192 protein-coding genes, 4 tRNA genes and 1 pseudogene (2 of these 197 cut by a window edge) are annotated in these 230,686 nt (G+C 36.1%); 83 read left to right on the top strand and 114 right to left on the bottom strand.

What is annotated here, in order from left to right:
- On the top strand, positions 1-554 hold the 3' portion of the coding sequence (locus MP478_RS01420) for a beta-1,6-N-acetylglucosaminyltransferase (protein ID WP_257199364.1). It extends 394 nt beyond the left edge of the window; only the last 554 of its 948 coding nucleotides appear in the window; its start codon lies beyond the left edge, outside the window; it ends in the stop codon at positions 552-554.
- A gap of 87 nt (positions 555-641) precedes the next feature.
- Here MP478_RS01420 and MP478_RS01415 read toward each other — a convergent pair whose 3' ends face one another.
- A complete protein-coding gene (locus MP478_RS01415) occupies positions 642-2,162 on the bottom strand; it encodes an adenosine kinase (protein WP_257199363.1) in 1,521 nt (506 codons plus the stop codon).
- A 381-nt stretch (positions 2,163-2,543) separates the two neighbouring features.
- Complete coding sequence (locus MP478_RS01410; protein ID WP_257199362.1) at positions 2,544-3,881, bottom strand: retropepsin-like aspartic protease; 1,338 nt, start codon at positions 3,879-3,881, stop codon at positions 2,544-2,546.
- A gap of 197 nt (positions 3,882-4,078) precedes the next feature.
- Here MP478_RS01410 and MP478_RS01405 point away from each other — a divergent pair, with 197 nt between their 5' ends.
- On the top strand, positions 4,079-5,074 hold the full coding sequence (locus MP478_RS01405; protein ID WP_257199361.1) for an SDR family NAD(P)-dependent oxidoreductase: 996 nt from the start codon (positions 4,079-4,081) through the stop codon (positions 5,072-5,074).
- Positions 5,075-5,132: 58 nt separating this feature from the next.
- Positions 5,133-5,948, top strand: a complete 816-nt coding sequence (locus MP478_RS01400; RefSeq protein WP_257199360.1) for an AraC family transcriptional regulator — start codon at positions 5,133-5,135, stop codon at positions 5,946-5,948.
- Between the two features lie 109 nt (positions 5,949-6,057).
- On the opposite strand, the gene MP478_RS01395 is transcribed toward MP478_RS01400, so the two are convergent.
- Complete coding sequence (locus tag MP478_RS01395; protein ID WP_257199359.1) at positions 6,058-7,176, bottom strand: acyltransferase; 1,119 nt, start codon at positions 7,174-7,176, stop codon at positions 6,058-6,060.
- A 183-nt stretch (positions 7,177-7,359) separates the two neighbouring features.
- Between MP478_RS01395 and MP478_RS01390 the strand changes: the two genes are divergently transcribed.
- The 5 genes from MP478_RS01390 to MP478_RS01370 all read left to right on the top strand — a co-directional run bounded on the left by MP478_RS01390 (position 7,360) and on the right by MP478_RS01370 (position 12,163).
- Positions 7,360-8,418 carry a sensor histidine kinase gene (locus tag MP478_RS01390; RefSeq protein ID WP_257199358.1) on the top strand — a complete coding sequence of 353 codons (1,059 nt, stop codon included), beginning with the start codon at positions 7,360-7,362 and terminating at the stop codon, positions 8,416-8,418.
- The gene (locus MP478_RS01385) at positions 8,411-9,106 is read left to right on the top strand and encodes a LytTR family DNA-binding domain-containing protein (RefSeq protein WP_230035826.1); all 696 of its coding nucleotides are present in this window, start codon (positions 8,411-8,413) and stop codon (positions 9,104-9,106) included. The genes MP478_RS01390 and MP478_RS01385 overlap by 8 nt, the downstream gene beginning before the upstream one ends.
- A 384-nt stretch (positions 9,107-9,490) precedes the next feature.
- The gene (locus MP478_RS01380; protein ID WP_230035824.1) at positions 9,491-10,045 is read left to right on the top strand and encodes a hypothetical protein; all 555 of its coding nucleotides are present in this window, start codon (positions 9,491-9,493) and stop codon (positions 10,043-10,045) included.
- 80 nt (positions 10,046-10,125) lie between these two features.
- Entirely contained in the window at positions 10,126-10,830 is a 705-nt protein-coding gene (locus MP478_RS01375; RefSeq protein ID WP_230035822.1) for an ABC transporter ATP-binding protein, read from the top strand.
- Positions 10,831-11,722: 892 nt separating this feature from the next.
- A complete protein-coding gene (locus MP478_RS01370) occupies positions 11,723-12,163 on the top strand; it encodes a hypothetical protein (protein ID WP_230035820.1) in 441 nt (146 codons plus the stop codon).
- Between the two features lie 92 nt (positions 12,164-12,255).
- Here the strand turns inward: MP478_RS01370 and MP478_RS01365 are convergent, their stop codons facing one another.
- From MP478_RS01365 to MP478_RS01350, 4 genes are all read right to left on the bottom strand, one after another.
- Positions 12,256-13,056 carry a patatin-like phospholipase family protein gene (locus MP478_RS01365; protein ID WP_230035818.1) on the bottom strand — a complete coding sequence of 267 codons (801 nt, stop codon included), beginning with the start codon at positions 13,054-13,056 and terminating at the stop codon, positions 12,256-12,258.
- 226 nt (positions 13,057-13,282) lie between these two features.
- On the bottom strand, positions 13,283-15,226 hold the full coding sequence (locus MP478_RS01360; protein WP_257199357.1) for a S9 family peptidase: 1,944 nt from the start codon (positions 15,224-15,226) through the stop codon (positions 13,283-13,285).
- Between the two features lie 96 nt (positions 15,227-15,322).
- Positions 15,323-16,711 carry a dihydrolipoyl dehydrogenase gene (gene lpdA, locus MP478_RS01355; protein WP_257199356.1) on the bottom strand — a complete coding sequence of 463 codons (1,389 nt, stop codon included), beginning with the start codon at positions 16,709-16,711 and terminating at the stop codon, positions 15,323-15,325.
- 226 nt (positions 16,712-16,937) lie between these two features.
- Positions 16,938-17,201 (bottom strand): hypothetical protein, encoded by a 264-nt coding sequence (locus tag MP478_RS01350; RefSeq protein ID WP_230035811.1) that lies wholly within the window; start codon positions 17,199-17,201, stop codon positions 16,938-16,940.
- Between the two features lie 484 nt (positions 17,202-17,685).
- Between MP478_RS01350 and MP478_RS01345 the strand changes: the two genes are divergently transcribed.
- Positions 17,686-18,567, top strand: a complete 882-nt coding sequence (locus tag MP478_RS01345) for a hypothetical protein (protein ID WP_257189419.1) — start codon at positions 17,686-17,688, stop codon at positions 18,565-18,567.
- Between the two features lie 58 nt (positions 18,568-18,625).
- On the opposite strand, the gene MP478_RS01340 is transcribed toward MP478_RS01345, so the two are convergent.
- From MP478_RS01340 to MP478_RS01295, 10 genes are all read right to left on the bottom strand, one after another.
- Positions 18,626-20,074, bottom strand: coding sequence for an alpha-L-fucosidase (locus tag MP478_RS01340; protein ID WP_257199355.1), 1,449 nt, complete (start codon positions 20,072-20,074; stop codon positions 18,626-18,628).
- A 48-nt stretch (positions 20,075-20,122) separates the two neighbouring features.
- On the bottom strand, positions 20,123-21,022 hold the full coding sequence (locus tag MP478_RS01335) for a TIGR01777 family oxidoreductase (protein WP_257199354.1): 900 nt from the start codon (positions 21,020-21,022) through the stop codon (positions 20,123-20,125).
- Positions 21,023-21,061: 39 nt separating this feature from the next.
- Positions 21,062-21,766: a YqjF family protein gene (locus MP478_RS01330; RefSeq protein WP_257199353.1), complete on the bottom strand. Its 705-nt coding sequence runs from the start codon at positions 21,764-21,766 to the stop codon at positions 21,062-21,064.
- Positions 21,767-21,810: 44 nt separating this feature from the next.
- Positions 21,811-22,296 (bottom strand): SRPBCC family protein, encoded by a 486-nt coding sequence (locus tag MP478_RS01325; protein ID WP_230035801.1) that lies wholly within the window; start codon positions 22,294-22,296, stop codon positions 21,811-21,813.
- Positions 22,297-22,298: 2 nt separating this feature from the next.
- A complete protein-coding gene (locus MP478_RS01320; protein ID WP_257199352.1) occupies positions 22,299-23,081 on the bottom strand; it encodes a fatty acid desaturase in 783 nt (260 codons plus the stop codon).
- A 10-nt stretch (positions 23,082-23,091) separates the two neighbouring features.
- A complete protein-coding gene (locus tag MP478_RS01315) occupies positions 23,092-23,904 on the bottom strand; it encodes a DUF393 domain-containing protein (RefSeq protein ID WP_257199351.1) in 813 nt (270 codons plus the stop codon).
- Positions 23,905-23,909: 5 nt separating this feature from the next.
- Positions 23,910-24,263 (bottom strand): hypothetical protein, encoded by a 354-nt coding sequence (locus tag MP478_RS01310; protein ID WP_257199350.1) that lies wholly within the window; start codon positions 24,261-24,263, stop codon positions 23,910-23,912.
- Positions 24,264-24,412: 149 nt separating this feature from the next.
- Positions 24,413-24,916 carry a GbsR/MarR family transcriptional regulator gene (locus MP478_RS01305; RefSeq protein WP_230035794.1) on the bottom strand — a complete coding sequence of 168 codons (504 nt, stop codon included), beginning with the start codon at positions 24,914-24,916 and terminating at the stop codon, positions 24,413-24,415.
- A 119-nt stretch (positions 24,917-25,035) separates the two neighbouring features.
- Positions 25,036-27,459 (bottom strand): von Willebrand factor type A domain-containing protein, encoded by a 2,424-nt coding sequence (locus MP478_RS01300; RefSeq protein ID WP_257199349.1) that lies wholly within the window; start codon positions 27,457-27,459, stop codon positions 25,036-25,038.
- A 12-nt stretch (positions 27,460-27,471) separates the two neighbouring features.
- Entirely contained in the window at positions 27,472-27,990 is a 519-nt protein-coding gene (locus MP478_RS01295) for an RNA polymerase sigma factor (protein ID WP_257199348.1), read from the bottom strand.
- A 607-nt stretch (positions 27,991-28,597) separates the two neighbouring features.
- Here MP478_RS01295 and MP478_RS01290 point away from each other — a divergent pair.
- Entirely contained in the window at positions 28,598-29,800 is a 1,203-nt protein-coding gene (locus MP478_RS01290; protein WP_230035790.1) for an aminopeptidase C, read from the top strand.
- Positions 29,801-30,238: 438 nt separating this feature from the next.
- Here MP478_RS01290 and MP478_RS01285 read toward each other — a convergent pair whose 3' ends face one another.
- Positions 30,239-31,300 carry an NADH:flavin oxidoreductase gene (locus MP478_RS01285; protein WP_257199347.1) on the bottom strand — a complete coding sequence of 354 codons (1,062 nt, stop codon included), beginning with the start codon at positions 31,298-31,300 and terminating at the stop codon, positions 30,239-30,241.
- A gap of 165 nt (positions 31,301-31,465) precedes the next feature.
- On the opposite strand from MP478_RS01285, the gene MP478_RS01280 reads away from it, so the two are divergent.
- From MP478_RS01280 to MP478_RS01270, 3 genes are all read left to right on the top strand, one after another.
- Positions 31,466-31,849 carry a helix-turn-helix domain-containing protein gene (locus MP478_RS01280; RefSeq protein WP_230035786.1) on the top strand — a complete coding sequence of 128 codons (384 nt, stop codon included), beginning with the start codon at positions 31,466-31,468 and terminating at the stop codon, positions 31,847-31,849.
- Between the two features lie 100 nt (positions 31,850-31,949).
- A complete protein-coding gene (locus tag MP478_RS01275; RefSeq protein WP_257189429.1) occupies positions 31,950-32,558 on the top strand; it encodes a hypothetical protein in 609 nt (202 codons plus the stop codon).
- Positions 32,559-32,667: 109 nt separating this feature from the next.
- Positions 32,668-33,084: a carboxymuconolactone decarboxylase family protein gene (locus MP478_RS01270; RefSeq protein ID WP_230035782.1), complete on the top strand. Its 417-nt coding sequence runs from the start codon at positions 32,668-32,670 to the stop codon at positions 33,082-33,084.
- 83 nt (positions 33,085-33,167) lie between these two features.
- On the opposite strand, the gene MP478_RS01265 is transcribed toward MP478_RS01270, so the two are convergent.
- Complete coding sequence (locus MP478_RS01265) at positions 33,168-35,600, bottom strand: thiamine pyrophosphate-dependent enzyme (protein WP_257199346.1); 2,433 nt, start codon at positions 35,598-35,600, stop codon at positions 33,168-33,170.
- Between the two features lie 138 nt (positions 35,601-35,738).
- On the opposite strand from MP478_RS01265, the gene MP478_RS01260 reads away from it, so the two are divergent.
- Together MP478_RS01260 and MP478_RS01255 are read left to right on the top strand one after the other, a co-directional pair.
- On the top strand, positions 35,739-36,032 hold the full coding sequence (locus tag MP478_RS01260) for a hypothetical protein (RefSeq protein WP_257189431.1): 294 nt from the start codon (positions 35,739-35,741) through the stop codon (positions 36,030-36,032).
- 182 nt (positions 36,033-36,214) lie between these two features.
- Positions 36,215-37,006 (top strand): hypothetical protein, encoded by a 792-nt coding sequence (locus tag MP478_RS01255; protein WP_257189432.1) that lies wholly within the window; start codon positions 36,215-36,217, stop codon positions 37,004-37,006.
- A gap of 56 nt (positions 37,007-37,062) precedes the next feature.
- Here the strand turns inward: MP478_RS01255 and MP478_RS01250 are convergent, their stop codons facing one another.
- From MP478_RS01250 to queA, 5 genes are all read right to left on the bottom strand, one after another.
- Positions 37,063-38,040 carry a polyprenyl synthetase family protein gene (locus MP478_RS01250; RefSeq protein ID WP_230035774.1) on the bottom strand — a complete coding sequence of 326 codons (978 nt, stop codon included), beginning with the start codon at positions 38,038-38,040 and terminating at the stop codon, positions 37,063-37,065.
- Between the two features lie 72 nt (positions 38,041-38,112).
- Positions 38,113-38,991: a hypothetical protein gene (locus MP478_RS01245; protein ID WP_257199345.1), complete on the bottom strand. Its 879-nt coding sequence runs from the start codon at positions 38,989-38,991 to the stop codon at positions 38,113-38,115.
- A gap of 240 nt (positions 38,992-39,231) precedes the next feature.
- Complete coding sequence (locus MP478_RS01240) at positions 39,232-40,182, bottom strand: sterol desaturase family protein (protein WP_230035770.1); 951 nt, start codon at positions 40,180-40,182, stop codon at positions 39,232-39,234.
- A gap of 74 nt (positions 40,183-40,256) precedes the next feature.
- Positions 40,257-41,291, bottom strand: a complete 1,035-nt coding sequence (gene rlmN / locus MP478_RS01235; RefSeq protein ID WP_209801710.1) for a 23S rRNA (adenine(2503)-C(2))-methyltransferase RlmN — start codon at positions 41,289-41,291, stop codon at positions 40,257-40,259.
- A gap of 110 nt (positions 41,292-41,401) precedes the next feature.
- Entirely contained in the window at positions 41,402-42,451 is a 1,050-nt protein-coding gene (gene queA / locus MP478_RS01230) for a tRNA preQ1(34) S-adenosylmethionine ribosyltransferase-isomerase QueA (RefSeq protein ID WP_230035768.1), read from the bottom strand.
- Between the two features lie 176 nt (positions 42,452-42,627).
- On the opposite strand from queA, the gene MP478_RS01225 reads away from it, so the two are divergent.
- The 7 genes from MP478_RS01225 (at position 42,628) to MP478_RS01195 (ending at position 50,295) form a co-directional block, all read left to right on the top strand.
- Complete coding sequence (locus tag MP478_RS01225; RefSeq protein ID WP_257199344.1) at positions 42,628-43,320, top strand: hypothetical protein; 693 nt, start codon at positions 42,628-42,630, stop codon at positions 43,318-43,320.
- 29 nt (positions 43,321-43,349) lie between these two features.
- Entirely contained in the window at positions 43,350-44,042 is a 693-nt protein-coding gene (locus MP478_RS01220) for an AIM24 family protein (protein ID WP_257189435.1), read from the top strand.
- A gap of 54 nt (positions 44,043-44,096) precedes the next feature.
- Entirely contained in the window at positions 44,097-45,632 is a 1,536-nt protein-coding gene (locus MP478_RS01215; protein WP_257199343.1) for a hypothetical protein, read from the top strand.
- A 90-nt stretch (positions 45,633-45,722) separates the two neighbouring features.
- Entirely contained in the window at positions 45,723-46,799 is a 1,077-nt protein-coding gene (locus tag MP478_RS01210) for a serine hydrolase (protein WP_257199342.1), read from the top strand.
- A gap of 175 nt (positions 46,800-46,974) precedes the next feature.
- Positions 46,975-48,372 (top strand): Gfo/Idh/MocA family protein, encoded by a 1,398-nt coding sequence (locus MP478_RS01205; RefSeq protein ID WP_257199341.1) that lies wholly within the window; start codon positions 46,975-46,977, stop codon positions 48,370-48,372.
- The gene (locus MP478_RS01200; RefSeq protein WP_257199340.1) at positions 48,362-49,270 is read left to right on the top strand and encodes a sugar phosphate nucleotidyltransferase; all 909 of its coding nucleotides are present in this window, start codon (positions 48,362-48,364) and stop codon (positions 49,268-49,270) included. Before MP478_RS01205 ends, MP478_RS01200 begins: the two co-directional genes overlap by 11 nt.
- The gene (locus MP478_RS01195; RefSeq protein ID WP_257199339.1) at positions 49,261-50,295 is read left to right on the top strand and encodes a phosphotransferase enzyme family protein; all 1,035 of its coding nucleotides are present in this window, start codon (positions 49,261-49,263) and stop codon (positions 50,293-50,295) included. The genes MP478_RS01200 and MP478_RS01195 overlap by 10 nt, the downstream gene beginning before the upstream one ends.
- Positions 50,296-50,882: 587 nt before the next feature.
- Here the strand turns inward: MP478_RS01195 and MP478_RS01190 are convergent.
- Positions 50,883-51,374 carry a DNA-deoxyinosine glycosylase gene (locus MP478_RS01190; protein ID WP_230035722.1) on the bottom strand — a complete coding sequence of 164 codons (492 nt, stop codon included), beginning with the start codon at positions 51,372-51,374 and terminating at the stop codon, positions 50,883-50,885.
- A gap of 98 nt (positions 51,375-51,472) precedes the next feature.
- Positions 51,473-53,467 carry a S9 family peptidase gene (locus MP478_RS01185; protein ID WP_257199338.1) on the bottom strand — a complete coding sequence of 665 codons (1,995 nt, stop codon included), beginning with the start codon at positions 53,465-53,467 and terminating at the stop codon, positions 51,473-51,475.
- A 206-nt stretch (positions 53,468-53,673) separates the two neighbouring features.
- On the opposite strand from MP478_RS01185, the gene MP478_RS01180 reads away from it, so the two are divergent.
- Positions 53,674-54,537 carry a T9SS type A sorting domain-containing protein gene (locus MP478_RS01180; RefSeq protein ID WP_257199337.1) on the top strand — a complete coding sequence of 288 codons (864 nt, stop codon included), beginning with the start codon at positions 53,674-53,676 and terminating at the stop codon, positions 54,535-54,537.
- Positions 54,538-54,586: 49 nt separating this feature from the next.
- Here the strand turns inward: MP478_RS01180 and MP478_RS01175 are convergent, their stop codons facing one another.
- Complete coding sequence (locus MP478_RS01175; protein WP_257192280.1) at positions 54,587-54,931, bottom strand: phage holin family protein; 345 nt, start codon at positions 54,929-54,931, stop codon at positions 54,587-54,589.
- Between the two features lie 118 nt (positions 54,932-55,049).
- Positions 55,050-55,472, bottom strand: coding sequence for a PaaI family thioesterase (locus MP478_RS01170; protein ID WP_230035715.1), 423 nt, complete (start codon positions 55,470-55,472; stop codon positions 55,050-55,052).
- Positions 55,473-55,679: 207 nt separating this feature from the next.
- Between MP478_RS01170 and MP478_RS01165 the strand changes: the two genes are divergently transcribed.
- The gene (locus tag MP478_RS01165; RefSeq protein WP_257199336.1) at positions 55,680-56,102 is read left to right on the top strand and encodes a hypothetical protein; all 423 of its coding nucleotides are present in this window, start codon (positions 55,680-55,682) and stop codon (positions 56,100-56,102) included.
- Positions 56,103-56,468: 366 nt separating this feature from the next.
- Here MP478_RS01165 and MP478_RS01160 read toward each other — a convergent pair whose 3' ends face one another.
- From MP478_RS01160 to MP478_RS01115, 10 genes are all read right to left on the bottom strand, one after another.
- Positions 56,469-58,592, bottom strand: a complete 2,124-nt coding sequence (locus MP478_RS01160; protein WP_257199335.1) for a type IA DNA topoisomerase — start codon at positions 58,590-58,592, stop codon at positions 56,469-56,471.
- Between the two features lie 208 nt (positions 58,593-58,800).
- The gene (locus MP478_RS01155; protein ID WP_257199334.1) at positions 58,801-59,544 is read right to left on the bottom strand and encodes a M17 family peptidase N-terminal domain-containing protein; all 744 of its coding nucleotides are present in this window, start codon (positions 59,542-59,544) and stop codon (positions 58,801-58,803) included.
- Positions 59,545-59,606: 62 nt separating this feature from the next.
- Positions 59,607-60,482, bottom strand: coding sequence for a pirin family protein (locus tag MP478_RS01150; protein ID WP_257199333.1), 876 nt, complete (start codon positions 60,480-60,482; stop codon positions 59,607-59,609).
- 321 nt (positions 60,483-60,803) lie between these two features.
- A complete protein-coding gene (locus tag MP478_RS01145; RefSeq protein ID WP_230035706.1) occupies positions 60,804-61,388 on the bottom strand; it encodes a Crp/Fnr family transcriptional regulator in 585 nt (194 codons plus the stop codon).
- 10 nt (positions 61,389-61,398) lie between these two features.
- Positions 61,399-61,710: a hypothetical protein gene (locus MP478_RS01140; RefSeq protein WP_257199332.1), complete on the bottom strand. Its 312-nt coding sequence runs from the start codon at positions 61,708-61,710 to the stop codon at positions 61,399-61,401.
- A 176-nt stretch (positions 61,711-61,886) separates the two neighbouring features.
- Positions 61,887-63,497, bottom strand: a complete 1,611-nt coding sequence (locus tag MP478_RS01135) for a Na+/H+ antiporter (RefSeq protein ID WP_257199331.1) — start codon at positions 63,495-63,497, stop codon at positions 61,887-61,889.
- A gap of 105 nt (positions 63,498-63,602) precedes the next feature.
- Entirely contained in the window at positions 63,603-64,223 is a 621-nt protein-coding gene (locus MP478_RS01130; RefSeq protein ID WP_257199330.1) for an alpha/beta hydrolase, read from the bottom strand.
- Between the two features lie 5 nt (positions 64,224-64,228).
- Complete coding sequence (locus MP478_RS01125; protein ID WP_257199329.1) at positions 64,229-65,182, bottom strand: VOC family protein; 954 nt, start codon at positions 65,180-65,182, stop codon at positions 64,229-64,231.
- 178 nt (positions 65,183-65,360) lie between these two features.
- The gene (locus tag MP478_RS01120; RefSeq protein ID WP_257192269.1) at positions 65,361-65,657 is read right to left on the bottom strand and encodes a GNAT family N-acetyltransferase; all 297 of its coding nucleotides are present in this window, start codon (positions 65,655-65,657) and stop codon (positions 65,361-65,363) included.
- Positions 65,658-65,737: 80 nt separating this feature from the next.
- Entirely contained in the window at positions 65,738-66,670 is a 933-nt protein-coding gene (locus MP478_RS01115; protein ID WP_257192268.1) for a ring-cleaving dioxygenase, read from the bottom strand.
- Positions 66,671-67,221: 551 nt separating this feature from the next.
- Between MP478_RS01115 and MP478_RS01110 the strand changes: the two genes are divergently transcribed.
- The 5 genes from MP478_RS01110 to MP478_RS01090 all read left to right on the top strand — a co-directional run bounded on the left by MP478_RS01110 (position 67,222) and on the right by MP478_RS01090 (position 73,288).
- On the top strand, positions 67,222-68,220 hold the full coding sequence (locus MP478_RS01110; protein ID WP_257199328.1) for an EamA family transporter: 999 nt from the start codon (positions 67,222-67,224) through the stop codon (positions 68,218-68,220).
- Between the two features lie 18 nt (positions 68,221-68,238).
- Entirely contained in the window at positions 68,239-69,267 is a 1,029-nt protein-coding gene (locus MP478_RS01105; RefSeq protein ID WP_230035690.1) for a methionine ABC transporter ATP-binding protein, read from the top strand.
- Complete coding sequence (gene metI, locus MP478_RS01100; RefSeq protein WP_257192264.1) at positions 69,260-69,916, top strand: methionine ABC transporter permease MetI; 657 nt, start codon at positions 69,260-69,262, stop codon at positions 69,914-69,916. The genes MP478_RS01105 and metI overlap by 8 nt, the downstream gene beginning before the upstream one ends.
- 68 nt (positions 69,917-69,984) lie before the next feature.
- Positions 69,985-70,791, top strand: a complete 807-nt coding sequence (gene metQ, locus MP478_RS01095) for a methionine ABC transporter substrate-binding lipoprotein MetQ (RefSeq protein WP_257199327.1) — start codon at positions 69,985-69,987, stop codon at positions 70,789-70,791.
- A 232-nt stretch (positions 70,792-71,023) separates the two neighbouring features.
- Positions 71,024-73,288, top strand: coding sequence for a glycoside hydrolase family 3 C-terminal domain-containing protein (locus tag MP478_RS01090; RefSeq protein WP_257199326.1), 2,265 nt, complete (start codon positions 71,024-71,026; stop codon positions 73,286-73,288).
- A gap of 254 nt (positions 73,289-73,542) precedes the next feature.
- On the opposite strand, the gene MP478_RS01085 is transcribed toward MP478_RS01090, so the two are convergent.
- The 8 genes from MP478_RS01085 to MP478_RS01050 all read right to left on the bottom strand — a co-directional run bounded on the left by MP478_RS01085 (position 73,543) and on the right by MP478_RS01050 (position 86,403).
- Positions 73,543-75,714, bottom strand: coding sequence for a TonB-dependent receptor domain-containing protein (locus MP478_RS01085; protein WP_257192261.1), 2,172 nt, complete (start codon positions 75,712-75,714; stop codon positions 73,543-73,545).
- Positions 75,715-76,046: 332 nt separating this feature from the next.
- A complete protein-coding gene (locus MP478_RS01080) occupies positions 76,047-76,601 on the bottom strand; it encodes a DUF2652 domain-containing protein (RefSeq protein ID WP_230035681.1) in 555 nt (184 codons plus the stop codon).
- A gap of 59 nt (positions 76,602-76,660) precedes the next feature.
- Positions 76,661-78,073: an efflux transporter outer membrane subunit gene (locus tag MP478_RS01075; RefSeq protein ID WP_257199325.1), complete on the bottom strand. Its 1,413-nt coding sequence runs from the start codon at positions 78,071-78,073 to the stop codon at positions 76,661-76,663.
- Positions 78,074-78,090: 17 nt separating this feature from the next.
- Entirely contained in the window at positions 78,091-81,231 is a 3,141-nt protein-coding gene (locus MP478_RS01070; protein WP_257199324.1) for an efflux RND transporter permease subunit, read from the bottom strand.
- A gap of 9 nt (positions 81,232-81,240) precedes the next feature.
- Positions 81,241-82,386, bottom strand: a complete 1,146-nt coding sequence (locus tag MP478_RS01065; protein ID WP_257199323.1) for an efflux RND transporter periplasmic adaptor subunit — start codon at positions 82,384-82,386, stop codon at positions 81,241-81,243.
- Positions 82,387-82,603: 217 nt separating this feature from the next.
- Complete coding sequence (locus MP478_RS01060) at positions 82,604-83,518, bottom strand: AraC family transcriptional regulator (RefSeq protein WP_230035673.1); 915 nt, start codon at positions 83,516-83,518, stop codon at positions 82,604-82,606.
- 271 nt (positions 83,519-83,789) lie between these two features.
- Entirely contained in the window at positions 83,790-84,539 is a 750-nt protein-coding gene (locus MP478_RS01055) for a metallophosphoesterase (RefSeq protein ID WP_257199322.1), read from the bottom strand.
- A gap of 472 nt (positions 84,540-85,011) precedes the next feature.
- Positions 85,012-86,403: an MFS transporter gene (locus tag MP478_RS01050; RefSeq protein WP_257199321.1), complete on the bottom strand. Its 1,392-nt coding sequence runs from the start codon at positions 86,401-86,403 to the stop codon at positions 85,012-85,014.
- Between the two features lie 142 nt (positions 86,404-86,545).
- Between MP478_RS01050 and MP478_RS01045 the strand changes: the two genes are divergently transcribed.
- Positions 86,546-87,016 (top strand): Lrp/AsnC family transcriptional regulator, encoded by a 471-nt coding sequence (locus MP478_RS01045; RefSeq protein WP_257190590.1) that lies wholly within the window; start codon positions 86,546-86,548, stop codon positions 87,014-87,016.
- Positions 87,017-88,118: 1,102 nt separating this feature from the next.
- Here MP478_RS01045 and MP478_RS01040 read toward each other — a convergent pair.
- Both MP478_RS01040 and MP478_RS01035 read right to left on the bottom strand, forming a co-directional pair.
- Positions 88,119-88,634, bottom strand: coding sequence for a hypothetical protein (locus MP478_RS01040; RefSeq protein ID WP_257199320.1), 516 nt, complete (start codon positions 88,632-88,634; stop codon positions 88,119-88,121).
- A 19-nt stretch (positions 88,635-88,653) separates the two neighbouring features.
- Positions 88,654-89,706, bottom strand: coding sequence for a hypothetical protein (locus MP478_RS01035; RefSeq protein ID WP_257199319.1), 1,053 nt, complete (start codon positions 89,704-89,706; stop codon positions 88,654-88,656).
- Positions 89,707-90,134: 428 nt separating this feature from the next.
- Between MP478_RS01035 and mnmE the strand changes: the two genes are divergently transcribed.
- From mnmE to MP478_RS01020, 3 genes are all read left to right on the top strand, one after another.
- Entirely contained in the window at positions 90,135-91,520 is a 1,386-nt protein-coding gene (gene mnmE / locus MP478_RS01030; RefSeq protein WP_257199318.1) for a tRNA uridine-5-carboxymethylaminomethyl(34) synthesis GTPase MnmE, read from the top strand.
- A gap of 404 nt (positions 91,521-91,924) precedes the next feature.
- A complete protein-coding gene (locus tag MP478_RS01025; RefSeq protein WP_257199317.1) occupies positions 91,925-92,230 on the top strand; it encodes a helix-turn-helix domain-containing protein in 306 nt (101 codons plus the stop codon).
- Positions 92,227-93,456 carry a type II toxin-antitoxin system HipA family toxin gene (locus tag MP478_RS01020; RefSeq protein WP_257199316.1) on the top strand — a complete coding sequence of 410 codons (1,230 nt, stop codon included), beginning with the start codon at positions 92,227-92,229 and terminating at the stop codon, positions 93,454-93,456. Before MP478_RS01025 ends, MP478_RS01020 begins: the two co-directional genes overlap by 4 nt.
- 382 nt (positions 93,457-93,838) lie before the next feature.
- On the opposite strand, the gene MP478_RS01015 is transcribed toward MP478_RS01020, so the two are convergent.
- The 9 genes from MP478_RS01015 to MP478_RS00975 form a co-directional block, all read right to left on the bottom strand.
- Positions 93,839-94,480 (bottom strand): DUF6134 family protein, encoded by a 642-nt coding sequence (locus MP478_RS01015; RefSeq protein WP_257199315.1) that lies wholly within the window; start codon positions 94,478-94,480, stop codon positions 93,839-93,841.
- Positions 94,481-95,387: 907 nt separating this feature from the next.
- Positions 95,388-95,651 (bottom strand): hypothetical protein, encoded by a 264-nt coding sequence (locus MP478_RS01010; RefSeq protein WP_257199314.1) that lies wholly within the window; start codon positions 95,649-95,651, stop codon positions 95,388-95,390.
- Positions 95,652-96,369: 718 nt separating this feature from the next.
- Positions 96,370-97,005 carry a DUF4304 domain-containing protein gene (locus tag MP478_RS01005; protein WP_230041119.1) on the bottom strand — a complete coding sequence of 212 codons (636 nt, stop codon included), beginning with the start codon at positions 97,003-97,005 and terminating at the stop codon, positions 96,370-96,372.
- 511 nt (positions 97,006-97,516) lie between these two features.
- Complete coding sequence (locus MP478_RS01000) at positions 97,517-98,431, bottom strand: AraC family transcriptional regulator (protein ID WP_257199313.1); 915 nt, start codon at positions 98,429-98,431, stop codon at positions 97,517-97,519.
- 19 nt (positions 98,432-98,450) lie between these two features.
- Positions 98,451-99,188, bottom strand: a complete 738-nt coding sequence (locus MP478_RS00995) for an SDR family oxidoreductase (protein ID WP_257199312.1) — start codon at positions 99,186-99,188, stop codon at positions 98,451-98,453.
- 12 nt (positions 99,189-99,200) lie between these two features.
- The gene (locus MP478_RS00990) at positions 99,201-100,178 is read right to left on the bottom strand and encodes an aldo/keto reductase (RefSeq protein WP_257199311.1); all 978 of its coding nucleotides are present in this window, start codon (positions 100,176-100,178) and stop codon (positions 99,201-99,203) included.
- 779 nt (positions 100,179-100,957) lie between these two features.
- A complete protein-coding gene (locus MP478_RS00985; protein WP_257190613.1) occupies positions 100,958-104,020 on the bottom strand; it encodes a non-ribosomal peptide synthetase in 3,063 nt (1,020 codons plus the stop codon).
- Between the two features lie 205 nt (positions 104,021-104,225).
- Positions 104,226-105,665: a hypothetical protein gene (locus MP478_RS00980; RefSeq protein ID WP_257190614.1), complete on the bottom strand. Its 1,440-nt coding sequence runs from the start codon at positions 105,663-105,665 to the stop codon at positions 104,226-104,228.
- Positions 105,666-106,032: 367 nt separating this feature from the next.
- Positions 106,033-106,677 carry a hypothetical protein gene (locus MP478_RS00975; RefSeq protein WP_257190615.1) on the bottom strand — a complete coding sequence of 215 codons (645 nt, stop codon included), beginning with the start codon at positions 106,675-106,677 and terminating at the stop codon, positions 106,033-106,035.
- Between the two features lie 404 nt (positions 106,678-107,081).
- On the opposite strand from MP478_RS00975, the gene MP478_RS00970 reads away from it, so the two are divergent.
- Positions 107,082-107,435 (top strand): nuclear transport factor 2 family protein, encoded by a 354-nt coding sequence (locus tag MP478_RS00970; RefSeq protein ID WP_230041131.1) that lies wholly within the window; start codon positions 107,082-107,084, stop codon positions 107,433-107,435.
- Between the two features lie 127 nt (positions 107,436-107,562).
- On the opposite strand, the gene MP478_RS00965 is transcribed toward MP478_RS00970, so the two are convergent.
- Both MP478_RS00965 and MP478_RS00960 read right to left on the bottom strand, forming a co-directional pair.
- Positions 107,563-108,015 (bottom strand): Hsp20/alpha crystallin family protein, encoded by a 453-nt coding sequence (locus MP478_RS00965; protein ID WP_257190616.1) that lies wholly within the window; start codon positions 108,013-108,015, stop codon positions 107,563-107,565.
- Between the two features lie 100 nt (positions 108,016-108,115).
- On the bottom strand, positions 108,116-109,354 hold the full coding sequence (locus MP478_RS00960; RefSeq protein WP_257190617.1) for a cation:proton antiporter: 1,239 nt from the start codon (positions 109,352-109,354) through the stop codon (positions 108,116-108,118).
- A 375-nt stretch (positions 109,355-109,729) separates the two neighbouring features.
- On the opposite strand from MP478_RS00960, the gene MP478_RS00955 reads away from it, so the two are divergent.
- The 6 genes and pseudogenes from MP478_RS00955 (at position 109,730) to MP478_RS00930 (ending at position 114,263) form a co-directional block, all read left to right on the top strand.
- Positions 109,730-109,924, top strand: a complete 195-nt coding sequence (locus tag MP478_RS00955) for a hypothetical protein (protein ID WP_230041134.1) — start codon at positions 109,730-109,732, stop codon at positions 109,922-109,924.
- A 6-nt stretch (positions 109,925-109,930) separates the two neighbouring features.
- Complete coding sequence (locus MP478_RS00950; protein ID WP_257199310.1) at positions 109,931-110,758, top strand: hypothetical protein; 828 nt, start codon at positions 109,931-109,933, stop codon at positions 110,756-110,758.
- Positions 110,759-110,777: 19 nt separating this feature from the next.
- Positions 110,778-111,644: a cyanophycinase gene (locus tag MP478_RS00945; protein ID WP_257199309.1), complete on the top strand. Its 867-nt coding sequence runs from the start codon at positions 110,778-110,780 to the stop codon at positions 111,642-111,644.
- 370 nt (positions 111,645-112,014) lie between these two features.
- Positions 112,015-112,781: pseudogene (locus MP478_RS00940) on the top strand (succinate dehydrogenase/fumarate reductase iron-sulfur subunit).
- Between the two features lie 38 nt (positions 112,782-112,819).
- Positions 112,820-113,824, top strand: a complete 1,005-nt coding sequence (locus tag MP478_RS00935; RefSeq protein WP_257199308.1) for an NAD-dependent epimerase/dehydratase family protein — start codon at positions 112,820-112,822, stop codon at positions 113,822-113,824.
- 148 nt (positions 113,825-113,972) lie between these two features.
- Complete coding sequence (locus MP478_RS00930) at positions 113,973-114,263, top strand: hypothetical protein (RefSeq protein ID WP_257190620.1); 291 nt, start codon at positions 113,973-113,975, stop codon at positions 114,261-114,263.
- A 36-nt stretch (positions 114,264-114,299) separates the two neighbouring features.
- Here MP478_RS00930 and MP478_RS00925 read toward each other — a convergent pair whose 3' ends face one another.
- The 6 genes from MP478_RS00925 to MP478_RS00900 form a co-directional block, all read right to left on the bottom strand.
- The gene (locus MP478_RS00925) at positions 114,300-114,974 is read right to left on the bottom strand and encodes a MarR family winged helix-turn-helix transcriptional regulator (RefSeq protein WP_257199307.1); all 675 of its coding nucleotides are present in this window, start codon (positions 114,972-114,974) and stop codon (positions 114,300-114,302) included.
- 62 nt (positions 114,975-115,036) lie between these two features.
- The gene (hemH, locus tag MP478_RS00920; RefSeq protein WP_257199306.1) at positions 115,037-116,065 is read right to left on the bottom strand and encodes a ferrochelatase; all 1,029 of its coding nucleotides are present in this window, start codon (positions 116,063-116,065) and stop codon (positions 115,037-115,039) included.
- 13 nt (positions 116,066-116,078) lie between these two features.
- Complete coding sequence (locus tag MP478_RS00915; protein WP_257199305.1) at positions 116,079-116,255, bottom strand: deoxyribodipyrimidine photo-lyase; 177 nt, start codon at positions 116,253-116,255, stop codon at positions 116,079-116,081.
- A 397-nt stretch (positions 116,256-116,652) separates the two neighbouring features.
- Positions 116,653-116,952: a hypothetical protein gene (locus MP478_RS00910; RefSeq protein ID WP_230041143.1), complete on the bottom strand. Its 300-nt coding sequence runs from the start codon at positions 116,950-116,952 to the stop codon at positions 116,653-116,655.
- A gap of 410 nt (positions 116,953-117,362) precedes the next feature.
- Positions 117,363-117,830 carry a cupin domain-containing protein gene (locus tag MP478_RS00905; protein WP_257199304.1) on the bottom strand — a complete coding sequence of 156 codons (468 nt, stop codon included), beginning with the start codon at positions 117,828-117,830 and terminating at the stop codon, positions 117,363-117,365.
- Positions 117,831-117,951: 121 nt separating this feature from the next.
- Complete coding sequence (locus tag MP478_RS00900) at positions 117,952-118,650, bottom strand: DUF1826 domain-containing protein (protein ID WP_257199303.1); 699 nt, start codon at positions 118,648-118,650, stop codon at positions 117,952-117,954.
- 575 nt (positions 118,651-119,225) lie between these two features.
- Here MP478_RS00900 and glsA point away from each other — a divergent pair.
- The 14 genes from glsA to MP478_RS00830 all read left to right on the top strand — a co-directional run bounded on the left by glsA (position 119,226) and on the right by MP478_RS00830 (position 146,750).
- Positions 119,226-120,239, top strand: a complete 1,014-nt coding sequence (glsA, locus tag MP478_RS00895) for a glutaminase A (RefSeq protein ID WP_257199302.1) — start codon at positions 119,226-119,228, stop codon at positions 120,237-120,239.
- Between the two features lie 979 nt (positions 120,240-121,218).
- Positions 121,219-128,283: a type I polyketide synthase gene (locus MP478_RS00890; RefSeq protein WP_257199301.1), complete on the top strand. Its 7,065-nt coding sequence runs from the start codon at positions 121,219-121,221 to the stop codon at positions 128,281-128,283.
- 19 nt (positions 128,284-128,302) lie between these two features.
- Positions 128,303-132,541: a type I polyketide synthase gene (locus MP478_RS00885; RefSeq protein ID WP_257199300.1), complete on the top strand. Its 4,239-nt coding sequence runs from the start codon at positions 128,303-128,305 to the stop codon at positions 132,539-132,541.
- Positions 132,529-132,828 carry an acyl carrier protein gene (locus tag MP478_RS00880; protein WP_209801938.1) on the top strand — a complete coding sequence of 100 codons (300 nt, stop codon included), beginning with the start codon at positions 132,529-132,531 and terminating at the stop codon, positions 132,826-132,828. The genes MP478_RS00885 and MP478_RS00880 overlap by 13 nt, the downstream gene beginning before the upstream one ends.
- Positions 132,819-133,601 carry an alpha/beta fold hydrolase gene (locus MP478_RS00875; RefSeq protein ID WP_257199299.1) on the top strand — a complete coding sequence of 261 codons (783 nt, stop codon included), beginning with the start codon at positions 132,819-132,821 and terminating at the stop codon, positions 133,599-133,601. The genes MP478_RS00880 and MP478_RS00875 overlap by 10 nt, the downstream gene beginning before the upstream one ends.
- Positions 133,594-135,996 (top strand): glycosyltransferase, encoded by a 2,403-nt coding sequence (locus MP478_RS00870; RefSeq protein ID WP_257199298.1) that lies wholly within the window; start codon positions 133,594-133,596, stop codon positions 135,994-135,996. The genes MP478_RS00875 and MP478_RS00870 overlap by 8 nt, the downstream gene beginning before the upstream one ends.
- Before the next feature lie 88 nt (positions 135,997-136,084).
- Positions 136,085-137,356 (top strand): condensation domain-containing protein, encoded by a 1,272-nt coding sequence (locus tag MP478_RS00865; protein ID WP_257199297.1) that lies wholly within the window; start codon positions 136,085-136,087, stop codon positions 137,354-137,356.
- Entirely contained in the window at positions 137,353-138,606 is a 1,254-nt protein-coding gene (locus tag MP478_RS00860; RefSeq protein ID WP_257199296.1) for a condensation domain-containing protein, read from the top strand. Before MP478_RS00865 ends, MP478_RS00860 begins: the two co-directional genes overlap by 4 nt.
- A gap of 71 nt (positions 138,607-138,677) precedes the next feature.
- Positions 138,678-139,139, top strand: a complete 462-nt coding sequence (locus MP478_RS00855; RefSeq protein WP_257199295.1) for a hypothetical protein — start codon at positions 138,678-138,680, stop codon at positions 139,137-139,139.
- 311 nt (positions 139,140-139,450) lie between these two features.
- Positions 139,451-140,815 (top strand): DNA phosphorothioation system sulfurtransferase DndC, encoded by a 1,365-nt coding sequence (gene dndC, locus MP478_RS00850; protein ID WP_257199294.1) that lies wholly within the window; start codon positions 139,451-139,453, stop codon positions 140,813-140,815.
- A gap of 3 nt (positions 140,816-140,818) precedes the next feature.
- Entirely contained in the window at positions 140,819-142,909 is a 2,091-nt protein-coding gene (locus tag MP478_RS00845; RefSeq protein ID WP_257199293.1) for an AAA family ATPase, read from the top strand.
- Positions 142,893-143,288 (top strand): DndE family protein, encoded by a 396-nt coding sequence (locus tag MP478_RS00840; RefSeq protein WP_257199292.1) that lies wholly within the window; start codon positions 142,893-142,895, stop codon positions 143,286-143,288. Before MP478_RS00845 ends, MP478_RS00840 begins: the two co-directional genes overlap by 17 nt.
- A gap of 73 nt (positions 143,289-143,361) precedes the next feature.
- Entirely contained in the window at positions 143,362-144,147 is a 786-nt protein-coding gene (locus tag MP478_RS00835; protein ID WP_257199291.1) for a restriction endonuclease, read from the top strand.
- A 119-nt stretch (positions 144,148-144,266) separates the two neighbouring features.
- Positions 144,267-146,750: a type I restriction enzyme HsdR N-terminal domain-containing protein gene (locus MP478_RS00830; RefSeq protein WP_257199290.1), complete on the top strand. Its 2,484-nt coding sequence runs from the start codon at positions 144,267-144,269 to the stop codon at positions 146,748-146,750.
- A 41-nt stretch (positions 146,751-146,791) separates the two neighbouring features.
- On the opposite strand, the gene MP478_RS00825 is transcribed toward MP478_RS00830, so the two are convergent.
- The 5 genes from MP478_RS00825 to MP478_RS00805 are packed head-to-tail and all read right to left on the bottom strand — an operon-like array spanning position 146,792 to position 157,278.
- A complete protein-coding gene (locus tag MP478_RS00825) occupies positions 146,792-148,609 on the bottom strand; it encodes a DUF262 domain-containing protein (protein WP_257199289.1) in 1,818 nt (605 codons plus the stop codon).
- 41 nt (positions 148,610-148,650) lie between these two features.
- Positions 148,651-153,783, bottom strand: coding sequence for a DNA phosphorothioation-dependent restriction protein DptH (gene dptH / locus MP478_RS00820; RefSeq protein ID WP_257199288.1), 5,133 nt, complete (start codon positions 153,781-153,783; stop codon positions 148,651-148,653).
- Positions 153,755-155,239: a DNA phosphorothioation-dependent restriction protein DptG gene (gene dptG, locus MP478_RS00815; protein WP_257199287.1), complete on the bottom strand. Its 1,485-nt coding sequence runs from the start codon at positions 155,237-155,239 to the stop codon at positions 153,755-153,757. Before dptG ends, dptH begins: the two co-directional genes overlap by 29 nt.
- Positions 155,236-156,963, bottom strand: coding sequence for a DNA phosphorothioation-dependent restriction protein DptF (gene dptF, locus MP478_RS00810; RefSeq protein WP_257199286.1), 1,728 nt, complete (start codon positions 156,961-156,963; stop codon positions 155,236-155,238). The genes dptG and dptF overlap by 4 nt, the downstream gene beginning before the upstream one ends.
- A gap of 60 nt (positions 156,964-157,023) precedes the next feature.
- Positions 157,024-157,278, bottom strand: coding sequence for a helix-turn-helix transcriptional regulator (locus MP478_RS00805; protein WP_257199285.1), 255 nt, complete (start codon positions 157,276-157,278; stop codon positions 157,024-157,026).
- A gap of 319 nt (positions 157,279-157,597) precedes the next feature.
- On the opposite strand from MP478_RS00805, the gene MP478_RS00800 reads away from it, so the two are divergent.
- From MP478_RS00800 to MP478_RS00765, 8 genes are all read left to right on the top strand, one after another.
- On the top strand, positions 157,598-158,731 hold the full coding sequence (locus tag MP478_RS00800; protein WP_257190638.1) for a 1-acyl-sn-glycerol-3-phosphate acyltransferase: 1,134 nt from the start codon (positions 157,598-157,600) through the stop codon (positions 158,729-158,731).
- Positions 158,732-159,459: 728 nt separating this feature from the next.
- Positions 159,460-160,443, top strand: a complete 984-nt coding sequence (egtD, locus tag MP478_RS00795) for an L-histidine N(alpha)-methyltransferase (protein WP_257199284.1) — start codon at positions 159,460-159,462, stop codon at positions 160,441-160,443.
- Positions 160,444-160,509: 66 nt separating this feature from the next.
- Entirely contained in the window at positions 160,510-161,685 is a 1,176-nt protein-coding gene (egtB, locus tag MP478_RS00790) for an ergothioneine biosynthesis protein EgtB (protein WP_257199283.1), read from the top strand.
- 9 nt (positions 161,686-161,694) lie between these two features.
- Positions 161,695-162,615 carry an ABC transporter ATP-binding protein gene (locus MP478_RS00785; protein ID WP_257199282.1) on the top strand — a complete coding sequence of 307 codons (921 nt, stop codon included), beginning with the start codon at positions 161,695-161,697 and terminating at the stop codon, positions 162,613-162,615.
- A complete protein-coding gene (locus MP478_RS00780; RefSeq protein ID WP_257199281.1) occupies positions 162,612-164,177 on the top strand; it encodes an ABC transporter permease/substrate-binding protein in 1,566 nt (521 codons plus the stop codon). The genes MP478_RS00785 and MP478_RS00780 overlap by 4 nt, the downstream gene beginning before the upstream one ends.
- Positions 164,178-164,324: 147 nt before the next feature.
- Positions 164,325-165,092 carry a hypothetical protein gene (locus MP478_RS00775; protein ID WP_257199280.1) on the top strand — a complete coding sequence of 256 codons (768 nt, stop codon included), beginning with the start codon at positions 164,325-164,327 and terminating at the stop codon, positions 165,090-165,092.
- A 5-nt stretch (positions 165,093-165,097) separates the two neighbouring features.
- A complete protein-coding gene (locus tag MP478_RS00770; protein ID WP_257199279.1) occupies positions 165,098-165,568 on the top strand; it encodes a hypothetical protein in 471 nt (156 codons plus the stop codon).
- A gap of 73 nt (positions 165,569-165,641) precedes the next feature.
- The gene (locus MP478_RS00765) at positions 165,642-166,187 is read left to right on the top strand and encodes a hypothetical protein (protein ID WP_257199278.1); all 546 of its coding nucleotides are present in this window, start codon (positions 165,642-165,644) and stop codon (positions 166,185-166,187) included.
- Between the two features lie 95 nt (positions 166,188-166,282).
- On the opposite strand, the gene MP478_RS00760 is transcribed toward MP478_RS00765, so the two are convergent.
- Both MP478_RS00760 and MP478_RS00755 read right to left on the bottom strand, forming a co-directional pair.
- Positions 166,283-167,767, bottom strand: coding sequence for a class A beta-lactamase-related serine hydrolase (locus MP478_RS00760; protein ID WP_257199277.1), 1,485 nt, complete (start codon positions 167,765-167,767; stop codon positions 166,283-166,285).
- Positions 167,768-167,854: 87 nt separating this feature from the next.
- Positions 167,855-168,418: a helix-turn-helix transcriptional regulator gene (locus tag MP478_RS00755; RefSeq protein WP_257199276.1), complete on the bottom strand. Its 564-nt coding sequence runs from the start codon at positions 168,416-168,418 to the stop codon at positions 167,855-167,857.
- A 216-nt stretch (positions 168,419-168,634) separates the two neighbouring features.
- Here MP478_RS00755 and MP478_RS00750 point away from each other — a divergent pair, with 216 nt between their 5' ends.
- From MP478_RS00750 to MP478_RS00740, 3 genes are all read left to right on the top strand, one after another.
- The gene (locus tag MP478_RS00750; protein ID WP_257190648.1) at positions 168,635-169,540 is read left to right on the top strand and encodes a type II CAAX endopeptidase family protein; all 906 of its coding nucleotides are present in this window, start codon (positions 168,635-168,637) and stop codon (positions 169,538-169,540) included.
- Between the two features lie 425 nt (positions 169,541-169,965).
- Positions 169,966-170,838: an AraC family transcriptional regulator gene (locus MP478_RS00745; protein ID WP_257199275.1), complete on the top strand. Its 873-nt coding sequence runs from the start codon at positions 169,966-169,968 to the stop codon at positions 170,836-170,838.
- Between the two features lie 82 nt (positions 170,839-170,920).
- On the top strand, positions 170,921-171,643 hold the full coding sequence (locus MP478_RS00740; protein ID WP_257199274.1) for a siderophore-interacting protein: 723 nt from the start codon (positions 170,921-170,923) through the stop codon (positions 171,641-171,643).
- Positions 171,644-171,719: 76 nt separating this feature from the next.
- Here MP478_RS00740 and MP478_RS00735 read toward each other — a convergent pair whose 3' ends face one another.
- From MP478_RS00735 to MP478_RS00715, 5 genes are all read right to left on the bottom strand, one after another.
- Positions 171,720-172,298: an NAD(P)H-dependent oxidoreductase gene (locus tag MP478_RS00735; protein WP_257199273.1), complete on the bottom strand. Its 579-nt coding sequence runs from the start codon at positions 172,296-172,298 to the stop codon at positions 171,720-171,722.
- The gene (locus MP478_RS00730; RefSeq protein ID WP_257199272.1) at positions 172,295-173,320 is read right to left on the bottom strand and encodes a saccharopine dehydrogenase; all 1,026 of its coding nucleotides are present in this window, start codon (positions 173,318-173,320) and stop codon (positions 172,295-172,297) included. The genes MP478_RS00735 and MP478_RS00730 overlap by 4 nt, the downstream gene beginning before the upstream one ends.
- 54 nt (positions 173,321-173,374) lie before the next feature.
- On the bottom strand, positions 173,375-173,941 hold the full coding sequence (locus MP478_RS00725; protein ID WP_257199271.1) for a Crp/Fnr family transcriptional regulator: 567 nt from the start codon (positions 173,939-173,941) through the stop codon (positions 173,375-173,377).
- Between the two features lie 408 nt (positions 173,942-174,349).
- Complete coding sequence (locus MP478_RS00720) at positions 174,350-176,119, bottom strand: aminopeptidase P family protein (RefSeq protein WP_257190655.1); 1,770 nt, start codon at positions 176,117-176,119, stop codon at positions 174,350-174,352.
- A gap of 281 nt (positions 176,120-176,400) precedes the next feature.
- Complete coding sequence (locus MP478_RS00715) at positions 176,401-176,961, bottom strand: RNA polymerase sigma factor (RefSeq protein WP_230034872.1); 561 nt, start codon at positions 176,959-176,961, stop codon at positions 176,401-176,403.
- A gap of 149 nt (positions 176,962-177,110) precedes the next feature.
- On the opposite strand from MP478_RS00715, the gene tyrS reads away from it, so the two are divergent.
- Positions 177,111-178,406, top strand: coding sequence for a tyrosine--tRNA ligase (gene tyrS, locus MP478_RS00710; protein WP_257199270.1), 1,296 nt, complete (start codon positions 177,111-177,113; stop codon positions 178,404-178,406).
- Positions 178,407-178,477: 71 nt separating this feature from the next.
- On the opposite strand, the gene MP478_RS00705 is transcribed toward tyrS, so the two are convergent.
- Positions 178,478-178,897 (bottom strand): hypothetical protein, encoded by a 420-nt coding sequence (locus MP478_RS00705; RefSeq protein WP_257199269.1) that lies wholly within the window; start codon positions 178,895-178,897, stop codon positions 178,478-178,480.
- 199 nt (positions 178,898-179,096) lie between these two features.
- Here MP478_RS00705 and MP478_RS00700 point away from each other — a divergent pair, with 199 nt between their 5' ends.
- Both MP478_RS00700 and MP478_RS00695 read left to right on the top strand, forming a co-directional pair.
- The gene (locus MP478_RS00700; RefSeq protein WP_257199268.1) at positions 179,097-181,070 is read left to right on the top strand and encodes a sensor histidine kinase; all 1,974 of its coding nucleotides are present in this window, start codon (positions 179,097-179,099) and stop codon (positions 181,068-181,070) included.
- Complete coding sequence (locus MP478_RS00695) at positions 181,060-181,692, top strand: response regulator transcription factor (RefSeq protein ID WP_257199267.1); 633 nt, start codon at positions 181,060-181,062, stop codon at positions 181,690-181,692. The genes MP478_RS00700 and MP478_RS00695 overlap by 11 nt, the downstream gene beginning before the upstream one ends.
- Positions 181,693-181,745: 53 nt before the next feature.
- On the opposite strand, the gene MP478_RS00690 is transcribed toward MP478_RS00695, so the two are convergent.
- On the bottom strand, positions 181,746-182,165 hold the full coding sequence (locus MP478_RS00690; protein ID WP_230034863.1) for a hypothetical protein: 420 nt from the start codon (positions 182,163-182,165) through the stop codon (positions 181,746-181,748).
- 248 nt (positions 182,166-182,413) lie between these two features.
- Here MP478_RS00690 and MP478_RS00685 point away from each other — a divergent pair, with 248 nt between their 5' ends.
- The 4 genes from MP478_RS00685 to MP478_RS00670 all read left to right on the top strand — a co-directional run bounded on the left by MP478_RS00685 (position 182,414) and on the right by MP478_RS00670 (position 186,587).
- Positions 182,414-183,058 (top strand): alpha/beta hydrolase, encoded by a 645-nt coding sequence (locus MP478_RS00685; protein WP_230034861.1) that lies wholly within the window; start codon positions 182,414-182,416, stop codon positions 183,056-183,058.
- Positions 183,059-183,172: 114 nt separating this feature from the next.
- On the top strand, positions 183,173-184,495 hold the full coding sequence (locus tag MP478_RS00680; protein WP_230034859.1) for a PDZ domain-containing protein: 1,323 nt from the start codon (positions 183,173-183,175) through the stop codon (positions 184,493-184,495).
- 240 nt (positions 184,496-184,735) lie between these two features.
- Positions 184,736-186,058: a PDZ domain-containing protein gene (locus tag MP478_RS00675; RefSeq protein WP_257199266.1), complete on the top strand. Its 1,323-nt coding sequence runs from the start codon at positions 184,736-184,738 to the stop codon at positions 186,056-186,058.
- A 1-nt stretch (position 186,059) separates the two neighbouring features.
- Entirely contained in the window at positions 186,060-186,587 is a 528-nt protein-coding gene (locus MP478_RS00670) for a hypothetical protein (protein WP_230034854.1), read from the top strand.
- Here MP478_RS00670 and MP478_RS00665 read toward each other — a convergent pair.
- Both MP478_RS00665 and MP478_RS00660 read right to left on the bottom strand, forming a co-directional pair.
- Positions 186,580-187,617 carry a L,D-transpeptidase gene (locus MP478_RS00665; protein ID WP_230034949.1) on the bottom strand — a complete coding sequence of 346 codons (1,038 nt, stop codon included), beginning with the start codon at positions 187,615-187,617 and terminating at the stop codon, positions 186,580-186,582. The two genes, MP478_RS00670 and MP478_RS00665, sit on opposite strands and share 8 nt — an antisense overlap.
- Positions 187,618-187,738: 121 nt before the next feature.
- A complete protein-coding gene (locus tag MP478_RS00660; protein WP_257190661.1) occupies positions 187,739-188,497 on the bottom strand; it encodes a response regulator transcription factor in 759 nt (252 codons plus the stop codon).
- Between the two features lie 642 nt (positions 188,498-189,139).
- Between MP478_RS00660 and MP478_RS00655 the strand changes: the two genes are divergently transcribed.
- Positions 189,140-189,292 (top strand): hypothetical protein, encoded by a 153-nt coding sequence (locus MP478_RS00655; RefSeq protein WP_257190662.1) that lies wholly within the window; start codon positions 189,140-189,142, stop codon positions 189,290-189,292.
- A gap of 336 nt (positions 189,293-189,628) precedes the next feature.
- Here the strand turns inward: MP478_RS00655 and MP478_RS00650 are convergent, their stop codons facing one another.
- The 6 genes from MP478_RS00650 to MP478_RS00630 form a co-directional block, all read right to left on the bottom strand.
- The gene (locus tag MP478_RS00650) at positions 189,629-190,435 is read right to left on the bottom strand and encodes an AraC family transcriptional regulator (protein ID WP_257199265.1); all 807 of its coding nucleotides are present in this window, start codon (positions 190,433-190,435) and stop codon (positions 189,629-189,631) included.
- 209 nt (positions 190,436-190,644) lie between these two features.
- Complete coding sequence (locus MP478_RS00645) at positions 190,645-190,896, bottom strand: hypothetical protein (protein WP_257199264.1); 252 nt, start codon at positions 190,894-190,896, stop codon at positions 190,645-190,647.
- Between the two features lie 254 nt (positions 190,897-191,150).
- On the bottom strand, positions 191,151-191,279 hold the full coding sequence (locus MP478_RS00640; RefSeq protein WP_257199263.1) for a hypothetical protein: 129 nt from the start codon (positions 191,277-191,279) through the stop codon (positions 191,151-191,153).
- 19 nt (positions 191,280-191,298) lie between these two features.
- On the bottom strand, positions 191,299-192,231 hold the full coding sequence (locus MP478_RS00635) for an alpha/beta hydrolase (RefSeq protein ID WP_257199262.1): 933 nt from the start codon (positions 192,229-192,231) through the stop codon (positions 191,299-191,301).
- Between the two features lie 432 nt (positions 192,232-192,663).
- Positions 192,664-192,876: a phage integrase SAM-like domain-containing protein gene (locus MP478_RS22565; RefSeq protein WP_373567428.1), complete on the bottom strand. Its 213-nt coding sequence runs from the start codon at positions 192,874-192,876 to the stop codon at positions 192,664-192,666.
- 618 nt (positions 192,877-193,494) lie between these two features.
- Positions 193,495-193,568 (bottom strand) — tRNA-Asp (locus MP478_RS00630).
- Between the two features lie 345 nt (positions 193,569-193,913).
- Between MP478_RS00630 and MP478_RS00625 the strand changes: the two genes are divergently transcribed.
- The 3 genes from MP478_RS00625 to MP478_RS00615 are packed head-to-tail and all read left to right on the top strand — an operon-like array spanning position 193,914 to position 197,785.
- On the top strand, positions 193,914-194,837 hold the full coding sequence (locus MP478_RS00625) for an aldo/keto reductase (RefSeq protein WP_257190665.1): 924 nt from the start codon (positions 193,914-193,916) through the stop codon (positions 194,835-194,837).
- Between the two features lie 31 nt (positions 194,838-194,868).
- Positions 194,869-196,443, top strand: a complete 1,575-nt coding sequence (locus MP478_RS00620) for an NAD-dependent epimerase/dehydratase family protein (RefSeq protein ID WP_257199261.1) — start codon at positions 194,869-194,871, stop codon at positions 196,441-196,443.
- Positions 196,436-197,785: a D-arabinono-1,4-lactone oxidase gene (locus MP478_RS00615; RefSeq protein ID WP_257199260.1), complete on the top strand. Its 1,350-nt coding sequence runs from the start codon at positions 196,436-196,438 to the stop codon at positions 197,783-197,785. The genes MP478_RS00620 and MP478_RS00615 overlap by 8 nt, the downstream gene beginning before the upstream one ends.
- An 82-nt stretch (positions 197,786-197,867) precedes the next feature.
- On the opposite strand, the gene MP478_RS00610 is transcribed toward MP478_RS00615, so the two are convergent.
- The 21 genes from MP478_RS00610 to MP478_RS00510 form a co-directional block, all read right to left on the bottom strand.
- A tRNA-Asp gene (locus MP478_RS00610) sits at positions 197,868-197,941 on the bottom strand.
- A 32-nt stretch (positions 197,942-197,973) separates the two neighbouring features.
- Positions 197,974-198,047: transfer RNA gene (locus MP478_RS00605), tRNA-Asp, on the bottom strand.
- A gap of 29 nt (positions 198,048-198,076) precedes the next feature.
- Positions 198,077-198,150, bottom strand: a tRNA-Asp gene (locus MP478_RS00600).
- A gap of 126 nt (positions 198,151-198,276) precedes the next feature.
- Entirely contained in the window at positions 198,277-198,594 is a 318-nt protein-coding gene (gene trxA / locus MP478_RS00595; protein ID WP_047099031.1) for a thioredoxin, read from the bottom strand.
- 85 nt (positions 198,595-198,679) lie between these two features.
- Positions 198,680-199,855, bottom strand: a complete 1,176-nt coding sequence (locus tag MP478_RS00590) for a cysteine desulfurase family protein (RefSeq protein WP_230036877.1) — start codon at positions 199,853-199,855, stop codon at positions 198,680-198,682.
- 2 nt (positions 199,856-199,857) lie between these two features.
- Entirely contained in the window at positions 199,858-200,325 is a 468-nt protein-coding gene (locus MP478_RS00585; protein ID WP_230036879.1) for a hypothetical protein, read from the bottom strand.
- 24 nt (positions 200,326-200,349) lie between these two features.
- Positions 200,350-200,937 carry an HAD-IB family hydrolase gene (locus MP478_RS00580; RefSeq protein ID WP_047486987.1) on the bottom strand — a complete coding sequence of 196 codons (588 nt, stop codon included), beginning with the start codon at positions 200,935-200,937 and terminating at the stop codon, positions 200,350-200,352.
- Positions 200,938-200,941: 4 nt separating this feature from the next.
- Positions 200,942-201,667, bottom strand: coding sequence for an SDR family NAD(P)-dependent oxidoreductase (locus MP478_RS00575; protein WP_230036883.1), 726 nt, complete (start codon positions 201,665-201,667; stop codon positions 200,942-200,944).
- Positions 201,667-202,986, bottom strand: coding sequence for an FAD-binding oxidoreductase (locus tag MP478_RS00570; RefSeq protein ID WP_230036885.1), 1,320 nt, complete (start codon positions 202,984-202,986; stop codon positions 201,667-201,669). The genes MP478_RS00575 and MP478_RS00570 overlap by 1 nt, the downstream gene beginning before the upstream one ends.
- Positions 202,983-203,870, bottom strand: coding sequence for a decaprenyl-phosphate phosphoribosyltransferase (locus tag MP478_RS00565; protein WP_230036888.1), 888 nt, complete (start codon positions 203,868-203,870; stop codon positions 202,983-202,985). The genes MP478_RS00570 and MP478_RS00565 overlap by 4 nt, the downstream gene beginning before the upstream one ends.
- A gap of 107 nt (positions 203,871-203,977) precedes the next feature.
- Positions 203,978-204,667, bottom strand: coding sequence for an OmpA family protein (locus MP478_RS00560; RefSeq protein WP_047487000.1), 690 nt, complete (start codon positions 204,665-204,667; stop codon positions 203,978-203,980).
- Positions 204,668-204,692: 25 nt separating this feature from the next.
- Complete coding sequence (locus tag MP478_RS00555; RefSeq protein ID WP_230036889.1) at positions 204,693-205,184, bottom strand: lipocalin family protein; 492 nt, start codon at positions 205,182-205,184, stop codon at positions 204,693-204,695.
- Positions 205,185-205,309: 125 nt separating this feature from the next.
- Positions 205,310-206,992 (bottom strand): S8 family serine peptidase, encoded by a 1,683-nt coding sequence (locus tag MP478_RS00550; protein WP_257199259.1) that lies wholly within the window; start codon positions 206,990-206,992, stop codon positions 205,310-205,312.
- A gap of 66 nt (positions 206,993-207,058) precedes the next feature.
- A complete protein-coding gene (locus MP478_RS00545) occupies positions 207,059-207,682 on the bottom strand; it encodes a WbqC family protein (RefSeq protein WP_373691652.1) in 624 nt (207 codons plus the stop codon).
- Between the two features lie 57 nt (positions 207,683-207,739).
- Positions 207,740-209,389, bottom strand: coding sequence for a signal peptidase I (gene lepB / locus MP478_RS00540; RefSeq protein WP_230036894.1), 1,650 nt, complete (start codon positions 209,387-209,389; stop codon positions 207,740-207,742).
- Between the two features lie 131 nt (positions 209,390-209,520).
- The gene (dapB, locus tag MP478_RS00535; RefSeq protein ID WP_257199258.1) at positions 209,521-210,222 is read right to left on the bottom strand and encodes a 4-hydroxy-tetrahydrodipicolinate reductase; all 702 of its coding nucleotides are present in this window, start codon (positions 210,220-210,222) and stop codon (positions 209,521-209,523) included.
- A gap of 67 nt (positions 210,223-210,289) precedes the next feature.
- Positions 210,290-210,931, bottom strand: a complete 642-nt coding sequence (locus tag MP478_RS00530; protein ID WP_257199257.1) for a DUF5683 domain-containing protein — start codon at positions 210,929-210,931, stop codon at positions 210,290-210,292.
- Entirely contained in the window at positions 210,931-211,821 is an 891-nt protein-coding gene (locus tag MP478_RS00525; RefSeq protein WP_230036900.1) for a ParB/RepB/Spo0J family partition protein, read from the bottom strand. Before MP478_RS00525 ends, MP478_RS00530 begins: the two co-directional genes overlap by 1 nt.
- 69 nt (positions 211,822-211,890) lie before the next feature.
- Entirely contained in the window at positions 211,891-212,664 is a 774-nt protein-coding gene (locus MP478_RS00520) for a ParA family protein (protein WP_230036902.1), read from the bottom strand.
- A 167-nt stretch (positions 212,665-212,831) separates the two neighbouring features.
- Positions 212,832-213,671 carry an energy transducer TonB gene (locus MP478_RS00515; protein ID WP_257199256.1) on the bottom strand — a complete coding sequence of 280 codons (840 nt, stop codon included), beginning with the start codon at positions 213,669-213,671 and terminating at the stop codon, positions 212,832-212,834.
- Between the two features lie 482 nt (positions 213,672-214,153).
- On the bottom strand, positions 214,154-215,440 hold the full coding sequence (locus MP478_RS00510) for an adenylosuccinate synthase (protein ID WP_257199255.1): 1,287 nt from the start codon (positions 215,438-215,440) through the stop codon (positions 214,154-214,156).
- A gap of 131 nt (positions 215,441-215,571) precedes the next feature.
- On the opposite strand from MP478_RS00510, the gene MP478_RS00505 reads away from it, so the two are divergent.
- Both MP478_RS00505 and MP478_RS00500 read left to right on the top strand, forming a co-directional pair.
- Entirely contained in the window at positions 215,572-216,444 is an 873-nt protein-coding gene (locus MP478_RS00505) for a hypothetical protein (protein WP_257199254.1), read from the top strand.
- Between the two features lie 66 nt (positions 216,445-216,510).
- Positions 216,511-217,443: a lysophospholipase gene (locus tag MP478_RS00500; protein WP_257199253.1), complete on the top strand. Its 933-nt coding sequence runs from the start codon at positions 216,511-216,513 to the stop codon at positions 217,441-217,443.
- A 438-nt stretch (positions 217,444-217,881) separates the two neighbouring features.
- Here the strand turns inward: MP478_RS00500 and MP478_RS00495 are convergent, their stop codons facing one another.
- On the bottom strand, positions 217,882-219,471 hold the full coding sequence (locus MP478_RS00495; RefSeq protein WP_257199252.1) for an ABC-F family ATP-binding cassette domain-containing protein: 1,590 nt from the start codon (positions 219,469-219,471) through the stop codon (positions 217,882-217,884).
- Positions 219,472-219,934: 463 nt separating this feature from the next.
- Here MP478_RS00495 and MP478_RS00490 point away from each other — a divergent pair, with 463 nt between their 5' ends.
- The 5 genes from MP478_RS00490 to MP478_RS00470 all read left to right on the top strand — a co-directional run bounded on the left by MP478_RS00490 (position 219,935) and on the right by MP478_RS00470 (position 223,659).
- A complete protein-coding gene (locus MP478_RS00490) occupies positions 219,935-220,489 on the top strand; it encodes a phosphoribosyltransferase (protein ID WP_047487041.1) in 555 nt (184 codons plus the stop codon).
- A 138-nt stretch (positions 220,490-220,627) separates the two neighbouring features.
- Positions 220,628-221,206: an adenylate kinase gene (locus MP478_RS00485; protein ID WP_230036914.1), complete on the top strand. Its 579-nt coding sequence runs from the start codon at positions 220,628-220,630 to the stop codon at positions 221,204-221,206.
- 78 nt (positions 221,207-221,284) lie between these two features.
- Entirely contained in the window at positions 221,285-222,268 is a 984-nt protein-coding gene (obgE, locus tag MP478_RS00480) for a GTPase ObgE (RefSeq protein ID WP_230036916.1), read from the top strand.
- Between the two features lie 179 nt (positions 222,269-222,447).
- A complete protein-coding gene (locus tag MP478_RS00475) occupies positions 222,448-222,936 on the top strand; it encodes a DUF6438 domain-containing protein (protein WP_230036918.1) in 489 nt (162 codons plus the stop codon).
- Between the two features lie 99 nt (positions 222,937-223,035).
- Positions 223,036-223,659, top strand: coding sequence for a porin family protein (locus tag MP478_RS00470; RefSeq protein ID WP_257190680.1), 624 nt, complete (start codon positions 223,036-223,038; stop codon positions 223,657-223,659).
- A gap of 77 nt (positions 223,660-223,736) precedes the next feature.
- On the opposite strand, the gene MP478_RS00465 is transcribed toward MP478_RS00470, so the two are convergent.
- From MP478_RS00465 to MP478_RS00445, 5 genes are all read right to left on the bottom strand, one after another.
- Positions 223,737-225,440 (bottom strand): T9SS type A sorting domain-containing protein, encoded by a 1,704-nt coding sequence (locus MP478_RS00465; protein WP_257199251.1) that lies wholly within the window; start codon positions 225,438-225,440, stop codon positions 223,737-223,739.
- 14 nt (positions 225,441-225,454) lie between these two features.
- Positions 225,455-226,597, bottom strand: a complete 1,143-nt coding sequence (locus MP478_RS00460; RefSeq protein ID WP_257199250.1) for a hypothetical protein — start codon at positions 226,595-226,597, stop codon at positions 225,455-225,457.
- A gap of 20 nt (positions 226,598-226,617) precedes the next feature.
- On the bottom strand, positions 226,618-227,790 hold the full coding sequence (locus tag MP478_RS00455; RefSeq protein ID WP_257199249.1) for a hypothetical protein: 1,173 nt from the start codon (positions 227,788-227,790) through the stop codon (positions 226,618-226,620).
- Positions 227,791-227,811: 21 nt separating this feature from the next.
- The gene (locus MP478_RS00450) at positions 227,812-228,996 is read right to left on the bottom strand and encodes a hypothetical protein (protein ID WP_257199248.1); all 1,185 of its coding nucleotides are present in this window, start codon (positions 228,994-228,996) and stop codon (positions 227,812-227,814) included.
- 75 nt (positions 228,997-229,071) lie between these two features.
- Positions 229,072-230,686 carry the 3' portion of a T9SS type A sorting domain-containing protein gene (locus MP478_RS00445; RefSeq protein WP_257199247.1) on the bottom strand. The gene runs 53 nt beyond the window's last position, so only the last 1,615 of its 1,668 coding nucleotides appear in the window; the start codon falls outside the window, past its right edge; its stop codon occupies positions 229,072-229,074.

Here is a 230,686-nt window from a genome sequence, read left to right as displayed (position 1 = left end):
AATTCCTTACGGTCAATAACGGCCGAAATTATCTTTTTTATTATGATCAAAAGTTTTACAGGCCGGATACCCTACAGCGAATACAGAATCATTTTACGGAACTAGCCCATGTGATCTCCTCATTCATTTATAAAAGAGAGTTTATGAAAGGAGTGACACCTTATATTGGCGGAAAATGGTTTATGTTTACAAGAGAAACCTGCCTATTCCTTACCAACAATAAAAGAGTAATGGATTTTGAGGAGTACTACCTTTATACGTTCTTACCTGCGGAATCATTTTTTCAGACCGTTCTTATGAATACATCCTTCAGTGATATTATCGTCAATGATGATAAAAGAGCGGTAATCGGGAAATCAATTTTCAAAAACAAGCAGGACATCCTGAGCTATATTAAGTCTCTGGAATCCAGCAACCAGCTTTTTATCAGAAAAATAAATAATAAAACGGATGAAAGCATCCTGGCTTATATTGAAAACAGTTTCCATATTCCTTTACCGGAAATTGATGAAATTGAAAAAGAACTCAAAAGAGATGGCTATGAAAACAACTGATTTTTTACTATAGTTTACAATATATAAATCCCTAAATAATAATAGCACCATGTTCAATGATGCTATTTTATTTTATAGTACTAAAATTTATTGGGTAGACTGTGTTATTACTGAGTTGGTTTTTTGGACAAAATCATTCCACTGTTTATTCAGGTGGGTAATAGCAAGCTTTTTTTCATTGTCATTCATAGAAGAATAGGTAATGGAATTAAAAACCAGTTTTTTCAAGGCTTTTACATCCAACTCCCAATAGACAAAAGCAACCCAGAAATCGTAGCTAAGCCCTTCATATCCGTATACCGACGGATCATCACTGTTTATGGAGCACTGTACCCCATTACTTAATAACACTCTTGCCGGATGATTCCTTAAGTCACTTACATATCCTAAAATCTGGTTACTGATTGGGCTTACCTCAACCAGTTTATTCTGTTTTTTGATCAGCTCCATCGTTTTCGGAAAATAGATCAGGTTTAGGCCATGACCAATCCTTCGGTTATTCAACAATGAAGTATCAAAAACATTTTTATTAAAGACTGAATTACTTTCACCGGCATGGAGGAAAAGAGGCATTTCTACACCATACTTTTTACTAAGTCCGTCCAATGCGCTCCAGTTTTTCTCAAAGAAATTAATAGGATGGCCTGCCGCTTCATCTGCCACAAGATCAAACCCGGAAATCATCTCCGGAAATTCTTTTTTGAGTTCAAAAGCTGTTTCAAGCTGCTTTTCAATATTTTCAGGATCTAAAAACTTAAAACTTGAATAAATGAGTTTCAGGCTGAACTGAGGGTCTGATTTCTGCACTTCTTTAACGATATCCTGCAGGTCGGTAATCGATTTCTTTAAAGGATATTTACCGTGTTGAAAATCATAAAGTTCTTCAAAAACATATCGGATTTCCAGATGCTGTACTTTATCTTTCGCCAAATCCTGGAAGCCTTTCAGATAATATTCTTTAAAAAAAGGACGATAAGGCAACAGCAGATTAATACGTTGAAAACGTTTCTCAAACTCAATCCAATAGTTGGTATAGTTACATAATTTATCCCTCTTCAGAGTGAGAAGCTCCAATAATTCTTTTTCAAAATGAGGATCTGAAAGAAGTTTTTTATCAAGACTTACAAATCCTTTTGGAACTTTCCCATTTTCAAAAAATGCCAGTTGACCTACAATAAATTGATCACTGTCTTTTTGGTCATACACATAACATTCTTTATATTTTCTTGCAGTTGCAACTACCCATTTCATATCGGTAACTCCTCCACTGTGGGTATGCAACAAGCCGCCTTTAGGCATTGTTTGAAAAACTTTATACAGCTTACTGCCTTCTATCAACGGTTTTAATTCATTAAAAGAGCTGTTATATAAAGGGATCTTTTGTTTCTCTGTTTCGCTAAGGAATTGCGCTCGTAGTTCAAATAATTTTTTATCTAATGTAAGTTCAGCATCAGATAAGTGTATATCAGCATCAAAAGCAACTGCTTTATTTTCCTTTTCTAACGACATCCAGTTCTGCTCATAGGTGGATTTTTCAACCACTTTAGTTTGTGCCCCGAACAAAGGAAATCCAAAAAGCAGGATATAAGTAGAATATTTTCTCATCATAAATAGTAAGGTTCGTTTTCCACAACAGTTTTTGGAACAACTCATTGTGTAAATGAAATTATTTTCAAAAATATAATTAATTTTCCTGTTAAAAGAACTTCAATCGAAGAAGATAACGGAAAATATCTCCTAATTCCGTCAAAATATGATACTTGAATATTTTTATTTTTTTTATTAAACCCTATCTTATGGCAGGAGATATTAATTATTAGCTATTTACCTTTACATGGAAAAGCCAAAAACTACCCTGCCTATGTAATCACATTCATATCCATCATATTTTGTATAAGGAACAGGTTTTTCCTGTTCATTAAAACAAATAGCACCATTTGAGTAAAATGGTGCTATTCTATTATAATTGTTCTCAATTTCCAGATATAATCAGTCAAACTTAATAAACATCTGATCAAAATTCATGGTCATTTTGTTGAATTGGCGGATCACGTCCTGGCCAATATTTCCGTAAACTGTTTCTTTATTAATTTTAGCTGTTAGCACACTTACATTTTCAAGAGGAACTTTCTTATCCAGGATATGAAAAGTGTGGTTGATCTTAAACCCTTCATATTCAATTTCCCCACCGGCTCCACCCATGCTGATTTTAGTTACCTGATACTCTTTGTCAATATTTTTTTTATTCTCCTGATAAAAAGGGGCATACAAAATGGTATGATCGGCTCCCGTATCGAATGAAAAATGCTTTCCATCGATAAAAATAAGGGGAGATAATCCGTCAATAGCCAGATTGGAGACTGTATTTATTTTCGTTTCTGTGTCGGGTACTATAAAATAATCGTCCTGCGTCAGCTGAACTTCTTTTAATGCTTCTATAACGGGAAATCCGAGGATACCATTGATCTGGTATTTGATTTGAGGAAAACTGAGTGCGCTATCTGCAAATACCAGAAAAACAGCGTTTTCCACGGTAATATTTCCGAGAACCAATTTTTTGCAGACCGCAAGATCGGCTTTAACGGAAATACCGGTAATAGCATCTACGTCAATAGCTGCCGGAATGATCTTCATATGTAAGCGTTGAGCAGCTGAAGTTGAAATCGTAGAAATATTAGCTCCTGTATCAAAAATAAAGTTCATCGTATCTTCTCCAATATTCACTTTCAGGTTTTTCAATCCTGCCCCGTCTTTTTCCATTTTCAAACGGGTTGCACCATTCAATACCACTTTCTGACGGGGCTCATTTTCCAGCGCGGTCCAGATTTTCAGATTATTCTTCAGGTCATTTTTTTCATCTTCTGTAAGCAAACTTTCATATTGTTGAAGAGTTTCCTGTACTGCTTTTTTAGCTCCGGCATAATCATACTGTTTCATACAGTTATCTTCTTTAATATGCCAGATTTTAAGCTTCAGCGAGTCTGGAAATGAAGTTTTTAAGGCTTCCAGTTCAGCTATTTTCCTGTTAGATTCTTCAGGTTTGTTAAATGCATTATCAAGCACCGCTTCTGTAAAATATTGATATTCCACAGGCAGTTTTTTCTTATGTACCGCAAAAGATGAATGGGCTTCAAAAAAATTCTTTTGCTTTATTTGAGTATATATCGTATTAAATGCTGAAGCAGATGTTTGTCCAAAACCTGTAGGAGACATAAATAGCAAGATAAATAACACTGCTGTACGTATTGTATTTATTCTTCCGAATGATTCCGTTTGTAAAAACATTCTTACATAATTTTGTGTATTCTTCATTATAATAACGTTCATTTATTGAGTTTTATCTGAATCTGCTAATTTATTAAAACTAATCATGTTTTAACGCAAAAATCATTTTAAAAGGTACCTCATCAGGCAATAGAAAATCAAATTCATGACAGTTACAACAAAGTAAATTGACTCTTACAACAAAATGAAAAAGAAAAATCCGGAATACCTTTGCTGTATACCATTAAAATACCAAAACAATGCAAAACAGTAATTATCAGGGTGCAATGCAAAAGCCTATTATTTCAGGGTTTAATGCACAGTCAACAGCAGAAGAAGTGATCAAAGGGATTGATCTTACAGGAAAGGTTGCCATTGTAACCGGAGGAAATACAGGTATCGGTCTGGAAACGACTAAAACTTTGGCTGCAGTGGGAGCAACCGTTATTGTACCTGCCCGGAACATAGAAAAAGCGATAGAAAACCTGAAGGGAATTGATAACGTAGAAATAGAGCCGATGGATCTCATGGATCCTTTGTCTATTGATGATTTTGCGGAAAAATTTCTCGCATCCGGAAGGTCTCTTCACCTGTTGATCAACAATGCAGGTATTATGTGGGTGCCACTGCGCAGAGATGAACGGGGTATTGAATCGCAGCTGGCTACGAATTACCTGGCTCAGTTCCAGTTAACAGCAAAATTATGGCCGGCTCTTAAAAGTGCTCATGGAGCCAGAGTGGTTAATGTATCCTCACAAGGACATCAGTTTGCCCCTTTCAATTTCGAAGATCCCAATTTCCTGACCCGTGAATATGAAACCCTTCAAGGATATGGCCAATCTAAAACAGCAGTTAATCTTTTTTCTCTTGAGCTAGATAACCGGGCAAGATCAGCGGGAGTAAGAGTATATTCTGTACATCCGGGGTCAATTGCCGGTACAGAATTGGGAAGAGAAGCTCCCCTGGAACTTTTCCAAAAAATGGGATTGACAGACGCTCATGGAAATATCCCTGAGGAAATACGCTCTACCTTAAAAACAATTCCTCAGGGTGCTGCCACAACAGTATGGTGTGCCATCAGTCCACAACTTAATACCATAGGAGGAGTATATTGTGAAGATACGGATATTGCTCCATTAGCTCTTGAAAACACAGTAACAAAAGGAGTAAAACCATACTCTTTAGATCAATCCAATGCCAACCGTTTATGGGACTGGAGTGAGAAAATAACAGGCATCAGATTTCTTGTGGAATAAGGCAAAACAGAACACTGCAAAATGTATTATATTTATTAATCTAAAAATATCATGAGCCATGGATCATATTTCAAAATACCTGACAAAGGAGATCAAATTATCCTGTTATGAGGATAAACTATTCAAGTCAGATCTTATGTTTGATGATCATATGCTGGTGTGGTTTATTTCCGGCGAAACCAAAATCATACAGGCAGGCAAAACTTATTACTTCCATGCCGGCGATACTTTTTTAATTCCCCGAAATCAGCTGGCTACAGTTGTCAACTATCCTAAGGATGGGCTGCCTCATAAAACCGTTGTACTGCATCTCTCTGTAGAGCGCCTGAAGCAATACTATGAAAAAATTGACCTTCCCAACCCCATACTCCCGGAACAGTGTATCTATAGTTTTAGTAACCATCCGTTACTGAAGAGCTATTTAAACTCTTTGCTGCCCTATTTTGAAATGGAGGAAACCTTTCCTGAGCATATTGCTTCTCTTAAAATGACTGAAGCTATTGCAATCCTCAGATCTGTAAATCCAGATGTAGATAAAGTTCTTACTCATTTTGATGCTCCGGGAAAAGTGGACCTTGTCAATTTTATGGAACGGAATTTCATGTTCAATATGCCTTTGGAGAAACTTGGGTATCTCACCGGTCGCAGTCTTTCTACCTTTAACCGGGATTTTAAAAGACATTTTAACAGTACTCCTCAGAAATGGCTGATTGCCAAAAGGCTTGAACTCGCCTACTACCAGTTGGCAGAAAAAAACAGGAAACCTAAAGACATTTTCCTTGAAGTAGGATTTGAAGATCTCTCCCACTTTTCTTTTGCTTTTAAAAAGAAATACGGAATATCGCCGGCCAAGCTTAAGCCTGGCTTACGGTAAAATGGACTTCTTCAGAATGGTAAGATCGCTTTTTTATTTAAAGTTTTAAATTTCTGCTGTTTTCAAATTAAATCCCCAAAAAGCACTCCTATTTGGGGATTCTTTAGTCTTATTTATGAGAGCTGTTCAACAGTCTGTATTTAAACTTAGAAAATGGTTTCTCAATTAAATACCTGTACAGCAGCCCTCCTCCAATACAGGCAAAAAAGCAGATCATAAGGCTTATATTGTCTGAAGTTTGAACTCCCAAATAATCAAGACCGGTTTGTACCATATGAATGATTCCTTTATGAGAAAGGTAAACGGCATACGATAAAGCAGCCAGCTGCGTGGTAGCATAGCATCTAACCCGGGAAAAAAATGAAGATTCAGATACAGCAGACATTACCAGTATTCCGTAACTAACAGCCACCAAAGTAAATCCAAAGACAGAAGCTTCTTTTGAAGCCTGCTCATTACAAACCCAGAATGAAACTCCCAGCAGTACCATTCCCAGGAAAAAAAGCTTATTTCCATGACGGTGAACAAACCTCTTAAACACTGATGAATACTGCATTAAATAGCCAATCAACACCCCTATTCCCAAACCGTCTAACCGGGCATAGGTCGGATAATAGATGTTCATATACCACAAACGCCAGAACTCCGAAGAATTACTATCAGCGGAAACTAAAAACTGGTTCCACATGAAGAATCTGAGTACCAGAGAAAAAGGGATCAGCAGAATAATTAAAACAGCTATATATTGAAACAGCTTGATCCGCTTTACCATCAAAAGAAATAAAGGAAGGAGAAGATAAAACTGCTCTTCGATGCACAATGACCAGGCATGGGAAAATGTACCCTGATCAATTACATTCAATCCTAAATTCTGAGTAAAGGAAATGAACTTCCATAAAGGCGGCAATGCTTCCCTCTCCCTGAAAAAAGGAAAAGTAAAATACAGCAACAGGGTAACCCCATATGGTGGAATAATTCTGAAAAAACGTTTCGTATAAAATATGTTCAGACTGATCGTTTCCTTATTTTCTATTTCTTTAAACAGCTGGCTCGATATCAAAAAACCACTTAATACGAAAAAAAGATCAACGCCCGTCCAGCCGAATCTTCCTACACTGTCAATCCAGACCGGATGCCTGAACGCCCGATAATGATACATTAAAACCAATATAATGGCCAGGGATCTCAGATGATCCAACCCGTACAACCTTTCTGACTGTTCTTTCATTTCATTTTTTTGCAAATGTTGCCAGTTTCCGGAATACTTTTTACCGTGACATTTGGAAAACAGCTAAAATGATGTCAACAGTAGAATAAGCCGTCTGAATATCAAACCATGTTATTCATCCTCAATTGATAGTCTTCAGCAACATTTTTCACCTGCTCTGTTTTAGATTTTATATTTTTGAAGATGAAAAATGAGTCAGAGGTTCATATCAGACGTACCCTATATTTCCAGTTATTTTTTTGGTCAGCTTTATTTCTGTTTGGTATTGCAAGAAATTATGGCGAATATGATGGGTTGTCTGCAGAGATCATCATTTATAATTTCTGCCATTGGATTTTTCAGATTATTGCCGCTAATTTTATTTATTTCTTTCTCTTCAGATATTTATTTGACAGGAAAAAATATCTTGAGTTTTCTGTATCCTTGATTATAAGCCTTTATCTTCTCTCGGCCATCAACAGGTTCTTTATTGTTTACATTGCTGAACCTCTTTTTATGAATGAAACGAAAGACAGCATTTACAGCATTTTTACAGATCTGAAATATCTTCTGCTTTATTATACTTTTCCTATCATCAGCGGAGCATTTATCTTTATTTCAATGATGTTTTTCATGCGCTACAAAGATGAAAAAGAGAAAGCTGCAGACCTTCAAAAAGAAAAAGCCGAACTGGAGTTACAAGCCCTCAAATCCCAGCTAAATCCTCATTTCCTTTTTAATACCCTGAATAACATATATTCGCTTTCACTCAGCCATTCTGAAAAGACTTCTCGATCTATCAGCCAGCTTTCGGATATTTTAGATTATATTTTATACAAAGGGCAAAAAAAGTGGGTATCTGTTTCTGATGAGCTGGATATTCTTGAAGATTATATTGCTTTGGAAAGTCTCCGGTACAGTACTGGCCGGTTAAAGATAAGCAGGCAGACCGTATTAAACTCCTCCAATACTATCCCACCACTTCTCTATCTCAGTTTAGTAGAAAATGCCTTTAAACATGGGGCTGGCAAAAATATTAGGCAGACAGAAATAAAAATAGAGATGGAAACCAATGCCAAATATTCGGCCTTTATAATTGAAAATACTTTTCATGAGGAACAGGCTGCTAATGAGAAAGGAATTGGCCTTCAAAATATAAAAAAACAGCTCCGGCATTATTATGATGAAAATTTTACTTTCAGAATTTCCCGGGAAAACAATATTTTTAAAGTTGAAATAATCACGCCTTCACAATATGATTAACTGTATTATAGTAGATGATGAGCCTTTGGCAGCAAAATTACTGGAGAACCATATCTCCAGAATCGATCATTTGAAACTAATTGGGAAAGCTGAAAATGCGATGGAAGCCTATAAAATAATTCAGAATCAACCTGTAGATCTGATGTTTCTGGATATTCAGATGCCTCACTTAAACGGAATTGATTTTTTAAGGTCACTGTCTCAGAAACCGGCAACTATTTTCACCACGGCCTATCGTGATTTTGCCATTGAAGGTTTTGAACTGGAAGCAATTGATTATCTCCTTAAGCCCATTACTTTTGAACGCTTTTTTAAGTCGGTAGAACGTATCCTAAGAAATACAGCGGCTCCCCAGGAAGATTTTATCATATTCAAGACTGAAGGAATGCAGCGGAAAATTTTTCTTTCAGAAATCATTTATTTTGAGAGCCAGGGAAATGACATTAAAGTAGTGTTGGCTACAAAGGAAAGTTTTATTTCAAAAAATAAAATAACAGATTTACAAGTAATCCTTATTTCCAAAGGTTTTGTAAGAATTCACAGGTCATTTTTGATCAATGCTGATCGGGTTACTGCTTTCAACACCACCGAAGTATTTCTTGGCAGTCATCATATTCCTGTCGGAAGAAGCTACCGGCAAGAGTTTGACTCTTTCATATTGGCAGTTTCAAAAAACAGATTATTGTAACCTTACTGATGAATCATGTATTATTTAAAAATGCTATCCGTTTCATAGCTTTCTTTTTCTGATTATAAAAATTAACACTTATTTTAAATAGCTTTATCTCAGATAGTCTGAAAACTAATTTTCAGTCTGTTTTTCAACACCTTACACCTGATAATTTCCGATCTGTTTTTTTCAGAGATTTAAAAAAGAGGATATGCGTGAAAAACAAATAAACACCTGATCTTCAAATCATTACTTACAACCACTATTTCATAGCTCCCACAGGCAATTCCTCATGAATATCAAAAAAAAGTATTACTTTTGTTTAAAGAATAAAAATTGTTATTTAACTTTTTTATTAGTAAGTTTATATACACCAATTTGTAAAACATTAAAATTCAATTCATGAGAAAAATAATTCTACTTATTACATGCATGTTCAGCATTTCAGTTTTCTCACAAATTAAAGTGTTGAAAAATGAGAGTTTAGTGGAAATTGGTAAAGATAATTCCGTAGGTTTATATAAAAAAGAAGATAAGTTTACCATCAATTACCAGGATCTGAACACCAGCAACCTGAATACCATCCGATCTTTCTCATTCCAAAATCTGAATGGGGATGTATCAGGGCTTTATAAACTTATCATGGAGGGCTTTGTAACAGCTATTCCCGATGAAAATATTATCCTGGAACTTCCTAATGATATTATCGAACTTCATTATGAAAAAAACTATGGTCAGCAGACACTCCAGTTTATTCAGATTATCAACAAGAACCGGAAGTATATCGGAAAATCTCAGTTTTTAACCCAAAAACAGGTTGAGAAAATTTTTGGTAAAACAAATGGTAAGTATGCATTGTATGAAAAATCGGCTGTTGTCAATTCAAAATCAGGTCCAAATACAGCCTCTACAGCAACACCAAGATCTACTGGCGGCAGTAAGAAATCAAAAAAATAAGTATAATTTAAAAATATTGTGAAACTCATTCCATCGAATGAGTTTTTTTATTTTATTTTTGCACAAAGACATTAATCATTATGCCGCTTCAGATAATCAATTTGACTAAAAAGTTTGGGGAACAAACTGCCCTTAACAATATCAACATTTCTATTGATAAAAATGAGATCATCGGCCTTCTCGGTCCTAATGGTGCCGGAAAATCCACTTTAATGAAATCCATCGTTGGTGCATTGAAAATTGACCAGGGCGAAATTATTTTTAATGGTCAAAATATTTCTGAATATGCCATTGAAAGTAAGAAAAAAATAGGATTCCTTCCTGAAAACAATCCACTTTATCTTGAAATGTATGTTAAGGAATATCTTCAGTTTGTAGCAAATATTCATAAAATTTCTGAAGCCAGAGTAGATGAAGTGATTCAGCTTGTAGGGATCACACCGGAAAAGTCAAAAAAAATAAGTCAATTATCTAAAGGATATAAGCAACGTGTTGGGTTGGCCCAGGCTATTATTCACCAACCCGATTTGTTAATTTTGGATGAACCCACTAATGGTCTGGATCCTAACCAGATTATTGAAATCAGAAATGTGGTAAAAGAAATTGGTCAGCAAAAGACGGTTTTACTTTCTACCCATATCATGCAGGAAGTGGAAGCTCTTTGCTCCCGCGTTATCCTTATTCATAAAGGGAATATCCTTCAGGACTGTCCTATTGATGAGTTTAAAGGCAAATTTAACAGCCTGGAAGAAGCTTTTGCAAGCTATACTGCTGTATCCAGCTAAGATTTACAACTTTAAATAAGAGAAATCTGCGGGAGAAATATCAACCACAAAAGTCACAAAAGATTTATACACTCAAGATTTTTAAAAGTGGCTATCACACTGCTGAAAAGTACACATAAGTTTTATGAAAATCTCTGATTTTCTTCTAACCTATATGCAGTAATTTTTAAACTTGCTTAAGTGATCTAAAGTGTTAAAATAAGCCTTTCAAACAATGGCATTGTGTCATTCAGCTGAAATCTAAACATAATATAAATCTGCTCAATCTGAGGGAGAATAATATCAACCACAAAAGCCACAAAAGATTGAAACACTTAAAATTTTTTAAGTGACTATCACACTGCTGAAAAGTACACATAAGTTTTATGAAAATCTCTGATTTTCTTCTAAAGTGAACTTACCTATATGCAGTAATTTTTAAACTTGCTTAAGTGATCTAAAGTGTTAAAATAAGCTTTTCAAACAATGCATTGTGTCATTCAGCTGAAATCTAAACATAATATAAATCTGCTCAATCTGAGGGAGAATAATATCAACCACAAAAGGCACAAAAGATTGAAACACTTAAAATTTTTTAAGTGGCTATCACACTGCTGAAAAGTACACATAAGTTTTATGAAAATCTCTGATTTTCTTGTATATATATACATTTAGATTCCTGCGGAATGACAAGGTAAATGGAAAGCCCCATCATTATCTTTTAACTTCAAGGAATTTGAAATCAGATGCTCAAATATACCAATTGAAGACTGAACATTCCCCTCCACCGGAGGGGTGGCAAATCGAAGATTTGACGGGGTGGTAAATACTACTGCCACATAGTAAACTTATCTCTGTAAAAATGGCTCTATATTTGATGAAACTCTGATTAGTAACCAATAACCTTTAAAATATGATTAAAAGCTTCTTATTAGGAACTTTCTGCCTGGCTCAGTTTTCTTTTGTATATGCGAAAGAAGTTCCGAATGAATCAAAAGACCATCATGTAACCTCTTATGCTACTTTTCAAAAAGTACCCAAAACGGTCATTATTAAAACAAAGAAATTTAAGATAAGAATTGACAAACAGCCCAACGGTAAGTATTTGTATCAATCATGGAATGCAAACGCTAAAATCACGGCAAAACCAAGCATGATCATCAGTGATGGGGAACTGGTTCCTGACGGTACGGGAGGCAATTACTATATCGTTTTTAACAATCAGGGATACACCTATCAAGTTTGGAGAAACTATCTTACTGATTCAGCCAAAAAAGCACCTTATACCCTTACTGTAAATGATGAAAATGATCAGGAAATTGTACGCGAGGACGGACAAGTAGTGAAGAAATAACTGGATCTAGTATGGATCTCAACCCATAAAGCACTGTAGTATTTCTTCATATTTTACCATATAAAATCCTGCATTGTGATGCAGGATTTATGTTATGTTCCTAATTTTTTCAGTTCCGTGTGATACTGGCTGATTTCAAAACTTTCTGAGGCCGCATTATATCCAATATCAAAAATTTCTTCCAGCCTGTCTTTTCTCCGTTCAAACATTCCGTATGTTGATAATTTCTGTGAAGTAATAAACCAGTCACAATATTCAAACTTTATTTTTTCAATCCTGTAGGAAAGCAGGTCGTAAGAACGTGAAACGATAGCTTTGATTGATTTTAGGTCATTAATATGGGTATCATGGGGTGGTGATACAAAAACTCCGATAAGCTTGTCACATTCGTCCCTGATAATGTCTGCCGGAAAATTATTAAGCACTCCCCCATCACAATACATTTCTTCATCAATGATGTAAGGCGTTGTGATTCCCGGTATAGAACAGGAGGCAATAATAGCATCTACAATTTCGAAATTTTCATCAAAAATTTTCTGTGTTCCTGAAACCAGCTCTGTGGCTACAATTTTCACTTCAATATCCAGATCCTTTAATTTCATATCATGAAAAATGGGCTTAAGATAATTCCTAAAAATGACCGAAGAAACCAATCCGGGTTGATTGAACGTAAAATGTTTCCAGTTGAAAAAATAAATTGAATTGAAGAACTCAAGAATTTCTTCTGGTGTTTTGCCTACAGCATGCAGGCATCCTACAATAGATCCTGCACTACAGCAAGAAAGGATATCTACCTCTATGTTTTTTTCTTTCAAGAATTTTAATACTCCTGCATGGGCGATTCCTTTCGTACCACCTCCTGATAAAACAAGTCCTACTCTTTCAAAATTCATAGAATAAATGTAAGAAATCGGCGTGAGAAAAACAGATTAATTTTTATAAATGTGTTGATTTTAAAATTATTTTAATAAAAAACTAGTATTTATGGTTTATAGGTTTATTTAATTTACTGGTATCATTTTTACCTTACTGTCTTCTCATTTTCTCTTGTCATAATAAAAACACTCCCATAAAAGTTTACAGGAGTGCACTGTTTTCTTATTCAGATAAAAAAATGTTTTATTTCAACAGATATTCCTGCATAAATCTAATCATGGCAAGACGTTGAAAATCGATATTTTCTTTTTTTCTAAAACCATGGCCTTCATTTTTTGCTTCAAGGTACCAAACTGTTTTTCCCTGCCCCTTTAACTTATCCCTCATCTGAATAGCTTCTGATACAGGAACTCTGGGATCATTGGTTCCCTGAACGATAAACATAGGTTTTTTAATCTTATCGATATTATTCAAAGGCGCAATTTTCGTGAAAAATTCTGCCATTTTAGGAATTCTTTCATCTCCATATTCTACTCTTCTCAGGTCTCTCCTATACTCTTCAGTATTTTTAAGGAATGTATTGAAATCGGAAATCCCCACTACATCCATGGAACATCTGATTCTGTCGGCATACTCATACGCTGTAGCCAGGGTCATAAATCCTCCGTAGCTTCCTCCTGTGATCATAATCCTGTCTTTATCCAGATCCGGTTGCACTGCAATCCAATCCAGTAAAGCACCGATATCTTTTACAGAGTTCATTCTCAAATATCCGTTATCTGCGGCAATATAGGCCTTTCCAAAGCCTGAAGACCCTCTTACATTAGGTGCAATCACTGCGATACCCATTTCATTCGGAAAATAATTGGCCTGCCCAAGTGATGTGGCCATAGACTGCCCTTCAGGACCTCCATGAATTGAAATCAGCACCGGTCTTTTCCCTGTAAATTTTGCTGGTGCAGGATAGTAGAATCCTGTAATTTTCATACCGTCAAAACTTTTCCATTCTATCAGTTTTGGAACAGCCATGTCCGTAGGCTGCATTTCTCCCTGCTCACTTTCTGTCCATTTTTCAATACTTTGAGAGGCTATATCCATTTTATAGATATCAGATCCTGAATTAGCTGCAGATTGTGAGAAATAAAGAGATTTTCCATCTCCTGAAAATTTCCCTCCCCCAATAAGGCCAACCGGAATATTGCTTACCGGTGTATATTTCTGGTTATCCGTATTCAATAAATACAGTTTGTTGATCCCACTCTCATTGGTAATGAAAGATAGTCTGGATTTATCTCTAGAAAGATCATAACCTTCTACATTCCACGGAATAGCAGTGGTCAGATAACTGATCTTTTTTGTTTTCACATTCAGAACGGCCAATCTGCTGAATTCATTATCCCTGTCTGTAATATAATAGATTTCATCAGGTTTTTTTCCAAAAGAAGCATTGAGCTGAACAATTCCTTTTTCTTTTCTGTCTGTAACAGGTTCTAATTTCTTTGTTTCTGTGTCGTAGATATACAGATAAGAATCATTGGCAGAAACATATTCTGTGATCAGCAACTTCTTATGATCATCAGAAATATCGCTGATTCCCCATCCTCCACCTTTAAGTTCCAAAACAGGCTTGGTTTCTTCGGGTCTTAGGGGATTCATATAATAGATATCACGGTCACCTCCATTTCTTTTGGTAGAGGTAAAATAAAATCCTGAACCGTCTTTTTTCCAGGTAATACCACCATTTTGGGTTCTTCCTCCATCGGTAAGCAGCTTGGATTTCAATGTCTTCAGATCTAATGTATACAGCTGCCCAAATTCGTTTCCTCCCGTATCTTTTGAGTAAACAAGGTATTCCCCTTTCGTAGGCTCGTAAGAAGCAATATTAACAGGTTCATCAAAGAAGGTAACCTGTCTTCTGGCGCCCATAGGCATAGAAATCTTATACAGCTGGTTAGTAGAGGCGAAACGGGTAACGGCAATGATTTCTTTTCCGTTAGGATGGATATCTGCCAAAGAAGCATTTCTGCTTTCAGAATATTTTTTAAGACTCTGGCCTAAACTTTTTGGGATTGGCAGAATATTTTGTGCAATAAGATTTTCATTGGGAGCTACAAATTCATTTTTTTCCTGTGCAGAGAAGAAGGCTCCTGCTAAAGCGAAAGCGGCTATGATAGATTTATTCCTCATGTTAATTTTTCACCGAAATTAGGTATTTTTAATAGAAAAACCACAGACAAAATCTGTGGTTTATAATATCAATAAAGAGTTTTGCTCTTTTGTATCTTAAATATGAATAACTTCACCGTAAGCTGCTGCTGCTGCTTCCATGATAGCCTCAGAAACAGTTGGGTGAGGGTGAATAGACTTAATGATCTCATGACCTGTAGTTTCAAGTTTTCTTGCTACAACAGCTTCAGCAACCATATCAGTTACTCCTTCACCAATCATATGACACCCTAACCACTCTCCGTATTTAGCATCAAAAATAACTTTGATGAAACCATCTGTATTTCCGTTTGCTGTAGCTTTACCACTTGCAGAGAGAGGGAATTTACCTACTTTAATTTCGTATCCTTTTTCCTTAGCCTGCTTTTCTGTAAGACCTACAGAAGCTACTTCAGGATGACAGTAAGTACATCCCGGGATATTACCATAGTCGATCTTTTCAACGTGCATTCCTTTGATTTTCTCAACACAAGTAATTCCTTCTGCTGAAGCTACGTGAGCCAATGCCTGAGTTGGGATGATATCCCCAATCGCATAGTAACCCGGTACTGAAGTTTCGTACCATTCATTTACTAAAACTCTTCCTTTATCTGTTTGGATTCCTACTTCTTCTAAACCGATGTTTTCGATGTTGGCAGCAATACCTACAGCAGATAATAGGATATCGGCTTCTAATGTAATATTTCCGTTAGCCGTTTTTACGGTAGCTTTTACTCCTTCTCCACTTGTATCAACGCTTTCTACAGAAGCATTGGTCATAATTTCAATTCCTGTCTTCTTCAGAGATTTCTCTAAGTGTTTAGAGATTTCTTCGTCTTCTACAGGTACGATATTTGGCATAAATTCTACAACAGTTACTTTTGTTCCCATTGTATTATAGAAATCGGCAAATTCTACTCCAATCGCTCCAGAACCTACAACGATCATAGATTTTGGCTGCTCAGGAAGAGATAATGCCTGTCTGTATCCGATTACTTTTTTACCGTCTTGTGGTAAGTTTGGTAATTCTCTTGAACGAGCTCCTGTAGCAATGATAATATGGCTTCCTGAATATTCAGTTACTTTACCATCTTTATCTGTAACAGAAACTTTTTTACCTTTCTGTACAGTTGCTGTACCAAGAATTACATCAATCTTGTTCTTTTTCATTAAGAATTCGATTCCTTTGCTCATTTTGCTGGCTACCCCACGGCTTCTCTGAATAACATTCGGGAATTCAAAGCTAGCTTCCACTTTATTCAATCCGTAATCTTCAGCATGGTTAATATAATGAAAAACCTGAGCAGATTTCAATAAAGCTTTAGTAGGAATACATCCCCAGTTAAGGCAAATTCCCCCTAAGTTTTCTTTCTCGATAATTGCGGTTTTGAAACCCAACTGTGCTGCTCTGATCGCAGTAACATATCCACCAGGACCACTTCCAATGACAATAATATCGTAATTCATTACTTTAAAAATTTTTATGCGAATTTAAGGAAAAATATTGGATGTTTCATGTTTCTGAAAATAGATGTAAAAATGCACCAGCAAGCTTATTTTATTTAATTTTAAATAAAATAAAAGCACAAAAAATCGCTCTTTTTCAACAAACAGCATTCAGAATTGAAAATTTCATAAAATAAAATAAGTAAAAACAGACTTATCTCATTTTAATAAGTGTAAGAAATCTATATTATTTCATACTTCTAAGTAATCGTTTCTGGCTTTGATATTTTTTATTTAAAGCTTTTAACTGATCTCTTTTCATTTGTTTGGTGGCAAGCGGATGATTCAGAATTAATTTCTTTTCAGTATTGTATCTTTTATCGAGCTCACGCATTTTGGCATCTACCAATTCGGTTTTCGACGGATGCGGCGGAAGTGGAGGATGTTTTTGGGCTGAAACATGCATTGATAAACCTACGAACAACAGGGTGAAAATAAATAACTTATTCATGATGTTTATATTTTTAAAATGATTTTAATAAATTAATTATGTTTAATTAAATTCATTTTGGTTTATAATAAAAGTGCACATATCATACCATGATCAAAAATTACAACATAGAGTTTACAATCATTAAAAAACATCAACAATAGTTTATTTATAACTGATTATTTTCATCATATTATGATATTCTAAAAATATTTAATTATTTGGGGAAGAAAAATTATCAAATAACCCTCAAAAAAACAAAAAACGTCTTTCCATGTGATCTGTGAGAGAAAATAAAAATGCATCAATCATCGTCAATTACTATCTTAATCAGTACTATAGCTATTATCTTACGATTTGGAATTTGCTGCAGACTTGTTTAAAAATAAGTCTAAAAAACATACATCACTTACATAGGAATTAAATTATTAAATTAGAAAATATGTAGCATAAAGTAAATTACGTATGTTTTTTTCATATTTTTGTAAAAAACAATTTTAAAAATATGAAAAAATACATTTCGATTCTCTTATTTGGGGCAGTAACCCTAAGTGCACAGGTTGGTATTAATACCACAACCCCCAACAGTACTTTAGCAATAAATGGATCTCTGAGAGCAGGTTATAAAGAAGTAGCTACTACCACATATGCCATTACAGCTACTGACCACTATATTACCTACAACGGAACAGGTAATACCACTTTTACGCTTCCTGTTATTGGGAGTGGAACGGCCAGCTATACAGGTAGAATTTATAAAATTAAAAATATTTCTACCTCTAACCTTACCATCCAGCCTTCCGGAGGTAATACTTTGAGGATAGACAGTACTCCTGTTCCCTCTTTTGTAGTGCCGGTAGGAGCTTACGCAGAAGTGGTGAACAATGGGAATACCACTGGCGGAACCTGGGATCTCTCTTTCACGGTTCTTCCTAAGCCAAGTAATGTGGAAATTTATGGATCTCAATTGTCTATTCCTCCTCATGGAAACGGATCACCGGGAGTTGCAGACTGGTCAAACCATACCAATACTTCTTATGATACAGGATCCGGAACGGACCTATGGTGGCTTATCAGTAAATCATCCGTAACCAATGCCCATACAGCTTCTTATTCCAATACAAGCAGAATGACCATTGTTTATGAATATCAGGGAACTCCTTTCAATGTAACCAATATGTATCCTATTCTTACAGCGGGAAATAATTCAAGTTTTCCTGATGTATTTACGGCATCATTTGTAAGTCTTGCCAATAACGGAACCGGCGGAAAGACCAGACTTACGGTATCTGTTGCCCGTATAGACTTCATTGGAGCCAATGGTACCAACAACAGTAACTGGACCGGTACATTCTTACTGAACCTTCTGTTGGCAAGAAAATACTAAAAGATTCAAACATTATACCTTCAAAAGAGCAGCATAAATCTGCTCTTTTTATTTTGAATTACTGTTTGATCTGAATAACTGCAGCATATTTTAATGCGGCCCGGTCCTGCGGAAGCTTTACCTTAATTGTATTTCCATTTTTCTTCCATTGAACTGCAGAAGAAATCCCCAGAACTTTCAATGATTTTGGAGTGAATTGTTCCGGAATAGTAAAGATAAGCTCGGATGGAGCCTTGTATTCTGACTTTGACTGGGTATCCAAATGGAAAATATTTAATGTATGGCCATCTTTGCTCCGGGTATAGTAAAACTCTCCTTCATGATAAGGGGACACGCTTCTTGTTGCAAAAACCGCTGATTCATTTTTCTCCATCCAACCGGAAATTTCTTTTAATCGTTCATACACTACAGCATCGTAGTCGCCATCAGGGCCTGGTGCAATATTCATCAGGTAATTTCCTCCCCGGGAAATTATCTTTACCAGTGTTTCAATGATTTTTTGTGATGATTTATAATTGTCATTGGGAACATAGGAGAAAGAATCTCCCATAGTAATGCAGCTTTCCCAAGGGACAGAAAGTGCCTGTTCCGGAACCGCCTGCTCAGGAGTTATATAATTTTCCCATTTTCCGGAGACAGTACGGTCTACAATAATAATCCCGGGTTGATTTTTACGGGCCATTGCCCCTATTTTATCCATGTCAATATCCTGCTGCACCTTGATCGTCCTCTGCCACTCTACTTTCGGGTCTATGGTATTGAAAGGGCGAACCCAGCCCCCATCGAGCCAAAGAATATCGATTTTTCCGTAACCGGAAGTAATTTCATTCAGCTGGTTAAAAGTAAAGTTCTTAAAGCTTTTCCATTTTTCAGGATATTTCTTAGGGTCATAATTTACATTTCTGTCTTTTGGAGGAAAGTATGACCACCAATAGTCGTCGGAATGCCAATCAGGTTTTGAAAAATAAGCGCCAATTTTAAAACCTTCTTTTCTGAAAGAATTAAAAATCTCTTTTGTTATGTCTGCCTTCGGATTCTTCGAAAACGGGGTTTTTGTTGATGTTATTTTGTAATCGGATTGTTTGGTATCAAACATGGCAAAACCATCATGATGTTTTGTTGTAAAAACCACATATTTCATCCCTGCTTTTTTTGCTGCATCTGCCCATTTCTGTGGATTAAACCCTATGGGATTGAAGGTAGTCTGAAGATTTTCATAGTTTTTCACATATTCATTATATGATTTCCCATGTTCGGGCTTTCTCTGCGTCCATGACTCATCTTCAGGACATAAGGTCCAGCTTTCAACAATTCCCCATTGGCTGTAAGTTCCCCAATGCATAAACAAACCGAATTTCAGATCCTGCCATTGTTCTAAATTCTGTACAACAACAGGATCTATAGGCTTTTGGTATCCTTCAGAAACATTATGGGCCTGTGATAAAAGCTTTGCAGCAATCAAAAATGAAGAAAGGACAATGATTTTTGTTTTTTGTCTGGCTGGCATAGAGGAATCGTTTGTGCTAATTTAACTATCTTCCCATAATATACAATATCAGGTTTTCAAAAGATGATGTATGGCTTCATCCATTCCCGGATAAGAAAAATTAAATCCTGCCTTACTCAGTTTTTCAGGATAAACATTTCGGCTTTTGAGTAACAGCTCGGTTTCTGTTTTCAGCAGGATAGAAGCTATTTCCAGCTGCCAAACCGGCGCATTAAGGCCAAAAGGAATATTCAGCTGTTTTCTTAATTTCCTCATCATCTCTTCATTGGACACAGGGTTTGGAGCTGTTATATTGACGGCCCCCGTCATGTTTTCATGATCTATAATCCATTCCACAGCTTTACAAAAGTCATCAATATGAATCCAGCTTACCATTTGCTGACCCCGTCCCTGCTTACCTCCTAGTCCCAGCTTTGTAATCAGTTTTAATTTTGGAAAAGCACCTCCGTTATCCCCCAGGACAATAGAGGTACGGAGTGCTACTTTTCTGGTTTCATTGTTTTTAATGGTAAAGAACTCCTCTTCCCAATTCTTACAGATATTCATTGAAAAATCATCGCCTATTACTCCATTTTCTTCAGTATTCAAGTGCTTTTCTGAATGTACGTAGATGGTTGCAGAGCTTGCATTCAGCCAGATTTTCGGTTTATCCGAACAACTGTTTACGGCTTGTTGCAATACTTTAGTGCTTTCTATTCTTGAAGAATAAATCTCCTGTTTATTTTTCTCAGTATAGCGGCAGTCAACAGATTTCCCGGTAAGATTGATCAGAACATCTGCTTTTTCAAGGCTATTTTTCCATTCTCCTACAGTTTTTGCATTCCAGTACAGTTCATTTTTACGCTTGGGATTTCGGGTTAAGATCAGCACCTTATTTCCTTTTTCTGTAAAATACTTTTCCAGGTTTTCGCCGAGAAATCCGGATCCACCTGCTATCATTATTTTCATTTTTTGAAGTTTAAAATGTTGTTTCTAAATACGGAATTCTTATCCTAAATATCTCTTTGTTTTTACTTTAATATCCGAGCCTTCCGCGAGCATTACTGAAACAGGCTTATGATGGTTCAGATATTCAAAATCCTGACCGTAGATTGTACCGAAATCAATTTCCAGCTCATGATCTTTTACCTGATAAAAATCCCATTTTGGGTGGCAGACTTCATATTCTGAGGTTCTATCATCTTTTTTTGTAAAGCCGTAATAATGCTCTGTGATAAATTCAAATTCAGAATCTGGCTCCATGGGCTGCGCAATATTGTCTGCCGTAATCTGAATAGAATGCCAATTTTTATCTTTCCACGAATACTTGATCAGCAGCTCATTTCCATCTTCGTAGATATTATTTTTCATGGGTAATGTATGATAGTTTTCTTTATAAATAGAATTAGCTACAAAACTTAAAGCCGGTTTAGGAACTATTTCTTTGATAAAGACCACTCCTCTTTTCCAAATTCCATGTTCTTTTTTCTTTACATAAAACCGCAGATTTACTTCTTCAAAATTTCTGTGAAAAGGAATCGGAAGGCCTAATAATTTTGTGTTTAAAAACATAAAGCCAACCAGACTTACATAACATTTCCCTTTATAAAAATCCAGTTCAGTACTTTCAGGTAAATAGCCCAACAATACTTCAGGATTGATTTCGTAATTAATGATGGCTAATTTCCGCCATTCGGCCTTTAAAAAATTCATAATTGTGTATTTTTTGATGATTATATTTTTGATATCATTTTATCCTATCCTTGAATAGACTGCTGCCCGTGGCTCATTGCAGATTCTTCTGCGATGGTTTTTATCATCTTATTTCTTTCCAGAAGGAAGGCTTTAAGGTAACGGGTGAGGTAGATTGTATTAAACAGCTTTCCTATGATTCCTAGTGGAGATTCAAATTCAAAGATATCTGTCATCACGGTTTTCCCTTCTATGTCTCTGAACCTATGCTGATGACGCATAGATTTAAAAGCTCCTTTCAACATGATATCAGTGAATTGATATGGTTTTTCCATACTGATGATCTTAGTGGTAAGCGTTTGATATATCCCCAGATGCTTTGCTCTCCAGGTTACGGTTTCATTTTCCTCAATTAAACCGGATGTACGCCCTGCAATTGCTTTTTCATGAGATATTGAAGTTGATTTCTGGTGCAGATCAATATCTCTGGCCAGATCAAAAACGCGGTGTATATCGGCATTGATCAGTGTTTCTAAATATATTCCAGACATGTTCAAAAAGTTTGTTTTTTATGTAATTCAGGTAAGGTTTTATCTATTCTTTCTGCCAATTCCGGGAGTTTAATGGTGGGAACTGCCGGAAAAAGATGATGTTCCATATGATAAAACATACTGAAGGTCAGTTTATTTTTCCAGAACCCTCGTTGCGTTCTTGCTACATTAGGGTTTTCATGAGTGTCGTGATGAACTGTCCACACTGCAAAAAAGGCCATCAAAAATTCACCAGAAAACATGATCAATATATGGTACATCAGAAAATGGATTTGAAGATAAAAGATAAAGAATGTAAAGACACCTATTGAAAGCAGCTCCAGCAACATATTTTTCACATATGTTTTATTTGCTTTTCTTAAAGTAATCCAGTGAATCAAAAACATATGTTCGGGGCCATATAGTATTGCCTCATACCATTTCATAGAAGCCGGTTTTCCTTCATAATCTTCTTCAGAGAGACAAAATTTATGATGCCTGATATGATTGAACTTTACAGCATGAATGGAAGCCATCATTAACATACTGTTCAGATACAATGACAGCCATGTCAACAACTTTCCGGTTCCTAATGAATTGTGAAAGCCATTATGTACCTGCCTCAATGCTGTCAGAAAATAAAATCCTGAAAATGGCAATGCGATCCAATAATATCCATGATACGCTAAAATCAGTGAAATAAAAAGCCATGGAAGGCTGATATTATTTTCAATCAGCATTTCTTTAACAGAAAGTTTTTTAAGATCTTTCCATTCTACCTGTCTGATAAGTTCAAGGTGGTTCATTGTCTTTATTTTAAAGGATTGTTAAAATAATGATACCCAAAGCTATCGTTCTGAATAGAATCCAGGAAATGGTAGGAGTATAGTTGAGCTTTAGTATTTTACATCTTCTCAAATGTTCCAGAAACATAATAAAGACAACTATCCCGAAATATATCATGTAAAAAACAGAACTAAAATCCGTCCATAAAGTCGGGATCAGAAGTAATGTTCCGATTAAAGAAACAGTCATCATATTTCCCAGGTAGTCCCAGATTTTATCTTTTAAATAGATTTTTAGAAAAATAGTCTGCCAGACAATCTGTCCCAGGCAAACGGCAAACTCTCTTAAAAAATTACGGTTTAAGTTCAGATCCAGTTTTCCGGAAAACATGCTTAAAATCCAGGCAGAGAAAACCGCAACAAAAGCAATATACAATAATCTGTATTTCAAGTTAAAATCAGGAACACAGGCATCTTCCGCATTATTTTTTACTGATGGAATAATTTGTTTTCTATTGTAAGAGACAAAAGAATAGAGTTTTTTGAAAAACCAATAAAGAGGTTGTAGTCTTACTATCTTTTCCAACAATGGGAAAGAATTCCCTATAATCAGAAGAAGGCTGTCTAATCCATAGATCACTTCATTGCTGTTATGGTTTACCAATACAATTTCATTTTTTGCCCGATGTAAATCTATCAGATCTTTATTTCTTACTGAGATTTCCGTAAAAGCTTCTCTGCCGTTTTCATCAAGCATCCCAGATTTTGTGAAGCCCTGGGAATATAGATTACACATCGGACATTCGTTGTCGTAGATTAGTGTATGGTTTTTTAAGGTTTTCATGGTCATTATTTGTAAAATTTATATGTTTTGTAGCAGTCGTATACATAAAGTCCTGCCATTACAGGGCTGTATAAAAGAGCTGCAATTAAAATATATCCAAAAAAATCATTAAGAATTTTCTCTTTAAATAAGATCATTACAGTAATCCAGAAGGGTATCACTACTATTCCATAGGTGATATACCACACTGACTTTTTTATCCCAAGAAATAATTTTACCAGAAAACTAATCAATTGTGGAATTCCTACTATAAAATAAAATAGTACCAGCCCGGATAAACCTCCCATTATAAAAGCCACAGGTCCAATTATTAAAAAAAACATCTGAGTATAGAAGTCAATTTTTGTAAATTCTTTCATGATAATTATTTTTAATGAGTTCCTCTTTTTCTGAAATACAAAATCAGAAATAAATGAATGATAAAGTTTTTCATAATTATTATCTATTTAAAACTTTCAGTAATTTTTGAAAATTAAAATGAAATAAAAAAGGATTTTTCATCCTCTTTCTATTTCAGCAAGTTAGTAATCTTCCCTACCAGCCAGTGATCATCACTTTTTATGGCCAGATCCATAATATTGTTGATCTTCCCGGTGACAGAGCTGAAATCTTCCATTAATTTAATGAATTCTTTTGCTCCTTCTGTATCCTTATCTTCAATATTTTTTAGTTCTTCAAGGAAGGAAATTACAGGTTCAATTTCCCTTTTTCTACGCTCCTTGGTAATTTGCTTGAACAGATACCATACATCTTTTTCTGCGACGAAATATTCTTTCCGGTCACCTTTTATAAATTCTTTTCTTACAATTCCCCAATCCATTAAGGCACGCAGATTCATATTGGCATTTCCTCTTGAAACTTCCAGCTGCTCCATTACTTCATCCGTAGACAAAGGTTTATCACTTGCCAACAGTAAGGCATGTACCTGTGCCATGGTGCGGTTAATCCCCCAGTTGGTAGCAAAGGTTCCCCAAGTCTGAATATATTTTTCTTTGGCTTCTGAAAGTTGCATTGTGTTTAGCTTTTCAATTTATATTACAAATCTAATTATATTTTTTGAATTTTCAATAATTTTTGAAAATTAATTTTAAAATAAAACAGACATCCTTTGGGAATGCCTGTTTTTCATCGCTATTTAATTGTTTTGTAGCTTTCTACCAATCTGATAAATTCCGCTCTGTACCCTTCTTCATCTTTATTTTTACCTTGTTTAGCAAGATTTTCAATATCGGAAAGATCTTTTTTGGTAATCAGTCCGGAGTTTCTCAGTACCAGTCCGAACCATGCCACGGAAGATGCAAATTTAAAGTCCGGAGTAGCTGAAGATATGTTACGATCAGAATTTTTAACAATTTGACTGATTTCACGGCTTACTTCTCCATTCGGTTTTTTATATCTGAACTTGATCGTAGCCAGCTCATCTCCAAATTTCTTTGAAGAGATAGTCTGAGTATACTTCAATCCACTCTCTTTAGGAAGAAAACCTGATTGTACATTGACAGGAATGATTTCATATAAAGCGGTAACCGTATGTCCGCTTCCCAATTCTCCGGCATCTATTTTATCATTGACAAAGTCTTCATTCTTCAGCTTCCTGTTTTCGTAGCCGATCAGACGGTAAGATTTTACAAATTCCGGATTAAACTCAACCTGGATTTTCACATCTTTGGCAATGGCGTACATACTTCCTGCAAATTCTCTTCCCAAGAACTTATTGGCTTCCTGCATATTGTCGATATAGGCGTAATTTCCATTTCCTTTATCTGCTAAGGTTTCCAGGGTATTATCTTTATAGTTGCCCATTCCAAAGCCTAAACAGGTAAGAAAAACCCCGGATTTCCTTTTCTCTTCAATAAGCGTCTGAAGATCTGATGTAGATGATTCTCCTACATTGAAATCTCCATCCGTTGCAATGATCACACGGTTATTTCCATTCTTTACAAAATTTTCCCGTGCCAGCTTATAAGCAAGCTCAATTCCCTCTCCTCCTGCGGTACTTCCTCCTGCCTGTAAGTTATCCAAAGCCTGAATAATTTTATCTTTTTCAGCCGCTGAAGTTGATGGCAAAACCATTCCTGCACTTCCGGCGTACACTACGATCCCAACTTTATCCTTAGGTCTGAGCCTATTCAACAAGACTTTAAAAGATGATTTCAGTAATGGCAGCTTATTCTGTTCATCCATTGAACCGGAAACATCGATAAGAAAAACCAGGTTGGAGGCAGGTAAAAGATCCTTCGGAATATCTTTTCCCTGAAGTCCTATTTTCAACAATTGATGGCCAGGATTCCATGGTGCTCCATTATATTCCGTATTAATAGAGAATGGATCTTCATTTTTTGGCTGCGGATAATCATATGTAAAATAATTGATCATTTCTTCTACCCGCACCGCATTTTTATTGACAACCTCTCCGTTATTGATCATTCTTCTGACATTAGAATAGGAAGCATTATCCACGTCTATGGAAAATGTAGATAATGGCTGGCTTTGAGTCAGTTCAAACGGATTTTCCACAAAAGTATCATAGCTTTCATCATTAGCTACAGGAGAAATCTGTTTTTGTTTATTGATTTCTTCCTGAAGTTTTTCCATTCTTTTCTTTTCTCTTCTTGAAAGTTTTTTAGTTGTTACTAGAACTATTCCATTAGCGGCTTTGCTTCCGTATAATGCTGTAGCTGCTGCATCTTTTAATACCGCCACATTCTCAATTTTATTGGGATCTAAGGTTTTGAAATTATCAGCATCAGCAATTTTCCCATTCACAATGTACAAAGGATCTTTTCCGGGAACAACAGACGCTATTCCTCTGATTCTTACGTGACTGTTTGTTGACGCTCCTACCTGTATTCCTGCAACACTTCCCTGTAATCTATTTATTGTAGAAGTTTGAGGAGCAATGCTATTTGAACTCACCACACTCGATGCCAATGCCATAGAAACTTTAGACTTTTTAACCCCCATTGCAGTCACTACAACCTCGTCAATTGACTGAGTTGATTCGTTAGCATTTTCATTTTGAACATAGTCTTTTCTTCTGTCTGAAGCTTCAATATTTTTACCATTTTGTACATAATACCCGTTTGCTGCCACCTGAATTTTAGGAGCTGATGGAATGGGTGGAACATGCACAGGCAGCGGCATAGCAGTATCAATAGATGTAGCCGAAACCGGATCTGTCTGAACTGCTATTTTTTCTACAGCAGGGTTAGTATTATTTTTATCTTTCTGAATATTCTCCTTTATTATACTGTTAATTTGAGCAATATTAGGATTAACAACAGATTCTTTTGAAGTGCTGATATCTGCTATTGATTGTTGTACAGACTCTGATGCATCATTTGTATTCAGGAAATATAAGACACCCAATCCTATTACCAGGCTGGCAGCAATCCCATAAGGAAACCAAATAGGAATCATTCTTTTTTTCTCTTCTTTATGATCTAATTTTTCTTCAATTTTCCCCCAAACTTTTTCAAAACCAGCAAAAACCGTAGGTTCTTCAGAAAGCTTTGAAGCTTCATTGAATTGTTGATCTATATGATTATTTTCCATTGTTGTAAAAGTTTAAATGTTTTGATTCACCAAAAGTTCCTGTAATTTTTTTCTCGCAAAGTTGAGCTGAGATTTGGATGTCCCTTCACTTATAGAAAGCATTGTGGCAATTTCTTTGTGGGGATACCCTTCAATAGCAAAAAGATTAAAAATTGCTCTGCATCCTTCCGGAAGAAAACTAAGCAGGCTCATCATATCTTTTTCAAAAGAAATATTTTCAGCCATTCCTTCTGAAGAAGGGATAAAGTTCTCTTCTAAAGAAATGAACATGACTTTATTGGTTCTTAGTTTCTGCAGACATTCATTCACTGCAATTTTCCTTGCCCAGGCTTCGAAGGTTTCAGGATTCTGAAGCTGGCCAATCTTTGTAAATATCTTGTAGAAGCTATCTGCCAATACCTCTTCAATATCTTCATCATTTTTCAGATAGCGTCTGCAGACAGCGTACAGTCTGCCCGCCATTTTCTCGTAGATCTTCCGCTGGGCATTGCGGTCATTACGCTGGCATTCTAATAATAATTTTCGTTCCATAATCAGGAGTTATATCAGGATAGATGCAGAAACTTTTGAGTAGGTTGGAAACATGATAAACTTTTTCCTAAAATAGAGTAAATATATGAATAGGCAAAGAACGCTGAGAAAGCAAAAAAACGGATCGGAGAACTCTAAAAAGAGATAAATGGAGTGTATGAAATAATTCTGGATTTATTTTTTATATTGACTTCCCGCCTGTTTAAACTAATTAAAAATTTAGTCACAAAAGCTGGGTGAAACGTTATAAACACTTTAGTTTATTTTAAGTTTAAACTGATTAAAATAAAAAGTACACGTAAGCAAAAAATCTTTGATTTTTTTTAAAACTTACGTGAGCTTTAATGAGCTTATTTTCACAGCATTATTAAACTTAAGTGTTCAAGAAACTTTGTAATTTTTGACTACGTCGAAATAACATTCATCGACTGAAAGGCGATAATCTTCGATTTGCGGTTAAAATAAAAAGTGTAAAAACAAGTTCATTATTAGCTTTTTTAATCATTTCTCTTTTTTTTATAAAAAATTTCATTTTAAATTTAACTTTTTCCTCTGTAACAAATCTCTATTATCAACGACTATTAATACAAATAATCTTTTTATAGTAATGAAAAATGCGAAAATCGCATCATTGCTTTTTGTTTTGTCTGCAGGAAGTATGATGTTTGCCCAAGATGACTTAATCAATAAGTTAAAAAATAACCACTCACAAAATGCTAATTTTCAGTTCACAACGCTAAAGGACGTTGGTGCTACTTCTGTAAAGAACCAGGGTTCATCAGGAACTTGCTGGAGCTACTCAGGAAATTCTTTCCTTGAATCTGAAATGCAGAGAATGGGCAAAAAGCCTGTAGATCTTGCTGAAATTTTCACGGCCAGAAACTCTTATCATGATAAAGCAAAGTTATATGTTTTAAATAACGGAGCTATCAGTTGGGGTGACGGTGGAGAACTTCACGATGTAATCAATATGTACAAAAAGTACGGAGCTGTTCCTCAAGATGTTTATTCTGGATTAAAATCCGGACAAACGGTAAACAACTTCAAAGAAATGCAGGGGAAAATAAAGCCGGTATTGGATAGCCTGGTTCAGGCTTCTTCAAAAGGAAAACTTTCTGATAACTGGATGGATTCTGTGGATGCTATTCTTGATGAATATTTAGGAAAGGTACCTGCTAATTTTACATATGAAGGGAAAAACTACACTCCTAAAACATTCGCGAAAGAAGTGGTGGGAATTAATCCTGAAGATTATGTAGAATTATCTTCTTACAAAGATTATCCTTATTACCAAAAATTCGTAGTTCCAATTCCTGATAACTGGAGCCATGATTCAGACTGGAATGTTCCGATGAAAGATTTTACTTCTATCATCGACAATGCCGTAAATAAAGGATATTCTATCGGCTGGGCAACTGATGTTTCCGAGCCTTATTTCTCTTACAAAAATGGAGTGGCTTATGTTCCTGATATGGACTTAGAGCAAATTACTGCTGAAAATAAGCAGACGTTGTTTACAGAGCCTAAAAAGGATAAAACAATTACTGAAGATATGCGTCAGAAAGCTCTAAACAACCTTTCTACTACCGATGACCACGGTATGCATATCGTAGGTTTGGCAAAAGACCAGACCGGTAAAGAATATTATATGGTGAAAAATTCCTGGGGAGTTACCAATGACTTTGCAGGATACCTTTATGTATCAAGACCTTATGTTGAATATAAATCAACCGCTATTTTGGTTCACAAAAATGCAATTCCAAAAAGTATTCTGAAGCAGTTGAAGCCAACAAAAAATATTGGTTTATAAGAAATCACTTCTGTCGTTATAAGGCAGTTTTAGATATTTAAATCTGTTAAAAACCCGCTCCCGGATTTTCCGGGAGTGGGTTTATTTTATTCTGACTTATTAATACCAAGTATTTTTTGTGCAGAATTATATATAAGTGATATGGCATATGTTAATTATTCCGGACATAATGCAAAGTATTTATTAAAGAGTTCGGAAAACCAATGTACTGGATTTGTGAATCTGCCCTACAGCATGTGGATACAGGATTAAAAATAGAACCGGCTTTCAGAATTTCTGAAAGCCGGTTCTTTAATAAATAGGTGAAAAAATTAAATATAAAATAAAGTGAATTATGATGATTAAACCGAATGGTGAACCGTCAATTTTGCTTCGCAGTGAATAAAATATGCTGTTAAAAAATTGACAGCGAAACTCATTCCCTATTCACCACTCTATTTAAAATAATACGCCCATACTTTCTGCTGAGAAATCAAGAAGTTCTTCTGTGTTTCCTTCTTTGATTTTTTGGACCCATTGGTAATCCTGCAAGATTGCTCTTCCTACTGCCACAAGATCAAATTCTTCATGATCAAGTCTTCTGATCAGTTCTGTAAGGTCAGTTTTTTCTGTCCCTTTACCTGCAAAAGCATTAAGAAAATCTCCATTTAATCCCACAGAACCTACCGTAATCGTTGGCTGCCCGGTAATTTTCTTAGCCCAACCTGCAAAATTTAAATCAGAACCCTCAAATTCAGGTTCCCAAAAACGGCGTTGTGAACAATGAAAAATATCTACTCCAGCTTCTTTTAAAGGTAATAACCAGTCTTCCATTTCATGGGGCGTAAATGCCAACCTCGTTTTATAATCCTGTTGTTTCCATTGTGAAAGACGGATGATAATGGTAAAGTCCTCTCCCACTGCTGCTCTGATGGCTTTTACTACCTCCACGGCAAATCGGCTTCTTTCTTTTAATGTTTTACCTCCATATTCGTCTGTTCTGGTATTGGTTACTTCCCAAAAAAACTGATCAATAAGGTAGCCATGTGCTCCGTGAATTTCAAGACAGTCGAATCCAAGGTCTTTTGCAGATTTCGCTGATGCCGCAAATTGGGCAATGGTATCCTGGATATCTTCAATCGTCATTGTAGAAGCTTTCTCCATAGCAACCAATGGATAATCTTCAGACATTCTTGTATCTCCTACATGCCAGATTTGTGGACCCATTTTGCCTCCATGCTGATGTACGGTATCAATGACGTTTTTCCATCCGTTTAAGGCTTCATTTCCATAAAAATCCGGGATATTCTGTAAATTTTTTGATCCGGGTCTGTTGATAACGGTTCCTTCGGAAAGGATCAATCCAACTTCTGAAGCTGCCCTTCTCCCGTAGTAGTCTGCCATATTCTGTGTAGGAACTCCATTATCAGACTGTGCTCTGGTCATAGGAGCCATTACGATTCTATTTTTAAGCTGTAAATTCTTATATTGAAACGGTTTAAATAATGACGATGTACTCATTTTTAAATATTGTTTTATAATTGTTACACAAAGTAACTAATAATAGTTTGTTTTTGTATCTTTTATTAAAAAAATAGTGGTAACTTCGCAGTAACTTACATTAGTAACATCAAAGTAACATATGGAATCTCAAATTCTATATGTGCTTAAAATAAATATCTCCCTATGAAAAAGAATGAATTAATGCAATACAGCTGCCCATTGGGTAAGGCAATGGCTGCATTGGGAAGCAAATGGAAACCCATTATTGTACTGGTGATCAAAGACCGGAGATTACGCTTTGGAGAGCTTGCTGTGCGCATTAATGTTATTTCAAGAAAGGTGCTGACCGATCAATTACGGGAAATGGAAAGTGATGGCCTGGTGATTCGTGAAGAATTTAAAGAACTTCCTCCAAGGGTAGAATATTCCCTGACAGAAAAAGGACTGGCTTTACTGCCTATTTTATACCTGCTGGAGGAGTGGGAAGCAAAATACCAGGTTAAAGAATTGCCTACAAAGGATTGTAGCATGCTGAATAAAGAAAGTAAAAAGGCTGTTAATGTTTGACAGCCTTTAGTTTCATTTCAACTTATATTATCACTACTATAAAATTAAAATAACGTCATATATAATTTAATCATAAGCTATAAAGACAGTATATTTAAAAATGGCAGACGGGATACAGATTTTGAAAGACTTTGTTGGAAATACAATTTCTGAAAAAGATTTTGAGCAACAGCTTTATACCAATCCGGATTTAGAAAAAATCCTTTCAGACCCTAGCATTACTTGGCAAGGAACCTATTTACAGGATACAAATCCATTTTTATTTTTGGCAGAACAAGATTATAAGAGTTCTGTCGGAAAATTAAACGCCCATGGAGCTGTAAAGCTATTTCTTTCAAAAATAGGAGTTGAATTTACTTCTTCAACCGAATACTCAGATGAGTATAATCTGATTCTAAGTACAAGCCCCAAATATATAGATGCCGACCCAGACTTTATTGAAAAATACATTTTACCGGAAGATAAAACCCTTTCAAAAGCTGATCAAAAGCTCTATATGAAACAACGGTATGCTCATCTTTTTAAATATCAGACGAAACCTCCTCAATGGATACAAAATCCTAATTGGCCGATTAAAAACGACAAACCTTTCTTCTTTTTAGGACAAATGGACATTAAAGACTGTGATCTGTTCCACGATAACGGATGTGTTTACCTGTTTGTTGATCCTGAAACAGAAGCTATTGAGACGGTGAAACAATTTTATTAATAATTAGAGCTTCATCCAAGGGTACTTTCAAAAAGGTAAGTATAGAACGGAAAAGTAAGTATATAGCTATTGATGAGTTTATAGTGCAAATTTGTATAAAATTTCCATTATGAATTATAAAGAAATAGCTAAAGAAACCATTGGTCATCTGTATAAAGCACATACAAGCATCCGAAAATCCGGGATTGAAGAAAAGCTTATTGCCCTGGTAGAACTACGGATTTCACAGATCAATGGATGTCCCTATTGCTGCAGCTACCATGCTAAAGAGCTTCTCAATTTTGGTTTTGAGCAGGATGTTATTAACAGGCTACCCGGCTGGAGGCATACCCATGCATTTGATGCTAAGCAAAAGCTTGTTTTAAGCTGGGCAGAGGCTGTCATTCACCATACTGATGATTGGCATGAGATCAAAGAAAAACTGGCTGAACATTTTTCAGAGCGGGAGATTGTAGAACTGACAGCAAGTATCACTTTAATGAATACGTTGAATAAGCTACGGATCACTCTGGCTGAAGCAGATTAAAATTTCAGATCTACTTTTTATGATGAAAAACGGCGAGCTTTCAGAAATCTGAAAGCTCGCCGTTTTTTTATTTTAAACCCCAATTAGAATATCGCAGGATATTTCTGAGGATTTGTTTCGTTGAACATAGCATAGATCTTTTCTACCATATCATCTGTAGAAGGCTTGCTGAAGTAATCTCCATCACTTGCATACGCTGGTCTGTGATCATTGGCAGAGATCGTTAACGGATCTGAATCCAGATATCTGAATGCTTTCTGCTTTTCTAAGATCTGCTGTAAGATAAATCCTGTAGTTCCTCCTTCAACGTCTTCATCAATCACTACTAATCTGTTGGTTTTCTTTACACTTTCAGCAATTTCGTGAGATAAATCGAAAGGAATTAATGACTGGATATCAATAACTTCTGCAGAAATTCCTAATTTTTCCAGTTCAACAGCGGCTTCAGAAACTACTCTCCAGGTAGAACCATAAGTTACCAACGTAACGTCTTTCCCTTCTTTAGTCACTTCAATTTTACCTACAGGAACAGTGAATTCTCCTAAGTTATCAGGTTGTTTTTCTTTTAATCTGTATCCGTTCAGACATTCTACAATAATAGCAGGTTCGTCCGTCTGAAGCATTGTATTGTAGAATCCGGCAGCTTTAGTTAAGTTTCTCGGAACTAATACCAGGATCCCTTTTGAAAGGTTCAGAATCCCCGCCATTGGAGAACCTGAGTGCCAGATTCCTTCTAATCTGTGACCTCTTGTTCTGATGATTAGAGGAGCTTTCTGACCACCTTTTGTTCTGTATTGTACGGTCGCCAGATCATCACTCATTCCCTGTAAGCAGTAAAGGACATAATCCAGGTACTGGATTTCAGCAATAGGCCGTAGCCCTCTCATTGCCATACCAATCCCCTGACCAAGAATGGTAGCTTCACGAATTCCGGTATCAGCTACACGTAATTCGCCATACTTTTCCTGCATTCCTTCAAGCCCCTGGTTAACATCACCGATATTTCCGGCATCTTCACCAAATACTAAGGTCTCAGGATATTTTGTAAAAATTTTATCAAAGTTATTTCTTACCACTACTCTTCCGTCTACATCTTCAGAGCTATCTGAGTAAACAGGCTTGATTTCTTTTACATTTTCAGCCTTCCATTGTGACTGGGAGTACAGGTGGGAAGAATAATTGTCTTTTTCAATTTCAAAAACTTCATTGTACTTCTGCATCAGTTGATTTCTTTCTGCAGAATGCGTTCCTCTTGTTGCCAGTAAAGATTTTCTGATTAAATGGAAAACATCTTTTTTAGCTTTAGAAACCAGTTTATTAAATTGAACAATATAAGTTTCAACTTCAGTATTCTGGCCTTTAAGATTTTCCACTAAAGGTAAAATGGACTGAACTAAATCTGTAATTGTTTTCTGGTAGCTGTCCCAAGCCACTTTCTGGCCTGCTTTTGCTATTTTTTTAGCTTCATCATCAATGATATCCAGTTCTTCAACGGTAGCAATAACTTCGTCTTTACCATCAATTTCAATAGAATAGTTCAAAATCCATTCTTTGAATTTCACTAATCCATCGAATTGCGTTTCCCAAACAAGACGCTCTTCATTTTTATATCTTTCGTGAGATCCTGATGTAGAATGCCCTTGAGGCTGTGTAACTTCTATTACATGAACGACTACAGGAACACTTTCTGTTCTTGCAAAATGCTCAGCTCTTGCATACGCATCCAATAAAGCAGGATAATCCCAGGCTTTTACCTGAATAATCTCGCAACCTTGGTTTTCTCCTTCTTTTCTTTGAAAACCGCTTAACATTTCACTGATGTCAGCTTTAGCTCTCTGATTTTTAGTAGGAACTGAAATTCCATAGCCATCATCCCAGATGGATACGATCATAGGAACCTGAAGTGCACATGCAGCATTCAAAGTTTCCCAGAAATGACCTTCTGCTGTAGAGGCATCTCCTATTGTTCCAAAAGCAATTTCATTACCTCCTTTCGAGAATTTCTCAGAACCTTCAAAGGATACACTTTTATACACTTTAGAAGCCTGAGCCAATCCTAATAATCTTGGCATTTGTCCTGCAGTAGGAGAAATATCAGAAGAAATATTTTTCTGTGCTGTAAGATCTTTCCAGCTTCCGTCTTCATTTAAACTTCTTGTTGCAAAGTGTCCGTTCATTTGTCTTCCGGCGGAAGCAGGTTCCCTTTCTACACTTGTATCAGCATATAGCTGTGCAAAGAAGCTTTCTACTGTCAAAGCATCTACTGCTAATGCAAAAGTCTGATCCCTGTAATATCCTGAACGGAAGTCTCCATTTCTGAAAACTTTCGCCATTGCCAACTGAGGAAGTTCTTTACCGTCTCCAAAAATTCCGAATTTAGCTTTTCCTGTGAGAACTTCTCTCCTTCCGAGATAAGACATTTCACGGGAGATCCTTCCTAACTTATAGTCTTCAAGTATCTGATTTTTAAAATCTTGAAAGGATATCTGCTGTGTTTCAATATAGGTTGTTTGCATAGCTAAGTAAAAAAGTTTTTTATTCTTCAAGTATTTTGCTAATATACAATTTTTAAATTAATTTTAATTTTTAATAATCTTTATTAAAAATTTGATAATAAAAAAAATTGTGCTTTATTTTGATAAAAATTGTAAAAGATGGAAAAAAAGTCCCCTCATATCCTTAATGCCTCAAGCAATCTTTTAGGATTCTCGCTGATCATTATCACTTCGCTAAAAATCACTAAAATCAGTCGCAATACATATTTAGACGAATTCGCCGGGCTTGCGTGCCTGCTTTTTGCATGCAGCTGTTTCTTTTCATTTCTGGCTATCAGAACAAGAGAAGAAAAGAAGGAAAGTCAGTTTGAGACTATTGCGGATTATTTATTTTTATTCGCTTTATTTTGTATAGTTCTAGCCGTTATTATTGTAACCATGAAAATACTTTAATTAATATTATTCTATTTATTGAATTAAAAACAGTTTAATATTACCAATTAATTAAGTAAACATTAAAATTAATAAATAAAAACCATCCAAACAAGCAAAATAACTCACATATGAATGAAATACTTGTTTTTTAGCTGTCATATTTGTAATTTCACTCCTATAAATTTCAAAAAAAAAACGAGATGAAAATTACATTATTAGTATTGGCAAATGCTTTGGCATTTCCTATGCTTACTTTTGCACAAGTAGGGATTAATACAAATAATCCACAGGCTGTTTTCCACGTTGATGCAGCAAAAGACAATCCAACAACGGGAAGTCCTTCTGTACTGCAGCAGGCTAATGATTTTGTTGTAACGGGAACAGGAAATACCGGTATTGGAACTACCGTACCTACAGACAAACTGGATGTTGGCTCGGGAAATGTCAGAATTCGAAATATTAATTCCAATATTGGAGTGGGAGGAAATGACAGAGTTGTAGTAGCCGATGCAAACGGAGTATTAAAGACCATCAATTTTACAGATTATTCATTATTTCATGCCCGTCTTACTGCCAGTCAAAGCCTTACAACCCTTTCTATTACTACGTTACTGTTTTCTACTCCGTTAGCAACTTCACCATTTTATTCTTATAATACAGGTACAGGAGTTTTAACGTTCAACCAGCCAGGCAATTATTTGATTACTCTGCAGGCCAGTTTCTCAAATGCGGCAGCCGGAACTCAGCTGCTTCTGGGAGTACGTCCTGTTCCTGATGCCAATTATCTGGGAAGGGGAAGCCATTATAACGCTACGGCAACCTCCGGAACCGTAGGAGAACTTATGAATTATACTACGATGCTTGTTATTCCTACTGCCGGTTATCAAATCCGTTTTACAGCTGCACCTAATCAAAACTGTACAGTTCTAGCAACGGAAACCGGAAGTACCGGAAGCGGGAACGTAACCAATGTAACGATTCAGAAAATTTAAAAGAAAAAATCGGAATGCTTACTGCATTCCGATTTTTTTATTATTTATTTTAACTTTTAAAATTTTCTTTCGATAACATAGCTCAGCATACTGTGTAAAGAGCTTCGTGCTTCAGAGTCTGGAAATTCATTAAGAATATCTTTAGCTTTTTGCTGAAATTCTTTCATAGTTTTTACTGCATATTCTAATCCTCCGGAACTTTTAACAAATTCTATAAGTTCTTTTACTCTTTTAGGATTATTATTATAGCGTTTTATGGTATTAAAATAATATTTTTTATCCTTTTCGCTGGCTGTTTCCAGAGCATGAATCAAAGGAAGGGTCATTTTCTGCTCTTTAATATCAATTCCTACAGGTTTCCCAATTACATTAGAGCTTAAGAAGTCGAAAAGGTCATCTTTAATCTGAAAAGCCATACCGGTATAAGTACCGAAATTCTGCATTTTTTTAGCAAGTATTTCGTCTGCATTATTGGAAAGAACTCCAATTTCACAGCAGGCAGCAATTAAGGTAGCTGTTTTCTGACGGATGATTTCATAATAGACATCTTCTGTAATATCCAGTTTTCTGGCTTTTTCAAGCTGAAGAAGCTCTCCTTCAGACATTTCGCGAATTGTTCTGGAAATGACACCCAATAAATCGTAATCTTTATGATCTGTAGATAATAATACGGATTTTGATAAAAGGTAATCTCCTACCAAAACAGCAATTTTATTCTTCCATAAAGCATTAATAGAAAAGAAATTACGGCGTTTGAAACTTTCATCCACCACATCATCATGGACTAAGGTAGCCGTGTGAATCAGTTCGATCATAGAGGCGCCACGATAGGTCTTTTCATTAACATTCCCCACCAGTTTGGCACAAAGAAATACAAACATAGGTCTCATCTGTTTCCCTTTGGTTGTAACAATAAAGCGGGTGACTTTGTCTAATAAGGGAACTTTACTCTGCATTGATTCATAAAACTTCTGTTCGAAAAGTTTCATTTCCTCATTGATCGGTTGCTTAATGTCTTCTACAATGTTTGCCACAATCTGCGAATGCTGGGTGAATAATTATTTATTCTCACAAAGATAATTTTTTTCGGTCAATTTTAAGAAAAATTAATCTTTGAGTTTTTCTTTAGGAATAAAATAAAATGCCTGCTTTGTTCTCACTACTGAATATTTAAATTTTTCACCGGAAATATAAATTCCGTTTTCATCCACTGCTATTCCTTCTATCTGACCAATGCCCGTAGAACTTCCAAGGTAATAATGCTTTGGCTTTTCTTTAAAAAAGACACCTGGCTCTGTTTCTGTAAAAACATCCAGAAAAACCTCTGTTTTCTTGGTATAGCCAACTAAATAAAGTTTTTTATCAAAATAAGCAGCATCTGTTACCATGAAATTGGCTTTATAAGATTCTGCTTTCACAGCTCCTTGTTTTTCGTATACTTCAGGATCTATGGTATAATGTGTACTGGCCTTTGAAGCCCATTCTTTTGTAAAGAGGTGAATTTTTCCATGGGCATATACCATGGCTTCTGCATCAAAATTTGTATTATAGTAGCTCGATATATAATCGGTCTGCTCCGGATAGTGGAACAGAATTTCCTTTAATCTGCTGTTTTGCAGGCTGTCGTTCTGTACGGGCACTTTAAAAATCTTAAGATGCCTCCTGCTTCCGTCATTATTTCCAAAATCTCCTATATAAAAATGAGTACCGTCATTGGTAAGAGCTTCCCAATCAGTATTTTTAGCATCAACTTTTAAAGTGTGTAAAATCTCTCCTGATGTTTTGCTGATCTCAAACAGCTCCGGCGTATTACCACTATCGTTGAAAGTATATAGTTTTCCGTTAAACATATTCAATCCGGAGGTTTCCTCAATTTTATGATCCAGATAGCTGACTTTGTATTTTTTTATTTTCAGAAAATCAGTCTGTTGTGAAAATGCGGACTGACCAAGGATAAGGCTAATAACCAGAAGGATTTTTTTCATTAGGCAAAAATAGAGCTTTAGGTTTAAATAAGGAGAAAACGAGATTCTAGGTATGGGTTGTTAAAAATGTAGTTACTTCTTAATCATTGATTTTATTTTATGGAAGAGCCACAAATTTGACGTGTAATCATTCTTCTCCTCCAGAGGAGTGGCAAATTGGAGATTTGACAAGGTAGTTTAAAAGAAAACGGGCCAAAGCCCGTTCTCATGATAGATTTTTATTTAAAATTAACTTATAGGTTAAGCAATTTTCTGTTCTTCCTGATTTTGCGGCTGTTCTTTCTTTTTAGCCTGTCTTGCAAAATACTCTTTCTGATATTGTCTTACGGTCTTTCCCGTTCCGTCATGCCTCCATCCCGGAGAATTAAAAATATAATTGATTCTGTCTGTGAATTTTAATCCCGGTTGTTTAAGATCTTTCCAGATTTTTCGCCATTCATAAAAAAGAACGGTATCCGGTCTATTGTCCGGCATTTTGGGATAGATTCCGTATTTAATGGGAACATTAGGATCTTCTTTTTGAAAAGTACCGAACATTTTGTCCCAGATAATAAGACACATTCCCATGTTTTTGTCCAGATATTTAATATTGCAGGCATGGTGTACCCGGTGGTGAGAAGGTGTTACCAGAATATATTCCAGGATTCCCATAGTTTTCACGGTCTGTGTATGTACCCAGGTTCCATATACCTGTCCAATAGCATAAACCACCATGATATGCCAGGGATTAAAGCCCAAAAAGGCCAGAGGAGAAAAATATAAGTATCTGTAAAGTGGCTGCAAAACAGGACTTCTGAATCCTGTTGTCAGGTTAAAATACTCTGAACTGTGGTGTGTAATATGAACAGCCCAGAATGCTCTGGAACGGTGATCTACATAATGCAGCACATAATAGGCAAAGTCTGTAATAATAAAACAGATCAGAAAATACCAGATGCTAAAATCCCATGAGAAAAGCCTGTGGTGGTAAAAGAAAAACATTACCCCCATTGCAAAAGCTTTCATAATAAGATCGAGACCGAAATTCATCAATGCCAGATAAACATTGGTAACGAGATCTTTCCCACTGTATAATTTAGCTTCAGAAACATGGCTGTAAATCATTTCGGCCAAAATAACTGTAGCGTGAAGTGGAATTGACCATGCATATACATTTTCTAACCCATCTTCATTCATAAAAAAGTCCATCATCACAAAATAATTTATGCAAAGGTAGGGCTTTAAACAATGTAGCAAAGGGGGTTTTAACGTTTTTTAAGGAAATTTTAATCGGTCGCTTTATTGGCCAATTGTCCGCAGGCAGCATCAATATCACCACCACGGCTTCTTCTGACCATTACTGTAATTCCGGCATTTTCAAGCTGACGGATATAGTTTTCTTCCGCCTGTTTGTTGCACTGATCGTATTTTCCGTCTCCAATTGGGTTGTATTGTATAAGGTTTACTTTAGAAGGAACCTGTTTACAGTATTTGATTAAAGCTTTGATATCTTCATCCCCATCATTGATTCCTTTCCAGACACAATATTCAAAAGTAATGACTGAGCCTGTTTTCTGGTACCAGTACTGCAGGGAGTCCATGATATCCGTTAACGGAAATTTATCTGAGAAAGGCATAATCTCATTACGCTTTGATTCGATGGCAGAGTGAAGAGACAGTGCCAGTTTCACACGCAGTTCATCGTCAGCAAGCATTTTGATCATTTTAGGAATTCCAGATGTAGATACAGTAATTCTTCTTGGAGACATTCCTAATCCTTCTGGCTGGGTGATCTTTCTGATGGCTTCCACTACATTTTTGTAGTTCATCATCGGCTCTCCCATTCCCATGAATACGATATTGGTAAGGGGTCTCTCAAAATACATTTTACTTTGGCTGTCAATCAGGGCCACCTGATCTACAATCTCTGCCACTTCAAGGTTTCTCATCCTTTTCAGTTTGGCTGTAGCACAGAATTCGCAGTTTAATGAGCAGCCTACCTGTGAAGAAACACAGGCTGTAGTTCTTGTTTCTGTTGGAATAAGAACAGATTCTACCAATAATCCGTCATGAAGTTTTACCCCGTTCTTGATTGTTCCGTCGGCACTCTTTTGAAGAAGATCTACGGACACGGGATTAATGGTATATTCTTCGGAAATTTTTTCACGAAGTGATTTCGAAAGATTCGTCATTTCATCAATCGAGTGGAGGTTTTTACTCCATAGCCAGTCATAGACCTGTTTCGCACGAAACGGTTTTTCTCCTAAAGATACAAAGTAGTCTTTAAGCTGGTCTAACGATAATATACGGATATCTTTCATTGTTGTAAAAAGTACAATGTAAAATGTACAAAGTAATAACGCTATGTATTGTATTAATTTTAAAAACTAAAAATACATTATACTTTGTACACTCTACATGTATACATAATTTATAGAATTAACATTGCATCACCGTAAGAATAGAATTTATACTTTTCTTTTACGGCTTCCTGATAAGCATGCATTACGAAATCTCTTCCTGCAAATGCAGCAATCATCATCAATAATGTTGATTTTGGTGTGTGGAAGTTGGTGATCATTGAGTTAGCTACTCCAAAATCGTGAGGTGGATAAATGAATTTATTTGTCCATCCGTTGAAAGCAGAGATTTTCTTGTTTGAAGAAACAGAAGTTTCCAATGCTCTCATGGTAGTAGTTCCTACGGCACAAACTCTTCTGTGAGTTTCTACAGCTCTGTTGATGATTTCAGCGTTTTTCTCATCAATGATGATTTCTTCAGATTCCATCTTGTGCTTGGAAAGATCTTCTACCTCAATCGGGTTGAATGTTCCTAATCCTACGTGAAGGGTAACTTCAGCAAAATCAATCCCTTTGATCTCCAATCTTTTCATTAGGTGTCTTGAGAAGTGAAGACCTGCCGTAGGGGCAGCTACTGCTCCTTCTATCTTTGCATAGATCGTCTGATATCTCTCAGCATCTTCAGGCTCTACTGCTCTTTTGATATATTTTGGAAGCGGAGTTTCTCCTAATTCCTTTAGTTTTGTTCTGAATTCATCGTAAGAACCGTCGAATAAGAATCTTAAAGTTCTACCTCTTGAAGTGGTATTGTCTATTACTTCAGCTACCAAAGATTCATCTTCAGTAAAGAATAATTTGTTACCAATTCTGATTTTTCTCGCTGGATCTACTAATACATCCCAAACACGAGTTTCTTTATCAAGCTCTCTTAAAAGGAAAACTTCAATTTTAGCTCCTGTTTTTTCTTTATTTCCATAAAGGCGTGCAGGGAAAACTTTGGTATTATTAAAAATAAATAAATCCTTCTCATCAAAATAATCCACAACGTCTTTAAATAATTTGTGCTCGATAGTTTCTGTTTTTCTATCAAGAACCATTAATCTAGCTTCGTCTCTGTGTTCTGATGGATGCTCTGCTAATAATTCCTCAGGAAGATCAAAATTAAAATCTGATGTTTTCATTTTAAATTACGGTTTAAAAATTATTGAAATTACAAGGTGTAATTTTCGGAGTGCAAATATACGACATTCAGCACCCCTTTGTCAAGTATTATTTACGATCAAATATAAAACCGTGATTATACGGGGATTTCAAAAGAAAAAAAAGATTTATTTTAGTTGCCAGTAAAAAATTACCGATGGAAACAGTAAGTAAAATTTATTTTCTTAACAGCCCATACCCTAACGGGCATCAAATTATTGCATTCAATTGGAGTGGCAAAATAGATGAAGATGAATCGGTATGGTTTGATTTTCATTTAAAAACAGAAAAGTATTATGCGGATGATCAAAATGAGGATATTGAAGAAAAGACCTCATCTAACTGGGATTCCAAAATAGTATGGGGCAATTACCATGCCTGTATTTTATCGTCAACCTACTGGGGCGATCAGGGCGGAATAAGAATAGACAAGCCAGGGGAAAAAGTGGATTTTGACTCTGTCACTAAGAGTGAACTGCACAGCAATGACCTGCCTTCTTACCGTGATTTTGAAGAAGAAGATCTTGCCTTTAACATCTATTTACTGGGACATGACAGCTGTGCAGGCCACAAAATAAAATTTTCAAAAAATGATAATCACCGCTACACTATTGAATGGACCGGCAAAATAGCGCTGACATATTCTGGTGATGATGAATTTTCACATGATTTTAAAGCACATATTCGAGGTGCAGCATTTGACGGGTTTCATTATCCCAAAAACTGGTCTGTAGAAAAAGCTACAGAAGTATTCAAAACCAAACTTGCAGATTTTGAAAACTATGAGTTTGTGGATTTAAATCCTAAAAGCAATAAAAGAGAATTTAAGGTATGCAGAATCAACAAGTAATATAGAAAACAAATCAAAAAATTATAATTATGAGCAAATATTCAATAGAAGCCTTTATTAATGAAACAAAAGAAAATCCACAACAAAGAGACTATTTTGAGCTGGAAACCAAACACCTTTTAGAAATCAATCTTAATAACCAGGCTGTATGGACCAAAAGAGGAAGTATGGTAAGCTATGTAGGCAATATCAATTTCGAAAGACAGGGCATGCTGGCCGGAGGTATAGGTAATCTTTTAAAGAAAGCCATTAGTGGCGAAGGTGCCAGGCTGATGAAAGCTGAAGGAACAGGCAAGCTGTATGTAGCAGATTCGGGGAAGAAAGTCCGTATTCTGTATTTAAATAATGAAGCTGTATGTGTGAATGGCAATGATATTTTAGCGCATGAGCAAAGTGTAAAGAGCGATATAACCATGCTTAAAAGTGTAGCAGGGATGATGTCGGGAGGCCTTTTCCAAGCCAGACTTTCGGGAACAGGTCATATTGCTATCACTACGCATGGGGATCCTTTAACTCTATTGGTAACTCCTGACACTCCTGTTTTCACAGATCCTAATGCTACTGTGGCTTGGTCCGGAAACCTCAGCCCGGAACTGAAAACAAATGTTTCTTTTAAAAGTCTTATCGGAAGAGGAAGCGGCGAGGAATTTCAAATGAAGTTTTCAGGAAACGGATGGGTGCTGATCCAACCTTATGAAGAAGTGTATCTTACGGAAAAATAAAGCTCCTTAACCTTGGGCAATTTTTGTACTTTCGTACCAGTTAAACAAAAGCAGATGAATAACCTGATCAAGTTAGTTTTTGTACTGGTTATATTTCCTTCTACAATTATTGCCCAAGCATCAAAGGAAAATTACGCATACCATATCGACCTTCTTCATCTATCGAATGATGAAGTCAAAGTTTCTTTTACGCCACCCAAAAATAACCTTAAAGAAGGGAAGTTTATTATTCCCAAACTGGTTCCCGGGTTTTATCAGGCCATGAATTTCGGTCAGTATGTTTCCAATCTTGTGGCTACTGATAAAAAAGGAAAAAAAATACCTGTCGAGCGTCTGGATCAAAACAGCTGGATGGTACATGACCTTAAGCATGCCAACAAAATATCATATCAGGTAGCCGATGGATGGGACTCTTTAGAAAAAGATACCCATGGAGCTAAATCTGCGGGCAGTACATTTAGTAAAGACAGTGTTTTTGTCATCAATTATAATTCTTTGGTGGGATATTTTGAGGAAATGAAAGATATTCCCTATCAAATTAATATTACAAAAAATAAAGATTTTTACGCCTCTTCTGCGCTGGATTACAAACAGAAAGATAAAAATACAGATATCGCATGGGCCAAAGATTACCGCCAGCTGGTGGACTCCCCTGTTTTATACTGTGTTCCTGATACCACCTGGCTGAAAATAGGGCATACTGAAGTTCTTGTTTCATTTTATAATAAGAAAGAAAGGCATTATTCAAAAAAAATAGCTCTTGAGATAGAGAACATTTTGAAAAACCAGCAAGCTTATCTGGGAGGATCATTACCGGTAAACAAATATGCCTTTTTGATTTACTATGAACCTTCAAATGAAAGCGGATTCATGGGAGATGGGCTGGAGCATTCTCAATCGACAGTCTGCCTGTACCGGTCTGGGAATATGAAGTTTCTTCCCAATGCTCTAAACAGGGTCGCTTCTCATGAATTCTTTCATATTATTACTCCTCTCAACATTCATTCAGGAGAAATTCAGCATTACGATTTTCTACATCCTTCTCTATCCAAACATCTGTGGCTATATGAGGGAATGACGGAATATGCAACCATCCATATGCCTATAAAACAAAAAATGATTGGCCTGGAGGATTTTGAAAAAACCCTGGAAGAAAAGATAAAGGGTATGAAAGAGTTTGACAACAAGCTGTCTTTCACGGAGATCAGTAAGAATGCCATGGAAAGACAAGACCAATATATGAATTTTTATCAAAAAGGGCCATTACTGGGCATGTGTCTGGATATCAGATTACGGGAGCTTTCCGGAGGAAAAATGGGAACTCAGGATCTAATGTTACAGCTGATGAAAAAATACGGTGAAGGCAAATATTTTAATGATAATGACCTGTTTGATGAAATTACAAAAATGACTTTCCCGGAAATACGTACATTTTTCAGGGATTTTATTGAAGGCACCCAACCCGTTCCTTTGAAAGAATATCTGGGAAAAGTTGGTTTTACATATGATGAAACTACCGGAAAAGTAAGTCTTTCCTCTAATCTCAATGCAAAACAGCTAGCGTTAAGGAAAGCATGGATAGATCAGTAAACATTCAATATAATAATATGAGTTATAATACGTAAATAATTGATTACTTTAACGTAAGTAATTCAGTACTAAACTAAAAATATATTCCCCATGAAAAAAATACTGTCAGGAATACTGATGATGATGATTCATCTGGCCTATCCTCAGATACAGAAAGTTGAGCAGGTCATTGACTCCTGCGTGCAGAAAGATAATTTCAATGGGAGTGTATTGGTTGCTAAAGGTGGCAGGATTGAATTACTTACCTACAAAGGTTTATCAAACAGACACTATAATATTCCTTTTTCAGATGAAACCAGGTTTCATATCTTCTCGCTGACCAAAACTTTTACGGCAGCATTGATCATGCAGCTTTATGAAAGAGGAAAAATAAATTTAGACGCTCCTATTTCCACCTATTATCCCGAATATAAAGGAGAAGCTGCCCAAAAAGCAACGATAAGAAATTTGTTGACCTACAGCAGTGGGAGAGAAAACAAAGACATCAGTTCGCCTGAACTTATTCATCAGGCTTATGATAATACGATATGGGATCTGGATGATTTCATCAGTACTTTTCTCTCTGAAAAGCTGATCGATAAACCGGGCACAAAATTCAGCTATAACAATGGTGATTTTATTCTCCTTGGAAAGATTATTGAAAAAATATACCACCAACCTTTTGAAAACGTTCTTAAAGAGCAGATATTAACTCCCCTGAAAATGCAGAACACAGGATTTCTTCATCACAATGATATTATCCGGAATATTGATGATGGTTATACGGCTGACGGTGAAAATGTATTTGCTCTTCATACACCCACCAACACCTATATTGACAATTTTTATTCTGCCGGAGCCATGTATTCTACTCCCAAAGATCTCCTACTCTTTGATCAGGCCTTATTCAACCATACCTTATTTAATAAAACAACACTAAACACCATGCTTACTCCTGATAAAAAGCTTGAAGATACAGCACTTGGATTTTGGGTATATCCTAAAAAATTCGGTTCTGTACATACTCTTTTTGTAGAACGTCAGGGTGAAGGCTATGGGCATAGTGCCAACTGGGTACATCTAGCCGATAAAAATGATCTTACCTTAATTATTCTGTCCAATACAAAAGACATTAAGTATTTAAATAAAATGAGAGAAAGACTGATTACGGCTTATTTTGGACAGTAAGAGGATAGATACTAGATTTAGATGCCAGATACTAGATATCAGAGATGTACACCATAAGCTATTTTATATTCTCCCACTCTAATACTCTAATACTCTAATACTCTAATACTCTCCCACTCTAGTACTCTCTTCGCGGCGATTTACAAAAGTTTTAATATATTTAGAAAAAAAATAGATGGACAATAGTACTTCCCGCAGGAACTTTCTAAAAACAGCAGCTTTGGCGAGCTTTGGAGCATTGGTGGTACCCAATTCTTTATTTGCCTATTCAAATGATTTTAAAACAGATAAGAAAGTGCGTGTCGGCTTTATCGGTGTTGGGCTTCGTGGACAGGAACATGTAAAATTACTGGCAAAACGCAGTGATGTGGAAATTGTAGCATTTGCAGATCCTGATAAAAGAATGCTTTCCGCTTCCCAGAAAATATTAAAAGACAATAATAAATCTGCTGCTCAGGAGTTTTCAAACGGGGAATATGACTATAGAAATCTTTTAAAATTAAAAACAATAGACGCTGTTGTTATTGCCACTCCATGGGAATGGCATCTTACGCAGGGTGTGGAAGCTATGCGCGCCAAAAAGATTGTTGGAATGGAGGTTTCCGGAGCTATTAAGCTTGAGGACTGCTGGGAATTCGTGAAAGTATATGAGGAAACGAAGGTTCCTATTTTCATGATGGAAAATGTATGCTACCGAAGAGATATCATGGCTATTCTGAATATGGTCCGTAAAGGAATGTTTGGAGAACTGGTTCATGGAAGAGGCGGCTACCAGCATGATCTGAGAGGTGTTCTTTTCAATGACGGGGTGAACCCATATAATTCCGGAGCTGAATTTGGTGATAAAGGTTTCAGTGAAGCAAAATGGAGAACTGAACATTATATAAAACGTAATGGAGAACTGTATCCTACTCATGGATTGGGTCCGGTTGCCATGATGATGGATATCAACCGTGGAAACCGTTTAACAAGGCTTTCTTCATTCTCCTCAAAATCTGTAGGATTACACAAATATATCGTAGAACATGCTAAAGGTGGAGAAAATCATCCGAATGCCAAGGTAAAATTCAATCAGGGTGATATCGTCACTACACAAATTGCCTGTGCGAATGGTGAAACAATACTGTTGACCCACGATACCAGCTTGCAGAGACCTTACGACCTTGGATTCCGTGTACAGGGAACTGAAGGATTGTGGCAGGATTTCGGATGGGGAGATTTCAACCAGGGGAATATTTATTTTGAAAAAACAATGAACCACAGCCACCGTTGGGAAAATACGGAAAAATGGATGAAAGAATTCGATCATCCGATGTGGAAGAAGTTTGAAAATACAGCAGCAGGTGCAGGACATGGCGGAATGGATTTCTTTGTGATGAATACGTTTATTGAATGCATCAAACGGAATATAGAATTTCCAATGGACGTTTATGATCTTGCTTTATGGTACTCCATTACGCCGCTTAGTGAAGAGTCTATTGCCAAAGGAGGCCAGGTTGTTGAAATTCCTGATTTCACCAATGGTAAATGGAAGACCCGTAAACCTGTATTTGGAATGACCGATGAATTCTAAAAAATCATTACTCATATTGGCCGGCGGATTAGGCAGCCGTTATAAAGGTCTCAAGCAAGTGGATGGAATACTCGATAACGGCTCTCCGATTTTGGAGTATTCTATCTATGATGCTCTTGAGGCTGGCTTCCGTAAAATAGTGATTATCGTTAACAGATTAGTTCCCAAAAGTTATATTGACCGCCTTAATGCTCTATCCCAAGCAAAAGGGTTTGAGCTGCATTGGGTATATCAGGAAATGGATCGTATTCCTGTTCCTGATTTTGATTACTCAGAACGGCAGAAGCCCTGGGGAACCGCTCATGCTGTTCTTTGCGCAAAAGATGTGATACATGAACCTTTTGTAATGATCAATGCAGATGATTTTTACGGAAAAGAAGCTTATCACCTGGCAGCTGACGAAATTGAACTTCATCATATTTCAGCAATACAGCTGGCTATGGCAGCTTATCCGGTAAGTACTACATTAAGCGGGAACGGAACTGTTGCCAGGGGAATCTGTACTTTAGATTCGGACAGTTTCCTTGTCAAGGTAGAAGAACAGACATCTATTCAAAAGGTAAATGATTCAATTATTTATACAGAAAATGGGCAGTCTATAAAGATAGCTCCTGATACCTTAGTATCCATGAACTTTTTCATTTTCCATCCCGGTATTTTTGGTACCCTGGAAACCTATTTTTATGATTTTATAAAATCAGACCCGATGCCTGATCAGGAATTTTATATTCCTTCCGCCATACAGAGAATGATGGATGAAAAAAAGGTAAAAGTAAAAGTGAAAATCTCACCTTCCCAATGGATGGGAGTTACTTACGCAGACGACAAGAAGAGCATTAAAGATTTTCTGACCTCAGAAATTCAAAAAAACAGATACCCGGAAGATTTATGGAACTAAACAGCATTGTGAATCAGTTTATTGGCACCAATAGTTATAACATTTCCCCCATTACGGATGGACTGATCAATACGACCTACCTTTTAGAAGATAAAGATCAACAGAAAAAGTTTATCCTGCAAAAAATTAATCGTACCGTTTTCAAACAGCCGGAGATTATCATCAATAACCATATTGTTGTCAATCAACGTTTAGAAAATGGAAATTATCCTCTGCAGCTTATAAAGCCCATTCCTTCTTTAACGGGAAGTTTTATCGTCTATGATGAAAATATGGATTCATGGAGGTTATCCAGTTTTATAGAAAATGCAAAAACCCTTTTTAAAATTCATGATCAAGCCTCTGCTTATGAATCTGCAAAAGCAATAGGATGTTTTCTTAATGCCATTAATACAGGAGATATTCCGGATATCCAGTCCCCAATTCCTGATTTTATCAATTTTGAAAAAAGAATTTCAGATTACAGGGATTCATTACATGCTGCCGATGTAGCCCTTATAGAAAACGCTTCTACTGAGATTGAAGAAATTAACGATTTGCTGTTCTTACCTCAACACTGGATTGAAATGGAAAGAAATAATGATCTCCCCCGCCGAATCATACATGGAGATCCTAATGTCAGAAATATTCTTTTTAATACCGATTTCAGTCCTTTAGCGGTTATTGATCTGGATACCATCATGATTTCTACCTTATTGTATGATTTCGGAGATATCGCAAGGTCTTACACCAATACAACCAATGAAGATGACGGAAGTGCTATAAAAAACTTCAGTCCATCCATATACAGGGCTGTAAAAGATGGATTTCTGCTTCATTTAAAAGAAAAGCTGGTATTCAAAGAACTTGAGTATCTTGATTATGCAGCCCAGGTGGTAATCTATATTCAGGCAGTTCGTTTTCTGACAGATTATCTGAATGGAAGCACATATTATTCGATACAGTATCCTGAGCATAATCTCAACAGAACACGCAATCAGCTGAAACTGTTAAAAGGATTAAGGAAATACCTGAAAGCTGATTAATTTCCTGCCTAACAGATTGATCAGATTGTTGATATAGTAAGACTGATGCTTTCTCTATTCCTAACACATATACAGTAGAAAATCAGATACTTTCATCGAAATTTTGATTAAATCAGATCTTCGGTTTGTAGTGAAAAATAAAATTTACGCCATTAACCACCCCGTCAAAAATTCTTCGAATTTTTGCCACCCCTCCGAGGAGGGGAATATTTAGTCTTCAATTGGTATATTTGACCATCTGATTTCAAATTCCCATGAAGTTAAAAGATAATGATTGGAATTTCCATTTACCATGTCATTCCGCAGGAATCTAACTGTAGATACAAGAAAATCAGAGATTTTTCAAAAACTTAAGTGAACTTTTCAGCAGTCTGATATTAACTTAAAAAATCTAAAGTGTCTAGAATATTTTGTGGCTTTTGTGGTTTATCTTTTCTCACAGATTGAGCAGCTCAGGCAGATTCTTACTACGTTTAGATTCCTGCGGAATGACAAAGTGTGTGCATAGACTGTGTTTAGTATTTGTCATTCCGCAGGAATCTTAATGCTGACTGTTATCCTTATGATCAATTTTAGGTATTGAATCATCAATCCAGAAATTCCAGGATCTTCTTCCACTCTTCATATTTCTTTTCAAAGGAAACGGTATGAAGCGGACTTGTAGAAGGTAATAAAAAGACTGGAAGTCTATAGTTTTTTCCTAGAAGTTTCTGTAGGTTTTTATAAGACTTTCCTCCGTTGCAGAAAACAGCTCTGATGTTAGGGTGTTCTTCCAACAGCTCAGCAATTTGATTGGCCTCTTCATTTTTAATCTCAGAATCCAGGCTTCCTTTTCTTTCACAGGAATCAATAACATCCCAGAGGGCAATATGGTATTTCTTTAAAATATTGATTCTTTCCGTATAATCTTCTGTAAATTCTTCATTCAGCAATTCAAAAATAATCTTCCAGAATTTGTTTTGTGGATGAGCGTAGTATTGTTGCTTTTCCAGTGATTTCACTCCCGGAATAGAACCTAAAATTAAAATTTCAGACTGTGTATCGATAAGTGGTAAAAATGAAGAAATACGGTTTTGCATGCTCAAATATATAAATTTTGTCTAAAGCCATTAGAACTTTTTAACCATAAAAAAACGGGCCAAAGCCCGTTTGTATTGATCTATAATTGTTATTACTTTTATAATGTTTCTTTCAACCAATCGAAGAATTCCCTCTGCCATACCAATCCGTTTTGTGGATGAAGTACCCAGTGATTTTCATTTGGGAAATAAACAAGTTTAGATTTCAGTCCTCTTAATTTTGCAGCCTGGAAAGCTTCCTGCCCTTGTTCGTAAGGTACACGGAAATCAATTCCTCCCTGAACAATCATGATTGGCTTATTCCATTTTTCCACAAAATTGCTTGGGTTGAATTCTGTATAGGCTTTTGGAAGTGGTTTTTCCCATGGAGAACCGATATCCCAGTTCGCAAACCAAAGTTCCTCAGTGGTCAGGTACCATGATTTCATATCAAATAATCCATCGTGGGCGATGAACGTTTTGAATCTGTTTTCGTGTATTCCTGCCAGCATAAATACGCTGTATCCACCATAACTTGCTCCTACAGCAGCTACTCTGTCTCCATCTACGTACGGTAATGTTTTTGCGTAATCAGTGGCTGCCAGATAATCTCTCATGGGCTGTCCACCCCAATCTTTAGAGATCTCCTCATTCCATTTTGTTCCCCATCCCGGCATTCCTCTTCTGTTGGGAGCCACTACGATATAGTCATTGGCAGTCATTAAAGCAAAGTTCCATCTTACACTGAAGTACTGTGTCAATGCAGACTGTGGACCACCCTGGCAATATACCAGCGTTGGATATTTTTTATTAGGATCAAAATTTGGTGGATAATGGAACCATACCCCCATTTCTTTACCATCCGAAGTTTTTACCATTTTAAGTTCAGATTTACCCTGAGCCAACTTAGCATAAGCCCCTTTATTAGCTTCAGTTACCTGCTTCATTTCTCCGTTTTTAAGATTTACTGAGAAAATTTCTGTGGCATGGTTTACATCTGTTCTTCCTACTAAAAGTGACGTTTTATTATCTGTAAAGATTTCATTAACGTCAAAATCTCCTCTGGTAATCTGCTGTACTTTTGCAGATTTTGAATCCAGTGAGAAAAGCTGTTTTGTTCCTCTGTAAGCTGCCGTAAAGTAAACTGTTTTTGAATCGGCTCCCCAAAGCACATCTCCCGATACGCTGTCGTCCCAACCTGCAGTAAGATTCGTAGTCTTACCAGATTTCCAATCCATGATCTTTACATCATTTTTATCTGCTTCATAGCCATCTCTGGCCATACTCTGCCAGATCAATGATTTTCCATCCGGGCTGAATTTGGGATTAAGATCATATCCTTTATTAGATTCTGTAAGGTTCTTGGTAGTTCCTGAAGCTAAATCGTAAGCAAAAATATCTGTATTGGTACTTGTTGCATATTCTTTACCGCTTTTAGGTTTGGTAACGTATAAAAGCTGTGCAGAATCCGGGCACCAGATAAAATCTTCAGCACCTCCGAAAGGTCTCTGAGGAGAATCCCAGGTTTTCCCTTCTAAAAGATCTTTAGCAGCATCTACTTTATCGGAAGTATTGACAACAAATACGTGGTTGTATTTCCCTTCATTGAAATAATCCCAATGTCTGTGGTTCAGGTCTGTGTATACCTGAGCTGTTGTTTTAGGAGTATCACTGTATTTATCTTTACCCATCAGTTTTTCAACCAGAACCTGTTTGCTGAAAGCGACTCTTTTACCGTCAGGAGAAATAACAATGTTATCTGCCTCACCTATGGTATAGAATTCTGTCCAGGTTTTTCCGGCATCTTTTGAAAGATAGATGATATCACCTTCCTGTGCATAGATTCCATTTTTATCCCACTGAATCAGGGCTTTTTTACCGAAATCTATTTTTGAAGACTGATTATTAAGAACATTTAGAAAATAATTCTCATTTTTTGTTTTCTCTGTTTTCAGATCTACCTGTCCTACTTTATAAATAAGGGAAGCTTGATCCGGTGAAACGGCCTGTACTCCTACTTTTTTCAAAGTCCAAAGAATTTCAGGCGTCATTAGTTGTTGTGCATTCATTAAAAGCGGAGCTGCCAGAGCCAGCAGGCTGTACTTAAGTTTCATATGTTAGTATTCATTTTTACGGATTCATAAAACCAGATAAGGCTCATAGAGTCCTTTTATTAGATTCAAAGATTGCCAAAGTTAATATTTAAAATAAAAACGGACGAAAGAATTAACATGAAAGTTTTACGATATTGAAAATAAATAGTTAATATGCAAATGAATTTTTATTAATTTTATAAAAACTAAACTAATATCCATTTTACATGAAAAAATTTCTCCTTTTTTCTGCACTCTTTGTGTCTTCTTTCTTTTTTTCACAGTTAACGATAAGCCCTTTTCCCAATCATTATTATAACACTTATCAGGCAACTATTTCAGGAAACGGAACTATTTATTATACTACTGATGGAAGCACACCTACATTAAGTTCTGGTTCAGCAGTCAATAATGTACAGATTCCCATTGATCAGAATAAAGAAATCAAAGCATTTCTTGTTGATGGCCAGGGAAGTTTATCAGCTGTCATCAGTAAAAAATATTATACAGGAAGTATTCCTACGGCTAATATTTACTTTAAAATTCCTTCTACATGGACCGGAAGCTGTGTAATGATTGATATGGTGAATCCTAATTCTATTGACGGATTTGCGATGGATACCTTCTGGCCAGGGATCGTAATGCAGCCCGCAGGATGTGAATCCTGGTATAAGGCTGCCAGAAATTTTGAAAGTGCCAATGTACGTTTTAACAATTGTACCCTCTTTGAAAATATTCCTTCAACTATCAGTACAAATTTGATTCCTATGGAAAGTACTTTGTATTATGATTTTACTGACGGGATCATAACAACTCCACCCTCATGTTTATTTTTAGCGACTCATGAAACGCAGCAAAAAAACAGCAATGTTTTAATTAAAGTTTACCCGAATCCTGTTTCAGATATTTTAAAAGTAAATACTGACAGGAATTTTCAGGAATACGAGATTCTAGATGTGAATGGAAGAGTGATTGTAAAAGACCAGTTTGTAAAAGAAATTTCTATTCATCAACTTATTTCAGGAAATTATTTTCTAAAACTGAAAGATTCAAAGGGAAATTTAGTATTGTTAAAATTCATTAAAAAATAAAAAAATCCGCTTGTTGAGCGGATTTATATTTTGATCTGTATGTTTTTAATTAATCTCCATCTGAGAACATTGAACTTGCCAAAGAAGTGACAATGGACAATAGAATGCTAAATATAAATGCCCACCAGAAGCCATCTACCACCATACTGTCTATAAAATAATCTGCAAGCATAATAATTGCCGCATTAATTACCAAGGCAAAGAAACCTAGTGTAATAATGGTAAGGGGAAGTCCGAAAAGGCTTAAAATAGGTTTAACAAAAATGTTTAAAACTCCCAATACAATGGCAAAGATGATTGCTGTTGAAAATCCTTCAAACTGTACTCCCGGTAAAACTTTTGTTAAAAGATACGCAACTATCGCCGTAATAAATAATCGGATAATTAAGTTCATATTATTATTTTTTAATGTTTATGGGGGTTATGGAGCAAAAGCCATTCCATTTCGGTAAAAAAAATTCAATAAAACCCTTTGTTTAAAGATATTTTAGCCTTTTACCATCCTGAAGCTTTTATTTTATTTTCATCATGGTCACCAATGAAGTCGCCACATGACTTTCTGAATCTGGACCTTCATTCTGAACATAAATTTCCGTTCTGATCACACTGATTTTGGTACCGCCCTTAATGACATATGATTTTGATATCAGAGCATCACCCATTGCAGGCCGTAAATAGTTCACCTTTAGCTCAACTGTCACTACATAGCAATCTTCTTTGTAATGGCTTACGGCTGCATATCCCGAAGAAACATCCACTAAAGAAGCGATCATTGCTCCGTTGAACATTCCCGCTTTCCTGGTCATCATTTCCATCTTAGGGATTTTTATAGAAATAAAATCTGTTTCCACTTCCAGCAGTTCTGCCCTGTAGAATTTCAAGGTTTCCGAGCGGTTGAAGCTGTCTGTAATAAGTTTTGTTTTCTCTGGAGTCATTGCTTTTTGAATTTGAATGTAAATGTAAAGATTGATTTAAAAAGTAAAGAATTAAAAGACTAAAAATTGAGTGATAGGTCCGTATTCTTATTCGCCAACAACAAAAAGCTTGCACGCTTTAATTATTGCAGGAGTAATGTTTAATCTGTAAGCTTAGGTTTATTTTTATGATATAAAAGTTTAGCTTTGTATTAAAGGGATGATCATATGGATTTTAAAAGTTTTTTTTCGTGTCTAAGCATTCTGATGTGCTGTACTTTTCATGCCCAAACCTTATCTTTATATGGAGGTTCAGATCAAGATCAATATCTGGGATGTTTAAACTGTGATACTTTTAATAAAGATTCAGTGTGGAACACTTATGGTGATTACGGAAATGTATACAGTTCAAAATCAATCTGGAATTCTTACGGAAATTATGGGAGTTCATACAGCACTTGCTCTCCCTGGAGCTCTTATGCTTCCTACCCTCCGGCTATTATCGATCAGGATGGAAATTTTTACGGATATCTTACCTTGAATACATATAAGTCTGAAAGATCCGGTCTGGAACTGGCTCAGGTGTTGTGCAAATACCATGAGGATATCAAAAAAGATATCAGTGGTTGGTATGACAGGCTGTTCAGGTAATTTTTTAATTGAGAGGTATATTGACCACCCCGTCAAAAATTCTTTGAATTTTCGCCACCCCTCCGGAGGAGGGGAATGTGTAGTCTTCAATTGGTATATTTGAGCTTTTATTACCTGCGAAATGAAAAATACATTGTATAAAAGACTCTAAAGTATTTTTTAAACACTTTAGTTCACTTAAGCAAGTGTAAAAATTACTGCATATGGGTAAGTTCACTTTAGGAGAAAATCAGAGATTTTCATAAAACTTATATGTACTTTTCAGCAGTTTAAAGGTCACTTTTAAAAATCTTAAGTGGTTAAATTTTTTGTGACTTTTGTGGTTGATATTTCTCCTGCTGATTGAGCAGATATTTTGTGTAGGTTTTAAGAAAGCAAGACATTAAAATCATTACTTAAAGTCAGGACTCCTTCTGTTAATCCTTCCGGGTGAGTATTGAAGCCTTTCAATTTTGAGCTTTTCCCTTTTAAAACCAGGTCCATCAATTGTTTATCAGACAGTTTTTTACCAAAAATTTCAAAACTAATTTTAAAACCACAGTTTTTGAAATCTGAACAGCCAACTGCTGTTTTTCCTTTGATCAGGTTATGTTCTTTACACTTTGGACATTTTGTTTCTTCCCAGGACTGCAGTTCTTTTTTCTGTGCCGGTTCTCTTTTTTTCTTTTCCTTCACCTCTTCTTGCTCTTCCTGCAGAGTAATCACTTTTCCTTTGCCATAAACTACTTTTGCGGTAAGCTCCGTTACCATCTGGATCAGTTCTTCTTTAAAAAGATTGGCTTCATATTCACCTTTCTCAATTTTACGAAGTTTTGATTCCCATTCTCCGGTAAGTTCCGGACTTTTTAGAAGTTCATCCTCAATGGTATCAATCAGCTGAATTCCAGTTTGTGTAGCAATCAGGTTTTTCCTTTTCTTTTCTATATATTTTCTTTTGAAAAGGGTTTCGATGATGTTGGCACGGGTGGATGGTCTTCCGATACCGTTATTTTTCAGAAGTTCACGAAGTTCTTCATCTTCTACCTGTTTCCCGGCGGTTTCCATTGCCCGCAGCAATGTAGCTTCGGTATAGGGTTTTGGAGGTGTCGTTTTTCCTTGGTGGATCATTGGATCGTGAGGTCCGGTTTCTCCTACAATAAATTCGGGGATGGTCTGTTCTTCTTCCTTTTCTTTTTCTTTATCGGCAGATTCTTCTTTAGGTTCTTTGGCATAGACAGCTCTCCATCCTGCTTCAAGAACTTGTCTTCCACTGGTTTTGAAAGGGATAGTTCCTACTTTTCCTTCTACCAAAGTATTGGAAATTTTACATTCCGGATAGAATACGGCAATAAAACGTTTTGCAATCAGATCATAAATCAGTTTTTCCTCCCTGCTCAGATTCTGAGAAGGTGGGATTTCCGTAGGAATGATCGCATGGTGATCAGTTACTTTGGTATCATCAAAAACTGCTTTCGATTTTGGAATCGGAGCTTCTAATAATGGAGCAATCAGGTCCTGATAAGGATACATTTTCTGAAGAATTCCTCCTATTTTCGGATATAAACTTTCGGATAGATAAGTGGTATCAACACGCGGATAGGTTACGTGCTTCTTTTCGTAAAGACTCTGGATATAATTCAGCGTGTTTTCTGCTGAATATCCATATTTTTTATTGGCCTCTACCTGAAGTCCCGTCAGATCAAAAAGTCTTGGATTCTTTTCTTTTCCTTCTTTTATTTCGAAAGAAACGATCTCAAATGGATTTACTTTAAGATATTCCAGCCCTTTTTCAGCACGTTCCAGCGTTTTTAAACGGTCAATCGCTGCATTGAAAATAACGTCACGGTATTTAGTCTTCAGTTCCCAATATTCTTCTGTGGTAAAGGCATCGATCTCTTTCTGACGCTGAACCAGCATCGCCAATGTCGGAGTTTGCACCCTTCCTATAGAAAGAACGGCTTTGTTTCCACCAAATTTCTTAGTAAAGAGTCTTGTCGCATTGATTCCTAGCAGCCAGTCTCCTATGGCTCTTGCATTTCCGGCCAGGTAAAGGTTTTTATAATCTTCAGCAGGTTTTAAACTGGCAAAGCCCTCCTTGATAGCTTCTTCCGTTAGTGAAGAAATCCATAAACGCTGGATCGGTTTGTTGCATTTTGCCTTCTGCAATACCCAACGCTGGATCAATTCTCCCTCTTGCCCGGCATCCCCACAGTTAATCACCTCATCACATTCTTCAACCAATCTTTCGATTACTTTAAACTGGTTTTCTACGCCTTTATTCGGAATAAGCTTTATTCCAAAACTGCTGGGAATAATAGGCAACAGAAACAAATTCCAGGATTTGTATTGCGGACCGTAGTCGTGAGGTTCTTTTAAGGTACAAAGATGTCCAAACGTCCATGTTACGCAATAGCCGTTTCCTTCCATATAACCTTGTTTAGGCGTGGTAGCACCCAATACTTTGGCGATATCTCTGGCAACACTGGGTTTCTCGGCAATACATAATTTCATGAACTCGGGTTTATTGTAGGGGTGCAAAAATCGGGATTTTTTTTGACTTTCGCTAATTTAGTTGAGAGTGGATAGCTTGGAGTTGAAAGATAGTGAAATTAAGTTCTATATTCTAAAGATTTAGAGTATAACATTATAATCGTCCTATCTATTGAGTCGTCCTAAAATAGGTTGACACTAAATTAAACAATATTACTATCCGGAGGAATTATTTTTTTTGAGCTTCAGAAATGGCATCAGCAATTCCACCGCCTGCGGTTTCAAAGAAGGCAGGACCAGCCAGCAGATATACTTTTTCTAATTTTTTTGTGGTGGAAAGTTTGTGTTCTTTCAGATAAGTTTCAGAGCGGTTCGCATGTACGATTCCTCTTACTACGTTTCCAGCTACCAAAGCAGTTGGAGAATCTATTCCTGCATCTTTCAGGTCACTGGCAAAGGCAAAATTGGTAACGCCTAACCTCATAGCTTCACGGGCTGCCACTTCTCCTACGGAAGTCATCAGGTCAGGGGTGAATTTGTTACGGTCACCCAAACCGATCAGCAATAATTTCTTTGCAGACATCGATCCCTCAGGCGGGGTAATCAAAAGGGTTCCTAAAGAATGTCCCTGAAACTGGCCTGACTTTCTAAGGTTGGTTAATTCTCCTTTTAAAGCTTCATCCAGATGAACCAATCCGTTCAATTTAGCGGGTAAAGCCTGAGCGTTAAAAATATCTCCTTCCGTATATTCGAAAATACAGGCTACCTGAAGCTGGGAATCGGCTGAAGAAGGTCCCTGTACTAATCCTATCATGGAGATTCCATCTACGATTCCCCAGTTTTTAGAAGTTCCTAAAGCAGTGGTTTTTGCAGTGGCTGTAGTAGAGATCGTTTGTGCAAAGCTTAAACCAGTTAATACCAGTAATGCGAAGACTAATGATTTATTTAGGGTATGTTTTAATATATTTTTCATATTTTTTTTGGTTACTGATTATTTTTGTTGTCGGACAGAAGGTTCTTTTTATAATCTTTGTTTTATAAAGTCATAGGTACTTCCATCAATAGGATTTCCGTTCCTTCCCCGGTTATTTTAATATCTAAATCCTTGATATCCCACATTCCGAAACCATCTCTTTCTTCTACTGGCTGACCCTCGATTTGTGCACTTCCTTTAAGGATAAAAGCATAGACTCCGTTTCCTTTTTTCCTGATCTGATAACTGACTTTCTTATCCTTTTCAAAAGTTCCCAGATGAAACCATGCATCCTGATGAATCCATACTCCTTCATCATTGGCATCTGGGGAAAGGATCTGCTGAAATTCGTTTTGACGTTTCGTTTTATCTAATGTAATCTGGTCGTATCTTGGGACTACATTTCTTTTGTTGGGATACACCCAGATCTGGAGAAACTTCACAGGCTGATCAGTATTTCTGTTGAATTCGCTGTGCATAATTCCGGTTCCTGCACTCATCACCTGAATATCCCCGCTTTTGATTACGGCTGTATTGCCCATGCTGTCTTTATGTTCAAGATCTCCTTCCAGAGGAATACTGATGATTTCCATATTGTCGTGAGGATGGGTTCCGAAACCTTTTCCCGCTTCTACTTTGTCATCATTCAAAACTCTCAATACTCCGAAATGCATTCTTTCAGGATTATGGTAGTTGGCAAAACTGAAAGTGTGCTGGCTTAGCAACCATCCATGATCAGCTTTTCCCCGTGAATCTGCTTTATGGATGACAGAGTTGTCTTTAATTTTTGATTCCGTATTGGGTAAATGGTTATATCCGATAGGTTCTAATGGTTCGATTTCATCAATATCATTTTTCATGGTATTTCCAAGAGAAGCTGATGCTACAAACATTCCTGTTCCCAATAATCCTTTTTTTAAAAAATCTTTTCTGTCCATATCAAGTTATTATTTGTTTGTTTTTGATAGGACAAATGTACAGCGGTGAAAAACCCTGCACATTTAACTAGTTTAATAAATGACTTTTCAGCAAAAAAAAATGCCGGATACTTTTTTGTATTCGGCAGTATGATTATATTGATTGTTGGAATAAAAAGATTTTTGGAAATCGCAAAGGCGCAAAATATTTATTACGTAACATGTATTAAGGCGCAAGGATTTATCTACGATAAAATTATTGAGATACTCATTCAACATTTGTTATCAAAAAAAAAAAAATCTGTGTAAATCTGTGTAATCTGCGGGTAAAAATCTCAAGATTTATTTTTCTTTTGAAGCCAACCGTTTTCTGATGGTGCTTACAAATTCCTTCGAAACCCCTAGATAAGAAGCAATATAATATTGAGCTACCCTTTGTGGAATTGAAGGATATACTTTGATAAATTCAATATATCTGTCTGAAGCAGTCTTTGAAATGGTATTCACAAGGCGGCTCTGTAAGGTCGTTAAATTCCGCTGTACCAACATCCTGAAAACTCTCTCAAACTTGGGAATTTCCTGTAATAATTTCTCTTTAGTTGCAGGATTCAGCATATAAATTTCTGAGTCCTCCAGAGTTTCAATATATACTTTTGATGGTTTTTGCTCCTGAAAGGAAGCAATATCGCTGATCCACCAATCTTCAATAGCAAACAATAAGGTAACCTCAGAACCGCTATCATCCAAGCAGTACATTCTTACACATCCTTTGTGAATATATCCTTCAAACTGGCAGATTTCTCCTTCTCTTAATAAAACAGTCTTCTTGGGAAATGTCTGGCAAACCAGAACATCTGTAAAAATTTTCTCTTCTTCCGGACTTATAGTGATGAACCGTTCAATGTTCCTGATGATATTTTCAAACATAAATTAAAGTTTACCCCTGCAAATTAGGAAAAAGACTGTAAACTTCGTTCTTTAACAGTCCGCTTCCTCCTCCATAATGGTCAATCACTTTAACATCTTTATCTAAATGGGCACAGAATATCTTAATCTCTTTCTCAAAGTTATCGGATAATCCGGAACTTAAAAGAACGATATCTATCTTATTTTCTGTTATATAGTCATAGCTGGCATTCTCATCACTTTGAATTTCAGCTGTCCAGCCGTCGTTATTTCCTATAATCCGTTGTAAAACATCCAGAATTTCCTGATTCTTTCCGATGATTAAAAAATGTAATGTTTTCATTAAGTTTCAGTATTGATGGTTCTTATTGGTTACGAGTTGAGGGGTTGATGGTTGAGAGTTTATAGGTAAGAGCGATGTAACGTATAAAAACCGGAAAGTGGAAGAATAATAAGTAATTTTCTTTTGAAGCTATTAACTCTCAACTCTTAACTTTCAACTCTTAACTCTCAACTCCCCTACAAATGTTTACTCCCCGTTATTTTCAATTCATTCAAATCCAGCTGAGATTCGGCTTTTCTAATCTCATCATCACCGAATAATTTTTCACGTTTCATTTTGAATAAATCCTTTCTCTGTAATGCAATAATGTCGAGCATGATCTTATGATATTCCTTCAGATCATTCTGCCTGTTGGTGCACATTTCAATAGAGCTCAGATGGTTTTGGTGGAGTTTAATATCATTTTCCAATGCTTTTTTAAGGTTCTCTACCAGGTTATTACTGCTTACCGTAGGTTCATATTCTTTGATCAGCCTGTCAATTGCCAGTTGATCCAGTCTCATTTGAATTCCTGCCTGCTGCTCATGAGAAGGTAAAATAGGATCAATTTCCTCTATTTTAGTTAATTTAATAATCAAAGGCAGTGTAAGTCCCTGGAAAACCAACGTTACAAAAATAACGATAAACGTGATAAAAATAATCAGGTTTCTCATAGGAAACTGAGACTGCTCATTCATCATAACCGGAATGGATAAGGCTGTTGCCAGAGAAACAACTCCCCGCATTCCGGCCCAACCGATGATCAAGGGATTTTTCCATCCCGGGCTTGGGTCCAGTCGGGCTTTTTTACTCAGCCATCTCGGTAGATGGGCTACCGGGTAAATCCATAACAGGCGAACCACAATTACGATACCACTTATAATTAAACCATATTTTATACCCTCCATTAAAGAGGTTTCTCCCAGACCATTGATAATATCCGGAAGCTCAAGTCCTATTAATACGAAAACCAACGCATTCATTACAAAGATCAACGTATTCCAGACTCCTGTCATATTAATTCTTGTCGTTCCGGTTTTAAAAATCTCATGGGCACGAAATGACATAAAAAGTCCCCCGCTTACCACAGCCATCACTCCTGAAAAATGGAAATGCTCTGCGGAAAGAAATAAAATATAAGGTGTAATTACCGTAATAGCGGCATCAATTGCCGGGGTAGTAGGCAAAAACTTATGAATGGCATAAAAAATATGAGCTCCGATAATTCCTACAACAATTCCCATTCCTGCCACAAGAAAAAACTGGCCGGTGGCTTCATGCATTGAGAAAGCTCCCGTCATTACCGCAACTAAAGCAAACCTGAAAACAATCAGTGAAGAAGCATCATTGATCAGGCTTTCCCCTTCCAATATGGCAAGGGTTCGTTTAGGAACCTTTAATCCTTTTAATACAGTGGCTGCTGCAACAGCATCGGGTGGAGAAACTATACCTCCCAATAAAAAGCCTAATGCCAGGGTAAAACCGGGAATCAGAAGCTGTGAAGTATAAGCAACCACCAGAGAGGTCAGGAAAACAAGTCCAAAAGCTAACAGACTGATGGGGCGTTTCCACTTCCAGAAGTCATTCCAGGAAGTATACCATGCCGCTTCATATAAAAGCGGTGGTAAAAAGATTAAAAATATAATATCGGGATCCAGCTTTAAAACAGGTACTCCCGGAATCATGCTGATTCCTAATCCGGCAAGCACCAGAAAGATAGGGTAAGCAATCTTTATGCGCTGTGCCAGCATCACCAGCATCATAACGAGTAATAAAAGACCCAGTATTAAAAGTAGTGATTCGTGCATCTTTTTTAGAGGATATAAGTTTTGGCTAAAGCCAATGGATTGATGATATATTGTCGGGTGGCTAAAGCCCACCTCTATTGAATTTTGACAATACTATCTTTTAATTTATTTAAATATAACCGAATTCGCCAGTTCAATTTCCTCCTGATTAATGGAATGTCCGAAATTGGCGTACACTTTTTCTGTAACCTCAGCATTCATTTCTCTTAGAATATTGGCTGTAGCATACACTCTTTCTATGGGAACATGGAAATCAGGATTACTGGTTGCCAAAAGAACCGGAGTTCCTGCAAAATCACCTTTATAGTGATCCCGGTTGATCTTATCACCAATCACTCCTCCGATAATAGCCACTGCTCCACCCAATTTTTGTGCATTACGGGCCAAAAATTCCAGCGTAAGACAGGCGCCCTGGGAAAATCCGAAAAAATAAATGTTTTCAGGTTTAATGCCTGCATCTACAGCAGCTTTTACTGTTTGATCTACCATTTCCAGGGCAGATGACAACCACGGTTCATTCTGATCAACCGGAGCGATAAACGAATAAGGATACCAGGTATGATTCAGTGCCTGTGGGGCTAATAATGCATAGTCTTTTACATTCAGATGTTGGGATAAACTCAGGATATCCTGAGCACTTCCACCGCGTCCGTGAATCATAATCAAGGCTTTCTCTGCCTGTTTTAACGGTGTTCCTGCTGTTTTTATATTTAAAATATGACTCATTATTTCTATCTGAATTTTTCTGTTGGATAATTAATTGCAGGGAGAATTTCCGCTAAACGTTCCCTTTGTTCTTCAAATTGTTCCGGTAACATCAAACCTTCCCCTAATGATGCAGCTTCTTCATCTGCATCGAACCCCGGACCCGAAGTGGCAATTTCAAACAACACACCACCGGGCTCTTTAAAATATACTGATGTGAAATATTTCCGGTCTTTCACTTCTGTATGCTCCAAACCATATGCATTGAGCCTGTCTACCATCTCAAGTTGCGACTGTGCATCCGGAGTGGCAAAAGCTACATGATGAACAGTCCCTCTTCCTGCCAGCCCTTTTAACGCATTAGGCATATACAAAAGATCTACATATTTCCCTGGCAGATCTTCTGTTGCCAGTCTCAATCTGTCAGCGCTTTCAGTAATGACCTTATGGTCCATCTGGGTCGTTAAAAGGGCGGCCGTTCTTTCATAAGCATCCTGCCAGATTTCCACATGGTGAATTCCTTTTAACGCATATTCTTTGGGAATATAGCCGTTGTTATATCCTTTTCTTTCATCTTTATCATTAAAAACCAATTCCAGTCCCAGCCCGTCAAAATCTTCAAGATAAATAAAAACTTCATCAGAAAATCTTTGCTGTGGCTGTTTATATTGAATATTAAACTGATCCAGACGATTTGTCCAATACTCTAATGCATCCATAGAAACTGAAAAAGCAGTGGTATTCAGCATTCCTTTGCCGTGTCTTCCATTAATCAGGTCTTTACCATAGGGAAAAGTTGTCAAAATAGTTCCCGGCGTTCCATATTCATCTCCGAAATAGAAATGATAAACATCGGAGTATTCAAAATTTACCGTTTTCTTGACCAATCGAAGTCCTAAAACTCCGGTATAAAAATCTATATTTTCCTGGGCATTGCCGGTAATAGCCGTAACATGATGCAATCCTGTGATAAGTTTCATAAAGTTGAAAGTTGAAAATTGAAAGTTAAATTTATTGACTGATTGTTGTAATGTAGAGTTTCTACATATATTTCCGGATTATTCCAGAGTGGGAAGAAAGGAAAAATGACGACCAACCAAACCTGTCAGTAAACTTAGTTTAGATCCATTCTATACCCTTCTCTCCTACTCACCGTGATTACAACGTTTCTTTCATCCACACATCATTATATTCTTCCGGATGACGTTTGAACTGTGCATGAACATAGGGACACAAGGGTACAATCTTCAAGTCGTTTTCTCTTGCATAAGAAACCAGTCTTTCCAGTAAAATTTTGGCAAAGCCTTTTCCTTCATATTCCGAATTCACTTCAGTATGATACACGGTCAGTTTTTTTCCAATTACTGAAATGTCCATTTTTCCTGCTTTATGATCATCTGAAAAAAGTTGAATTTCTCCTTTTCTTCCTTCTAAAACTATTTCTGTTCTTTCCATTTCTTTTATTTTTATTGATACTGTTTACTATATTATTCTTACTGTCAAAATTACAGTCTTTATCACAGCAGAGTAATGATCTATGATAACTTCGGTAATGCTTCTTCTATTTTATCACGCATTCCTTCATATTGTACAGGAAGTTTCAGGTGATTTCCCAGTTCATTCAGTGGTTCATCTACAGTAAACCCCGGATTATCTGTGGCAATTTCAAATAATACACCTCCAGGTTCACGGAAATAGAGTGAGTAAAAATAATCCCTGTTGATCTTAGGAGTGATACTTAAGCCTGCAGATAATACTTTTTCACGGTATTCCATTAAAACAGCATCATCTTTTACTCTAAAAGCAATATGGTGATTGGTTCCTGCAGCATTTCTTCCGGATGGCATTTTATCATTCTCAATAATATCTACGAAATTGGCCGTATCAATAGCATCTGTAGCCAGCCTGTATCTTTCCCCTTCCTGCTTTTGAAGATCATATCCTAAAATATCCGTTAAAATCTTAAGGGTAGGATCAGCTTTTTTTAAACTTAAAGTAACATTATGAAATCCTTTCAAAGCATGCTCTTCTTTGATATCATCAGTGGTCCATACTTTTCGGTGATCATCAGCAGATGGCTCTATGAACTGTAACTGCAAGCCGTCCGGATCTTTAAAAGAGATCAGCTTTTCCCCGAAGAACTCCTCTTCCTTTATATTCACATTAAAATTTTGAAAACGGCTTTTCCAAAATCCAAGGCTTCCTTTCGGAACTGAATATCCGATATGAGTAGCCATACCGCTTCCATTAGTACCCTGACCAATTCCTTCCCACGGAAAGAAAGTAAGAATAGTTCCCGGTGTTCCGTTTTCATTTCCAAAATAGAAGTGATATGTTCCCGGATCATCAAAATTGACGGTTTTCTTGACCAGCCTTACCCCTAAAACCTGAGTATAAAAATCTAAGTTTCTTTTTGCATTGTCTGCAATAGCTGTAATATGGTGCAGGCCTAATATTCTATTGTCCATGTTTTTTAAATTTGATGCTAAATTATGATCAATAGAAATCCTGTGCATTTAACTAGTTTAATAAATGAATCTATTACAGATCCAACCCCTGAAAAAACGCACAGTAAAAAACTGCTTTATACAATTCTTAAATAATCAAACTTATTTTAATCATTCCATAACAGCATATTTCATCGCATTTCCACAATAAATGAATTAAAAACTATTTTCCACCAACATTCAATCAAAAAATAAAAACAAATAAAACACTGAATTACAAATATTTAAATCCGTTACAGTAAATTAATATTCAAAAAGCCTACTTTTTTAGTGGACTAATAAAAATTATATTATATATTTGCAATCGTATTCAGGAAATAAAATAAAATGAAGGCAGAATTAAAAAATAATTCAATAAAGAAACATACCATCAAGAACATGATGATGTGTATCTGTATGCCTATACACCAAGAATACTGTGGATGACCTTACTTTTATATAACATATTTTTTAAAGGCTCTACAACATTGTAGAGCCTTTTTATTAACAACAAACAACATTAAAAAATAACAATGAGCACTTCTAAAAACAAATGGCTGGTCCCATTGGCATTTACCAACATCTATATAATATGGGGGATTACATTTTTAGCCATATCATTTGGCTTAAAAGGTTTTCCTCCGTTCATTCTTTCGGGATTAAGATTTCTGGTTGCAGGAATTCTGATGATAGGATATCTCCTGTCAAAAGGAGAAAAAGCTAATACGATGATCAACTGGAAAAAAAATGCTATTACCGGTATTTTAATTCTTACCGGAGGAACAGGTCTTGTGGCCTGGGGAGAGCAGTATGTAACGGCACCGGAAGCGGCCATTTCTATTGCAACCGGACCTTTTTGGTTTATTGCCATTGACAGAAAGAACTGGAAATATTATTTTTCAGATAAGTTTATTCCGATAGGCCTGGTCATTGGTTTTGTAGGATTGGTATTATTTTTAAAGGGAAGTGTAAACTCAACGGCAGCTCATGCAGCCACTGACGGCCATCTTCGTATTACCGCTTTTATCGTGTTAGGATTAAGCTCTATAGCCTGGGTACTGGGTTCTTTATATTCAAAGAAAAACCCGGCTTCGCAATCTACTTTTATGAATATTGCCCAACAGCTTATAGTAGCTGGATTGGCCTCTTTTCTGATTGCATTTTTAAGAAAAGAATGGACCGTTTTTTCGGTCTCAGCCATCCCATTATCAGCATGGTTGGGTGTTTTGTTTTTGATCTTCTTTGGATCTATAGTCGCTTATTTGTCGTACATTTGGCTATTGTCCGTAAAACCCGCCGCTTTGGTAAGCACCCATACCTACATTAACCCTATTGTAACGGTTATTGCAGGCTGGATTGTTGCCAATCAGAGCATCAATGGAGGTCAGTTGTATGGTTTATCCATTATATTGCTGGGAGTATTGCTGACGAATGTCACCAAATATTTTAAACTTTCGAAACGGTCAAAAGTGAAGTTAAGAAGAGTGAAACGATTTTTTAATAAAACAGGCAGACGATACCAGCCTATTTAAATAGTATAAAACATCAGAATGATAGAAATTAAAAATATATCAAAAACATTCCATCAGAAAAAGCAATCTTTCAAGGCGCTGGATCGTGTGAGCCTCACTATAGAGAAAGGAGATATCGTAGGAATTATCGGATTTTCAGGAGCTGGAAAAAGTACCCTTATCCGTACGGTAAATCTGTTGGAAAGACCGGACGAAGGGCAGATTATTATTAACGGAAAGGATTTCACTCAACTAAGCTCAAAGCAACTGGCTGAAGAGCGCAAAAAAATTGGGATGATCTTCCAGCACTTCAACCTTCTTTCTTCAAGAACTGTTTTTGATAATATCGCGCTTCCTTTGGAGCTGGATCGTACAAGTAAAGATCAGATTAATAAAAAAGTGAATGAGCTTCTGAAAATTGTAGGCCTTGAAGATAAGGCCCACGATTATCCACGAAGCCTTTCCGGAGGTCAGAAACAGAGAGTTGCCATTGCCAGGGCATTAGCCAATGATCCCCATCTTTTACTCTGCGATGAAGCTACCAGTGCACTTGATCCTGCCACCACACAGTCTATATTACAGCTGTTGAGAGACATCAATCAAAGACTGGGAATTACCATCCTCCTTATTACTCATGAAATGGAGGTCATCAAAGCAGTCTGCAACCACGTTGCCGTGATAGACAAAGGAAAATTATTAGCAAAAGGAACTTTAAGTGAGATTATTTCGGATCGGGAAAATCCGGTAATCCGGCAATTTATAAATTCAGATAACATGACCCTGCCGCAGGAACTCAATAACAGACTTCAGAAAGAACCACAGGATGGTTTATTTCCGCTGGTCGAAATAGAACTCAATGAAAATATAAGTGTTGAACAACTTCTTTCAACCTTATATAGTCAATATAAAATTCCATACAAACTTTTGAAGGCTGATGTAGAATATCTTGGAAACTCCAATTTTGGAAAACTGCTGCTTCAGCTTCAGGGGAAAGAAGAAGAAAATCAACAGGCCATCTACTATTTCAATCAAAATAAAATTCAAAATACAGTAAAAGGATATGCTTAGTGATACGGTAATTGCTCTTTTAGCAAAAGGAGCCTGGGAAACAATTTATATGACATTCGTATCCGGATTTTTTGGATTCGTTCTAGGCCTTCCGGTTGGGATTTTGCTGTTTTTAACAAGAAAAGGACAGCTGTTGGAAAATACCGTTTATCATAGGGCACTCTCTATTTTGGTGAATATTTTCCGTGCCATTCCTTTTATTATATTAATTGTATGGATGATTCCGTTTACAAGAATTTTAGCAGGAACCTCCATTGGGGTTAACGCAGCATTGGTTCCTTTAAGTATAGGAGCAGCCCCGTTTATTGCGAGGCTAGTGGAAAACAGCCTCATTGAAGTTCCTCACGGTTTAATAGAAACGGCAAGAGCTTTGGGAGCTTCACCCTTTCAGATCATCAGAAAAGTATTGCTTCCGGAAGCCCTTCCTTCACTTATCAATAATGCTACCATCACTTTAATTACTCTGGTAGGCTATTCTGCGATGGGCGGTGCGGTAGGTGCCGGCGGATTAGGACAGGTTGGCTATCAATATGGTTACATCGGTTATGATATTGTGATCATGAATACTGTATTGATTTTACTGGTTCTGTTAGTATTTATTATCCAGTTTGCAGGAGATCGGCTGTCAAAAAGGTTTGATCACAGGTAGAAATTCTGAGCGTAAAGGAGTAAGATCTGCCCTTTTATAATTCCTTTTTCTTATTTAAAAGAACGACAATGAAAAAAATAAAGATTTTAAGTTTATTTGCTGCCGGCATATTATTATTTACGGCTTGTTCCGGAAGGAAAGATGATCCGAATTTTATCCGGGTGGGAATTACCTATGGCCCGGAGCAGGAAATTGCTGAAGTGGCAAAAAAAGTAGCGAAAGAGAAATATAATCTTGAAGTGGAATTGATCCCCTTTAATGATTATGTTGTTCCCAATGAAGCTTTGACCACCGGGGATATTGATGCCAATGCTTTCCAGCATGTTCCTTATCTTACTGAACAGTCGAAACAGCGGGGTTACAATCTGGCTGTGGTGGGAAATACATTTGTTTTCCCTATTATAGCGTATTCCAAAAAAATTCAAAATATAACTCAGTTGCAGCATGGAAATACGGTGGTTATTCCTAATGACCCTACCAATGGAGGCCGTTCTCTGCTTCTGTTACAGAAAAATGGCTTATTACAATTAAGAGAAGGTGTCGGGCTTCTTCCGAAAGTGACCGATATCACAGAAAATCCAAAGCAGCTGAAAATTATGGAGATTGAAGGCGCACAGATCCCAAGAGTTTTGGACGACAGAGATGTGGTAGTAGGTATTATCAATAATAACTTTGCAGCCCAGGCTGGGTTGGATTCTGAGAAACAGAGTGTTCTAAAAGAAGATAAAGATTCTCCTTACGTCAATGTAGTGGTTGCCAGACAAGACAATAAAAACAGTCAGAAGGTAAAAAATTTCGTCAAAGCTTATGAGTCTGATGAAGTGGAGAAGAAAGCCAAAGAAATTTTTAAAGGAGGGGCCGTGAAAGGATGGTAGTGCTGAATTTGAGAATCTTAAGGCCCAAATTTTTAGTGTTTTTACGAACACTGATTCATAAACGTCAAAAGTGAATTATCTTCATCCCGTTTCTCATTTTTAGTCTTCGAAAATATAAAAGAACTGTCAAACAATTATGTAGACAGTTTTTTTACGGATTATTTTTCATTTTCTCAATTTGAGATAATAAAAATTTTAGCTATTTTTGCTTACAATCAAATAAAAAGGCATTATGTTAAAGAAAACCGCCATTGTAAGTTTATTCACTCTTATTTCTGTTTCTTATATGGCTCAGACAAATAATACTCTACCGGTTTATTTAGACGAATCCAAACCTGTAGAACAACGTATCCAGGACGCACTTTCCAGAATGACACTGGAAGAAAAAGTGGCTATGCTGCATGCCCAGTCAAAATTCAGCTCACCGGGTGTTCCCAGACTGGGAATTCCTGAATTCTGGACTACTGACGGACCTCATGGGGTACGTCCTGAGGTAATGTGGGACGAATGGGACCAGGCAGGTTGGACCAATGATTCTATTATCGCCTACCCTGCCCTGACGGCTTTATCTGCTACATGGAACAAAAAAATGTCATGGAACTATGGTAAAGCTTTAGGAGAAGAAGCCCGCTACAGGAAAAAAGATATCCTTTTAGGACCCGGAGTAAATATTTACAGGACTCCCCTGAATGGAAGAAATTTTGAATATATGGGGGAAGATCCTTATCTGACTTCAAAAATGGTAGTTCCTTATATTAAAGGAGTACAATCTAATGGTGTAGCAACTTCTGTAAAACATTTTGCCCTCAATAACCAGGAGATGTTCCGTCATACAAGTAATGTGAATGTAGATGACAGAACGCTTTATGAAATCTACCTTCCACCCTTCAAAGCAGCAGTAACTGAAGGAGATTCCTGGACGATTATGGGTGCTTACGATATGTACAAAGGCCAGTATGCCAGCCAGAATCAATATCTTCTGAATGACATTCTGAAAAAAGAATGGAAATATAAAGGAGTGGTTGTATCCGACTGGGGAGCTGTCAATAATACGGAACAAGCCATCCACAACGGGTTGGATCTTGAATTCGGAACATGGACCAATGGTCTTTCTGCCGGAACTAAAAATGCTTATGACAACTACTTTCTGGCAAAGCCTTATCTTGATTTAATTAAATCCGGAAAAGTAGGAACCACGGAGCTTGATGATAAAGTAACCAGGCTGCTTCGTCTTGCCTATCAGACCACCATGAACAGAAATAAACCTTTTGGGAATATTGCTTCTGAGGAACATAAAGCTGTAGCAAAAGAAATTGGCGAGGAAGGAATTGTTTTATTAAAGAACCAGAGGAATGTTCTTCCCATCGATCTTAATAAAGCCAAAAAAATCGCCGTGATAGGTGAAAATGCTATTAAGATTATGACTGTGGGTGGTGGTTCGTCATCATTAAAGGTAAAATATGAAGCGCTTCCTCTGGACGGAATCAAATCCAGATTTGGAAAACAGGCTGACGTTGAATATGCAAGAGGGTATGTAGGAGATATTGGTGGAGAGTATAACGGGGTAAAGTCCGGACAGGACTTAAAAGACAGCCGTTCTGAAACAGAGCTTTTGAACGAAGCTGTAGCATTGGCTAAAAAGTCAGATTATGTCATCTTTGTAGGCGGACTGAATAAAGCAGACTTCCAGGACAGCGAAGGAAATGACAGAAAAAGTTATGGCCTTCCTTACAATCAGGATCACGTCATCTCTGCACTGGCAAAAGCCAATAAAAACCTTGCTGTAGTCCTGGTATCCGGAAATGCTGTGGCCATGCCATGGATTAAAGAGGTTCCAAGTGTTGTACAGGCATGGTATCTGGGTTCCGAAGCAGGAAATTCTATTGCTTCCGTTTTAGCAGGGGATTCTAATCCTTCCGGAAAACTTCCTTTTACTTTTCCAGTAAAACTGGAAGATAACCCGGCTCACCAACTTGGAGAATATCCGGGACAAAAAGAAGAATTTGCAGCAGGAAAAGGAAAAGACCAGAAAAACCCGATCAATATTACCTATAACGAAGGAATTTTCGTTGGATACCGTTGGCATGATACCAAAAACATCAAGCCTCTTTTCAGTTTCGGACATGGATTAAGCTATACTAGTTTTGAATTTGGAAAAGCAAAAGCGGATAAAACGGTAATTTCACAGGACGACACCATCACTTTTACAGTGAGTGTTAAAAATACAGGAAAGAAAGCAGGTGCTGAAGTAGCCCAGCTTTACATCAGTGATTTAAAATCATCTGTTCCCCGCCCTGCAAAAGAGCTGAAAGGTTTCGAAAAAGTATTTTTAAACCCCGGAGAACAAAAAGAAGTAACTTTTACCATCGATAAGACTGCATTAAGTTATTTTGATGCCGGTAAACATGACTGGGTAGCAGAACCCGGAGATTTTGAAGCTCTGATTGGAAATTCTTCAGATGCTATTAAAACGAAAGTGAAGTTTACACTGAAATAAACACAGGATTATTAATGGAAACCGACTGCCTTACCGTTGATTTCTATCGATATACAATTATAGAAGCAGATCCCTAACAGGAATCTGCTTTTTATTTGTTCTCAAATTCAGCTTTATATTTTTCTCAGGTTTTGTATTTAACAGATCTAAAATCTGAAGGAGATAAAAATTAACCAAAAAACGTCAGGTTTCCAACTTACCTTACATGAAATGAAAAGCAGGCTTCTCGCTGAAACCTGCCTACCTATCTTGTACTACTTTGCTCCTCCTGAATTTTTCTCAAGATCAGTTTTAGTATTTTCTTTTACTTTCTGATTTCCGAAACGTTTTACAAAAGTAAGTGAAACTCCGTACCAGTCCCATTTTGAATACTCTCTGAAAGTTCCGTCCTGGCTGTATGTTGTATTATCTGCATAAGGTCTTTTAAAAATATTCATCAGCTGCATACTCAGTTCCATTTGAGTTTTGGGAAATATTTTAGTGACTGAAATATTATGGAAAACATTGGTATTATTGGCATATGAATTTCCGTTATTCTGATTGGCAAGCTCTACCCATGCACTTACATTAATATTTTTATTGAAGAGATTGGTATATGATATATTGGCGGAGGCTCCCCAATAGCTGATATAATCTTTACCCCCCAGCCTGTTTTTCTCATTAAAATCCTTATTGTTAATATAGTACCATCCGAATCCCGCATTTACATTCAGTTTATTTTTCAGGAAGTTCTGGTTGGTATTGGCAAAAAGGTAATATTTCTCAACTTTTCCATCGAAGTTCCCAGGTAATGAAACGGTTCTCCCGTTTTCCGTTACATAGGTAGTCCAGTAATCCTGATTGGTATGCATATACCTTGCAGAAATAAAGTACTTTTTCAAAAGTCCGAATTTCAGATAAAGCCGGTCATTAGGGTTAGGATTCAGATAAAGATTTCCTCTGGAATATGTTCCATTGATTTCAGGTGCCAGGAAAGGGTTAAATTCAGAATACCAAGGTCTCCAAATGCTTCGGTTATAGGTAAGACTCAAATCAAATTTCTCTGAAAAATTATATTTCAGCAATAGATTGGGCAGAAAAGTTCCATACGCATCTTTTCTCTCTGTACCTGCAACATCCTGTCTTACTTTATAATCAATATATTCATATCGAAGCCCAATTCTTGTTTCCAGTTTTCCGAAGAATGTTTTACTATAATTGGCATATAAAGAACTTAGATTGTCCTCATAATGAAAGATATCATTTCTCGAAAGATTATAATATTCTGACTTTGGATCATTCATACTGAATCCATAAAGGCTGTTGGGAATAACATGATTGTTGATTTCCGTTTTACCTCCTACTTCTATCGTACCGCCGGATTTACCTAAAGGCTGCGTATAATCTATTTTCAGAAAATAATTACGCATTTGGTTTGAGCTGATAATTCCTAGCTGCTGAGCGGTTTTCACGCCCTGTTTATCAATTTCCTTATCAATTAAATTATCATTGTCATTGCTGGAATAATTGGTCCCTAAATTAATATCTAAAATCCTATTCTTTTCTTTATCATAATATTTGTAGAAGGCATTAGTCCCTAAATTACGGCTGAATCCCCACATATTTTGAGTCTGATGAAAAGAATCATCAGGATTTCCATTAGTGAAGATCATTCCATCAGATTCTGCCAGAGATAAATTCCTGTTCTGTGAATACTCAAATACAAATCCGATATTATTTTTGTCATTCAACTCAAATTCTGAGGTAGAGGAAAGAGAAGGACTTTCATTTCTCGTCTCGTTTTCCATATTAAACTGGGTCGTTTTATTACTTGCATACCGGTTATCCCATGTTTCAGTCTTCTGTACATAATTTCCGCTATTGTAACCTCCTATCAGGGTCTGGGTAAATTTTTTCTTATGGTAGTTCAGGTTGAAATTCGTGTATTGTGAATTTTTGGTACTTTGCCTGTTGTTTAAGGAGATACTTCCTTTCAATCCTTCGTCATCCCTTTTTTTCAGGACAATATTGATCACGGAGCCCGAAGTTTCATACCTTGAGGAAGGGCTTGTAATCACTTCAATCTTCATCAGGTTATCTGCCGGAATTGTTTTAAGATATTCTTTTAATTCTTTACCTGTAAAAACTGATTTTCTATCATTAATATAAACCGTTACGGTCTGCCCTTCTGCTTTTACAGCATCATTATTATCAATACTCACCAAAGGGGTCATTCTCAGAACATCCCACGTTGTATTTCCTGCAAGAATAGCACTGTTGGCAACATTAAATACCGTTCTGTCTACTTTAGATTCTACCGTCGGTTTTCTGGCCACCAGAGTAACGGCTTCAATCTCTTTTTGCTTAACAGTATCTTTTGCAACCTGGGTTTGGGCCAAGGTCAAAGAACCTGCTAATAATGCTATTGGAAATAAAATTGTTTTCATTTGAAATTATAGTTTATTCTATAAGACCACTATGAGGAGCTATTTGTTACACCCAATAGTGAAAAAGTCGAATAAATACTTAATTCTTAGTAAGATATCGGATTCCCAAGCAATAAAAAAAACAGCAAAACAAAACCGTTTACAATAAAACGCCAATAAAAAAAACATATAACCATCAAATTCACAGCGAATTATTCAAAACCATACAGTATTCCAAATTTCATTTTCACTTAAAAATCATTTACTGTTTTATACACAAAAAAAGGCCCGGATCTCTCTCACCCGGGCCGCTAGCAATAGCAAATTTACAAGGATTAATATTAAAAAATATGCTAGTTTATATTTTCAAAATAATGGATAACGCCTACTTCCGGCAGACGAAATTTATCCTTATTAAGATCAGTCTCCTGATTGTTGCTGTTTTCTAAAAAAGAGTTGCTGAATAACGCATAAGAAGGCTGTTCTGCAAGCCCATTTTTCAGCAGCTGATGAGCTTCTACAATGGTTTTACCGTATAATTTTCTGAAACTTCCGATATTATATTGTGAAAATGTTCCGTAGTGCACAATAAACTTCAAGGATAATGCTATAGTAGTACTTAAACTTTTACTTAATTCTTCAATTTTTTTATTAAAGGCATTCCTCATTTTCATGAGTATTTTCGAAATATTCTGATAGGAAGGATTTTCGTCATACCTATAAAATAAAATGGCATCTCCTTCAATCTCTGAGATTTCAAAATAACGACCGTTCACATCGATCAGTGTAGAAAGTAGTTGTCTTACAATATATTCTCCTGTATAAAGTTTTGTATTGAACACAAATTCTGTAAATCCGCTAAAATCCGGAATAAGAATGATTCCCTCCTGTATATTTGTATTCTTCATAATGATAATGGATTAAAAACCTGCTTCATCAGTACAGACGAAGCAGGTTCAATTTTACTTTATTGCCATCCGCCTCCTACAGAACGATAGAGCGCCGTTATGGCATTCAGTCTTTGCGCTTTCAGGGAAGCCAGTTCCATTTCAGCCTGAAGCTTATTGGTTTGTGCAATGATTACCTCTACATAAGTGGCTGAATTATATTTAAATAAAATATCAGCTTTCTTCACCGCTTCATTAGATTTTAAAGCCAATCCTTCCGCTATTTTTTGCTGTTCCTCAAGCTTCTGAATTTGCACTAAAGCATCAGAGACCTCGCCTACTGCTTTTAAAACAGATTGTTTAAAGGTAATTTCAGCCTGATCTGCCAACACCTTAGACTGCTCATACTGGGTTTTCAGCTGCTTACCATTCAAAATAGGCTGTGCAATAGCTCCGGCAGCCATTCCGAAAAGTGATCCCGGCACACTGAACCATTTGCTGATCTGAAATGCATTCACTCCACCCTGAGCAGTAATGCTCAATGAAGGATACATGCTCATTTTAGCCACATGGATAGCCGCAGCACTTTTCCTTACCTCAAGTTCAGCACTTTTAATATCCGGTCTGTAGCTTAACAGCTCTGAAGGGATACCTGCTGCGATATGGTCCGGAGACTGCACCGTATTCAGGCTCGCACTTCTTTCAATCTTACCGGGCATTGAACCCGTAAGCAGACTTAGTGCATTTTCCTGTGTGGTAACGGAACTTTCAATAGCCGGAATTGATTTTAAGATCTGATCCCTTACAATTTCCTGCTGCTGTACCGCCAACGCTGTAGTCAATCCAAGTTCCTGTTGTTTTGTCAGAAATTTCAGGGTATTTTCTGCATAGGTAAGGTTAGATTTTGTGATCTCTAACTGAGTATCCAGCATTAATACATTATAATATCCCTGCACTACAGCTGCCACCAACTGGGTTTTCACAGCCTTTCCGGCTTCCTGGGTTTTAAGATATTCGGCCAGCGCCTGCTCTTTTCTTCCTTTGATCTTTCCCCAGATATCAGCTTCCCAGGAAAGGTTGACAGAAGCTGTATAATCTTCCATATACCTTTTCCCCATGAACTGCCCTGCCATCATCCCGTTCATACTGTTATCCGAAGGGCGGCTGATGTTTGCATTGGCAGCAGCACTTACGGTAGGAATGTTTGCCCATTTACTCTGATTATAAGCCAATGAGGCAAACTCAATCTGCTTTAAGGCTAGCTGAAGGTCATTATTCTGTACCATAGCTTTGTCAATCAATCCTATGAGAACAGGATCTTTGAAAAAATCTTTGTAGCTGATCTTTGCGATATTCTCATTCTGATCCACCATCATACTGTCGCTTCTGAAGGCTTCAGGCATTTTCACTTCAGGACGTTCATATTTCTGAACTTTGCAGGATATAGTTGTTCCTGAAATGAATGCGATATAGGCTATATTTTTAATTTTCATTTTTAAAATCATTTGAATTAATATTCCCAGTCAGCATCCGTTACCACTCTTCCATTGATTCTCTCATGTAAAGCCTGGAATACCACGAAAAGAACAGGCACTACAAAAATCCCTAAGATCGTTCCGAAAAGCATCCCTGAAATGGCAGCATATCCAATAGAATGGTTACCCAACGCTGACGGACCTACTACAAATAGCAACGGAAGCAATCCGGTAATAAATGCTAAAGAGGTCATCAAAATAGGACGCAAACGGGCTTTGGCCCCCTCAACGGCAGAAGCAATGAGGCTTTTGCCCGCTCTACGTCTCTGTATAGCAAATTCAACAATCAGGATACCGTTCTTGGCTAAAAGCCCGATCAGCATCACCAGTGCAATCTGAACATAAATATTATTGGATAGATCAGCCAGTGTAATCCCCACAAATACCCCTGATAATCCTACAGGAATAGCAATTAATACTGCTAGTGGAAGGATATAGCTTTCATACTGGGCTGATAAAAGGAAGAATACAAATACAATACACAATCCGAAAATCATCACCGACTGTGAGCTGGACCCTGCTTCTTCACGGCTCATACCTTTATAATCATATGTATATCCCGGAGGAAGCACCTGCTTACTGACTTCATCAATAGCTGCCATAGCCTGACCTGTACTGTATCCCGGAGCTGCCATTACGGTTAAATTGGATGAGTTAAAAAGGTTAAACCTATCCACCACTTCAGCTCCCGTCACTTGTTTTAAACTTACCAATGTATTAACAGGAACCATTTGTCCCAGGTTATTTTTAACGAAAATTCCGTTCAAGGATTCTTTATCCTGTCTTGTCTCCGGAGTGGATTGTACCAATACTCTATAATATTTTCCAAATCTGTTGAAATCCGAAGCCTGAATACTTCCGTAATACCCCTGCATTACTCCCAATACATCAGAAACATTGACTCCCAGCTGGGCAGACTTCACTTCATCAACAAGCACTTCAAACTGGGGGTAGGTAACATCAAATGTTGTAAATGCTACCGCCACTTCCGGTCTCTGCATCAAAGCACCCATCATTCCGTAAGAAATGTTTCCTAAATTCTGAAGTTCTCCATTCGTACGGTCCTGCAGCACAAGCTCCATTCCACTGGTATTTCCAAAGCCATCTACCGTTGGGGTATTGATCACAAGGAAATTTGCTCTTTTATCCTGAGAAAGCATTCCCTGGGTTTGTCCTATAATGTCATTGATATTATTAACAGATCCTCTTTGTCCTGCCTTTTTTAATTTAACAAATATAGAAGCGGCAGAAGAGGACATAGAGCCACTGAATAAATTCAGCCCGTCTACAGAAATCACTTTATCTACTGCAGGATTTTTCATCAGAAGATCTTCTGTATCGGACACTACTTTTGACGTTCTGTCTTTAGATGCTCCCGGAGCCAGATTGGCCGTTACAATAATGAAACTCTGATCTTCATCCGGAATAAACCCCTTAGGTGTGGTCATAGACATCCATGCAAACAAGCCTCCGAAAGCAAAGATCAGGATGAAAGCAATCCATTTCTTTTTTAACAGGAATAATACCGTTTTTCCGTAACGGAAAGTCAGTTTATTGAAACTCGCATTAAAACCGGCAAAGAAGCGGTCTTTAAAATTCATTTTCTCATGAGAACCACCGTGATGCTGCTTTAAGAATAAAGCACATAAAGCCGGGCTCAGGGTCAGTGCATTCACGGCAGAAATAATGATGGCAATGGCTAAGGTTAATGCAAACTGCTGATAAAATAGCCCTGTAGAACCACTCATAAAGGCTACCGGAACGAATACCGCAGACATAATCAGGGTAATAGATACAATAGCTCCTGTGATCTCGCTCATGGCTGACATGGTTGCCGCCCTCGGATTCAGTTTTTTATGCTCCATTTTAGCATGGACCGCTTCTACTACTACAATGGCATCATCTACTACAATACCAATGGCGAGCACCAGAGCAAATAAGGTCAGAATATTAATGGAAAACCCGAAAACTTTCATGAAAAAGAAGGTTCCGACGATAGATACCGGAACTGCAATAGCCGGAATCAAAGTAGAGCGGAAATCCTGTAAGAAGATGTATACTACAATAAATACAAGGATAAATGCTTCAATTAAAGTATGGATTACCTGTTCTATAGACTGGTCCAACGCTTCTTTTGTAGCATACGGAATTTCATAATCCATTCCTTCGGGAAAGGATTTTTCCAGTTCTTTCATTCTCTCCTGAAGGGCAATTTGTACTTCATTGGCATTGGATCCTGCCATCTGGAAGATCGCCATCGTTACAGAGGCTTTTTTGTTATAATTGGAAGAAACCGTATAACTGTAAGCTCCAAATTCTATCTTGGCGATATCTTTTAATTTTAAGACAGAACCGTCATTCAGTGCTTTAATTGTAATATTCTCATATTGCTCCGGCTCTGTAAATTTTCCTTTGTAGCGAAGTACATATTCCATTACCTCTTTACTTCTCTCCCCTAATCTTCCCGGTGCTGCTTCAAGGTTTTGGGTCTGAATAGCGCGGGAAACCTCCGCAGGAGTAAGGTTATATGAAGTCAGCTTATTCGGATCCAGCCAGATACGCATTGAATAATCCTTATTTCCGTATACCATAGCATCCCCTACTCCTTTTACCCTTTTTAATTCCGGGACAATATTAATCTTGGCATAGTTTTCAAGGAAAAGATCATTCATTGAACCATCTTTACTCGTCAGAGAAACCATGGCGATCATACTGTTTTGTCTTTTCACGGTAGTAATTCCGGCCTGGATCACCTCAGCAGGAAGCTGGTTCGTTACCTGTGCTACCCTGTTCTGAACATTAATGGCTGCCTGGTCGGGGTCTGTTCCCAATTTAAAAATAACAGTAATACTTAATGTTCCGTCATTACTTGCTGTAGAAGTAATATAATCCATATTTTCTACCCCGTTAATCGCGTTTTCCAGCGGTGGAGCTACAGATCTTGCAATCGTTTCAGCGTTGGCTCCCGGATAGGCTGCCGTTACCATCACGGTAGGCGGTGCAATGTCCGGAAATTTTGTGATCGGCAGACTTACCATCCCCACAATTCCCAGAATAACAAGCAATACGGAAATAACCGTTGCCAGTACGGGTCTTTTTATAATTTTCTTTAACATGATTTCTTCTTACGATTTTTTCTGTTGAGCATTCTTCTTCTGAGCCACTACAGGAGTCCCCGGCTGTAACCTGTCGAAACCGGAAACAATGTATTGATCACCAGCCTTAAGCCCGGTAGATACGATGAAATGATCTCCTGCTTTTCCATTGACTTCAACGGGCAGCATGGCAGCCTTTCCATCTTTAATGGTAAATACAAAAACTTTATCCTGAATCGTTCTTGTAGAAGCGATAGGAAGTAAAACAACATTGCTGTAAAACTGATCCAGCACGATTTTTCCAGTATTTCCGCTTCTCAGCATGTTTTTCGGATTATTGAATTTCGCTCTTAAAGTAATAGAGCCTGTGGTTTTATTGAACTGTCCCTCTACAGCATCAATTCTTCCTGTTTCAGCATATTTTTCACCTCCTGAAAGCAATAGAGAAACCGCTGGTGTATTTTTGATCACTTCATCAATACTGCTTCCTACATATTGTTTCTGAAAATTATTAAAGTCATTTTCACTTAAACTAAAATAGGTGTATACCTGATGAATATCTGAAAGCAGCGTGATAGGATCCTGATTTCCAGGGGTCATTAAACTTCCCAAACGGTAGTTGAACCTTCCGATAAACCCACTTACCGGTGCTTTAATCACAGAAAAATTAAGATTAATCTTTGCAGATTCAATAGAAGAAGTGGTCTGACTTACCGCTCCTCTTGCAGCATTATAAGATGCTTCCGCCTCTTTTACCTGAATTTCCGAAACCATTTTATTTCTGAATAGCTCCTTCTTTCTGTCCAGATCAATTTTAGAAGTGGAAAGGTTCGCCTGAGCGGTAATCAAAGCGGCCTGGGCACTTTTAAGCTGCTCTCTGAATACCTGATCTTCAATTTTGAAAAGAGGCTGCCCCGCTCTCACAAAATCTCCTTCGTCTACAAAAATTTTACTTAAATATCCTGTTACCTGAGGTCTGATCTCAACATTGGAAACGCCCTCTACAGATGCTGCATATTCCCTGGAAACAGAAGCATCTCCCTGCTTCACTGTTTCTACAGGAAGTTCGGGTGCCTGCTGCTGATAAGATTGATTTTGATTATTTTTCCTGCATCCCGCCAAGACAATAAGCGAGAGGAAAAGTATGGTTGATTTCTGAATTAAAAATCTTTGCATAACAATATTCCTTTTAAATTTACCGCACAAAATTCGAACGAAAAAAATTCAATAGGATTATTCAAAAAACTTCTTGTTTTGTCAAAAAGACGCCTAGTTTTTAAAAACATGAGAAATATCATTCATAGGTAATTTAAATGATAGATATTCATATTTTTAATCAGAATTATACTTTAAATTTAGCAAAAAGACGTCAATCAATATAACTCATTCATTATCAGTATAGATCATCTTTTCTATATTCCAAAGGAGATCTGCCCGTATGTTTTTTAAAAAACTTGCTGAAAGAGGCCTGGTCTGAAAACTTCAGCTGCAGAGCGACTTCATTGATGTTTAAATTAGGGTTCTTAAGTAAAAGCCTGGCTTCTACAGCCAACACCTGATGAATAATTTCCCGGGGAGATTTAAACATCGTTTTATTAATAACTTTGGTAAGGTATTTCCGGCTGATGCATAATTTATCAGCATAAAACTGAACATTATGCTCTTCTTTGAAATGATCCTGAACCAGTATAAAAAAACTGGTGGTAAGCTCATCTTCCCTATGGGTCACCAGATGTGGCTTCTCTATTTTTTTGAAATAATTATCAATCTCGTAGATTACCAGTGAAAAGTGATGCCAAATCATTTCATTGAAATAATAATTGTCTTTTTCCTTATTATTCAGCATCTTCAATTCGTCAAGATGAAACTGAAGCTTTCTGTACATATCAGGTTCATTCCTGATAATATGGGTAGGGTCTGATGACAGGCTTTTTAACACATTATTCGACTTATAATTAAATCCTGCCTGAGAAATAAAATCTACAGAAAAGAAGATATATTTAGCATTATAATCTTCAGCAATATTTTCTACCCAAAAAGTTTCTGCCATTGGACAAAAAACGGCATCTCCCTGAGACACCTCATAGCTGGTATCATCGAGTCGAAAGCTGACACTTCCCTTCTGTACTAAAAAAATACAAAAATAGTCTGAACGGTAAGGAATATTTGGTTTTATAATATAATTTACCTTGTCAATATCCATGACAACAAATTCTTTGATCCTGAGATCAAATTCCACCTGTTCCAGAACTTCATCAAAAGCCAATTGTGAAACAAAATCAGGTTCTGTCTGTTTTTTTTTAGCCATCAAAGATAAATTAGGACACGAAGGTAGTGAATAAAAAAATTTGAATGCTAAATAGGGATGTTTTTATATTTTGGCTAAAGCTAATGGGTATTCAATTATTTAAAAAAATGGGCTAAAGCCCAATTCTATTGATATTTTTATAGGTATAAATTTTTAAGACATCTCCCTTAATGTAATTATTGATGAAACATTGTATTATCCAACAATTCTACTGCAAGCTAAAAATATAGTACAATGAAAATAAATAAATCGATAAATCGCCTATTGCTCTTTATATTACCTCAATAATCAATTCCTTATCATACCCGTTATCTTTTTCATCTATATATCCATGGGGATTGCAGATAACTTCCGTTTGTCCTACTTTATACCTGCAAGGAGTATGAATATGTCCATGAATCCAGTATAATGGATTATGTTCCGTTATAAAAAATTCAAGATCAGAAACATAAGCAGAGGTCAATGGATCTTCCTTATAGTATTCGGGTACAGACTGAATGCTTGGTGCATGATGGGTGACTACAATATTTTTAAGTCCTTTTGAATTTTCAAGACTTTCCTGTAACCATAGTTTTGAGAACTGGTGTATTTTAAAAGTATCTACGGTTCTCAATTTTGAATAGGAAGGATCTCGTCTTATCATTTTGTAATCATTCATTTTAGACTGGCATAGCATTCCGTACTCCATAGCATTCCCGAAAATGGAGAAATCAGTCCATAATGTTGCTCCATGAAAACGGATTCCGTCAATATCCACAAAAGAATTTTCGAGTACAAAAACATTTGAGCCCTGAGCCGCTTCTTTAATTTTGTAAAGCGTTTTGGGATATGCCCCTTTATAATATTCATGGTTGCCAAGAACATAAATTACCGGTTTATCCGGGATCTTAGACTTTATCCATTCTACTCCTTTGGTTCCCAAGTTTACATCTCCAGCCAATACTATAACATCCGAATTGTCAAAACACAGTTCAGTACTTCCAAATTCCTGATGAAGATCGCTAATGATTTGTATTCTCATACTGCAAAAATAAAAAGAACAAATAGAATTACAGGATCAGTCTCAAAAGTTGTGGACTAAGCAAATTGGATTAAACTAAAACTTCTTGTTTGGATGACATTAAATATGTGATTTTTATATTTTGACCTGAAAATAGGATGGAAATAACCTTTTATTCACGCAAAGGAAAAATAATTCGGATGCTCTATTTTAAGAAAGCAAAGAAAGGCGACTTTGTCGCTGAATAAGCGATATAAAAAAGTTAGCTTCATCAAAATCGATTTCTAATCGATTCATTCTTGGCTCACTTAAAAATCAAGCGTAATAAAAATAGAACTTTGCGTCAAAGAAAGGTGTATTGAGGTAAATTTATATTACCCCCAACTTTTGCACCTGATCCGAATTACACCCAAGAGATGTTAGTCTCAATAAAAAAGAACCGGCACAAGTACCGATTCCCTTTCTCATATAGTTTGTGTAATTTTAAGGCCACTTATGATGAAACTGCCATCTCAGCACGTTTCACTTTTAAGCTTCTTATTATAAAATAGGATAACATTCCCAGTGCTAAAACAGCATAACCAATCAGGATAATCAGATTCAGACTTCCCACAGCAAATTCTGATGGAAAAACCTGACTCATTAAAGTCATGAAAGATAAACCTATCCCAGCTCCCAAGAAGTAACTTGTAGAACTCAAACTTGATGCCACACCGTAATTGGAAGGTTCAACATCCTGAATTCCCGTGACGGATAAAGCGGTAAAACAAAAGGTCATTCCAATTCCTGAAATACATGCAGCTCCCAATAACACTACTGTTAACGGATGTCCTGTATAGACAGCTACCAATAATAATATTCCTCCAGTCAGCATAAATAACCATCCAAAAATTCCCATTTGAGAAGAATTTAATCGTTTGGAAACCTGTGGTAAAATAAATTTGGCCGTTAAAGCTGAGACAATACTGAACGGAACCAGCATTAACCCTGCTGAGGCAGCAGTATATCCCATATCTTTCTGAAGCATTAATGAAATAAGAAATAAAAAGCCGATAAAAAATGCTCCAAGAGTAAAGAAAGCGGCATTAGAAACCACAAGTGATTTATATTTAAACAGTTGCAAATCAATTAATGGCTCAGCTACAGACTTCAATCGGTAGAAAACCATTACTAAAAGCACCATAGCAAGTACTAGAGAACCGCTCACCAGAAAAGGCTGCTCTTTAATATGAATAAGCTCATGTGTTCCATAAGTTAAGCTTAAAAGCCCTAACACCATCAGGATCCCTGAAACGGCATCTGTTTTCTGTACGGTTTCGCTTTTCTCATCTTTTGGCAAATAGTAGTAAGACAGGATCAGTGTAACTAAAAGAATCGGGACATTAATCAGGAATACCCAATGCCAGCTTAGATAAGTACTGATGATGCCTCCTACAGAAAGGCCACTTCCGGAACCAATAGCCGCAAAAGAACTGAAAATTCCAATAGCATGGTTTCGCTCCTGCTCGCCTCTGAAAGTATTGGTCACAATAGATAATGCTGACGGCATTACAAAGGCAGCCCCCAATCCCTGCAAAGCGCGGAATACAGCTAATACTTCAAAGTTTTCTGATAATCCGGCTCCTAATGATGTTAACATGAAGATAAAAGCTCCCAGCAAAAACATTTTCTTTCTTCCAAGCTGATCAGAAAGTTTTCCTCCAATGATCAGGAAACCTCCAAAAAACAATACATATAGGGTCTGCAGCCACTGAACGGTTTCTGCACCAATATGGAACTGTTCCTGGATAGAAGGAATCGTTAAATTAATAATGGCAATATCCAAAGCCTCTACAAATGTTCCCACCGATGCTAAAATTAATATTACATTCTTCCTTGTATCCATATATTTAAATTTCCTGCAAAATTAAAATTAACAGAACATATGTGAAAATTTTACAGTAAATTTGGAACAATAATACAATTACACACACCATAAAAGAACAATTAAACTGTATTAAAGACATATTATTATAAAAACAGAACAAATGGCAACAGAAAATTACAATCCGGATGAAAAAGACCTGTCTATTCTCCGCCTTCTCCAAAAGGATGCTAAAATGAGTGTCCGGGATATTTCAGCAAGGATCAACCTGAGCCCCACTCCAACCCATGAGCGTATTAAGCGTATGGAAAAGCTAGGGATCATTAAAGAATATACGGCTATAGTAGACCGTAAAAAAGTGAATAAAGGAATGATGGTTATCTGTATGATTGCCTTGAATGTTCACAATAAAAAAACAGCAGGAAAATTCATTGAGGAAGTAGGAAAACTGAAGGAAGTTGTGGAATTCTACAACATCAGTGGTGATTTTGACTTTATGCTGAAGATTCTGGCTCCTAATATGGATGAATTTCATGAGTTTTTTGTGAACAAACTATCAGAAATTGAAGGAATTGGCCAGACAAAAAGTATTTTCGTGATGAGCAGTATTAAAGAAAGCGCTCAAATTCTTTAATTTTCAGCTTATCATCAGCTTATTTTTTTCTTCGGGGCATCTATTATTTTTGCTCTCACGGAAGATTATAAAGATACATCAGAGGTCTGTTAAAAATTAAACACTTTTCTTTTTTTAAGATTTTAATCTGTACTTTTTCCTGTATCATGCAGAATCAGATTTCAGTTTAAAAATTTTAATTCCACAACAGCATCCCAATAAAAACATCTTATTTTTTGTTCAAAAAAATACAATTTCCTAAAAGCTTACTTCATAATAAAAAACATAAATTTTACATTTTCTACTGTTTTTTTATTGAAAAATCATCCACTCATAATCTAATAATTTATGCAGCCAACAAAAAAAAATCATTTCTTATTTCTTTTACTTGATTTTCACTTCAAAAACAATTAAAAATTAATCGACTGATTATCAGCAAATAAACAAACTACACACATACATAGTGTAGCTGTGTCGTATGCTATTTTTTGGAAATATTCTCTGTAATTAGATATGTTTGCAATGTGAAAAATATAAACTTCAAAAAAAATTAAAATTAACAATCATTAAAATTATTTTGAAAAAGTAGAAAGTGAATTGCAAGCCTCCCCTTTTAGTTACTTAAATCTAGTAAAAAGTAAAAACACAACACAAATGACAAAAAACACAAATGACAAAACTAAAGGGGGAGCGTTTTTAAAAAATTAAACAAATAATATCAGACAGAAACACAAACGAAAAAAAAGGAGCCTATTAACACAATACTTTATGATGAAAATAATATCTTAAAACACAATTAACCGAGAAGTATTTTTTCAGAACGAATACTTCTTAAGATATTACAACTTATATTATTTGTTTATTAAAGATTGCACATACAAATGTGTAATCTTTTTTTATGTTCTAAAGAAAATGGCTATCCAGATCTTCCTTCATATTGAACTTGAGTGTATTTTTTATTTCAATCATTTTAAGCTTAAGATAAACTAAAGTGTTCATAGCATTTTACTCAGCTTGTAACTCAATTTTTAATTAGTTTAAACAGGCATATCATAAAAACAGCTGTATAGATTTATACAGCTGTTTTTATGATATTTTAATTGATCTATTGTATTGAGGATAATTACTTCCAATAATTCCAAACTGATCCATCAAATATTGCCAATGTTTTACTGGCCGTATCGTAACAAATCATACCGGGATATGGATTCTTAACGTTGCTATGAGGTATGGCTACCTTTGGAAGTATCATTGCCTTATCCGGAGCCTCCAGTACCAGAACTCCATCTGCAGAGCTGGAAGAATCCCCTATAACTACACCTTTCCCTGATTCTGTTGAATTATTTACAGCTACGGCATTTGAATTTCCTGCATCTGACAAATCTTTCCATACATCATTTTCGTATACTTTTACTTTTTTATCATTCATATCAAAGATAAAAGTTCCATTAACCAGTGTTCCTGTGGGAAATCCAGAAGTAGCCGGAAGAATTAATCCTTTTGTATTGTTGGAAACATTATTAAAATCCAATACTGTACTGTTTCCATCTACAGACTGCTTATCAATAGCTACCTGGGCAAAAAAGGAATTAAAAATAATAAGCGCAACTGCAGTACTGATATTTTTTATATTTTTCATATGTTTATTATAAATTAGATTAATCATTACAGCTTTTCTCTACACATTTCCATTCGGTGCCGTTATAAAGCTTCACACATTTATCCTGTATATCATATAAAAGCATGCCTTCTTTTGGATCTGCAACGGCATCACCAGACTGTAGCGTCTGGCTCACATGCTGTACTCTTGTAATGACAAAACCTTTATTTTTAGATTCCAGAGCGATGAAACCGTTAGGTATATTTTCCGGCCACGCAGCATTTTTCTGCTGTACAGTAATTCCAAACTTAGTAAAACCATCAGGAGTTCCTGAAGCACCAGGCTTTGTACAAACATCATCAATTTCGTTAATGATAACAGGTGCATTACCACAACTTGTTTTATCATTTGATAATCCATCAGGCCATAAAGACGGGCATGTAGCTTGTGTCGCATTGGGCCCGCAGAAACTTGAACCACCGGCACCAAGATCACTAACGGATCCCATAGCAATGGCTACAATCTGGCTGTCATTACTGATAACAGATCCGGGACCTCCTCCACTTACATCAGCTTTTGCAATACAGTAGGCTTTTCCATTGGGAGCTCCTATATATTTAACGGAAGGATAAGTTGTTGACTGCTGGGTAAATGTTCCGCATATCTCCACAACACTCCCTGCATCCATTTCTATAGTAGAGCTGGTTCCCGGAAATGCACCCATAAAAGTAGGGTCTCCCTGAGAAACAGATCCTGTAAGTGACAGGAATGATTTCTTTCCTAGTTTAATTTTCGAATTTTTCTGGGTTCCGAATGTTCCAATCGTAATGGATCCTGTAGATTTTACACTTGCTCCATCCAGGATATCCAATTCTCCATTAACCTGAATATCAACAGACTGCAACTGCCCGGATTGTATGATAAGTGTTGCCCCATTCGGAATCGCGATACTGCTGCTCACTGTAAGGTTTCCATTCAAACAATAGGTATTGCCACTAAGTATTGCCTGTCCTGTGTAGGGTATACACTGAGCATTGACCATGCTGCAGAAGGCAAAAATTAGTAAAAAAGATATTTTTATACTAATTGTGGTAAAATTTAAATTATTCATACGACTTTAATCTATTTTAACATTTTTTATATATTTTAATAATAAATATATAATTTTTCAATACATTGAGGGCCTAATAAACAATTAGCATACCAAACTAAAATCTACCATTAGAATATTTATTATATTTCTGTGATGAAATTTATAATTCCGCAAAGAAATAATTCAACAAAAAGAGATTAAAAAACCATATAAATTATTAAAAAACAACAAATTAAAAACAATAATCACTTACACACATTCATTAAACATTTCTTTATTATTTAAATTTCCAATAACAATATCATAAATAATAAAATGACATTTCTCATAATATTTTCCCTCTTTACTTACAGCTACAGAATGTCTTTTCAAACCCAAGAAGATAATAGATAATGTGTATCATAGAATCTGTTAAAAATCTGCAGTAAAAAGCTTAAATTTGCAGCATGAATAACGATACCATTTGTGCACTGGCGACAGCCAATGGAATAGGTGCTTTAGGCATTATCAGAGTTTCGGGAAATGAAGCATTACCAATAGTTCAGAAAAGTTTTCCGGGTAAAAAACTGGAAAAACAAAAATCTCATACCATTCATTATGGATATTTTATGGATGGTGAGGAATCTATTGATGAAGTGATGCTCTCTATTTTTCTGGCACCAAAAAGTTTCACTACAGAAAATTCTGTAGAAATTGCCTTTCACGGTTCCCCACATATTGGAAAACGTATTCTTGAAACCCTGATTAAAAATGGAGCAAGAATGGCTAAGGCAGGAGAATTTACCCTTCGTGCCTTTATTAATGGAAGGATTGACCTATCTCAGGCAGAAGCGATTGCAGATGTTATTGCTTCAGAAAACGAAGCTTCCAGAAAGGTTGCCATTAGCCAGCTGAAAGGGGGAATTACCAACGAAATATCATTCTTAAGAACTGATCTTCTGAATTTTGTTTCTCTTATTGAACTGGAACTTGACTTTGCTGAAGAAGATGTGGAATTTGCTGACAGAACCGCATTAAGTGGACTGCTGGATAAAATCGAACTGAAACTTACTTCTCTTATCGAAAGCTTCCAGTATGGAAATGCCATCAAAAACGGAACTGCTGTTGCCATTATCGGAAAACCCAATGCCGGAAAATCTACCCTTCTTAATGCTCTATTAAAAGAAGAAAGAGCCATTGTAAGCAATATTGCCGGAACAACCAGAGATACTATTGAGGAAGTACTTCACATCAAAGGACACGCCTTCAGATTAATTGATACTGCCGGACTTCGTGAAACCGTAGATGAAATAGAAGCGATAGGAGTAAAAAAAGCCAAAGAAAAAGTTGAAAATGCCAATATCCTGGTCTATCTTGCAGATGCTGCTACAGAAGATTATTCAGAGGATATTGAAATGATCACCTCATTATTGAGAGACGATCTTAAAATTATTATCTGTGCTACAAAAATTGATGAAGTAATTCCTACAAAATATGAAGCTATAGAAGATATCTTCAGAAATGCGTTTACCCATGAATTTGATTTCATAAAAATTTCCGCTGTTGAAAATCAAAATATTCAGGATCTTAAAAATGAATTATCCTCTTATGTTGAGCATTTAAAAACTGAAGAAAGCAATGTGGTTATTACCAACCAGCGTCACTTTGAGGCTTTACACAAATCACTGGATGCTGTACATCAGGTAAAAGAGGCCATTTCTGTTCAGATTTCTACAGAACTTTTAGCGTATGAGCTGAGAAACGCCCTGGAACATCTTGGAACGATATCAGGTGAAGTCACAAACGACGAAATACTGGGAAATATTTTCTCGAAGTTCTGTATCGGGAAATAAATTAGCTTTTCTTTGATTTCTTTTTCTGTCTTTTAGTTAACTATCAAGCAGTGACTTATAAACATATATAGGCTTTACGGCAGGATTTCTAAAACATACAGACATTATATACAATATATTCAAAACCATTATGCAATATAAGCTGTTTCAGAGTAATTATAAATTTGTTTAACTTTTTTCAACAATCAGATCAAAATCCGTATTCAACTGGTTAAACTTTTTTGAATTGATTATTTAATTAAATATTTAAAAACAATCTAATTATAAAACAGTATTTCTTAAATTTTGCAGTGTAATTAGGTGGTTAATTTGACCATGTGTTCCACATATCTTGTAATAATTCCTTATATTTGTAATCCAATAATGTTATTTATTGCTAATTAATTATAATAAATACTACTATTATGTTATTTATTTCTTTGTCTAAAGTTCAAAAAAAACTGATTGATAATACCCGGGAAAGACGATTGCAAATGAATCTAACACAGGAAGGATTGGCTGAAAGATCAGGCGTTCCTTTACCAACTCTGAGGAAATTTGAGCAGAAAGGCTTGATCTCATTGGATTCATTTTTAAAATTGCTTTCAGTTGTTGGTGGTTTAGAAGAAATGGTTGATATTTTAAAACCGAAGGAACAGAGTTTTAAATCTATTGATGATGTACTAAAATCAGTGGAAAAGCCCATTAAAAAAAGAGGAAGCAGAAAATGAAAACATCCATCAAAGAAATAAAAGTAGGATTGAATTTTGGTTCTGGAATTCAACCCGTTGGTCGTTTGGCAATTCGTGATGGTATCACCTATTTTCAATACGATGAAGAATTCCTGCAAACCAATATAGAAATTTCACCTATAAAACTTCCTTTGCAACGAGACGTGATAGAGCTTCCAAGAGATCCATTTGAAGGTTTGGCTGGTGTTTTCAATGATAGCTTGCCCGACGGTTGGGGAAGATTGCTCTTTGATCGTATGCTTCGCTCGGAAGGAATTTCTTCATCTGACATTTCACCACTTGACCGTTTAGCGTACGTTGGATTGCACGGTATGGGCGCATTGATTTATGAGCCGGATCAGAGTCCAGATAGTAGTAATAAGATGATTGATTTGGACGTTTTGGCTACTCAAACAGAAGACGTTTTGCAAGGTGATTCAGAAGAAGTGATCGCAGAACTTTTGGCTTTGAACGGATCCTCTGCTGGAGCACGGCCAAAAGCATTGATTGGCGTTGATGCAGAGAGAAAAAATATATCATACGGAGCGAATTTGTTAAGCGATAATTTTGAACCTTGGATGGTAAAATTTCCAAACTCATTAGATGGAAAAGATGCTGGATCAATAGAATACGTTTACGCTTTAATGGCTGTAGATGCAGGAATTAAAATGCCTGAAGTTCATTTGTTTCCTTCACAGAAAGGGAATGGCTATTTTGCCGTAAAGCGTTTTGATAGAGAAGCAAATCAGCGTCTCCATATGCATACGGTGAGTGGACTCGTTCACAGCAATTTTAGATTTCCATCTCTTGATTATGAAGATTTACTATCATTGACAGCTGTTTTAACCAAAGATATTAGAGAGGTAGAAAAAATGTTTCGGTTGGCAGTTTTCAATGTTATGGCACACAATAGAGACGACCATGCTAAGAATTTTTCGTTTTTGATGAATGAATTTGGTGAATGGAAATTATCACCCGCTTACGACCTTACTTTCTCATCTGGACCAGGTGGCGAACAAAGCACTATGGTAATGGGAGAAGGACGAAATATTACCGTCAAACATCTGAATAAATTAGGAAGGGAAGCCAAACTATCAAAAGAATTCATAGAGAATGTTATTGAGCAAACAAGTTCTGCACTTTGTAAATGGTCAAATCTATCAAAAGATTCTGGAGTTAGTAAATCCAACAGAGAATTAATAAGTAGATTGATTAAAACATTTTAATAGAAAATTTGAGCTTTTCTTGTTAAAATTGTAAATTGTTTTCGTCTTAAAAATAGATAAAAATTGAGGTATACAGGCGAAATGTATCAATTATTACTGATGCTTTCGGGAATTGTCAATTATTTAATTTACAGCAATTTATAAGATTGCAGGTGTACAAAAGTAGTACAAATGCTATTTTTATTTTAACTATGAAATCGATAAAACCCTTTATTCATAGGCGTTTACAAAGACGAAATTCTTGCAAAAACGTAGAAAAAAAAGATGTTGCAGCATCTTAATCCTGTACCACTTTTGTACACCTCGATCTGCATAAACCACCATTAATAAACACTTCTTTAGATATATTGGCAAATAAGCAGCAGCCTATTGTATTGTCCTATTATTGGGGAGCACTATACTTTTTATGGGGTTTATCAGAGTTTGTATCAAGAACAAACTTTAAGTTCGCAAAATCCGTATTGGCTTCAACCAGGGTACAGATTCCATTGTTGTAGGTGTAAGTAGTAGTGTTTCCGTTCGGCAGATTGATCCTGTATTTTTTGGAATTAATCTTCTGAATAGGAATCATTTTTTGGAATTTCTCCGAAAAAACAGATTTTATATTTTGAGGCTCATTAAAATATAAACTTGCAGTAGAGCTGAAAATGGACTGTTTTAGAGAGCCATTAGCTCCATCTTTATCCGAAAGATTGTAAAAACTTCCGTTCCAGGTAGCGGTGTTGTTCACTTTTAGTTTTCCGTTCATTGTTCGGTAAAGTTTGGCCTGCTGTAGAATATTCTGTTTAAAAGTGACATCCATTTTGTCGTAAATTTCAATACTGTAAATTATTTTTACTTTAGCTCGGGATTCAAAAAGGTATTCGGTGATATCGTCTTTTAAAGAACGTTCCACACGGATATTGCCAATGGTTCTATCGTCTTTTATAATAGAATAATTCAAATATTCTTTGGCAATTGATGTTGTAATGTTTGCTTGAAGATTATTGTGCAACAATATCGAAAAAATCAGAAATGCTTTCATTTTTTTATTTTTTTAAATAATAATGGCTTATTTTTATAAGGCTTTCTATTGATGTATATGGGTCCGAAACGAATTTTGATGAGTGAAAAATTTTAATACAAAGTATTTCATATGTACCAAACTGATATTGATTTCAGTTAATTTATCCGCCTGCTCCGAAAGATTCTAATAGGGCAGCTAATCAGAACAGCTACATTTTTCTTCGAACAAATTTGTGAAAATTACTTTTCCTAATCATAATTTGACTCTTGTGTCTGCGATACCTGTTTTTAATTTTTCTACATTCATAATAAAATATTTATGATGCAAAATTAGGCTTAGGAAAGGCTTAGAATGTTCCGCAGGATAAATGCGAACTTATACATTAATACAATTTAACTAATTGAAAATAAACTATTTATTCAAAATACTACGTTCCAATTTATAATTCTGAACGTTGTTTTTTTTAAATTTTGGAAATTTAAGAAGGTAATTTTTTAAAGCCGCTGATGCTGAAGAAAGTATAGTATTTTGAATTCATCGTTTCCTGTTCCCCATTTTTAGAATAATTTGGAACGCAGCCCATTTACCGGCTGTGAGATGAATACAATAACCTAAATTTTTTTTGAAAAATTGGAAAATTGATGCGTTATATTACACTGTTAACAAATTAAACAAAAATAAATAGGTTACAAAATGAAATCGCCATCTCGGTACAGGGATTGAAAAATCCTAAACATTCCAGTACTGTCAAGTATCAAAACATGGTGTACTTTCCGGAAATTGATATACAGGTACAGTGAATTAGTCAATGAAGTCATTTTCGACTTTCCTTTTTCAAATTTTCAAAAAGCAATAACTATAAAAGCTACATAATTGAATCCTATCCAACTTGTTATTGTGGTATCAAATCTGTTTAGTATCGATCTCAAGCTATCAGATAAGCATTTGTTCTTTCTATTGCATATCGTTTTTTGTACAATTGCCCATTGAAGCAATGATCGTTATCTGTATCGGAGTTTCTTTTATTATGAGCAATATTTGTTATTAATCTCAGTTCTAATGTTTTTGAACGTAGATTTTCAGCATCAAATCCGGCATCAAAGTTCAGGAAAAGTCCATCCCATGAAATGCCTGATGCAGGTAAGACTGTTATTTCTGTAAAATGCTTTTTCAATATTAAACAGGTCATTGTGATTCCCACAGACAGGCATCAACATGGCTAAGGGTAGTTCATTTCTAAATATATAGCATTAGTTGTTTTACGCTTTTTCCGACCCCTGATAACCAACCGCTTAACCTCCCTTTAAGGCTAATGTATGGCTGCTATCTGCATCTCCGCTAGATAAATCAATTTTTGATTTATTCTTTTGCACAATACCACTCCAGCAAGCTTCCGATATTCTGGCTTTACACCATTTAGATAATAGCCAAAGACCCTTTTATAATGAAGAACATCGTTGCTAAATAACTGCAATACAGACAAAAGATTCCATTGAAGACCTGTTTTAAGTTTATATAAAATACAGTTAATAATCTCACAAACAGGAAATTTTGATTTAAAGCCTCGTTTTCCGATGGGAATATAAGGTACATTTCTAATTCTTACTTTGTACAAGGGATAGGATTTTTTTGGTTTAGCGACAATAATTTCCGAATCCCTTTTTTTTATTTCTAAATAAGCTATACAATGTTTTTGTAAAGTCAAGATCATTTCAGTAATACGATGGAAACAACCTTCTTAAGATTAAAAAATGGAAAGGATATCTTTACTCAAGTCAGCAACATTTATTGCCTTTGGTTATCTTCAGTCCAACCGTCTTTCCAGTAAGTTTTAAAATAATATATTTTTAGCTTTTTTTCTAAAGATTTTCTTATGTTTTGTTTGTTAGTGTGTGTGAGCAGAAGCACTATTTTCCAAAGTACTTTTTCAATCTTATTTTAATTTTATCTCTGTCTTCTGGAAATGATCCTTTTGGCTTTCTTTCCCAACAATCAAGTCCCTGTTCCAAAGCCCATAATGCTTTATCTCTAAGGCCTGCAATTAAAAAAAAGTCACAAGCTTTATAATGAGAACATTCACTTTCAACAATTTCATTGGCTGCATTTTCCCAATTTGAAAGTCTATCCAAATAAGGTATTCCAATATTTAAAAAGTTTTTTTTTAGCACTGTCATAACATTTTCTCTTTCATTTTCGTCTATAATTTGAAAATGCAATTCTCTTTTGTTATCAATGATTGGGAATTCCCAACCTTTAATATTCCAATCCATTGCTCCACCTAAACTGTCATTTATTGGTTTTTCACAAAATTCTTCCTTATGCCATTTTGAATATACGTTTGAAGACACTCCAAATGATGTCCAAAATTCTGCACATACATACTCTTGATTATATCTATTTAGTTGAAAATTGATAGTCTGAACAAAACCGTTTATTTTTCTCTTAAATATCAAAGTGCTTTTTGAAAATGTAAAACCAATTTGTGTCAATGGTTCAAATAATGTCATTTCAATATTAGTCGTTATTAATTCTCTTGGTTTCATATGGCTCTATGATCTGTAAGTATTTCTGTTCACGTTTTGGGGCTTTGCGTTCGGGCAGAAAATGCGAGTTTGACGAAAGTCAAACCGAGGCACAAAAGCTGATATTATTACTAAAGTTCAATTGAGAAACTGTTAATAGATTTTGCACTCAACCCCTGTCGCAAACCTTTGTTAGCTGTAGTATTTTTCCGAGTTATTTTACTATAAAATTTTTCAACTTATACCATTCGTCAACTCTTCCTCTTGTTTGGTTAATAAAAAAGTAAAGATAAGCAAATCGAGGATATACGGAAGATATTTTAAAATCAAATCGTCATGGACTTTTCACGAAAAGGATATAAGCATGGGGTAAGAAATATCCTCTCGCCGCCAAATTTTGGATAGATAAACTAAAGGTAGTGTCGCGAAGTATTTATTAATAAAATATCTTCCTTTTAACTGAATTAGTCAATCCTTAATCTGACAGTTGCAATAAATTAACAACTAAAAAATAATTAGAGTTATGACTACTTCAATTAAATGAATGTCTGAACTCCAAAGGCGAAATATTGGTCTTTATCTTGAAAAGTTTGCTGAATGATTGTGAATGTTCAAAGCCCAATTCATAAGCAATTTCTGAAACGGATAGATTTGTTGTTGATAATTTTTCTTTGGCTTTTTCTATGATTGCACTCTGAATGTATTGTTGTGTATTTAACCCTGTGAAAGAACGCAACATATCACTCAAATAGCGTTGTGAAAGTTTTAATTCTGAACTGATATATTTCACTGTTGGCAAGCCATTTTTCAGACTATTTTCTCCTTCAAAATAGGTATTCAGAAGTTTGTCCAAAGAAGTAATGATATCGTGATTGACGGCTTTCCTCGTAATAAATTGCCTATTGTAAAAACGATTGCTGTAATTCAACAACAATTCTATTTGAGATACCAAAACATCCTGGCTGAAATTGTCAATATTGTTATCTAATTCATTGACTATTGAAACAAATAAATTGGCTATAATCTCTTTTTCTTTTGCCGATAAAAATAGGGCCTCTGACACATCATAAGAGAAAAAACCATACTGATTTATTGTTTTCCCCAATGGATAATTCCGGATAAAGTCCGAATGGAAATACAAGGCTATACCTTCATAACTTTCTGTATCTTCGGGTGAAAAAACAATTTGTTTAGGCTTCAAAAATGCTAGGCCACCCTCTTCAAAATCGTAATATCCCTGTCCGTATTTTATCTGTCCTTTGAATGTAGGTTTAAAGGAGATCTTGTAAAAATCAAGACTTACTTTTTGTCCTTTTGGAAACACTTCAATCGAAACATTATTATAATCAACCAGCGCAATCAGTGGGTGCAATGGTGCAGGAAGTCCCAATAAGCGAACGAGTTGCGATATACTTTTAATATGGTTGATGTCAGATTGTTGTTGCATTTTTCGTTTACTAATTTAATCAATTTTGTTTTGACGGACGAATAACGATATCGCCAATTTCAACATCATCAGGCTGGCTCATTGCATACATCACAGCATTGGCTATGGCTATGGGGTTTATGCCGATTTGTTCCATTCCTTTTTGAATAGTTATTTTCATTTCTTCGTTTTTTAGGTTGTCCGCAAAATCTGTTTTCACAATTCCGGGCGAAACACCTGTAATTCGTATGTTTCCGTTTGATTCCTGACGAAACGCCTCTGCAATAGTGCGAATGGCATTTTTAGTCCCTGCGTAAACGCCTTGCATGGGCACAATCTTTATTCCTGAAGTTGAAATAATATTGACGATATGTCCAGATTTTTGTTGCTTGAAAACGGTAACTGCAGCCGCCATCCCATACAAAACACCTTTGAGGTTAATGTCGATCATTTCTTCCCAACCTTCAATATCCAATTCGTCAATACGGCTTAGCTGGCTGACACCGGCGTTGTTTACGATGACATCTAATTTTCCGTATTGCTCAACAGCTGTATTAATCAACCGGACTAGATCGGCTTTATTCTTTACATCAATTTGAGTAAAAGTGGCAAAGCCACCTTTACTTTTTATTTCTTCAACAAGCTGCTGTAATTGCTCTGTTCGTCTTGCACCCAAAATAAGCTTTGCACCGTTTTTTGCCAATTCCAGGGCGATGGCTCTACCTATTCCACTACTTGCACCTGTAATAGCAACTACTTTTCCTTTAATATTTTGCATTATTGCCAGTTTTTATTTGTCTATTTGTTTTTCTAAAAATTCGGGATAGCGGTCGCCCATAAGTGTAATTCCATTCACTGTTGTATCAATTTTTGCCAGTTCATCGGCTGTTAACACAACATTTGTACTACCAATGTTTTCTTCTAAACGATGTAATTTTGTAGTTCCGGGGATCGGTACTATCCAGGCCTTTTGAGCTAATAGCCAGGCCAATGCCAATTGTCCGGTCGTAATATTTTTTTGTTGAGCAATCTCAGAAAGCGCATCCACTAAAACCATATTGGATTTTATGTTTTCTTCGCTGAAACGAGGAATAATATTTCTGCGGTCTATATCTGCTAATTTTTTGTTTATGATACCTGTGAGGAAACCTTTGCCCAAAGGACTAAAGGGAACGAAACCAATTCCTAACTCTTCTAAAGTAGGTATGATTTCATTTTCCGGCTCTCGCCAGAACAAAGAGTACTCGCTTTGTAATGCTGATACAGGATGAATGGAATGTGCTTTTCGGATCGTTTTAGCACTTGCTTCAGATAAACCGAAATATTTTACTTTACCCTCTTGTATCAGGTCTTTTACCGTCCCTGCAACATCTTCTATCGGAACATTAGGGTCAACCCTATGCTGATAAAGCAGATCTATATAATCTGTTTTTAGTCTTTTTAGAGATGCTTCTGTTACTGCTCTGATCGTTTCGGGCCTGCTGTCCAGACCTACAGCCGGCCTTGCATCTTTACAGCCAAATTTTGTCGCAATTACTACATCTTTTCTGTAAGGCTGCAACGCCTGGCCAATAAGTTCTTCATTGGTGTAAGGTCCGTATGCTTCCGCAGTATCAAAAAAAGTGACCCCTCTTTCAACGGCATTGCGCAGTAATGTTGTGGCCTCTTTTTTATCAAGACCTTTTCCGTCCAAAAAGTTTAACCCCATACAGCCAAAGCCTAATGCGGAAACTTCCAACCTATTATTCCCTAATTCTCTTTTTTGCATAATTCTATTTTTAATCGTTTGTAACTGACTTAAATTTCAAGTACAAAATTCCTGGTTATAGTTTTATAAAAAGTAGCCGGATTGGTAATTGTTGTAGTCAGATTTTCAAACGTTTTTTAAACACTATAAATAAGTTCTCCACATTATCTAATAATCTGATTAATAGCCTCTCCAACGAGATTGATAGGATTATAGAATGCCTTGAATATTATTTTAAATTGCCTGCTTTGGGTATTTCAGATTATTAGTAAGAAATAGATTTAACGCTGATTGCCCTCCTGGAATATCATATTTTATACATGGTTTTTATAATAGCTAATTTACAGAATATTTTATCCTTATTGAAGTTACCAGAGTGTTTATGGAAAATAGTTACGCGTTTTGCAATTAAAGATTGACACTCTAACTTGACAGCCATTTTGATCTTTTGAACAAGATTTTCAATACATTCTCCATAAATTTTTTTCAAGTGCCGTGAAGCCGTAATCAAAAAAAGGGAAATTCTAATCACAGGTAGTGATTCCCATTCAAGTGGTTAAAACTCATTAATATTGAAAAACATTCCAGATCCATGTAAAATCCTATTTTCTAAACCACCCCGGATAATTTTTTAGCTATGTGAAACAGGCAGCCTTACTTTTGAAATATGACTGCAGCTGCATGTTACACAATACAGCACGCACACTTAACACATTAAACAACAGTAAATTAAATCTAAAACGGTTATTACAAATAAATAAAACTATTTGTAATAACCGAATTAGATATTAAAAATCATATTATATCATCTTCATAAATCGAAGATATGCTTCCATTACCTTTTTGTTAAAAATCGCAGGACGAATATCTGTATCTTTCAAAAAGCGTTCTGTATTATTACTTTTAAAATAGTAAGTATCTTCATAAGCTTCAACAAGGGATTTACCTTCATGTACATCATCAGTGAATAAATAGAGAAGAGAATAGAGCGGTAGTTCCTGATTCCGCCTCCATTGCTCAAACCAATTTTGAAAGTCCATTCCTTTCATTTGCAATCCACAGTAATCGGTTATGCGCACACAAAAATCAGTAAGTGAAAGATCGTGTTCAGGCAATGGATTTAGGTTAAAATTCAAGCCTACAGCATCTTTCTTTTGACTAATATGGGCAATTGCTTTACATACATAATCTACTGTAATTACTTCATCTTTCAGCCCCATCACGTAAGGAAACGCTTTCAATTCAATACAGGAACGCATTAAAGAACTCCACCATTGATTTAAAGGTGTTGCCCCTGTTTCTCCATGGCACACTACAAAACCTAAGCGAAAATTGATTAGAGGAAGCCCTTTGTCCCGGGCCTTGGAAGCCATACTTTCCATCACCCATTTACTTCTGATGTACCCCATATCGCGGCAGACTGCAGGAAGATTCTGCTCTATTGGCTCATCTTCGGTCATCCAGGTTTTTCCTGTAAAACTTCTCCCCCAGCTATATACTCCCATTGAAGAAGAAATGATAAGAAATTTAGTTTTATCATTAACTGCCAGATGTAGTATATTTGCCATACCATCTACGTTTGGTTTTTTGATATGCTCATAGGGCTGAACATAGCTCACATCACTACCCATATGATAGATAACCTGCATATCTTTTGCCAGTTCTCTGTATATGTTTTCCTCAACTCCAAGATTAGGTTTTGTTAGATCTCCTAATATAATTTTAATTTTGTCTTCATACTCTGCTATCCATACTAATTTGAACTTTAAGAATGTACTTTTAATCCGTTCTAAACCGAGCTTTTCATTTTCGGCACGTACTAAGCAATATATGGTAGCGTTAGGGTTTTTGAAGATAAGTTCTTCAAGAAGGTGTGAACCAACGAATCCGGTAACACCTGTAAGAAATATTTTGGAAGGATTACCTAAAACCCGTGGATCAGGCTGTTCTTTAATTTCAAAATCAAAGGGCAGTTCTGAATCTTTTAATAATTGTTCTTCTACCAGACGGGCCTTTTGCTGTTGCGTTGCTTCATTTTTAGCCAAACGATTTTGTGCTTCTTCTACAAAAAGATTAATTGTTGGGAATCGATACAATTCCGGTAATGAAACTTTTTTTCGAACATTCAATGGTAACCGATCGTGCATTTGAGCCAGCATCAAAGAATGCCCTCCCAGTTCAAAAAAGTTATCATTTTCATCAATTTCATCCAGGTTCAGCAAATCCGTCCATATCTCGGTCATTTCCTGTTTTAGATCTGAAGCATTAACCTTTTCTTTGGCTTTCTTACTTACTTGCTGTAGCGGAATATGTAATTTGCTTTTATCAATTTTCCCTGTTAATGTCAGCGGAAGTTTGTCATAAAGAACAATTTTATCGGGAAGCATGTAGGTAGGAAGACTTTGTTTCAATCTTCCTCGTACATCTTCAAGTGTTACATATTCTTTATCAGCATCATAAAGCTCAAGAAAAGCGACAAGTATGGGAAGTCCCTGTTCCGGGCGATGAACTTTTACGGCTGCATTTGCAACTTGTGCAAGCTGTCCTATATGATGTTCAATTTCTTTCAATTCAATTCTGAAACCTCTTAGCTTAACCTGATCATCCAGCCTCCCAACAAATTCAATATTGCCGTCTTCTCTCCAAAATGCGCGGTCACCGGATTTATACAAACGGTATTCTTCCCCATGAATAAATTTTATCCATTCCGGCGCTTCAATAAAAGCTTCTGCAGTTTCCAGAGGCCTATTTATATAACCTTTTGCTAATTGCTTTCCTCCGATGTATATTTCTCCGGTTATACCTTTATGCACTTTTTCAAGATTTTTATCCAATATGTATATTTGAGCGCTTTCTAAAGGTTGTCCTATGATATGGGGGTTTGTATCTTCTATCTTAAACTGATGAGTGACCACACTAACTGTAGTTTCCGTAGGACCATATACGTTGATGAGCCGCACACGATTGCACCAGCTTTTTACCGTTTGTTCTGACGGGGCCTCACCTGCAACTGATAAAGTATGAAGAGATCCAATAGGGAGATCCGTGGGGAGTGTACTCAGTACAGCAGGAGGAAGATACGGAACAGTATCAATTTTATGGTCAATAATAAAATCTAGCAAAGGTTTTCCTATAATTTTATTATCCGGATACAGAACTATAGTTGCACCGGTTAATAAAGGGATCCAGATATCAATGATAGATACATCAAAGCCTATAGAGCTGAATTGGAGTGTTACATCCTTACTGGAAAAGCCCCATAATTCTGTAAAAGCCTGCACAAAGGTTGAGAATGCTTCATGATGAATTTCAACACCTTTTGGTAACCCTGTACTGCCGGAAGTATAGATGATGTATGCTGTCTGCATCGGACTTATATCCTCAGGATTTATGATTTCCATATCCAGCTCTATAGGCTTTGTTTTCCATTCATCTATATTTATCAATCCGGGAACCGTATCTGAAAACTTTTCGATATATGTATTTTCTGTGATAACAAGTTCTGCCTGCGCATCTTCAATCATCATTTTAATTCTATTTTCCGGTAATTGACCATCGATAGGAAGATAAGCAGCTCCTATTTTGAGTACGGCTAAAAAAGATATGATCCTTTCCACAGATTGAGGCATACATACAGCTATAGAAGTTCCACTTTTTAGCTGTAAGGCAATAAGATGCCCTGCCAACTCATCGGACCGGCGGTCAAGTTCTTCATACGAAAGAGATCTATTTTCAGAAATTAGGGCTAATTTTTTTGGAAAGGACCGGCTCACAGTCTTAAAAATAGAAACTACATTTTTAAATTGGTTTTGCTGAGTGTTAAAATCATTATTAACATTCTCATTGGTGATTTGAGTTTTCATTGGAATTAGTTTTGTTTATTGGATATTTATTTATAACACTTTATTAATATATATTAATGTTTAATCTATTTTATATCCTTATTATTAATCTTAAAGTATACACTTCTCTCAGTTATTAAAATCATAAAATTTAATCAGTGCAAACTAACAGCTGATCAACAAAAAAACTTTTCTAAAACTTCGAATTGATTTCGATGGATCCTAATCACTCCAAATATTCTCTTCCCTTGATCCACCTATTAAAATCAATGTCAGGGGCAAGGTCTAATTTCTTTCTTAATCTATATTTTTTCGACTCCACAGTTCGAATTGACAAATGGTCATACTGGGCTATTTCTTTATTAGAAAAATTCAGTTTTATTAAGGCACAGAATTTAAGATCCTTAGCCGTCAATTGTGGTAGCTCCGATCTAAGATTATGACAGAAAGTAGGATGAAATTCTTCAAACCTGACCATGAAAAGAGAATCATTATTCATAGCCATCGCTTTCAATTCACTTAAAGATATTCCTACATTGTTTCTTTGTAAGTTTTCTATATTCTGCGGAACTGCTAATAAACTTATATTTTGTTCGCGATATATTTTCTTAAAAAAAACAATTAAAGTAACAAAAAACAAAAAACCACCGATACCGCCATATAAACCATTCTTTTTACCCTCTTCTATTTTTTGCTTTTCATGTATTACTTTTTCTAATGGAATATTTACAGCTTTTTTTTCAAGGTTTACCAACTCATCGTTTATATTTAAATATTTCTCCAGATAAATTTCTTTTTTCCTATTATCGCCAAGTGCATAGTACGTTTTATATATTAACTTATACGTATCTCTCATATCCTTTTTTCGGTCCATCTTTTCGGAAATACTTAAAGATTGGAGGTAAAAATCCAGAGATTTTTTGTAGTCTTTCTTCTCACTGTATAGCTTTCCAAAAAATTGAAGCATAATTGATTTCTGAAAGATGGGATACTTATTAATTAATAATGAAGCTTTTTTAACGTAATATTCTGCCGAATCCAGTTTTTTATTCTTCAAATACCGATCTGCAATGGTTATAAACAACAATGGCTCTGGAGAGAGGCTAAGACATTTTTTCTGCATAGACTGTACCGAATCATTTATTTGTAGCTCCTCAAAACTGCCTAATTTCCAAGCATATGCAAAGTATAGTAAAACATCTCTCTTTTTTTTTACATTAACTTGATTTGCATATTTAATCGCTTTATCAAAATAGGCATTCGATTGTTTATATAACCCTAAATGAGAATAGTTTCTGCCAAGCTCATTATAAAAAGTAGATTTTAATACAAGATCATTAATTTCCTCATCTTCAATGGCAAAAAGATAGGATAAGCTTTGTTCATATTGATTAAGAGTACAAAATGTATTAGCAATGTTAAGGTACCCCTGGATAATTCCTTTCTTATATCCTATTTTTTTAGAAATGTCAACCAATTCTTGATCAAGTAAAACGCTTGCCCGGTGGTCTCCTATTTTTTTCAGCCTTTTAGATTCTATATTTTGAAGCTTATCAATTTCAGATATTGTGTATTCTCTGGCATAGAATTGTGTGGAAAACAAAATGAAAAGCAATATAATTTTATTTTTAAAAAAAATAAAAAACATAATAATTACTTTATCCATTTTCGCAGTGTTTGTGTTTATAAAATTCATTACATATAAAATATAACTTAAATACTTACTATTAAATTATCATAATATTAAATTATTTAAATATACTTAAATTTAACAAATTATAAATACCACACTAATACCACAAAATTTTGATAGCCAGATAATACAGGCAGTCATTAATTTTTATAATAATTACCAGCAGTAATTGCTAAATTAATTCTGTAAGGTAAAATAGTTGAATTTAAATTTCATAATGAACGAAGGCTACTTTGCAACCACCATTTTATACTGTGAATAAAGTAAAAATTAAATAGGTATGTCAGTATAAAAAAACAGTTTAAATAAAATGAAGCTAGTTCATTTAAGACTTCATAGATTATAAAGGCGTGTAAATTATTGACATTATGGCTTTTTCTTCGTAAAAAGTATCATTTCCTCCTGCTACTATTGTGCAGTTTACAATATCACCCGGATTCAATTTTAAAGCTAGCACCTGGTTTACCGCGTATTTGTTATTTGCTAACACAAGCCCTCCAGAACTTTGATTATAAGAACTGGTTCTGATTGAAAAATTTGCACTTGGATTGCTGAAATCTGATAATTGAATACTTGCAGAAATCTGATACACACCCTCTTTATTAACTGTAAATGTATTGGTACTGCTGCTCCAGGTACCAATACTAGCAGCAGGATTAATATCAATTGTATCGAAAACTACAGTATTAGTTACATTACCTCCCGGAAGCAAAGTGCTACCAGGTGTATTTAGCTTGACACTTAAGACAGTTGTAGGGATTTTAAGACTCGCCGTAAATACTGCCGGATCAATTTGATATACGTCACCATTGGTTTGTGAAATTATTACTTTAGCTGTTCCGAGCGAGGGTGCTAATGGCAATTGCCTTATTCGTGCAGTTCCATTTACATCTAAAGTTTGTGTTGGAGAAGGAGTATTTATTCCAACTTGGGAGTAATAAAATGCTCCGATAGGGAGGGCTAATAATACTAATAAATGTTTCATAATTTGTCTGTTTTTAGAATCATGTAAAAAAAAGGTTATTTTAAAATCTATACAATACTTAGAGGGTGTAGTACTGTATAGTAGAATGCATCAAATTTAGAAGTAAGATCTAAAAAAACAACCACTGCATTTACACTTCACAGCACAACTAACTGATTATAAATTACTTAAAATCAAATGCAGTAAAAATACAGTGCTTAAATATTGTAAAGAATATACGTCCTGTATAAGACGGTTCGTTATTATTTATATTCGATTTGCTAATTAGCCATCTCCAGTATTTGTAACTATTTTGATGTTGCCAGAAATTAACAATACAGGTAGGTAAACTTTTTCGGCGAATTTGTATTTTACTTTAGGAGTAACCTCTAAAATTAGTTATCTTTTGATAAAAAAATCATAGAATGACACCAAAAGAAATACTAGAAAAATGGGTAGACCTTTTTAATGCATCTGACGCTGCCGGTTTAGCGGAGCTATACACCGATGACGCTGTTAATCATCAGGTTGCAAATGATCCTATCGTTGGAAAATCAGCAATCTACACGATGTTATCAAATGAATTTTCCGCCGCAAAAATGGTTTGTATCGTTGAAAATATATTTGAGGACGGAGAATGGGCCATCATGGAATGGAAAGACCCCAATGGCTTAAGAGGATGTGGCTTTTTTCATATTGTCAATGATAAAATAATATTCCAGCGAGGTTATTGGGATAAACTGAGCTTTTTGAAACTACAGGGGTTACCACTTGTATAGTATCATCATGTGTAGATAAGCATAAAGATAGTCAATCCTACAATTTAGAGTTAGCTATCTTTATTAAATAGCTATTATATATTGAGAACAAAAATGACTGCCAGTGGCAGCCATTTTTGTTCTCTTTTTATGAGATTTCTATCATTCTCGGTGGTTTCTGCTTCGCATCCTCCTTCTTGGGAATTGTTAGCATAAGCAGCCCGTTTTCATATTTCGCATTTATATTATCTTGGTCCACCACATCCTTCGGAAGCTCAAAGCTTCGTTGGAAGGACTGATAACTGAACTCTTTCCGTGTGAAATTATCTTCTTTTGTTTCGGTGCTGTCATGCTTCATGGATGAAATCGTGAGCAGGTTACCATCCAATTTGATCTGAAAATCATTCTTGTCCATTCCGGGTGCAGCAACCTGTACCTCGTACGCATCGCTATTCTCCTTTATATTTACCGAAGGTACCGTAGTACTGGTCGATGAGTAATTGTTATTGCCCCAGTTAAAAAGTTCACGGCCAAAAAAATCATCAAAGATGTTCGAAAAGCCTACATTATTGTTTCCGTTTCTTCTCATTAGATTATTCATAGTAATCTCCTTTTAAATAGTTTAACAATCATTTAATAACACGTCAGCTGGCCAGCTGTGTATAAAAAACAGCAAAAAAAATACCAGTTGCCAAAGTGTCTTATTTTTTTAGCATTGCTGTCAAATTTTCATCTTCCGTGGTATTTAAAGTGGTATCTGCACTCTCTTTTTCTCTATTTTTTCTTCCTTTGTAAATGCGGGTTGCTTTACGATTCTTGATTGAGGTACCGCAGCTGATCCAGATGGTAGACAGCAAAAGAGATAAACAGGTAATACCTAATCCGGCTTTATAAAGATCGTATGCCACCATACCCGTTTTGTAAGCAATTGAAAGCGCCAGGATTCCAAATTCACCCGTCTGGGAAAGCAATGCACCCCCATAAAAACTGTTCTCCCATTTGAAATTCAGTATCCGGAAGAATATAGATGCCATGATGCTGTTGCTTACCAGTACCACTAAGGTACCTATGACGATAAGCTTGTAATTGGATAAAAGATAATTAATATCCAGCCGTAGACCGATGGATACAAAAAACAGCGAAATGAAGAAGACCTTAAAAGGCAGCAGGGAATGTTCGAGCCAGTAGAATGCCTGGATTTTTCCGACCAGAACCCCTGCGATAAAGCTGCCCAGTGCAGCACTCAGGCCAACGGTCTCTGCAACAAGACCAAAACCAAGACAGATGAAAAGTCCCGAAAACACCTGCAGGTCATGGTCGTTTTCAAGGAAGGTGCTTGAAAACCTGATTTTCCTCAGATTTCTTATTTTTCTGAATATCAAAAAAATTCCTACACATATAGCCAAGGGAAGTGCAAAGTTTAAGATGTTGAACTTTTCACCGTTCCAGAATTTCAGGACTGTCAGGACTGGAGCCAGGAGAAGATCCTGCAATAACAGAATATTGAGGATAATAATTCCGAAGGCGCTGTGAAGTTTTCCATGCCTCTTCATAAATTCCACAACAACTGCTGTGCTGTTGAACGTAAAGAGGATTGCGATGAGTAGAACACTTTTAAAATCAAGTTCAAGTATCTCGCCCAGGAAATAGGCAAACAAAAAGCTCAGCATTACTTTGATACTCTGTGCCAGTATCGGCTTAATGATAAGGCTCTTTTTATTGGGAACATTAATTTCCATTCCTATAAAGAACATCAGCAGTAATATTCCTATCTCACCGATCACCTCTATTTCCTCAGTCTTTTCAAAAAGTTTGAGAGCATGGGGCCCCAATAGCACACCTGCGATAATATAAGCAATAAGATAGGGCTGATTAAATTTTTTCAGCAAAAACATCAGTCCTAAAATGGTCATACACAAAATACATACTGTCCAAAGCATATCTCTATAACTATTAGATTGAAGTATTTACAAATTTTTAAATTCAAACTGGAATATCCGTTTTTAACGATAGTGTTAAGGCAGCTGGCCGACTGGAAAAGAAAAAAACAAAAAAAATACCAGTTGAAGAGTTGTGATATTTTTTCCGGATTGCTGTCAAAATTGCAATACTATTAGTTGCAATATTTGACTTATGATAGATGCTGCTAATCATATGTAATGTATATAATTTTAATCACATTCATAAACCAGTTTCTAGTGACATATTTACCATTTTTGGCTGGACCAAAGGAGCACCCTCTCTTTAATTGTGATTTCCATCATAAATTTTCCATTTTCTGATTACTAAGTTTGGTAGTACCTAAATTAATTATTATGAAATATGTATTATATCTTTTTTTATTAAGCACTCTGTCCGCCTGTACAAAATCTGAGACACAGTATATTAATCAGGACAATAAAAAAGAATCAGTAAATGACAAAGCTTCAGATACAATACAAACGCTGGATGAAATGTCTGATACCATGAAGCAGGAAAGAGACACTAATGTAAAAACTGCTAATGAATAGTTATGTATGACTCCAAAAGGCAGAATAATTATCATTCGTGGTAATGATACAGATATTTATAAAGCAGAATATGAGTCAACATCCTATCAGTTGTTAATTAAAGCTTTCACCTTGCTGTCTGAGCAAAAAAATGTTCGTATTGAAATAATCACAACATCAAATTTAGCAGCGAATAAAAAAGAGATGTATTCTACAGCATTAGAAAAGCAAGGCTATAATAATGTCGGGTTTATTCATATTCAAAAAAAACAGGACACAGATCATTATTATCCAAGGATACGGGATGCTAAATCTGTTGTTTTTGTTGATAATAATCTTAAAATCTGTGAAATTTTAAAGAACTCAGTAATGCTGGAGCTTTTAAGCAAACGATACCAGCATGAAGAAAGCTTTACCATTGCCGGAATCAACTCAGGAGCAATGTATCTTTCGGAACTGATAATAAGTAACACCGGAGATACCGCTGCAGGTCTTGGATTCATTAAGAATTGCATCATTGATACCCAGTTTATACATGGAGCAAGATTTAAAAGTTTGGTAAAAGCAGTTCTCGGTCATCAGGAATATGTAGGCTTGGCATTAAGAAGCGGCATGTTATTAATCATTGAAAAAGGTTACAAAGCATCATGTTTTGGCAGCCATTCTATTATAGCAGTGAATGCTAAAAATATTAAAAACGAGCACCTAACAAGAGGAACTTCTGTTTATAAAAAAAATCTGAAAGGACATATTCTTACCGATGGCTCTGTACTCAATTTAATCAGTGGAGATCCGATAAAGAATCATTTGCCTGCCTACAGCTTAAACTTTACAAACAGAAATATAATTCTATAATCTCAACTAAATATTACATATGAAACCCAAAGGACAATTATTGATTATCGGTGGTAAAGAAGACAAGGATGGAAGTGCTTCTGAAATGAAAAAAAAGAATAAAAATTTTTCACACCATGAAATTCTTAAGCTTCTGGCAAAATCCAAAGATGACCGGATTGAGGTGATTACTGCAGCAACTTCTGAACCCGAAAGCATGCAGCAAACCTACACAAAAACATTTAAAGATATCGGATATACAAATTTTGGTTTTCTGGATATCCGGGATGACCAGATTCATACAGATGATCATTTCAAAAGGATAAAAGCCGCTGCTACAGTCTTTTTTACGGGAGGTGACCAGAATAGGATCTGTCAAACGTTACAGCAATCTGTTTTAATAGATCTTTTAAGGGAAAAATATCAGAAGGAGGAAAATTTTATGATTGCGGGAACCAGCGCAGGAGCAATGTGTATTCCTAATATTGTAATCCTGGAAGCAGTTAATGGTGAAGCGATCCTGGAAAATGATATTGAGCTTGATTCCGGGTTGGGTTTAATCGGGAACTATATTATTGACACCCATTTTGTACACCGGGCAAGATTCGGGAGGCTTGCACACGCTATAATCTCTCATCGGGATTGCTGGGGAATCGGTCTTGGAGAAGATACAGCCCTTTTGATAGAAGAGGGATGTAAAGCAACATGCTACGGATCCGGAATGGTCTGGATTTTTAATGCAAAAGAAATTGGCTGCACAAATATAGAAACCGTAAAAAAAGGCTATCCTATTTACGCAGAAAATCTTAAAGCTCATATTTTAACAGAAGGTTGTAAAATTGATTTTAGCAACAATGTATTTGCAGGAGCACTATCAGAAAAGAAAAATGACAATAAAGAAGAGTAAAATAAAACTTTTCTTTTTACAGAACTTGTTTACACTTTTTATTTTGTAGTAGTCAAAAGTCACAAAGTTTATTGAATACCTAAGTTAAATAAAGCTCTGAAATAAGCTCCCTACAACTCACGTAAGTTTTTTTTAAAAAAAAATCAAAGATTTTTTACTTACGTGTACTTTTTATTCTCAATCAGTTTAAACTTAAAATAAACTAAAGTGTTTATAACCTTTCACCCAGCTTTTGTAACTAAATTTTTAATTAGTTTAAACAGGCTTATAATGAAATAAGGGATTTCGATCTCCTATTCAGCATAATATGAGATCACTCATAAAATTGTAATGTTATTACCTATATTTTTAATACTCCAATTTAAATGCTATGAATACCAGAAAATATTTATCTCTTACTTTAAAGATCTGGCGGCAGAAAAACAGAAAAACAAAAGGGAAATTTGAAATTTACAAAATTTCGGATATTTCTACCGATTCGTCTTTTCTGGAAATGCTGGATATACTTAACGAACAGTTAATTAGTGAAAATAAAGAACCTGTCGCCTCGATCATGACTGCCGTGAAGGAATATGCGGAATGTGTTCTTTATATATAAACGGAAGAGCACATGGCCCGGATACAGGAATTACAACCTGTCAGCTCCATATGAGAATGTTTGGTGATGGTGATACTATTATTGTTGAGCCTTGGAGAAGCATTGCGTTTCCTGTTATTAAAGATTTAATTACAGATCGGAGTGCTTTTGACAGGATCATGGCAGCAGGTGGATTTATTTCTGCCAACACTTCTGGAAATACGTTGGATGCCAATGCTATTGCCATTCCCAAAGCTGATGCTGATAAAGCGATGGACGCTGCAGCTTGTATTAGCTGCGGAGCCTGTGTAGCCTGTTGTCCGAATGGTGCCGCAATGCTTTTCGTTGGCGCTAAAGTTTCTCATTTTGCATTACTTCCACAGGGAAGAGTTGAAAGAAAAAGAAGGGTTCTAAATATGGTAAAAGCAATGGATGAAGAAGGCTTCGGAAATTGTTCAGTAATTGGAGCATGTGAAGTAGAATGTCCTAAAAATATTTCTTTGGATACTATTGCCAGAATGAATAGAGAATATATGAGCGCCTGGCTCAATACAGAATAAAGCAGAATTCTTAAAGTTTAATCTTCAATTGTCTTATAATGATTTTAGTAACGGGAGCTACAGGAATTCTTGGCAGGGTAATCGTTTTGGAACTTTTAAAAAGAGGTAAAATAGTTCGTGCCGCAAAAAGAAGCTCCAGTGATTTGGAAGAAGTGAAAAAATCATTAGAATATTATACAGAAAATGCTGAAAGCTATTTTAATAAGATAGAATGGGTGACAATAGATTTAAACAACAAGAAAAGTGTGCAAAGTGCCCTGGAAAGTGTAGAAGAAGTCTATCATTGTGCTGCAAAAGTGAGCTACGATCCGGAAAGGCAAAAAGAGGTTACTGACATCAATGTTAAAGGAACTGAAAATATTATTGAATGCTGCAGATATTTCAATAATGTGAAATTTCTTTATGTAAGTTCTGCAGCAATTTTTAATAAGGAAAAAAGCAATAAACCGATTGATGAAAATTCTGATCTTATCAATGGTAAAAACAATACAATATATGCTATCTCAAAATATAAGGCTGACTATGCAGTTCGTGAAGCATTTTATCAGGGATTACATACCATTATTATCTATCCGGGAATGATTATAGGGAGTGGCAATTGGCAAAAAAGCAGTGGTGAACTTTTACAGATTTTTGCCGGTAAATTTTACACTTTCCCCGGTGGAACAGGATGTGTGGATGTAAGAGATGTGGCAAGAATAGCAATCGAACTGATGGAAAAAAATATGTTTGGAGAACGTTTCATTGTTGTTTCTGAGAACAAAAAATACAGTGATCTTTCTAAAATGATTAAAAAGAAATTTAATAAAAATAATTCTTTTGTACTATCGGCAAATATGTTACATATAGGAAGAATTTTAAATATTATTACGGGAGGGCTGATTCCCAAATTAAGATTACTGACCAGAGCGAACATAGAATTCTTAACATCGTTTCAGAAAATGAATAATGATAAAATTGTAAAAACTTTAAATTATGAATTTATTACGGTGGAAGACAGCCTCATTTTTCATATTAATAATTTTCTCAGTGAAAAAGGATAAAGCCAATCGGTTCAAATCAAATCCATGCTATTTGATTGCTCTTTTAAAATAATGTAATTATGATTTCACTCATAGACTGGTGACAAACCTCTATGTAATTTTGATTGTCAAAATACTCATAGAATTCATTAACTTATCATTATAGCTTATGAAAAATTTATTCGTATCCATCATTGCACTAAGTTTTGTAGTCCTGGCCTGTAAAAAAAGGGAAACTGAAAACACTACAGTTACCGATTCTGCCAATACACCAGGTAATTATTCTGATACAGCGGCATCAACATCCCCAATTTCCAAAGACAGCACTGCAGGTGGTGACAGTATAAATACAAAGACTCATATTGGCGGCAGAAAAACAAGCAACAATAATACAGGAAACGCCACCGGTAACATCAATGCGGCAGTATCGGACAGTGCGCATCCTGCAAAATCAAAATAAGCCACTGATCATTATCCTGTTAATTTGCAGAACTTATCAAACTTTAAAATCATAATCATCATACACTTTGTTGATGAGCTGATCCGAATGGATATTTTGTGAAAAAATAGGATAATGAAAACGATCCAGCTTATTAAGAATGCGTATCAGATCCATCTTTTCACTGTGATTAAGATTTCCTGCAACGATATGGGTAGCCTGGCGAATCTTCTCCATTTGATTTTCCAGGATCAGCAGTCCCCTTTCGGAAATGCGTATTAATTTACTTCGTTTGTCCAAATCAGAGTCAGTTTGTTCAATAAGCCCCTGACGCAGCAGTCTTGTGATAATAAGCATACCTACCGGCTTATCATGAATATTTTTCTTGATGAGTGCCATCTTGGTCATCTCTCCAAAAACCTTCAAATTAATCAGATAAATAAAGTCTTCCTGAGTAGAAAATTCAGAATCTGAAATTGCAGATTTTGAGTAGGTTTTCGCATATCGGTTAAGATGAACAAGTAATGTACTTATAGCACTTTCCGGTGTTCTTCCATTCTCCTTACCTTCCCAGTATGGCTCTTCAAGATGAACTTCTTCAGTATTCTCTTTATTGGAAATCCATGCTTTAAAACCCTGAATAGTTCCCGGATACAAATCAGGACAAGCACGGACTTCCGTTTCAAACTCCTGCAGCAGGTCTATAAAATCTTTAATAAGCGTATAATTCATATCCGTTAAATAGTTTACAAATATACCTAAATCTTAAAAAGTTATACAATATATATTTAAAACTATAATAAATAGAATTGATTGAGTTGCTCTTCACACAGGCTTCTGATGACTTCAATCCAGCGGTCTTCATCATTCAGGCAGGATATATACGTGAAGTTTTTACCTCCTGCTTCCAGAAACAGGTTTTTCCCTTCAACGGATATTTCTTCCAAGGTCTCAAGACAGTCTGAAACAAATGCCGGACAAACAACCGCAAGATTTTTAATTCCTTTACCGGGAATAGTTTCTAATGTATGATCTGTATAAGGCTCTATCCATTTGTCTTTTCCTAATCTGGACTGAAAAGAAACAATAACTTTATCTTTTGCTAATCCAAGTTTTTTGATTACCCGATCTGTGGTATTAAAACACTGATGACGATAACAAAACGAATGACTCGGATGATTATCTTTATTGCAGCAATCATTCATATTACAAGTCTTTGTTGGATCTGTTTTGTAAATATGCCGCTCGGGAACCCCGTGGTAAGAAAACAATAAGGCATCAAAATTTTCAGGAAGCTTCTCCCTTATACTTTCCGCCAGACAGTCAATATACAAACCCCGGTTATAAAAAGGCTGGATATAATTAATTCGTACGTTGGGAAATTTTTTCTTTCTGATTTCTTCTGCTTTTTCAATCACAGTTTCGGTGGTACTCATTGCATATTGTGGATAAAGGGGGAACAGTACAATCTCAGTGATTCCTTTTTCAACAAGATTCCTGATTCCTGTCTCAATGCTGGGCTCAGCGTACCTCATCCCGATTTCAACCGGGATATCTACTCTCTTTTGCAGCTTTTGCTGTATCTTTTTTGTGATAACAATAAGGGGAGATCCTTCGTCTGTCCACACCGTTTTATAAGCTTGCGCTGATTTTGCAGGTCTGGTCTTTAAAACAATTCCACGGACCAGGAGTGCCCGGAAAATCCATCGATAATCAATTACTTTTTCATCCATCAGAAATTCATCAAGATATTCTTTTACGTCTTTTACCGAAGTTGATCTTGGGGAGCCAAGATTGATTAATAAAATTCCTTTTTTAGCCAATTTTTTTATTTTGTTAGTGAGTAGTATATAATGGGTTATTCTGCCAGTGCTTCCTTGTAAGCTTCAATGCTCTTTCTCTGGCTTTTGTGTGCTCTATCACAGCTCTTTCCCTATCAAGTGCATGATGGAGTCCGGAGTCATCTTCCAGCCTTAGATCTCTTCTGAACCAGAAAATATTCACTTTATCCATGATCTGTTTATTAAATAAGACACAAATATACTATTAAATAAATTAAAAGAATATTAATAAACTAATAAATACGGTTTATAATTGCTTAAAAAATAAGTAGGGAATAATAGCAGATGACACTATAGAGCTGAATGTGAACTCAGCAGGAGAAAAAATAGTAAGAAATAGTTGGAGAACAGTAAAGGGTGAACTGAAACCTGATATCTGCTAAAAAATTATCAGTCTGGAAATTACAGATCTCAAGGTGCTTTGAATGATAGAGCTGAAAAAAGATGCTACTATGATAATTGTCCAGGAAACAAGTAAGTGTTTAAATTTTAAGTAGATTATAAATAAACTAATATCAAATATAAAAATAACCGAAGCTCTAAGAACTCCGGCCATTTGTTAAACTAACTTAATTGGTTTTCTTTCTCCATTCCGCTTTCACATCTTCAGCTGCATCTTTGGTTTTTTCCCAAGCTTCACTGGCATTATCTTTAATGTCTTCCCAGGCGTCGGAAAAGTTAGATTTTACCCTTTCCATCCAATCTTCCTGAGTTGCTTCCTGATCATTATCTCTTTTTTCATTGATATAATCTTTAGCTTTTTCCGCTAATTCACTTAGCTTCCATTTTGTTTCATCAGCTGCATTTTTTAAAGACTTTTCAGTTTGATCGACTGCATTTTCTGCTTTGTTATAATCTGAATTATTCATAATATGATATTTAAGTAATTGGTATATAAATAAACAATGTTCGTGCCTAAAAAACAATTATTATGTTAAAATATTCTTAAATAAAATTTTACAGAGGGCTGCTGTGTTTTATCTCCCCGGAATTTAGCCGTACCCTTAACAGAAACAAAAAAACTTATTTGAAAATCAAGTAAGAAAGCCTATCTCAAAAAGTGACAGGCCTGAAAGAAATTATCTATACAGTATATTTAAAACCTGATCAACAATAAATTGATCCAAAGGTGTATGTACGTTCACAAAGGATTAAGAAAATAAATAAGAAACCCTGAAAATAATATGAGAATTACCTAAAGCCATCTATCGGATTCTCTGAGGTTTCAGTTTTTTTTAGGTCAGGAATTATTCTGTATCAAAAATAACCATCCATACTATTATGGATTATTAGTAGTAATAACAAACATAATCAACGGTTCATTTCCTGTATTTTCAATGGAATGATATCCAATGGAGCTGATAGCGGTAATATCTCCTTTTTGAAGTGTTTTTTTACGAACAGATCCTTGCATTCCGGTTCTCTCACGGTATTCTCCTGTTCCATGTACAACCACATATAATTCTTCTTCATTCTTTTCATTGTGGGTATGGAATCCGGATTCGTCACCGTTATTTAATAAAACCATATAAGCAGCCAGGCGGTTATTAGCCAATTCATTATGACCGAACATCTGTATCATATATACAATTCCGTTTCCGCCATACATGTTTTCACGCTTATCTATACGTGTAATGGTACGCTCACTTTTTTCAAATGCCATTACATACAGGTGGATGTATTTTGAGACCTCCTGTATCACGTGATCAAACTCTGCTCCTTCAGACAATATAAGTGTATCAGCCATGTGGGTTACCTATTAATTTATAATAATGAAGATCAATGTACCAAAAAATATATAAAAAGACAACAAAATGGTTTTCAGTAATTTTTTTTCTACTAAGACTTAATAAAACAAGGTATATGATTTAACAAATCAACAGCAGCCTGTATTCACCATTCTTTTCAATGGGAGCCCTGTGGATACAAGGCAGGACCTGCTGTGCCGGATGATCTACCGCCAGCCTCCAAAGATGACCTACTCCCAGATTGGCAGGTTCTGCACCAGGTTTAGGCTGATAATGCAGATCGAAGAAATATTCTTCCAGGAAATTTTCAAATTCTGCTTCCGGACCGTCATGCAGTTCTTTAAGCTTTTCCCGGATCTCAGGAATCAGGATTTTCTGTATAGCCTGCTCATTGGGTAAGATCTCACTTGCAGCCCCATGGTAGGTACATAAAAAAGTATTTGTTCCAATGGGTGAACGATCTACATGATAAGAATATACGTCTGTGGAGAAGAAATCCAGCTCTTCATCCCGGTCATAGCATTGAAGCAAATTGAGAGAAGGTAAGGCTCCAAAATCGGTTAATAACTGTAAATCATTTAAGATCGTTTCTCTTGCGGCACTACCCTTTTCTGAAAGCTGCAGTGCCAAAAGGTCTTCAGCAGATACTTCTGTCACATTCTCCTTTAACTGAAGTTTAGATACAATTTCTTTAAAATCCCCATTCAAATTCCTTTTCCAGCAAATAGCATTCATAGCGCCGTAAAAATCTGTATTGACGAGTTCGGAAAACGTAGAGACTACTCCAGTTTGACTGTTGTCAAAAAATATCCTGTCCATATTTTAAAATAAACAATTTAGCCGTTTAATTCTTTGCAAAAATAAGGAATAGCTTAGAAGATCATGTTAAGATTTGAGTTATTTTATCAACCGCAAGCAATTAATACACCCTCTAATCATCCTGCTTATGTCTTTTTTATTCGCAGGCGTTCATTTTTAGTCAGCACAAAGGCTTTATATACGAATACTCTACGCTCCGACTCTGCTGATAAGGAGTCTAAATATCAGAAGTTGTGGTTCTTTCTGTTGATAACAAGAAATAAGGTACTATGCTCATGAAAGATATATTTCAGACTCCATTATATCAGCAGATGCCAATAGGAACTGAGAACCGCCAGAAGTAGTAAGAGAATTTGAAATGAAAAAAAAGAACTATTAAAAAAGAAAGCAATTTCCTGGAGCCAGCCCTGTTGCATTCAACTATATAAGGTTGGGTCATTATAAATATGGAATCCTAAAAAATTAAAGAGTATTCTCACTGGTTTACACAAAAGGCTGTAGCTTTAGAAGAATTGCCAACGAAGATGAAATACTTTATCTTTGTTTTTCAAGACTTATCTAAACATTTATTCTCTATGAAAAAAAATAGTTTTTTATTTTCTGCAAAAGGAATTTTTACAGCAACACTTCTTTCTTTACATACGGTAGTTTACGCTCAAAAAACAGCAGATATTTCAACCATATCCGAAAAAACGCTAAGCAGTATCCTTGAAAAAAACAGATCCTATTACACCCAGGGAAAAGTGGCAGATTATATTCCTGAATTGGGAAAAATGGATGCCAAAGCAATTGCTTTTTCTGTAGTTGAGAAAAATGGAAAGATATTTAATGCAGGGGATACACAAAAAAAATTTACCATGCAGAGCATTTCTAAAATCATAGCATTAATGGTTGCGGTAAATGAAAAAGGAGAAGCTAATGTTTTTGATAAAATGGGGTATTTCGGGTCCGACAAACCTTTTAACCATTTTTCTAATCTGGAAACCACAGGGAAACCTCTAAATCCCATGATGAATGCAGGAGCAATCCTTACCACTTCTTTAATTTCCGGTGACGGTGAAAAGCCTTTTCTTAAAATTTTGGATATGGTAAGATACATCACTAAAAATCAAAGCATTGATTACAGCAAATCGGTTTATGAATCGGAAAAATCTACAGGACACCGTAATCGCGGAATGTTCTATCTCATGAAAAATAACGGTTTGATTACAGGTAATGAAGATCAGCTTGACAATTATTTTAAACAGTGTTCTATTGAACTTACAGCGGAAGACCTGGCTAAGATTGGTTATTTCTTTGCCAACCAATGTGTTCGTTTTGATGGAGATGTTACCTATAAAAATGCTGAAATTTCAAAATTAATAGAATCCCAAATGCTTACTGCCGGCATGTACGAATTCAGTGGAGAATATTCCCGTATGGTAGGCTTACCAAGCAAATCGGGCGTGGGAGGCGGAATCACAGTAAGTGTTCCCGGAACAATGGGGATTGGTGTTTTCAGCCCTGCATTGGATCAGCATGGAAATTCATTGGCAGGATATCACATGATTCTGGATCTGGTGAAACAATACGGTTTAAGTATATTTTAAGGTTATTTTAATTTTTCACTATATTAATCCTATTGAATTAAAATATAAATAATTTAGCGTAACACTTACCTCCTGAATAGCAAATACATATGCAATACAAAAAGCAGTAATTCAGTTCACCTTACAAGACTATTATCTTTCTATATTTTTTATAAAAAAAGCAGCTAAATGCTGCTTTTTTTGCATCCAGCATTCCTATCACAGGGCTAATTGCATTATTATATCACAAAATTACATTATCTTTTAATTTCTGTTACATCATAATATAATTATTTAACCAATTACCCAATGTATTCTGGAATAGGAAGATAAGACTATAAAATTCATTTTTACTAAAATATACTGTTTCATTTCATTTTTTGAAACATCAGATTTTCGTGTATTTTACACGGTTATTATTTATATTATCTTTTCGTAATATAAAAAAAACAAATCTCTTATTATTGAAATATTTTATTTTTTATTGCTATCTTTGCCTAACATTATTACAATTATAAATGATTATAATTGTGTATTCTCAGATTGTACCAGCCTGTTTTCGAGAATAAAAATATAAATTGTATACTTTAATAGCATTTGAACAATCAGTATTTTTTTGTTAAAAAATTATTATCAAATTGTATTTATGATTAAAGATATAATATAAATTTATTACTTTTATTCCCTCATAATAAACAAACACTTATTATGCCAATAGGTTTTAGTGTTTTGTTATGAAAATCTATATCCATATTTCAATACCATAAATGCTATGAAAAACTTGACTATTTTTGGGCGAAAGCCCCTCGCAAAGCTGGACATCAACAATCTTACATCAACCAAATACCTGGCTGACATTCTCCGGACGGCTAATCCACTCAATATTAGTAAATTATCATTAGATCACTATTATAATTAAAAATATTACAAAAAACTAACTACTTTAAATTCCACTTATAGCAAACAACTACTTGTATACCATGGGTATAGCAGGTTTGTTATGGAATTTCATGCTAATATCAACAAAGCAATGAAAAACTTAACCATTATTGGACTAACTCCTTTTGAAAAACCGGATGTTAGCCTTATGCCTAAATTGCATAACGCAGGCGCATTTCCTGTCCTAAGCTTGGGGCATGAATTGATGACCGCTCAGGAAGCATTGAACCAGCTTGACCAGACCAATATACCTTCTTATGGTATTTACATTTCAAATAGTACTTTTATTTCCCTTCGGATTTCGGAAAAAGTGAGTTTCGCAATCCTTCCATTTGGAACCTCCATTAATTTCTCTTCCGAGCTGCCTGTCGTTTATCAGGTAAGCAGTGTCGAAGAGGCAATACAAGCCGAAAGATCAGGGGCAAAAGGGATTATTATCAAAGGAAATGAAGCTGCCGGCCAGGTAGGTTATGAATCTACTTTTGTATTATTTCAGCGTGTTATTAAAGAAATTACGAACATCCCGGTATGGGTACAGGGAGGAATTGGCCTCCACACCGCAGCAGCTGTAAAGGCATTGGGAGCCACAGGTGTTATACTGGATAGCCAGCTTGCCCTTTTCCCTGAAAGCTCGGTACCTCAGGATATCAAAGAAGTCTGTTCAAAACTAAATGGAACAGAAACAAGAATTATAGCCAACCACCGTGTATTGGTAAGACCCAATTCACCGGTATTACCGGAAAATATCACGGCCGAAGACCTTAGAAAATATTTCATCGATTTTGACCTCAGCAAGAGCTATATCCCAATGGGACAGGATATTTCGCTGGCAACAGATCTCTATGAGGATTTCAAAACATTGAAAAAAATGGTTTTTGGATTTAAAGAAGCCATGTACGGTCATTTGAAACAGGCAAAAGCACTTCAGGTGATAGATAAGGACAATTCAATGGCTCAGGAACTTGGCTTACGTTATCCTATCGCCCAGGGGCCTATGACCCGCGTGAGTGATGTTCCTTTATTTGCCAATGCTGTAGCGGAAGCCGGAGCATTGCCTTTTGTGGCTTTATCCTTACTGAAAGGTGAATCGGCAAAGGCTTTGGTAATGGAAACCAAAAAACTGGCCGGTGAAAAAACATGGGGCGTAGGGATTTTAGGATTTGCCCCACAAGAATTAAGAGAAGAGCAAACCGCTTATATATTGGAGGCAAAACCTCCTGTAGTACTTATTGCCGGTGGAAGACCCGCTCAGGCCAAAGTATTTGAAAAGGCAGGAATAAAAAGCTTCCTGCACGTTCCTTCTCCTGCCCTGCTGGATATTTTCCTGAAAGAAGGGGCAAAGAATTTTATATTTGAAGGACGTGAATGTGGGGGCCACGTGGGACCGCTTTCAAGCATGGTCCTTTGGGAAAAACAAATTGAACGTATCTTAAAAGAAGAACATCCTGAAAACATCAGTGTGTTTTTTGCAGGAGGAATCCACAATTCATTTTCAACAGCATTTGTTTCTATTATGGCCGCACCACTTGCTGCAAGAGGTGTAAAAATTGGTGTATTGATGGGAACGGCTTATCTCTATACTCAGGAAGCGGTACTTACCGGAGCTATCCAGGAGGAATTCCAGTTGCAGGCTATGCAGGCAAAAGACACTGTCCTGTTGGAAACCGCTCCCGGACACGAAACCCGTTGTCTAAATACTGCATTTGCTCAGCATTTCAATACAGAAAAAACCAAACTTCTGGCAGCAGGAGTGGATAAAAAGCAAGTCTGGGAACAGCTTGAAAAACTAAATGTAGGCCGTCTCAGAATTGCCGCCAAAGGCATAGAGCGTCAGGGAGACCAGTTGGTTACGATTCCTAAAAGCGAACAGCTGGATTTGGGGATGTATATGATCGGACAGATTGCCACCATGCATAACCGGGTTATTTCACTGGCTGTCCTTCATCAAAATGTCATTGACAATTATGAACATATTCAATCCGCAGCATTACCGGAAGCGCCAATATCCGGCGAAAAACCACTGGACATTGCTATCGTTGGTATGGAATGTATTTTCCCGGGTGCCAAAAACCTGGAAGAATACTGGAGAAATATCATTTTAGGAAAAGACAGTGTTACAGAGGTTCCTGATGAACGCTGGAATAAAGAACTTTACTACCACCCGGACTCAGACGGACCGGATGTATCCCATTCAAAATGGGGTGGCTTTATCCCAAAAATCGATTTCGATCCGTTGGCATTCGGAATTCCTCCACAATCCCTTGCAGCCATTGAACCTACACAATTGTTAACATTATTAGTTGCCAAACGGGCAATGGAAGACGCCGGATATGGAGATAAACATATTAACAGAGAAAATATTTCTGTAATTATTGGAGCTGAAGGAGGCAATGACCTTGCCAACAGCTACAGTTTCAGAGGTTTTTACAAACAGGTTTTCGGAGAACTTCATGAAGAAGTAAAAGAGGCCTTCCCTCATACCACAGAAGACTCTTTCCCTGGTATTTTGGCCAATGTAATCGCAGGTAGGATTACGAATCGTTTAGATCTGGGTGGAAGAAACTTCACCGTAGATGCCGCCTGTGCTTCTTCTTTGGCAGCTTTAGATTTGGCTTGCCAGGAACTGGTATTAGGAAAATCAGATATGGTTCTTGCCGGAGGTGCAGATTTACACAACGGAATCAACGATTACCTGATGTTCTCAAGCACCCACGCTCTTTCCAGAAAAGGAAGATGTGCAACATTTGACAGTGACGCAGACGGAATTGCCCTTGGAGAAGGAATCGCAATCCTTGTTTTGAAAAGATATGAAGATGCCGTCAATGACGGAGACCGTATCTACTCTGTAATCAAAGGTGTTGGTGGATCCAGTGATGGTAAAGCCCTTGGCTTAACTGCTCCCAGAAAAGTAGGTCAGGTAAGAGCATTAGAACGCGCTTACACTCAGGCCGGAATCAGTGCTGCCTCTGTAGGATTGGTAGAAGCTCACGGTACAGGAACTGTTGTGGGTGACAAAACAGAATTAAGTGCCTTAACAAACTTATTCAGCCGTTCAGGTGCATTACCGGGACAGACTCATTTAGGTTCTGTGAAGACTCAAATTGGCCACACCAAGTGTGCTGCAGGATTAGCTGGTTTAATTAAAGCATCCCTTGCTGTTTACCATGGAGTGAAACCTCCTACCCTTCATCTTAAGCAACCCAATACCTATTATAACGCACAAACCAGCCCATTCTCTTTCCATGCTGAAACAGGATTATGGACTGAGAAAAACCGCTATGCAGGAATCAGTGCTTTTGGATTTGGAGGAACGAACTTCCACACGGTAATTGCTAATCACCCAAAACAAGATGATTCTATCGCGATGCAGTCGTGGCCTTCAGAACTATTTGTATTCCGCGGGGATACGTATGAAGAAGCTAAAGGACAATCAAGCCAGATCAAAACCTTATTGGAAATCAATGATGGAATTCCATTAAAAGATATCGCTTATAGCTTAAGCATCGGTTCAGAAAAACCCATTCAGTTCAGTATCGTTGCAGATACGGCTGAAGATCTAATGATGAAGCTTGAATTGGTTTTATTAGGAATCGAAACTAAAGATACTTTCACCGTTAATAAAAAAGAAGGTAAGGTAGCCTTTACATTCCCCGGACAAGGAAGCCAGAGAATCAATATGGCTCGTGATTTATTCGTAGTCTTCCCGGCAATGCGTAAGATTATCGACAGCTATCCGGAGCTTGAAAAAGTGGTTTTCCCTTCTACAACATTTAATGAAGCGGATTTAAAACAACAGAAAGAAACCATTAAAGACACCCGTTTGGCACAGCCGCTGTTGGGAATTGTTGATCTTGCATTGGCCAAATTCTTAGAATCATTGGGAATCATTCCTGATATGCTGGCTGGTCACAGCTATGGTGAATTACCGGCTTTATGTTTCTCAGGTGTATTTGCAGAAGATCAATTAGTAGATTTAAGTATCCGGAGAGCCCAGTCTATTCTGGACTCAGTAGAAGGTGGAGATCCCGGTTCAATGTTAGCAGCAAGTGCTACTCACGAACGCTTACAGCCAATCATTGCTAAGGTGGAAGGATGTTATCCGGTTAACTTCAACGCGCCTACCCAGTGTGTTATCGCAGGAAGTACACCAGCAATCAATGCATTACTGGAAGTCCTGAAACAGGAAGGTATTTCTGCTAAAAAATTAGAAGTGGCATGTGCATTCCACAGTCCATTATTGACAAAATCTAAAGGTTTATATGCTGATGTATTAAAAGACGTTCCTTTCCAGGAAATGCAGATCCCTGTATGGTCTAATACGACAGCAGAAGTATACCCACCGAATCCGTCAGACATCAAAGAAAGATTGACCGAACACCTGGTACAGCCTGTAAGATTCGTGGAGCAAATGCAAGCAATGTATAATGATGGAGCAAGAATCTTCATCGAGGTAGGCCCAGGAAAAGTACTTACCGGATTGGCAAAATCATGTCTTGAAAAAGACCAGCTGACCCTGTATGTGGAAGACAACAGCCGCAATAAATTCACCCACCTGCTTTGCATGCTTGCCCAATACCTGGGTACAGGACGTAGCTTTAATATCACTAAGCTTTTTGATGGCCGTAACGTTAAACTTATCGACATTGATCAGCCTGAGCTTTATAAGAAAAACCCTGCCATTTGGCGGGTTAATGGACAAACTGCACATCCAACTACAGGCACACTGCCTTCCAATGGTGCATTACCAATTTTAACTCCTATTGCCATGAATAATTTTACTAATAATCAGCAAGCTCCTGCCACTGAAAGCTTATCAACAGCTGAACGTATGCTGCAGGAATATTTAAACAGCATGAAACTAATGATACAGGCGCAACGGGATGTGATGCTTTCCTTTATGGGACAGAATCCTCAGGTACATCCGGCCCCTGTTTATACTTCACCAATTCAGGCTCCTGCCGGTCAACAGATGACGGCAATTCCTGTCCAGCCTGCTCGTCAGGAGGTTCCGGCAGCCGTAGCTCAGGTAAAACGGGCTCCTGCAAAAGATATCAAATCTTTACTGCTACAGGTAGTAAGCGATAAAACAGGTTATCCACAGGAAATGCTGGGTATGGAAATGGACCTGGAAGCTGACTTAAGTATTGATTCAATCAAAAGAGTTGAAATCATAGGAACACTTCGTAATGAACTGGGTACCCTGACCAATGGCAATACCAACGAAGATACTGTAATGGAACAGTTAGCAGGAATAAAAACCCTGAGTGGTTTGGTTTCATGGCTTACCGAGTACTCAGGAGCAGGAACAGCATCTGTTTCAGAAAAAAACGGAACAACAACGGAAACTCGGGCTTCAAAACCTCAGGCTCAGTCTGCATTATCTCTTGAAGACCTTCAAAATGCCATTCTGACTATTGTCAGTGAAAAAACAGGATATCCAAAAGAAATGCTGGGATTAGACTTAGATCTGGAAGCAGACCTTAGTATTGATTCCATTAAGCGTATGGAAATTATCGGAGATCTTAAAACCAAGATCGGATTTGGTCAAAACCTGGAACAGGCTGATGATCTTATGGAAAAATTAGCTGCTATTAAAACACTTCGTGGGCTGGCAAGCTGGATCAGCGATATGAGTAGTGAAACCAACGAGATCAAAACTGAAGCTAAGGAGGCTGTCCCATCGGAACCGACACAAAATATATTATCCCGTCTTCGTTTTGATATCACCCCAACAGATGTTTCTTTACTGCAAAATACAGAAGTATTGCATGGGAAACGTTTTGCCATCACCCAGGACAATAGCCAACAGGCATCAGCAATCAAAGAAGCATTAGAAAAACATGGTGCTATTGCAGAATTGGTAAATACAGAAAAAGATCTTTCCGGCTTTGACGGACTGATCATGCTGGATATGTTCTCGGCTACAGTGAAGCACAGCATTATTGACCATGTAGATCTTATCAAAAAACTGGATTTCGATAAAGCTAAGTGGGTATATCTTATCTCAGATATTCCGGCACACCTTCAGGAAATCAATGATGCCCGTATATTACGCCACCATCAGGGATATCCGGGTCTGTTCAAAAGTTTAGCCAGAGAATTTGATCATACTACCTGCAGGCTGATCAGCCTGAGCACTCCTCAGGCAGTCCATCAGATCGCAGAGATCACTGTAAAGGAAATCCTGACCAATGATAAACCTGCAGAGGTTATTTATAAAGACGAACAGCGACACAAAGTAGATATCATCCCATCCCCATTGTCCACCAGCCTGGAAGAAGCACATATTCAACTGGATCAAAAGTCTGTTGTTTTAGTTCTTGGAGGCGCACAGGGAATCACAGCCGAACTTGCCAAACACATGTCACAGGCCTATCCTTGTACATATATTCTGGTGGGGAGATCCGCTGACCCAAGAGAGGGAGCTTCTGATCTGAAAGAATTTGAAGCCATGAAAACAAAAGAGGAAATAAGAGCTCATCTTATTAAATCTGCAACATTCACTTCTCCTGCCCAAGTAGAAAAAGAGACTGTAAGAATATTCAAAAACAATCAGATCCTACGCACAATACGTGATATGGAACTGCTTGGAAATACAATCGTTTACCAGTCATTAGATCTTTGTGATGAAGATGGATTAAGCAGCCTGATCAACGGTATTTATAAAAAATATGACCGTTTGGATGGAGTAATTCATGGAGCAGGTCTTTTAGAAGATAAATTATTCAAGCAGAAAACAACCAGCTCTTTCGGACGTGTATTTGACACCAAGGTAAAACCTCTGCGTGTATTGGCAGAACAGCTTCGTTCAGACTGTCAGTTTGTGGTTCTTTTCTCCAGTATTGCTTCTGTGTATGGAAACAAAGGCCAGACAGATTATGCTGCAGCCAACAGTGTATTGGATGATTATGCCAATGCTTTGAATAAAAGATTAAAAGGAAAAGTAATTTCCATCAACTGGGGACCATGGAAAGGCGCCGGAATGGTTTCATCAACGCTGGAAACAGAATATGAACGTCGCGGTATCTCTTTAATCCCATTGGATGAAGGTAAGGAGATCTTCCTTAATGAGATAAAATACGGAACTGAAAGCCAGGTGCTGATCATGTCAGGAAATAATTGGTAACCCTCTGTATAAACTAAGTATGAAAAAAACGGATGTTGCTGTAATTGGTCTGTCTTGTGTCTTTCCGGGGGCACAGGACGCCAACACTTTTTGGCAGAATATTGTCAATAAAGTAGACTCTACCCAATTGGCTCCGGCTGATAGGATAGATCCGGTTCACTTTAGTGATGCCACAAGCCCTGTTGACCGCTTTTATTGTCAGCGTGGGGGATTTATTCCTGATTATGAATTTGATCCTACAGCATTTGGTATTTTGCCATTGGCTGTGGAAGGAACAGAGCCAGATCATTTGCTAACCCTTGATTTGGTTCAGAAAGCATTGCAGGATGCCGGGGTCTTTCAAAAAAAGACCTCCCTTGAAAAAACGGGAATTATCATCGGTAAAGGAAACTATACCGGTCCTGGAGCTACCCGTGCCATCGAAATTGTAAGAACCGGAGAACAAATCTCTTCGTTACTGCAGGAGCTATTGCCTCAGGTATCTTCTGTGGATATTGAAAAGGTAAAACACGCTTTCCAGGAACGCAAAGGACGTTTTGCCGCTGATACCGCCATGGGATTAATTCCCAACCTTGTCGCTTCACTGGTGGCTAACCGCTTTAATTTGGGCGGGGCTGCCTTTACCGTGGATGCTGCCTGTGCCAGCGCTTTAATTGCGGTGGATCATGCCGTACAGGAACTGCAGCGGGGCCGTTCGGATATGATGATTGCAGGAGGAGTACACACCGGACAAAATGCTGCTTTCTGGAGTATTTTTGCCCAGCTGGGAGCGATGTCACATCAACAGCAGATTAAACCGTTCAGTAGTGATGCTGACGGGTTACTCATTGGTGAAGGCTGTGGTTTCGTTGTCTTAAAAAGACTGGAAGATGCAGTACGTGATCAGGATAAAATCTATGCAGTCATTAAAGGAGTGGGCGTAAGCAGTGACGGTAACGGCACCAGTGTGATGAGTCCATCTGTGAAAGGTCAGCTTAAAGCATTAGAACAGGCCTGGAACCATGCAGAACTGGATGAAAAGCAGATCGGTTACCTTGAAGCCCATGGTACAGGAACTCCACTTGGAGACAAAACAGAGCTTCAGACCTTAGCGCAATTCTTTGGAAAAGAAGAGACTGCTCCTATGGCAGGTATTGGATCTGTAAAGTCCAATATCGGACATGCCATGCCGGCTGCAGGAATCGCAGGACTGATTAAAACCTGCCTCTCATTACATCATGATACTTTACCTCCTACATTATATTGTGAGAATCCGACTGCAGATATGCAGAACACAAGATTCGAACCTGTTCAGGAAGCCAAAAACTGGTCAAAAACAGGGCTGCCAAAAGTAGCCGCAGTGAATGCTTTCGGATTCGGAGGAATCAATGCACACGTTGTTCTTGAAGGCTATAATATGCCGAAGAAAGACCATGTATTGCTATTGGCAAGACCTACCCATGAAGAATTACTTGCGGCATTACAAAATAATGACAGCACAGTAGGCGAAGGAAATTTCAGGGTGGCGATATTCGATCCAACCCCTGCAAGAATAGAAAAAGCACTTAAAATAGTCTCCAAGAACATCACCTGGAGAAATAAACAGGATATTTGGTATACCTCTGCCCCATTATTAAAGGATGGCGGAAAAGTAGCCTTTGTATTCCCTGGCTTAGACGGTCTGGCCAAAGGTGAAGTAGATACTGTAAGCCGTTATTTCGGTTTAACAGCTCCTATAGAAAATGAAGGCGAAGGCCTGCTAAACGACGCATTACATATTTTCAACAACTGCAGTATCCTTGATCATTCATTGAAAAAGCTGGGAATAATACCTGATATGAATGCAGGACACAGCTTGGGAGAATGGCTGGCAGGATATTCCTCGGAATTGGCAGAAGCCAATTCTGTTAAAGCCCTGATCGACGTATTGAATCCTGAAACCTTTGAATTAAAAGATTCTAAATTCATTGCGATCGGAGCCGGTATGAGTACTGTGATTCCTCTTATCAGCGGCATTTCAAACATCTATGTTTCTAACGACAACTGTCCTAACCAAGTGATCCTGTGTGGCAGTAATGCTGCATTGGATGAAGTGGTTCCTCTCTTAAAGTCAAAACAGATTTTCCATCAGATCCTGCCGTTCCAGTCCGGATTTCACTCTCCTTTTATCGCTGATAAACTGGATGTGATTTTAGCGGGTATGGGAAAGGCACAATTCCAAAAGACCAAAATCCCGTTATGGTCTGCCACTACCCTGGAGCCCTATCCTTCAGATCAGGATGCGATCAGAAAACTGAGTGCAGAGCATCTTGTTCAACCTGTTCGCTTCCGGGAGCTAACCGATAAGCTTTATGAGGAAGGGGCAAGATTCTTTATCCAGGTGGGTACCGGAGGACTGATTGGTTTCATTGATGATACCCTAAAAGGAAAAGCATTCAGTACCATCGCTTCCAGTGTTCCTACCCGATCTGCATTGGCGCAGTTACAACGGGTAGTTGCTGCATTATTTGTGGAAGGAAAGACGATTGCCCTTGATTTTCTGGAGATTCAGAATCAGGAAAAAAAACCATCAGGAAAAGGGATCAAACTGGAATTGGGGTCACCTATTATCCGTAATTTCAAAGAAATTAAAAGCCTGGTTCCCTCTTTTGAGGCTTCCAAACAATATACCGCTTCGCCTATTGCTACAAAAAGCGGTTATCCACTTGTACAGGCCTTCCAGGACAATGTTGCAGATATGATCCGTATGCAGGAAGAAGTGTTAACACTTTTCCAGAACCGTCCGGAAATTACTATCCAGCGTCCAGCTCCTGTAGCTGCTAAAGCACCGAGAAGTACCCATTTCTCAAAAGATATGTATGTTACCCTGGAAAGTCATCCCTATCTTATCGATCACAGTTTATTGAGACAGCCTAAAGGATGGGCTCATGTCGCTGATATGGAACCGGTCATCCCGATGACCATGATTTTTGAGCAGCTGGCAGAAATTGCTGAAGCAGAAATACCGGGAACACAGGTTCATAAGATTATGAATGTAAGTGTTTTCCAATGGATGAATGTAGCCAAGCCTTTTGAAAAAACAGTACAGGGAGAATGGCGTTCCTCTCACCATGCTTACCTGGACATCGAGAATTTTGCGAATGCAGAAGTGATTTTAAAATCATCCCCGGTACCTACACCCGATTTCAATCTTTCCATTGGTGATCTTTTACCTATCGAAAGAACTCCTGAAGAAATTTATGATATGCATATGTTCCACGGAGAAAAATATCAGGGAATTACTGAAATTTCATCAGTAGGAACTAAAGGTATCGTAGGGAAGATCAAAGGAAATGGCGGTAAAGGCTCTTTACTTGATAATGCAGGACAATTATTCGGACTTTGGTTGCAGCTTACATTAGTGAAAGACCGTATTGCATTCCCGGTGAAGATCAGAGACATTGAATTCTTTGGTGATATGCATGACCAGGAAGGTATTTTTGAATGTACCTGTATGCTTACCGAGCTTAATGATGAATTTGCAACAGCCAATATCGTCCTTACAAGAGACGGAAAAGTCTGGTGTGCCATCACCGGCTGGCAAAACAGAAGATTGGAAATCGATGCTGCGTTATGGAATGTTTCCATGTCACCGCTGCACAACCGCCTTTCGGAGGAAATTGCCCCTGAAGTATTCTTTTTCCACCAGGCCTATACCAGAGTGGCTTCGTGGGATTTTATCCTCAAAAGATATTTCAACCAAACGGAAAAACAATTTCAGCAGCAGCTATTGCCTAATAAAAAGAAAAACTGGATGGTAAGCCGTGTAGCCGTAAAGGATGCTGTAAGAAATCTTCTTCGCAAGGAAAAAGATCATGCCTGCTTCCCGATTACCTTTGAAATCCGTTCCGATGAAGTGGGGAAACCTTACCTCATCAGTGATTTTACAGAAAACATTCATATCTCACTGGCTCATAAAGGAAAAGATGCGGTAGGAATAGCACGGTATGGAAAATCTGTAGGAATTGATATGGAGCTCATTGAAGAGCGCAGCTCCGGATTCTACGACATGGTATTTACCGAAAAGGAATTAGCATTATTAAAAGACAGAGATCAGGCAGAATGGACGACCCGTTTCTGGGTAGCCAAGGAAGCATACGGAAAGTTCCTGGGTACAGGACTGAAAGGAAATCCTAAGGCCTTCGAAGTCGAACTTATAAAAGATGATCACTTGTGGATCAACACTATTGAAATCAAAACTATTAAACATCAAAATTATATTATCGGATGGACACTGTAAACCCAACATTAAAATTGAACCACGAAGAACTATTTACTCTTTTAAAAGGTTTTATTACTGAAGTGATAGGCGCAGAATTTGTAGAAGAAATGGACATCACTCCTGAAAGTTCATTCACCAGGGATTTGGAAATGGACAGCATAGAAATTGTCTCTTTTTCTGAAAAAATCAAAGCGCATTTTGGCGATCAGATTGATTTTACCGGTTGGCTGTCTTCTATGGACCTGGACCAGCTGATCAATCTTGACCTTAGTATGATCATCAATTATATCTACGAATGCCAATAATCACTGTCAATAACAGGCAAGTTCATATACAGGAACTCAACAAAGATGCCGGACAAACCGTGGTGCTGATCCACGGGATGTTCAGCAACCTGTCCATTTATTATTTTAATATTGCCCCTATCCTGGCAAAGCATTTCCATGTAGTGATGTACGATTTGAAAAGCCACGGCATGAGTGAGCGTTTTCTCAATGGATATGATCTCGATACCATGTCATCCGATCTGATTAGTTTAATAGATCATCTTCAGTTGGAAAAAGTACATCTGGTAGGCTACAGCTTCGGTGGTCTTATCGCTTTGAAAACAGCATTAGAATATCCGGATCGCGTCAACCAGCTGGCTGTTATGGAAGCACCGGATCCTCAGGACGAAAAGGCCCGTAATATTATTGATGAGTACAGCAAAGAGTTTCTTGAGCATTATGTAGCCAATTTTACGGATACCACTAAAGTGCAGATGGGGAAAAGACAGATGGAAAAAAACCATCGTATGTATGAGTTTCTGTTTAACCAGACCAGCATTAAGGCAGATATGATCAGGGAAAAGCATTTTCTTGGTGAGGCACCCCTTACCGAACTGGCTGTTCCCACTTTATTAGTGTATGGTGTGGAGTCCAACTGCAGGCCTACAGGAGAATGGTTGCAGACACAGATCAGCACTTCAGAGCTTGAATTGATTCCTGGTGATCATAATATCCCGATACAGGAACCTCACCTGATCGCAGAAACTATCGTTCATTTTTTATCTAAAATTTTAACACAAAACCATGGCTAAATTTGCATTTATAGTTCCACCATTGACCGGGCACGTCAATCCAACCCTAAGCATCGGGGCTACGCTGCTGGAAAGAGGGCACGAAGTAGCATGGATCAGCCTTGACCCTAGTTTGGAGGCTAAACTTCCTGCGGGAGGAGAATTATTACTGATCCAATACGATCAGTCTGACGAAGAAAAGAAAGAGAGCGAACAATATCTTGATATTATTTCAAAAAAAGTAGTCTACGGAATAGACAGCATTAAGTTCCTTTACGAAGATGTCCTTATTCCTCTAAACAGACATTGTTATAAAGGTATCGTTGCCCTACTTAAAACATACCAACCTGATTTGATTATCGGAGACCATCAGCTTTTTGCGGCACCTATTGCTGCAAAGGCACTGGGAATTCCTTATGCCACTTCCGTTACCGCTCCGGCTGCCATTAAAATCATGAATGAGCTGCCCAAGGTACATGAATGGGAAGTGAATCAGATCATCGATTTACAGAAAGAACTTGGCGTTAATGAAGAGCGTTCCCTGGCTACTTCTGACCTGTTGACCCTTGTTTTGACCTCCACTTATTTCTTTGGGGAAATGGAGGATCTGCCTTCTCAATACCAATTTACAGGTCCGGTTCTTACAGAGCGCCGTATCTCTTGTGAATTCGATTGGGACAGATTAAAAAGCGCTACCAACAAAAAAATTTTAGTAAGCATCGGAACTACTTTCGATCACGATCATAAAAAAGCATTCTTCCAAAAGGTTATTGATGCTTTTAAAGATGAAGATGTAACGGTTGTAGTGGTTTCTGATCCACAACTTTTCGAGCAGTGGCCGGAAAACTTTATGGTGTATCAGCAGGTTCCTCAATTGGATCTCTTACCTCATCTGGATGGTGTGGTTTGCCATGGCGGTCACAATACCGTTTCCGAAACGCTATCCAATGGTATTCCTTTGGTAGTCATTCCTATCGCTTACGACCAGTCCCATGTGGCAGGACGCGTTGTGCGTACAGAAGCAGGGGAACGTCTTAACTTCAACCGATTCAAAGCCAACCACCTGAGAGATGCCGTCCATCAGATTTTAAATAATCCAGGCTACCGTGAAGCTGCCCAAAAAGTAGGACAGTCTTTTGTGGAAGCCGGAGGTTCAGCGACTGCAGCAGATTTATTGGAAAAAGCTATATTAAGAGCTTCAAAACCTGAGAAACCTTCTAAATTCTTATTTGTTGTCCCTCCGTTTTTCGGACATGTCAGCCCCACTTTAAGTGTAGGAGCGAGTCTGATTGCGCGTGGCCATGAAGTAAAATGGTTTGGGATTACCCCTTTAGACAGCAAACATATTCCGGAAGGAGGTTCTTATTATTATCCTGAAGAAGACCTTATTCCGTATCAGGATGAAATCGCCCGTATTTTAAAAAGGCAGGACGACGGACCGGCATGTTCCGGACCTGAAGTGATGAAACTGGCACTGGAAGAAACCTACGTCCCGTTTGCCAAGATGATGATGCCGGGATTAACCCGCCTTACAGAAAGCTGGAAACCTGATGTCATCGTAAACGACTGTATTAGTTTTGGAGGAGCCCTTTTCGCTCATAAACATAATATCCCTTGTGTCACCACAACCCCTGTTCCACCGGATGTGATGGGAGACACGGAAAAATCCGCACCAAAAATCTGGGAATGGCAACAAAACCTGATCAAGGACCTTCAGAAAGAAGTAGGCATCCATGAGGAAGGCATTTATATCCATTCTCACAAATTAAATATGGTGTTTACTTCACAGGCTTTTGCCGGTTTTGAAACCGTTCCGTCTCATATGAAATTTGTAGGTCCGGTAAAAGGCCGTCCCAATGATGCTCCTTTTGACTGGGATAAGCTGAATGCTTCTACTACCCCAAAGATCTTTGTATCCTTAGGTACATTATTAGTGGACATCAGAAAAGCTTTCTTTGAAAAGATTATTGCTGCATTTGCTGATCAGCCGGTTACGGTGATTGCGGCTACTCCACCGGAGATCTTTGAAGAATGGCCCTCTAACTTTATTGTGAACAGTTTCGTCCCTCAATCAGCGGTCATGCAGCAAATGGATATGGTGATCTGCCATGGTGGTTTCAATACCGTTAACGATACATTCAGAAACGGACTGCCTATGCTGATTACGCCTATTGCTTATGACCATTTTCATATTGCCAAATTAATCGAGCAGGCCGGTTGCGGAATCAGTATCCGATACAAACGACTTCGTGTGGAAGCGCTTCGTGAGACTGTTTTTGAATTACTGGAAAATCCAAAATACAGGGCTGCCGCTAAGGAAGTTCAGCATACTTTCCATACGGCGGGCGGTAACGATAAAGCGGTAGAGTTATTAGAAAACTTTGTACAGGAACATTCCACATTAGCTTCTGTATAGCCTATGAAATTGCTATGATTTACAGACTCAACACTGATAAAAACAACGCGATTGCATATGACCTAATAAAAAAGACAGACATCTACATATGAAAAGAAGATTGTTATTCGGAGAACGTATGCTATTGGGAGACGGAACAGAACCTTTCAATGCAGTGATTCCTTTCAGGCTGAGAGGAACGTTTAAACTTGCAGACATCCAACGGGCCCTGGCCCAGATTCAAAAAAAGCATCCATGGCTGAGGGCACTCATCACCCATGATGAAAAAAATATTCCATGGTTTGATGTACAGGAAACCTCTATATCCATTCCGGTGCGGATCATACCCCGCCAGCATGAAAACCAATGGCAGGAGGAATCCAGGAAAGAATGGCATACCCTGTTCAATTACGAAAAACTTCCCCTGATCCGGTTTGTATGGATCAAAGGGGAAGAAGTTTCAGATATGCTTTTTGCATTCCACCACTGTTTATGTGATGGTGGCTCTGCAATGGCTTTTTTAGATGAATTTTTAAAAACACTTGATAATCCGTCCACTGATATTGGAACAGAACATCCTATATTGGGAATTCAGGATGTCGTTCCCGCCCATATTTTAAACAGCCGTAAGCAGCAGCTGAAGGCTAAATTTATAGGCAGACTGGCAGCAACAGCCATCAGATTTATCCCTGTAGGTAAAAAAGCTGTTGACCGGCAGGACGATTATCTGATTAACTGGAAAGTGGATGAATCGGTAAGCCAACAGCTGATTTCTTACTGCAAATCCAATGAAGTTACCGTCAATACGTTCTTAAGTGCGGCATTGCTTCAGGCATTCAGAAAAGTAAAAGGATCAGCAGCCTTTAACAAGATTTCCTGTCCCGTAGACATCAGACGTTTTGCCACCCAGATCAAAAATGACCATATCTTCGCTTTTGGGCTGATGATTGTGGTTTCCTCCAATGAAAAGATGAGTTTCCTGGAAAACCTACGTTCCATGCAGTCCTGTGTAGAACGTAAAACGTCCAAGCTCAATCCTTATATTACCATGATGGTAATGGAATCCGGACATGATGCTTTGAATAATTTCACCAAGCTTCTAAAGAACGGAAAATCCTCCAACGACTGTATGTTTTCCAACCTGGGACGCATCCAGATCCCTCATGAGTATAAAGAATTTTCGGTAGATACTATTTTCAGCCCGTCGGTCATCGGACCATTGGGGAATACGACGACGATGGTGGTTTCTACCTACCGTGGAAAAATGGACTTTTCCTTTGTGGGAAGTGAAGGATATCTCCCTTATACCGAAGCATTGGCCATCCGTGATGAAGTGATGCAGATCATCAAAGTACAACTGGAATATATCGCCGTATCATGATCAGAAGAAAACTAATGATGGTAGAAAGGATCATGTATGTGGATCCTCAGACCCCTTTAAACTGTGTGTTTACCGCCAGGATTAATGGAGAACTCCAGGAGGAAAACTTCAGGATAGCCCTGGAAAAAATCCAGCAGAAACACCCTTTACTACGGGTGGTGGTAGATACCCAAAGCGAAAAATATCCGTTTTTTGCTGAAGAAAAAGAGATCACTCCTATTCCACTCCGTATGGTTCAGCGACTAACCGATCAGGATTGGCTGTTGGAGTCTGAAAAAGAATGGTTCCGTTTATTTGACGAAGAAAAAGCGCCTATGGCCAGAATGGTATGGATCAAAGGAAACGGAGTCTCCGAAATCATGTGGGTAATGCCCCATTGTATTTCTGACGGAACTACCTGTGTTACCCTTATGCGCGAGCTCCTTACACTGCTGGATGATCCATCCTCTGAATTAATTTCTTACCAGGCATTTGATTCCGTAGATGATTTTCTGCCTTCAGATTTCAATGCAGGCCGAAAAAAACACAAAGCCAGATTGTATTTACTATTCGCCAGGATATTCTTTTCTATCCAGCGAAAAAGTAAAAAAAGAAATAAAGGAAACAACTATGCGATTCACTGGAAGCTGGATCCTACCACTACCCAACACATTACTGAAAAATGTAAAGCCAATGGCATTTCCGTTCATGCTTTATTATGTTCTTCCGTAATGCAGGCTTTCCAGGATATACAGGGCAAAAAGGCCAAAGGTAAAGTGATCAGTCCTGTAGATGTCCGTCATTTTATTCCGGAGATCAAAGAAGATCACCTGTTTGCATTTGCCCCCACAGTGGAACTTTCCCTGAAAAAAGGCTGCCAGAACATAATGGACAACGCCAAGGAAATAAAAAAAGACCTCGTTCAGAAAATCAATACGATGGAAGCCCGGGAACTCCTATGGATGGGCGAACATATGCATCCCATCGTTGACCGGATGATCAATATGCTGAAATCCAGTGAAGGCGGACATGATGTTACCCTATCCAATATGGGGAAAATCAATATCCCAAGTGAGTACAGACATTTTAAAGTGGAAACCATCCTCAGTCCTACAGTGGCATTTCCATGGCTGAATTCCAATACCTGGGTAGTTAGCACCTACAACCAACAGATGGATTTCACCTTTATGTCCAATGAAAATTTCCTTCCCAAAGAAGAAGCCCATCAAATTAAAGATAAAGCCATCGAGCTGATGACCTCGCCCCTATGAAATTTAAAATAAAACCGAAACCACCTAAAAAACTAAAGAAAACCACCCTCAAACGCTTTTTATTAAAGCGAATGATCTATTATGTCCTTCCCAATGTATTCTTCAATTTCATTATCGCCTATGCCAGCTTTAAAGAATTAGGCTACACCCATTTTTTCTCCGGCGAACAAAATCTGGCCCGCCTTACCCTACCAATGGCCCTATTTCTCCCCGTTGTCCTCACGATTGATATCATCAAAAGAGTAACCGATGCCGCTGGACAAGGCGCTATTGAGTTTACAGTAGATGAACAGCTGAATATAAAAAAACTAATGACCAAGCTGAGTATTCTGCATGGCGTGATTACCTGTTCTTTGGTTTTAGCTATGCTTTTTCTAGGACAGTATAATTTTTCAAAGGATTATAAGTTGGATGCAACGGCAATGGCTGTGGTGGTTGGGACACTGGCTGGGATATTGTCTGTGATTTTTGTGTATTTGCCGGTGTGGAGGTTGAGGAGGTGGATGTGTAGGAGGATAGAAATACTGACTTAACAAAAATTTGTAATTATAGATCCTCTTTTTATAAGGAGGATATTTTTTTAGTGGTTGAATAAGTTTATGCAAAAGAACAATCTATAATTTCATCATAAATAATAGCTTAAATATTTTCATCAAATAACTTTTTTAAACCTTTCCTCTACTATCTAATCAGATAATTATTAAGTCTTTTCAATTAATTAAAACACAAACACTTTACACTTAATAGATTATGTTTATTATAGATTTTGTTTACCAATAATTCAATGTTATTTTGCTAAATTTGACAAGAATTTTACGTGGATAAATATTGTCGAGACTAAAAAATGCAACATATAAAAAGCAAAAAAATAGAAGGGATTATTGATCAAATTATAGATCAATATGTCTATGCAGATAGATCTGAGAGACCTTGGGTTATCGGATTTAGTGGGGGTAAAGATTCAACGGTATTATTAACCTTAGTGTGGATTGCTCTACAAAGGATCAGAGAGCAGTTACCACATCCTTTTCAGTTAAAAAGAAAAGTACATGTTGTGTGTAACGATACGATGGTTGAAAATCCAATTCTTGCTGACTATGTACAAGATGTTCTTAAGAAAATAGATGAAGAAGCTAGAAATCAGGATTTGCCAATTTTTGTAAAAAGAACAACTCCTAAGCTAGAAGAAACTTTTTGGATTAATGTCATTGGAAAAGGATATCCAGTTCCAAACAATTCATTTAGATGGTGTACAGATAAATTAAAAATTCGTCCAACTTCAAGCTTTCTATTAGATCAGGTAGACGAGATGGGTGAAGCAATTGTCTTATTAGGAACCCGTTATGATGAAAGTGCAACAAGAGAACGTTCGATAAGAAAACATGAAGTTACAGGAAGAAGATTATCTAAACATAAAACATCACCAAACACATATACTTATGCTCCTATCAAAGAAATGATGATGGAAGAAGTATGGTATGTCATTAATGCTGTTCCTTCGCCTTGGGGATTTGATAATTCTATTCTATTTCAAATCTATTCAGATGCAAGTGCAGATGATTATGAATGCCCTACTGTAGTTACGGATAAAAAGCATACCTCATGTGGCCAAAGTAGATTTGGTTGCTGGACTTGTACTGTTGTTAAGAATGATAAATCAATGAATGGCTTGGTTAGCAATGGGAGAAACTGGATGCAACCATTATTAGATTTCAGAAATAGACTAGTAGAAAATCGTAATCTTCCTGAAAATAGGATGGATACTAGAAGAAATGGTCAAGTCGCAATAAATGAAGATGGGGAAAATAATGGTACTTACAATATTATGTATCGAAAAGAAATTTTAAGAGATCTATTAACCATCCAAAAAGAAATCCAAAAAGAAAGACCAGATATTACTCTTATCAATAATCAAGAATTAATTGCTATTCAAGTTATTTGGAATAGAGATCTTGAATTTGATCATACTGTTGGTGGAATTTATAAAGAAATATATGGTAAGGATATAAGCACTAACAACATTAAAGCTTTAGACCATACTGAAAAAAGAATTATCCGTGAAGTTTGTGAGAATGATATGGGTTATTATAATCTTATTGATAATTTAATTTCCCTACAAGAAACTAAGACATTATTGATCTCTAAATATGGTCTGCATAATGACATCGAAAGAAGAATTGAGAAATTTGCAATGCCAGAAAAGAAATAAAGTATGAAGATTAGAAAAATAAAATTTAATAATTTTAGAATATATAAGGGGGAAAATGAAATTAATTTTTCTTCTTCTAATTCTTCAAAAAACATCAATATTGTAGCTGGTAAAAATGGTTTTGGAAAAACGACCTTTTTAACCTCACTTATTTGGTGCTTTTATGGCAAGATGATGGTTGAAGTTGAAGAAAAATACAAACGTGATATTCGTAATTCCGGAGGGTATGAAAATTTCTTGTTAACTCTTCTTAATAGAGATATTAAAACTGAGTTTGAAGAAAATAAAAATATCAATCCAGTTCTATCTATGGAGATCGAATTAGAAGATTTATCTATACCTTCTATGCCTAGTGAATCAGTTCTAATAAAAAGATCTTTTAATCTTAAAAACGGTATTGAAGATGTTGAAATTTTAATTGATGGAGTTGAGAATGAATTAACCAAAGAAGTTGGTTATGAAGTATTTATCAACGACTTTATTCTCCCTCGAGAGATCGCTAAATTCTTTTTCTTTGATGCTGAAAAGATCGTTACACTTGCAGAAGCTAAATCAAAGTCAGAATTAAAAAATCTTAGTAAGGCATATTCAGAAGTATTAGGGATAAAAAAGTATGAGGATTTAAAAAAAAATCTGGAAACATTACTTATTAAACTTCGCAGAAACGGAGCCAAACCGCATCAACAAGAAAAGCTACAGGAATTACTGGATAAAGAAACTGAGATTCAAGAGCTCATTACAATCAGTCAAAGTAAAAGGGATGAAATTGAAAAAGAAATTTCATTAAATACCCAACAAAGTGAAGCTTTACAGGAAAAATTAATCCGAGAAGGAAATGGTATTACTGTAGAAGAATTGAAAGAACTTAAAGACGAGTACCATAACTTAAAAGTCAAATCTGATGAAATTAAAGGTAGGCTAAAAAAAATGTTGGATATTGTTCCCATTGTATTAGCTGGTAAAAAGCTCATTGAATTAGAAAATCAGATTGATAATGAGAAAGCTTCGAATAATCCATTAAATATTGATCTTATTTCAAACTTAAAGCTTTATCAATCAATTATTGAAAAGTTGAAAGAATTAGGTATTGAAAACAAAAAAAGTAAACAAGTAGTTCAAACCATTCAAGATACTCTTGGCTCCTTTAATACTTCTAAAGAAAATGGCACGAAGGTTCTTCTGGATTTTTCTTCCGAACAGAGAAGAGAAATCAAAGCTGTTATTGACAATATTAAAGGAGGCTTTAGTATACAATTTCAAGATATTGTTAAAGAGGAAAAAAATAATCGTTTAGCTATTTCTAGGGTATTCCACAAGATCAAACAAGCAGAAGCAAGAAAAGATAATGCAGTAGCTGAAAAGCTGAGAGAAGAGAAATCTAAATCAGATAAAAAAATCATTGCCTTATCTGAAGAAAAAGGTGCTCTTAATGAAGAAATTGCTACTTTAGAAACTCAATTAACGAGTAATCATAAAATACTTTCTGAATTTGAAAAGAATTTTAAATTAATTGAGGCCGATTTAGCAAAAAGTGAGGTTACTCAGAATCTTTTAGATAAAATCAATGTTATTATAAAAAGAATAAAAGAAGATAAAAAGTACTCTTTACAGAAGTCTATCTTATTAGGATTAAAAAAACTAATGCATAAAAACAACTTTATCAGAAATGTTAAAGTGAATGTGCAAGATGATATTATGGATATTGATTTATTAGATGTCAATAATAATATCATAGATAAAGAGTCTTTATCTAAAGGTGAACAGCAATTGTATGCTACTGCTTTATTAAAAGCTTTAGTAGATGAATCAGGAATTAAGTTTCCAGTATTTATTGATAGCCCTTTGCAAAAATTTGATAAGTTTCACTCGCAAAACATCATTAAAGAGTTCTACCCTTCTATTTCTGAACAAGTCGTTCTGTTCCCATTATTGGAAAAAGAGCTTTCAGAAATAGAATATGAATATCTTAAACCTTATTTGAATAAAGTACATATGATCGATAATGTTGAAGGGGCATCGTCATTGAAATCATTTAAGATAGATCAGTTGTTTAACGAATTTAAAAAAGACAGTAACTATGTTCACTCAAATTAAAACTAATAAAGCCAATAAAGACGTAGTGGCTCAGCTTACAAGAAAATTGAATTTAGGTACTGAAAATATCATAGCACGTATGGCTTTATCATATTCACTGTCTCTAGATCATAAATTGAATTTAAATACCCTTTCTGACTCTGGTGGTAAAGAATATTCCCGATCTGTTTTATTTGGAGATTACGATGATATATATATTGGATTAGTTTGTACTCATTATGGTATTTATAAGACAGACAAGGACCTTGGAAAGTATATTAAATTGCATATTGACAATGGATTGCAATTGATTAATGAGGAATTACAGAAAGTCAATAATATTGATGGTTTTGATTTTTTAGTGGAACTAATTTCTGAAAAAATTCAAATATTACATTAAGTAAAACTTTATCATTTAATAAATTGGTTATATTATCTCATTTTTCTAAATTTGGAAAAACGATAAACCATAAATGAAAATTAAAGATGCAATTTTTGAAGTTCTCGAAAAAGAGAATAAGCCTCTTAGTGTAAAAGAAATTTACCTTCAGATTATAGAAAATCAACTATATAATTTCAAATCTGATAACCCGGAACACATCGTTCGCACACTTCTTAGACGTCAAAGTGAAAATATAAATTTTCCATCCTCTCGTAAAGTAAAGTATTTTACATTTCTTGAGGATGGAACTTTTTGGTTTAAAGATAAACCTTATATATCTAAGCAAAAGAATAAAAATTTACCTAAAGAAAGACTACCCTACGACGAAATAGTAGAACTTCAAAAGAAATACAATCACACATTAAAAAAATTAATATTAAGCCAACTTTCTAATATTGAACCTGAAGATTTTGAGGAATTTTGCAGAAAACTGTTAGCTGTTTACGGCTTTAAAAATGTTAAAGTAACTCAAAAAACCAAAGATGGGGGTATTGACGGTTATGGTGAACTTAAAATAGGTATTGCAACTATGCTGGTAGCTTTTGAATGTAAGCGATGGATAAATACGGTCGGTCGGCCAAAGGTTAGCCAATTTCGTGGAGATATACAAGGTAAGTATCAACAAGGCATTTTCTTCACAACCTCTAAATTTTCTAAAGAAGCAAAAGATTCATCATTACAATCAGGAGCTGTTCCCATTATTTTAATTGATGGAAATAGTATTGTTGATTTAATGATGGAAAAAGAATTTGGCGTTGAAAAGATCGAACTACCAATATATTCGAATGCTTTAGATCTTATTTTACAGAAAGAATAGCCTCTCAAATACTATTAGAAAATTAGAAAAGGTCAATAAATTGATGATTCCTATTTGTTTAAACAAAAAATAATCTTAGACCTTGATAAAATACAAATACGCTTTATTTATAATTGATTATGCATTTATCAGAAGACGATATAAGAACTAAAATAGTTTATGAATGGCTAAAAGACTGCCCAATTACTCCTAATGAAATAAAAATTGAATTTACAATTAAAATCCGTTTAGGAAGAGGTATCAAATTAATAAATTCAAGAGCAGACATACTAGTTACAAACTCAAAGGGGGATAATTTAATAATTATTGAAGTTAAAAAACCTTCTCATAATTTACATCAAGATGATAGATTTCAAGCATTATCTTATGCCAGGGCATTAGCAGAAGGAGGAATAGCCCCATTTACAATCCTTACGAATGGAATAGATACACTTATTTTCGATTCTATTTCTGGAGAAGAAATTTCGGGAAGTGTAGTCCAATCTACTCACAAATATATTAAAAATCAATTTAGAGTTACCGGTGATGTAATTGGTGCTTATTCTGAGGCATTAAACTATCTTGTTTCGGTATCAGAAGATAATTTATTAGAGTTTTGTAAAGGTCAATCAGAATTTAGGATGTCTCTATTGAAGAGTGATGACTTGTTTTCTGGAAAAAAATATATCCCACAAACATATGTAGATAGAATTAGGGCTAAAAAAGAACTGGATAACAAGCTATTTTTTGATGAAGAAACTTGGGATCTTCTTTTAGTAACTGGTCCTCCACAACATGGAAAAACATCATTTGTTTGTAATATGATTGATACTTATCATAGTAACAATATACCAAGTTTATTTTATCCCGCAATTTCTCTAAAAGAAGGTTTGTTAAATGCTTTGGTTGATGATTTTCAATGGTCGTTTAACAGTAACTTTTCAATAATTCAAATAGCACAAAGACTAAATTCGATTTTAGAAAGACGTAATCAACATCTGGTTATAGTTATTGATGGCTGGAATGAAATGTTTGATACTCCCTTGCGCTTAAATGAAGAATGTATGCGATTGAATTCTAAAAGAATTAAAATTGTTATAAGTTCAACGAGTGCATCTTTAGAAAGAATGCTTTATGATAGTGCCGGGAATCTCGAATTTGTTGGTAGTATAGTAAAATTAACAAAAGAACAAATTAGAAAATTATGTTCGGAGCCATTGCAAAACACAAAAAAAATAGGAATATTACAAATCGGTAAATTTAATTCCGAAGAAATAAACGAAGCAAAATCTAAATATGGAAAAGCCTTTAATGTTCAATATGAAGACGGAGGGAATTTACCGCATGACCCTTTCTATTTAAGACTTGCAGCCGAACAATATACAAATGGTATTATACCCGCATTTGCTAATAGAAGTTCACTTATTCATAATAGTATACTATCAAAAGGTAGCCGATCACGTATTGAAGAATTAGAGTTACTAAGAGGGTTAATCGCTTTGTCTGAAGTCTTGTATAAATATGACTCTCCTATTAAGCTTGTTTCAATGCCCCAATTATTTAACTCTGATAATTTGGGTCGATGGTGTGAGGCTGCAATCTTGCAAGAGTTAAAAAATGAAATTTCTACGGAAGTTGATTTTTATTATACCCATGATAGAGATTATTCCATCGCTATCCTGTATAAAGAATGGCATAATTTGTTTCAAGAGTCTACTTCTACATCTAGAATAATCCAAGAACTACATGAGGCAATAAAAACTGAGGCTGGAAGAACTGCTCTTCAATGGTTTTTAAGTTGCCCTGATTATTTTGAGCATTTAAAAGTTGTGTTTTCTATTCTTTCGAAAGATTTAAACAAAGATTTAGTACGTTTTACGAAACAACCCATTCTAAACCAAGTTAAATTGAATAATAAGTTAGATTTCGAATGGCTAGAAATATATCTTACAGAATTCATAGGTATTGATCAAGATCAACCATTAGAAAATTCAGAAATTAGCGAATTAATATATGCCTACGTTACAAGCATTGATAGAGTTAAAAATAAGAGTTCTTTTGAATTTTGGATTACTGCATTATTAAAATATGATACTAGCCTAGAAGATTTGGGACCTGAAGAGTGCTATATGGCTCAAATCTTTGAATGCGAAATAGAAGGTTATACTATTTATGATACTTCCAACCTTGATATTGAGTTGCTTGAAAGGTTAGTATTACATAGTGATGAGGAAGTTGCTAGTAAATCAGCACTTTATCTAGCTTATACCGCTCCTTATGGCTTTCTGGAGAATCTTATAGAATATAGAAAAAAATTACTGGATAGCGGTCGTGACTATGAAAGTATATTGAATTGTGCTTGCGATAGAATAATTTACTATTTAGATGATTATTATTATGGAAATTTTTGTAAAGGGGTTTTGATAGAGGCTGAGATTGGCGATGAGGATATTGAAGAGGAATATTTCTATTTGAAATCCATTGCAATCCCAATAATAAATGCTTATTGCAATAATGGTATAGGAAGATTCCTTTTTTATTTATTAAATGAAATTAGAATTAAAATGGAAATAAACGATGACATTGATCTTGAAAACTCAAATCAACTTAAATTTGATTTTTAATTTTGTGACCTTCATTGGAAAGGTCACAAAATTTTTTATTACTAAACAACAAAAATGGCACAGGCCATGTTTTTTAAAACTTCTTTTCTTGTTGATAGTTCAGTTGTTGTCCATTGAGGCAAAGTACCAATATCATTATTTAAACTAACTGATGAAGCTAAAAAAATGGGTTTTTTAGTTAAGAAATCATCATTTCCCCCTAATACATTATCTGTAGGTCCCATAAAAGTTAGGTTTTCTAAGTGATTTTTGAAAGGTTCAATATTTGCATTTTGAACAACACCATGAGCATTGCGAGGATATACATGCTCAATAGTAGTACTTGAGAAATCGTAAATTCTAGTTTTGTCAAGACATTTTGGCGCACCAACTGTACCATTATCATACCATCTTTTATAATGTTCTAAGGCCATTAAGAAATACTTAGTAGGTTTATTTCCTCCACCTTCTTTATATGCTAAAGTATCCAAAGAACTTTTAAAAACCGTATCATTTGCACGAGCATTTAATATAATTCGCAACTCATTCTTTAAATCATCAATATTATAGGTTGCTGGATTCAATCTCATACGCACGGAATGCAAATGAAATATTGTAACTACAGCTTCAATATGTTGATTACAAACAGTTTTATATCTAAATAAGAATTTTTCTAATATTTGTACTATTTCCGAAAATTTTGATTCGCCAAGATGATAGCTTGATAATAATATAGGTAATGTGACTTTAAAACCGAGTTCTCGGATTAACAAATCTAGTCTATTTTTATCCCATTGAACAATAGATCGAGAGCTACTACTATATGGCCATATTCCATTAGAAATTTTTCTTGAAATCTCAAATTCCTCTTTCAATTGTTGAATTGTACTTAATATTGCTTGAGCATCCGTTACTACTATTGTTTGGTTGTGTTGAGGAAAAAATCTACTCATATAATCATCAAAAAGAGTAGTACTTCCGGCTCTCGTCCCATAATGAGATGCATAAATCCATCTTAAATGATCGTCTGTTATTTTTGATGTATCAATTAAAATATCATCCCAAAGATTTTCGACTAAATTTTGTTGCGTTGAAAAACCTTCTAATAATTCTAAAGTTTTCGCTCGCAATAAATCTCCTTCGGTTAAACTTTTACCTCTATCATTTAATACCTGAAAAAGTTTGTAAGCCTCTCTTTCATCATAAGTGATAATATGAATTAAAGTAAAGTCATTATCTATTATTTTTTGAAATTCTTCCAAGTTATCCAATCTATCAGTAATCGAATGAGCAGCATATAAAGATTTAATTTTCGCCAAAATTTGGTCAAATGCACTTATTAAACGATGGTGAGAATCTCTAGAAGGTGTGGGATTGTTTCGTTTAATAAGATTACTGAAAAAGGCCTTATCTGATTTAGATAATTCTAATACATCAATAGTAAAAGTATTTCGATTGACCTCTTGATCAAACTGTATAAATCTCTCCGATAGTTTACTTATACGATTTTCTATTATTTTCTCATTGGTAGTATCACCATTGTTTTTTGCTTCCTCAAGCATTTCTTCATAAACTGAAATTACTGAAGCAATAAAAAGTATAAATGTTGCAAATCTTTGTTGGCCATCTACCAATTCATATTCATGCTGATGCACAACTCCTGTAACTTTTCGTTCAACGCTAACTATACCACCAAAGAAATGGTTTATTTCATTTCCGGGACCAAGTCTCCTTTTTTCATAACAATTTGTAAGATCTTTTATAAAATCTTGAACTTCATGATTTTCCCATGCATAGCTTCTTTGATATTTTGGAATTCTATACATTGGATCTCTTCCAAAAAACTTACCTACTGCTGCATATTCAGGTTCTACTCTCATAATAATTTTCTTTTTAAATGGTTATTTATTAGTTTTTAAGTTTATAATTCCCAAAAAGCTTTATCCCTAATCAAAATCGGCTCCGAACCAGCCAAATTAACAATACTTTGATGCTTTTCTAAATCCTTTATCGTTTTAATTAAATTTTCTTTTTGCGTCTTATTATCCAGTGAAAATAAAGATTCTACTTCCTTCATTTTAATTTCATTCACACGATGGATAACCCAGGTTAAAATATAATTGGAATATTCATTTTCACCGGTAGCAAAATGATTGAGAAATTGAGTTGACAGGATAGTTCCTACCCCAAATTCTCTCCCTTCCTTCAATATTTTACGAATAGAATTAAAATTTTTACTCAGAAAATTATCTGCTTCATCCACTAAAATCATTTTTCTGATCTCCCTATCACTTCCATTGATCGTACTATGCCCAAGATGCTGCATTTGTGTATAAAAGGCGTCTAATGTAATTGCTACAATTAAATTCTGAATCGATTCATCATAGCCAGATAAATTAATGACAACAATACCTTCAATCAATGAATATAAAGACTGTGTTTTTGCTGTATCCGGTTCAAATATTTCAAATTCAGAAAGATTTGAAATGGCAGCATATAGACTATCCTGTGAATTGTTTTCATGGCTTAGATAAATATCACACACATCACCTAAAGTAGGCGGAGCCTGCGTCCAAGAATTTCGATCAGCTTTGACAATTCCTTTGCTTTCGTAAGCTTCTACAATAACATCTCTTAGACGCTGTTTCTGAACATTTCCTAAATTAAAAGCATTCGATATTGTTTCTTTTAAATCATTAGCCGTGTGCAATGGTAGCATTGGTTTAGATTTCTCATCTGCATCTAAAGCCAATGGATTATAAGGTAAATGATAAGGATGTAAAACCTTGGCATTTGTTTTATTCACAAAATCATCTTTAATATAATCCCCTTTATAATCAAAGATTAGAATCCCTAATCTTTCATTTCCAATATTTTTATCTGCATTAGCATTCAATTGGGTGATCAATGATTTAGTAAATTGTGTCTTTCCAGTTCCCATTGTTCCAATAATACCTGTATTAGTGTGCATTACTTTATTGGTATTATTAGGCTCCCAAAAAACTTTTTTAGAATTATTCAGATTAGTTCCGAATTCTATTTTAATCCCTTCAGCAGTATTATTAGTTACTTTTTTTTTTTCTAATTCTTGAGAAGATTCTGTTTCTAAATCATTGTTGGGTTCGTTAATAAATTCACTTAATATAAGTGGATCCGAATCAGACATAGTTTGTTCAAATGCATTAATCAGTAAACAACCTTTATTAATAGTAGTTTCTGTATCATGAAAAAACTGAATAAGATCATCAACAGATTTCACTAAAAATTCATATCCATCTGTTTCCAATAACTCCACGTGCATATAATTGTCATTTGTGCTTATCTTTCTGCTAAACTTATCTGTTGCAAAATGAATTAGTCCAAATGAACCAATTATCGACTCTAAACGATTATTGATTATAAAATTGTTGTTCAGCAAATCTTTACGATAGTCATTGAAAATAATACTCCAGTCTTGATTATCCCACACATTGAAAAGTTGCATTTTTTCTGCATTTGTAAGCACTATTTTCGCAAAAAAATTCTTGTAGAATTCGCTTAAAAAACCTTCTTTACTTAAGTGTTCACGCAGTAAAGAAGCAGTATGTTCTCCTTGTTCAATACCTTTTCTAACAAGAGAATTTTTACCAATTTTTAATTCTACAGGATATAAATGCATTAATAATTCATCATTATCTTTTTCTAATCCTATGAATAGCAGATCATCACTGAAAGATCCATTGGCTCCAAGATTCTTAGTAGAAAATAATCCATCACCCATATTTAAACCGGCATTTCCTGAAACTCGTAGAATTTCTTCCAGGGAAATTGGAACCCAAATTATATTAGGATGATACAATATAGATAAAGTAGATTTTATTCCGGAAAGTAAACTCAGCTTTTCTCGAGGAAACTGGCTACTTTGACGAATAAGTTTCAACAACCATTCTCCATTGATTGCATTGAAAAAATTAATAATACTATTCGTATCATTAGTTTCAAACTGCACATGATGTTTTTGTAAAAACTCTTTGACCACAACTTCATATTGATCTGTCTTCTGACTTACTGTAATAGCATCATACCCATTTGAATTATTATACTGATCACTGTAGTGAATAATCACTAAATTCTTACTTTCTTTGAAAAAATCAAGATCTACCTTAGGGTCAATATAAGTGACCCATTGAGAAGATTTATATAATTTTTCAAGATTTTCTTTGACATCATAATTGATAGAAGTACAAAGCGCTTTACTTTTTTCATAAGGATCACCATTATTAGCAACACGAACAAAAGCATTATAGAGACTTGCCAATTTTGTAAGCTGGTTAGGATTATCAGGTAAATCTAATGTCCCAAATCCTGTTCTATAATTTTCTGCTGTCGGTGTAGAAACTACATCCGCCATTAATCCATTAAATGATACTCCAGTCTTTATTAAACGTAGGTCATCATATGATCTTTCTGTTTTAGTGACATCAAATTGATAAAAAGTAATATGAGCATACTCGTAATCTTCATTTTTTTGAGGCTCATTTTTAGAGTAAAACTTTACTTGATCAAAAAAAGCATTTAATAAGTCATCTTTTTCAAAATTCTTAGGCTTTAAATCAATTCTCAGATGCTTTTCTACATCTTCTACATTCTCATAAAATGTAAGCTCTTCAAATTTCGTAACAATTTTATGTGAGCCATAAATATTTACTTCAATAGGGTATAAATCAGATATTTTTTTATTTATATTATTATTCAAATATTTTCTATAATATTCAAAAATACCTTCTACAACTTCCTTACAATCCCCTAAATTGACAACATTGATTTTGACAGGAGACCTTACAGACTGATTAAAAATAAAATCGAAATTAGTTGTAAAATCTTTTATTTTATCAGCAACTAGATTTGACACATAATTTTTAGGAACAGCTTGCTTAGAGTTTAGATAGATTGAATAATACAACCATTCTGGTGAATGATTAGATTCTATTGGAATATACACTTCATTAGGCTTACCCTCTATATAAGGAATCAGATTGTAAGGATTTAACCGTTTTAATATAGCATTATAAATATCTTCATCTCTTAAATCATTGTTTAATTGAAGTTGATAGGCTACATTTATAGGGTGTAGTGGACTCAATTTTATTTTCTCTTCTCCAACATTTTCTTTAACTACCCCTAACCATAATAGATTTTTCTGAACAGGTTTTAAAGATTTATTTTCTTCAAATTGTTCCAATTGACTTATGAAGCAATTTATATATTCTAATGAAATTTGTTTCAATTCCTCACTAAAATAAACTAAACTAGGTTGTGCTTGCTTAGACCTATAGTAATTTCTTAAATTATTAAAAGCAAATTTTATCTCATCACTTAGCTCTACATCTTTATCAGAAATTTCATTATCATAACCTAGTTCCCAGGAATATGAATCAGAATTTATGATGTGATACTCGTGAATCAAATTTACTCTAAACTCTTCACGTATTGTCCTTTCATTATTTTTAAATAATAATTTTATGATGTCTCCCTCCTGTATATACTTGAAATCTGTGCGATTTATTCTTTTTTCTTTCCATACTTCAAGCCCAGAAATAAGCTTAGGCAACTCAAAATCAGTTTTGAGTGCAATGGGAACTATAATATCTGAAAAATCAATATTAAAAAAAATAACATCTTCTTGGGATAAAGATGGGTCATAATCCAAAACTATTTTTTCATCAGCATTAACTTTGAATGTTTTATCTAAGCTTAAAAGTTGGTTAGACTGAATATTGCCTTCTGGGTTAAAGATAAAAGTTTGAGTTTCTTTGATCTGTAGGTAAGAAGATGATCTGTTAATTTTGATCTGAAAATTTCCTTCAAATTCAGAAATAACACTTTCTTTAAAAGGTAAATGTAAAATCTTAATAAAATATTTTTTATCAGTCTCAAAATCTCTATACTCGATTAGGCTAAATAAACTTTCCGGATTAAACTTAACAAATTCAATAACTATATTATACCCACTATTAGTAACTTTAATATTCTCAGATCCAATCCTTACTCTAAGACCTTCCTTTTTTATAAATTGGTCATATCTTGCACTCAATTTAAAGGAAAGATCGAGTGATGGATTAAAAACAATAAGATTTATATTTCTTTTTTTAGAAGCCGAATCACCATCAGCTTTGTACCAAAAATTTTGAAGTAAATTATCCCCGGTAATCGATTGGAAATTCGGAGGTGTCTTCTCTTTTTCACCATCCATCCATTTTACTAATTGTGAATAATCACATTTATTCCAACCTTCAGCAACTAGAGTTTTAATTGCTGAATCAGGAAGTTCTTGATCTAAATCAGTTGTTGGATCCCCATTTAAAAAAATGTTTTCAAATCTTTCATATAGATTAAAATTTCCATGGAGATCCTTTATTATAGCATCGTTTTTTTTAGTACATAATTCTTCGTGTGAAAAAAGACCTAAAGAATTAAAATCTTCTTTTTCAAATGTTTTTTTAGTAAGTGCATTGATTACAGACTCATAATCAAAAATTGAATTATTATCCTCAACAACGCTTTTAGTTTTCCTTTCTGAAACAAATTTCAAAATAACTTTCTCATAGTCTAATAAAGAATCATTTTGATCAATATCCTTTTCAATTCGTTTTTTAAATACTGAATGATGCAGAGGCATCCCCTCTTTACTCAAACTACTGCTTCCTCCTAATAAACTATCAAGCTTTCCACTAAATAAAATTAATATGGCTGTATTCTCAAATTTGTCACTTTGTTCTGCAACTTTATTTCTAAGCATTGTAAGATAATCCTCAGATGCTTTTAAACTTGAAGCAATAATAACCTGAACATCGTCAATGATTAAACTGGAAGTAGAATACTCTTCACCACCATCGGGATGTATATAAGAGAAGGACATAGAATTTTCGGATAAGCTACTAAAAAGTTGAAACATTTGATTTTCATCTTCCAGATAAAAATTATAACGCTCTCCTGATTGAATTCTTTGTTCCGTAAAAAATTCTATTATTAAATCTGAAATATACTTATATAGTTGATTTGACGTATTGTGCATCTCCGCTATCACTTTTTTTCTCTATTAAATTAATTTTTTCAAACAACTTGATGATTTCTAATTTTGACATTTCATCAAATGCTATTCCTCGTTCACTTAATTTTTCCCACAAAGTTTTTAGTCTGATTTTATCTTGTTTTCCAATACAAAGTTTTGTTAGGAAAAGTAAAAGCTCTTGAGATAGTACAGTTGTATTTCCTAGCCTGCCTCTATTTTTCGTGTAATTTAATTTTCCGAATTGTAAATACCATTGGGCATATTTTTGATCAGCATGTTCCCGTTGTGTATTATCGAATTGATACTTTATCAAAAAGTATAATGTAAAAATATTTTTGCTTATTTGACTAGTAAACATTTTTGCTGAAAGTTCGATATTCAACTTGTTTTCACATTCTTCCCAGCTTCCACTTGTTAAGGGAATACTCTCTTTATAAAAAGAACTTATCTCAATAATATATTCTCTAAGCTCTTTTTTATTTTCTTCTGTTAATTCATCATAGATTGTAACAAGATCATTATAATTCTTAATTGTAGAACCATCAATATAGATATAGTTCAACAATTCTAAAGTATTTGCATGATAGAAAAGATTAGATGAATATTTATTTAGTTCTTTCCAGCCCAACGAATGATTTCTCAATCTCGATTCAGACAATGTTTCCCAATCCATTGTAAAATAAATTGGTCTAATTCTTTTTTCATTTCTTCCAAAATCATTTAAATTAATTACCAACTGATTTAAATAATGGAAATAATAATATTTAAAAAAATCCTCAACATGTTTTAGAAATAAAGATCTATTACTTGATAAAAAAGTAAAATCATCATTAAATTGTTCCTTTATTTCAGGGAAAAAATTCTCATATCCTTCTTCTATTGAAGAGGCTGGTTTCGAATTTACATTAGGAAGATCAGGAAAATTATCAATTATTAATTGTGATAAAATATTTTCAGCTTCTGTATCAACATTTAAATTAGCTTCTCTTTCAATATCTTTTAAAAATATATCAGATATAAATGTAGAAATTTCTTTAACAGCATTAAGAGACTTACCTGAAGTGATAAAATTCATATAAGGTAAAGTTTTTATATGAAATTTCACTAAGCTATTGTCTTCATCAAAGAATAATTGTGTTAAAATATTTTTTAGCTGCTCAGTATAATCTGTTTCAACATTCCCGATTGCTGAATTTAGAATATTTTCTTTTAAATTAACTTTAAAAGAATCTTTTGAATCTTCAAATTCAATTTGGGCCTTACCATTTGATAACCGGAAAATCTCTCCAGTTATTCCTTGAAAAGATTTGAAATCATCTCCTAATGAATCTCCAGCCGGATTTGTTTTGAAAGGTAATAGTTTAATTTGTCTTCCAGTAATATGTCTAAAAGTACTTTTAAACACATATCTGGATTTCACATGATCAATTCCTCCTTTAAATAATTCTATTTTTTTCATTTTATCTGAAAGTTGTAATCCCCAAATTCATCCATTGAAAATGTATAATCTATCTCTTGTCCAATATTTACTTCATCTATGTATAAAGTAGAGTTTTCTTTATTTTGATTAATAAGTTTATTTATGATATCTACAAAATATACATAGTTATTGTTATCTTTTTTGTTCGGTTTATAGCCTTTTAGAATCATCTTCAATAGTTTGAATAAGCTATAATCAACATGAATTTTTGGTACTCCTATATAAGATAGACAAAATTCTTGCGAAAATTTATTATGCTTAATTTCTGTTTTTATATTTGTTTTTTGCGTTTTAAGATCTGGAGTTGCTTTAAAGTCTTTGAAAATTCTATACTGACTTTGTTTTTTTCCCACATTGATAATGACTTTCCCATTACTTTTAGGATTACCATTCCAATTTTTTGCTGCATTTTCAACTAAAAGGTAAATACTTTTAAATTTAGGATTATTGTTATAGTGAAACAACCAAGTCATATATTCATCATAATCTTCATCTCGAAGATATTCTTGACTAGAATAATTACTAAAATAATTAAGCCTCAAAAACAATTTTGAAAGATTTGTTGCTAGAATATATTCTTGATTAATTAAAAAATCAATTTTGTATAAATAGTTCGGATTAATATAATCAGAAAAAACAGCCATTGCCTCTTCTACATTCATTAAAGTCAATAAAATATCATCTGTAACAGCTGTTCTGTTTATGCAAGGATCTAAACTTTCAATTTTACTGAATAAACTTGAAAGTTCAGGATGCTCAAATAAATAATTAGGAATCAAATTAGTTAGCATCTCATCCGCGTTCATCATTCCAATCTCATCATAATAATCTGTATATTTTATACTACCAAGGTTGATTGGAACCAAAATATCATAAATGAAATTAAGTAATGTTCGGATAGAAACAATCTCTTTACTTTTTACAATTGCTTTGATGATAAATTGAGAAATTATTAACCTATTATTTTCATCAAAAAGAAACTCATAATTATAAAGAATTGGGCAAAATATTTTTTCATCTAAACTTATCTTATAATCCAAGTATGCTCGGTGAATGCTATTAGCTTCATGATCAGTTACGATCTTTTCCAAAATAGTCATTATTACTTCTGATTCTGCTCCTTCTCCAGTTAATGAATAAAGATGATAATCAGTAAAATTAATATGATTAAAATTCTTACTTACATCAGGTATTTCATCCTGAGGAAGCTCAGCATCCAAAATTTTATATTGTGTAATATACTCTCTAAGAGAATTGAATTCTTCACCATAAGAATCTATAAACTTGCTTAAAGTTCCTAAGTTTATAGCAAGTATTATTTTATCTTTAGATTGATCTAAATTTTCATCTCTGAATCCATTTAGAACTTTATATAATGTGGCATTAGAAGATTCATTTGGATTATGAGATTCGGTAGCATCATTATGGATTTTAAATTGGGAGATTGTATCTTTTAATTCATTATGGAGATAAGAAAGTATATGTGATTTTCCATCGCCAACATTTCCACAAACTAAAATTAATTGTGCATGCTCTGATGTACTGCTTTTAAGAATAATATTTTTTAATTCTTTTTCTACTTCTCTCTCTATATGCAGGTATTTTTTGAATTCATCTAAATCATATTTATCACCTTGCGCGATAGCATGACGAGATGATTCTTTGAGTTTTTGTAACTCTGTAATTAATGGGTGATTTTCCATTTGGTTATTAGTTTCTGTACTTAACAATATAAACTCCAATTTTATAGTTAGAATATCTTTTTATTCTTCTTTGAAAATGGGATCATCAAAAAAATCCTTTAAAGTAATATTGATAATTTTACAGATTCGATTAATACTGTAAATTGTCATTCCTCGGTCGTTATTAATGTTTTCCCAACTATTTAGAAGTTGTCTGTCCATCTCATTATCAGTTGCAAACTTTGATTGAATATTACCTGATTCGGATCTTATTTTCTTCAAACGTTTTGCAATCTTAATTCTTAATAACTTATCTTCTTCACTTAATTTTGCCATCAGGCAATTTTGTAAAATATTTAAAATTTTTAGTAATGCATATGAATTACAAATTCTCTTAACAGTGAAAATTAAAAACATTATATAATTTTATGGAAACCCGTAATTTATATCGTTTTTAATATTTATTTTCATACCCAAATATTTTTTCATTAGCACGAGTGAAATATAAGAGAAATGCTATCTAATATAAAAACTATAATTAATTTTCTGCCTGCTATATATTCTAAGCCAATCATAATACTTTCATCTACATTCTACGGCATTCTCATATAATTTTTGTTCTTTTGCAAAAAGGTTTTAAATTTTAAATAATTGCATGTCGAAGTTTGATGAAATCCGGTATTTCCATGATCAGGAGGTGAATGAAGCGTTAGGGAGTGTATCCCGCGACCCTATGATGAAAGCGCTGATGAATTTTACTTTTCCAGATACGGATGAGCAAATTTGGCTGGAACAGTTTAAAAATATTCATTCCATCAGTGATTTTCAGAGGCATTTTATAGCACAGACCGTTCGTCAGATCCTTACAAAAAGTTCTGATGGTTTGACGACTTCAGGTTTCGATCAGCTGGATAAAAATACCCCTTACCTTTTCATTTCGAATCACAGGGATATTGTGTTGGACACTTCCCTACTTAACCTTGCATTACTGGAGAGCGGCCACATTATGACCGCTTCAGCCATTGGTGACAACCTTGTTGGGAGAAAGTTTCTGAATGTATTAGCCAAACTGAACCGTAACTTTTTAGTTCAGAGAGGGCTGTCGCTGCGTGATCAGCTTAAAAGTTCACAGATCATGTCCGAATATATTGAGCAGCAATTACACCAGGAAAAGCGTTCCGTATGGATTGCCCAGCGTGAAGGCCGTGCCAAAGACGGTAATGATGCTACTCAGCAAGGGGTTTTAAAAATGCTGGCAATGGCAGCGGGAGATCAGTCCCTAACAGATTATTTTAAATCCTTAAAGATTGTTCCCATCTCCATCTCCTATGAATATGACCCTACCGATTCTTTAAAAATGCCTCAACTGCTGGCCAAACACAGGGAAGAGGAATACATAAAAGGTAAAAATGAAGATTTTACCACCATGCTTAGTGGTATATTGGGTCAAAAGAAAAGAATTCATCTCCATGCCGGTCATGTCATTGACAAAGAACTGGATGATATTGCAGCTACCATTGAGAATAAAAATAAGCAGCTCCAGGCTGTTGCACAGATCATTGATGATTCCATTATCCGGAATTATAAGCTATGGCCAACGAAATTTATAGCCTATGATCTGCTTCACAATACCCATACCTATGCTTCACAGTATACCGAGCAGGAAAAACAACTGTTTATCCGAAGGCTGGAGATGCGTATTGACCCGTCAGATCCCATTTCAAAAGAACATTTCCTGTCGATGTATGCCAATCCGTTAATCAATAAAATAAAGCTTGAAGAAAATTAATTTTTCTCCACAGATTGAGCACATTTTTCTGATATTTTTTTTAAACACTTGAGTTCACTTTAGAAAGTCAGGAACTTATGACATATTAGTAAGTACACTTTAAGAAAATCAGAGATTTTCAAAAAATTTATGTGAACTTCTCAGTAGTTTATTTGTAACTCCATTCTCCTAAAGTGTTCCTAAACCTTTTGTGACTTTCGGCTACGTTGCATCTTCGATTTGTGGTTATAGCTTTCTCCAGGCAACTCACATAGATTTACATATCTATTATATGCCATGCCAGTCGATTTTGATAAAGCTTACGTTTTTCCATACAGCTTATTCAGCGACAAAGTTGCTCTTCTTTGTTGCCTTATAATAAAACGTTCTAATCACTATTCCTTTGCGTTACATAAATCACAGATTACTTGCTGGAAATTTATGATTTCCTTGCGCCTTAAAACAGCACATTATTTAAAAACCTTTGCGCCCTTGCGTTTTCCAACCTATAATACCTATTAAAAATCCCTTACAAATCCTTTTACAAGAGCGTTTTACATTTCCAAATCAATCCATGAATCTCATACGTTTTTTCCAGAAAAAAGTCCCATATATTTTAAAAACATGATGAAATTCAATCTATTAAAAATAAAATTGTCTATATTTAAATTAATAAAATATCAGAGGAATTCGATGTTTTGAAAGGCAAGATAATTGCAGTTATCTAAAAACCACACAAAATAAGACCTATGAATGTACAGTTAGATTCACATGCTAAAACTGAAAATTATTCTATTGATTATTTTCGTCCGGATGTTTTAAACGGCTTACAAAGCACTCCCAAAAAGTTATCTTCAAAATACTTTTACGATAAAATTGGAGATCGTCTTTTCCAGAAAATTATGGCTATGCCTGAATATTACCTTACCCGTTGTGAGCTTGATATTTTTAAAAATAAAACAGATGAACTGGCAGGCCTCCTCATTCCTGAAAATGATTCTTTCGATTTGATTGAATTGGGAGCTGGTGATGCCATGAAATCTACCTATTTACTTGAATACTTGGTCAAAAAAGGAGCTGACTTTACGTATATGCCCATTGATATTTCAGGGAATATCCTTTCCATACTTTATAAAAAATTAAGCAGTCAGTTTCCGGCAATGGAAGTAACCTGCCTGGAAGGTGATTATTTTGAGATGCTTCAAAAGGCGGCTTCATTATCCAACAGAAGAAAAGTGATTTTATTTTTAGGAAGTAATATTGGAAATATGTCCCTGGAGGAAGCTGAAAGTTTCTGTTTGCATCTGAATAAAAACCTGTCTCCAAAAGATCGTGTATTGGTTGGTTTTGATCTTAAAAAAAATCCCCACATTATTTTGGGTGCCTATAACGATAAGGACGGGATTACAGCTGCCTTTAATCTTAATCTCCTTACACGCATCAATAACGAACTGGAAGGAAATTTTGATCTGGAACAATTTCAGCATTACCAAACCTATGATCCCGTAAGCGGAGCCTGCAGAAGCTTTCTGATAAGCCTTAAAAATCAAAAGGTAACAATTGGAAATATCAGCATTTCATTTGAAGAACATGAACTTATCGATATGGAAATTTCTCAGAAGTTCTCTGCAGAACAGATCAGAGCATTGGGTGAGAAAGCAGGGTTTGCCATAACCGGAGAGATTAAAGATTCTAAAAAATGGTTTGTAGACAGTATCTGGCAGGTACAATAAAAGTAAAGCATCTGAAAAAAGTATTGGATGCATTCGATATAAACTACATCATTAAAACTAAAAGATATGACACCAGAGATTACCACAAAAGATATAGTGAAAAAATATACGGATATCCGCAGACGTTCAGAAGAGATCTGTGCCCCGCTGGAAATTGAGGATTATGTAGTACAGCCTATCGTTGATGTAAGTCCACCGAAATGGCATCTCGGTCATACGACCTGGTTTTTTGAAAGTTTTATTCTGGCTTCTTATTTTCCTGACTATGAAGTTTTCGATCCTCAGTATAATTTTGTTTTTAACAGTTATTATGAAACTATTGGGGCAAGAGTAATCCGTACCGACCGTGGAAACCTCAGCCGGCCTTCTGTTTCAGATATCTACCAATACCGGAAATATGTGGATGAGCATATGAAAGCTTTTCTTCAGAGCAGATTCATGACGGAAGCCATTGAGCCGCTGTTGGAACTGGGCCTGAACCATGAACAGCAGCATCAGGAATTATTAATGACTGATATTAAATATATCCTGGGGCATAATCCGCTCTTTCCCGCCTATACAAAAGAGAGGAAAATGCTAAAACCAGCCGTGGAGGAGGATACACAGATGCTCCGTTTTGCTGAAGGAGTTTATGAAATAGGCTTTCAGGGAGAAGGGTTTTGTTTTGACAATGAGCTGGGAAGACATAAAGTCTATCTTACCGGTTTTGAAATAGCCAGCCAGCTGGTGACCAATGGTGACTATTTAGCATTTATGGAAGCGGGCGGTTACACAGATTTCAGGCACTGGCATGCCGAAGGCTGGGACTGGGTGAAGCAAAATCAGGCAGAGTCTCCATTGTACTGGCATTATATTGACGGTACATGGATGAATTATACATTGAACGGATTACAGAAAGTAGATCCTGATGATGCCCTGTGCCATATCAACTTCTATGAAGCCTCTGCTTTTGCATCCTGGAAAGGAATGCGTCTTCCTACAGAAGCAGAATGGGAAGCAGCATCGGATCATTTCAACTGGGGAGACCGCTGGGAATGGACCAATTCGGCCTACCTGCCCTACCCTCATTTTAAAAAAGAAGCTGGTGCTGTGGGCGAATACAATGGAAAATTTATGGTCAATCAAATGGTTTTGCGTGGTGCTTCCATAGCTACACCTGCCGGCCATAGCAGAAATACCTACCGAAACTTTTTTCAAGCCTATTTAAAATGGCAGTTTACAGGAATCAGACTTGCCCAATAATTTTTGCCAATGATTACAGTTGAATCAGTTTCAAAAAGTTTTAATGGAAAAACCGCAGTAGATCACATTTCTTTTCAGGCCTATGATCAGGAAATACTGGTGCTCTTAGGAACCAGCGGCTGTGGTAAAACAACCACTCTTAAAATGATCAACCGGCTTATAGAAACAGATTCCGGGAATATTCTGATTGACGGCAAAAACATCCGTGATCAGAAAGCTGAAGAGCTGAGAATGGGAATAGGTTTTGTGATGCAGCATTCCGGGTTATTTCCTCACTATACCATTCAACAGAATATTGCGGTAGTTCCTGAACTGTTGAAATGGGAGAAAAAGAAAACGGAAATAAGGACTCACGAACTTTTAGCTAAGCTTCACCTTTCGGAAGAGGTACTTTCCCGGTTTCCCAATGAATTAAGTGGCGGACAGCAGCAGCGGGTTGGCATTGCCAGAGCTTTGATTGCCGATACTCCGGTTTTACTGATGGATGAACCTTTCGGAGCTCTCGACAATATTACGAAAGCAGATATCCATTCAGAATTTAAATCTTTGGAAGAGCTTAAAAGCAAAACAATAGTATTGGTTACCCATGATGTACAGGAAGCATTTGAGCTAGGTCACCGGATATGTCTGATGGATCAGGGAAAAATTGTTCAGAACGGTACTCCAAAAGAAATGCTTTATCATCCTAAAAATAATTTCGTCATCGATTTTTTTGCTGAAAGCCGGCTTTTGCTGGAATATAAAGTAACGACCTTACAGGATATTGCCCCTTTCCTGAATACTGAAGATTGGCACTACGAATCTGGCTTTTCAGAAAATACAAGTGTCTGGAATGCCTTGCAGAAATTAAGTTCAGATCACAATCATACGGGGCTGTATGAAAATCTGGTCAAAGCATTTAATCATTACAGAAAATTACAGACCGTATGACGCATCAGAGTCTTTGGCAGTTTATGGCTGAACAGCATGAAAAGTTATTAAACCAGATCATTCAGCATCTTGGCCTTACTTTTCTGTCTTTATTGCTGGCGATTATAGTAGGGCTTCCCTTAGGAATACTGATTGCCAGAAAAAGAAAACTTTCCGGTTCTGTGCTCGGTATTGCCGGTATTTTGCAGACCATTCCCAGTATTGCCCTCCTGGGTTTTATGATTCCTGTATTTGGCATCGGCCCCAAACCGGCCATTGCAGCCTTGTTAACCTATGCTCTTTTACCTATTATCCGCAATACCTATACCGGAATTACAGGCGTAGATCCTGCTGTGATTGAGTCTGCCAAAGCAATGGGAATGAACAGAAGGCAGCTGCTTTTTAAGGTTAAACTTCCTTTAGCTATGCCTGTTATCATTGCCGGAATAAGGACGGCCGCCGTTATTAATGTAGGGGTAGCCACTTTAGCTTCATTTGTAGCAGCGGGTGGTCTGGGAGAATTTATCTTTGGGGGTATTTCACTTAATAATACCAATATGATTTTGGCGGGCGCTATTCCTGCTGCATTACTGGCCATTGTATTGGATCAGGTGATTGCCATGATACAAAAATCGGGGTATCTGGTATTCCGGAAATTGAAATATATAGCACCAATTGTTCTTGTTGTCATGGCAGCCGGTTATCTGCTGACCTCTGTTTCACCTCATAAAATAAAAGCCGGTTTTACCCCGGAATTTATGGGAAGACAGGATGGTGATATCGGTCTGCGTTCTGTATATGGGCTCAATGTAAATCCATTGGTTGTCAATGATGCCATTATGTATAAAGCAGCTTATGAAAAAGAACTGGACCTCATCAGTGGCTATTCTACGGACGGGAGGATCAAAGCGTTTGACCTGTATGTACTTGATGATGATAAAAAAATATTTCCCCCATACTTTGCGGCTCCCATTATTAAAACCAAAACATTGAAAAAATTTCCGGAACTGGAAGAAACCTTAAATCTGCTGGCCGGTAAGTTCAACGATTCTATTATGACCGATTTGAATTACAGGTCTGACCACCTCAACCAGACCCCGGAAAAGATTGCAAAGGATTTTTTAATACAGAATCATCTCTATAAAAATCCCCGGAAAGGAAATTCAGGAACGGTGCGAATCGGTTCAAAAATCTTTGGGGAACAATACATTCTTGCAGAGATGTATACTATGCTTATTGAAGGATATACAGACTATAAAGCAGAAACAAAAACAGGCTTGGGAGGAACCAAAATCTGTTTTGATGCCTTAATGAATGATGCTATTGATATTTACCCTGAATACACGGGAACCGGACTTCTTGTCCTCTTACAGCCTACGCCACAAATCCTGAAAAATGTTGCCCAAAGCGCCGATAAAACCTACCGGTATGTTAAGTCAGCATTTGAAAAACAATATGGAATTCAATGGCTGAAACCACTTGGTTTTAATAATGCATATGCCTTAATGATGCGCCGAAAACAAGCTGAAGATCTGAAGATAAAAAGCATCTCTGATCTTAAGAGGTATGTAGACGGGAAGTAGTTTTCTGTATTTTGATGGACAAATAATTATTCTTTTCTGGACACCTTCCCAATCCAATCACGGTTCGAAAAAAAACACAAAATAGAGTGGATAAAATTTGAAAGGTTTTATATGGACTATCTTTACATTTGAGCTATAATTAAAAAAATGCAGAATAAAATACTTCCTTTTATGGTCTTATTATTGTTTTTGAGTTCCTGCCAGGCTCAGGATACGGATATTCTTCTGATAGATCAACTGGATAAAACATTTAGTGTTTCAAAGTTCTACCAATCGCGGTTGAAAAAAACTGATGAAATTTTATCAACCGATCTCAAAAAGATGAATAAAAACGCGGCATTAAAAGCCCTGGAAACAGCTATGTTTGAAAAAGACACGTTGGCTTTCTACGCATCAGAAGGAAGATTGCCCTCAGACTTTTATCTTGAGTCTACCAATGACTGGATGAGCAGGAAAAAGAAACCTGTCAAATATTTTGGCTATCAATATAAAACAGTAGCTTATGATGAAGCAAAAGATACTTTAGCGATTTTAAATACAGTGGTATTTCCTTCTTTGGACATGGCGGAAAACAATAAAGGAGAGTTTGCGTATCTGAATGCCAATAAGGCCTCACGAAATAAAAATGATTTTTCAGACCTGTTGAGTTTTCTACAAAAAAACAGCAAACTTGTACCTATTGAGGACAGCTCATCTGAAAAAGTAAGCTGTTGGGAAAATGAAAATTTCTACTACATCCTGTCTAAAAAAGAGGGAAAGGAGGAAGAAATCCTTTCATTCGATCATTCAGGAAACAAAAATTCTAAAATGATTGATATTTCAAACATCCGTCTCGCCATATACAGCAAAGAGTATATTCAAACTCTGAAAAAAGAAAAAGCCTACGTTCCGGAATACATCCCGGCATCTAAATAAAAGTTATGAAAAACAATATACTGACCTTATTTTTAACGGTAACGATGAGACAAAAAGTTCCGTTAGGTATTGCTCTTGTTGCGGGAACATGTATTTCATCTGCCCAGACATTTACCTCATCCAGTATCTGGTATGATATTATCCCCGGGAAACTTAACAGAGACAGCCTTTTGGTCCAAAAAGGTTTTAAAATGAAGTACAGCGGTCCCAAAAAACAGGGTGGTTTTCTGTCTTGCTATTTTAATAAAAAGTCTGATGAATGGATGTTTATTCATGCCAATGATCAGAATCAGGTCACTACCATATCTTATCTGCTGCCTACCTTACAGAAATATAAGAAAAACCTCATTGACAAAAAACAACTGCTCCCCGGAGAAGAAGTTCAGGCAATGGGGAAAACCATTCAGGAAAACAAGATCTATTATGATCTGGGTTATAGTTTTAAAAGGCCTGAATCGCCCGACCACAAGGAATGAAAATGATGATAAAATTTCTAAACCATCTTTTTCAAAAACATTATCTTCGCAGCAAATAAAAAAACCTGACAATATGAAAAAAATAATATTTCTCGCCTCAGCCGTTCTTGTATTAAATTCATGTGTAGTATCTACTGCCGCAAAAGTGGTAAAGGGAGCGGTCAATGTAAGCTACAAAGCGGTAAAAGGAACAGTAAACGGGATTAGCTGGGCCGTAAGTAAAGCCAAAGGAAAGATTGATGAAGACCGTTTAGACGGAACCTGGAAAGTAGTAGGGGTGTACCGCGGTTCTTTTGAAGATTTTTCGAAAGATCAGAATCCGGAAAGTACATTTACTTCAGACTGTACTGACAGTTTCGACCAGATTATTTTTAAAGCTAAAAAATCTAAATTCAAACCCGTACACTGCAGTTCGGGTGAGGAAGATTGGGTAAAATATGCTCTGGAGTTCGGAAAAAACCCTGTCACTAAGGAAAAGGAAAATTATATCGAGTATAATTCCAATAATTATATCTCAGTTATTGATGTCAACAACAAAACAATGGTTCTGGAAGGTAATGTGATGCCTAAACTGGCTTTTTCCGGAGCTAAGCTCTATCTTTTAGAAAAGGTAAAATAAGAGTGATATCCTCTCCTATTTTTAAATAAATATTGAAACAACAAATCCCTGTTTTTAAAGTGAAAAGCAGGGATTTGTTGTTATGATCATTTACATTATTTATTTTCTATAGCTGCAATTTTCTTTCCTTCTTCTCCCAGATAATGAGCCATCAGCTTTTCATATACTTTATACCCATCATCTGCATTCGTAAATATCAGAATTCCTTTTCCAGATTTTGGAAGCACAAAGGCAATACAGCGTGTTCCAAGATCAGCTCCTCCATGGGATAAGGCATAATCACCATTTCCGAGGTCATAGATTTCAAAACCCAATCCAAAATATTTATGTTCTTTTGTTTTTACCTGATTTTTAGTCATTTCCTGAAAAACTTCCGGCTTTAGATTTTTACCTTTCATAACACTGACCATAAAATTGCCGTAATCCTGAATGGTAGTATGCAGGTCATCCGCCGCGTTGGCAGCTTTGTTTTTTTCCGTTGGATAAGGCTTTCCTTCTTTATTATATCCTACCGCAAATCTCAATTCTTCTGTATTAGGATCCCAAATATAATTGGTATCATTCATGGTAAGCGGCTGAAAAATCAGTTCCTTGGCAAGCTGGTCCAACGGTTTCCCAAACTTCTTTTCCAATGCTTTACGCAGGTATTCAAAACCTTCTCCGGAATATTGATATTGTGTTCCCGGCTCAAACTGAAAGCTCAGCTTTTTATCAGGATTCATCCATCTCCAGTTTGGGAAGCCTGTCTGATGGCTCAATATCATTCTGGTCGTCAGTTTGCTGTGTCTTGGATCGTTTATAATATCAGGATCTGCCCAGTACTGATCAAGAGGTTCATCCAGATTCCAATTCCCCAAACTGATCAGACGCAGTGCTACCATTGCTGTTACAGGCTTGGTAAGTGAGGCCACATTGAAACAGGTATTATAGGGTGCCGGAACTCCTTTTTTTATTTCTCCAAAAACTCTTATCTGTTTAAGTTCTCCTTCTTCAATGATTCCCAGCCCAAGTGCCGGGACTTTATTTTCTTTCAACCAGCTTTCAATCGCCTGGTCATCTTCAGGAATATCCTCCTGAATTGCTGATTTTGCATGATGATCAAAACTCAGGGATTTTACCAGTTTCCAGCTGCCATTTTCTACCATCCAGAAATTGGTGAACTTAGCCTCTCCGCTCAATTTCTCAGGTGTGCCTTTTTCTTTTTCATAAAACAGGTGGTTACCATTCTGAATAACGGCATATAGTTTTCCGTTCCGGTACATAGGATAGATTTCGGAACTCTTATCAATTAAAACTCTTTTTGCCTGGTGTATTTCCGGAGCCTTGCATAATCCGTTTTTAAAATCGATCATGAATTTCTTTTTATCAGACATACCGTCTTTGTCATGATAAAACTCCAGCCGGTCGCTCAAAATATTCTCCATTTGAGAAATATTACAGGTATTAAATCCTACTGAAAAAAGCAGACTGTCTCTGGACATAATGGTCTTGTACAAAGCGTCAGTTTTTTCTATTTGTGCTTGTGTATTGCTAAAGAAAAAGATGAAAAAAGGAAGTATAAAATGAGTATACTTTGTCATTGTTAATATTTTTGACAAAGATTAGATTTTAGTATGTTTCAGCACACAAAATGAACCCGACAAAAACCCGACAAAGCCCTGACAGTTTTATATCATACTGAAATTCAATCTGAAATACAATTCTTTATTCCGGTCAATTTCTGCTGCGTTACGGAGAATAATAAATACATTAGACAGTACAATCAGGATCATGAGGATCAGGGTAAACGGGCGTCCGAGCTTTAGAAAGATCCCTAACATAAATACAATAGGAGCCATTGCCGTCCACAACATCTGAACCGAAATGATCTGCCTTGCAAAACTGTTTTTCTGCTTCATTGTAAACATCAGCAACAGAGGAACCAAAATATTAAGGGGTGGCAGCACAACAAATAAAAGTGAAGAGAGATTGATCATTTTGATCAGAGAATAGTTTATTTCCGGTGATTCTTCAATACTCTCTGTGATTTCTTCATCAGTACTTACTGTGACAGCATTCTGCAATAGGCTTTCTTCTATATCCAAGGTTTGTGCCAGCGCTCTGAGTGTATGTCCTTTAGGCTCTGTACCCGCTTCTATCCGCTGGATCGTCCGTACAGAAATTTTTGACTTCTCTGATAATTCTTCCTGGGTCAGGTTTTTCTGCTCTCTTACGGCTTTTAATTTGGACATAGTATGATTATTCTATAAAGAGATGTTCATTATTTTTCGCAGGCTAATTTACATATTTTTCAGTAGTAAAAGCTGAAGTACTATAACAGGAAAGTAATTCCTATAAAAATTGGCCATCGTATTATAAATAAATGTAATTTTAATAAAAATATTTATCACATCTTATTGATAATCAATAAAACATTATTTAATATAACCCGAAACACCAATCTGTTTATGGAAAACACTTCAGCCTCTCCATTGGATATCAGGAAAAATATCGCCACTTATCTGGGGCTCACCCTGCTGTTTTGCCTGCCTGTTTATTATATGTGTATTGTTACCGGAAAATTAGGAGGCGGAGCTATATCTTATGCAACCATTGTTATGTGGTGCCCTGCAATTGCAGCCCTGCTGACCTGTCGCATCAGAAAAATCCCTATTGCTTCCCTGGGCTGGAAATGGGGTCTCACCAAATATCAGCTGATAGCGTATTGTATTCCCCTGCTTTACTCACTTATCCCCTACCTTATCATCTGGATAAGTGGTGCCGGAGGTTTTTATAATCATGAGTTTGTGGCTGAAACAGGAAAAGGGATGGGCTGGAACCTTCCTGATGGAGTAACCATTATCCTGTATATCCTCCTGATGAGCAGTTTTGGAATGGTACGTTCTGTTGGTTCTGCCCTGGGTGAAGAAATTGGCTGGAGGGGACTTCTTACGCCACAACTGGCGAAAATAAACTCCTATACAGCAACTTCCTTATGGATGGGAGTGATCTGGTCACTTTATCATTATCCTCTTCTTCTTTTTTCCAATTACAACACGGGCGGACCCAAATGGCTTGCATTAACCTGCTTTACAGTTATGATATTTGCATGCTGTTTTATCTTCACCTGGCTGCGCTTAAAATCCGGAAGCCTTTGGACAGCGGCTATTTTACATGCCAGCCATAATCTTTTTATCCAGGCTATTTTCACACCTCTTACGGTAGACAAAGGACATACCAATTATTATATCGATGAGTTTGGTATTGCTCTTCCCATCGCTACAGCTATCGTAGCATACTTCTTCTGGAGAAAACGAAAGGAGTTACCGGAACAGAAAATTGAAGATTCCAATCTCCTTACCGCCAATCCATAATTAGCATAAAAAACAGAGTGCTATATGATTATAACGCTCTGTTCTTTTTTAAAATTTATTATTCTTTATAGATAAGCCTGTTTAAACTAATTAAAAATTGAGTCACAAAAGCTGAGTGAAATGCTATAAACACTTTAGTTTATTTTAAGTTTAAACGGATTGAAAATAAAAGTACACGTAGCACCCATTTTCAGCATCTGCCCCATAAAGGAACGGCGATAAAAGCTGGAAAGCACCACGATTTCAGTTTCTGTTTTTCGCTGTAGCAAGGCAGACATTACATCCTATCAACAGTAAATGGAGTTCGTGGAGTAGAATAATTTTCTGCAGTTTAGCTCATGTGATTAATTGCTAAACTTTTTACAGTAATAATTTCTATATGATAAGAAAGATATATTGTAGCTTTGTGTATCCACTTTCTAAAGATGAAGCATACCATTCCTACCTATGATTTAAGCGATATTTCTGAGCACCATTTTCTTATTAAAAGAATGGATAAACATTATCTCCATTCGGAAAATCTTCTTTTTGATAAAGGAATCCACCGTGACAGCCATTATATTTTCACCTGTATGGAAAGCGGCCATGTAAAAATGATGGTTGATTTTAAAATTATAGAATCTCAGGATACATCCATTTTTTGTATGCTACCTAATCAGGTACATCAGGGACTCTTAATGAAAGATGTAAACGGTTGGTTTGTAGCCGTAAAGGCAGATTGGGTTCCGGATACCGTACGGGCTGTTTTTGAAGAATCTCTGGAAGAAGTGAAACCCATTATAATTGATAAAAACTGGATAGAAAAAATAAATGCATCTGCTGCTATGCTTGAGGCTTCTTTTACTGAAGAAACATTTACCTCTAAAGAAGGGCTTTTGATTATTCAATCTTTATTGAATGCTTTTGTGGGCATGTTTGCTTTTATATATTCCCGTGAAACAGCCTCTGAAGCATCCGGTGAAAACCGTTCTTTACAGCTGGCAAGAGCTTTCAGAATTAGGGTAAGGGAAAATTTTAAAACCACGAAAAGTCCATCAGAATATGCTGAGCTTTTGAATATTTCAAGAGGATATCTCACTGAAGTTATCCGGGAAGTGACCGGAAAGCCCGCACAATATTGGATCCATCAGGAAATTATCATAGAAGCAAAAAGATTATTAGCTTTCACCCATCTTACGGTAAAGGAAATTGCCTATGAGTTGGGATATAATGATCATACCTATTTTAGCCGTTTATTTTCAAAACTGGCAGGCCAGCCTCCGTCAGAATTTCGGGATAAAAATAAAAACGGAAAGTAACCCACGAATAATCCATCTAATTCCCTGAAACAGCTATCGCTATATTTTAATTTTACAGCTTCCTTTGCTATAAAAATTATTTATGCCAAGCTTACCAAAATGGATCAATGATACTGTAGAAAATGTATGGTCTTCAAAGTTTAAAGGCTGTACTGTTATCGATAAAAAGAAAGTTACTGATGAGCTTCACTGTATACGCTTTGCCACAGATTTGCAGGATGTTCATTACGAACCGGCCTATGCCATAGGAATAAGGGTAAACGACAGGGATTTCCGTAACTACTCACCTTTTAATTTCAACAGAGAGGCCGGTACATTTGACATTCTCTTTCATATTCATGATACAGCAGCTGTGGGAAGTAATTTCATAAGTAAACTTTCAACAGGAGATTCAATAAAAATTTTAATCCCCAGAGGAAAACGCTTTTTTGATCCCGATGCGATAATGCATTTCTCAATTGGTGATGAAACATCCCTGGGAAGTTCTCTTGCCATTAAGGAAGCTGCAGAAGAAAATAACCTTTTATTTGGCTGCCTCCATGAACTGGCAGATCCTTCAGCGCTGAAAACCCTGAGTTTATATGGTTACCATGCTCCAAAGAATAATATCATGGTCATTATTGAATCCTTAACTGATTTTTTAAGGGAAGAAAAAAAGGCTATCTATAATGATAATGTTATTTTCTATTTAACAGGAAACGGGAATACAATGACACTCATCAGAAAATTCCTAAAATCAAAAGGAGTACATCCAAGATGCATCAGGTCACAGGCATATTGGATAGAAGGAAAGAAAGGATTATAAGTCCTGCTCAAAATTTTATCTGACAATTAGAGTCTATAATTGTCAGATAAAATTAAAATATTGGAACAGCACGGTTCTATTTCAGCCTTTTCCCGAGAGCTCTTACCTTTTTCAGCCATTGGTGCCGTTGTTCTTCCCTGGATCCCCTGATTACTCCAACATAAGTCACCTTTACCGGCTTCACACCACAGAATTCCAGAGTAGACCTTTTAAGCTGGTTAACGCTGGGCCTACCGAAAAACAAACGGTAATACCAGCCCGGCTGATCTATGGTTGTAATAATATGTCCTGTTTTTCCTTTCAGAAACCGATCCCACCATACAGAGTTTTCCCTATATTTAAAAGCCATTCCGGGTAAGAAAAGCCGATCTATAAAGCCTTTTGTTATGGCGGGAAGGCCACCCCACCAAACAGGATGTATCCATACCAGATGATCTGCCCATTGGATGGTTTCCCAGGCTTTAAGTAAATCCGGCTCCAGCTCCATTCTTTTTTGATATCCGAATTGCAGGTTAGGATTAAAATGGAGATCGGCAATTGTAATATCCTGTATTTCTGCCCCTGATTCTTTTGCTCCGCTTCTGTACGCTTCAGCAATTCCAAAATTGAACGAATCTTTATTCGGGTGCCCGTTGATAATGGCTATTTTTTTCATTGCGTTACGTTTATAGTAATGGTTTCATAGGCATTAAGCTGAGCTAATAATGATAAGGGTTCATGCAGCTGATGTCCAAAATAAACCTTATTTTCATGAGGATTCCTCAAGAGTTCTTCCGTATGCAGAACCGCTGATAAGGCAGTCAGTTCGGCTTGTCCTTTTGTACTCTGCAAGCTTAATTTCCTGTACTTTCCCTTGTATTTTACCACAATTTCAAAAACAGACTGGTCTCCATTTCCACTGGATCCAAAGATCATCTTTCTTTCTTTTAAAGATAAGATACTGAAAATTCTCAGGTACTGAAAAGAACCAAGCAGCCAGGTAATAAATTTTGAATTGTAAGTCATTTTTACACTGACATCAGGAACTCTTTCTACCCGGTTTAAAATATAAAGATCCGGAACATCAAAATTATAAGCACTCCGCTTTCCTATTCCAAAAGAAAAATCAAAAACCTCAGTATTTAAAAAATGTCTGATAGAAACAGGTTTATCATTTTTATAGTGGCTGAAAGGAACCGCTACATTTTCTGCCATAAAATGAGCAGAGCTTTCTCCGGCCAGGTCCTTAACAGAGTAATAGACAAAAAGTTTGATCTCCCGGATATCTTCCGTGCCATCTGAAAGTGTATTTGCCAATCCCGGGACAATTCCTCCCATCCATCCTGAACTGAATACAATCCTGCTATTGACTTTACTACTCTTTGCCACATCATATGCTTTTACCAGATCAGGAGTAGGTTTGGTGATATCTAAATAATCAATACTATTGTCAATGGCAAACCGTAGAACCTGATCCGTTTTATCATTCACAGAAAGAATGATAAGGTTAATTTTTTTCTCAGAAATAACTTTAAAAGAACCAGAATCTGTGACATCAATCTTTAAATCTTTATCAGTTTTTCCTCCTTTACGTCCTCCAATAAAAATGTTGAAATGAGGATTTCTTTTTTCTAAAATACGGGCAATTGTCTTGCCTACCAATCCGGTTCCACCGATAATCAGAATATTATGCTCCATCTATTTTTTTTTACAAAATTATAGAGCTTCCGAATCAATAACCAGGACAAATGTCTAAAAAGAAATCTCCTTTCGGATACGGCTTAAATGCCGTTGGGTAATGCCAAGATAAGAAGCAAGGAACTGCAGCGGAATATTCTGGATATAGTCCGGTTGGTTTTTAAGTAAATCAGCATACCGCTGGGCAGCATTATTACGTTGTAGCTGAAAGAATCTTCTTTCAAGCTCCATATATTCCTGCTCGGCTATTGCTTTTAAAAATAATGTCCAATTGGAATTGTTACGAACCAGTTCTTCTATTTTATCTTTTCTCAAAATAAGCAGATCAGCATTGGAAATAGCCTGCATGGTTTCCATACTTGGAGTTCCTGAAATAAATGAGGAATAGGAAGCCATCAGGTCATTGGGAAACCTGAAACAATAAGTGGTATCTTTTCCCTGATCAGAAATATAATACGAACGGAAAATTCCGGATTCTATGAATGCTATTTCTTTACATGGATCACCCTCCTGTACAAAACAGTCGTTCTTTTCTACTTTTCTTGTTTCAAAAAGATGTAATACCTCTTCAATTTCACTTTCTGAAAATATATTAAACATTCGAAAATAATCCTGTATCATAGTTTTTAAATTATTGCCACTCCCACTTGAATACAGCGAAAATAAATAAAAACAGGATGAAAATAAAATTACCGGACTACAAACTATAAAGAAAAATAAAATGAACTCCCATTATGAATCGTCATATTTTACAAAAAAGTAAAACCATCCCAGGATGGAATGATTTTACTACCGTTTAAAAACTGATTGAGTTATGTATATGAAGATATGATGTTTGTGTTGATGCAAATATAGGCAGCTCTTCATTGCCTTCTATCAGGGGAATCACTAAAGTTTTATCCGTAAAAATACGGTTGTATAAAAGAAAAAAGCCCTGTAACAAAATTACAGGACTTTAAATGTATCTAACAATTATTCTGTTAACGCTAAATGCTGTGCTGAAGGCTATCCCTTATCAACACAAAATTTCTAAAGAGGGCTCACCAACTGCAGGAACCATTCTTTAACTTCTCCTTCTAAATAAGGAGCAATCTTTTCTTCACAAGTTTTATGATAACCATTTAACCATGCAATTTCACTTTCTGAAAGAATTTCTTTCACTATGGTATCTTTAAAGAATGGGCAGAATGTCAGTGTTTCAAATTCATAGAAAGTCCCGTGAATTGTTGTTTCTGCTTCTTTTACGGCAATCAGATTCTCATGGCGAATCCCGTATTCTCCTTCAAGATAATATCCAGGTTCGTTGGAACATACCATTCCCGGAAGAAGATCCTGTGGATTCAGATCTTTTCTGATACTTTGCGGTCCTTCATGAACATTCATAAAACTTCCCACACCGTGTCCTGTTCCGTGGTTGTAGTCTTTACCATCCATCCATAACGGAAGTCTGGCAATAGCATCAAGGTGTACACCTTTAGTTCCTTTCGGGAATTTTACCATGGATAAACGGATCAGCCCCTGTAATACTAATGTTGAATTTCTCTTGAAATCTTCGGAAACAGTTCCCAAAGCAAAAGTTCTTGTAATATCTGTAGTGCCTTCAAGATACTGTCCTCCTGAATCTACCAGGATACTTGCATCATTAGTCACTTCTTTGCTTCCTTCTTTCTTTGCAGAATAGTGAATGATAGCACCATTACCTTTATACCCTATAATGGAACCGAAGCTTTCGCCCACAAAATTCTCTCCTTCTGCACGGAAGCCTCTCAGTTTTTCACCGATAGAATATTCGTTCATGGCTTCTTTTCCTGCATTATGGGTCAGCCAGTAAAGGAATTTCACCATAGCGACTCCATCTCTCGCCATTACTTTTCTGAAACCTTCCAGCTCAGTTTCATTTTTTTGAGCCTTCATCAGATTTCCGGGAACGGGAGCTTTGATAAACTGGTTATCTGCTTTTAAAATTTCAAAAATCTGTTGGTTTGTGTTTGGAGAAACCAGTATTTTTTCATTTTTGAATGCTTTCAGATAATTATATAACTCTTCATAAGGCATCATTTTCACGAAAGAGTCATCCATTTGCTTTCTGGCAGCAACCTCCATTTTATCAAGGTCTGTGAATAAAACTGCATCATTTTTAGTGATCACAACATATCCTAAAAATACAGGATTACTCTGTACATCACTTCCTCTAAGGTTTAAAGTCCATGCTACATCATCCAAACTTGAAATAATGTGAACAGTTGCATCCTGATCCTCCATTTTCTGACGGATAGCAGAAATTTTATCCGCTACAGACTGACCTGCTCTTTCTACAGGATGTACAAAGATTGGATTTTTTGATGGCGTACCTCTTTCTTTCCAAACTTCTTTTAAAAGAGGAATATCAGCCAGTACAATATTTTTTGAATTAAATTTTTGAGAAAGTAGTTCCCAGTTAGCATGAGAAGCTGCTAAAGCATTGACAGCCACTTTACCTCCTGCAGGAATTTCCGAAATAATCCAATCCATATAATGGGGAGTTCCTTCTATTCCGTCTTTAAAAAGTTCGATTCCCGAGCCTTCCAGTTCATCCACAGCTTGTGTAAAATATCTTCCGTCTGTCCACAGTCCCGCTTTATCTTTGGTTACTACCACAAAACCGGCAGAACCAAGAAATCCTGACAACCAGGCTCTCTCCTGCCATTCTTCGGGCAGATACTCGCTCATATGGGGATCTGCAGAATATACTATAAATGCATCAACATTATTTTTCTGCATTTCTTCACGAAGCGCAGCAACTTTTTCCTTTGAAGTCATTCTTTTCATTTTTAAAACACCGAAAGTTACGAAAAAATAGAACCCGAAGGATCAATTCCACCGTCTATTTTCCGTAATAATCTGTTATTATTACTTAATTTCCCAATAAACAGCCATTACATATTGAATCTTATAATATACCATAAGCCTTTTCAATGAATTAAGTCTTCTGGAGGAGTTTCTCACTATATTTTATCACAATAAACCCACTCCGAGTTCAGGAATGGGTAATTTATAATTGAAATATTTAATTTACTTATTCTTAAAAAGACAGATAGCGTTTAGTTGTCGTCAAACTCATTATTTTTAAGCAGCTCGGCCAATACTTTCTTGGCACGCATCACCCTCACTTTGGTATTGGCAACAGAAATGCCAAGTTCTTCCGCAATTTCTTTGATGCTTTTCTCTTCAAAGAATCTCAGCTTGATAATATCCTGGTAGTTGGCATCTAAAGATTCTATAGTCTTAATAATCTTTTTCTGCTCTTCATTGGAAATCATCAGTTCTTCAGGAGATTTCGCATATTGATTTTTAACCTCATCAAGGTTTTCAACGGCATCCTCATTTTCACGGCTTCTTTTTCTCCAAAAGTCAATGACCGTATTCTGTGCTATGGTAAGCACCCAGGTTTTAAACTGGAAATGAGGATCAAACATATCCAGCTTCGACAAGACTTTGGAAAAGACGTTCACGGTAATTTCGTCAGCATCATTTTCATCTTTTACTTTTTTCATCACAAAAGAGAAAACATCCACCCAAAAAACATTAATGAGTTTAGTCTGAGCCTTTTGGTCCTTGTCCTTGGCTTTTTGAATGAGCAGAAATAGCTGTTCGTCGTTCATTACTAACAAATATAGCATATTTGGATGAAAATTCAAAGAGAGAGGAAAACTGAATTGGTAAATATATCAATCAGCAAATTTCCCCTTTTGCCCCTTCATACTTCTGAATTTACTATCTTTGCCCCGTAAAATTTTTAAAGAAAAAATCAATGAATTCCTTTATAGAAGAACTTAAATGGCGTGGTCTTTATGCCGATATGATGCCCGGAACCGATGAACAACTGAATAAAGAGGTAACTACTGCATATATTGGTTTTGATCCGACAGCTGACTCTTTACATATCGGAAGTCTTATCCAGATAAAAATTCTTGCTCACTTCCAACAGCATGGGCACAAACCTATTGCTCTTGTAGGAGGCGCCACAGGTATGATTGGAGATCCATCAGGAAAATCTGCAGAAAGAAATCTTTTAGATGAAGAGACACTTTTACATTATGTTGACTGTTTAAAGAACCAGCTTTCAAGGTTTTTAAATTTTGATGGAAACGAACCTAATAAAGCAGAATTAGTCAACAACTATGATTGGATGAAGAATATTTCGTTCCTTGATTTTGCTAAAAATATCGGAAAGAATATCACGGTCAACTATATGATGGCTAAAGATTCTGTAAAGAAAAGATTTTCAGGAGAAGCAGGTGCAGATGGAATGAGCTTTACTGAGTTTACGTATCAGCTGATCCAGGGATATGATTTCCTTCACCTGTACCAAAACAATAATGTAAAACTTCAGATGGGAGGTTCTGACCAGTGGGGAAATATCACTACAGGAACAGAACTGATCCGTAGAAAGGCGCAGGGTGAAGCATTTGCATTAACCGTTCCTTTGATTACAAAAGCTGACGGTTCTAAATTCGGAAAATCTGAAAGCGGAGAAAACTATTGGCTGGATAAAAAGAAAACTTCACCTTACAAATTCTATCAGTTCTGGTTGAATGCTACGGATACGGATGCTGAAAGATTCATTAAATTCTACACATTCTTAGGAAAAGAAGAAATTGAAACTTTAATTGAAGAACACAAAACAGCTCCTCATGAGAGAAAACTTCAGAAGAGACTTGCTGAAGAAGTTACTATTTGGGTACACGGAAAAGAAGAATATGAAAAGGCATTAAAAGCTTCGGAAATTCTTTTTGGACGTTCTACCGCTGAGGATCTTGTAAGCCTTGATGAAGAAATTTTCCTTGAGGTTTTTGACGGTGTTCCACAAAAAGAAGTTGCTAAGGCAGAGGTATTGGGAATCAACATCATTGATCTTCTTTCTGAAAAATCAGGGTTCTTAAAATCTAAGAGTGAAGCACAGAGAGAAATAAAAGGAAATTCTATTTCTGTAAACAAACAAAAAGTAAATGATACTTTTGCAGCTAGCGAAAGCGACCTTATTGACGGTAAATTCCTGTTACTTCAAAAAGGTAAAAAAAGCTACTTTATTGTAAAAGTAATTTAATGCTGAATATACTATTAAAACGGCGCTGAGATAAAATCTCAGCGCCGTTTTTCGTTCGAAAATAATTGATTTTAAAATGTGTAGCTTGCAGAAGCCGATAAATATTGGCCGCTGGAAGTACCTTCTTTTTTTAATTCTCCGTCTACCCAGATTTGAACTTTCAACGTTGAAGAAGCATCTGCCCCAATGGCATTTACTGCAACATTGGCATTATAAGTTCCTGCTTCTGAGGTTACTTCAGGGCTTGTCCAGGTTGTACCGCTAAGACTTGAAGCCGTTGTAGGATTACCATCTATTCCGTATACCGCTACATTAATGTCAGCTCCTGTAGAAGCAATCGCTTTAAAAACCACTTTATGGCTTTTCCCGCTTCCAGGAACATTATCATCGTCGTCATCTTTACTGCAAGATGAAACAAAACCGATGAACATGGTTGCCAATAATACCACGAATGTACCTCTCAACAGTTGACTCATTCTCATTTTTTTCATAATCTTTTTGTTTAAATTTTAGTTACTATATTTAATATTCTATGATCAGTGATTTGATAACTGCAAAGCTATTAGAGTCGCTAAACTTTATCAATCCTGAAAAATGAGTAATTTTTTCTACCTAAATTCAGGTATTTTTTTTGCTGAAATTTTTAATTAAATTGAGCATTTTTAAAATATTATACAGAATTGCTCCATCATGAAGAGATTACTTATCCTATTAAGCTTATTCCTGTCTTTCGGTTTACGGTCACAGCAAATTATTTCTCTTCATGAACAACCTTATTTAGACAGTCTGCAAAACATTACAAAAACTCAGACTTCCCATATTCCAAAAGCCGATGCTTACTTTCTGCTGTCCAATTATTACAGGAATATTGATTCTCTTCTGAGCAGAAAGTACCTGGAAAACGGGAAAACACTCATCAAAAACAATCCTTTGCTTTCAGCAAAATATGATTTTTATAAAGCGCAATATTACCTGGACCGTAATAAGGGAAAAGCAGCTCTTTTTTATCAGCAGGCCATTAAAGGATTATCGAAGTTCAGGACTGAAGAAACGGATCTCCTTCAATCTTCAGCATGGTACAGCTATGGAGTAGCACAAAAAGATAAGAAGGGCTACCCTTTCCTGCTTAAGATTATCCTTGAAAAAAGCATTCCGCTGGCTAAAAAATATGAAAACAGCCAAAGTCTCGGCTTTCTATATACACAACTTGCCGTCGTTCTCATGTATAATGCCGAATTAAAAAAAGCTGAAAATTATAATAATAAAGCGTTAGAAATTCTTGAAAAAAATTATCCGAATTCTTCAGAACTATTTTTCACCTATCTCAATGCTGCCAACAATTTCTGCTACCAGATTAATGGAGATGAAGCAAAGAAATGTTTGGATAAAGCCGAAAAGCTGATCAGCCCTTATCCGGAATCCTCCGTCAATGCATTTTATTATTACAGCAAAACACTGTATTGCATTACCAAGCAAAAAAATACTGAAGCACTGCCTGTGATTGAAAAAGGCATTTTTTATGCGAAAAAATTCAATCAGAATCTGCTGGCACAAATGTTCTATTTCAACAAATATGATATTCTAAGAAAATTAAAGAAATACAATGAGGCTAAAAATGTACTGGAAGGTATTTTAACAGAAAAATCACTTGCTCTTGACCTTAATAACCGAAAGACTATTTATAAGCAGCTCTCCATACTCAGTGAAGAAATGGGAAATGCGAAGGAAGCGCTGGTATGGGAACAAAGATATTCCGGGCTTAGTGATAGTTTGAATACCGAAAATACAAAGCTTGAGATTAATAAGATTGAATCAAAATTTAATACGGCTGAAAAAGAAAGAAAAATAGCCACGTTAAACGCTGAAAAAAAACAAAAAGAATTAGAAGTAAATAAGAAAAATTCCTACTTATGGGGATTGAGTCTCATCCTGGCATTAGCGTTAAGTCTTTTAATTTTCTTTTTTATCTTATTCAGAAAAAACAAAAAAATATCTGAGCAAAAGATCAACGATATTAAACAAAAGGAAGAACTATCACTCACCAAAGCCATTCTGGATGGTGAAGAAAGAGAGAGGGAACGTATTGCAAGAGATCTTCATGATGGTTTGGGCGGCATGCTTGCCGGCGTTAAAATTAATTTCTCCACGTGGTCATCCGGCCATTTAGATGCTGAAAAAGATCAGGAGTTTTATAGAATTCTGGGACAATTAGATAGCTCTGTGAGTGAACTCCGCCATGTGGCAAGAAACCTAATGCCGGAATCCTTACTTAATTTTGGGTTGGAAACCGCGTTACAGGATCTTTGTGAGTTTTATATCAGGAAAGACCTCGAAATTGATTTCCAGGCTATTGGTATTGAAAAAAATCTGCCAGTAACGATTCAGCTTAATATTTACCGTATTGTTCAGGAACTATTGGCTAATGCCATTAAACATGCTGAAGCCAGTAATATTTTGCTGCAATGTTCACAATCGGGGAAGAGCTTTTTGATCACTATTGAGGATAATGGAAAAGGATTTGAAAAAGATATAGAAAAGACCAGTAAAAGTATGGGACTCCTGAATCTAAAAAACAGGGTCAATTATCTGAGAGGGAAAATGGAGGTAAGTTCAGATATTCAAGGGACAACGATAAACATAGAACTCAATATTGATGGAGAATAAAAAAATAAATATTGTCATTGTAGATGATCATCCTATCGTTATTGAAGGATTGAAAATGATGCTGAACAATCAACTGCATTTTACAGTTTCAGAAAGTTTTACTTCCGGTTCGGAAATTATTGATTTTATAAGATCTCATAAAGTTGATATTATCCTTTTAGACATTACGCTGCCTGATGCTAATGGGACGGAGCTCTGCAGGGTAATCAAAAAAATATCCCCCGATACTTCAGTCATTATGTTCAGTAACCGTTCTGAGAGAAGCATCATTATGCAATCCCTTCAAAACGGTGCCAGTGGTTATATTCTTAAAAATACTTCGATTGATGAATTGGTGGTTTGTATACAGGGAGCCCACTCAGGAAATATTGTTTTCTGTAATGAAACCAGACAGATTATCAGTAAACCTTCTCAACATGACCATCCTATACCCAGACTTACCAAAAGAGAGAAACAGATCCTGCAGATGGTAGCAGAAGGAAAAACAAGCATGATGATTGCCGATGAACTGTTTCTGAGTCCTCTTACTGTAGATACCCACCGTAAAAATCTATTACAGAAATTTCAGGCAAAAAATTCTACCGAACTTATCAATATTGCTGTACAGCAGAATATGATCTGAAAATAAAAAACCGCTTTAAAAGCGGTTTTAAATGATATATTAAATATTTTTATTTACAATTCTAAGAAGCTGTAATCAATAGAAGCTACTAAAACTCCTTTTCCTTTCTTTTTGCTGGTTCTTACAATTTCACCGTCTATCCAAAGATTGATGGTCAATTCTGAATCCACTTCGGGAAGTAACGCATTGGCATCCAGATTCAATTGTGCCTGGCTGGAATTTACGAAAAACTCTTCGCTTTTCCATGAGGTTCCTACTGGATCAAAAATATCGGTTTTATTAGTACCCACCTGTGTTACAATAGTTTTAAGTACTCCTCCGGTAGTTGTTTTCACTTCGAACTGAACCACATGATCCTGAAATTCATCATCGTCATCTTTTTTACAAGAACTTACAACGGTAATCACAGAAAATAATAAAACGAATAAAAAAGAAAGTCTAAGTAAACTTTTTGATTTGTAAAATTGCTTCATTTCTTCAAATAGATTTTTTAATGTTTCAAATATAAGTTTTTTATTAATATAAAAATAACTTTTATGAAAAATTTCCAATAAAAAATTGTAAATAATATCAAATCAATAAAAACTAAAATAAATCTGTAAAACGTAATAATACAGCACAACCAGCTAATCATTACACATACAATATATTCTTTGATAAGTTGCCCAAACGAATTATAAAAGGTAGGATTACAATGTGATTTATTAATTATATTTGCTGTATGAATTTAGATTATCTAGTAAGAGAACCAGAGAATATTACAGCCAGTACTCCTATTCTTTTTATGCTCCACGGATATGGCAGCAATGAACAGGATCTTTTCAGTTTCAGAGAAACATTACCTGCTGATTGGCTTATCATAAGTTTCAGAGCACCCAGAGATACCCAATTTGAAGGGTATTCATGGTTTGATATTGACTTCAACAACCCAGAAAATTTCATTGATGTGGACCAGGCCAAAGAATCATTGGATGGTGCATTGGAAAGTATATTAAAAATTATCAATCATTATGGTCTTACAGAAAGTAAGGTTCATTTGTGTGGTTTCAGCCAGGGAGGAATATTATGTTATGCCCTGGCGTTGAAGCACCCTGAATTATTTAATAATATTGCCTGTCTCAGTTCATATCCGGAAGAGAAACTGTTAGATGGTATTGTAAAAGATAAGAAGAAACTTGAAAAATTACGTTTTTTCATATCACATGGAACAGATGATGCGGTCATTCCGTTAGAATGGGGAAGAAAAGCTGCCGACCTGTTGTATGATCTAAGCTGTTATTTTACTTTCAGGGAGTATATGAGCGGACACGGTGTCAATCAAAAAAATTATATGGACCTGATGGATTTTTATTCAAAAAACGCATAATCTTATTTGAAATAATTTCAAGATAAACACTACATTATTGTAGTTTATATAAACATTCCTGCTTTTGGAATGTTTTTTCATTCACAATCAAGATAATTTCGCTAAATTCAGTAAATGAAATTCAAGCTTCTTTTACTGGGTGTATTGTTTAGCATTTTTATAAATGCCCAGGACTCATTTGAGCTGATCAACACCAAAAAAGCTGTTATCCCTTTTAAGTTTATCAATAACCTTATCTTCATTCCTATCACCATTAATGGAGCAGAATTAACCTTTCTGGTGGATACGGGTGTAGCGGAAACACTGCTTTTCAGCCTGGAAAACAAAGAGGTTAAGCTCGAAAACGTTGAAAAAATAAAATTTTCAGGTCTCGGAGGAAGCCTAAGCATTGATGGATTCAAATCTGAGCGTAACACAGCCCGCATTGGTGATGCAGTCATCAATACCTCGATGTCTCTTTATATTATTCTTGATGAAGAGTTTAATATTTCATCTCATGTAGGAATTCCCGTAAATGGAGTCATTGGATATCATTTTTTTAAAAATCATCCTATCTCTATAGATTACCAGGCAAAGAAAATTACCATCTATGAAAATGCAGACCTGCTAAAAAAGAAAATAAGAAAATATGATGAATTCCCTATCACGATTGAAAAAGATAAACCTTATGTTTATGCTGATGTAGAGATGACCAATGAAAAGAATAGTTCAAAACTTTTGATTGACCTTGGAAACAGCGATGCGATATGGCTCTTCCCTACTCTTATCAAAAATTTTGTATATAACAGACCTAATATTGAAGATTTTCTGGGCCGCGGATTCAATGGAGATATCTATGGTAAAAGAAGCAGGATACATAATTTTTATCTTGGAGACTTTCGGTTTGAAAAACCACTGACTGCTATGCCGGATGAATTTTCTATCCAGCATGTTAATTTAGTGGATAATAGAAAAGGTTCTGTGGGTTCGGAAATTATGCGTCGGTTTAGTATTGTTTTTGATTATGCCAACAAAAAATTATTTTTAAAGAAAAACCGAAATTTCAATGATCCTTTTCATTTTAATATGAGCGGACTGGATTTCAGACAGGATGGGTTAGAATGGGGACATGAAAGAGTACAAATTGAAACTCATTCATCCACTACCAGTACAAATTCGGTTTATAAAGGGGATTCTTTTCAATATAAATTTACTCTGAAGCCTCTCTTTTCAATTTCAGGAGTAAGAAAAGATTCCCCAGCCGATAAAGCGGGTCTCAAAAAAGATGATAAAGTAATCAGCATCAACAGAAATAAAGCTTCCGACATGACCCTGGAGGCCATCATAGAGCTTATGAAATCATCTGAAGGGCAAAGTATCACCATTGTTGTTCAGAGAAAGAATGAAACCCTAACCTTAAGTTTCACTTTAGAAGATCCAATACCTTATCAAGATTAATATATAAAAACCGGGGAAGCACCTCTCACCAAAGAAAAATATGCGGGTATAAGGATGAGTTTCCGGAAATACCAGCAAAGCAGGTAAATCATACCATTCTTTTTCTCTTTTCCATTCTCAGGATGACTTTCTTTATGATGCATTATGTAGAAAACAAATAAAAAGCACCGAATCCCTGTAAATATTCATCATTTGGAATGTTTTTATTTACAATTAAGATAATTTCGTTAAATTCAGTAAATGAAATTAAAATTTATTTTATTATTTCTTTTCTTTGGCATTTTAGGTAATGCACAGAATTCTTTTGAATTAATCAACGCTAAAAAAGCGGTTATTCCTTTTAAACTTATCAATAATCTGATCTTTATTCCTATTAATATCAATGGGGCAGAGCTTACTTTTTTAGTAGATACGGGAGTGTCTGAAACCATGCTTTTCAGTCTGGAAAACAAGGAAATAAAGCTTGAAAACGTTGAAAAAATAAAGTTTTCAGGCCTGGGCGGAAGTTTAAGCCTTGATGGATTCAAGTCTGAACGCAATACTGCCAGAATAGGTGATGCTATTATCAATACCTCTATGTCTCTTTATATTGTTACCAATGAAGAATTCAACATTTCACCCCATGTAGGGATCCCTGTAAACGGAGTGATTGGGTACCATTTTTTCAAAAACCATCCGGTTTCAATAGATTATCTGGCTAAGAAGCTAACGGTATATGAAGATACTGACCTGTTTAAAAAGAAAATCAAAAAATTTGAAGAACTTCCGATTACCATAGAAAAAGATAAACCCTATCTCTATACTGATATAGAGATGACCAATGAAAAGAAAAGTTCAAAATTATTAATTGACCTCGGAAACAGCGATGCCATATGGCTATTCCCTTCTCTCATTAAAAACTTTGTTTATAACAGACCCAATATTGATGATTTCCTGGGGCGTGGCTTTAATGGAGATATCTATGGTAAGAGAAGCAGAATTCATAATTTTTATATTGGAAAATTTCAGTTTGAAAAACCATTGACTGCAATGCCCGATGAGTTTTCTGTCCAGCATGTGAATCTTGTAAAAGACCGGAAAGGATCTATAGGTGGAGAAATTATGCGTCGTTTTACCATTTTTTTTGATTATAATAATAAAAAGTTATACCTTAAAAAAAATAGAAATTTTGATGATCCTTTTCATTTTAATATGAGCGGACTTGATTTCAAGCAAGACGGTATGCAATGGGCTGAAGAAAGAGTAAAAATTGAACCCAAACCTTTTGCCGGTTCTATGAATGAAACCTATAAAGCAGAATCGTTTCAGTATAATTTCAGTTTAAAACCTCTTTTTTCAATTGCAGGGGTCAGAAAAGACTCTCCCGCCTATAAGGCAGGTTTAAAAACAGATGACAGACTTATCAGCATCAACGGTAAAAATGCATCAAATATGACATTACAAAAAATTATTGAATTAATGAAATCTTCTGAAGGCCGTGATATTACCATTGTTGTTCAAAGAAAAAATGAAACATTAAAAATAAGTTTCACTTTAGAAGATCCAATACCTTATCAAGATTAATATGAAAACAGAAGAAACTACTTTAGACAGGATAAGAACCCGGCCGAGATTTAAAATGTTTACGCATCTTACCAAAGAAGAATATGCGGAAAATTTAAAAACATACCTTGCCGGACATAAGGATGAATTTTCCGGAAACATTAACAAAGAGGTTGCTACCATCTGTGTAGAAACAGAATATGACAATTATTGGAAACCACGCCTTTCTTTGCGGGTAGAAATGGAAGATGACCATACGGTAATCCGTGGAGTATTTGGTCCCAGCTCAGCAGTCTGGACATTTTTCATGTTTCTTTATTTCTCTTTTTCCATTCTGTGGATGACTTTCTTTACAATGTATTATGTAGAAAAGCAAATAAAAAGCGCCGAATACCCGTGGGCACTGAGCGCTTCTTTTGTTATGTTATTTTTTATTCTGCTTACCTATGCTGCAGCAAGATTCGGGCAGCATAAAGGAAAAGAAGAGATGCTTAAACTGAGAAGATTCGCTGAAGAATCTACGTTACAGTTTGAAAAAAAGATTAATTAGATTCGGGTTCTACAGGACTTTCATTATCAACCGGAGTCGCCATTGCTTTAGCCGCTTTGATAGAATCTGCTACTTTTTCTCTGTTGCTTTGTTCTTTCAGCATTTTGGGCACATCCGGTTCCAATAATTTGGTCAGCTCTTCTACAGAAATATTATTGGCATTGGGATCGTCCAGTAGTTTCTTCCAAGGTCTTCTTCCTCCCCAATTATAGTCACCAAATACCATTACTGCCGTTCCTTTGGCTTTTGTGGTAGCACCTCCCGGATTCAATATCCAGGTATCTGCATAAGAATACAACCATTGGGCATCTTTTCTCAATAACCGTAAGCATGAGTGTGATGCAGGATATCCCGGAAGCGTATATTCATGCCATCCAATTCCTCCAATATTATGGATATTAAAATTGTAAGGAAGTTTCCATTCAGTGCTGACAGTAGAAATAGAGAGTTTCTTTTTCCAATTGGCAAAAGTAAGTCCTCTTGTTGTCTGCGCTGCTTTTTTCCCCATACTTGTAGGGCCCCATTTCACCAGACTTCCGTTAGAATAGACAGCATAAGCCTGTATAGGGTATGAAAAGATGACAAATTTCTTTACACCACTTAATACATCAAGCTGCATAGGAAAAGGTGAATAAGCCATTAGGGTGGTATCTATTTTTGCAGGAACCACTAAGGTATCTGCATTCCACTTACTTTTAGAATCCAATCTGTTTAAGGCTAAAATAGCGGTACGTTCTTTTTCGTTGTATTTTTTGCTGAATTCCGCATAGAGGGAATCCCTCATTTTTTTATCTTTTGGAATAACGAAAGCATTGTAGAATCCATTTTCCTGCATCACCGGTGGTACAGATTCTTTCTTAACTACCGGTACGGAATCTTTCTTGATGGAATCAGTCTCCGCGTCAGGATTTCCCGATACGGAAGAAACTGTATCTTTAAAAGTATCACTTATTTTTTCTACTTCTTTTTTACAGGAAACAAGAAATACTGCGCATAAGAATGCGTATAGAAATAATTTTTTCACAGACATGTTCTTCATAAATAAATTAGGTCACTTAGTTTGGCTACCCAGTACAAATATCAGACCTAAAATCGAATCAAAAAAGACATTATAGAAAATACCGTAAAAAAACGGTAATAAAGTATATTTTTTACAACAATTTATTGGTTTTAGCATAAGTTAACGCTTCCGCAATATTATTTACCCCAATTTTTTCAAAAAGCTTTTTCCGGTGAAATTTCACGGTATCGGCCGTAATAAAAAGTTTTTCAGAGATCTCATTAATCGTCAAACCACTTGCATATAGACTTAAAATATCATATTCCCTGGAGGAGAGTTTTATTTTTTCGGTTTTTTCCCAGATATCTGTTATATAATCATACTTCCATAGGGTATCCGATCCTTCTTTGCTAAGGACAACATTTCCGGAAGAGCTGCTGTTAGAGAGTGAAACGATACATAAAGCTTTCCACACCTGCCCTTCTTCTGTAAGAAACATCGGGGTAAGTTTATGATTGACAAGAATAAGGTTCTTTTTACCGTTGATAAGATAAAAGTCGTAAGAGATGGAATACAGTTTCCTTTCCTCTACAGGAATGGTTTCATAGAAATCAAATCCGGCTTTATTGATCTTAATCAGCATCTCTACATCTTCAGGTTTTACATTCTGAAAATAAAAAGCATAGCCCAGCTCCTTTACTTCCTCAGAGCTTTTTCCACACAGGAAAAGAGGATTTTCAGAAACATATTCAAATGCTTTCGTTTGATAATTAATAACGTATAGACTCTGATAAGTAGTTCTTGCCAGTGCTTTTACGGCCTCCAGATAATCTCCGGACTGGCTGAAGTCGATATCCGCATCTTTACCGACTTCATTTTTATCATTAAAAAATCTATTAATATCTTCCATAGGTTTAAATACAAATCTACACACTACACAAAGGAGTAGTTTTAGCTTTGGTACCACAAATCTACACAAAAGTGTAGCAGTTTTCAAAATACTGTGATTTACTTTTGCGAAAAGATTTTCATGATTGTACCATTTTAGAAGATCGATACAAGATGGGTTTGAAGATAGCTTTAAAGAAGCTATCAAAAAACTCCTTTACTGTTATCAATAACCATGATATAAAGAAGCTGCCAAAACAATTCGGTCATCGTAAAAAGTAGATTTCAACAATGAAGTTTTTATCGTAATCGCCTCGGATAATGGAGGATTATTCAGACTGAAAATATTAAAACAACGGCCGAATTAGAGCAGCCTTCAAAAATCCGTTTTAAAGCAACATTGCAAGCTGAGCTTATGAAAAGCTCCAGACTGATCGAAGCTCCGTGTCATTGATATTTCTCTATTACAGTCTTGCCGGGTAATGATTTTTTTTGAATTGGATTGAAGAAACCGGAAATTCCGGGATATACTTTTATATTTTTATAATACAATTACCTGAATAAAGAATTAAATCTATAATAATAAAGTAACCATAGGGCCAGCCAGGGTAGATTAATAATCAGAAAAACCATAATCTCTTGCCCATCAATTTTCCCATCTAAAATGAAAAAAAATGAAGAAGCTGAAGCAATAACGGGAAGTAAAAACCAACACAAAGCTATTTGTATTTTTCCCTGGAATTGTTTTAAAAAAGAAAATAAGCTGCTCAAGGAAGTTAAGCTCAGGAAAAACAGCCAAAAGATGATAAAGCCATAGGCGAGACCACTCATATCACAATTCCTAGGTTCTTTTATGATTTCTCTGGTAATACCTAAAAACACGATTAGAAAAACAACGGAAATAAACGTAGCAAAAAACCATGTTTTAAGTATAGACAACAGAATAAATTTTCTTTTTGACATCAAAGAGCTATATTTTTTACTAAAATAACATAAACTATGGAATGTACAAAATGTACAGTTTATTGAATAACGTACGTTCGGTTAAGAAAGCAAAGGGTTTAGAGCTGGAGGCTGAAAGTCTTGATTGAAATGAATAATAATATTAAAAAATGGAATCCTTTAACCATTCCTTTGTGTAGGTTAGCAAAGTTCATTTTAATTCTGTAGGGGTCACTCCATATTTTTGTTTAAAAGAAAAGTAAAAGTGCGATAGGTTTTCAAAACCGAGATCTAAAAAAATATCTGTGGGTTTTTGATTTTCCTTTGTAATTAATCGGTGAGCTTCCGTAAGCCGTTGTCCCTGTAGCCATTGTCGGGGTGATTGTCCAAATGTTTTTTTAAAATCGCGTTTAAAAGAAGCTAAGCTTCGTCCTGTTAGCTTAGCAAACTGTTCAATGGGAACATTGGATTTATAATTTTGCAACATGAATTTTTCAATATCAATTTTGTGCAGTTTGCTGAAATCGAACAGGAATTTTTTAAAATCGGGATTGTACTGTAACAGTAATTCAATGGCTTCATTAATTTTTATGTCGGAAAGCGAATGTGTTTTTTTTATCGTACTGTCTTCATAAGGGAGTAACGACTTAAAATAACCTTGTATGAAAGGATTTTTTTTGATAATTATTGTGCTTTCACCTATATATCTTTCCTGTTCGGGAATTCTATGGAGTGATGCATATTTACGCAATACATCCTCGTTTAAAAAAATGGCAACTGCTTTGTATTCGCCGTTGCTTCCAGGTATTTTAACAGCCCTGAACAATTGGTTTTTACGAACCAAAATTATACTGCCCTCTTTGAATACTAAGTTTTTACCGGTTATTTGCATGTGTGTTTCGCCCGAAAGATGAATAGCTAAAAAATGTTCAGGCAAAATTTGCTCATCCGACCTGTATTTTTCACAAGCACAGGAAAATAGCAGGTTGTCAAATATGTCATTTTTATTTTCTCCCATTTTACTATTTGACCATTCAATTCACTTCATTTTCAAAGATAACAGCACAGAGAATACGAATGGTAATCATTCCAACAAAAAAAGATAGTCATCATGTACCTGCACGGATAGTTACCGATTTTGCGTGCTCAACTGGAGATAACTGGTCGAAATTTAAACCTGTTATGTCATACATCGTCTTTTCTGATAAAGCTATCCCAGTTTTTTTGTCAATACCGAGGTTGTTGCACAGTCGTTCCATCATAATACCTATCGATGCAGGCTGCAATCCAACCCAATGCCTTAATATGGCTGAATTCTTCGGGATGCCTGCTGAAGGCTGCAAAGGTAGAATTGCATCCATAGCATATGCTATAAAGCGCAGTTTTCATCTGAGCAGTATCTTTTCTTGATTTGGCGTAGCGTACATAGCCAATAAACATCCATGTGTTCATACACTCCACTACCCCCGCAACCATCATGAGCGGATTCGCTTTCGCCATGATTGCGTAAATCGTAAGCCAAAATATTATACCCTGCATCATGTAGTGTTTTATACTGTGCTACCTGATTGACTTCAAAACCGACAATATCATTCGGGATTTTGTATCCGGGATAGCCATAGCGGTTTGCATCAAGAAAATGATTTACGATAAGGAGTTTATCGGATTCAGTGGGTATAAACAACCTTTTAATTCTATTCCATCCATTGCTGGAAAGCTAACTTCTTCATATGCTAACCCATACTCAGCCGGATTTCTGGCAATTTCAGTACGAATTGGCTTGGCAAAAAATTCGTAAAAGTAATAAGGGTTTGCTGTTGCTCAGCCGTTAATTCGCTAATGTTGTTTTCTTTGTTTTCCATCTTTATTGTTTTGTGAAAATCAATTTAAGTATTTTTTAAAAAATTCGGTAGCCTTAGTTGTTACATCATTTACGAGTTCCGGTTTATCATAATAATTAAATTGTGTTTCTGTTCCCCAAACCAATTCTTTTTCACCTTTTAGCTTGCTGTAAAAATTTTTAGATGCATTTGGAAGTACACAATTGTCTGAATGAAAAACAATGGCAGGGATATTTATATTTTCCGCTTTACTCATTGGGTCAAATTGAAACAAAGGTTCGAGACTTATAATTGCATATTCATTTTTAAATTCTTTTATATTACCCCTTTTTTCGTTTTCATAATAATCCACTTCATTATAATAAAAAGCATTTTTATCTGTACTACTATATCCCGTAGCCGTTTTAGCTTCTCCTGTTTGTTCATAATCTTGTTTGGCTTGTTGAATGAATTGGATTAAGGCATTCATTTCTTCTTCATTACTTCCTCTTGCTTCTCCAAGTTCGGAAGGTCCACCCACCATTCCTGCTACAATGGCAATCGCATTTAATCTATCATCGGTTGCAGCCAAATGAGCAACATTGCCGCCTGAAGCACATACGCCAAGAGCATTTACCTTATTGACATATGGTAAAGAAATCAGAAAGGTGACAGCCGCTTCAAGGTCATTTCTTTTGATTTCGGGGTTTTCATATTGGCGGGGTTGTCCCTCACTTTCCCCATAAGTACGATAATCAAATGCCAACGCAACAAATCCATTTTCTGCCATTTTCCGGGCATAGCCTCCCGACATTTGCTCCTTAATTGAAAAAGCAGACCCCTGCGTAATGATTGAAGGGTATTGTTTTGTATCGTCGAAATTTGCCGGCTTATATAAATTACCACATAATTTTACTCCTTCTGCATTGAAGTAAACTTTTTCTTTTGAAATTGAATTTTCCATTTGTATTTTTTTTATTGCTGTAAAGTTCAAGACAAAGTCAGAAATATTATTTGCTGTATGGCTCAAATAACACTTGCTGTATAGCTCATCTTTTTGCGTTATCTAAGTTTTGTTCTGTATGGGAATTGAATCTTTTGGACTGCAAAACACTGGCTTGAGTGTTTGGCAAAACCAAATGTGTCAATAGTGTGGACTAAAAAAGTTGCTGTGCAATGAGCTTTTAATTGCTTATTGTGTCTTATTTGTCGAGTTGCGGGCGGTTGCTACTATTGCTGCTAATGCTTTTCGTGCATTTATTTCCAGGGTTTGATCATGATTTGTGTTGTTTTAGCCATAGTTAATTATTTGTCAGGGTTTTTAAATATAGTACTATTTAGCGAAAATTAATAAGACTGTCAGGAAATTTTATAGGAAAGTTTAGTAATGCTTTTCTTCATCATCCATAAATGGATCTCTATTCAGCTAACCGTGGGCTAAGCAAATACTGATGATCTTCTCAAAATTTATAATATACTTCACAGCTGTATTGTTATTACAAAGCTTTTCGGTCCGCAGAAAAAATTCAAAATCATTAAGAAAGACATAATCAATTTTTCTAATATCAATATCAGAAATGTCATACTTCCATTCTAAAAACTCTTTGGTAAGACTTAAGTAGCTATTATAACTGCTAATGTTTCTTTAGCAAACTCCTTCCCTACCAACTTCTCCATTCTGTCGTCATAATCTTGAAATATTGGAATCAGTATTCGATTTTTTTTTGATCTCTATCCAATAACCTATTCTTAAGAATTTTACAGCTTATCGGTCCACTTTCTCTTATGAGTGTATGGTAGGTATCATAAACTTTCTGCTCAAATGTTTTAAGATAAAATTAAGTGAATTATATTCTTCTAAAGAGCCTTTTACATTTTGAGTCTTGCAGTTCTATTTCGGTGGTGATATGGTATGTTTTGTACTGATCTCAGAAATTTTACCTTCATAGTAATTCTCAGGTATATGAGTGCTTTTCCCTGAGTGTTGATCTTAGTTTTTTTTAAGAAAAAAAAGTTGAATGTCTTATTCATATATGTACCACTTTTAAAAATTTAAAATTAAATTCATTAAAAACGTCCCACAAGATGTTCAATTTATGAACAAGCTTTTTCTTACTTTTCAGTGACATTTTTATTCCTTTTCAACAGGTCACTTTCAGATTGTGGTTTTTAAGTTTCTTTTGGAACAGGCACAAAACAAAAAATGCTGTAAAACATCTATTTTACAGCATTTTGTACTATTTTGATTAAATAGTTGCGATCCGGACGGGATTCGAACCCGCGACCTCCGCCGTGACAGGGCGGCATTCTAACCAGCTGAACTACCGGATCATGTTTTATTTTTTTGAAAGAACTCAGTTTCTTTTTGTGATTGCAAAAATACATCTTTTTTTAGTCCCTCCAAACAAACATAAGCTTTTTTTCTATAATATTTATATAAACTACAGGTTATCAATTATAAAAATTTTAAAAAAAAGCTATTGACAAACATTGTATAAAGTCCCATTTATAGGCTATTTTCAATATTCCCACCTCTCAAGTTATCATGTTTTTGTACCGAAATATGATCCACAATAGTTACGATTTACATCTTTCCCATGTTTATTCAAAAAAAACAATCAATTTAAATATTATCAACATAAAATCATTATTTTTGAATTATAAATAATTCACAATATGGAGATAAAAGAAATAAAATATATCAATAAAACTCCTGTTTTTCCAATTTCTCTCGGTGGGGCGGGTATTGGTTCCTGCAATGAAAGTGTATTCTTTCAAGGTCCAATATCGGAAAAACAAGCAGTAGAAACCGTATTATTCGCATTGGAAAATGGTATAACTCTCATTGATACTTCGCCTTTTTATGGGGATAGTGAGAAAAAGATTGGTATTTCATTACAAGAATACGGAAACCGCTCATCTTTTATCCTTTCTACAAAAGTAGGTACCCATCCTAAATATAAGGGATTTACAGCAGACGCTATCCTGAAGAGTATTGATAACAGTTTAAAGACATTACAAACAGACTATCTGGACATTGTGCACATCCACGATCCTTCTGATACTGATTTTAAAAGCATGTTGAAAAACAACGGCATGGAGACTCTTTTAAGGCTAAAAGAAGAAAAGGTGATTCATAATATTGGCCTTGGTGTCCGGAATCATAATCTCCACTATCAATTCATTTCTTCTGGTTATGCCGATGTTATCCTGCCTTATCTCGATTATAATCTTTTATGTACCAAGGCAGATGTTTTACTGGACACTGCCCACAAAAATAATGTTGCCGTTATGCTGGGGTCAGCCTTATGCATGGGGTTACTTTCCGGTAAAAATCCTTTGGATATCAACATCTGTCATTATGCCATAGAAAAAGATGTTTCACTAGAAAAAGCCATGCAGATGTATGTATGGTGCAATAAAAACGAGATCAGCTTAATGGCACTTAATTACAAATTCATTCTGAATCATCCTGCCGTGAACACCATAGTAATAGGAGCATCTTCTAAACAAGAGGTAGAAAAAAGCATACATGCCTATAAAGAAAATATCAGCTCTTCTATTATGAACAATTTTCAAAAACAATTCAATCTTTTATAAAAATCATTAAATAACTTAAAGAAACTAATCAATGGAAAAGAACCCGCTACATTACAAAGATGAAAACATTTTAAAATCTTCTGCCGGAATCATCCCCACCGATCTTTACCGCTCTATCCTTGACAATGTCCCTTTAATTTGTGTGGACCTTATCATCGTCAAAGACAATAAAGCTTTCCTTACCAAACGTAAAAATAAGCCGAGTAAAGACATTTACTGGATGCAGGGCGGCAGAATGCTGAAAAATGAAGGGATAGAAGCCTGTGGAATTAGAAAAGCCGCTTTAGAACTGAATATCCCGGAAGACAAAATAAAAATAACCAAGTATCTGGGTACATTCTCTACAGAATTTAACGATTCTGAGCAGGGAGCTTCTTCCCATACGGTAAACATTACTTTCCAGGCAGAGGTTGAGGATATCCCTTTGGGATTTGATCTTGATCATTCGGATGGCCAATGGTTTGATATTAACGGAACTCTCCCAATAGAATTAGAGGGAGTCTATACCCATCATCCCTATATCGCTGAGATACTAAAATTAATTGAGCCTAAACGTATTCTGAAGAATGATAAAATTAAAGTATTGATAACCGGAGCAAGTGGATTTATAGGCTCCCATTTGGGGAAGCGGTTAAAACGCGAAGGATACTATGTAATAGGGGCAGATTGGGTAAGTCCTGAATTTATGCAACCAAGAGAGTTCTGCCATGAATTCCTCAGAATTGATCTCCGTAATATGAAAAATTGCCTGAAAGCCTGTGAAGGAATCGACTGGGTTTTCAACCTCGCAGCAGACATGGGAGGCATGGGTTTTATTCAAAGCAACCATAGCCGGATCGGATATAATAATACAATGATTAGCTTAAATATGTTGGAAGCGGCAAGACATCACAATGTAAAACGTTATTTTTATTCTTCGAGTGCCTGCGTCTACCCTTTGCATGTACAGGATAATTCTGAACACACTATTGGATTGAAAGAAGAAGATGCCTGGCCAGCCTATCCACAAGATATTTACGGACTTGAAAAGCTATATGGTGAAGAAATTGCCATGAAGTATTCGGAAGAATTCCCACAAATGCAAGTACGTATTGCAAGATTTCATGGGATTTATGGAGAATGCGGAACCTGGAAAGGAGGAAGAGAAAAAGTTCCTGCCGCCTTCTGTCGTAAAGCTGCTGCATCAGAATCCGTTTTCGAAATATGGGGTGATGGTGAACAGAAACGTTCATTTTGCTATATTAATGATTGCGTGGAAGGTGTGATCCGTATCATGAAATCAGATTATAACAAACCTCTCAACCTGGGTTCCGAAGAGATGATCTCAATGAATGACTTTGCAAGACTTGTGATGGAAATTGCGGACAGAAGTCTGCCTCTGAAGCATATCGCAGGACCAGAAGGTGTCCGCGGAAGAAATTCTGACAATAGTCTTATTGAGGAAGTGCTTGGCTGGAAGCCTTCTATTTCTTTATCCGTTGGAATAGAAAAAACATACAGATGGGTCAAAGAACAGGTAGAAGCAGAAAAACATACCGGCATCAATACCTCTGCATACAGCGAATCAACAATAGTAGCCACTGAAGCATCGAATATTAATGATTAAAGAAGAGAATTATAGCTGGAATAACTGGGCAGGAAATCAATCCTGTATTGCTGAAAATTATTTTGAACCGGAAACTGAAGAACAGATCATAGAAATAGTCTGTTTCGCAGAAAAAAACAAAAAAAAGATTCGTGTAATCGGTTCAGGACATTCCTTTTCTCCCATTGCTATCAGTAATGAGATTCTGGTTTCTTTAAAAAACTACCGGAAACTAATTTCGGTGGGAAAAGACTCTGTTACCTGCCAAGGTGGAATGTATCTGCATGAACTGTATACTATTTTAAAAGCAAACACATTATCCTTTCCCAATTTTGGAGTTATTAATAAACAGACAGTTGCCGGTGCATTAGCAACAGGTACGCATGGCAGTGGCTTAAAACACCGAAGCCTTTCGGCGCAGATTGAAAGATTACGCATGATAACAGCATCAGGAGATCTTTTGGAAATAAATAAAGAAACAATATTGAAGATCGGGAACAAAAACCTAAATATATTGGAAGCCGCGTCCTTATCGCTGGGTTCACTTGGAATAGTTACAGAAATAACATTAAAATGTGAACCACTATTCTATCTGAAATCAGAAGAGTCTGTTATTGAATTTGATGAATTCCTTGAGTCTATGGATGATTATGCCAAACGCTATGAATATTTTAAGGCATGGTGGTTTCCACACACAGATAAAGTATATCTGTTCAGAGCAGAGCGGGTAGAAAAAGAACAATACAGCGAAAAAAGCAAATGGGAAAACTATACCCGGGAACAAAAAGACAGAGATCTCCAAATTGATACCTTAACCACTCCCCTATTCATAAAGAGTAATGCGGACCCTTCCCTGATCCCGGAAATCAATGCCTACTGTCTTGATTATTTCTTCACGCCACGCACAAAGATTGGAAATAGTTTTGAAATATTGGTACATGATGAAACAATACCAATGGTAGTTTCAGAATATGGACTACCGATACCTGACGGCATTCACAAAAAGGCATTAAAAGAATTCAGAGATACTTTGGAACATACTGAACACAAGGTTCATTTCCCCGTAGACCTTCGTTACACTGCTGCCGAAGAATCATGGCTCAGCCCCTCCTACCAAAAAGATACTTTTTATATTGGTATGTGTGTGCGTGAATACCGTGAGAAAAAAATACACCCGTCTATGCAGTTATTTTTTGATGTTATGAAAAAATATAATGCCTCTCCTAATTGGGGAAAACTTTCAGATCTGTCAAAATCGGAATTAGAAGAAAGGTTTCCAGGAATAAATGATTTCCGGGAACTACGAAACAACATAGACCCCAAAGGAGTTTTCTTGAACGAATTTATTAAAAGTATTTTCTAAGCCTTAGAACAGATAGTCCTAAAAAACAAAAAAACTGTGAAATCTAGATTTCACAGTTTTCATATTACATTGATTGTAATTGCGATCCGGACGGGATTCGAACCCGCGACCTCCGCCGTGACAGGGCGGCATTCTAACCAGCTGAACTACCGGATCAATTTTTTTTTAAAGAAATTGATAAAACTTCGCGATCCGGACGGGATTCGAACCCGCGACCTCCGCCGTGACAGGGCGGCATTCTAACCAGCTGAACTACCGGATCAATTTTTTAAAGAAATTGATAAAACTTCGCGATCCGGACGGGATTCGAACCCGCGACCTCCGCCGTGACAGGGCGGCATTCTAACCAGCTGAACTACCGGATCATTTTTGTGTAAGAACGTCGTTTCTTTTTCGTGGTTGCAAAATTACACCTTTTTTTGTTAACTGCAAATTATTTTAAAAAAAATACCTTCCAATACTGGAAGGCATTCATTATCAAACTTATTTTTTTATAAGTGTGCGCTTAATTTCTCAGCGATTACCTCTTTTGGAGTAACACCTACTAATTTATCTACTACTTCACCGTTCTTAAAAATAAGAACTGTAGGGATATTTCTGATTCCATACTGCATTGAAATTTCCTGGTTGTTGTCTACATCCACTTTCCCTACTACTGCTTTTCCTTCAAAATCTGAAGCCACTTCTTCGATGATTGGTCCCAAAGTTCTGCATGGTCCGCACCATACTGCCCAGAAGTCTACTAATACCGGTTTATCAGATTTTAAAACCGTATCCTGAAATGAGCTGTCCGTAATTTCTAAAGCCATTTTGTTTCTTTTATTTTAATTAATATTATATTCTCGTTCAATTCTTCTATTGAATGTTCAAAATTACGATTTTTACATCATAAGACTATCTATGCTCAACATTAGTTTTTTCTATAGCATAGTCACTTGAAATTTCCTTTAAGGCTGTTACTAAAGCATCAATCTCTGCTTTTGTTGTCATATGGCTGAAAGAAATACGTAATGGTGTACAATGATCCATTTCATCTTCAGAAAGCACCATCATCATTACCATTGATGGCTTGGAGGCTCCGGAAGAGCACGCACTACCCTGAGAAATGGCAATTCCTTTCATATCCAGCTGAAGACCTATCAATGGGTTCTTATAAGGTAATAATGCACTTAATACCGTGTAAAGGCTGTTTTCTTTTTCAGCACTTCTTCCGTTGAATTTAATCCCTTCTATTTCTGCAGAAAGTCTTTCTATAGCATAGTCTTTAATTTTCTGCATATGGTTTGTATATTCTTCCATATGATTCAGAGAAAGCTCTAATGCTTTACCAAGGCCAACAATACCGCAAACATTTTCTGTCCCTGCCCTAAGGCTTCTTTCCTGAGGTCCTCCGGTAATGATTCCTTTTAGCCCTGTTGCTTTTCTGATAAACGCAAAACCTGAACCTTTAGGCCCATGAAACTTATGAGCACTGCATGAAGCAAAGTCTACAGGAATATCAGAAAGATCAAGGTTCATATGAGCCATGGTCTGTACCGTATCTGAATGGAACAGTGCATGATATTCTTTGCATAGCTGCGCTACCTTTTTAAGGTTGATGATATTTCCTATTTCGTTGTTGGCATGCATTAAGCTTACCAACGTTTTTTTATCTGAGGATTTTAATAATTCCTCTAATTTAGAAAGGTCAATATCTCCTTTTTCATTAGGACGGATATAGCTTACCTCTACTCCCTTTCTGCTTTTCATATCCAGAATACTTTCAGAAACACATTTGTGTTCCAAAGGAGAACTGATGATCCTTTCTACTCCAAGGTGTTCTACGCTGGATTTAATGATCATATTGTTTGATTCCGTTCCACATGAAGTGAAAATGATTTCAGCAGGACTTACATGAAGATAGTCTGCAACCTGTCTTCTTACATTTTCAATAAGTATTTTTGCTTCCTGGCCAAAGCTGTGAGTGGAAGATGGATTTCCGAAATTCATCTTCATCGTACCAACCATTGCGTCTATTACTTCTTCTGCAAGAGGAGTAGTGGCGGCATTATCTAAATATATTTTATCCATTATTATTTTGAATATTTTAATTCTACGGAGTTAAATTGGTAATCTGAAGGAACTGCAAAAACAAACCACGGATTAGAAATCACCTGAATTTCCATTCCCCCGGAAGGTTCTCCGGCAGGAACTTCCACATACAGGATGTTATTGCTTACATACACCGTTTTAATCTCTGTAATTCTGTGACTTCCTGACCTGAAACTTCCCAGGTTATAGAGAACAACTTTCTTATTTTTTGGAAATTTCGGGTAATCAATAGCCGGTTCTTTTTCCATATCTATAACACCAAAGCTTTGTCTGATGCTGTTCTGGAAATCTTTTTCGTCTTTAATAATTCTGAAACCAGCCTGGTCTGCGCCTCCCTGAGACTCAGAAACAAGAATTTCTACGCTTTTCTGCATACCTGAAGCCTTTTGGGATGGTGTATTTGTACAGCTCATGAGCATTGCAGCAAATACAGTTAACAGCCTTTTCATTTTTTATACTTTTATCATCCAAAATTAATGAAAAAATTGGTAATGTCCCTCATTTGCCCATTTCAACATTGGCCGATCTCCGGAAGTATCACCAAATGCAATAATTTTATCATATCTGGAATCGTTTATTTCTTCTTTTATTCTTACCAGTTTTTCTTTTCCGTTGCAGTTTTTACCTATAAAATTTCCTGTGAAAACCCCGTTTTTAAACTCTGCCCGCGTAGAAACAAGCTGCATTTTCAATTCTTCGGCAAAAGGTTTTACCCAGATATCCAAAGAAGCAGTAACCAATAAACTCTGTATATTATTCCTATCGATATTTTTTATAAAGTCGAGTGCATTTTCCCTGACAATTTGAGGATAATGGTGTTCAAAAAACTGTTTAGACTTCATTTCTATTTTTTCCTGGGTCTGTCCTTTCAGAATAGATCCTATAAAACTTTTTTTCACCTTTTCGGTTTCAGCAAGTTTTAGCTTCAGTAAAATAAAAAGAGGAACATGCTTTAAAAATTGTATTCTGTACTTTGTAGAATCGTAAAACTTCAGATACATAAACATGGTATCTTTATACGTCAGCGTTCCGTCAAAATCAAAACAATACAATTTTTTCATTTTTTTAAAGCTTTAATTTTTTAAATATAAATTCAGGGATATTCCTGATAATCATCATGATAATACTCCAGATCGGCAAAACATATGCCACATTATTCTGCTTTTTGAAGGCTTTATAAATACAGGCAGCAGCTTGTTTGGGGCTTGCCGTCAGCTTAGGATTTAAAGGCAGGCCTTCTGTCATTTTGGTAGCCATAAATCCAGGTTTTACTGTCAGAACATGTACTTTTTTATCAAAAAGGAAATTCCTCAGACCGCTTAAATACGCTGTAAAAGCAGCTTTTGCACTTCCATAGATAAAATTACTCTGCCTTCCCCGGTCTCCGGCTACTGATGAAAGCCCGATAATCGTTCCCGATCTCCTGTTTTCAAATTTATGAGCAAAATAGTTCATCACAGGAATAAGCTTTGAATAATTGATCCCGATAATACGCTCAGTATTTCTGTTATCATAAAGCCCTTCTTCTGTTCCTTCTCCCAAATATCCCACGGCACAAAATAATACATTTGAATTGATATTATCAAATCTGTTGTAATCAATTTCTTTCATAAGATCCAGCTCAACAACTTCAGACTGTTGCAGAAACTTGACATCTAAATGTCTTGCAAATCTTTCTGTAGTTTCTTTATTTGAGGTAAAAAGATAGATTTTTTCAAACTTTTCGCCTTCCTGAAGTGCTTTTTCCACAAAAGCCTGTGCCACCTCAGATGTACTTCCCAGAACTATCATTATGAGTTGTTATTTAAGATTCTTTTGTGCTGTAAAGACACAAATTTAGAGTTTCTAATATTTTTCAGGTAGTTGGTCAGTGATGATCTGCTCATACTGTCTTTGGTAAGATAAATTCTTCCCCCAAACTCCTGAACGATGCTGTCCAGCTGATCTACCAGCTTTTTAAGCTTTGAATTTACTTTAAAATCCAGAGCCAGTGTATAGCCTTCTACAGGAAATGAATTATAAGCCTGCGGATTATTTTTTCCAAAAAGCTTTAGTACAGCCAGGAATGACCCGTTGCCACTTTTAGCAATCGTTTCAAGGATTTTTTTCATCCCTTCTTTTCCGGCTTCCTTAGGAATGACCATCTGATATTGTATGAACCCGGATTTCCCATAGATTTTATTCCAGTCATTAATGGCATCTAACGGATAAAAGAATGTTTCATAATCAATAAAACTTTTGACTTCCTTCCTGGATTGTTTTTTATAATATAACCAATTGAAGATTTTTACTGTCAGGGCATTCAGCACAAATCCCGGAAAATAAAAAGGAACAGTAGGCTGTAGTTTTTTCTTTAATCTAAGAGGTGTTTTCGCTAAGTTTTGGGGAAGTTCGTGCTGAAAAGCATGCTCCCCTCTCATGAGAATACTTCTGCCGATATTTTTCCCTTTTTGAAGACAGTCTATCCACGCTACCGTATACGTCCAGTTTTCACTTTCATCAAACAGTCTGAAAATTTCATCCAGATTATCTGCTTTAATACTTTCCTGACGAATGTAAGCGGATTCTATATTTTTAAGCTTAAATTTTGCGGTGAGAATAATTCCGGTAAGACCCATTCCGCCAATCGTTGCCCAAAATTTTTCTGAATTCTCTTCTCTGGAGCAGGTAATAATCTCTCCACTTTCGGTCATCAGTTTAAACTCTATGACATATTCTGAAAAGCAGCCTTCTGCATGATGATTTTTACCATGAACATCGGAAGCGATGGCTCCGCCTACCGAGATAAATTTTGTTCCGGGTGTCACATAGAGAAAGTATCCCTGGGGCACTGCTATTTCAAGTACATCTGAAAGCAACACCCCGGATTCGCATTCTATCACTCCGTTTAAACGGTCAAAACTGATGAATTTATTTAATTTTTTAGTAGAAAATATAGTTTCTCCCAATGAGGCATCTCCATAGCATCTTCCGTTACCTCTTGCAATAACCTCATTATGATCAAGAACAAACTCTTTTATTTTTTTGAAGCTGTCTTCAGATCTCATCTCTTTTTCCACTACCGGGAAATTCCCCCAGTTGGTAACCTTCTGTGTGAAATTCGGCTTCATTTCTTAAAGTAAATTTGAATTAAAAATGCAGCAACCCAAAGTAATAGGGTTACCTGTATATAACGGTCTCTATAGACAATCTTGGTAGGAGATTCTGTTCTGTTGTATACCAGGGTTTGCTGAAGATATCTCAACAGAGCAAATACGACAAAAATGACCGTATAAAATACTCTTTCATGAAATCTTGCCTGCACTTCCGGTGAAAGGGTAAACATCAGATAGCAAACAATGGCCAATGTTATGGAAATAGACAGTGCAATATCTGCAAACTGTACATTATATCCATCCAGTGCCTTTCTTGTCTTTCCGGAAACCTGAGCATTAATAAGCTCTCCTCTTCTCTTTCCGATGGCTAATACCAATGCCAGTACAAATGTTAACAGAATAGCCCATTGTGAAATGCTGATTCCTGTAATATAACCACCAGCCAAAACCCGCAGTACAAATCCTATCGCAATAATAAAAATATCAATGATAGGAACATGTTTCAGCCTGAATGTATACGCAAGGTTCATCACCACATAAAAGCTTATGATGGCTCCAAATTTCCATAAATTTTCATGGAAATAAAACTGCGCAAGAAATACAAGGGCAATATCTGTGATCACCAGCCCTAGAAGAATTCCTATTGCTTTTGATTTTGAGATCGCTCCACTCGCCAGGGGTCTTCTCCTTTTTTCAGGATGCTTTCTGTCTGCTTCAATGTCATTATAATCATTCAGAATATAAACAACGCTGGCTGCTAATGAGAAAATAACAAAGGCAAAGATACTTTTAGAAAGTAAGTCTATATTGGTAATATTACCTGAGAAAAACAGAGGGACAAATACAAAAAGGTTTTTCACCCATTGCTCCACACGGAGCAGTTTAAGATATTTCTTCATTTATGTTGTTTCAAATACAAAAATAGCAAATTCAAAATTGACAGCATAAAAATACAAAAAAAACCGCCGGGGCGGTCTTTTACGAAAATATTTATATGTTAAATTAATTATTGCCCTTGTTTGGCATCATTAATCATTTTTTCATTGGCAGTAATGGCAAATTCCACTCTTCTGTTTTTAGCTCTTCCTTCATCAGTATCATTGCTGGCAACCGGCATATTTTTACCTTCACCTTTTGTGAACATTCTGCTGTTTGCTATTCCTTTTCCAGATAAATAAGCTTTTACAGCATCTGCTCTTCTTTGGGAAAGCGCCACGTTGTAAGCATCTTTACCTACGCTGTCTGTATGTCCGTAGATATTGATATTCGTATCCGGGTTATCAGCCAATACCTTAGCTAGCTTATCCAGGTTGGTTTGTGCTACAGAAGTAAGATTTGAAGAGTCGAAAGCAAAGTTTACAATACTTTCATTCATCGTTACTTTAATACCATCCCCTACTCTTTCAACCTGAGCTCCCGGTAAAGTTTCTTTAATATCTTTAGCCTGCTTATCCATTTTGTTACCGATAACGTTACCTGCAACTCCACCGATAATACCACCTAATACAGCACCAATAGCTCCATTACCTCCTTTACCTACATTGTTACCTAAGATACCTCCCAATACAGCTCCTGATGCAACACCTACTGCTGTACCTCTCTGTTGGTGGTTTGAATTCTGAACCGCTTCACAACTTGTTAATAACAAAGCTGATGATAAAAAAAGGGCTCCTACGTATGTTTTATTAAATTTCATTTTTTTGATCTTGTATGTTGATAAATTATTTCATTCCAGCTCTTTCGAAGTTGTAAACAACTTTCACATTTTCTCCATCAAACGGAACATCCTGTTCAAGAGAAAACTGATCCGTAGTCTGGCTCACTAATGTCAGCGTATATCCTGCTGTATTTTGTTTTGCTTTAGTACCTGCGGCAATTTTTTTAAACATAAATGTGTTACCATTTTTCACTTCAAACTTGATAGGTTGTGTAATAGCCGGACAATTTCCACCACCGTTTAAGGTATAAGCTCCTGTCCAGTTATTAGGAATCAGTCTCCAATGACTTCCTACAAAACACTGAGCATCTGCTCCTTCGTCGAAAGGCTTAATTTTAAATCCTTTATCGTAATTTACGCTAACAATCTGCCAATCTCCTTTCATCTTAAGGAAATCTCCTTTTTGATCCTGGGCTGTAGCCGCTTTATTCACTGAGGAACAAGACACTGCAAAAATGGATGTTCCTAACATCCCTGCAAGTAGTAACTTTTTCATTTTGTTGTTTATTATTTTGTTAGTATAAAGTTACAAAAAACCGTGCCAAAATTGAAAATAAAAAATAAAAAAAGTCCGAAAATTTCGGACCTTTTATGGTTTAGCCTTAAATACAGGTAGATAAACTATTTTTTAACAGTCTTTTTTACGGATTTCGAAGGCTTAGTTTTAGTTGATGATTTACCGTTATAAAAGTTGGTGTAAGCATATTCTGCAGCTTTTGTCACATCAATAACACCTCCTGCCTGAGAATAATCAGTAAATCCGTTTTCTGTATTGGGGTTGCTGCTTTTCACAAGTGATTCTATAACCTGGTAAGGTTTAAGATCCGGCATATACGCCAATAAAATGGCTGCAGCTCCCGCTACAACAGGTGAAGCCATAGAAGTTCCCTGAAGATACTTATATTCGTTTTTAGGAACGGTAGAATAGATTTCTTCTCCCGGAGCAAAAACATTGACCATTTTTTTATTATAGTTTGAGAAACTTGCTCTCAATGCATTATTCTTATTGGTACTCGCTCCCACCACAAGAACATTGCTTACGAATGGTTTTTCATCAGCAACATTTTTAAAATTGGTAGGAAATGCCAGGTGTTCTGCTACATCTTCATTTTCGTTACCGGCAGCTTTTACCAAGAGTACGCCTTTGTCTTCAGCATATTTAAAAGCATCCCAGACTACATTTTTACCCGGAGAAACAGGTTTTCCAAAGCTCATATTCAGAACTTTAGCCCCGTTATCTACAGCATATCTGATGGCATTGGCAACGTCTTTATCTCTTTCATCTCCATTAGGAACTGTTCTTACAGACATAATCTTTGCTACCTTGGAAGCTACACCATACTGAATGACATTCCCTTGTGGAAGACCGGCAATAATTCCGGCTACGTGAGTTCCGTGCTCTGCATCAGGTCCCTCATAATGGTTGTTACCATAGTTTTTTTGTGAATAGTCGTCATAGTTATCTCCTACGATTTCTTTTCTTGTATCATAGCTGAGATCATACTGCTTGGATTGTGGAGCGTAATAATCAATAGCTTCTTTCATCTGTTCTTTGATCAGCTTCTCAAATTCTGCAGAAGATTTCCCTTTGAACTCAGGGCTTTGAGATACCTGGCCCAGCACTTGAAATGCGATAGCATCTTTTTGTTCAGTAGGTGCTTTGATCGCTGAAATAGTTTCTGCTGTCACGGCTTTTCCCCCAAGTAGTTTTACCATATTCGGGATCAGCTCATTAATCATGGAATACGTCTGGAAATTCTGTTTTGCCTCTATGCTTTTTTTAGTGAAAAGCTCTTTAGCTTTCATATACATAGCAAAGTCTTCCGGCATTTTAGCCTGATTGGCTTTATTTTTTGTAGAATCATCCCCTTCAAAAAGCGGCTTATATTTAGCAACAACTCTTGTTACTTCCATATTATCAATATCTACATCACCATTTTTGCCACCGATAAAGTTCCATCCGTGTACATCATCAATATATCCGTTGCTGTCATCATCTTTTCCGTTACCAGGAACTTCATTAGGGTTTGACCATAGGTTTTTCACCAATCCAGGGTGATCAACCTGTACGCCACTGTCTAAAACCCCTACTACAACAGTTTTAGGTTTTAAACCTTTAGACTCTAAATATTTATAGGCGTTCGCCGTGTTCACACCATATACTTTTGAAGTGGAAAAATCTTTATGATACCATGTCATCAGATCTTTATCCTCTTTCGGATCAATACTTTTAGCGCTAGACTCCTGTGCATAAGAGAAACTAAAACCTGCTAAAAAAACAGCAGCTAATAATACCTTTTTCATATGTTGATATTTATTTTTTCTAAAGTCATACAACCGTCATCTTCATTTACCTTCCGGCAATTTGCATTAATACGATTGTTTAATACTCTTTAAATAAGTAAGAGATTCCGGCCCTTTGTTACAAATAAGATCCAGGACGGATAAATCTTTCAAAAACCCGAATTTATCTGAGAACGTCTGGTAATATTCTTCCATTTCAAATTCGGAAGGATGTTTTGCCGAGAACTTTTCTCTGAAATTAATGCTTTCAGGATTTTTGATATATTCTTCATTCAAAGAGTGTGCCTTTTCTGTTTTAAGTATCTCTTGGATCACCTCTAACCCCTTAAGGTTAAAATCGAGAAGGAACTTTTCTTTCAGATCAAATATTTTTCTCAGTTTATCTTCATAGTATTCAAAATAGGGGGAACTTTGATACGCAGTCTTGATGGACTTCCAGTGAAGATTTCTAAAGTCTTCCCTGTAGGAGATCTCCATATCTTTCATTTCTCTTTTCCCATTATGGTTCATCGGGATAATCAGTGACAGTTTCCCATTAGCCCCATAAATATTGGCTCTGTTTCTATACGTCTGCTTTGGAAAATTTTCAAACTGTTCAAATACAACTTCATTTTCAGCCTCTAAAAACACTGAAAACCATGACACCGGCGGCAGATAAAATACCGGCAATAAAACATTCTTCATATTCATAATGCAAAAATGAAGTATTTTTTCAAATACTTCATTCTATTTTAAGTTTAATTTTATTTATAACTCGTCTTCAGTTTTGTTCTTTCTGAATAATTTCACGAAATATTCCCATCCGAAGAATAATATTAAAATCATTGCTGCAATCCACCAGTATGAAGTTTTATTGGCTTCTCCAGTATTGGTTGCTTTAAACATTCTATCCCAACGAACCTTGAATGGTGCCTGATACGTAGAGCTGCTGTCTGAGAAAGCTCCCTGAAGGCTCATCCATGTAAACATTGGTTTTCCGACAATATTTTCTTCCGGAACGAATCCAAAGAATCTTGCGTCTAGCGAAGCATCTCTGTTATCTCCTACCATCATATAGTAATCCTGCTGGATGGTATATTGATTGGTTTCTTTTCCGTTGATAAAGATTTTTCCGTTCTTTTTTTCCAAGCTGTTGTGCTCATATTCTGAAATGATCCATTGGAACATAGGAAGTGTCTCGTTATTGATCGCTACTACATCTCCTTTTTTAGGAATTCTTACCGGCCCATACCAGTCGGCATTCCATGGTTTGTTGATAGGAAAAATAGACTGTGTAGTATCAATTTTTGTTTTAAGTTCATCCTTATAATATACTGCGGCTTCTCCTTTTGCAGAAACATCTTCCTTCATATCAATTACCTGAGGAAGTTCTTTGATTTCTTTAGCCGTTTTATCTGTCAGTCCCTGGAAAGCATAAAGGTATCCTCCGTTATTCTGCTGTAATTCCTGAACCGGCAAGAAACCATACGCCTTATATAAAGCCGGAATGTCCAATTGGCTTCCAGTGGTTACGATATATCTGTGCTGTATTTCCTGGTCTCCTAAAATAGTTTCAGGTTTCCCATTAACAAAAAGCCTTCCGGCTCTCATTTCGAAAGTATCTCCTGCTGTAGCCACACATCTCTTTACATAAGGGTCTTTTCTGTCTATTGCAGTATGCACAGAGTCACGGGGATAGTTGAATACAACTACATCATTTTTTTGTGGCTTATTAAACTGCAGAATTCTTGTATAAGGTAATTTTACCCCGTCTACATAAGATTTTGGATCATCCTTTGGATTTCCTTTTTGTCCTGTATCTGTAATGGTTCCCTGAAGGAAAGGTATTGCTAAAGGACGCATTGGAAGCCTGTATCCATAGCTCCATTTATTTACGAAAAGGAAGTCACCTACCAATAGTGTTCTTTCCATCGAGCCTGTAGGAATTCCGAAAGGCTGGGTTACAAAAACGTGGATGATAGTTGCAAAAACCACGGCAAAAGTAATAGATCCCAAAAATGTATCTTTCTTTTTATCGCTTTTTTCTTCGTCTGTAAGAAACAGGTCATTGGCATTTTCGTCTTCAAGTTCTGTATCTTTAGAATAGTTTACCGTAGCCATATAGATAAACGGCAGGATCACTGTAAGGATCTGGTCCTTGAAAAGAGTTTTCCCGAACTTCTTCATTAAGTAAAGATGAAAAACAGACATCATAATAGGGCCTACAATTGGCATATAAGACAGAATTGCCCACCATTTCGGATGTTTTGTTTCTTTAAGAATAATGAAATAATTATAGAAGGGTATAAATGCTAATAAAGGGCTGTACCCCATTTTTTTAAACAGCTTCCATGTTGAAATCCCCATTAATATGGATAAAATGAGAACATATACTGTATAAGTTAAAAAATAATTCATAAATTTTTTTGCCTATTCTGATAATATAAATGATAAAATGATGAGTAATAAATGATCACAGCTTTTCCGCTATTACAATTCACTATTCATCATTTCTGTTATTTGTCGCAATTTAAAGAATTTGTTACAAATTAAAGCCCTAAAACGTCTTTCATTGCAAAATTCCCTTTCTTGTCTTTAATCCACTCTGCAGCTACTACTGCGCCTAATGCAAATCCGTTTCTGTTAAAAGCCGTATGCTTAATCTCAATTTCATCTACTTCACTTCTGTAAAACACACTATGGGTTCCCGGCACTTCATCTTCACGTACCGCAAAAATCCCAAGCTGGTCTCCCTGAGTTTCTTCCAGTTTCCATGCTTCAAATTTCGGGTTGTTTTTAATAATACCTTCTGCAATGGAAATAGCCGTTCCGCTGGGTGCATCTTTTTTATGGATATGATGAATTTCCTCAAGCTGACAAGAGTATTCATCAACGTTTTTCATGAGATCGGCAAGCTTTTCGTTTAAAGCAAAGAATAAGTTTACTCCTAAGCTAAAGTTTGAACCGTATAAGAATGCTGTTCCGTTTTCAACAGCTAATTTTTCTATTTCCTCTTTTTTCTCCAGCCATCCTGTCGTTCCGCAGATGACAGGAATTTTATTTTCAAGACAGGCTTTAATGTTATCAAAAGCAACTTCCGGAAGGGAAAACTCAATGACAACATCAGGATGATTAAGATTTTCAGCAGTTGGAGTTTCCTTAAGGCGGGCCACTACTTCATGACCTCTTTTTTGTGCGATCTCATCAATGATCTTCCCCATTTTGCCATAGCCAACTAATGCTATTCTCATACTGTTATTTTTGTTTTATAATTTTACCATAATAGCCATATCAGCTTTATGGTATACTTTTTTTGTATTAAAATCTGTAGCTTAAACTCAATCCTGTTTTCGGCTGATCATAACCATACTGATCCTGAATAACAGCCGGTTTAAAGGATAAATCCGGGTCATGTCTGCTTTCATAAAGATGGGCATCTACTACGGCATCTACAATATTAAGGATATAAATTAGTCCTGTAATAGCAATAGCATAATCCCTTTGTCTTTTTGCTCTGTCCTGAACATTTCCCAAGGCCTTTTTATCCAGCCACGGATGGGTATCTACAAATTCGTTAGGCGTCCCGTTGAGCTTAGCAATATAATACTCACGGTATTTTTTATACTGGTTGTCATTCCATACGGCAATACCTACTCCGGCTCCTACTGCTCCCCATACAATTGGAATTTTCCAGTATTTTTTATTGTAGTACTGGCCTAGCCCCGGGAACACGGCTGAATACAATCCGGCTCTGGTAGGGTTCAATTTCAGTGTTTTTTTGGTTGGTCCATTGGCTTTCTCCAGATCCTCAATGATCTTAGCTTCAGTTTTCCCAGGTTTTACAACAGGGAGTATTTCGGCTTTTGGAGGACTTTGTAACCGAACAGTATCAATAGGGCCGACTTGTGAATAAGCCAGCACCGTAAGATTCAGGAAAAATGTGAAAAATATTTTCTTCATTATTTAATATGGGACAAAATATATTCCAATTCTTCTTCATTTTTGAAGTCCAGAACAATTTTACCTTTTTTACCGTTTCCAGAAGCTTTGATTTCTACTTTTACATCAAGGATATCAGCAATGGTCTTCTGGGCTCTTTTATAATTATTGGAAAGCTCTGCAGTTACTTTTTTCGCTGCCGGAGATTTTGGATTCTTCAATGCTGTTGCAGCCTGCTCAGCCTGACGCACATTTAATTTTTCTTTGATGATCAAATCAAACAGGATCTGCTGATTTTCTTCATTTTCAAGACTGATGATCGCTCTCCCATGTCCTGCAGAAATTTCACCACTTCTGATGGCATTCTGAATATCCGGATTCAGCCTCAGCAATCTGATGGAATTGGTAATGGTACTTCTGTCCTTTCCAATTCTCTGGCTAAGGTTTTCCTGAGTAAGGCCAATTTCTTCTAAAAGCCTTTGATAAGTTAAGGCTATTTCTATGGCATCAAGGTCTTCTCTCTGGATATTTTCAACAAGAGCCATCTCAAGAAGCTCCTGGTCATTAACTAAACGGATATATGCAGGAATAGTTGTTAACCCGGCAATTTTAGTTGCTCTGTAACGTCTTTCCCCGGATATGATCTCAAACTTTTCGCCATCTTTTCTTAAGGTAACCGGTTGAATTACGCCTAAATTTTTGATAGACTGGGCCAGTTCATTTAATGCTTTTTCATCAAAATAAGTTCTTGGCTGTGTCGGGTTTGGGTAAATATCCTCAAGTGCTACTTCTACAATATTTCCAACAAACTTATCTGCTCCTTCATCCGTAGCAGAATTGACACTCGCTTTGGATTCAGCACTTAAAATGGCTCCTAAACCACGTCCCATAGCTCTTTTCTTGTCCTTCATAGATATAATTGATAAATGATGTTTGATAAGTGATGACCAGCATTACTTAGGGTCCATTTATTTATTAATTTAATTTTTTATTAAATTTTCGTTTCTCAAAAGAACTTCTTCAGCCAACTGAATGTACTGAACGGCTCCTTTACTTTCAGCATCATAATTAAGGATACTTTCTCCAAAACTTGGAGCTTCACTCAATCGTACATTTCTGCTGATAATGGTTTCAAAAACCATTTCCGGGAAGTGTAAGTTCACTTCTTCCACAACCTGGTTTGATAATCTCAATCTGCTGTCATACATTGTCAGAAGAAGACCTTCTATATCAAGATCTTTATTGTGGATCTTCTGAACGTTTTTAACGGTATTCAGAAGTTTTCCCAATCCTTCTAATGCAAAATACTCACACTGGATAGGAATAATCACTGAATCTGCAGCGGTAAGGGCATTCACGGTGATGAGCCCTAAACTTGGTGCACAATCGATGATAATGTAGTCATAATCATCTCTCACACTTGCCAATGCTTTTTTCAGCATATACTCACGATCTACTTTGTCTACCAATTCAATTTCTGCTGCTACCAGGTCAATATGTGACGGAACAATATCCAGATTCGGAGTTGCTGTTCTTTTGATACAGGCTCTTGTATCTGCACTATGCTCCAGTAGATTGTAGGTAGAATACTGAACATCTTCCACTCCCAGCCCGGACGTTGCATTTGCCTGGGGGTCAGCGTCGATGATTAATATTTTTTTCTCCAATACTCCTAATGCTGCTGCTAAGTTTACAGCGGTGGTTGTTTTTCCAACTCCCCCTTTTTGATTAGCAATACCTATGATTTTTGCCATTATTAGAACTTTAAGTTTCAAAAATACACTTTTTTCTTTGCTCCCGATGAATGGCTAAAATCAAAATTGAGTTAAAATACTGTTAATAAGTATTTTAGCGATTAAAAAAATTATCCACAAAAAAAAATCTTTGTGGATAACTATTTAAAATTCGTTTTCTATGGTGATTAATCAAACTTCATTGAGATGGGAAATTTGAAATAACTTCTTACGGATTCTCCTTTTTTATTTTTTGCAGGAATCCATTTCCCATTTTTAGAAATTGATTTAATTGTTCTTATTGCTTCATTGTTAAAATCCGCATTGGTTCCATTAGCTTTTACCCCTGATATTGTTCCGTCCATTTCTACAATAAAGGTAATTGTAGTTTTCATTACATCTTCTGCTTCAAATCCTGAGCTGTCGAAGTTGTTCATTACCTTGTTTCGGAATGAATCTATCCCACCCAGGAAGTTAGCTTCTACACTCAGTTCCGTTTCAATTTTTTTAGGATCTGTTTTTTCTACTACCGTCTCTGTTTTTATTGAAGGTCCGGTTCCTCTTCCGATAACCTGAGGAACAATCGGAACATATGATGTAGTTTCCGTTTCTTTTCCCTGTGAAGTTTGTACACTTGCTACTGCATTTACTTTGTCTACCTCCTCCGTTTTTTCATTTCTTACCACTGCTTTAGGCTCCGGTAATCTGTTATCATAAGTTTTTACTTTTTTGGTTGGAGTAGGTTTTACAGGGATAATTTTTACAGGAGCAACAGGCTCATCTGGTATTATCGGAGTAAAATCAATCACTACACCTCCTGGCTCCTTATGTGGTATATCTGTTTTAAATGCTGAAATTGCAAACGGGGTAATAGACACAGCTGCCAGCAGACTTACTCCTACAAAAAGGGCTTTGGTTAATATTCTATCTGATTCGTTTCTTAATGCATAAGCGCCGTATTCTTTATTGCGGTGCTCAAAAAGAACTTCGTTGAAGCGAAATTCCTGGTTTTGGTTCAGTTGTTTCATCACAATCTATTTAAACTGTTAATCATTATTAATTCATTAATTCTTATCGATAAGCATTAATACGATATCAAAATATCTGCCAAAAAATTATCAAAACAATATAATTTTAAAAAAAATTATGACAATATTCAATTTTAACATTTTCCAAATATTGTAATTGTTTAAAAACAGCGGTAAAACATATTCTATTTAAGAAAGAAACATCAGGAGAAGAATTAATGTGCATAGTAATCCCGGAGAGTTGATTATGATGGTGATATATAATGTTTAAAGGCAAAAAATAAAGCCCTGTATTGAATGCAGCACCAGACACTATAAATAAAATGAGCAGTGAATTAGTGCTCCCTCTTCAATTCAATATTATGGTAATGGCCGATTCATTTTACAACAGTATCCGGCAGCATTCAAATATTTTCGATTTTTTTTAACAAAAAAAGAGACCATCAATGACGGTCTCTTGTTATTTTATTTTCTAAAGTTTATTAGAATAATTCTTTTCTGATAATGTTCTGACTTCTTTCAGGACCTACAGAAACCAAATACACATTGATTCCTAAATACTTCTCGATAAACTCGATGTATTTCTGAGCATTGTCCGGAAGTTCATCATAACTTCTTGCTTTTGTGATATCTTCTCCCCAACCTGGTAAATCCTGGTAGATAGGTTCGTAGTTGTACAACTTCTCTGTTGATGAAGTGAAATAATCGATGATTTTTCCGTCTTCAGTTTTATAATGGGTAACGATTTTAAGGTTTTCAATTCCTGTAAGAACGTCTAATTTCGTAATAACCAGGTTATTGATCCCGTTAATCATACAAGCATGCTTTAAAGAAACAAGATCTAACCAACCTGTTCTTCTAGGTCTTCCTGTAGTAGCTCCGAATTCACCACCAATCTGTCTGATTTTCTCTCCTAATTCGTTATCCAGTTCAGAGGGGAAAGGTCCGTTTCCTACTCTTGTACAGTATGCTTTCGCTACACCGATCAAGTTCTGAAGTGAAGTTGGCGGAACACCTGCTCCTGTACAAACGCCTCCTGTAGATGGAGAAGATGAAGTAACGTATGGATATGTTCCAAAGTCGATATCAAGCATTAACGCCTGAGCTCCTTCAAACAATACATTTTTACCGTCTCTGATCGCTTCGTTCAATTCCAATTCCGTATCAACTATTCTGTCCTGAAGCCGCTTTCCGATTTCCAAATATTCGTTGTAAATCTCTTCAACGTCTAAAGTTGGTTTATCGTAATATTTTTCAAAAAGAGAATTTTTAACTTTTAAGTTCTTCTCAATTTTATCTCTTAAAATTTCAGGATTTAAAAGGTCTACCATTCTGATTCCTACTCTTGCAATTTTATCTTCATAGCAAGGTCCGATTCCTTTTTTGGTAGTTCCAATCTGAGTTCCTCCGTGTTCTTCTTCACGGTAAGTATCCAAAAGGATGTGGTAAGGCATAATTACATGTGCTCTTCTGCTGATAAAGATATGATCTGATCTTAAGCCTTTGCTCTCAATCTGACCAACTTCTCTAATGAAAGACTTAGGGTTTACCACTACACCATTCGCAATGATACATTTCCCTTTGCATTGAAGAACTCCTGAAGGAAGAAGGTGTAGAACGAATTTTTCATCACCCACATAAACCGTGTGACCAGCGTTATCTCCACCCTGGAAACGTACTACATAGTCTGATTTCGCTGATAAAACATCCGTGATTTTTCCTTTGCCTTCATCTCCGTACTGAAGACCTACAACTACATAAGTTGACATATTTTACTTTTGTTTTTAGATTCGTGCAAAATTACTTTTAAAAAATTGGGTGGGCAAATTATGAATGAATTTTATTTTTAGGTGAAGTGAAAATCATGGAATTATAAAGTTTTTATTTACTTTTAACAACCATGAAAGAAAAATTAAATAGAATCATTTTTCCATATTCTATAATTTCAATTACCTACTTTATATTTTTTTCAATAGCTTATTGGGTTCAATATAAATACTTAGAAATTGAAGATATATACTTTGGATATTGGTTACCTATAACAATTTCAGCTATAATTGTTTGGTTTATTCTACGAAAAAAACTTCAACAGCTTATCATTAGTGAAAAGCTTTACTCATTTACTTTATTCATAACCTGGATTCTATTAACGGCGTCAATTATAGCTTTCACATTTTATTTAAATAGAAAAAATGGAAAAATAACATCTTTAAATTATCCTGAAGAAATTTTTATACACCCAGCCACTATGTATTATTCCATTAAGAATGCAAAAATTGATACAAGTAATTATAAATTTTCTGTATCAAAATCAAGCGTAGACCGAGGAAATGAAATTGGGGTAGGATGCTATTACGTTTCCCCGCTTGTACATAAAGAAAAAACATTTCATGATTCTCATCAAGTATGGATTGGTTTATTAATTGGCAAAAAATTTAGCAATAGATATTTTGATGACAAAAATAAACAAGAACAGTTGATTGATAACTTTATTGACTCTTCTCAACTTCAATTCAACAAGCATCAGTTTAAAACAAAATTTCTTAAAAGAATGTCTATTGAAGAGATTGAAGATTATAAAAGAGGAATAGACAACACAGGGATAAATACTAATAACTTAGTAATTCTTCGAGAAGAAGCCGGAACTTATGAAACCAGGACCGGCACCAGCTTATATTGGTCAATTGTTTTACTTGCAGCTTCTAATATAGTTTGGTTTTTATTAACTGTCTTCAAAAGATTAAAAAAACAGAAGACCAACAATTTGCCATAATAAGTTTATATCATATTTCAATACATGCTTATTTGGTTATCTTTGATTACCTTATAATAAATTCACATGGCTTCATCCCGAAAATCAGCATTTCTTTCTTCAAAAATAAACAACGAGTCCCAGCTTTTCTGTACCCTGTTTTCTCCGGAAACAGCAAAAGCCACTCTGTTGATTGTTCATGGTATGCAGGAACACAGCGGAAGATATTCGGAGATCGCAGCCTATTTTGCTTCTGAGGGAATCGCAGTGTTAACGTATGATCATCTGGGACATGGGAAATCTGTAAAAGATGAAAAAGAGATTGGATTTTTCCAGCTTGAGAAACCGGATGAAAGATTAGTTGCGGATGCAGAAATGATAGCGGATTATCTTGCAGAACAATATCCTGATGTTTCTCATTTTATTCTTGGTCATTCTATGGGTTCTTTTATTACCCGCTGTCTTCTTCAAAAAGCAAGTGGTAGGTTTTCAGGTGCCATCATTACCGGAACCGGCGGTCCTTTACCCGGAATCAATCTATTAAAAGGATACTTATTTTTAGCCAATGCCATAGCTCCACATCACCGTACTTTTTTGAATTCTACTTTTACCAGGGTCAACAATAAGCAGTTTACAAAGGATAAAGATTTTGGAGATACAAGCTGGCTCAGTGTTAATCTAAGAAACAGGCGTAATTTTGAACAGGATAAACTTTGTGGGATTCCGTTTACAAACAATGCCTTCTATGCTTTATTCAGTATTTACAAAAAAGCTACCGCAAGAAACTGGGCTGATTTAATTTCCAAGACTTTTCCTTTTCTATTTGTAAGCGGGCAAGATGATCCTATTGGTGATTTTAGCAAAGGAGTGATGTATACTGTGGATCATTTAAAGACTGATGGTTTCCAGGATGTAAGTGTGGAGATCTATTCCGGAATGCGCCACGAAATTTTGAATGAGGAAATCAGAGAGGAAGTTCTGAATACTATATGTGACTGGATTTCAAAAAAAGGCGAATGAACGAACGAACGAACGAATGGGCTAAAGCCCATTCCTATTGAATATTCTCTTTGACGTTAGATTAAAATCTTACCTATTTTCCCAATTGATACATCTAAATAATGCATAAACATCTGCGAAATCTGTGAGATCTGCGAGAAATTTAAAATATCTTATTCTAAACAAACGAACGAACGGGCTGAAGCCCGTTCTATTGAATAATATTAGAATAAAATGTTACCTATTTCCCAATTGATAACATCTAAATAATGCATAAATATCTGCAAAATCTGTGGGATCTGCGAGAAATTTAAAATATCATATCCTAAACGAACGGGCTCAGCCCGTTCTATTGAATATTCTCTTTGACGTTAGATTAAAATCTTACCTATTTTCCCAATTGATAACATCTAAATAATGCATAAACATCTTCGAAATCTGTGGGAGAAATTAAAACAATCAAATCAATACCACTTCCCTATCCATTCCAATTTCCCTCAGGAAAACCTCATCGTGAGAAACCACCACCAAGGTTCCATGATAATCTTTAATGGTATTCGTTAAAATTTCTACATTCTGCAGATCCAGATTATTGGTAGGTTCATCAAGAATAATCATATCCGGAGTCTTATTACTGACAGAAAGCCCGCATAATAAAACTCTCAGGCGTTCTCCTCCACTTAAGACCCCACATTTTTTATCCCAGGTTTCCTTTCCAAACAAAAATCTGGATAATAAAGTTTTCACCTCGGATTCCTGCAATGCCTGATCATTGAATTTCTGAACAAAATCATAAATACTCAAATCGTTTTCAATCAGAGAGTATTCCTGATCCACATAAATACTGTTGAAATCTGCTCTTATAATTTTCCCTGCAGAAGGTTCTGTATTTCCAAGCAAGAGCTTTATCAGGGTTGTTTTTCCTGAACCGTTCTGACCTTTAAGAGAGATCCTTTCTCCGCTTCGGATTTCAAGATTTAGATTTTCTTTCCACAGTTTTTCTCCTCCATAGCTGAAATTTACCTCTTCCAGTGTCATTAAAATCTTACCGGAATGCAGGCTGGAGTCATTGAAGTTTACTTTCATCTGATCAGAATTCTTTAATGATGAACGTAAATCTCTCAGATTCCCGGAAATACCACTGATTTTTTCAGCATGAATATTTTTCAGTTTTGATGTGTTTTTTTCGGCATTGTTCCTAAGAGTATTCATCATAATCCTGGCGACACCGGACTTTTCCTGCTTCTGTTTTCCTCTGGCATCAAGCTTTTGTTTCCGCTCCAGGGTTTCCCGTTCTTTCTCTTTTGCTTTTTTCAAAGCACGCTCTTGGGCATGAATATCATTATGTAAAGCCTCCTCTTCAACTTCTTTTTGCTGGGTATAAAAGTCATAGTTTCCACCATACGTGGCAATTCCCTGATTGCTTAACTCAAAAATGGTATCCACCAGATTCAGTAATGTTCTGTCATGGCTTACAATAATTACTGTGGCGTTTGTTTTATCAATCAGATCATACAATAATTTCCTTCCCTCCATATCCAAATGATTGGTAGGTTCGTCCAGTATAATGATCTCCGGCTGATTGATCTGAATTCCGGCAAGGAAAATTTTGGTTTTTTGACCTCCGCTTAAATTTTCAAGCTTTTGGTTTAATTCAAAATCCCCAAGTCCCCAGTACTGTAAAGCATTTCGACTTCGTTCTTCAAGATCCCAGTCGTCATTCAGGATCTCAAAATATTTTTCATCAACATCTCCTTCCGTAATTTTCTGAAGGGCATATAGCTTTTGGTCTATCTTGAGACATTCTGCAATAGTGAGGTCATTACCATTTCCAAACAGTTGCGGAACATAGAAAATATCTCCATGGATATTTATATTTCCGTTTAGTGGCTGTAATTCATCAGCGATAAGCTTCAGCATGGTAGATTTCCCCATACCATTACTTCCCACTAAAGCAGATTTTGTTTGAGTTGGTATCGTTAGATTGATATGATTAAATAGCAGGTTGCCTCCCGGAAACCCAAAGGATATATTTTGTAGTAAAATCATGATTTCTTTCTTAAAACAATTAGGTAAACAACAGCAACTCCTTGGTTACTGCCTGATTAAGTCTGAAAGAAATTATATCCTACATGTCTGTATATTGGGTTTTGAAAGGACAAATATAGTAATTTCTTACTATTTCTTTATTTTACTGCCTAAAAAAGTGACTCCATTCTACGCAAAAATAAAATGCATTCTATACATGATAAACTGATAAGGATCATCTGCTGACTTATTATCTGCTTTTCTTCCATACATTAAACGGCCTATTTTTTTCACCTTGACAAAATTCATTTTCTTAATGCCAGGACTTGCTATATGCTTAAGAACTTTATCGGTTATCATTTAAACACACTGCGTCCACCATATGAACTCTATAGCTTTCAAATCTTGAAAACTCTCAAACTCATAAAAACAGGAAAGTATTTTAATCAAAAATCCGTAACTTTGCCAACTACTAAAAATTTTTATGGAAAGCATTAAAGTTCACGACAAAACTTTCGTTCCTTATTTGAAGGACGCCGAGATTCAGGAAATTGTAAAAGAGACAGCGTTAAGAATTTATGAAGATTACAAGGATGAAGTTCCTGTGTTCATTGGCGTTTTAAACGGAGTAATCATGTTCTTCTCAGATCTATTAAGGTATTACCCAGGTGAATGCGAAATTGCTTTCATTCAAATGAGTTCTTATGTGGGAACTGAGTCTACAGGGATTGTTTACCAAAAAATGGAACTGACTAAAGATGTAAGAGACCGTCACATTATTCTTGTTGAAGATATTGTGGATACAGGAAATACAGTGGAAAGTCTTTTCAAATACTTTAAAGAAACACAGCGCCCTAAATCTGTAAAACTGTCAAGTTTCTTACTGAAACCTGAGATTTATAAAAAAGATTTCAAATTGGATTATATTGGAAAGGAAATTCCAAATAAATTTGTTCTTGGTTATGGACTGGATTATGATGAACTGGGAAGAAACCTTCCTAATTTGTATCAGTTGGAAGACGGTCAAATCAACCATTAATGCCTATAGCTATCAGCTACTGGCTTTTAGCTTTAAATATTAAATCGAAATAAAAGTAAAATATTAACTAAATAAAGCCAAAAGCAAAAAGCAGGTAGCCAGAAGCAAAATGCCAATTGCCGGAAGCGAATCAAAATTATGATAAACATTGTTCTGTTCGGCCCTCCAGGAAGTGGAAAAGGAACCCAAGCTCAAAATCTAATCGAGAAATTCAATTTAAAGCAAGTTTCAACAGGTGATCTTTTCAGATACAATATGAAAAACGACACGGAGCTTGGAAAGCTGGCAAAGTCTTACATCGATAAAGGAGAACTGGTTCCGGATCAGGTAACAACAGATATGCTGATTGATGAGATCAGAAAGCCTACCGATACCAGCGGTTTTATTTTTGATGGTTATCCAAGAACTACTGCTCAGACGGAAGCTTTGGAAAAAATAGTTAAGGAAGAGCTGAATGACAAGATTGATATCTGTCTTGCATTGGTGGTAGAAGATAAAATTTTGGTTGAAAGACTTCTGAAAAGAGGAGAAACCAGCGGTAGATCAGACGACAGTAATGTAGAGATCATCGAAAACAGAATTAAAGAATATTATTCTAAAACGGCAGAAGTAGCCGAACTTTACAAGCAGCAGGGAAAATATGTGGAGGTAAATGGTGTAGGAGAAATTGATGAGATTTCACAAAAGCTTTTTGCTGAGGTAGAGAAAATTAAATAAGGATTTAGAATTAGGGATTAGGATTTAGCATCGTTAAATATCTGTTCCCTAAACCCTAAGGCCTAAACCCTAAAAATTATGTCAAACTTTGTAGATTACGTAAAGATTCATTGTAAAAGCGGACATGGAGGAGCAGGTTCTGCCCACCTTAGACGTGAAAAATATATCCCTAAAGGAGGTCCTGACGGTGGTGACGGAGGTCGCGGCGGACATGTCATCATGAGAGGGAATGCACAGGAATGGACTTTACTTCCACTTCGATACACGCGTCATATAAAAGCAGATCGTGGTGAAAATGGAGCAAAAAACCAGCTTACCGGAGCTGACGGTTCTGATATTTATATTGATGTTCCCATTGGAACTATCGCTAAAAATGAAGAAGGAGAAATCATCGGGGAAATTCTTGAGGACAAGCAGGAAATCATTTTGATGCTGGGTGGAAAAGGTGGAAAAGGAAACGAGCATTTCAAATCATCCACCAATCAAACTCCAAGATATGCTCAACCCGGAATGGATGGAGAGGAAGGCTATGTTGTTTTCGAGCTTAAAATTTTGGCAGATGTAGGTTTGGTTGGATTTCCAAATGCCGGAAAATCTACCCTTTTAGCATCTGTTTCTGCAGCAAAGCCTAAAATTGCAAATTATGCTTTTACTACGTTAACTCCCAATTTAGGAATTGTAGACTACAGAAATTACAAATCATTTGTAATGGCTGATATTCCAGGGATTATTGAAGGGGCAGCTGAAGGAAAAGGATTAGGACACAGATTTCTGAGACATATTGAAAGAAATTCAATTCTTTTATTTTTAATTCCTGCAGATTCTGAAGATCATTACCAGGAGTTTAAAATCCTGGAAAATGAGCTTGTAGAATATAATCCTGAACTATTGGATAAAGATTTCATTATTTCTGTTTCTAAATCCGATCTTTTGGATGATGAGCTGAAAAAAGAAATTGCGGCAGAATTTCCTGAAAACAGACAACCGTTATTTTTCTCCGGTGTTACAGGAGAAGGTCTGGTAGAGCTGAAAGATGCTATCTGGAAGAAATTACATGGATAAAGAATATCTTAATTCATCAGTCTTACTTTTTACAGAGTAGATTACATCAAAATAAATACCCCGGAATTTTTTCGGGGTTTTGTTTTGGCATTAAGTTTTCATTCTGTTGTTTGATGTAAGATTCCACTGGAGCCGGAAAAATAAATGCTTTTTGGAACAATTATTGAGAGATTTAAACTATGAAATATATCCTTAGTTTTTGTGCCCTGATATTCGTATTTTCATGCACTTCTCAAAAAGTAAATCCGAAGTATTCTAAAATTGAATATGAAGCCACTCCCTGCTTCGGCTTCTGTCCTGTTTTTAAAATGACAATTAACCCGGACAGAACTGCTGTTTTTGAAGCTGAACATTTTAATTTCAGTGAAAAGCCTTCAAAGGATGAATTTTCTAATCCCAGGGAAGGGACTTTTACAGGAACCATCAAAGAGGAGGACTACAATACATTACTCAAGCTGCTGGATGGTTTAGAGGTGAAAAATCTAAAAGATAAGTATGGTGAAAAAAATATTACAGATCTTTCCACTTCTTATTTAAGGATTAATTTTGCGGACGGAACTTCCAAAAATATACAGGACTATGGAAAACGGGGAAGTGAAAAACTGTCCAAAGTTTATCATTTCTTTGAAGATCTCAGAAAAAATCAAGACTGGACTAAAGTAAAGTAGTTTCGGTTAACAATATTTAAATTATTTTTGCAGAAATAATTCCTTCATTTGGGAGGAATTATTTTTTTATAAAAACATTAATCATTTAATTCAAAAAAAATGAAGAAGAACATTTTATCTGCATTATTATTTGCTGTATCTGCTGTTGCATATGCTCAAAGCTCGGACATGAGTTTTGGTGTAAAAGGTGGGTATACGCTATCCAGTATGAAATTTTTCGACAGTAAATTAGATTCAAAATCCTATTTCTATATAGGCGCTGTAGCAGAGCAGGCCCTGTCATCAAAATTTGCAATACAGGCTGAAGTCCTTTATACACAACTTGGTGGTAAAGAATCATATCCATGGACCCAATTAGTAGGAAGTGAAGTAGTAAATGTGGGAGATATGAATTTTGAATACCAGATGAACCAGATTCAGGTCCCGATTTCTGCAAAATATTATTTTATTCCTAATCTTTCTGCTTCTGTAGGAATGAATATTGGAATCAATGTTTCAACAAAAGTAAAAACAAGCAGTCTTTTCAGTGATTCTGCCAAAGAGAACTATACCGGAGCAAAAACAATTAATCTCTTTCCTTTTTTAGGAGCCGAATATAAAATTAATGATCAGTTTTTTGTAGATGCCCGTTATAATTTTGATTTTATAGAAACCAATAAAAGTCAGCATGTGCCTACGAAAGTGGGATTTTTACAAGCTGGTGTAGGATATAGGTTCAAATAACCGTATTATCTTTACCGATTACAATACAAATGGCTGCCCGGATCCGGGCAGCCATTATTTTTATATGAAACTTCTGTTTATTTTTTAATAAACTGTTTCGTGATCACTCCGGTTTCAGTTTTGATTCTGATAATATATGATCCGGATGGCAGACTCTTCACATCCATTCTATTACCGTTTATAACGATATTCACTTTTTTACCGGAAATATCAAATACCTCAGCTTCACTGATGTTTGCAGAGGTTCTAATGTTCAGAATATCGGTAGCGGGGTTAGGGAATAATTCAACATTATTTTTCTGCTGCATTCTTTCCTTTTTATCCAGTTCCAAAAACATTCCCTTCTGAGCAGATTGAACCTGTGCATTTCTTTGTACCATTTCAGGTTTTCTACATGGGGCAATAAAGGCATGATACTTAGATCCCATTTCCATAGATGTTCCCGGCAAAAGGTTGATACTGTTTCCGGCCTGCATAATAATATCATGTTTAGGGCTTAAAATATACCTATCCTTAGTAGTTATATTCTTACCTATTTCATAATAATAAGACGCATTAGGCTCGGTAGTCAGCAGCAGGTTCTCTATACATGGGGAGCCTCCAGAATTTTCTTTCATGGGAAGTAATTGAGGCAGCCCATACTGGGTTTGTCCGCCACCTAAATTTACAGCATTGAAATCCACACTCATATTGGATCCGTATACATCGGGATTTATCACCTTACCTAAAAATGAACTAAACGATTTACTTACATACACATCCCCGTATTTATTTCTCTGAAGGGTCATACCTGTGTGAAGCGGTGCGTTAGTCTCAGTATAAATCTCCGTATGAAGCACATTGGAAGATGTTGAATTTACCAGATCAACGGCATGGATATTTTCATATCCAAGGAATAATACGGATGCATCTTTATTAAATTCAGGAACATAGGCTCTCAATCCATTTATCTGTAATGAAAAATCATTAGTGAGCTGTCCGGTAGAGGAATTGAATGAATATACTTTATTCACGTAATAGCTCTGAGGTGGATATGGATTTTGTGAATCTGTCCAAAAAGAAATACAGATATAATGAGAATAATATCCATTATTCAGCTTTGGAGACTGTCTCACACTAAAATATTTATAAATACCAAAAGTTACAGGAAAATTGAGGTTACTTATAACGGGTGCTCCATTAGAAAATCCCTGATTACCCAGCTTATAACTGTAGAGCTTTGTTCCATTTGGAATTAAAACCCAGAAAGACTGATCCGTACTATTGGGAATAATAGTTACCGCTTCTGAATCAAAATGATTACCTAAATTATCCAATACCGCAATATCTTTAGCCCCCGGCAGCACATCTCCAAGGGGAGATCCGTTAGTACCTATACTCCCTAAGGTCATATCAACAATTGAGTAGCTTATATGATATGAGCCTCCGGCATTTTCCCCTGTTGTAAAAACATAGTACTGATTATCATTCGCAGGATTTTTTACAATAGCAAGCTGTTGGGCGCTATCATTTTGCTGCGTGATCAAAGTACCATTAGGCATAACCTGGTGCTGCCTGTTCCAAATTTTTTGACCATTCATATAAAAAAGGAGCTTTCCGCTTGCATCACTTACGGTACCACACCCTTCAAGAGCTTGCATATTACTGTTATTCAAAGTCACAGGAGTGGATGATGAAAAGTTGAGTGCCGCATTATTTCCAAAATACCAGTTATCATTTTCACCCTGGGCAAAAGATAAAAGTGGTACAATCAATGATAGTATTATATATTTTTTTTTCATAGATCAGTTTTATATTATTTTATCTTTTTTTCCAGAGCTTCAATTCTTTTCTGTTGCTCAATAGTATACAATGTCAGTTCTTCAATTTTTTTCAGCAAAAGAATATTCATTTCTTTCAGTTCAATTCCATTTTTAATGGCCTGTTCTGTAGTTGGAACTTCTGGTAAATGGCCATTTTTATTGATAAACTGTGCAAGGTCTTTTAATGGCATCAGCTTATAATCTTTTTCAAAAACATAATCTGCCCATCCATTAGCGGCAGCAATATCTACTTTTACTCTTTCTGTCCGGATTCCTTCTTTTACAAAAAGTTTATATTTTTGTCCGTCGGGAGCCACTCCGTCAGCAGGCAGCTGAGTGGTAAATCCGCCAATACCGATAGTTCCGTTATTTCCTACGATCCAGTTTCCGATATTCAGCTCATTGTTAGGAGAAGACACATAGGGGGTAATAAAATTTCCGATAAAAATATTGTTATCCCCCGAAAGAATAGCTTTGGCATTGGAAGAACCCACTGCTATATTATTAGAGCCTCCTGCCAGGCTCACTAAAGAACTTCTTCCCACTACTGTATTATTATTTCCTGCTACTAAGTATCTTAGTGCATCCCAGCCTATTCCTATATTATAATCCCCAGATAAAGATCCTGATCCCATCGCACTGTTTCCCATTCCTATATTTCCTACTCCTTTTTGAAAATATTCTAATGAATTCATGCCTACTGCAACATTCATGGTAGCGGCTATTGTATGTCGCATACTATTCTGTCCCACAGCCACATTATTATCTCCACTGCTTATTGATGACATTGCATTATTTCCCAACGCTGTATTACCATTACCTGTTGTGTTTTGGGTTAGAGATCCCATTCCAAAAGCGGTATTAGATGATCCCGATGCATTATCCGTTCCACCTCCAAAAAAAAGGTTTTTATCCCAAACCATCCCTGGTGATGTCACATTAAAAAATATAAACCTTCCATTAGGAGTAATCTTCATTTTCTCTGTGTTGTTAGTCTTGAAAACCAACGGCTGGCTATCGGTAGTTCCTATAAAATTGGTTCCGGGAGCTGTTCCTGCATTCCCGCTAAGATTCCATGATTGGGCATTAGAATTCAAGCCTGCTACAGCAGCAAGTACAATGATTATTTTTTTCATAATTAAAGTTATCTGGTTATTTATTTTATTTTCTTTTTAAGCTTTTCGATTTCTTCATTCTGTTTTTTCAGCTGGCTGTTCTGATCAATTAAATGAAGGGTCAGCTCTTCCACTTTTTTAAGCAGAAGAATGTTCATTTCTTTCAGTTCAATTCCATTTTTTATGGCTTCTTCAGTAGTGGGAACCTCTGGGAGGTGCCCGTTTTTATTGATAAAATGAGCCAGATCATTCAAAGACATCAGCTTGTAATCTTTTTCGAAAACATAATCTGCCCATCCGTTATTGGCGGCAATATCTACTTTTACTCTTTCTGTCCGGATTCCGTCTTTCACAAAAAGTTTATATTTCTGACCATCAGCAGCAATTCCGTCAGCAGGAAGCTGAGCCGTAAACCCACCAATACCGATAGTTCCGTTATTTCCTACGATCCAGTTTCCGATATTCAGCTCATTTTTAGGAGAAATGGTGTTGTAGGGAACAATCTTAGTCCCGATAAAAATATTATTCTCCCCTGAAGTGATCTGCGCTGCATTAGAATATCCTATTCCTATGTTATTACTTCCTTTAACAAAAGCCCTGTATGAGTCTCCTCCAAGTATCACATTATAATTTCCCTCATTGGCATATCTCAGCGCACTAGATCCCAACGCTATATTAAAATCTCCTTTAAAGTTGCCGGATCCTATGGCACCCGCACCTATACCCACATTATTATTTCCACCCTGAAAATTTTCCATTGCATTCATTCCTACCGCAGTATTAGAATTTCCTGCCACGCTATTTCTCATAGAATTAAAGCCCACTGCAACATTGAATAACCCATTAGTCATTAATGATATTGCATTGTTTCCAATAGCTGTATTGCCACCACCTTCTGTAAGCTGGGTAAGTGCTCCCATTCCGAATACAGCATTATTAGTAGTGACCGAATTATCCATTCCGCCCCCGAAAAACAGGTTTTTATCCCATACCTGCCCTGGGGTTGCAATATTGTGGAATATAAATCTCCCATCCAGGCTTATTCTCATCCGCTCAATATTATTTGTTTTAACAACAAGAGGCTGAGTATCTGATGTTCCTATAAAATTTGTCCCGGGAATCGTTGATGCATTTCCGGTAAGACCCCATGATTGGGCTTGAGCATTAGAATTCAAGCCTGCTACAGCCGCAAGCACAATGATTATTTTTTTCATGATTAAAAGTTATCTGGTTATTTATTTTATTTTGTTTTTGAGTTTTTCGATCTCTTCATTTTGTTTTTTCAGCTGGCTGCTCTGATCCGCCAGTTGCTTATTCTGATCAATTAAATGAAGGGTCAGCTCTTCTACTTTTTTAAGCAGAAGAATGTTCATTTCTTTCAGTTCAATTCCATTTTTCATGGCTTCTTCTGTAGTAGGAACTTCTGGAAGATGCCCATTTTTATCGATAAACCGGGCAAGGTCATTCAATGGCATCAGCTTATAATCTTTTTCAAATACATAGTCTGCCCACCCATTGTTGGCGGCAATATCTACTTTTACTCTTTCTGTCCGGATTCCGTCTTTTACAAAAAGTTTATATTTTTGCCCATCGGCAGCAATTCCGTCGGCAGGAAGCTGGGTAGTAAATTGTCCTATCCCTATGGTTCCGTTGTTTCCTATGATCCAGTTTCCTATATTCAGTTCATTTTCTGGAGCCGTTGTATTATAAGGGGTAATAAAGCTTCCGATAAAAATATTATTGTTTCCGGAAGTAATGAGTTTAGCATTAGAATGTCCTACATTGATGTTTCCTGATCCTTTTGCAAAAGCTCTGAATGAGTCTCCCCCAAGTATTGTATTATAGCTTCCGACCTGGATATATCTTAAAGCACTGGTACCTACTGCTACATTAAAATCTCCTACCAGGCCTCCTGATCCCAGTGTTGAATTTCCAAGCCCCACATTTCCAAGCCCCGACTGAAAGTTCTCTAAAGCATTCATTCCTACTGCCGTATTAAGATTACCGGATACAGTATTTCTCATACTGTTTGCTCCCAGAGACACATTATTATCTCCACTTGTGATAAGAGAAAGTGCATTATTTCCTAAAGCTGTATTTCCAGATCCTGCCGTATTTTGGGTTAAAGCTCCCATTCCAAAAACAGTATTGTATAATCCTGATGGGCTATCTACCCCACCACCAAAAAACAGGTTTTTATCCCATACTTGCCCGGGTGTTGCCACATTAAAGAATATAAATCTTCCATTTTCAGTGATCTTTATCTTTTCAGCATTATTTGTCTTAAAAACTAAAGACTGGCTGTCTGTTGTTCCTATGAAGTTTGTTCCGGGAACTGTTCCGGCATTTCCGGTTAGGCTCCATTGAGCATTAGCTGTTACACTGAAAACAGCAGCAAGTAAAATGATTGTCTTTTTCATGATTAAAAGTTATTTTTTGACTTATTTTTTTAACAGAAGGAGAAATGATTCTTCATCTTCCCCTTTGAATTACTATTATTTTTTGATAAATGGTTTAGAAATTACCCCTCCTTTTGTTTGTATGTATAAAAGGTAATTTCCTGCCGGTATATTTCTGACATCAATTTTATTTCCGTTGGTGCTTACACCCATTTTTTTACCGGATATATCGAATATTTCAATTGAATGAACACCGGTAGTACTAATGGTAAGAATATCCGAAACCGGATTTGGATAGATTTTAATATCATTATTCAGCTTCATTCTTGCTTCTTTATCAAGCTCCAAAACCATTTTTACGGGAACATGTCCCTTATTTTCATTTGAAATTCTATCTACAGAGCCTCTATCACAGGGAACAATCTTCGCCGTATAGCTTTCTGCCATAATATGGGTATTGGGCAAAAGTGTTATGCTATTTCCAGCATTCATAATAATACGCTGTTTACCTCCTATGGTATAATTATGTATTGTTTTGATATCCTTTCCTACATTGTATGTGAAATTATTATTGAGCTCTGGGGTTGCCAACGTCAGATCGGTGATACACGGATAATAAGGAACCGGCTCATATGAATTCACCAGTTGAGGCAGCCCAAAGAACGTAGTAGGCCCATTTAAGTTGATATCAGGCATATTCACACTCATAGCTGATATATTTCCGTTGGGATTTATTATTTTCCCAAGATATGGCTGTCCGGGGCTGCTTACATAAACATCACCTTTTATATTTCTTTGCAATCCGAAAAATGGATTTCCGAATACATCACCATGGATCATTGCATAATTAATATTGGAAGGTGTGGATGTCAGTAGATCTACAGCATACATATTTTCATATCCTAAAAACAAAACAGAGCCGTCTTTATTGAATTCTGAAAGATAACCACCCAGCCCGTTCACTTGAAGTAAGAAATCATTGGTAAGCTGCCCGGTTACACTATTAAAAGAGTACACTTGATTTTTAAGATCAGAAACAGGCTTCCAGAGAGAAATGCATACAAAATGGGTATAATTTACACTTCTGTTAACTCTTGGTGATGCCTTAACTCCAAAAAAGCTGGTATTTCCTAAAGGTGTTGAAAGATTTAAGTTACTGACCACAGGATTTCCGTTATGGAATCCGCTTCCGTCCACCCTATAACTGTACATATGGGTTCCATTTGGGATGAGCACCCACAAAGATCCATTACTGGCATTAGGAACTACCGTTACAGCTTCAGATTGAAAACTGTTCCCGGACGAATCTACAATCGTAATATTCTTAAATTGGGGCAAGACAGCTCCCAAAGCTCCCTGAGACATATCTACAATAGAATATTTGATCGCATTACTGCCTGTTGAAACCCCATTCTCTGTTGTGGTAATTACAAAATACTGATTGGGATTAGTGGGGTGCTTTACAATGGCAAGCTGCTCGCTTGAGCTGTGCCCATCAAGTCCTGAGCCATTTTGCATCACCTGATGATCTTTATTCCAGATAGTCTGTCCATTGGTGTAAAATAACAGATTTCCCCCGGCATCACTCACTGTACCACAGGCTTCTATTGCCGTCATCTGGCTGTTGGTAAGGGATAACGGGCTTGCATTGGAAAAATTAACGGCGGCTTTAGTTCCAAAGTACCAATTGTCATTTTCTCCTTGAGCAAAT

The organism is Chryseobacterium sp. WG14 (assembly GCF_024586945.1).
GTDB lineage: Bacteria > Bacteroidota > Bacteroidia > Flavobacteriales > Weeksellaceae > Chryseobacterium.
Note: the sequence above shows the minus strand (reverse complement) of the source record. Positions and strands in the feature narration are given on the sequence as shown.

What these genes read in the sequence shown, in the direction of transcription:
- MP478_RS01415 (WP_257199363.1), bottom strand. Translation starts at nt 2,162, where the DNA reads ATGATGAGAAAATATTCTACTTATATCCTGCTTTTTGGATTTCCTTTG.
- MP478_RS01410 (WP_257199362.1), bottom strand. Translation starts at nt 3,881, where the DNA reads ATGAACGTTATTATAATGAAGAATACACAAAATTATGTAAGAATGTTT.
- MP478_RS01405 (WP_257199361.1), top strand. Translation starts at nt 4,079, where the DNA reads ATGCAAAACAGTAATTATCAGGGTGCAATGCAAAAGCCTATTATTTCA.
- MP478_RS01400 (WP_257199360.1), top strand. Translation starts at nt 5,133, where the DNA reads ATGGATCATATTTCAAAATACCTGACAAAGGAGATCAAATTATCCTGT.
- MP478_RS01395 (WP_257199359.1), bottom strand. Translation starts at nt 7,176, where the DNA reads ATGAAAGAACAGTCAGAAAGGTTGTACGGGTTGGATCATCTGAGATCC.
- MP478_RS01390 (WP_257199358.1), top strand. Translation starts at nt 7,360, where the DNA reads ATGAAAAATGAGTCAGAGGTTCATATCAGACGTACCCTATATTTCCAG.
- MP478_RS01385 (WP_230035826.1), top strand. Translation starts at nt 8,411, where the DNA reads ATGATTAACTGTATTATAGTAGATGATGAGCCTTTGGCAGCAAAATTA.
- MP478_RS01380 (WP_230035824.1), top strand. Translation starts at nt 9,491, where the DNA reads ATGAGAAAAATAATTCTACTTATTACATGCATGTTCAGCATTTCAGTT.
- MP478_RS01375 (WP_230035822.1), top strand. Translation starts at nt 10,126, where the DNA reads ATGCCGCTTCAGATAATCAATTTGACTAAAAAGTTTGGGGAACAAACT.
- MP478_RS01370 (WP_230035820.1), top strand. Translation starts at nt 11,723, where the DNA reads ATGATTAAAAGCTTCTTATTAGGAACTTTCTGCCTGGCTCAGTTTTCT.
- MP478_RS01365 (WP_230035818.1), bottom strand. Translation starts at nt 13,056, where the DNA reads ATGAATTTTGAAAGAGTAGGACTTGTTTTATCAGGAGGTGGTACGAAA.
- MP478_RS01360 (WP_257199357.1), bottom strand. Translation starts at nt 15,226, where the DNA reads ATGAGGAATAAATCTATCATAGCCGCTTTCGCTTTAGCAGGAGCCTTC.
- lpdA (WP_257199356.1), bottom strand. Translation starts at nt 16,711, where the DNA reads ATGAATTACGATATTATTGTCATTGGAAGTGGTCCTGGTGGATATGTT.
- MP478_RS01350 (WP_230035811.1), bottom strand. Translation starts at nt 17,201, where the DNA reads ATGAATAAGTTATTTATTTTCACCCTGTTGTTCGTAGGTTTATCAATG.
- MP478_RS01345 (WP_257189419.1), top strand. Translation starts at nt 17,686, where the DNA reads ATGAAAAAATACATTTCGATTCTCTTATTTGGGGCAGTAACCCTAAGT.
- MP478_RS01340 (WP_257199355.1), bottom strand. Translation starts at nt 20,074, where the DNA reads ATGCCAGCCAGACAAAAAACAAAAATCATTGTCCTTTCTTCATTTTTG.
- MP478_RS01335 (WP_257199354.1), bottom strand. Translation starts at nt 21,022, where the DNA reads ATGAAAATAATGATAGCAGGTGGATCCGGATTTCTCGGCGAAAACCTG.
- MP478_RS01330 (WP_257199353.1), bottom strand. Translation starts at nt 21,766, where the DNA reads ATGAATTTTTTAAAGGCCGAATGGCGGAAATTAGCCATCATTAATTAC.
- MP478_RS01325 (WP_230035801.1), bottom strand. Translation starts at nt 22,296, where the DNA reads ATGTCTGGAATATATTTAGAAACACTGATCAATGCCGATATACACCGC.
- MP478_RS01320 (WP_257199352.1), bottom strand. Translation starts at nt 23,081, where the DNA reads ATGAACCACCTTGAACTTATCAGACAGGTAGAATGGAAAGATCTTAAA.
- MP478_RS01315 (WP_257199351.1), bottom strand. Translation starts at nt 23,904, where the DNA reads ATGAAAACCTTAAAAAACCATACACTAATCTACGACAACGAATGTCCG.
- MP478_RS01310 (WP_257199350.1), bottom strand. Translation starts at nt 24,263, where the DNA reads ATGAAAGAATTTACAAAAATTGACTTCTATACTCAGATGTTTTTTTTA.
- MP478_RS01305 (WP_230035794.1), bottom strand. Translation starts at nt 24,916, where the DNA reads ATGCAACTTTCAGAAGCCAAAGAAAAATATATTCAGACTTGGGGAACC.
- MP478_RS01300 (WP_257199349.1), bottom strand. Translation starts at nt 27,459, where the DNA reads ATGGAAAATAATCATATAGATCAACAATTCAATGAAGCTTCAAAGCTT.
- MP478_RS01295 (WP_257199348.1), bottom strand. Translation starts at nt 27,990, where the DNA reads ATGGAACGAAAATTATTATTAGAATGCCAGCGTAATGACCGCAATGCC.
- MP478_RS01290 (WP_230035790.1), top strand. Translation starts at nt 28,598, where the DNA reads ATGAAAAATGCGAAAATCGCATCATTGCTTTTTGTTTTGTCTGCAGGA.
- MP478_RS01285 (WP_257199347.1), bottom strand. Translation starts at nt 31,300, where the DNA reads ATGAGTACATCGTCATTATTTAAACCGTTTCAATATAAGAATTTACAG.
- MP478_RS01280 (WP_230035786.1), top strand. Translation starts at nt 31,466, where the DNA reads ATGAAAAAGAATGAATTAATGCAATACAGCTGCCCATTGGGTAAGGCA.
- MP478_RS01275 (WP_257189429.1), top strand. Translation starts at nt 31,950, where the DNA reads ATGGCAGACGGGATACAGATTTTGAAAGACTTTGTTGGAAATACAATT.
- MP478_RS01270 (WP_230035782.1), top strand. Translation starts at nt 32,668, where the DNA reads ATGAATTATAAAGAAATAGCTAAAGAAACCATTGGTCATCTGTATAAA.
- MP478_RS01265 (WP_257199346.1), bottom strand. Translation starts at nt 35,600, where the DNA reads ATGCAAACAACCTATATTGAAACACAGCAGATATCCTTTCAAGATTTT.
- MP478_RS01260 (WP_257189431.1), top strand. Translation starts at nt 35,739, where the DNA reads ATGGAAAAAAAGTCCCCTCATATCCTTAATGCCTCAAGCAATCTTTTA.
- MP478_RS01255 (WP_257189432.1), top strand. Translation starts at nt 36,215, where the DNA reads ATGAAAATTACATTATTAGTATTGGCAAATGCTTTGGCATTTCCTATG.
- MP478_RS01245 (WP_257199345.1), bottom strand. Translation starts at nt 38,991, where the DNA reads ATGAAAAAAATCCTTCTGGTTATTAGCCTTATCCTTGGTCAGTCCGCA.
- MP478_RS01240 (WP_230035770.1), bottom strand. Translation starts at nt 40,182, where the DNA reads ATGATGGACTTTTTTATGAATGAAGATGGGTTAGAAAATGTATATGCA.
- rlmN (WP_209801710.1), bottom strand. Translation starts at nt 41,291, where the DNA reads ATGAAAGATATCCGTATATTATCGTTAGACCAGCTTAAAGACTACTTT.
- queA (WP_230035768.1), bottom strand. Translation starts at nt 42,451, where the DNA reads ATGAAAACATCAGATTTTAATTTTGATCTTCCTGAGGAATTATTAGCA.
- MP478_RS01225 (WP_257199344.1), top strand. Translation starts at nt 42,628, where the DNA reads ATGGAAACAGTAAGTAAAATTTATTTTCTTAACAGCCCATACCCTAAC.
- MP478_RS01220 (WP_257189435.1), top strand. Translation starts at nt 43,350, where the DNA reads ATGAGCAAATATTCAATAGAAGCCTTTATTAATGAAACAAAAGAAAAT.
- MP478_RS01215 (WP_257199343.1), top strand. Translation starts at nt 44,097, where the DNA reads ATGAATAACCTGATCAAGTTAGTTTTTGTACTGGTTATATTTCCTTCT.
- MP478_RS01210 (WP_257199342.1), top strand. Translation starts at nt 45,723, where the DNA reads ATGAAAAAAATACTGTCAGGAATACTGATGATGATGATTCATCTGGCC.
- MP478_RS01205 (WP_257199341.1), top strand. Translation starts at nt 46,975, where the DNA reads ATGGACAATAGTACTTCCCGCAGGAACTTTCTAAAAACAGCAGCTTTG.
- MP478_RS01200 (WP_257199340.1), top strand. Translation starts at nt 48,362, where the DNA reads ATGAATTCTAAAAAATCATTACTCATATTGGCCGGCGGATTAGGCAGC.
- MP478_RS01195 (WP_257199339.1), top strand. Translation starts at nt 49,261, where the DNA reads ATGGAACTAAACAGCATTGTGAATCAGTTTATTGGCACCAATAGTTAT.
- MP478_RS01190 (WP_230035722.1), bottom strand. Translation starts at nt 51,374, where the DNA reads ATGCAAAACCGTATTTCTTCATTTTTACCACTTATCGATACACAGTCT.
- MP478_RS01185 (WP_257199338.1), bottom strand. Translation starts at nt 53,467, where the DNA reads ATGAAACTTAAGTACAGCCTGCTGGCTCTGGCAGCTCCGCTTTTAATG.
- MP478_RS01180 (WP_257199337.1), top strand. Translation starts at nt 53,674, where the DNA reads ATGAAAAAATTTCTCCTTTTTTCTGCACTCTTTGTGTCTTCTTTCTTT.
- MP478_RS01175 (WP_257192280.1), bottom strand. Translation starts at nt 54,931, where the DNA reads ATGAACTTAATTATCCGATTATTTATTACGGCGATAGTTGCGTATCTT.
- MP478_RS01170 (WP_230035715.1), bottom strand. Translation starts at nt 55,472, where the DNA reads ATGACTCCAGAGAAAACAAAACTTATTACAGACAGCTTCAACCGCTCG.
- MP478_RS01165 (WP_257199336.1), top strand. Translation starts at nt 55,680, where the DNA reads ATGGATTTTAAAAGTTTTTTTTCGTGTCTAAGCATTCTGATGTGCTGT.
- MP478_RS01160 (WP_257199335.1), bottom strand. Translation starts at nt 58,592, where the DNA reads ATGAAATTATGTATTGCCGAGAAACCCAGTGTTGCCAGAGATATCGCC.
- MP478_RS01155 (WP_257199334.1), bottom strand. Translation starts at nt 59,544, where the DNA reads ATGAAAAATATATTAAAACATACCCTAAATAAATCATTAGTCTTCGCA.
- MP478_RS01150 (WP_257199333.1), bottom strand. Translation starts at nt 60,482, where the DNA reads ATGGACAGAAAAGATTTTTTAAAAAAAGGATTATTGGGAACAGGAATG.
- MP478_RS01145 (WP_230035706.1), bottom strand. Translation starts at nt 61,388, where the DNA reads ATGTTTGAAAATATCATCAGGAACATTGAACGGTTCATCACTATAAGT.
- MP478_RS01140 (WP_257199332.1), bottom strand. Translation starts at nt 61,710, where the DNA reads ATGAAAACATTACATTTTTTAATCATCGGAAAGAATCAGGAAATTCTG.
- MP478_RS01135 (WP_257199331.1), bottom strand. Translation starts at nt 63,497, where the DNA reads ATGCACGAATCACTACTTTTAATACTGGGTCTTTTATTACTCGTTATG.
- MP478_RS01130 (WP_257199330.1), bottom strand. Translation starts at nt 64,223, where the DNA reads ATGAGTCATATTTTAAATATAAAAACAGCAGGAACACCGTTAAAACAG.
- MP478_RS01125 (WP_257199329.1), bottom strand. Translation starts at nt 65,182, where the DNA reads ATGAAACTTATCACAGGATTGCATCATGTTACGGCTATTACCGGCAAT.
- MP478_RS01120 (WP_257192269.1), bottom strand. Translation starts at nt 65,657, where the DNA reads ATGGAAAGAACAGAAATAGTTTTAGAAGGAAGAAAAGGAGAAATTCAA.
- MP478_RS01115 (WP_257192268.1), bottom strand. Translation starts at nt 66,670, where the DNA reads ATGGACAATAGAATATTAGGCCTGCACCATATTACAGCTATTGCAGAC.
- MP478_RS01110 (WP_257199328.1), top strand. Translation starts at nt 67,222, where the DNA reads ATGAGCACTTCTAAAAACAAATGGCTGGTCCCATTGGCATTTACCAAC.
- MP478_RS01105 (WP_230035690.1), top strand. Translation starts at nt 68,239, where the DNA reads ATGATAGAAATTAAAAATATATCAAAAACATTCCATCAGAAAAAGCAA.
- metI (WP_257192264.1), top strand. Translation starts at nt 69,260, where the DNA reads ATGCTTAGTGATACGGTAATTGCTCTTTTAGCAAAAGGAGCCTGGGAA.
- metQ (WP_257199327.1), top strand. Translation starts at nt 69,985, where the DNA reads ATGAAAAAAATAAAGATTTTAAGTTTATTTGCTGCCGGCATATTATTA.
- MP478_RS01090 (WP_257199326.1), top strand. Translation starts at nt 71,024, where the DNA reads ATGTTAAAGAAAACCGCCATTGTAAGTTTATTCACTCTTATTTCTGTT.
- MP478_RS01085 (WP_257192261.1), bottom strand. Translation starts at nt 75,714, where the DNA reads ATGAAAACAATTTTATTTCCAATAGCATTATTAGCAGGTTCTTTGACC.
- MP478_RS01080 (WP_230035681.1), bottom strand. Translation starts at nt 76,601, where the DNA reads ATGAAGAATACAAATATACAGGAGGGAATCATTCTTATTCCGGATTTT.
- MP478_RS01075 (WP_257199325.1), bottom strand. Translation starts at nt 78,073, where the DNA reads ATGAAAATTAAAAATATAGCCTATATCGCATTCATTTCAGGAACAACT.
- MP478_RS01070 (WP_257199324.1), bottom strand. Translation starts at nt 81,231, where the DNA reads ATGTTAAAGAAAATTATAAAAAGACCCGTACTGGCAACGGTTATTTCC.
- MP478_RS01065 (WP_257199323.1), bottom strand. Translation starts at nt 82,386, where the DNA reads ATGCAAAGATTTTTAATTCAGAAATCAACCATACTTTTCCTCTCGCTT.
- MP478_RS01060 (WP_230035673.1), bottom strand. Translation starts at nt 83,518, where the DNA reads ATGGCTAAAAAAAAACAGACAGAACCTGATTTTGTTTCACAATTGGCT.
- MP478_RS01055 (WP_257199322.1), bottom strand. Translation starts at nt 84,539, where the DNA reads ATGAGAATACAAATCATTAGCGATCTTCATCAGGAATTTGGAAGTACT.
- MP478_RS01050 (WP_257199321.1), bottom strand. Translation starts at nt 86,403, where the DNA reads ATGGATACAAGGAAGAATGTAATATTAATTTTAGCATCGGTGGGAACA.
- MP478_RS01045 (WP_257190590.1), top strand. Translation starts at nt 86,546, where the DNA reads ATGGCAACAGAAAATTACAATCCGGATGAAAAAGACCTGTCTATTCTC.
- MP478_RS01040 (WP_257199320.1), bottom strand. Translation starts at nt 88,634, where the DNA reads ATGAAAAATATAAAAAATATCAGTACTGCAGTTGCGCTTATTATTTTT.
- MP478_RS01035 (WP_257199319.1), bottom strand. Translation starts at nt 89,706, where the DNA reads ATGAATAATTTAAATTTTACCACAATTAGTATAAAAATATCTTTTTTA.
- mnmE (WP_257199318.1), top strand. Translation starts at nt 90,135, where the DNA reads ATGAATAACGATACCATTTGTGCACTGGCGACAGCCAATGGAATAGGT.
- MP478_RS01025 (WP_257199317.1), top strand. Translation starts at nt 91,925, where the DNA reads ATGTTATTTATTTCTTTGTCTAAAGTTCAAAAAAAACTGATTGATAAT.
- MP478_RS01020 (WP_257199316.1), top strand. Translation starts at nt 92,227, where the DNA reads ATGAAAACATCCATCAAAGAAATAAAAGTAGGATTGAATTTTGGTTCT.
- MP478_RS01015 (WP_257199315.1), bottom strand. Translation starts at nt 94,480, where the DNA reads ATGAAAGCATTTCTGATTTTTTCGATATTGTTGCACAATAATCTTCAA.
- MP478_RS01010 (WP_257199314.1), bottom strand. Translation starts at nt 95,651, where the DNA reads ATGACCTGTTTAATATTGAAAAAGCATTTTACAGAAATAACAGTCTTA.
- MP478_RS01005 (WP_230041119.1), bottom strand. Translation starts at nt 97,005, where the DNA reads ATGAAACCAAGAGAATTAATAACGACTAATATTGAAATGACATTATTT.
- MP478_RS01000 (WP_257199313.1), bottom strand. Translation starts at nt 98,431, where the DNA reads ATGCAACAACAATCTGACATCAACCATATTAAAAGTATATCGCAACTC.
- MP478_RS00995 (WP_257199312.1), bottom strand. Translation starts at nt 99,188, where the DNA reads ATGCAAAATATTAAAGGAAAAGTAGTTGCTATTACAGGTGCAAGTAGT.
- MP478_RS00990 (WP_257199311.1), bottom strand. Translation starts at nt 100,178, where the DNA reads ATGCAAAAAAGAGAATTAGGGAATAATAGGTTGGAAGTTTCCGCATTA.
- MP478_RS00985 (WP_257190613.1), bottom strand. Translation starts at nt 104,020, where the DNA reads ATGAAAACTCAAATCACCAATGAGAATGTTAATAATGATTTTAACACT.
- MP478_RS00980 (WP_257190614.1), bottom strand. Translation starts at nt 105,665, where the DNA reads ATGGATAAAGTAATTATTATGTTTTTTATTTTTTTTAAAAATAAAATT.
- MP478_RS00975 (WP_257190615.1), bottom strand. Translation starts at nt 106,677, where the DNA reads ATGAAACATTTATTAGTATTATTAGCCCTCCCTATCGGAGCATTTTAT.
- MP478_RS00970 (WP_230041131.1), top strand. Translation starts at nt 107,082, where the DNA reads ATGACACCAAAAGAAATACTAGAAAAATGGGTAGACCTTTTTAATGCA.
- MP478_RS00965 (WP_257190616.1), bottom strand. Translation starts at nt 108,015, where the DNA reads ATGAATAATCTAATGAGAAGAAACGGAAACAATAATGTAGGCTTTTCG.
- MP478_RS00960 (WP_257190617.1), bottom strand. Translation starts at nt 109,354, where the DNA reads ATGCTTTGGACAGTATGTATTTTGTGTATGACCATTTTAGGACTGATG.
- MP478_RS00955 (WP_230041134.1), top strand. Translation starts at nt 109,730, where the DNA reads ATGAAATATGTATTATATCTTTTTTTATTAAGCACTCTGTCCGCCTGT.
- MP478_RS00950 (WP_257199310.1), top strand. Translation starts at nt 109,931, where the DNA reads ATGACTCCAAAAGGCAGAATAATTATCATTCGTGGTAATGATACAGAT.
- MP478_RS00945 (WP_257199309.1), top strand. Translation starts at nt 110,778, where the DNA reads ATGAAACCCAAAGGACAATTATTGATTATCGGTGGTAAAGAAGACAAG.
- MP478_RS00935 (WP_257199308.1), top strand. Translation starts at nt 112,820, where the DNA reads ATGATTTTAGTAACGGGAGCTACAGGAATTCTTGGCAGGGTAATCGTT.
- MP478_RS00930 (WP_257190620.1), top strand. Translation starts at nt 113,973, where the DNA reads ATGAAAAATTTATTCGTATCCATCATTGCACTAAGTTTTGTAGTCCTG.
- MP478_RS00925 (WP_257199307.1), bottom strand. Translation starts at nt 114,974, where the DNA reads ATGAATTATACGCTTATTAAAGATTTTATAGACCTGCTGCAGGAGTTT.
- MP478_RS00915 (WP_257199305.1), bottom strand. Translation starts at nt 116,255, where the DNA reads ATGGATAAAGTGAATATTTTCTGGTTCAGAAGAGATCTAAGGCTGGAA.
- MP478_RS00910 (WP_230041143.1), bottom strand. Translation starts at nt 116,952, where the DNA reads ATGAATAATTCAGATTATAACAAAGCAGAAAATGCAGTCGATCAAACT.
- MP478_RS00905 (WP_257199304.1), bottom strand. Translation starts at nt 117,830, where the DNA reads ATGGCTGATACACTTATATTGTCTGAAGGAGCAGAGTTTGATCACGTG.
- MP478_RS00900 (WP_257199303.1), bottom strand. Translation starts at nt 118,650, where the DNA reads ATGGACAGGATATTTTTTGACAACAGTCAAACTGGAGTAGTCTCTACG.
- glsA (WP_257199302.1), top strand. Translation starts at nt 119,226, where the DNA reads ATGAAAAAAAATAGTTTTTTATTTTCTGCAAAAGGAATTTTTACAGCA.
- MP478_RS00890 (WP_257199301.1), top strand. Translation starts at nt 121,219, where the DNA reads ATGGAATTTCATGCTAATATCAACAAAGCAATGAAAAACTTAACCATT.
- MP478_RS00885 (WP_257199300.1), top strand. Translation starts at nt 128,303, where the DNA reads ATGAAAAAAACGGATGTTGCTGTAATTGGTCTGTCTTGTGTCTTTCCG.
- MP478_RS00880 (WP_209801938.1), top strand. Translation starts at nt 132,529, where the DNA reads ATGGACACTGTAAACCCAACATTAAAATTGAACCACGAAGAACTATTT.
- MP478_RS00875 (WP_257199299.1), top strand. Translation starts at nt 132,819, where the DNA reads ATGCCAATAATCACTGTCAATAACAGGCAAGTTCATATACAGGAACTC.
- MP478_RS00870 (WP_257199298.1), top strand. Translation starts at nt 133,594, where the DNA reads ATGGCTAAATTTGCATTTATAGTTCCACCATTGACCGGGCACGTCAAT.
- MP478_RS00865 (WP_257199297.1), top strand. Translation starts at nt 136,085, where the DNA reads ATGAAAAGAAGATTGTTATTCGGAGAACGTATGCTATTGGGAGACGGA.
- MP478_RS00860 (WP_257199296.1), top strand. Translation starts at nt 137,353, where the DNA reads ATGATCAGAAGAAAACTAATGATGGTAGAAAGGATCATGTATGTGGAT.
- MP478_RS00855 (WP_257199295.1), top strand. Translation starts at nt 138,678, where the DNA reads ATGATCTATTATGTCCTTCCCAATGTATTCTTCAATTTCATTATCGCC.
- dndC (WP_257199294.1), top strand. Translation starts at nt 139,451, where the DNA reads ATGCAACATATAAAAAGCAAAAAAATAGAAGGGATTATTGATCAAATT.
- MP478_RS00845 (WP_257199293.1), top strand. Translation starts at nt 140,819, where the DNA reads ATGAAGATTAGAAAAATAAAATTTAATAATTTTAGAATATATAAGGGG.
- MP478_RS00840 (WP_257199292.1), top strand. Translation starts at nt 142,893, where the DNA reads ATGTTCACTCAAATTAAAACTAATAAAGCCAATAAAGACGTAGTGGCT.
- MP478_RS00835 (WP_257199291.1), top strand. Translation starts at nt 143,362, where the DNA reads ATGAAAATTAAAGATGCAATTTTTGAAGTTCTCGAAAAAGAGAATAAG.
- MP478_RS00830 (WP_257199290.1), top strand. Translation starts at nt 144,267, where the DNA reads ATGCATTTATCAGAAGACGATATAAGAACTAAAATAGTTTATGAATGG.
- MP478_RS00825 (WP_257199289.1), bottom strand. Translation starts at nt 148,609, where the DNA reads ATGAGAGTAGAACCTGAATATGCAGCAGTAGGTAAGTTTTTTGGAAGA.
- dptH (WP_257199288.1), bottom strand. Translation starts at nt 153,783, where the DNA reads ATGCACAATACGTCAAATCAACTATATAAGTATATTTCAGATTTAATA.
- dptG (WP_257199287.1), bottom strand. Translation starts at nt 155,239, where the DNA reads ATGAAAAAAATAGAATTATTTAAAGGAGGAATTGATCATGTGAAATCC.
- dptF (WP_257199286.1), bottom strand. Translation starts at nt 156,963, where the DNA reads ATGGAAAATCACCCATTAATTACAGAGTTACAAAAACTCAAAGAATCA.
- MP478_RS00805 (WP_257199285.1), bottom strand. Translation starts at nt 157,278, where the DNA reads ATGGCAAAATTAAGTGAAGAAGATAAGTTATTAAGAATTAAGATTGCA.
- MP478_RS00800 (WP_257190638.1), top strand. Translation starts at nt 157,598, where the DNA reads ATGTCGAAGTTTGATGAAATCCGGTATTTCCATGATCAGGAGGTGAAT.
- egtD (WP_257199284.1), top strand. Translation starts at nt 159,460, where the DNA reads ATGAATGTACAGTTAGATTCACATGCTAAAACTGAAAATTATTCTATT.
- egtB (WP_257199283.1), top strand. Translation starts at nt 160,510, where the DNA reads ATGACACCAGAGATTACCACAAAAGATATAGTGAAAAAATATACGGAT.
- MP478_RS00785 (WP_257199282.1), top strand. Translation starts at nt 161,695, where the DNA reads ATGATTACAGTTGAATCAGTTTCAAAAAGTTTTAATGGAAAAACCGCA.
- MP478_RS00780 (WP_257199281.1), top strand. Translation starts at nt 162,612, where the DNA reads ATGACGCATCAGAGTCTTTGGCAGTTTATGGCTGAACAGCATGAAAAG.
- MP478_RS00775 (WP_257199280.1), top strand. Translation starts at nt 164,325, where the DNA reads ATGCAGAATAAAATACTTCCTTTTATGGTCTTATTATTGTTTTTGAGT.
- MP478_RS00770 (WP_257199279.1), top strand. Translation starts at nt 165,098, where the DNA reads ATGAAAAACAATATACTGACCTTATTTTTAACGGTAACGATGAGACAA.
- MP478_RS00765 (WP_257199278.1), top strand. Translation starts at nt 165,642, where the DNA reads ATGAAAAAAATAATATTTCTCGCCTCAGCCGTTCTTGTATTAAATTCA.
- MP478_RS00760 (WP_257199277.1), bottom strand. Translation starts at nt 167,767, where the DNA reads ATGACAAAGTATACTCATTTTATACTTCCTTTTTTCATCTTTTTCTTT.
- MP478_RS00755 (WP_257199276.1), bottom strand. Translation starts at nt 168,418, where the DNA reads ATGTCCAAATTAAAAGCCGTAAGAGAGCAGAAAAACCTGACCCAGGAA.
- MP478_RS00750 (WP_257190648.1), top strand. Translation starts at nt 168,635, where the DNA reads ATGGAAAACACTTCAGCCTCTCCATTGGATATCAGGAAAAATATCGCC.
- MP478_RS00745 (WP_257199275.1), top strand. Translation starts at nt 169,966, where the DNA reads ATGAAGCATACCATTCCTACCTATGATTTAAGCGATATTTCTGAGCAC.
- MP478_RS00740 (WP_257199274.1), top strand. Translation starts at nt 170,921, where the DNA reads ATGCCAAGCTTACCAAAATGGATCAATGATACTGTAGAAAATGTATGG.
- MP478_RS00735 (WP_257199273.1), bottom strand. Translation starts at nt 172,298, where the DNA reads ATGAAAAAAATAGCCATTATCAACGGGCACCCGAATAAAGATTCGTTC.
- MP478_RS00730 (WP_257199272.1), bottom strand. Translation starts at nt 173,320, where the DNA reads ATGGAGCATAATATTCTGATTATCGGTGGAACCGGATTGGTAGGCAAG.
- MP478_RS00725 (WP_257199271.1), bottom strand. Translation starts at nt 173,941, where the DNA reads ATGATACAGGATTATTTTCGAATGTTTAATATATTTTCAGAAAGTGAA.
- MP478_RS00720 (WP_257190655.1), bottom strand. Translation starts at nt 176,119, where the DNA reads ATGACTTCAAAGGAAAAAGTTGCTGCGCTTCGTGAAGAAATGCAGAAA.
- MP478_RS00715 (WP_230034872.1), bottom strand. Translation starts at nt 176,961, where the DNA reads ATGAACGACGAACAGCTATTTCTGCTCATTCAAAAAGCCAAGGACAAG.
- tyrS (WP_257199270.1), top strand. Translation starts at nt 177,111, where the DNA reads ATGAATTCCTTTATAGAAGAACTTAAATGGCGTGGTCTTTATGCCGAT.
- MP478_RS00705 (WP_257199269.1), bottom strand. Translation starts at nt 178,897, where the DNA reads ATGAAAAAAATGAGAATGAGTCAACTGTTGAGAGGTACATTCGTGGTA.
- MP478_RS00700 (WP_257199268.1), top strand. Translation starts at nt 179,097, where the DNA reads ATGAAGAGATTACTTATCCTATTAAGCTTATTCCTGTCTTTCGGTTTA.
- MP478_RS00695 (WP_257199267.1), top strand. Translation starts at nt 181,060, where the DNA reads ATGGAGAATAAAAAAATAAATATTGTCATTGTAGATGATCATCCTATC.
- MP478_RS00690 (WP_230034863.1), bottom strand. Translation starts at nt 182,165, where the DNA reads ATGAAGCAATTTTACAAATCAAAAAGTTTACTTAGACTTTCTTTTTTA.
- MP478_RS00685 (WP_230034861.1), top strand. Translation starts at nt 182,414, where the DNA reads ATGAATTTAGATTATCTAGTAAGAGAACCAGAGAATATTACAGCCAGT.
- MP478_RS00680 (WP_230034859.1), top strand. Translation starts at nt 183,173, where the DNA reads ATGAAATTCAAGCTTCTTTTACTGGGTGTATTGTTTAGCATTTTTATA.
- MP478_RS00675 (WP_257199266.1), top strand. Translation starts at nt 184,736, where the DNA reads ATGAAATTAAAATTTATTTTATTATTTCTTTTCTTTGGCATTTTAGGT.
- MP478_RS00670 (WP_230034854.1), top strand. Translation starts at nt 186,060, where the DNA reads ATGAAAACAGAAGAAACTACTTTAGACAGGATAAGAACCCGGCCGAGA.
- MP478_RS00665 (WP_230034949.1), bottom strand. Translation starts at nt 187,617, where the DNA reads ATGTCTGTGAAAAAATTATTTCTATACGCATTCTTATGCGCAGTATTT.
- MP478_RS00660 (WP_257190661.1), bottom strand. Translation starts at nt 188,497, where the DNA reads ATGGAAGATATTAATAGATTTTTTAATGATAAAAATGAAGTCGGTAAA.
- MP478_RS00655 (WP_257190662.1), top strand. Translation starts at nt 189,140, where the DNA reads ATGAAAAAAAATGAAGAAGCTGAAGCAATAACGGGAAGTAAAAACCAA.
- MP478_RS00650 (WP_257199265.1), bottom strand. Translation starts at nt 190,435, where the DNA reads ATGGGAGAAAATAAAAATGACATATTTGACAACCTGCTATTTTCCTGT.
- MP478_RS00645 (WP_257199264.1), bottom strand. Translation starts at nt 190,896, where the DNA reads ATGATGGTTGCGGGGGTAGTGGAGTGTATGAACACATGGATGTTTATT.
- MP478_RS00640 (WP_257199263.1), bottom strand. Translation starts at nt 191,279, where the DNA reads ATGGAAAACAAAGAAAACAACATTAGCGAATTAACGGCTGAGCAACAG.
- MP478_RS00625 (WP_257190665.1), top strand. Translation starts at nt 193,914, where the DNA reads ATGGAGATAAAAGAAATAAAATATATCAATAAAACTCCTGTTTTTCCA.
- MP478_RS00620 (WP_257199261.1), top strand. Translation starts at nt 194,869, where the DNA reads ATGGAAAAGAACCCGCTACATTACAAAGATGAAAACATTTTAAAATCT.
- MP478_RS00615 (WP_257199260.1), top strand. Translation starts at nt 196,436, where the DNA reads ATGATTAAAGAAGAGAATTATAGCTGGAATAACTGGGCAGGAAATCAA.
- trxA (WP_047099031.1), bottom strand. Translation starts at nt 198,594, where the DNA reads ATGGCTTTAGAAATTACGGACAGCTCATTTCAGGATACGGTTTTAAAA.
- MP478_RS00590 (WP_230036877.1), bottom strand. Translation starts at nt 199,855, where the DNA reads ATGGATAAAATATATTTAGATAATGCCGCCACTACTCCTCTTGCAGAA.
- MP478_RS00585 (WP_230036879.1), bottom strand. Translation starts at nt 200,325, where the DNA reads ATGAAAAGGCTGTTAACTGTATTTGCTGCAATGCTCATGAGCTGTACA.
- MP478_RS00580 (WP_047486987.1), bottom strand. Translation starts at nt 200,937, where the DNA reads ATGAAAAAATTGTATTGTTTTGATTTTGACGGAACGCTGACGTATAAA.
- MP478_RS00575 (WP_230036883.1), bottom strand. Translation starts at nt 201,667, where the DNA reads ATGATAGTTCTGGGAAGTACATCTGAGGTGGCACAGGCTTTTGTGGAA.
- MP478_RS00570 (WP_230036885.1), bottom strand. Translation starts at nt 202,986, where the DNA reads ATGAAGCCGAATTTCACACAGAAGGTTACCAACTGGGGGAATTTCCCG.
- MP478_RS00565 (WP_230036888.1), bottom strand. Translation starts at nt 203,870, where the DNA reads ATGAAGAAATATCTTAAACTGCTCCGTGTGGAGCAATGGGTGAAAAAC.
- MP478_RS00560 (WP_047487000.1), bottom strand. Translation starts at nt 204,667, where the DNA reads ATGAAATTTAATAAAACATACGTAGGAGCCCTTTTTTTATCATCAGCT.
- MP478_RS00555 (WP_230036889.1), bottom strand. Translation starts at nt 205,184, where the DNA reads ATGAAAAAGTTACTACTTGCAGGGATGTTAGGAACATCCATTTTTGCA.
- MP478_RS00550 (WP_257199259.1), bottom strand. Translation starts at nt 206,992, where the DNA reads ATGAAAAAGGTATTATTAGCTGCTGTTTTTTTAGCAGGTTTTAGTTTC.
- MP478_RS00545 (WP_373691652.1), bottom strand. Translation starts at nt 207,682, where the DNA reads ATGAATATGAAGAATGTTTTATTGCCGGTATTTTATCTGCCGCCGGTG.
- lepB (WP_230036894.1), bottom strand. Translation starts at nt 209,389, where the DNA reads ATGAATTATTTTTTAACTTATACAGTATATGTTCTCATTTTATCCATA.
- dapB (WP_257199258.1), bottom strand. Translation starts at nt 210,222, where the DNA reads ATGAGAATAGCATTAGTTGGCTATGGCAAAATGGGGAAGATCATTGAT.
- MP478_RS00530 (WP_257199257.1), bottom strand. Translation starts at nt 210,931, where the DNA reads ATGAAGAAAATATTTTTCACATTTTTCCTGAATCTTACGGTGCTGGCT.
- MP478_RS00525 (WP_230036900.1), bottom strand. Translation starts at nt 211,821, where the DNA reads ATGAAGGACAAGAAAAGAGCTATGGGACGTGGTTTAGGAGCCATTTTA.
- MP478_RS00520 (WP_230036902.1), bottom strand. Translation starts at nt 212,664, where the DNA reads ATGGCAAAAATCATAGGTATTGCTAATCAAAAAGGGGGAGTTGGAAAA.
- MP478_RS00515 (WP_257199256.1), bottom strand. Translation starts at nt 213,671, where the DNA reads ATGAAACAACTGAACCAAAACCAGGAATTTCGCTTCAACGAAGTTCTT.
- MP478_RS00510 (WP_257199255.1), bottom strand. Translation starts at nt 215,440, where the DNA reads ATGTCAACTTATGTAGTTGTAGGTCTTCAGTACGGAGATGAAGGCAAA.
- MP478_RS00505 (WP_257199254.1), top strand. Translation starts at nt 215,572, where the DNA reads ATGAAAGAAAAATTAAATAGAATCATTTTTCCATATTCTATAATTTCA.
- MP478_RS00500 (WP_257199253.1), top strand. Translation starts at nt 216,511, where the DNA reads ATGGCTTCATCCCGAAAATCAGCATTTCTTTCTTCAAAAATAAACAAC.
- MP478_RS00495 (WP_257199252.1), bottom strand. Translation starts at nt 219,471, where the DNA reads ATGATTTTACTACAAAATATATCCTTTGGGTTTCCGGGAGGCAACCTG.
- MP478_RS00490 (WP_047487041.1), top strand. Translation starts at nt 219,935, where the DNA reads ATGGAAAGCATTAAAGTTCACGACAAAACTTTCGTTCCTTATTTGAAG.
- MP478_RS00485 (WP_230036914.1), top strand. Translation starts at nt 220,628, where the DNA reads ATGATAAACATTGTTCTGTTCGGCCCTCCAGGAAGTGGAAAAGGAACC.
- obgE (WP_230036916.1), top strand. Translation starts at nt 221,285, where the DNA reads ATGTCAAACTTTGTAGATTACGTAAAGATTCATTGTAAAAGCGGACAT.
- MP478_RS00475 (WP_230036918.1), top strand. Translation starts at nt 222,448, where the DNA reads ATGAAATATATCCTTAGTTTTTGTGCCCTGATATTCGTATTTTCATGC.
- MP478_RS00470 (WP_257190680.1), top strand. Translation starts at nt 223,036, where the DNA reads ATGAAGAAGAACATTTTATCTGCATTATTATTTGCTGTATCTGCTGTT.
- MP478_RS00465 (WP_257199251.1), bottom strand. Translation starts at nt 225,440, where the DNA reads ATGAAAAAAAAATATATAATACTATCATTGATTGTACCACTTTTATCT.
- MP478_RS00460 (WP_257199250.1), bottom strand. Translation starts at nt 226,597, where the DNA reads ATGAAAAAAATAATCATTGTACTTGCTGCTGTAGCAGGCTTGAATTCT.
- MP478_RS00455 (WP_257199249.1), bottom strand. Translation starts at nt 227,790, where the DNA reads ATGAAAAAAATAATCATTGTGCTTGCGGCTGTAGCAGGCTTGAATTCT.
- MP478_RS00450 (WP_257199248.1), bottom strand. Translation starts at nt 228,996, where the DNA reads ATGAAAAAGACAATCATTTTACTTGCTGCTGTTTTCAGTGTAACAGCT.